The following is a 224,355-nucleotide window of genomic DNA, read 5'->3' as shown; positions in this document are numbered from 1 at the left end:
CGTCGATGCACACGACCACCGCTCCGTCCGCGGACCACTCCGAGGTGATGAGATCAGTCGATAGTTCGGGCTTCATCGTGAACTCCTCGAGCTGTGTCTGTTGAATGCGAACTAGCTTGCAGGACAGTGCCGAACAGCAATCCTGCGACGACTATCGAGCACGCGGCAGTCGTCAGAGGCAACCACACGAGCGTCGTGACAGCGAACATGAGCACGAGCAACGGGGCGAGGAGATGGCCGGGTTTCGCTCGGCATTCGTGGTGCTGCTTTTCTGCCCAGGCTCGGTACTTCGTGCCGTCATTCATGTTGTTTCACCTCAGTTCTCACGTCGGAAACCGACTTGTGACCAAGCAGTCCGACATGCGCCTCGTCGCGCATTCTTTCGACCATGTGGGGGTAGTGCAGTTCGAATGCCGGCCGCTCACTGCGGATTCGGGGAAGTTCGGTGAAGTTGTGTCGCGGTGGTGGGCAGGACGTCGCCCATTCGAGCGAGTTTCCGAAGCCCCAAGGATCGTCGACGGTCACAATTCGGCCGTACCGGTAGCTCTTGAAAACGTTCCAGATGAACGGAATCGTCGAGGCTCCGAGCACAAACGCGCCGATGGTCGAGATCGTGTTGAGAAGAGTGAAATTGTCCGATGGCAGGTAGTCCGCGTACCGCCGAGGCATGCCCTGGGCGCCGAGCCAATGCTGGACGAGAAATGTTGCGTGAAAGCCGATCAGGGTCAACCAGAAATGGATCTTGGCGAGCTTCTCGTCCAACATCCGGCCGGTCATTTTCGGGAACCAGAAGTAGATTCCGGCGTATGTCGCGAACGCGATTGTCCCGAAGAGGACGTAATGGAAATGCGCGACAACAAAGTACGAGTCGGTGACATGAAAGTCCAAGGGCGGGCTGGCAAGGATGACGCCGGAGAGTCCGCCGAACAGGAATGTGACCAGGAAGCCGACGGAGAACAGCATGGGCGATTCGAAAGTCAACTGCCCCTTCCACATGGTGCCGATCCAGTTGAAGAACTTGACTCCGGTGGGAACTGCGATCAGGAAGGTCATGAACGAGAAGTAGGGGAGGAGAACGGCGCCGGTTGCGTACATGTGGTGCGCCCACACAGCGATCGACAGTGCAGCAATTCCCAATGTTGCGTAGACCAATCCGGTGTATCCGAAGATCGGCTTGCGGCTGAAGACGGGGAAGATCTCCGAGACTATGCCGAAGAACGGCAGCGCCAGAATGTAGACCTCGGGATGGCCGAAGAACCAGAACAGGTGCTGCCACAACATGACTCCACCGGTGGCGGGGTCGAACAGGTGCGCTCCCAGGTGCCGGTCCACCCACAGTCCGATCAAGGCAGCAGCGAGCAGCGGAAAAACGAGGAGGATCAGCATGCTGGCGACCAGCGCATTCCACGTGAAGATCGGCATGCGGAACATCGTCATACCCGGGGCGCGCAGGCAGACGATCGTCGAAACGATGTTGACTGCGCCGAGGATGGTGCCGACGCCGCCGAGAGCGAGACCGATGATCCACAGGTCGGCGCCCATGCCGGGGGAGTGGAGTTCGCTGGTGAGCGGTACGTAGGCGGTCCAGCCGAAATCTGCCGCACCACCAGGTGTTACGAATCCGGCGGACGCGATCAGGCCGCCGAAGAGATAGAGCCAGTAGCTGAAGGCGTTGAGTCGCGGGAAACACACGTCCGGCGACCCGATCTGCAGTGGCATGAGGTAGTTGGCGAATCCGAAGAACACCGGGGTCGCGTACAGCAGGAGCATGATCGTGCCGTGCATGGTGAACAACTGGTTGTACTGCTCGTTGGACAGGAATTGCATTCCCGGAACGGTCAATTCCATGCGCATGAGTAGTGCCATCAGTCCGCCGATCAAGAAGAAGGCAAACGATGTCACGATGTACATCAGACCGATCATCTTGTGATCGGTGGTCCTGAGGATCTCGACCAGTTTCGAACCCTTCGGAGCGGTTCGGGGAATTGCATCGGCGGGGGAATCGACCTCACCGACCGGCCGGGGCGCGAGATCAACCACGACGGCCGCCTACGCACATCGACGTGACGAAAGACCGAGAATGCCTGGGACTGTGGAACATAACGCAATGATCGTGGCGACCGGGAACTCGGACGAGGGGAAAAGGTCCCTAGGATCGGAACAGAGGCATGGCGTAGATCACGTGGTCCCGTACGGTCGAGAGAGTTGTCTTCACGAGCCGAAAGAAAGCGAGATGGTCATGGCATGTCGTATCAGTGAACTGGTGCTCGGTTGCCGGGAACCCGAGGTGCTGGGCCGGTTCTGGTGCGAGGTCCTGGACTTCGTCGTGCTCGATCGAATGGACGACGGTTCGTTGGAGATCGGCCCACGCGAAGGGTTCGGCGGTCCGCAGCCGACGATCATCCTCAGTCGCAGAGACGAACCGGAGAAGGGCAAGCCCCGCCTGCATATCGACGTCAACGCCACCGATCGCGATCAGGAGGCCGAACTGGAACGCCTGTTGAGTCTTGGTGCGCGGCCGGCCGACATCGGCCAGACAGGGCACGAACAATGGCATGTCCTGGCCGATCCGGAAGGTAACGAGTTCTGCCTGCTCAAGGCCCAACTGGATCCGCTCTGACGCTCAACGATGCTGGATCGGCAACGGACTTCGCCTGGGGCTCAGCGGAACACGCCACACCAGTTCGGTGACACCGTTCTCGCTGGTGATGTTGCTCGAGCCTCCGCACTGACGAGCGCGGGTCGCCAGGTTGTCGAGACCGTGGATTCTGGTTGCCTGGTCGATTCCCACACCGTCGTCGACGATGCTGATGACAAGCTCCTCGGTGGCCCGGATGGTGACGTCGATGGCATCGGCATGTGCATGCCGCAGAGCGTTGCTCAAGCCCTCGCGCACAACGGCTTCGGCATGCGGGGCAAGTCGAGACGGGACGGAACTGTCGATGGTTCCCTCGAAAGTGACGCTGGGAGTGATCGACGAGTGGCCGGACAGACCGTTGACGGCATCGAGTAGTCGCCGCCGCAGGCTTGTGGGAGTAGACATCTCGCTCGTATGGAGGTCGAAGACTGCGGTGCGGATTTCACGGACTGTTCGATCGAGTTGATCGACAGAGGTGTCCAATACGGTTCGAACGGTGTCCTCGTCGCCTGGACGTTGCAGCACCCCCTGCAAACTCAACCCGGTGGCGAACAGCTGTTGGATGACGTGGTCATGGAGATCCCGCGCGATTCGGTCGCGATCTTCGAGGACGTCGACCAGTCTTTCTTTCCGTTGCTGTTCTGCGAATTCGACAGTGACAGAAGCGATGTCTGCCATCGCCGTCAGTTGCTCGATCTCGTCCACTCCCCACGGGCGGTTGCTGCGGCGTGACGCGAAGAGAACACCGCCGCCGAACGAGGTCCCGGAGAGGGGGAGTGCGACCACTGATTCGTCGCCGGAAACATTCAGTGCCGGAACGGAACTGCCATGTGGTGCAGAGATCGGCCGCCGGCTCCGCGCAGCGTCGTCGATCACGGTCCCGGACAGATCGACGGCTGATCCGGTCGCGGGGACAGGCTGGGAATCAGCAGCATCGGCGACGTGGACTACCGGCTCTCTGCCGAGGTCGTAGCGAACGACGCACACAAGATTTCCATCCGTGAGGTGCCGCGTCGTCCGAACCAGTTCCGCCAGCGTCTCGTCGCGGGATCCGCCGCTGAGCAGACGTGCATTGACGGCGGCGACGGCCTTGAGCCAGGCTTCTCGCGTCCGGGATTCCTCGAACAGACGCGCATTGTCGATGGCGATGCTCGCAGCATTTGCCAGAATCTGGAGTACAGCCTCGTCGCGGTCGTCGAATGCAGTCCGTTCCGAGCTGTCCGCGAGGTAGATGCTGCCGAACACCTCGCCCCTGACGAAGATCGGAACACCGAGAAACGTGTCCATCGGCGGGTGATTGGTCGGAAACCCTGCCGAGGACGGATGCGAGGAGATTCGGTCGGTTCGAACCGGGCACGGTTCTCGAACGACCAGGCCCAGCAGGCCGTGTCCTTCGGGAAGATGCCCGATCTTGGCAACCTGCCCCTGAGTCAAACCGGAGTGGATGAATCGGGACAAGCGTCCGTCGGGGGATTTCACGCCGAGCGCGCCGTAGTCCGCTTCGAGGAGATGTCGCGCGACGTCGACTATCTGTTGCAGGGTTTCGTCGAGCTGGAGTGTGGACCCGACGGTCAACACGGCACTGAGCAGTTTGGGAATTGCAGTCGGGTTGAGAGCAGTCAGCTCTGCGCTTCCGGCGATGTCGCCGAAAAGGCTGAGCATGAGCGCGTCGCGGCTACCTGGCATGGTGCGTGCCCGTGGTGGCGGAGAAGGGCGAGCCGGACGGCGTCAGCAGGTGAGTGGTCGCCTGGCCCGAAGGATCCGGGTGCGAAGTGCGCGCACGAAGCTTTGTCGCCAGAACTGCGGCCTGCGTTCGACGTTCGAGACCCAGTTTCTCGAGGATGCGTGAGACGTAGTTCTTGACTGTTTTCTCCGAGAGTTCTGCGTGCGAGCTGATCTCTCGATTGCTCAGTCCCTTGCCGATCAACTCGAAGATCAAGAGCTCCTGATCGGTCAACAGGGCTGCCGCAGTACCCGACTCCTGTTCGGACCGGATGCGCCGGACCAAACCGATCACCGCCTGGGTGTTCAACAGCGACTTGCCGGTAGCAACCGTGCGGATCGCCGACACCAGGTCGTGGCCGCGGATGTTCTTGAGGACGAATCCTCGTGCGCCGGCGATCAGGGCGTCGAGCAGTGCGTCGTCGTCGGAGTACGACGTGAGCATCAAAGTGGCGGCGCTCGGGTAGGTCGACGCCAGTTCTCGGCACAGTTCCACACCGTTGCCGTCGGGAAGTCTGACGTCCATGACAACCACGTCGGGTCGGCATTCGGGTATTCCGGCCGAGGCTTCGCGAACACACGACGCCTCGCCAACAACGTTGAATCCCGGTACCTGATTCAACAGGTCTGCCAATCCACGACGGACGATCTCGTGGTCGTCGACCAGATAGATGCCGATCGTCACGGTGGTCACCTCTTCCAGCTCACGCCTGCCGTCGATGTTACCGGACGGTAATGTCCCGACAGGATCGGGTTGTCCGACCGATGGTCGACAAAAAACCCGCGTCGAAGGGTGCGAGACCGAGTCTCGATTGCACAGAGTCAAAGGTCCCGACCGTCACGAGATCTGAATCACCCAGATCTCGTGAGGCGGTGGGTGTGAGCTGAATGTGATTGCACCGGTGGCTGTTCGATCCGCTCAGTCGACGGGAGCGAGTTCGACGGAGACGTAGACACCCTTGCCTTTTCGGTGTGCGAGTGCCTCGCCGGGGCGATCGATACCGTCCAGTTGGAGAACGATCGGACCTTGTTCCGGGTAGAAATTGCGCCACCAACTCTTCTTGTCCGGCATGGCAATGCCGATCGTCACATGGTCGCCTTTTCGTTTGTAGGACACGGGCGCGCTGAAGGTGCGACCGGACTTGCGTCCGACGTAGGTGATGACGGTCATGGAACGGCCCAGTAGTTTGCCTACGATCGGAGCGCCGATCAGTGGTTGGACCACTACGTTCACGGCGGCGGATACACGTTGGAAAGTGTTCACGAGAAGCCCTTTCACGACGAATGCTGCACGAATTCGAATCCTGCACGGAAATGGTGCGTGCAGTAGTTCTATCCTGCTCGACCGGGATTGTCGCGTGGGCAGAAATTGGTACAAACCGGTGTGCCGAAGCGAGTAGCGTGGGGTACGTCGAGGGTCATTCGAATATGCGCGGTCAAGCCATGTCGTCCTCGACGCCAACCCGGTCTGTGGTCGAACGGCCGAGAACTGGAGCGCCGGTATGGCGTCGAACCCGTCCGATGTGTCGAATGCACGAGGGCAATCCGAGTCGACTGACGAGGATCAGAAAACACCGTCGATCTGCCCGGCGTGTCAGCACAGTATGAAATCCCACGATCCGCTCGGGGTTCGCTTCTGCGCAGTGACAGCCGACCGCGGTCTCGATCGAAAGTGCATCTGCGCTGCAGATCGCGAGGAGATGCAGCACTATTCGCGCTACTGAGGTGCATCCTGCATCCCAATCGGAGACGCACCGACCTGTAGTCGCCGACAGTGCTGGATGCCCCGAACCCGCCCTCGTCTATCGACGATCAGCACGTGGTGGTGATGTGTGCGTAGTGCACTTTTACCTGTACGACGTGCAGGGCTGCAATGTGTATGTGCGCTGCCCGCCGCGCTCAGAGGTGACCGGATAGACCGCCGGTCGCGGTGTGTGCTCGCTTCGCCGAACGACTACCTGCTCCAACGCTGCCGTGCTTACTCGATCAGATCCACCTCCCAATTCGTTCGTTGAATCTGTGTATCGACCTCGCGAATCTCGCGGGCGAGGTCGTCCGCGATTGCCCGAAGTTCGGTGACGGGGACTGCCGCGACATAGACCAATTCTGATCGGAGTTGACGACCGTAACCTCGCGCTTCGCGCCCCGACGCGGCGTCCGCAGCGGCATTGACTGCAGAGTGTCTCAGACGCAGCACATCTCGATGGGCGAGTGCATCTGTGACAGTGCCGTTTCCGAGGATCGCCTGCGCATTGGTTCGATTGATCGCGCGCATCAACCGTTCGAGTTCGCTCAGAGTTGACGTCAGCTCTTCGAGAAGGACGGCGGCGTCTTCGGCGGGAACTTCTCCCTCCTGGTGGCGTGCATTGTCGACGATCCGCTCGCGCAAGTGCGCAACCTTGCGAGTGGTGTCACTGCGTAGCGCCAGTGCCTCTGCCAGTTTCATGGATGAAGCTCCTGCTCTGACCTGAATCGGGAACTCAAGCTAGCACTCGGTTGACAACCTGGGTCGGATTCCATTGTCTTGCTCCGTTCTTCCCAGTTCAGCATTCGAATCATCTTGGAGACAGCTGGTGCTGCGTGTCCTTCGATGAAGCGATGCAGCCGGTGGAGCACGCTGCGCACGGTCTCGGGTCGACGGGGCGGGCGAGGCATACGATGGTCCGCCGTCGATCTCGCGGTTCAGACTGAAATAGTCGCCCCGCGACGAGTTAGAGTGCGCCTTTCCTATTTGTTCGTCTTCGGGAGGCCAGGGGGATTGACCAGCGACTTGTCGACTGCCTCGTTGGTGATCTTCCATCGCTCGAGAACTTGCTCGTATGTGCCGTTTTCGATGAGATGATCTATCGCCTCGCTGATCGGTTGTACCAAGCCGTTGTCTTTCTTGACCAGTACACCGATCTGGCCCAACGCGGCCTCACCGGCTCCGGAGAACTGACCGATCACTTCGTTCTCGCCAGTCTGTGCAGCGTGAAACTGCGATGACGGGTTGGGGCCGAAGTAAGCGTCGATTCGACCGGAAGACAGCGGCAGGTAGTAGTCAGTGGTCTTCTGGTACACGGTGATTTCAGCGGGAGCACGCCCAGCTGCGAGGTTGTCCTCATTCCACTTCACCAGCAACGCCTCCTGATTGGTGGCAGCGCCCACTCCGATCTTCAGTCCGGCGATGTCTTCCGGCTTCTCGAGTGAGAGATTCCTGTCCTTTCTGACCTCGAACGCGAGAGTGTCGAGGCGGTACGTCGCGAAGTCGTATTTCTCTTTGCGCTCTTCGGTGACCGTCACGTTGGAGATGAACGCATCTGCGTCTCCCGAATCGATCCGCACCGAATTCTGCGCCCAATCCGCGACCTGAAGGTCGATTTTCAGCCCGAGCACCTCTGCAATCAAATACGCGAAGTCGGTCTCGGAACCGATGACAGTCTTGTCGTCGTCGGCATAGAAGCGCAACGGTGGAGCGGTTCCAGCGTTGCCGGTGATTCGGATCGTGCCCCGGTCGCGGAACTCCTGAGGGACCTTCGCTGCGATCGAATCAACCTTGTCGGTGCTGATGCGGTTCTGCTCGGCCGACAAGTTGATACTGGATGTTGTTGCACCGGAGTGTTGCCCGGTCGATTCTTCATCTGGGCTTCCGCAAGCGGTACCCAGGAGAGTAACTGTGGCCAGGGTAGAGATCAGAAGCGTTGCGGTGCGAGGACGGGTGAACATCGGGTTCCTTCCGGGAAGAGGGTTTGTCGAAGCAGGTTGTCGAGATCACGAAGTGTGGGCTAGCTCTTCCACGCATCCACGAAGTCCACCGAGTAGAGATCGGCTTGGATGCGCAGGTCGTGAACCGCGGGAGTCGTCGCGTAGATCAGCGAAGAGGCGTGCAACGGGATCGCCAGTGCCTGATCGGCAATCAGTTCCTGAATCTCCTTCAACACCCCGTTTCTCGCATCGACGTCTACGGTCTGAGATTGTTTGACCAGCAATGCATTCAGCTCCGGAGTCGAGGCGATGCCTTTGGTCGAGCCGAGAGTGGGACTGAACACCAGCAGTACGTCACCGTCGGCGCGCAAGCTCTGGAAGTAGATCGATTCCCATGTGCCGTCGGTTCTCGCGGCGTTGTCCTCGGCAGTCGAGCGAGGTTGCAAGTTCACTGCAACTCCGATGTCGCGCAGCTGAGATTGGATCAGTTCGAACTGCGATTGGGGGAGGTGGTTGCGGTAGGCCAATTCGACGGTCAGTTTCTCACCGTCCTTGGTTCGGAATCCGTCACCGCCGACTGTCCATCCACTGGCGTCCAGCAGTGACTTCGCACCCGACGGGTCATAGGTGTACTCGGACGACAGATCGGTGTAGCCGGGCGCTTTCACCGACAAGATGCTTCGCGCTTTCTCGTCACTCGGTGTGTAGGTGGTGTCGATGATCTGCTGGGTATCGATGCCCTTCACCAAAGCACGCCGCACGTTCAGGTCCGCAAGTACCGGCGCGAACGTGGGGTTGAGCAAGAGCGAGTCGTTGATGCCGGCAGCAAGGGACGGGATGACAGTGAGTCCGGCGCCTTCTGCCCGGTCGACGTCTGTGCTCGGAATGTCGATCGCGGCGTCCAGTTGTCCTGACGTCAAACCGCCGATTCGCACCGAGGATTCGGGGACCACCAAAAAGGTGATCGAATCCAGATAGGCCTCTCCCTTGTTCTTGTTGAGTGAGGATCCCCAGTGGTACCCGTCCCGACGAGCGAGTACGACCTTCGCGTTGGTCTCCAGTTCTTTCTGTACGAACGGGCCGGAAGCGATAACGCCCTGGGCGCAGCGTTCTTCGGGCGTCTTCTTCAACGATTCCGGTGCGATGATGGCGAGCGTATCGGAGCGGGCGGCTTGAAGGAAGCCCGCTGACGGTTCCGAGAAATTGAGTGCGACAGTGGAAGCGTCGAGTACCTCCGCTCCAGTGAAGTTTGCGAGATGTGACTTCGCAGTGGTCGCGAAGCCACTGTCTCCCAGTCTCTTCTGGCTTTCGAAGTTGTCCGCGACAACCTGCGCATCCAGACGCTCGCCGTTGCTGAAGGTCACGCCGTCCCGCAGAGCGAAGACGAATCGTCGACCGTCGTTCTGGACCTCCCAGGACGTCGCCAACCAAGGCACGATCTCCCCGGTCTCGAGGTTCTGGTCGACGAGTTTGTCGTAGAGTGGATGGAATGCCGTAGCAGTTTGACCGTTCAGGGTCTTGTCGATGCACGGTGGAAACGTATTGATCGCAAAGGTCAGATCGCCCCCTGACACGGGCTCGGAGTCGGCGCTCGCAGCTGGCGTTGCAGTGCTGCAGCCGGCTGCAACTGCAAGCGTCGACGCCAGGATGGCGACTCGGATCGGTATGGATGAAAGCCGCGACGTCGTCATGGGCTGAGTTCCGTTCATCGTGGGGAAGTGCGAGTGGTGTCGAAGATGTGGGACCGCAGGGTCGTTCCGGTGTATTCGCGCCGGAACACGCCCCGATCTTGCAGAAGTGGCACGACGGAACTCGCGAAGTCGTCGAGCCCCCTGGGGAAGTGGGTAGCGGTCAGGATGAAACCGTCAGCTGCTCCCGATTCGAAGAGGTGCGTCAACTCGTCCGCCACTTCTTGCGGCGAGCCGACAATCTCGGGAGTGAGATCATTGCGCGCGAACAACTCTGCGGTTTCGGCGATGGTGAGATTTCGGGATTCGATCAGGCGTGCCAATCGACGCGAGGGGCCACTACCGCGGTTGAGAACTTCGGCGATCGGAGTGGACGGATCGAACTGCGACAAGTCTAGTCCTGCGGAGTGGGAGACCCACTCGATTGCCGCATCCGGATGGATCAAGGATCGCAGGTACTCCTGCCGTTCCTTCGCGATGCTCGTCGTCTCGCCGACTATCGGTTGCACAGCGGCGACGAGGCGCACCGAATCAGGGTCGCGTCCGGCCTCTTCCGCGTAGCCGCGAATTGCCTTGCGCTTCGCTCGAAGATCTTCCTCCAACGGGTCGATCGCAAAGACCAGATCTGCCCACCGCCCACCGAATTCGCGCCCTCTCACAGATTCACCTGCCTGGATGAAGACCGGGCGGCCCTGAGGTGATTGTGGCAAGGTGAGTGGACCCTGCACCGACAAGTATTTGCCCTTGTAGTCGGCCGCGTGAATCTTGCTTGTGTCTGCGTAGATTCCGCTGTCGCGATCGGCCGATACGGCGTCGCCGTCCCACGACGACCAGAGTGCGGTGGTTGCTTCGAGAACTTCGTCGCCGCGCTCGTACAGTTCTTCTCTCGGAAGCCGATCGACTTCGGGAAAGTTGTCGTTAGCCGGACCGGGTGCCGTCATCACGATGTTCCAGGCCGCGCGCCCACCGCTGAGTATGTCGAGGCTGCCCAGAGTTCTCGCCAGGTTGTACGGGCTGTTGAAGCTTGCCGAAAGGGTTACGCCGAGAGCGATACGATTTGTTGCGCCGGCCACCACTGCAGCCAACTGCGTCGGATCATGTTGAAAGCCGGTCAGCAGACCGTATTTGGTGTGGCCGTCGACGTAGTGCACACGCTCAGGTATCAGTATCAGGTCGAATTTTGCTCGTTCCGCTGCTTGCGCGTATCGCTCGTAGAGCGCTCTGTCCTCGAAGGCATTCTCCGAGTACGAATGCCGCCACATTCCGGCACTGTGCATACTCGGAAAGACCATGTAGGCGCCGAGGATCATCTGTCGTGTCATCGCTGGTCCGGATTCCTTGGTGTGTGATGGATGTCAGTGGAGACGGGTCGTTCGGGGTCGGCGCTCCACCCCGACCACGACGCGACGTAGACCGCGGAGCTGATGCCGACCGCTGCAAGCGCCAGTGCGTTGTGCGACGCGGCAACTCCGCCGCCGCAATAGGACACGACGGTGGCACCACGCTCTATTCCGAACTGGTGGAAGTATTCTCGTAACTCGCGGTCGGGAAGTAGGAATCCGTTGTCGTCGAGTAGGTCAGTTGCCGGCGCTGAGATAGATCCGGGAATGTGGCCGGCGCGGAAACTGCTCGATCCTCGGGCGTCGAGCAATCTGCCGGCCGATGCCGCGCGCAGGGCGTCTTCTGCGTCGGCGAGTGTCGTGCTAGTGGTGGAAGGTGGTACGGGAATCGAATCGTTTGTCGATATGCGTTTCCGGGCTGTAACCCATCCGGACGATCCGCCGTCCAAGTACCGCACTGAACGTCCTGCCCAGCGAAGCGTGAACCACGCGCGGGCCGCAAGCAGGGGGCTGTCCGAACTGTAGACCACGATGTGAGCATCGGCGGATACTTTCAGATCGTTCAGTGTTCTTCCGAATGCGTCGAGGTCTGGCAGCGGTCGATTCCCGTCAGTCCCGCCGCCACTGCTTTGAAAGTCGTTGATCGACAATGTGATGGACTGCGGCGCAGTAATGATTCCGGCTCCGCCCTCGCTGTTGTCTCGCACCACGTTGACGACGACGAGCGTCCGATCGGAACGAATGAGTTCGCGGAGTTCGGTTGCGGAAACAATGACTGCGCGACGCTCGATTCCCCCTGCTTCTGACATGAAAGATATTGTGTAACAATTGCTTCAGTCAAGAAAGAGATAAGATCGTGGCAATCTTTACTCATGGCGCCACGGCTGCCAGCACTTGTCCGGCATCGATGACATCTCCCACCGTTACTGTCACCGCCGAGACGATTCCGGGTGAGGAAGCACGAAGGGCAGTCTCCATCTTCATTGCTTCTACGACCGCGACGACATCACCTTCCGACACCCGCGTTCCAGTCTGCAGCACTGCCAGCACGGTTCCCGGCATCTTCGATGTGATCTCTCCGTCGCTGAGATCGGAATCCTTTGCTGTATAGACTTTCTCGTCCACCTTCACGGTCCAGCCACCAACGCACACCCATGTACCGGTGCCGACTCCGAGGCGCCCAGCGGTGGTTGTCAAACCATCGGCGACCAGACTGAGTGTCACCTCGTCGGTTCCACCCCTGACGACCACCGAAATGTTCCGGCCGTCGGCGGCGACAATCCAGTGGTTGCTTCGTTGTGAGATGACGGTTGTCGGCACGACGCGGCCGTCGGCAATGAGTTCGCGTCCGATCGGGTCGGATCCCAACTTGCGCAATGTCTCTCGATGTAGTCCGTGGGGGCCGGTCCATGACGAACCGGTGACCGGCGATTGTTCCTCGACGGAAGTCCACACCATCGCAACAGCAGCGGCGGTGGCCTGGAGCTCTGCAGAATCCGGGATCAACCGAGTGAGGTGCTCGTCGACGAAGGAAGTGTGAATGTCATCCGCGCGCACAGCCGGTGTCGCCAAGAGAAGTCGGAGGAAACCGATATTCGAGGTTCCACCGAAGTAACTCGAGTCGGCCAAAGCTCGGTCCAATGATTCCAGTGCGGTTGACCGCGTCGGACCGCTTGCTATGACCTTTGCGATCATCGGATCGTAGAACGGCGGAATGCTGCCGGCACCCTCGAAAGCACTGTCGATGCGAACCCCCGACGGCCAGGCTATGTCCACGGAATGTGAAGGTGCGGGCCGAAACCCGTTCGACGGATCCTCGGCGTAGATTCTGGCTTGCACCGCGAAACCCCGCAGCGCGATATGGCGCTGCTGTAACGGCAAACGGGCGCCGAGGGCGATGTCGAGTTGCAGTTCGACGAGATCGACGCCGGTCACTTCCTCGGTGACCGTGTGTTCGACTTGTAGGCGCGTGTTGACTTCGAGAAAGTAGTAGCGGTTTTCGGCGTCAACCAGAAATTCGACGGTTGCCGCATTCACGTAGCCGACGCCTCCGAGTAGTCGCAGAGCGTCGTGCTGCATGGCTCCCAGGACCGATTCGGGGACAGAACTTGCCGGTGCCTGCTCGATGATCTTCTGGTTCCGACGCTGTAGGGAGCATTCACGGGTGAAGAAGTGAACTCCTGTACCGAAGGAATCGAAGAGGACCTGAACTTCGATGTGACGCGGACGCTCCACCAGCGTTTCGATCATCAGGTCGCCGCGGCCGAAGTTCCTTTCGTTCAAACCGATTGCAGAGGTGATGACCTCTCGTGCGTCATCACCCGGATGTAGTCGAACCATCCCCTTGCCGCCGCCCCCGAACACCGGTTTCAGCAGCACCGGCACGTCGAGAGATCGAACGTGACCGAGGACGGTATCGGGATCGGCGCTTGCCTCGCCCCACGCGGTGAGAGTCGGGATGCCGGCGTCAGCGGCGGCCTTCTTCGCTCTTGCCTTGTCTCCGAGTAGAGCGATGGATTCAGCGGCCGGACCGACGAATGTCAGACCTGCAGCGACGACGGCTTCAGCGAAATCGGAGTCTTCGGAGAGGAATCCGTAACCCGGGTGCACGGCATCGCAATCCGCGGCCAGCGCGGCCGCAATGATTTGATCCGAATTGGTGTAGGACTCCGAGGGGATGTCTCCGTCCAGAAGCACGGTGTGATCGGCGAGGCGATGCCACTGTGCGTGTGAATCGACGGGGGAGGAGATCGTCACTACCGACATGCCGAGACGACGGGCCGTGCGCGCGATGCGCGTGACGATTTCACCCCGATTGGCGATGAGAAGTCGAGTCATGTTCTCACATCCTGAAGACGCCGAAGCGCGTTGTTCCGTGATTGCGGGGAAGCATGGACAGCGCGAGTGAAACCCAGGATCGCGTGTCGACCGGGTCGACGATCGCGTCAACCCATAGCCTGGATGCGACGTACACCGACTCGCCCTGCCGGTCGTAACCTTCGCGTATCGGCCGTTTGATTTCCTCGATTTCCTCTTCCGTGAGCGGAGTTCCGCGTGTGCGCGCAGATTCGATCTTCATCAATGCCATCACCGACGCTGCTTGCTCGGAACCGACCACGGTGGTCTTCGCGTTCGGCCACACGGCCATGAAGTCAGGACCTATCGAGCGTCCGCACATCGCGAGATTTCCCGCCCCGTAGCTTCCGCCGATGACGATGCTGAGCTTGGGAACCCTGGCGCAGGCAACGGCATTGACCAGTTTCGCGCCGTGTTTGGCGATACCTTCCGCCTCGTACTGCTTCCCGACCATGAATCCGTTGACGTTGTGCAGGAACAACAATGGGATGTCTCGTTGTGAGCACAGTTCGACGAAGTTCGCGGCCTTGAGGGAGTCCTCCGAAAAGAGCACACCGTCGTTCATGATGACCCCGACGGTGTACCCCTCGATGTGGCCGGTCCCGCAGACGATGGTTCGGCCGTAATTCGCTCGGTACTCGACTAATTCGCTGGCATCGAGCAGGTGGGCCAGAACGTCGCGCGCGACGATCGGGGTTTTCGAGGAAGCCGGGATCACCGTGTCGAGCTGCTCGGGGGAGTGAAGAGGTGGTCGCGGAGATCGTGACGGCGCCCGTACCTCCCGTCGATGACCGCGGGCGACGATGTCGGCGATCATGCTCAGAGCCTCGATGTCGTCGTTGGCGATGTGATCGACGACGCCGCTGATCACCCCGTGCACGTCGGCGCCGCCGAGCTCTTGCGGTTCGACGTCGACACCGGTTGCAGCCTTGACCAACTGAGGGCCGCCCAGATAGACGGTGCCGGTACCGCGGACGATGACGGTCTCGTCGCACATCGCTGGGATGTATGCACCTCCAGCCGTGCAGGAACCCATGACTGCTGCGATCTGAACGATGCCGTCTGCCGACATTTCGGCGATGTTCTTGAACATCTCGCCGAAATGGTGCTCGTCGGGGAAGATCTCGTCCTGCATCGGAAGGAAAACACCTCCGGAATCGACGAGATAGACACACGGCAGCCTCAGCCGACGAGCGACGGATTGCAATCGCAGTTGCTTCTTGACGGTCAGCGGGTAGTAGGTGCCGCCCTTGACGGTGGCGTCGTTCGCGAAGACGGCGCAGAGTGAGCCGCGGATGAGCCCTACGCCCGTGACCAGACCAGCCGACGGGAGTTGCTCGTCGTACACCTCGAATCCGGCCAGTTGTCCGATCTCGAAGAACGGGGACTGCACGTCGAGAAGAGCATCGATGCGTTCGCGAGCGGGCAATTTGCCGCGAGCCCGGTGCTTGGCAACCGACCGCTCGGGTGCCCCGTGAACGGACAAGTGTTGCGCGTCCGCAACTCGCTCGCGAATTTCCTTGTATGCCAGTAAGTTTTGCTCGCGGGTACCGGGGTCGAGTTGTGCGGTGCGTTCAATGACGGGCATGGGACGTACCTACTGTCGGTTCGGAGGAAGCTGTGCGGAGGGAGAATACGAGCGCAGTCGCTGCTGCAGTGATCAGTGCGACGATTGCTGACCACACGCGTTCATCGGATGCGAGAGGTCCGACTACAGAGGCGAAGCCGGCAATTCCCTGCTGTACGAGTCCGCAGTACGCGACGGCGATGGCTCCGCCTTCAGCAAAATGCGTCACTGCTGATGCTGCCGAGTTCGGGAAGAGAAGCGATTGCCCAAATGTCAATGCGATGTATCCGAGCAGGAAGACCGCGAGCAACGGCGTGGAACCGAGTGGGGGATACCAGCAGAGCATGAGGACGAGGCCGGCAAGCAGCATGCACAGCGCACCTCGACGCATCAACTTCTCTGAACCGACGGTTGTGGCCCTTCGATTGACGTAAAGCGCGCCGCTGAAGTAGGCGGTTCCGTAGAGGATTCCGAAGGCTCCGAATGCCCACGGTTGCAAGTCGAATCGATCGCTGAACAGGAAGGGGCTCGATTGCTGCACAAGGACTATCGCGCCGAAACCCAGGCCCCCCGCAATGGCTGGTTTGTAGAACCGGGGTGTCAGGACTATGGCATTCCACCGAACAACGCGTTCGTTGTTGTCGCGGACTGTGGTGTTCTCGGTCCTCAGTGCCACCGCAGCGAGTGCTGCTCCGAGTACTCCGAGCACGCCGAAGCCGGTTCGCCACGAGGTGAACGACGCAAGAGCGCCGCCGATCAGTTGGCCACCGCCCAGTGCCACCACAAATGCCATCGACAACAGCGACAAGCGGCTAGCCAACTCCGAACCGGTGAACTTGTCCTTCACCATCATTCGCACGATGATGGCCGCACCTCCTGCTCCGATGCCTTGAACGATCCGGCCGATCAGTAGTACGGCGGCGCTCTGGACCAAAGCCAATGCAATGCAGGCGATCACGAACAATACCAAGCTGGACAACAGTGCCGTCCTGCGTCCGAGTCGATCTGCCAACCGCCCCCACACGACCACCGGAAGTGCGGCACTGATCACGAAGAGTGTCACCGACCACTTCACCACGGAATCTTCGATGCCCAGATCCGTCGCGATCTTCGGCAGTGAAGGGAGGTAGATGGTCGTGGCCATTTGTGCTGTCAACACGACGGCACAAGCCAGCGGTGTCACTGCGACAGTGCGGTCGTCGCTCATTCCGTGACACTTCGTAGGACGTCGGCGAAGCGCTCGATCGTTGCATGTGGAAGGTCCGCCCGAAGCATCAGTCTCAGCCCGGCTTTGCCCCGGCCGATGACAGGGAAGAAGACCGCCGATGTGTAGAAACCGCTAGCCAGCAGTTTCTGTGCTGCGGTGATGGTTTGTTCTTCCTCGTGGAGCGTGACGAAGCGGATCGGGAGTCCATCGCCCGATGCCGGCGTGTCGACGAGCGAATCGAACAGTTCGACAACCGTGCGAAGTTGCCGCTGCCGCTTGTCGACCTCTCCGCTGCGGTGGAGCTCCACGGACGCCGCAATAGCACCCAGCCCGGCTACGTTCACACGCTGCGACCACGTCAACGGGCCGCCGTAGCGAAGTGCGAGATCACGATTTCGACTGCCCCCGTTCCGGCCGAGTGCGATCGCACCGCCGGAAGCACCGAATCCCTTGTTCAGTGATGTCAGCAAGAATGTTCGATCATTGAGGCTGCCGATGAGATCCAGGACCGCGCCACGCCCGTTGTGTCCGATGACCGAGGTGCTGTGCGCCTCGTCGAGAACGAGAATCAGTCCGTATTTGGCCTGTAATGCAAACAGTTCGTTCAGGGGCGCCTTCCCGCCTGTGCTGTAGACGGTGTCCGCCACGTATGCCACCTGAGAATTTGTTCGGCAAAGACTTTCGAGTTCATCGACGTCGTCGTGCCGAATGGTCACGATCGTCGTTTCGTCGGCGACGCTCGCCTTCATGGCATTGAGGCAGAAGTGTGCGTTCTTGTCGAACACCATGAGGGGAGGTTCACCGCCGGTGAGCAACCCGGACGCGACGAGGGGGAGCAAGCTCCACGCAGCGTTTGCGGCGGATCCGAGGGTGAGCACATGTGCGTCAAGCAGTTCGCTCAACGCGGCCTCTGTGTCGTCGAGAAGGCTGGAGTGGACTCTCATCCGCGAGATGGAACTGTTCAACGTTCGTTCGCGCTCGAGAGCGGCGATCGCACCCGAACGAATTCGGTCGTCGGTGTCGAGCCCCAGATACGAGTACGTGGAGAAGTTCTCGAATTCGTATCCTTGGATCGTCCGGTGTTCGAAACCTGCGACGCGATCGGCGGTGATATCGGCCAGACCCTCACTGACTGCGCGATCCCAGAATGGGTTGCTCAAATCAGCAGCACGCCTGAGGTTGGAGTACAGATTCCTATCTTTCAAGCTCTCGGCAACCGTCATTTCGCGGCTGGTCCCTTCACTGGATTCGATTGCGGAATTACTGCGTTGATGCACTGAGATGCATCATCGTCAGTTGACATCGCTCATTGAGAACGAAAGACAATTCGATGTCAAGCATTACGGAATCGAGACGCCGAGAAAAAGGAAGAAACCCTATGGTTTGGAACTAGTTGAATCTGTAACTTAAGGCGTTGTTGCAGTTCAGAGACGGTGATGATTTATCGCGATTTCCCGTGATAAATCGGATAATGCCGTGAGTCACAGACTTGTGTGCACTTCCGCGTGATGTTCGAAGAATATTATGATCCGCATGCGTCAAAGGGTTGGCACGGAAGCGATAAGGCTTCTGTCTCATATTTTTCGAGGATCTCGTGGAGGTTCGGCAATCAGGCGATCCTGTATCTGGAATCGATTTTCTTCTTAATGAATTTCAAAACGTGTTAGGTCCGCTTATCGAATTCTTTACTCGGAGTATGGATGATCCGGTAATGATTCATCCTCGTCGCGACCACTTGCCGCGCAGAAGCATCAGTGCGGTAAGGGTGAGGCCCCATCCGATCGTGGACAGTGCGACGCCCACGCCTGCCTGTCCGGTGACATCAGTACTGGCGTCGATGCTGAATGCTCTGTGGTGAATCCTGCAGCAGTGCCGGCAGCGGCCGTCATACCGCCGGCCTTCATCCATCGCGAGCAATGTGCGGAACCGAAACACGCCAGAATCACTGTCAGTCCACAGGCGACGACCTGCCAGGTGGGGAACTGTGTCGGGGCAGGCAGGCCGGGGCCGCGGAATCCGCCTTTGTAGTCGGCTGACCAGCTGAGCCAGCCCACACAAGACAGAAAGCCCAGTGCAAAGGCCAACAGGCCGGTGCTCCACAGTCCGAGTGAGCCCGATCCCGTGTGCCCGCCGCCGAGGACGGTCGTGGAGTGCTCCAGGCCAGTTCGTTCCGAACGCCAGATTGTCCAGATGATGCTTGCGCCGATAGTTGTGGGTACGCCGACGAAGATGAATGCAATCCAGAGAAACTGCGGCCAGGAGAACTCGAGATCGACAGTCATGATCGGAGTATGCGCGAACTTCGAATCCTGTGCGCCCATCTACCGATCTGGCGAGTTGCGGGTCAGCCTTCCTCGACCTTCTCCACATGTGTACTTGCCGGGTCCAGGTCGATATTCCGTGCGTTGATCAGTCGAAGCCTGGGCACCGGATCGCCCGTGGTGTCGTCGATCAAGGTCGAGTGTGGCTCACCGTCATCGAAGGCGTGGCGCTCTCCCCACTGTCGCAGGCTAATGATCACGATGAACAGATCCATACCGCGTTCGGTCAGGATGTACTCGTTGCGGGTACCTTGCGCGTTCGGTTGGACTTCGAAGATTCCCTGCTCGACAAGGACTTTGAGCCTGTCCGTGAGAATGTTCTTTGCGATGCCCAGGTTTCGTTGAAACTGACTGAATCTCGATGACCCGTCGAAGGCGTCACGCACGATCAGCAGCGACCATCTGTCGCCGATGATGTCGGCCGCTCGGGCCGTCGGGCAGTGCGGGTCTGTCCATTGTGCGCGATCCGGCATCGAGTTCCTCATTGGTTGCGTTTTGAAACTGTATTGACGTAACCTCCAAATGGTATCAAAACGCAACCAAGTTGAGGTGGAAGTGACTGCACGTCATGCTGTCGAGAACGCGCGGGGCAAGTTGAAAATGTCTCGCGGACTTCGCCTGTTGCTCGCAGTGCTCTGCGGGGTCTCGGTAGCCAACATCTACTACGCACAGCCGCTCCTCGGGCAAATAGGCTCGGATCTTTCCATTCCTCCGGCCGGCCTCGGTTTCGTAGTCGCACTCGCCCAACTCGGTTATGTGGTGGGGTTGATCGTGTTGGTGCCATTGAGCGATCTCGTGAATCGAAAGAAATTGATCGCAATCCAGATCGTCGCTGCTGCAACGGGAACGATGCTTGTTGCTCTGGCCACCATGAATCTGCAGCTGTTGATCGGGATGGCGGTCGCAGGCACGTTCTCGGTAGTTGTTCAAGTCATAGTTGCCTATGCTGCGGCAATCAGTGACCCGGACGAGCGGGGCGCAAACATCGGTGTCATCACCAGCGGCGTTGTCGTCGGCATCATCCTCGCTCGGACTGTCGCCGGCGCAGTTGCGGATCTGGCAGGCTGGCGGGCGGTCTACGCGGGATCCACTTTCATTTCGGTACTGGTCGCGGCCGTCGCGCTGACGATGCTGCCGAAAGATCCTCGTTCGCAACACGATAGGCGTTCGTACGTGCGTGCAATGGGGTCTGTCGTGACGTTGACGCTTACGAACCGACTGTTTCGCACCCGGGCCCTGATCGCCTTGTTCCTTTTCGCGTCCTTTGGTGCTTTGTGGAGCGGAATGGCCCTGCCGTTGAGTGAGGAACCATGGCGGTTGTCGACCACACAGATCGGGCTCTTCGGAATCGCAGGATTGGTTGGAGCATTGGGCGCGGTCGGTGCCGGTCGGTGGGCCGATCAAGGCAAAGCGCAACGCGTCACCGGGGCGTCGTTGGTCGTTCTCTTGCTGTCGTGGGTATTCAACGCGCAGGCGACGCACTCGCTGGTGTTACTCGTTGTCGGTGTTGTTGCGTTGGACTTCGCCGTACAGGCTGTTCATGTCACGAGCCAGAATCTGATCGTCGCGAACACACCGGAATCGTCGGGGCAGATCATCGGTAGTTACATGGTGTTCTATTCGTTGGGCAGCGCGGCTGGGGCGGTTTCCACCACTATGGTTTTCGACGCGGCAGGGTGGGGCGCTGCAAGTATTCTCGGCGGCGCCTACGCGTTTGCAGCCTTGATCGCATGGACGATCGATCGATTGCGGACCCGCAACACTCTAGGGAGTTGGGAGCCACGTCCTGGCCGCGACGACCAAGGCGTTCACACCGATGGTCAGGGTCGGCTCGATCACGGGAGCGTAGTGCGGAGAGTGGTTCGACGGCACGGTTCGCAAAGCCGGATCAGTCATGTCACCTGTCGTGAACAGTGAAGGGTCGGTACCGCCCAACAGCCAGTACGACAGTGGCGCACCGGCACTGGTCGCGAGAATGCCGACATCTTCACTACCTGCTCCCGCACCGGGATCGAGAATCTTGTTCGTCCCCAACCATTCGGCAAACGCATCGAGTGTCTTGTCCAGCGCTGCCGGATCATTGACGACGATCGGAAAGTGCTCCGTCTCTGTGATGGTCGGTGAGGTGGGTGCACCGGCGGTGGCCGCTTCGCCCCGGACGATGCGGTCGACGCTGTCCAGGATGCGCTGACGCACACCTGCGTCGTAGCTGCGGATGTTGAGTTGCAGTTCTGCTTCGCCGGGAATGACGTTGGCGGCATCTCCAGCATGGATGGAGCCGACGGTGAGGACAGCTGTGGCAGTACTCGGGACCTCGCGTGAGATGACAGTTTGCAAACGCAACACGGTTTCGGCTGCCATGACCACGGGATCGACCGAGTTCTCCGGCATAGATCCGTGGGCGCCCTTTCCGACCAGTCTCACACGAAGTGAGTCCGATCCCGCATACGAGGGGCCGGCGTGCCCGGCGATCGTGCCTGCCGGTAGCGGCGATACATGTTGTCCGAGAACGATGTCGGGCCTCGGGAATCGCTCGAACAGTCCGTCGTCGACCATGGCTTGCGCACCCGCGCCAAGTTCCTCAGCCGGTTGGAAGACGAGGACAAGAGTGCCAGACCAGGTCGTCGTATCCTGAGAGAGGATCCGGGCCGCACCGAGTAAGCAGGTCGTATGCAGGTCATGGCCGCACGCGTGGCTGACCGAGACGGTCTTTCCCTGATCGTCGGTCGTTGTCACGGTACTGGCGTAGTCCAATCCGGTTTCTTCCCGAACCTGGAGGGCGTCCATATCCGCACGCAGCAGCGCTGTGGGGCCCGCTCCGTTCTTCAGGACTCCGACGACTCCGGTAGTCCCGACACCGGTGGTGGTGTCGAATCCAAGTGCTGTTAAATGTCTTTCCACCAGACTGGATGTTCGTTGCTCGTGAAACCCCAGTTCCGGATGGCTGTGGAGGTCCTTGTACAGGTCGATCAAATCCAGATCCACGGCGATCGTTTCGTGCACTGACGAGGTCATGAGTGTCCTCTCGGTAGCGTCTTTTCAGGCTAACCGGGATGACGGGTCGGTAAACAGGACCTTAGGTCCCACGGTGCCGGTGATGCGGAGTTCTGGTGCTACGGCACGTAGAACGATGTGACACCTGGGGTGATGATGGATCCGGCCACGGACAGCACGGCAACAGCGACTTGACCGGTCCCGGTCTGCACGATCGCCTCTGCTGGGACTCCGTTGAGACCGTCCGAGAGCCGAGCGGAGCCGGAGGCCCCGGTCGAAAGGTTCAGCCAGCGCACTTCGGACGAGAGCAGGCATCCCCACCGGCCTTCCTTGCCTCCGGTGATCGTCACCGTGCCGGGTTGTTCACCGACGACAGCTACGCAGCGGACGGCCGGCGCGTCGAAGCTGCCGTTCGGGTTGCCGTACGGCGCAGGGTTGACCTGGAATGGAATGGTCACCGCGGCGGATGCGAGCGCTACCGACGTCAGAGTAGAAGCGATCACGACGGATGTGCAGACGCTCAGTCGGCGAACGAGATTCATCACGGAGGCCTCCAGCCATGTCCAGGTGATTTGCTTGTCTTCCCCGACGTAACGTTTTGGTCGTAGCTTCCCTTCTTGCATCGCCGCATTGAAGACGACAGCCTCACCATATCCGGTTGCACAGGAGAATTCAGGTACTCGTCGCTATTCGCGACATGTGGCGGCCTCAGATGCCGTCCGTCGAACCGCCTCTGCCGTCGTCGAAGCACGTACTACGGCAACCGGTGTTCCGGCTGCGGGATCGAAACTCCAGTCCTGCCGATAGGACTGGAGTAGATCTGGATCTGTGATCATCGCACCTGGCGACAATCGCTGGGCGAGCGTGTTCAAAGCGTCGACATTGACCATGATCTGGTTTCAGCCTTCCGCTCCGAGATGTGAAACTCATTGTGTCCAAGGCATGTCCGTGGACCCGAGAGTTGAAAGTCAGTATCTCGAGTGCGGTTGAGATCCACCGAATATGGCGTACGTCATATGTTGCTGAGGTCGGTCAGTACCTGATCGAAGGCGCCGGTACGTCCAGGTGTCACTACCTTCTGAAACAGTGTCAGGACACATTCGTCAAGGGCGTCCGTTGCCGTGAGGGTTCTTCTGGCGACGGTACTTCTAGCGGACCATCGGCCACGTTCCATGTGTGCCAATGCGATTCCGTCACGCCGGGCTGTTGCCTTTCGGCCCGATGAATGAACGAAGAGGTATGTTCTGCCCGCGATATCGACTTCGCACAGCTTGTTCTTGCGGCGCATGGCCTTGGGCTTCTGGTCGATCAGGGTCCCGATCGTTCCGTCGGACAATCGAAGTGATGCAGGTCGGCCTTTGCGGAATGTGAGCCTGGATCGATCCTGCTCGGCTGTTGACGATTTCCTCTTCCGCCCGCCGGCAACGCTCTCCGATCCGTCGTCGGATGCGGGAATCAGTTCGCCTTGAACGTTCCCCGACGGATCGAATATCGATACGGCCGAACCACCTTCGGCGAGGTTGACGAACCAGCCGGTCTCTGTAGGGGTGTTCCATTTCATGTAGATGATTATTCTTCATCAGTGCCGAGGAACATCAGCCGACAGCCCGAGCCGAGGATCGCGGTCAGGATTCGACAGTCACCTCGACGACGCCATCGTCGCCGTTGAAGCGAACTGCCGGCCAGTACCCGTCCATGAAATGCAAACCGCACGAGTCTGTCAGACGTTGACAATCGCTTCGACGGCCAGACGGTGAAGAGCCTGGTGATGCTCGAAGGCGTGGCGTAGGCGGGGAAGCATGCCGCGTACAAGGGCGCCGAGCGTTTCGTCGACGATGCCGAAGCTGGGATTTGTCCTCACGTGAGCAGCGTAGACATCGAAGAAGGCAAGCCGCGATTCTGCTGGGGCGGGCACAACGCCCGACCCGTGGCAGGAGCCGTTCTTCGCCAATCCACTCGCAATGTCCCGCTGACTGGGCATCCGGAACCTTCTGCGCCGCGACTGCCTTAGCGTTCTACGTCGATAACCACGTGAAGGGATTTGTTCAATGGCGAAGAATCAGGCACCCCCCGCGACACAAGCCAAGGACATCGTTGTCGATCTACTGGTGATCGGGTCCGGTACCGGCATGGCTGCCGCCCTCACCGCGAACGAGCTCGGCTTGTCCACGCTGATCGTGGAGAAGACGCAGTACGTTGGCGGTTCGACGGCGCGGTCCGGTGGAGCGTTCTGGATGCCTGCCAACCCGATCTTGGCGAAAGCCGGTGCGGGCGACACCGTCGAGCGCGCGAAGACATACGTGCGTTCGGTGGTCGGTGATACTGCCCCTGCCCAACGTGGGGAGGCATTCGTCGACAACGGTGCGGCCACCGTCGACATGCTTTACCGCACGACGCCCATGAAGTTCTTCTGGGCCAAGGAATACTCCGATTACCACCCCGAACTGCCGGGAGGTAGCGCCGCCGGACGTACCTGCGAGTGCCTGCCGTTCGACGCGTCGGTACTCGGCGCGGAACGCGGTCGCCTGCGGCCCGGTTTGATGGAAGCCGGACTGCCGATGCCGGTGACAGGTGCGGACTACAAGTGGATGAACCTGATGGTGAAGAAGCCGAGCAAGGCTTTCCCTCGCATCATCCGCCGCCTGGCGCAGGGCGTTTACGGCAAGTACGTACTCAAGCGTGAATACATCGCAGGCGGTCAGGCGCTCGCCGCCGGCCTGTTCGCAGGTGTGGTCCAGGCCGGTATCCCGGTGTGGACGGAAACGTCGTTGGTTCGGCTCATCACCGAAGATGGCCGCGTAACGGGTGCAGTTGTGGTGCAAGACGGACGTGAAGTGACGGTGACCGCTCGGCGTGGTGTCGTTCTGGCAGCCGGCGGGTTCGACCACAACATGGAGTGGCGCCACAAGTACCAGTCGGAGAGCCTCGGTGAGCACGAGAGCCTGGGCGCAGAGGGCAACACCGGCGAAGCGATCGAGGCAGCACAAGAGCTCGGCGCAGGTATCGGATCGATGGATCAGTCGTGGTGGTTCCCCGCGGTGGCAAGCATCAAGGGCCGCCCGCCGATGGTGATGCTCGCAGAGCGTGCGCTGCCAGGCTCGTTCATCGTCGACCAGACCGGTCGTCGATTCGTGAACGAGGCGACGGACTACATGTCGTTCGGCCAGCGCGTGCTCGAACGGGAAAAGGCCGGAGATCCGGCCGAGTCGATGTGGTTTGTTTTCGACCAGGAGTACCGCAACAGCTACGTGTTCGCAGGCGGTATCTTCCCTCGTCAGCCGCTTCCGCAGGCATTCTTCGACTCCGGCATCGCGCACAAGGCGAGCAGTCCGGTCGAACTTGCCCGCAAGATCGGTCTTCCCGAGGAGGCTTTTGCCGAGTCCTTCGAGAAGTTCAACGAGGCCGCTGCTGCCGGTAGCGATGCGGAATTTGGTCGCGGCGGAAGTGCATACGATCGGTACTACGGCGACCCGACAGTGTCCCCGAACCCGAACCTGAGGAAGCTCGACACGAGTGCCCTCTACGCGGTGAAGATGACGCTCAGCGACCTCGGCACCTGCGGCGGTGTGCAGGCAGACGAGCATGCACGCGTGCTTCGTGAGGACGGCAGCGTGATCGACGGCCTGTATGCGATCGGCAATACTGCGGCCAACGCATTCGGTCACACCTACCCGGGCGCCGGTGCAACGATCGGCCAGGGGCTGGTTTACGGATACATTGCCGCTCACCACGCAGCCGAGAAAGTAGCTTCGACTCAGCAGTAGATCCACTAGGCAACAGATCGCCGAACGGGAGATCAGCACGCGTTTCCGATGCCGGGAACGTGCACTGGTCTCCCGTTCGGCTTGTAGGAGCAATGCCGCCTGTATGTCCCATCTCGGTAACGCTGACGCGCCAGGTGACCAAGACGCGGTATCGTCTCCAGAAGTGACATGGGGCACTGGCGATTGTTCGAACAGATGCCATCAACCGAAGGCGCGCCTGATATCGACCGGTCGGGTCGAATGCGCAAAAACAGGTATGTACCCAGGTAATTCAACCGTGGTGTGGAGCGTCGTGAAGCGACAGCGTATGAGGTGATTCCTCATCCGCAACGCAAGGATCTCCATGTTCCACCCCCTTTCCGACCATCCGGGTAGACACCCACCCTGTCGATCTTCGAATGAGAAGCCTTCGGTTTGTTCCGGCATTCGTAGTCCTCGATCAACGATCGATTCAGGCACTGCCTCGATGTAGAACCCGTATCTCCTGTGCTGTCACCAGGAGATGCAGACCTGCGGGTCTATGCGCGCGCTCGCGTTCGAGAGCGGTCACCGTACCTCTCTCCATGGCGCGATCCGAACATCTCACTCCAACGGAGTCTTGGTGCGATACACCGAGTAGCTCAGCACGTATTGAGTGCTGTCTGCGGGTAGAGCCTGCACCTGCTCCGAGCACATCAGTCAAGGAAAACATGAGTAAGCACAGAAAACACAAGCCTTCCAGCACAAAACGATTCATCGCCGTAACTGCGGGACTGGGCGCCCTTGTGGGGGCCGGAGCAGTAGCCAATGCAGGTACCGCCGGTGCGCAGGGCTGGTCGGCGAGTTGCAATTGGGAGTGGCCGGTAAGCGGATCACTTTCGCAGGGTTACCACGCGGGACATGACGGAGTCGACTTCGCTGTCAACGTCGGCACCGCGCTCCACGCGCCCACATCGGGCACGATTTCTGTTGCCGGACCCAATGATCCGGGTGGATATGGAACGTACATCCAGTTGGAAGCGGACAGTGGCGAGCAGATTCAGATGGGCCACCTCTCCGAAACATGGGTCGGTGTGGGGCAACACGTCGAGGTAGGCGACGAGATCGGGGCAACGGGTAACACCGGTAGCTCCACCGGCCCACATCTGCATCTCCGCATTCACAGTGGAGGCGCCGTCGATCCCATGTCCTTCCTGAGTTCGATCGGGGCGTGCGATACCGGGTCGAGTATTGTTCCCGCGCCCGCGCCGGCACAGGACGTAGCACCCGAATTTGCACCGGAACCGGCGCCTGCTCCCGTTGTCTACTCTGAGACATCCGAATCTGCACCGGTAGAAAGCATTCCGGAGTCGGAGACTCCAGCGCCCGGCTCAGAGGTAGTCGTTGCAGCCGGTGATACATTGTTCGACCTCGCGACAGAACGAGGTCTCACCTGGCAGCAGGTGTGGGACATGAATCCGCAGATCGTCAATCCCGATCAGATCCTTGTGGGCGACGTGATCAACTTGTGAGAGTTGATAATTCGATACTGATCCGGGGATGAGTCAACGGCTCGTACACGACCGGTTTCAGTACCCCAGTTGACTCCGAGTTCCACTTCGTGCGCGTGAGCGCTGCAGCCGGGCCGTGCATTTCACGGTCCGGCTGTTTTGCGCGCTCCGAGAAGTGATTCCTACCGAAGTACTGATGTGTGGTGGTTCGCTTCTTGGGCAGCCACGGCCAATCGCTGGGCATCTTGCCGATACTATTGAGCCCGTGAACCGGTCCGCGATCACCTCCCTACGTCGACGTTGGTCAGATGAGGGCGTCGATAATTTACGGGCGCAGCTGCTCGATCAGTCGCGGATCGTCAAGCCGCCCCACACTCTCGTCTCCCCATGGGCGGAGACCGATGACGGGCTGATCGATGTGCGTGGCCTGACAGCGGGTAGCGCTGGATTGGACATCCGGTATCTCACGTTGGAACGGATTGATCTGAGTTTCGCTCGGGGTCCGATCTCCGTCTTCGAATCCGAATTATTCGACTGCCGTTTCGATTTCGTGGCACTGACCGGACAGCCCCGTTTCAATCGCCGATTCGAACGGTGCAGTTTCCGGGGTGCGACGCTCTCTCGTCTGGCGCTCGGACCGAGGGTCGTCGATTGCGATTTCACTGGAGCCAAAGCACGCGGGCTCCGCTCCGTGCCCAATACTGTGTTCGAACGATGCGCATTCGACGACACAGACCTGACTGGTGCGCAGTTCGCCGATACCTCATTCGTGGAGTGCACTTTCGGCGGCGCACGATTCTCGGCGGCCACGAGTTTTGTGCGGTGTTCCTTCACCCGGACCGCTGTCGAGTTCTCCGAGGCGCAAGTGTCGCGAACAACGTGTGACGGCACCGCGATTCCGGATCAATGGGAAGGTGAGGCCGATTCAGCAGTCGCACTGGAGCGGTATGCCGGTCGATATGCCCGAGCACTTGGCGTGGGGGACACAGAGGGTATGGCCCTCGATCCTGAAATGGATGATTCGTAAAGGGGGCAGATCGATGACTCGCGGGGTCACGTTCAGGACAGTATTCGGTGGACCGTCGGTGCCGCTTGACTTCATCGAGGAGTTGACTCGGCTCAGACACCGGCTGAGGGGCATCGCGATGCAGTACGACTTCGATCTGTTTGTTGTCGTTGGTGGCGACATCTCCGTGGTGACCGATCCGACCGGGATCCGGCTTCCGCGTGTATTTCTGGGCAGGCGTACCGCTACGGCGCAGGTACAGATGAACACTGACGACGTGATGGGGGTGCCCGACCCGCGTGCATTTCTGTACACGACGATCCATGCGGCACTGACGGAACTGATCACGCGTGTCTCAGACCGCGACAACGACTTCGATGCGGACGGGGAGCGAGCGAAGATCGAGTTCTTGATCCTCGATGACATTGGCGAGCGCGAATCAAAGCTGTGATGGCAAATGACAAATGCTGCGCTCCCGAATTCGTCAGGCTGTTGTCACTCTCTGGCATCAAACACTGCGGTGACCACTTCACAGAAAATCGCCGGGTGCCGGCAATGGACGAACCTCACTATGAGTTCTGCGGTGCGCGGTAGCGGTGACAAGTAGGTAGCGTTCAGCTGCGGCGTAGTCGGTGATCGATGTTCCGTCGGGCCCGGGGGTTTGAGTGATCAGGTCGAGGTATCGGCGGCGATAGAGGTATGCGTCGGGCTGGGTCAACAGGTACTCCGCGGCAGCGACGACGTCCAGGCTCGGTGCGGCTCGTCTGAGCTGGGTGCGCGCCGGCTGGTACGCAGCTCTGGCGTGTTTGGTCGGCCCGGTGGCCGTGTAGTGCCCGTCGCTGTGGTCGTCGTCTCGGGCATTGTCATTCATATCGTCGCCTTGGTGTGAATGAGCTCGACGTTGCCGTTGTAGTAGCCGAGGACACGGTGATCCATCATCCGCCGCCACAGTGGTGGTACGGCAGCGCAGACGATCATCACCGCGTATCCGGCAGGGAGTTGCGGAGCGGTTGGAGCGCTGCGCAGAGATTGGTAGCGCAGACGCGGATTCGCGTGATGGTCACTGTGTCGTTGTAATTGGTACAGGAACAAATTGGACAAGAGATGATCACTGTTCCAACTGTCTTCGGGCCGGGCTTTGACAAAGCTGCCGTCTTGTCTTCGCGCACGGAGCAATCCGTAGTGTTCGAGGTAGTTTGCGGCCTCGAGGAACGTGATCCCGGCCAAGGCTTGCAGGAGCAGCCAGGGCAGTATCTGCCACCCGAATAAGGTGATCAACGTCCCGAACAGTGCGGCGCTCAGCGACCATGCCTGCACGATGTTGTTTCCAGGCGACAGTGCGGGTGAACCCTGCCGGCGCAGGCGTGCTGATTCGATCCGCCAGCCCGATTTCAGACCTCCGAATACGCTGCGGGGCAGGAATATCCAGAACGATTCCCCGAAACGAGCACTGGCGGGATCGCGCGGCGTCGCAACGTTGACGTGGTGACCGTGATTGTGCTCGATGTAGAAGTGCCCGTAGAACGATTGAGCGAGCACAATTTTCGCCAACCGCCGCTCGAGGCGGCTGCTCTTGTGGCCTAGTTCGTGTGCGGCATTGATACCGACGCCCGCAACGACGCCGACGGTCATCGCCAGTGCGATCTTCTCTCCGGTTGCCATCGGGGCGTGCGCCCAACACCATGCGGCGAAGACGAGGCCAGCGTATTGAAGTGGCACGAACAGGTAGGTACACCAGCGGTAGTAGCGGTCGTCCTGCAATGCCGCGATCACGTTGTCGGGTGGGCTGCGGCCATCTGCGCCGACTGCGACGTCGACGATCGGGATGACGAGAATCAGGATCCAGGCACCGGTCGCCCAGAACAGGCCGAGGTGCAAATATTCGACCAGCAGCCAGGACAGGAAGGGACTCAGCGGGATCAGCAATCCCAACGGCCACCAGTAACGCTTCCGATCCCGCCATGCAGGAGCGTCGACACCTGCTTCGGCGCTCGCTCGAATGTCGTCGGTGTCTGTCATCGAAACTTCTCGAGCACGGGAAAGTGGAATACGGTCATTGCTCTCCAACGGTTCGTGCGGACTTTCGAAGTGGTGTGCTGCGGCGTCTCAGGCGGTTAGGCCAGGTCGGCGAATGCGATGATGTTGTCGTTGTAACTGCGTGCGGTTTCGTCGAAGGATCCACCGCACGTGATGATCCGGAGTCCGGGGTGGTCGATGTCGCCGTATACAACGTCGGTGGGAAAGTCCTCTTTGGGGAAGTGTTCGACACTGGTAGCGGTGAACACTGCGCGACTTCCGTCTTCGCGGGTGACGATGATGTCGGCTCCTGTTTCGAGATTCCGCAGATCGAAGAAGACCCCGTCGGTGCCTTGCCAGTCGACGTGGCCGGCGATGATTGCCGGTCCGACCTCACCGGGGGCGGGAGCGCCGGTGTACCACCCTGCGTCCTTCCCATCCGGTGGGACCTCGAGTGCTCCATCGGTATCGAGTCCGAGATCGATGATGTCGGTGTCGACGCCGATGGACGGGATTTCGAGGCGCGCGGGGCGGTGGTCAGCAGTTACCGGCGCCCTTTCGGGCAGTGCAGAGTCAGTGGCGCGCGGCGCGGATGTGGTGTCTTGTCGAGGCGACGAGATTGGTTGTGAATTTCCGCTGTCGGATTGTCCACCGGCGCATCCGACCACCGTTACGAGTACTGAAACAGTAAGGGCGAGAGCCGTGATGGCTCGGCGAGTTCGCGGAGCCATCACGGAGTTTTCGTCTTTCATCTATCGACTTGTCCGACGGATGACGAGGGCCGACATAGCCACGACGCTGAAGAAGCCGACGAGCAGGGCGATCCACCCTCCACTGGACTGTCCGCCGCGTTGGGATTGTGTGCTTCCGTCACCGGTGTCGACCGACCCTCGTGGTACCTGCTGCACCTGAGGGGCTCGAACATTCGGGGATTCCGGGCCTACCGGTTGAGTGGTCGGGGTACCCGTTCGAGAAGCTGACGTCGTCGGCACCCGAGACGGGACGGTTACCGTCCCGGGAACGGTGGGAGGTATTCCCGGCAGTGGTGGGAGACCGGGAATCTCGGGTATGGACGGAATGTTTCGGCTGGTCGTGATGATCGGCGGTACGTCCACAGTGGTTGTAGTCGTGCCGTTCGGCCCTGGTGTGGTGGTCGTCGCTTCCACCGGTGTACCAGTCGTGGTTGTAGTCACCTCCGGCGGGACGACCGTCGTGGTTGTAGTCACCTCCGGCGGGACGACCGTCGTGGTTGTAGTTGTCGCGGTGTCAGGCGGGACCGTAGTCGTCGTAGTGGTCGGAGTCGTGGTCGTGACAGGAGGCGCACAGGTCGGGATCGTAACGGTGTTCGTATCCAGAGTGACCGCGCCATTGATCGCCAACAGTCGACCCTCGACGGTTGCCTCGGTTGTGGCAGTAATGTCTGTCAGCGCCAAGAGGTTTCCTCGGAAGACGGAGTTGGTGCCGAGGGTGGCGGAACTTCCAACCTGCCAGAAAACATTGCACGCCTGCGTTCCGTTGATCAGTGCAACGGTGCTGGACGACGATGTGATCAGCGTTGATCCCGCTTGGAAGACGAAGACTGCATCGGGGTCACCTTGCGCGTCGAGGGTGACGGTTCCCGACAGTGCGATCGACGAACCGGAGTTGTAGACACCCGAAACCAGTGTCCGACCGGTCAAGTCGGCTCCCGTCGGTTGTGTGGGTCCCTGACCGGCAAGAGTGTTGTAGGCAGTCAACACGTCGGGTTTCGCTCCCTGCGATACCGCGTCGCCACCATGATTGGTGCCGGTAATCGTCAGGTCCGATACACCGGTGATGGTTGGAGTCGGATACGTGCCGATATCGCCGCCGAGGGTTGTCGGTCCGGTGTTGGTGATTCCTGCTCCGGCAAGGACTGCAAAGGGCTCAGCGGTGCCGAGTCCGACAGCAGTCGCTTCCGCGCCGGCAGTGCCGGCCGGCAAGACGAGAATGCCGACGGAGAAAACGGAAATCGTTGCAATACCCGAGAATTGAAAGAACCGCGAGCGTCGTGTTGCGGTGGGTGCTGTCATGTTCTGTTCATCTTCGATCCTTTGAAGAAGGGACTCATGCGACGAAAGTGAGTCCGTACGTCCGCGCCGACTCCGGCGCCGGGACGTATCGATGAGCGCCCACGTAAATCCGGACATTCCGGGTATACGATGTGTGTATACGTTGTATGCATAGGGCGTATCCGAACAGTAAACCAGCCGTACTGTTCTGTCAACGCGTAGGCATACGATGTATGTTTTGTGAATGACCGGACACTCGCCAGATCGCACTAAGGGTTTGATTCCCGTCGCGGACCGCGAGGAGCCCCTCACCAGGGCGCTCGTACTCTCGACGGCGTTGGCGATCATCGACGAGGAAGGTGCCGACGGCCTCTCCATGCGCCGACTGGGCAAAGCGCTCGACAGAAATCCGATGACTCTCTACAGGTACGCGGCCAACAAGGCGGCCCTGCTGGACGGGGTCGTCGAGACCGTGCTCGAACAACTGGTCGTCGACCCGTCCGATCGCGACTGGAGGGGGCAGCTGCACGCAGTTGCGTACGGGTATCGCCGCCTCGCGCTCGCGCACCCCAACGTGGTTCCTTTGCTGGTCACTCGGCCGCTGTCCACCCCGCTCGGATTGCGTCCTCCCGGGACGTTGCGCTACGTCGAAGCGATTCTCGAACTGCTGATACGGGCCGGTTTCACTCCTGAAGACGCATTACACATCTACCGAGCAGTGTTCGGCTTCCTCAACGGGCACATTCTCAACGAGCTTCAGGAAATAGTCGAAAATCCCGAGGAGACGGACGATCTCTTGCGGCTCGGTCTGCATCGGCTTGCGCTTGCCGAGTTTCCGAGACTGCGGTCGATGGCTACGATCATGGCTCACTACGACGGGCAGGACGAACTCGAGCGCGGTCTGGCAATCCTTCTGGAGGGTCTGGCGACGGCATCTCCTCCGACGAGGGTTGAGGGCTGACCACTTTCAGTTTGGGTATCGACATGAGACGACCTCGACGGCCACACAATTCAGGGGACCGACGAGGTCGGTAAGCGTCAGCGCAGTCACTGACGTCTACATTTCAACCGTACGAGTCACGGTTGGCAGGTGGCGGCGAGCTTCGTCCTTGTTGTGTGAGTGTTTCGTCCTGCTTCGCCCATTTCGGGCGGTTCCTGACCTGCTGCAGGTGATGGCTCTTCGGTTCGGCCGGAATGCTTCATCGAGCTGAACGTGTGTAGAGCGCCTGTAAATGTCTTCCGTCCGCCTCGGTGGACGGACGGAAGGCATCAATTCATTTGTGGGTGACCGTATTCGGCGAACACGGTCGGGTTTTGTCAGGGTTGAAATTCTTCGTTGGTGGGGTTCTCGGGCGGGGTGGCCGCGAGGATGCGCTTCCACCAGCCTTGCCGCTGCGGGTCTTCGTTCCAGACGACCGGTTCAGCCAGAGCTGCGGCGGGGGCCATGATTGGCGCGGGCATAGTGGACCTCCTGGATGAAAGGCTCTCGTACAGTCGATTTCGTGCCAAGCCGTTCAGGTCAGGCTTCGATCTGTCCTTGGGTTTTCACCTCGGAGTTTGCGGTGCGGGACGGCGGTCCCGACGAGATTTCGATCCGCCGCGGTTTCGCCTTCTCTGCGATCGGCAAGGTCACGGTCAACACGCCGTTGTCGTATGAGGCGACGATCCGTTCGGAATCGATGTCCTCACTGATGGACAGCTGCCTTCTGTATGTTCCTGTGAAACGCTCACCGGCCAGCCACGTCACTCCCTCTTCGGAAATGGCGCTGCGGTGCGCGGTCAGGGTGAGGGTCGAGCCGTCTACCTGTACGTCCACTGATCCTGGGTCGACGCCGGGAAGATCGGCGTGAAGGACGTAGTGGTCATCGATCTTGTAGAGGTCCATCGGCATGAAGCGTGGACTTCGGCTGCTGCCGGTTCCGGTGGCAAGCAGGGACTTGGTGATCGCGTCGATGTCGGTGAAAGGATCGAAACGAAGCACAGCAACACACCTCCCGTATCGTCTAAGAAAGGTCACCGTCACCTCGACGGCGACCGAACTTACTGTGCGAGAACATGATAACCAGCCAAACTGGCACTCTGCAACCTTGAGTGCCAGATTTTTTCGGTGAACTTCGGTCCGATTTTCGGAAGTATCCGAAATGGCGCGATCAGTTCGCCAGGGATGTCAGAGGGTCCGGCGAAACACCTTGTCTTCGTCGACTGTGACGGCACCGGATGCGATGAGTCGTTCGAGGTGTAGCTGAGCTGTCCGTCGTTCGACGGCGTCGACGTACGGTGCCGATACGTGGGGGCGGTAGACGAGTCGATGAGCGACTATGTCTTCCAAGAGTTTTGGTTCGCCGAGGAATTGGATGAGACGGTCTTCGCGGCTCAGTAATTTGTCGCGGTATGCGGACAACCGGCGACGGAACTCGTCGCTGCCCTCGACCACGCCCTTCTGATGGAATGTTCCGTACCAGCGTGCGTCGATCGTTGCGACGTGGTCGATGGAGTCGAGGAAGTCGTTGACGCTGCTACCCAGGTCGCCGTACATCGGGCCGAAGGAGGTGAGGTCGATGTCGGCGACGTAGAAGAAGCCGTCGGGTTCAACGAGGACCCCGCAGTGTCCGCGGGTGTGCCCTGGCAAATGAATGACTGTCGCAGTGCGGTCGCCGAGGTCGAAGACGTGGCCGCCCGCGATCCCCGACACGTTCTCGTGGGTCGGGGGTATGCCGTATTGCGTAGCAATCGACTGCTGGACCTCGACTCGTTCGTTCGGAGGAAGGCCGTAATTGGTGAGCATCGTGTCGAGGGATGCGACTGCGGGTGCGTCGAGATGGTGCGCATAGGCCGGGGTGTCGAAATGGCGTAGTCCGGCGATGTGGTCCTCGTGCCCGTGGCTGACGAATACGAGGTCTGCGCCGACGGGGTCGCGGTCGAGGGAGAGCGAAGGGTCGATGACGAGCGTGCTTTCAGATCCGTGCACTACCACGGTGTTCCCGTAGGGGACGGCACCACCGTTCTCAGGAACCAGTACCGAGACCTTGCCGAATTCTGCAGGTGTGAACATCTTTCGCCTTCCTCGTGACGATCGTGTCGTGACGACACCGGCTTGCAGGCTCGAATCAGTGGAGATGTTGTCGAGACGTCTCGACAGTATCCGTTGCCCAAGCGGCGAGGTGCATCGGATAGTGGCAGTAGATCCAGTCAGTGTGCAGTGCCGGCTATTTCGTCGAGAGTCCGTTCGACGGCTCGGGCGATCTTGCTTGCAGGTGGGAGATGCTCGGCATCGGCCTGGATTCCGATCCAGAATGTGTCGTTGTAGGACGCTGCGGTGAAGCCGACGCGGACATTGCCCGCCAACGGGCCCAGAGGCCAGAGTTCGACTAGCGCTGCCCCGTCGAGCGTGAGCGGGCCGCGCGGTCCATGGACGTTGGACACGACTGCACCGATCATGTGCTGCCGCTTTGCGAGCTTGTCGAAAATGCCGGCGATACGCGGTGACCGAAAGGTTGTTCCCGCAGCGCGTGCGGAAGGTTTGGCCGCAGCGGTTTGCTTCGCGACGATCGCGACTGTGCGTTGTGGGTCGGTTTCACGAAGTGGAAGGTCGATGATCATGAACCCGACGGCATTGCGTGCGCTACCGATCGCTGTGACTGCGACGGGTACCGATACCGCAATCGACTTGGGGATGGGCTCGCCGCATTCTTGGAGGATGAATCGTAGTCCGCCGCCCACCGCAACGAGATAGGCATCGTTCAAAGTGCCTCCCGCTTGCTGCGCGGCATGCTCGATCAGCGAGGTGCGGACGTTGACGGACGAGATCGATCTCGTGGGACCAATGGCGCCCAGTAACACCCGTGATCGGATTGGCCGGTGCAGGAAAGTACCGATTCGAAATCGGAGGAGGTCGAGGGAACCGGCGGCCTTCGGAGGGATGTTCGGCACGGGAGCGCCCGGGTCGGTACTTTTCGAATCAGGTGAGGCGAACAAGCGCTCGAAAAGGTCGCTGGCTCTGGCGCCGTCGAGAACCGCGTGATGCACTCGGATCACAATGCCGCACAGACCCGGTCGAGCTGCAGGAACGAAGGCGATGTGCCACAACGGTCGGGTGGTGTCGAGGGGTTGCATCACGAGTCGACCACAGACGGATTCGAAGTCGGGTTCTGTAGGCCCGCGTTCGTCAAGCGAGAGATGGAGGTCGAAGTCGATGTCGTTTTCCGTCCACCACCATGACCCGTTCCGCATGATCGGTCGCTGCCGCAGTAACGGCTCCTGCGCGATGTGAGCGGCGAGGGTGCGGTGAAGTCGCATTAGATCAGGTCGACCGTCTCGATCGACGAAGCCACCAGGAGCGAGCAGTCCGGCAATAGTGACCAGGTAGGGCTGGACGTGCACACCGAGCTGGAAGCTCGCAGCGTCGACGGGTGATATCGGCACGTCGGGTGTGGTGTCGACCATCTGCTGAGCCTAATCGAGGCGACACGGTGGACGGCGATGGTTTCGGCTAGCGGATCACCAAGTCGTGGTCGGTGGCGCTGAGCGTGATCGCGGCAATGGGGTTTCCGCGCATCCAGTCCTGCACGAACGCGTCCAGAGCGGGGTTCGATGCCCGATCCGCGTACGCGTCCGACGGGATCTCGATTGCCCCGACGAGGTGGCGCGGATCGGCATCGAGGCCGGATGCGCGGGGAGCCATCCGTAGTCCGTCGGCGGTGTGCAGGACGACCGGAAGAACCGTGCCATCCGGTGCAGTCACGGTCGCGGTCCGCGTGGTGGCGACCGGGTCGAAATGGTCCACGTCCAGTCGGTATCCGGACGGTTGTGCGTGCTGGCCGATCGCGTCGAGCAGACGCGGATCCACCACAGAGTACGGAAACCCGATGTCGATCAGAGCCTGACCGTCGATGGCACCGTCGCGGGCGGGCAGGGTCGTGGACAAGTGCCAGGGGGCAGCGGGGGACAGGGTATCCGTCGACCGGTCTGTCGGCGCGTTTTCGATCAGTGTGCCGAGGAGGGACGCGCCGGTCGGCGTGAACTCCCAGGCATCCCCGACGAGATCCTTGTGCCAGAAGCCGGATTCGGCGCCGCGGAGACCCTCGACGCGCAACTCCCGCCGGTTCGGGCCGGGACCGAGTGAGTGCACACTGATCGCGGATGTGACTTCACCGGGAATTTTGGGCTGGTGCACCCAGTCTGGGGCCGGAAGTCGGATCGCGGCGGTGCTGCGGTCGAGTGTTTCGGCCACGAGGTTGGGTGCCGACGGCTTGTCCGACTGATCTTCCCAGCTGTAGCGGAAGAAGATCGAGTCCGATCCCGAAGAATCGAAATCAAATGTGCGGGTGTATATGTCGCCGTACTTGTTCATCACGAAAGTGGTTGATCCGGCCGCCGACAGCGAGTCCGCCTGGAATCGCCCGCCGAGCGGGCCGCCGATCTCGTAGCTGTCGTCGTTGGGCAGCCACGGGTCCGCGTAGGTTATCCGGCTGCCGTCCCCGGTCAACGTGGGGATCATCGTCATCTTGGCGAGTCCGACGAAGTGAATCCGTCCTGCGACGTCGGTGAAAGTTTGGTTGTCCCAAGGCGACGAGACGCTCAGTGCCCACCCGTTCGGGTGGTCTCCGGGGAGTTGTCGGCCGGGACCGCTCCACAGCGGTGCGCCCCATGCCGAGGTCCAATTCCACACCAGCGGATCCTGGGATGCGTTGTCCATCGTGTAGATCCAGCCGTTGTCGTCGACCGCGACGAGTTCGTCGTCGTCCAGTGATATCCCGACCAGTCGTCCACGCAGGCACTCGGGCATCGGCACGAAACGCCACGGTTGAGCCGTTGATGCGCCTGTCTCTCGCGGCCGAGCGAGTAAGTCGTGGTCGACTAGCGCGAAGTCCCAGAAACGATTGAATTGCGTAGTTGGCGTGCGGATCTGGACCGAGCTGGGGGCGGTTGAACCGGTGAATGTCGGTAGGTTTGCCAACCCGACTCGACCTCCACCGGAGGGCGCACCTGGTGGCAGTTGGGCGGTTCCGAATGATATGCAACTGGCCGGCCCAGGTTCGGTGGGCGCGGCAGCGGCGAGGGGAGTGGACCACAGGAGGGCGGCGGAGAGTAGGACGCCGACGCTCAGCAGTCGCGGTCGGTGCGGGTGCGAAACTCCACTCGCGGTCTCGTTCACCGTCCGATTGTCGCATGATCGGCACGTTGAATCTGCGAATTGTGAGGTTTGTCCATCTGTGTCGGTTGCGGCGAGAGTGCCGATCGCTGCGTTGGTTGTTGTGAGTGGAACGAGAGTGCGTGTACTGCAAAGGTATTCGCCGTGTAGCTGAGTTTGCCATGACCTGCAGATACGGTGGGGTGATGAGAAGGCCGAAGTCGCTGGGTGAATGGTTGGTAGCTGACCCTCCGGAGTCGTCCAAGCCACCGGGGCCGATTCTTTTGGCATTCACCGTTGTTCCGCTCATTGCGTTGGTCTGCCGGCATTACGGTTGGTGGCCTTCGCCGTTCGGGGAGTACAGATGGTTGGATCCCTTCCTCGTCAGCGCTGCGGCGCTGCTCATCTTGATCGTGGTCGGTCTGGTGTGGGCGATCCGCACCCTCTACGTCCTTGGCCAGGACCGGCGGTGGTCGTGGTGGATTCTGCCCTCCCCGATCGCCGTCATCGCTGCAGTCGCTCTGGCGTTGTTGATGCCGCCGGCAACTTTCCTCGACAAGAGCGGAGAGTTCGAGACCATCGCGATTGGTCTTTTGGAGCAGCCTGAATCGACCGTGGAAGAGCTCGAGATCGGCCAGTTCGATATCAGTAGTGCCCATGTCGTGCGGCCGGATGAGGTCTACTTCATCGACGACGACAGCATGTTCATCACCTCGAGTGGGTGGGTGTACTCGCCCAGCGGCCCACCATCGGGGTTCGATGATTTCTCCGCAACTCACCTCGGCGGACCTTGGTACGAGTTCACGGCGGTATGGCGTGACTGATAAATCGAGTGGCCTGTAACGCAGGCCTGTAGCTACCATCGCGGTGTGGATACGTACACGGTGACGCCCCATGGGCGTGAGGGGGTTGTCGGCGTCGTCTTCGCCGGCGACAGATAGCGCATTTCGGACCCGACAGCACTTGGTGCTGATCGGGCCATGAGCTGTACCCACCTTCACCGAGCCACGATTGGTATACACCCATGATCATTTTGACCGATACATCTATTCGTTCCAGCCTCGTCAACGCGAGTCGTAAGGAGAAGTCCGATCTCACCGTTCCGGACGGCTTCGGCACCATCGACTTCGACGCTCTCGACTACCTGGGCTGGCGAGATCCGAAAATGGGCCGACGCGCCTACGCGATCGTCCCGACACTCGACGGGGAGACCATCGGAGTCTTGCTCGTTCAAGCCGAGGCCACTCCGCGATCGCGCGCCCAGTGCTCCTGGTGCCGCGACACGCGACTCCCCAACGAGGTCGTCTTCTACGGCGCCAAGTTGGCCGGGCCCGCCGGTCGACGTGGCAGCACGGTCGGAACACTGATCTGCCGAGACTTCCAGTGCTCGTCCAATGTTCGTAACGACCCCCCGCTCCCGTATGCCGGCTACGATGCCGCCGCTGCGCGCCAGAACCGGAAAGATGAACTGGTGCTGCGGGCTTCGAGTTTTGTCGAGCGGGTGGCTCGGCAGTAGAGCGGACCAAATCGGGGACGAGATAGCACCCTGTTGCGACGTTCGTCCCCCTTTCCTGACTCAGGGAGGGGGACGAGCTGTCTAGACGGGTTTGATCCGACGAGCACTTCGAGACGACGCGACATGTGGCGTCGCACATGATCGCGCGGTCACGGCGTTGCTCGACGCAACGTCGCCCAGGCTCCGGCGATGCACGCGATGGCAAGGGCCAGAGGGAGTAGCGCCATCGGTACCAGTCGGGGAGTATCGACAAACCACGAACCGATCGCCGGCCACCACCCAGCCCAGGTGATCGCGATCGCTGACAGGCCGAGCAAGCCGAAAAGCCCGGTGAGGGAGGCGAGTAGACCGGTGATCCTCCACCGCTGGTAGATAGCACCTGCCAGCATTGCGATCGAACTGGTCAGCAGCAGCGTCGCGAACAGTGCGAGCAACTGTACGGCGGTGTTGTCGGTGAAATAGCGTGCGATGCCGAACATGCGCATGTGCACACCCCAGCCGTTGGTGGCGGACTCCAGCACGGACAGCAGTTGCAGCGCGATTGCGAAGACTGCGGACTGTGCCAGCGCCATAACCGTGGTGGCAGTGAAGAACTCGCGGCGAGTCACGCTCAGTCCGAGCGCGAATGGGAACGTCTGCGTCATCGACTGGAGGTAGAACGCCAGCACGAAACCGTAGACCGAGAACACACTACCGGTGAATCCTTCACCCTCCTCGTTCCCGACGATCGCGTAGATAGTGAAGCTGATCAGGAACGAGATCAACAGGATGCCCACCGGCCAGGCGATCAGCAACGGCCACGCGACCGTATGCAGTTGTAGGACGGCACCGATCCTGGACCGAGCGGGCGTCTTCGGGACCGTCCGTGGCTCTGTCGTTGCGATACTCATACGGTGATCTCCTTGCGCTGCGTCGAAGTCGCGATGACAAGTTCCTGCAAAGATGCCGGTTCCACTTGGACTCCCGCCTCCCGCAGTCGGTTTCGCTCGGTCTCTGTCACATCGGCCTGCAACATGATTCGGCTGTGGGCACCCAGTGTCTCCCGGCGCAGGACCCTGCCGGACGCAGCAACGGCATCCACCGCATCAATGGGACCGGATACCACCACGGCGCGGCTACGCAGTGCATCCGCGTCTGCGTCGACGACAATCCGGCCGCCGTCGACGACAATCACGTGCTCGAGTAGATTGGCTACCTCGTCGATCAGGTGAGTCGAAAGCACCACAGTGCGAGGATGTTCGGCGTAGTCCGCAAGCAGGCGATCGTAGAACAGTTGGCGTGCAACGGCATCGAGACCGAGATACGGCTCGTCGAATAGCGTGAGCGGTGCACGGGAGGCAAGTCCGATGATCACTCCCAACGCTGACCGCATGCCGCGCGAGAGCTTCTTCACCTTGCGGCACAAGGGAAGTTGGAAGTCGTCGAGCAGTGTCTCGGCGAACGCGTGGTCCCAATTCGGGAGTAGATGGCCGGCGGCGACGAGTACGTGCTTGACCTTGAGGTCTTCGGGGTACGTCTGGCTTTCCTTGACGAAGCACACGTTTGCCAGGACGTCGGCATTTTCGAAAGGGGCAGCGCCGAATACCTCGACGTTGCCGCGGGTGTGCAGGTCCTGCCCGGTCAGTATCTGCATGATCGTCGTCTTGCCTGCGCCGTTACGGCCGAGCAGACCGTAGATCTTGTTGCGGCTGATCTCGAACGAGACGTCCGCGAGCGCGTCGACATCCCCGTACTTTCTGTCCACGGAGCGCATCGAGGCGACAAGTTCAGTTTCGTCGAAACGCCTGACTCGGGGCTCGGTCGTTGTCGTGCTTGCGTTCATCGGTCCGCCTTCCTGTCGTCCAGCATGGATTTGAGTTCGCCGAGGGAAATCTGGAGCCGGTCGGCCTCCGCGACCAGCGGCTCGATGTACTGGCGCGCGAACGCTTCTCGGCGTCTGAACCTGAGTGCGTCGCGGGCACCGACCGTGACGAACATTCCGATTCCCCGTTTCTTGTAGAGGATCCCCTCGCCTACGAGCTGATTGAGGCCCTTGGCTGCCGTCGCCGGATTGATTCGGTGGAACGCCGCCAGTTCGTTGGTTGAGGGCACCTGCCCGTCTTCCGGCAGGGAGCCGTCGATGATCGAGCCTTCGATCTGCTCGGCGATCTGCTGGAACAGTGGTCGTCCGTCGTCGATCACGATGATCGATGGCCGATGTTCACTGGTTCATTACTCATGTAATGAACCATAGAACGTCGTGGGGCATGTTGGCAATGAGATCGCGGAATCTGGCACCGATGACTTGGGTCTCCGAGCGCTGCCTATCGGGACATTCATCGCAGAGGCTGATGGAACAGCTTGGATGCAGACCAGCTACGACTTCCAGATCCCGGGGCGTTGCGCACAGGCATTGAGCTTCTGCGGAACCATGGAACCGCCGATCTAGGTGGTCGACCACGGGACGGGGCACCTTCGGGTGGCCGGTAGTTATTGCCTCAATGAATTCGGCCACCTCATCGAAGACGGCAACTATGTCGCGGGGGTCATTCTGCATGGACGTTGTAGATGGGAGTTCGCTATGCGTTGACGCAAACACCAGTCAGCATCGGCAGTTCGCCACCCAACGTGAAGCCGGCGAAACCAGAAGCCGCGGCTTCGGGGCGTAACCCGCAGTCGTAGAACAGAAGCCGGACCGCACGCCGCGGTCGGGCCCCTTTTCGTCAACCCAAAGACGGAGTCGTATCCACCGCAAGTAGGGACTTAGCGCCCCGTTTTGGTGTTTCTGTACTGATTTGCAATCCCGATACGTACGCTTCCGGCCAGGGAATCGGACACTCGACCAGCAGGGGTATCTATGCCGAATGTGACAGTGAAATTCGGGGGTTCAGACCCGGAAACAGCAGACCTCGCACGCCGGGCACTGCAACCAGTACTAGACAGCATCTACCGCACATACCGCAGGAAACCGCTCCCATTCGTCGAAGCCGCACTTAGACGCGCAGGTCGAGGAAGCTTCTCACAAGCAGGAATTGAGCGATTCGCCGACTACATTTCAAGAGGAGACCGACCGATTCTCACCACATAGCGGCCGCTCGTGATCGGGCCGAAGACCGAAGCGCTTCCACCGGCTACCTGTTCGACGACCTAAATTGGTCAGTGCCAACTAGGTACAGGTCCATCGTGGTCAACATCAACATCAAGAGACAGCGCCCGCCCGCGTCCGAGATCGGTAGCTTGCCTCACCGTGGCAAGGGCACTCGAGCCAGCAGACGTATTCGATCAAACGGAGCTGAGAAGGCTGATTCAGCAGATGCACATTAATCGACCTCTGTGTGAATTCTGCTCACGGTGCGCACTCGCGTGATCAAACCAGTCGGCGCTGTGACATTCGGTTGCTGATCCTATTCGGGGCGGCCTCGACCGACTATTTGGGACCTGTCAAACATACGCTCCCCTTCCTGGCCAGGTAGGGGAGCTTATGTTTGTGACCACCGCACGATCCACGCATCTTCTGATATGCAGGTTTCAGGCAGAGCTGAAAATGTCATCCACATGCGGTCGGCCGATCTTCTCTACAAGTCGGGAGCGGTTAGTGGCCCTGCGCCTTCTAATGAGAGGGGGATCGTGGAACCGTTCGCCATCGCCACGATCACGTTGACGATAGCAAAGAGGACGTTATCCATTTGAATTCACCTCCTCGCTCCGTCTAGGGCCCGGCAGTATTCGCTACTGCATACAGGGCAGATGTCCTGCTATCGAAATTGAGACCTGCAATGTAAGCGGCGAGCCTGGACCGAATGAGGTGACTGTCCTGATATATCCGAGGCCATTCGAGGAGTTGTAGTCCACCAACCAAGATCCACCAGAAGCACCTGCGCCAAAGTTGCCCGGTTTGGCAGTTGCGTGAGAAGCCGTAGTTCCGAACGTCATAACCAGGGAAGACGCTGCGATGCTTGCGGGGAATGAGGTTTCGACTCTGGACACTTACGGCCTTCTATCGAATTGGGGCCAGTCTGCCGGTTTCTAAAGATCTTCGGGAAGGTAGCGCGACGCTAATGTGACGGTCCTCGAAACTGGGGTATTTTTTCGAGCTTTATCCGGCTCTCCGGATTCGGAGTGTATGAGTTGATCCACGGATGATCCGAGCAGGCACAAGATGTAGGTTGGTGAGGGTTTAAATGTGCAGACCGATGGCGTGCGTTGGGACTTACGGTCAGCGCTGTCCGGTACTGAGGAAGAATACGTACTTGATGCTTTTCGAAGGTGATTTTTTGACGCACTTGGGTCCTTTCACAGCTGTGATTGTGAGAAGACCTGCATTCGTGCGTGAGTTGTGGTCCTCGGCGTATGGGTGCGCTACGGCAGATCGTTTTTGCAATATTCAACTGACAAGCTGCGCGGAGTCCGAGCGGAGACAGTTTCCAAACCCATTTGTTGGTAGTCGCGCTCGAATCACTGATGGACGGCAAACGAACCGAGGTACCGGCGACCATCGGCTTCGAGGTCGACAGCACTCTCCTGACAGTGCGCGCAATGGACACCGATTCAGGCCGGGGGACGACCAGTCGGACTGCATCGATGAACTGCAGAATTCCGAGACGCGGTCCTCTAGCACCCCCATTTTCGTTGGATTCACATTGACTGATCACTGAATGGAGGGGGTTGTGTACCTGCCGTGTACCTGTCACAGGATTGGGTCCCAAACAAGCGAAGTTCGACTGCCCCAAAAGGGCTCTGAACTGCGGAGAATCTGTGGAGCCGATGACGGGAATCGAACCCGCGTATTCAGCTTGGGAAGCTGATGTTCTACCATTGAACTACATCGGCGTCGCAGCCGACCGGACGTGTTTTCACCGCCGATCAACGTGCTTTCCGAACATTATCAGACGAGCTTTCAAGCGGCGGTGTCCCCGGGCGCCATTGATCAACACAGGCGTGTCGAAGTCGGCGCCTTCGGTAAATGATTTGCCCAAAATTTTTGCGCAGGAACACCTTTCGGGATGGAGAACTTGAGATAGGTGGGGCTGGGCTCTCCCGTGGGAGTCCAGAACCCGCGCATCGTGTTCGGTAACCACAGTGTGATCGCCCCGGCGATGGGCCGGCACTGCCCGCAGAACCGGTAACCTCTACCTGTGCTGCTCTCCGATCGTGACATCCGTGCCGAAATCTCCGTTGGACGTCTGGGTATCGACCCTTTTGACGACTCTATGGTGCAACCGTCGAGCGTCGACGTGCGCCTCGACGGTCTGTTTCGGGTTTTCAACAACACGCGGTACACGCACATCGACCCGGCACTTCGCCAGGACGAGTTGACCAGCCTGGTCGAACCGGCAGAGGGCGAGCCGTTTGTGCTTCATCCCGGCGAGTTCGTTCTCGGTTCGACTCTCGAAGTGTGCTCACTGCCGAACGACCTGGCCGGCCGCCTCGAAGGTAAGTCGAGCCTCGGGCGCCTGGGCCTTTTGACGCACTCCACCGCCGGTTTCATCGACCCGGGTTTCAGCGGCCACATCACACTGGAGCTGTCCAACGTCGCAAACCTGCCGATCACGCTCTGGCCGGGAATGAAGATCGGACAGCTCTGCCTGCTCAAGCTCTCGAGCGCTGCAGAGTTCCCCTACGGAAGCTCCGAAGCCGGATCCAAATACCAGGGCCAGCGCGGCCCGACACCGTCGAAGGCGTACCTGAACTTCAACCGCGGCTGAACGAACGAACTTCGGGGGGAGTCGCATGATCGGAATTTTCTACGGTCTGGTTTTCATGAACTTGTTGTTCGTGACCAGCACCGTGTGTTTGATGAAGCCGTCCAAAGCCAGTGTTGTTGTGACCGTCTGTGCAGGGGTGGCGTGGCTGTTCTTCAATGGACCGCTGGAAGGTCAGGTCTTGTGGTCGTTGAACAGAGAACACGGTCTGACGGTCTCGGATCTGATGTCGCTTGTTGCCTTCGGCATCGCCGCTCGTGGTTGGAATCAGGTTCGCAAAGCCCGTGAAACCGTCGGCGCAGATCGTTTCTGACCTGCGCGCTCAACTGGATTGACCGCCACGATTCGGACAGATGTTTCGACCTGGAGCACAACAGTCGTCGAATCGGGCACAATTACTGGTTATGTGGTGGATTGTCGGAGGCGTACTACTCGTATGGGTCGTGTGTTCCATTCCGATTGCCATCCTGGTGGGGCGGGGTATCGCGCGTCGGGACCGCGCGGAATTCGACGGGCGAAATCAACAGTGGGCCGACGAGGTTGTCAGGTCGATCGAGAAGCAATCGGAGCAGGACAATGCCGATCGGCGTAAGCCACCACTGATCAGCTGACCAGCTGGACTTTTCCGGAGGTGAGTGGGCATGGAACTTCCACCCGATACTCCCGACGACGTCGTGGCCGCGGCCGCAGCAGGGCCCAGGGTTCCTCAGTTCGATTCAACAATCGGGATTCCGGTAGTTCCACCGGGTGGCGATGCTCCCCACCGGTTGGTGGTCATCGGGGATTCGCTGTCGCAGGGATTCCAGAGCGGGGCAATCTTCAATACTGATCTGTCGTATCCGGCGATCATTGCTCACCAGCTGGGCCGGCTCGATCAGTTCCGCTTTCCCCGTTACGGCGGCCCGGGCGGGCTTCCGCTCAACATCGAACTGTTGCTCCGAACCCTCGAGGAGCGGTTCGGCCCGCGGCTCGACCTCTGGGAGGTTCCGCTCGCACTCTTTGCTGCGCGCGCGTTCATGGATCAGGTAGAGGACTACTGGGAACGCGGACCGGGCAGCGAAGCGCCGACATTCTCGACAATCAACCACAACCTCTCGGTGTACGGGTGGGATCTTCGTGACGCTCTGACCAAGACGGCGCAGGGCTGCGAGGATGCTCTTCACCAACCGCACGACGATTTGATCAGCCAGATCGTCGAGAACAACGGCGAGCGCGCCGCACTGCGAGTTCTGCCGCGAGGCTCCGACGCCGAGAAGCGTATGACCGCGTTCGACGCAGCAGCGGAGTTGGGCAAGGAAGGCATCGAAACTCTGATCGTCTTCCTCGGTGCCAACAACGCGCTCCGCACCGTCACCGAACTTCGAGTCGAGTGGAGCGGCAACAACTTCCGTGATCCGGGCGGCAAGCGCGACTACACGGTGTGGCGGCCTGAGCACTTCGCGTCGGAGTACGCCGAGGTGCTGGCCGCGATCCGCAAGATCAACGCCCAGCACGTCATCCTCTGCACCGTCCCACACGTGACCATCGCACCGATCGCCCACGGGCTCGGGGGGAAGATCGAAATCGGATCCCGCTACTTCCCGTACTACGCACGACCGTGGGTGCGCGACACCGACTTCGACCCACAACGCGATCAGCACATCACCGGCGCGCAGGCGTGGGCCGTCGACACCGCAATCGACATGTACAACGACGGAATCGAGCAAGCCGTCGCGAATGCCCGTCGGGTGGGGAAGGACTGGTACCTCTGCGATATTGCCGGGTTGCTCGAGCGCGTGGCCTCACGGCGCTACGTCACCGACGTCAATGCGCGGCCGTCATGGTGGACGCCGTACCCCCTTCCCAAGGCGCTGACCGACTTGCAACCCGTGCCGGACTCGCTGTTCCTCTCCGCCGACGGTCGCGGCGGCCGCGCTTCGGGCGGCCTCTTCTCGCTCGACGGCGTTCATCCCACGACAGTCGCGTACGGGGTGATGGCGCAAGAACTGGCGAACATCATGGTCACGGCAGGGGTCCAGTTCGACCGCGCTCAGATCGATTTCGACCGACTCGTCCGACGCGACACCTTGGTGCGCACTCCGCCGCAGAATCTCGATTCCACGCTCGGCGTCATCGGCTGGGCCGACGAGCATCTCGGCTTTGCCAAACGTGTGTTCGGCCTCTGACTTTCAGCTTGCCTTCGACATCGTCGGTGCAACGATGCGTTCCGCGTACTCCCGCAACAGCACGACCAGGTCTACGTCGTCGACGGAAAGTCTGCCGGTCGGACCTATCACAGCCAAGGCACCGACGACACACCTTTCCGCGTCGTGGATCGGGACGGCGACGGCGGAGCGTCCGACACGAATCTCGTCGACCTCACGGGCGGGCTCGCCGCGCCGGATCCGCGAGAGTTCGAGTTCCAATGCGTCGCCGTCGGTGATGGTGTGTGCGGTGACCTTTCGCAATGGGGTCTCGGCCAATTCGGGTCGGCTGGCGAGGAGCAGCTTCCCGATAGCCGACGCGTGAAGGGCCGTGACCAGTGTGCGTTCGCCGCTGAGTTCGTGGTCGGGATCGCGATCCACCAGTCTGATTCGGTTTTCCGCAAACGACGCGAGATAGACGCCGAACCGTAGCTGCTCGCGGAGTTCTTCGAGGAGCACCGAATTGTCGATGGGTGTGGGTTCGGCGGCAGCCCCGGCTAATTCACGGGTGCGTCGGCCTAGTGCGAAGCCGGAGAGGTCGGCGATCCGAACCAGGTAACCGTCGGCGACAAGGATGTTGAGTAACCGATACGCAGTGGCAGGTGGGATGTCGGCCAGGGCGGCAATGTCCTTGGCGGTGGCTCCCGATCCGAGCCTGGCCGCCGACTCGAGGAGGGCAAGGGCGCGCTGAACCGCTCGGGGTTCGTGCCCACCGAGGTCGCGTGGTCGGCCCACCATCAGCGGGCGCCGGCAGTCGGCTCGCCCACCAGCACGATGTTTCCGGCTGCGTCGGTAGCGAACACCCCAGCTCCTGGTAGTACGTCCTCGGTTTCGGGACTGTCGAAAGCTCCGACGTGCAGCAGACTTTTGGGGCTTCGGCGTCGCAGGTAGAACTGCCAGAGTGTGCCCGAAGTCAGGATCACGAGCACGGCGATCGGTGCAACGTACGCGTGGTCGATCGTGTTGGCATAAACCAGGTAACCGAGGACTATCGCTCCGGCACCACTGCCACACGACGCGGCCGCGAGAACGCCGGGAGTGTGCTCGCCGATCCGTGTCAGGAAGACAACGGATGCGATAGCCGTCAGTGCATAGGCCACGATGACGGCGCCGCGAACAGTCAGTCGAACGTCGTCGAAGATTTCTCCGCGCCCGAGAACGGCAAAGGTTCCGCCGCCCAGCAGGACGGTGCAGACCACGGTAGTCAATGCGAAGTAGGGCGTACGGAAGGCACTGTGAACCGAGGCGAACCGGCGGGGGAGTAGGCGCTCGACACCGAACGAATAGACCAGGCGTGACGCAGCATTGGACGACGCCATCGAGGACGCCAGCCACGAGCACCCCAGACCGACGTTGAGCGCGATCACGACACCGGGGCTCACGCCCGTCGCCGTTCCGTGGAGATAGGCGTTGACGAGGGTGTCACTGCGCCCGGACCAAGCGGCCCAGCCCGCGAAGATGAAGAGCGATCCACAGATGATCGGAGTGAGAAGGACTGTGCGGGTGACGGTTACCAGCGGGCGACGGGCCTCGGGGCCGAAGAAGGCCGCGCTCTCGAATCCGGCGAGAGCGAACACGGCAGCCAGGGAGGTGAGTAACAACCCGTGGCCGGAGGTGGGGGGAACGATCTGTGCTTGTTGACTTCCGGAACCGCCCAGGATCATGAGCCCGACGATGAACAGAAGTGAACAGCTTTCGACGACGAGGATCGCGAGCGCGGCAAATCTGACACTTCGCACGAGAGCGCCGAGAATCAGCAAGGCTATCCCCAGATAGAGCGCGATGACGTGAAAAGTCTTGTCCACGTGTACACCTGCGAAGCCGAGCAATGCGATTGCGGCCTGTCCGCCGTGATAGAGCGTCATCACCGCGCTGCCGACGTACTTGACCAGCATGGCGATGCCGGTGGTCAATGCTGCCCGGGTGCCCAGGCCGCGAAAGACGAAGCTGTGCAATCCGCCCGACGCAGCCATTCGGCGGGTGAACTGCGAAACGCAGAAGGCTATGAGCGTCACCAGCACGGTGGCCGCGATGATGGTGATCATCCCGCTCAACAATCGGCCGTGTGTCAGCATGGTGACGGGCAGAACGACCATCGACACAGCAGGGGCAGTGGTTGCCACCGACTGGGCCAGCACTTCGGCGCCCGAGAGTTGCCGACGACCCAACGCGCGCAGCGGTGATCGCGCCGGGGGCTGCTTCTCGCGCGTGGTGAAGGACCGCGCGATAGCTTCGGTGAGAGCGGACATGTCGCGTCACGCTAGTCCGGTTCTGTAACGCCGATATTGCGGGCATGCTTCCGCTGATCGCACTCGGGTGAGAGAGCCCGATGCTGATGCTCGCAGGTTTCTCACTCGGTCCCCACTGACTGTTTCCTGTGCGTCAAGTTCCGGACCCAACGCTCCTGAAGTCTGTGTTCAACACCAACCACCCGGGTCACCGGGAGCACACTGGGGAGCTCGAATGCCATACACACGTAGATCTTTCATGCGCAGCCTGGGAATCACCGGCGGCGCGGGCCTGGCGCTCGGTGCTATGTCGTCCATCGGCCTGGCGCCGGCAGTGGCGTCGACGCCGAGGCGGTTTCAGGCACCTGCAGCGGGTGACCTGATCGGAAAGGTCAAGGGAAATCACTCCGTCGTGATCCTCGGCGGCGGACCGTCCGGTCTGTGCTCCGCCTACGAACTGCAGAAGGCCGGATACAAGGTCACCGTCCTCGAAGCACGCAACCGCCCGGGTGGTCGGGTGTGGTCGATCCGCAACGGCACCGAAGAAACCGACCTGAACGGCGAGACACAGACCTGTACGTTCTCGGAAGGCCACTTCTACAACCTCGGTGCGACGCGTATTCCGCAAAATCACAACACCATCGACTACTGCCGCGAACTGGGCGTCGAACTGCAGATGTTCGGAAACCAGAACGCGAACACCTTCGTCAACTACACCGGCAACAAGCCGCTGGCGAATCAGTCGATCACCTACCGAGCAGCCAAAGCCGACACCTACGGATACATGTCCGAGCTGCTGCAGAAGGCCACCAATCAGGGCGCTCTCGACCAGGTCTTGAGCAAGGAAGACAAAGAAGCACTCTCGTCCTTCCTCACCGACTTCGGTGATCTCTCCAGCGACGGCCGCTACGTCGGATCCTCGCGTCGAGGGCACTCCGCGGAGCCGGGCGCCGGCCTCAACTTCGGAACCGAGATCGAACCATTCGGGATGAGCGATGTCATCCAGGGCGGCATCGGGCGTGCATTCTCCTTCGAGTTCGGTTACGACCAGGCCATGACGATGATGACCCCCGTCGGTGGCATGGACCGGATCTACTACAAGTTCCAGGACGCGATCGGGATGGACAACATCGAGTTCGGCGCCGAGGTCAGCGGCATGAAGAACGTGCCGGAAGGCGTCACCGTCGACTACGTCGTCGACGGCAAATCCAAGTCGATCACCGCCGACTACGCAATCTGCACGATCCCACCGCACCTGATCAAGCGGCTGAACAACAACCTGCCCTCCGACATCCTGCTCGCGTTGGATGCAGCCAAGCCGTCGTCGTCGGGCAAGCTCGGTATCGAATACTCGCGTCGGTGGTGGGAGACCGAGGACCGCATCTACGGCGGCGCGTCCAACACCGACCGCGACATCTCCCAGATCATGTTCCCCTACGACCACTACAACTCCGACCGCGGCGTCGTCGTCGCGTACTACAGCTCGGGTAAGCGTCAACAGGCTTTCGAATCGCTCACCCACCGTCAGCGGCTGGCCAAGGCCATCGCCGAAGGCGCAGAAATCCACGGCGACAAATACACTCGCGACATCTCGTCGTCCTTCTCCGGAAGCTGGCGTCGCACCAAGTATTCGGAATCCGCCTGGGCATCATGGGCCGGCGCGGGAGATTCCCACGGCGGCATGGCAACTCCCGAGTACACCAAGCTGCTCGAACCCGTCGACCGGATCTACTTCGCCGGCGATCACCTCTCCAACGCCATCGCCTGGCAGCACGGGGCCTTCACGTCCGCGCAGGACGTCGTGACCCACCTGCATCAGCGTGTTGCGCAAACTGCTTGACGTGCTTCGTTTTCCATCACTTTCTCTGGAGGTCACATCATGAAATCTCGCAGCACCAAGGTCCTTGCAGCGGCATTCGCCGCCACCACGCTACTGGGCTTCGCCACTGCCTGCTCGTCTGACGAGGCGGACGCCGAGACCACATCGAGTTCGTTCGTCTCGAAATCGATTCTCGAAGCGGGGCAGGCAAACCCGATGATCGCTCAGGGCGTCGCGATCGGCGGCGACACCGCAATCTACAAGACCAGCGGCATCGGCCCGTCGGCAGGAAACAAGGCGGCGCCGGAAGGTTCGCCGGAGTCGTACATCGACGGTCAGTTCTCCGGCGGTGTTCTGCCGGCCGGTGTCACCGTCACCGAGGCGCAGGGCATCAACGTACTCAAGAAGATCCGCGACAACCTCGAAGCACAGGGATTGAGTCTCGAAGACGTCGTGACGATGCGCGTCTTCCTCGACAACGCGCCGGGATCGGACAAGGCCGACTACACCGGATGGAATCGCGCGTACCGGCAGTTCTTCGCCAACACCAATCTCGACACGGGTGACACCGAGTTGGTGCCGATGGGCACGGCCGAGCCGATCGCTCCGATCGAGCGAAACAGCGCCCGGCCCACCCGCTTCGCCCTCGAGGTTGCCGGACTGCCCGTTGCCGGTTGGCTCGTCGAGGTAGAGGTCGATGCGGTGTACCCCGACGGCAAGGAACCCGCCTGATGGGCGCGCTCAGCCCGACTCACTGGGCGATCGTCGCAGTAGTGCTCGTGGTGCTGTTCGGTTCGAAGAAGCTGCCCGACGCGGCCCGGGGCCTCGGCAGGTCGATGCGGATCCTGAAGTCCGAAGTCGGTGAACTGCAGTCGGATACGGACCTCGCGTTGGAGCAGCGAGACTGACCCCCGTGCGCGGTCGAGGAGTCCCCACACTCCTCAACCGCGCACAGGTCTACTAGATCAGACCTTCGGAACGAGCTACCGACGGTGGTGACGGCGGACCCTTCACGAAGACATCGATCAGCACGTCCTCGTCCTGGTACGACGCGAACTGCGCCAACCCGGGCGTCTGGCGCACAGCCGAATGAACAGCGTCACCGTTTTGCGGATACTCCGGCACGACATGACGCCAATGGGCGCACAGCAGCGTTCCGCCAGGCTCGAGATGCTCGACGACCTGCAGCATTGCCTCGATGAGCTTTTCGAAGGTCAGGTAGTAGCCGACTTCGCTGATGACGACGAGGTCGAAGGTTTCGTCGGACCAGTCGTCACCCAACGCCCAGAGCCGAAATTCGGAGTCATGTCCGGTAAGCCTCGCTCGAGCGCTCTCGAGTGCGGTCGGGACGATGTCGGTGGCGAGAACGCTGTCGCAGCGCTCGGACAACTTCTCGGTGAGAATCCCGATCGAGCACCCCGGTTCGAATGCGCGACGGTATCGAGGTTTCGGGAGCATAGCGACACTGAGTGCGTACTTCCGCTGCTCGTACCAGCGGGATTCGAAATCCCATGGGTCGGACTGTGCGGCATACATCTTGGCGAAGTAATCCGCGGGGAGTTCACGATCGCTCATACGAACACCGTCTCGTACGGCCTCAGTAGTCGTTCCATCGCGTGGCGGGGGAGGATGGGTGCATCCGCGGGATGATCGGAAAGCGGAGCGATCTGTGAAGTGAACTCATTGGTGGCAGCAGATTTCGCAGCCTGAACGTCGGAGGGCAAGGTCACCTTTCGTGCTCTTTCCCATGGGACTGCCGCATGATCCGGCGCGGCCCAATGCCACGCCCAGATGGGATACTCGATCAAGCGCGATCCAGTGTCCGCGCACGCCCTCGCCGCCGCGTCTCCGGTGGCTTCGTGGTCCGGGTGGCCGTCCCCGCGCCACGTGGAGGCGCACCAGGTATCCGCCGAGGAATCACCGAGAATCGAGCTGAGGCGGTCGGTCAACTCCTGTCGGTTCTCGCCGATCTTTCCGTCCGGGATGCTCAATCGAACCGGTGTGGGAATTCCGAGGACACGCGCTGCCCGATCCGACTCGGACCGTCGACGGCGTTCCATCTCGGGCTGAGTCACGGTCGGTGAATCGGGATGCGAAGCTCCGCCGTCGGTGACAGATACGACCTGAACACTGATGCCGGAAAGTATTGCCAGAAGAGCGGTTCCGCCCAGACCGAGTATTTCGTCGTCGGGATGGGGAGCGACGATGATCAATCGTGAGCATCCGGTGAGATCCAGTTCCGGAAAACTTCTTCCCCACTCCCGCCATGTCGATTCGGGAGTACCGCCGTCGTCGACAGGTTTCTGCGCGAACAGTTTCGAGTTCACCACGGCCGTTTCCCCTTGGCTGCAATCCGGCCCAGCTCGGCGAGATCCTTCTCGGCGTGACTCTGCCGCAAGTAGACGGTGAGATCGGCTACCCGTGCCGCGTGCGCGGCGTCCATGCAGAGCGGTGCGGCGCCGAGAGCGCGTCCCACCCGATCCAGGGTCTCGGTAGCGGCGCGCTCGACAATTGCGCGCACACGGAGTGCCCGCTGCATGGCCTCAGCATTTTCGTCGAAGGGATCCGCATCGATCTCGGCCGCCGCGACTGCGAGCGCGTTGCGCGCTGCGGCGAGCGCTGCATCGACCGCACCGAGGTGTGCGAGTACGTAGGGGTCTTCGCTGCTTGCAGCCTTGTCGTACAACGGATCAGCGACGCCGCAGGCGCCGCCGTACCAGCATGCAGCCACGCCGATCGCGCCGTGCCAGAACCCCGGGCGGCTCAGGTAGTCGCCTGCCGTCCCGACCGGTATGGCCGGAACCATGTCGAAGTCGACCGCGCTGGAGTCGCTTTCGGCCATACCGACGGCCTTCCACGAATCGGGAACGGGATGCACCCCAGGTAGTCCGAGCTCGACCGCGAAGAGGGAGGGGACACCGTCGACCAAGGCGGTGATCAGTGCATGCGTGCAGGTGTTGGCGCCGGAACACCACAACTTGCGACCGGTGAGCGTCCAGATCCCCACGTGCTCAGACGCATTCACCACAGGTTGGGGTGGCTCGGCCGCCCACACTCCCCACAGCTGCCCGGGTTCGGGATCCGGTCCGTCGAGTTCGGTGAGTATCGCGACGGCATCGGTGTGAGCCTCAGCCATCCGGCCGAGAACCACATTCTCCCGTGTGAGCTCTGCCAGGGAGGTCCACCGTGCGGCCGTCGCGCCGCCGCCGGGCAGCGGCAAGTACAGTCCACCTGCGTCCAGGAGTGTGTGTAGTCGTTTCATCGTGCCAGCTCCGCTTCTTCGTTATCGGCGGTCGTACCACCCAGGTTACGGATATGTCCGGCAAAGCCGCCCGGAGTTCGGCCGTCGAGACGCGCAGACGTGGTGACCGCAATGTCCTCTGCCCACGCGATACAGGCACCGGCCTCGCTCAACCGCCGGACGAGATCGACATCCTCGTCTTCTTCGAGATCGCAGAATCCTCCGACGTCCCAGTACATATCGGCGCGGACACCGAGGTTGGCACCGTGGACGTGACCGTGTCGACCATAGGGATGTGCGTGGTACATACGTTCGTACCGTTCGCGAACGGAGTGCGGATGGCCTTCCCAGTCTGCGATGCGAACGGTGCCCGCGACGACGTCCGCAGTACGCGCATACTCCAATTGGCGCGCAATCCAGGTGGGGCCGACCACCGAATCGGCATCGGTCGTGGCGAACCACGCTGAGGCCCCCAAATCCGAGCCGAACGCAGAGAAACCCGTCGCTCGCGAACGGCCGACGTTCTGATGCTCGACGCGGAGTACTTCCACCCCGTCGGGGATGACCCCCGCGGTTCCGTCCGAACAGTTGTCGAGGACGGCAACCACTCGGACGGGGACAACGCAAGCCGACGCCGCTGTTGCGAGTGCACGAAGGCAATTGGGGAGGTCTTCGGCTTCGTTGTGGGCGGGAACTACGACAAGAACCTGGTCGATTGGCACAGTGACGATCCTTTCCTCACCCTGGTACGGTCGGGTCTTCTTTCGTCCCGGTTCTCAACAGATAACCACATTTCGGACGGGTGCCGCCGCGCGACCGCCAGCAGCCGTGCAGGTCGAAAACTGTTTCGGTGAAACATCTCTGGATACGTTTGAGAGATGTGCCGGCGGGGTACAAGACGGGGTTTTGCGACTGTGCTTTCGGGTGCAAAACGGGGTTTTGCACCGAAGAATCTTCAGAACCGGCGGTGGCGCACCGAATCGACGAGCATCCGGGCCACCTCGTGCAGTTTCACGTTGGTGTGCTGCGATTGCTGAACGAGTCGGCTGAATGCTTCTTCGGCGTCGATGCCGTGGATGGCGATCAGCACGCCCTTGGCTTGTTCGATCTCGGCACGAGATTCCATGGCGCAGTGCAACTGTTCGATGTGCTCGTGTGCCTGACGCCAGCGTCGTGAATCTGCGATCGCCGCGCCCGCACCGGCGGTGAACAATTTCATCAACTCTTCGTCGAAGGGCTTGAACTCTGTCGAGGCGAATCCGTAGACGTTGAACGCGCCGAGAAGTTCGGTGCTTCCTTCGCCCATGGTGAGCGGCACGGACAAGTAGGACCGGACACCTTGTTTCCGGGCCTCGGCGGTGAATTCCGGCCATTTGTCGTCGTGATCACCCACCTTCGACCGAACCGACGACATGGTGCGCGCGGCGTCAACGCACGGACCACGATCGGCGGAATGCTGGGCATCGTCTATCGCGGAAAGGTAGTCCGCGGTAGATGCAGCAGTTCGTGGGCCATCGGCGGACAGCACCGTCACGCTGACAGCATCGGCATCCGGCAGCGCTTTGACCGCCGTCTCGGCCAGACGTTGGAGCATGGAGTCGAGATGCGCGTCCGTGTTCAGAGTGGACCGGAGTCCGGCAATCGCTTCGGCGAGGGTGTCGAGCGAATCTGCTGCGGAAGCAAACGCCGCGGCTCCCTGTGGGGTGTCCGCATTGCCTGTCATGATTCAGGTCTACTCCGCAAAGTGCGGCGATGTAACCGTTCCAGGCGGTCTTTGCTTCGATGTTGCATGAAATCCGAGGTTCTTGGGTAGCCGCACGCAGCGATGTGCGATGTCGCCTGAAAAAGAGGAGCCGATGATGATCCTGCGTTTACCTGGTGTGTATCCACCGCAACACGACACGTCGTTACTGGCGGATGCGCTGCTGTTCGAGCGCCTCACCGCTCGCAGTCGGGTGCTGGATCTGTGCACGGGGACCGGCGCCCTCGCTGTCGCGGCATCCGCGGCAGGCGCAGGCCACGTCGTCGCGGTCGACATATCTCGCCGCGCGTGTGCCAATGCTCGTCTCAACGGGATCCTCAACGGAACCTCGATCGACTCCCGTCGTGGCGACCTCACCGAGGCGGTGCACGGCGAACTCTTCGATCTGGTGATCTCCAACCCGCCGTACGTCCCTGCTCTTGCAGATGATCTCCCTACCGCTGGAATCGAACGTGCTTGGGACGCAGGAAAGGACGGACGCGCCCTCATCGACAGGATCGCAGCCACCGTGCACGAGGTGCTCGTCCCGGGCGGCACACTGCTTCTCTTGCAATCGGTGCTGTGTGGGGTCGACAAGACCGAGGCGATACTCGAAGAACACGGTATGGCCGTAGAGATTTCAGCCCGGAAGTACGTTCCCTTCGGGCCCGTGATGCGCGAGAGGCGCACCATGCTCGAGGCACGAGGGTTGATCACCACCGGTCAGGAAATCGAACAACTCGTGATCATTCGCGCAACGAAGTCTTGCCCTTCTCCCAACTCGATGTGAGGTGATCGCCGAGAAGATCGTCGAACGCCAGGCACGCTGCGGCGCCGAACAAGATGTCATCAGTGCGGTGCGGCTGCGAAGAAGCGAGACCGCCGGCAAGTTCCCGAACGGCGATCTGTTCGTGAACGGAATCCGCTTCCACGTGCTCGTCGTAGAACAGTGTCGCGCCCGAACCGAATCCGAGTCGGCGCAGTCCTGCGCTGTATCGTTTGCTCGGCAGCGCAGACGTGGTCTCGACAGCGCACAGGTGCCCGACCAGCGTTCCGAGATGGCGGCGATGAAAACCGAAGAGCGAGAGAGCATTCAACGACGCCAATGTTACCGCGGGAACAGAATCGATGTAGTGGCCGTAGCGGTCCGAAAGACCCACAGCCCGCATGGTGTCGGCAAAAAGACGCGAATGCATTCGCTCTGCGCGGCCGCCTCCGTACTCGTCGCTCTGCACTTCGACGAGGGCGGCCTTGACGGCACCGGAGAGGCGCGAAATTCCGAGGGTGTGCACATCCGCCTCGCGGAGCTGATTGAGCGAACGGTGAATCAGCACCTCCGAGAACTGATCGATCGTTGCATCTTTCGCCATGAAGGACGCAAGACCTGGGCCTGCACTGGGGGCGGTCATCGACCAGAGGTCGGCCACGACGTCGCCAGACGACTCCACTGTCCCCACGAGTTGCGCGATGGCGGACTCGAAACGCTCTTCGAGCCGAGACCGCACCGCGAGCAGGTCCGGATTCCACTCCCATTTGTCCGAGACGTTCTCGATTCCCTGCAAATGAAGCTCGTAGAGGAGCGTCAGGGTCAGCTGAGCGTCGTCGTCACGAAGAATGTCGTAGGTGAGGTCGGTGGACTGTGCATCCTCGTACGCGTCAGCGGCAGCCGTGATCTCCCTCGGATCGGCCGAGGAGCGCAGAATGGAAACGAGAGTGGCGCTCAGTGGGCCGCGGGCCTGTGGAACAGGCATGGAAGTGGGCACACCAGTGGCCGAATCGAGAACTGAAGAGGACATATGACCGCGTTTCCCGAATCGTCATCTGCCGAAACACCGAGTGTTCCCGGTAACAACACCACCATAACCGCCTGCACGGACGGCCCGCTGCTGGTGCGTGGTGACTTCGAGTTGCTCCGTGACGACGGCACTCCGATAGAGAACAAGCGCTCTACGGTTGCATTGTGTCGATGTGGGCGGACCGGCATCGCGCCGTTCTGCGACAGCTCCCACAAGAAGAAGCGGGCGCGAGCGACGTAACCGGTGCCAATATTCGGAACAAGCCCGACCCGTGAACCGAGACGACCCGGAAACCAAGAAAAGGCTGGATGCCGGCACCATGCGGTGCAGCGTCCAGCCTTTTCAGTCTGAAGTCAGACTGGGATCGAACTCAGATGGCGCGAACATTCTGAGCCTGGGGGCCCTTCTGGCCCTGTCCGATCTCGAACTCGACCTTCTGGCCCTCGTCGAGGGACTTGTAGCCGCTGCCCTGGATCTCCGAGTAGTGAACGAACACATCCGGTCCGCCACCTTCCTGCTCGATGAATCCGAAGCCCTTTTCACCGTTGAACCACTTGACACTGCCCTGAGCCATAACCAAATTCTCCTGGATCCATCGAGCCGAGCCCTCCCATCGAGAGTCCGGTCTCACACCTGATCCTGCCATGCTCTTCTTTTTCTGTCTCCAATTAGATGCATGGCGAGTTGCAGTATTTGACGGCTTTGTCCCGTTCCGGGACCACGTCGGAAGCAGGTGATTGTTCAACTATGCGCGTTTACCTGCTGTGATGTATTCGTCCCTTCGATGCAGCGCGAAATGACAACACCTGTGTTAAATCTGGATTCGCGGCGCAGAATGCCACCCCGATACCGAGGAGGGGACCAAATACCCAACTCGATCGGGGTCGAGATCAGTCCGAATCGTCGGGTTTGGTGTGCCCGTCGAACGTCACATGGATGTTCTCGTGGGGAACCGCGCGTTGTGCTTTTGCTTGATCGGCGAAGGTGCGCCGATCGCCTTCGATGAGTTCGGTGTTGTCGGTGAACGGAGCCAACAACGCCCGCGGATGGAGTTTGTCGACTCGCACGACGTTGATTTCCGCACACATGACGATCGAGGCTGCAGCGAGGAACAAGAAGGCCAACAAACCCAGAACGATGGCAAAGACGCCATTGGTGGTGGAGGCACCCCGCACCACAGAGGTCACATAGAGGGCACCGAAGGACTGAAGTGCTTGCCAGAGAACAGCAGCGGCGATCGCTCCAGGTGCCACATCGGCTACCGAGAGCGGGCGGGCGCAGGTGAGCCGGAAAGCGACGATGAAGATGCCCGCATTCAAGACGACTACCGCAAGGGTCAGCAGGAAGCTGAACGAACCGCCCAGATGAAGCGCACCGCCGATGTTGGAGACAGCGGTGGTCCCCAAGATCGCGAGACCGATCGTGCCGAGGAGTAGTAGCCCTTGGAGACGCCCGCGGATGGGATCCGGTCGCATGTTTCGGGGCACCGACCACACCGTGTTCATCGCGTTCTGGCAAGCCAGAGCGACACCGAGGCCACCGTAGAGACCACCGACGATTCCGATCACCAGACCCGTGACACCGCCGCCGATCTGTTGCGCATTGCCCAGGTCGTCACCGATCACCGGAAACTGATGCAGCGCGGAGTCCAAGATCTGTTGCTGAAGCTCAGGGTTGCCCGACAGCACGAAGCCGAGAATGGTCGAGAGCAACAGAAGAAGAGGAAAGAGCGAGACGAAGCCGTAGTAAGCGATCAGCGCGGCTAGATAAACACCTTGATCGTCGAGGAACTTGTAGAGGACCGCTATCGGGAACCCCAGGGCCGGATGCTTCTGTTGCAAGGCATCGAGGCGCTTGGCGATTGTCATTCTCGGTCTCTCTCAGCTCGTCGGACAGCCCGACGAACCTTAGTCGCTGCGAGCGCCCGGCGCTCGACGCCGGTGCAGCCGTCGCGTCAGGAGGCTTCGAGTGACTTCTCTGCTTCGTCGAGCGCGCGCATTGCTCCCTCGACAGAGTTGGTGACCGGGAATTCCTCTTCCGCCCGCGCCGCGCGAAGCAAGCGTCGAAGCGGGTGTGACCCGATCGCGGCCCACTGGAAGTCGTTGGCTCGCGAACGGGAGTTCAGCTCGGCGAACAGTTCGAGGCAGACCGCACCGACGAACAGTGAGTTGGACAAGTCCAGAATGACGCGAGACCACTCCGCAGCGTACGAGTTGAGAAGTTCTCGTAGTGCTGGGGCGGAGAGTTTGTCGAGGTCGACCTCGACCTGGATCAGGACTGTCGAGGGCGCTATCCGCCAGGCCGCGAAACCATGCGTGTCCACGATCGGCCCCAATTGTGTTGAGGGATCGATGGAATCGATCGGTGTGTGGTCGAGTTCATTCAGATTCATGGCAGATCCGGTCTGTGTGCTTTCATCGAAAGGCTGACGACCGATCTGGCGGCGCGGAAAGTTAATGCGTCCAGGCGTGGAAAGCTTTAGAGCTCAATGGAAATGAACAGTACAGATGTGCGCAGGAAATGCTCACCTGATCCAGAGCCTTGATGCGAACCGAGCGCCAGTGGCTTCAACCCCGGCTGTATTCTCAACCTCGGTACCGTTCAGTGTAGCTCGAGGGCGTGAATCGGTCCAGGTGAGAGGTCGAATATTAAGCGGTGCAATGTTTTTGGCTCGACGCTTCGGTATGGTGGAAGATCAGCGTCACCGGACGAAGGGAATCAGATGAACGACCGCGATGCACTCACGGCCATCTCGACCAAGCTCGACACACTGATCGGCGCGGAGACCAACGGTTTGCGGGACGAGGTTCCGCCCGGTTCCAGTGTGCAGCGCACCGAGCAGGACGGCGAGCACGGCCGGTGGGGGCACGATTACCGCCTCGCCAACAAGTATCTCGAGGCCCTCGACATCGGCCAGCCCGGTCTCATCGATCGAGACGAGCTGGAACGTCTTGCACAGGAATACATCTGATCCTCGAGACGTACCTTCAGAAGATTTCACCCATCTCGGTGCGTAGCTGCTTCAGTGACTGAGTGAGGATTCTGGATACATGCATCTGAGAGATGCCGACCTTTTCGGCAATCTGGGATTGGGTGAGATGGCCGAAGAATCTGAGAACGACGATCGTGCGCTCGCGCTCCGGTAGTGCCAGGAGCGCGGGCCGCAGGGTTTCGTGATTGTCGATCCGACTGATCGCTTCGTCGTACTGTCCCAAAGTGTCTATCAGAGTCAGACCACTCCCGTCGCCGGCGGACGCGGTGTCGAGCGGTGTGGTTCGGTACGAATTACCGGCGGTCAAACCTTGTTCGACCTCGTCCGGTTCGATGTCGAGTTCCTTGGCGAGTTCCGCGACTGTCGGTGCACGGCCGAGCGTCTGGGACAAAGTCGTGAGCGCCCGGTTGAGGGCAAGGTGCCGTTCCTGAAGGCTACGAGGCACTCGCACGGACCAGCCGTGATCGCGAAAATGCTTGCGAACCTCACCCATGACGGTCGGGACGGCGAACGACAGGAAATCCGATCCTTTGTCGACGTCGAATCGCTGCACGGCCTGTATGAGCCCGACGCGAGCAACTTGCTCCAAGTCCTCGAAAGGCTGGCCACGCCCCTGGTACCGGCGAGCGACGTGTGTGGCCAGGGGTAGGCACAGTTCGATGATCGAGGTGGTGATCTTTTCTCGGCTGGGATCATTCGGCGGAAGCGAGGCCATCGAGACGAACAGTTCGACAGCTGTTTCGTACTGGTCCTTCTTGTCCGGTGGGACAGCGGTCACGCACGCTCCTGGGGCAAGCCCTTTTCAAGCGTCATCGTCAGGGTGATGTGACCGTCCGCGTCGATTTCCGACTGTTCCAAGCGGACGGAATCGACCAGCGCTTCGAGAACGAACCATCCGAAGCTGTGCGACTTGTCGGGTATCTCGGAGTGCGCGATCACGGACACGACGGTCCGAAGTGTGCGGCCGACGGTGTCGAATCGGCAGGTCAAGTCGCTGGACGGTATCGCGTGGCCGATGAGGATGCTCGCGACTTCGTCCATCGCCAGAGCAAGGTCGGCTGTTCCGTCGACATCGAGTCCGGTGTTGTTGGCAACCGTTCGGGTGATTCCGCGCAGAGTGGGAAGTTGAGAGTACGACGCGCGGACGCGGAGCGAGGCGATGGAGTCGTGAGTTAGTTCGGTTTCGGTCGGACTCGACAGAGGGATCAAGGGGCTTCCTGTAGGTAGATGTGGCGTAATTCCGGCGGACCGAGGCAAGGACCGGTACCGGCCGTGCGTGCCAGCCATCTCTACCCCGGAAGTATTCATGGCCTTGGATTACCCTTCGCCCGGCGAACTAACCCTCTTTACCCGAACTAGAGGATGAATTGTGAGACACATCACCTGTGGTGCGGACGTACCGAATCCTCATCTTTCATTTTCGCGTCGTTCGGGTACAGCCGCTTCATGGACACCCATTCGGACAGACAGATCCCCGTACACATACGACCGGAAGGTGTCACTGATGACGAGGTGAAGGCGGCAGGAGTGCTGTCGAACGCCCTTGAAACGGTGGAACGGGCACGCGGTGCTCTGTACGACTTCCATCAGCTGATTGGGCATGCCGATCTGATGCTCGACGAGGTCGTCGAGCTACTGCGATCCAGCGGCAACGACGACCTGGCCGATCAGGTCGAGGGCGAGTTGATGGGCCGGAACGTGGTCGAGGGGCGCTGGACTTTCCAGTTGGTCGAAGAGTTCGACGAGAACTACTGGTCGTTTTTTCGTGAATGCGAGAAAGTGGTGCGCGACAAGCTGGCAGGCGGAGTGCCGCACCTCTTCGAAGCCGAGATGAAGGAGCGACGCCGCACGCACGGTTTGCGGCACCACGAGGCCAGGCCCTGAGGTTCCTGTCTACTCTCGTGAGCTCGTCGCGGCACTGATCAGTGGTTCAGTTCGAGCTTTGCGCAACGATTCTCGCTCGGTCGCCGTCATGCCGCCCCAGATACCGTGGGGTTCCCCGGTCTGGATGGCGTGCACCAGGCATCTCTGCACGACAGGGCATCTGGCGCACACCAGCTTCGCCGAACTCTCGCGCTTCGCTCGCCTGGAGCCGCGCTCGTTCGTGTCGTCGTAGAACAGAGCGGGGTCGGTGTCGCGGCAGGTGCCGGACAGTTGCCAATCCCACTCGTCGGCAAGGGGCCTGGGAGATGTGTAGGAGCGCATGAACATGGACGTTCCCTTCGCTGCGTGACGAACTCGACTCGGATCGCGGATCCAGGTCGGGTGTTAAGGCAAAGCTCGGTCCCGCCGGCCTGAACCGGCGGGACCTTCGAGGCTCCTCCCTCGAGGGGGAAGATTTCGGGGGTACCTCTGGTCGGTCATTACCCAGCCGTACAACTTTTGAATCCCGGTCGTCAGGAATTCTTTTGATCCACGGCACGTCGTTCTGCTGCGGCGACAAGACCACCGGCGATGTCGCGCACCTTGACGTTCCATTCCTGCGACATCTGGACCAGAAAGTCGAAGGCTTGGTCGGCCGAGCACTCACGCTCGGCCATCAGTAATCCCTTGGCCTGCTCGATCAAGGGCCGAGAATCCAAAGCTCTTCTCAGTTCGTCATTTTCCGCGCGAAGGCGGGTGAGGACGTCTGACGCCGAACTGGACTGCTGAGCCAGCGGTCGTTGAACCTCGTATACACGATGAAGCACACCGATGACTCTGCCGTCATCATCGGTGACGGCGGAATTCACCGTATTCCAATATCGGGTGACAAACATCCCGCTCCCGCGCTCGTCGCGCACGTCGTAACGCTGAGTCGGCAGTGTGTCCCGAGTTCGGGACCGCATCGTGCGCTCGAATGACGCTGTCAACGAGAAGATTCCATCGGCAAACGAGTCGTCGGGATTGTCGGGGAAGGCTTCGAACACTTCCACTCGGTGCAATTGATCGAGGCTGCGACCGGATACGGCAAGGTATTCGTCGTTTGCGCCCTGGATACGAAAATCGCTGTCCACGAGCAGAAGAGAAGAACTGCTTGCCGCAAATCGATCGCTACGAACGATCGAGCGGAGAGTGCTCGAACTCATGATTGTGTCGTTTCTGTCCTGTCTTCGACGGTTGCGGCCCCTGATATTTCAGAAGTAGGTGATCGCGAGAACTCCAAGGGCGGTGCCTGCCAGGATCGATCCGAACAACAAACGCTGCTGCAACACGAACATCTGATACTCGCGACGTGTTTGTGTCGAGGTGCCGCGCGAGTCCGCAGACATGCTCTTGCCCTTTCCTGTTGTGGGGAGTGCGGTTTCGGCCGACCCCCGATCGGCCGAAACCGCGGACGGTGCATCAGTTCTGACGCGCCTCATTTGCGGCATCCTGCTCGGTGGACGCGCCTTCGTGTACGAGGCTGCCACCCGAGTTCTCGAGGTGAGCACGAACGAACCACTGGAACTTTTCCAACTGCGCCGTCTGGCCGATCAACATGTCCTCGGTGATCGGATCGATCTTGCCGACACTGTCGATTGCGGTGCGACTGTCGGTGATGATCCCGGTGTAGACGAGGTCGAGCGCAGCGAGGTGCGCACGAGCGTCGTCGCGGCCGACGGAGTAGTCGTCCCACGTTCGATCGCGCTCGATTGCTCCCGCGGTGCCCTTGGGTGAGTTACCCAGTGCCGCGATACGTTCGGCCACATCGTCGGCGTAGCCGCGAACCAACTCCACCTGAGGGTCGATCATCTCGTGCACGCCGATGAAGTTGGGGCCCACGACGTTCCAGTGAACGTGCTTGAGCGTGAGGTGAAGATCGTTGTAGGCGCTGAGGCGTTCCTGCAGAATATCGGCGACGGACGAACCGTCTGCGCTGCTCAGTCCCGGTACGGTGAACTCGGACATATGTTTTCCTCTCGTCTTGATGGGGATCGCCCTCCAGTGGGGCGGTCTCGCGCCATCGTCAATCGGATCGCGTGTCGGTCAGGTTCAGTGCGCGAGTGCTACTGGCTCCTCTGTCACCGGGTCGCCGTACATCATCGCGATTCGGCGCTTGACCTCTTCGGTTGTCAAAGTCGCACTTGCGACAGTGATTCCGATGCCGGTGGTGCTCTCGCCCTGTGTGGGCGGGATGTCGATCGTCGTCATCTTGCTCCCGGTGAAGAGTGTGCCGTGAGGGAGTCGGCTGAACCACCGACTCCGACGTCTGGGTGTTCTGCGCCTTCGAGCTCCAGTTATGACGCTTTCAGGTGCTACAAAATCTATATCAGCCGATGTAGATAATTGGCAAGGCTACTTCGATACGCGGGCGAAGGAAGCGCATTGTGCAATCTTGTCGAAATCGGCTTTGATCTGCCATTTCACGCCTTTTCTGCTCGACGATTCTTGTTGTCAGTGGTCCTGGACACGCTTGAATCTATGTCCTGGGCGTCAGATTCACTGCGTGATGGTGCTAAGGTCGGGTGACGCCGATTGAGACAGCCCACACCGAACTAGGAGGTTCCAGTGACGTCGGAATCCCAGACCCGGGCGCTGCGCGGCGTGTACGGGATCTCAGTGATGTCTGAACTGTCCGGGGTAGGACCTCAGACGCTGCGCCTTTACGAGCGAAGGGGCTTGCTCACACCAACCCGCACCGATGGCGGTACGCGCCGGTACAGCGAGGCCGACCTGGATACGCTCGGACGAATCACCGCGCTGATCGACGACGGAGTCAATCTCGTCGGTATTCGTCTGATTCTGTCCCTCGAGGCCGAGAATGCAGTCTTAGCGGCTCGAATCAGCCAGTTGACCGCCGAGGGGGACTAGTGGTGCTGCTCGAGACGATGCCGTTCAGGATGGAGTTTCGGTGCGGGTAGGGTCGCCGAAGTCCGCGTCGGCGGAGATTTTGTTCCCTGCCGCTGCGATCTGTTCGAGCGCGGCGTCCAACGCATCGACCAACCATTGATGCGACGCCTCCGCGAGGAGGCGATCCGGAGTGTCGGTGTTCTCGGATTGGAAGAACCGCACCAGCCATGATTCTCCGTTGTCGGGTCGATCGGAGAGTCCAGCCGCGGTATTGGTCGCCAGAAGGAACCGGTTGTATTCGAGGTCAACACGAATGGCGTACTCGCCGAACAGGTTCACCACGTTGGCCGGCCGATGAGTAGCGGCAGCGAGCGCAATGAGAGCGTCGTTGTAGGTTTCGGAGTACTTCATCGTGAGGGGCATGGTCGGCCTGTCTTTCTGGGCCGATGCAGCATTGCACGGCTATGTCGAGGAGATCAGTTCGCAGCCGCTGCTTGACGATGAACTGAAACCAATCCTAGCTCGAGTCTCCGAGCGCACTGACGCAAGCCCGTGAGGGTCAGTTGTTGCGCGCAAAGTTCGACTCACGCTCCGTGACGAACTGATCGTCCGGAAGCGGTCCGGGTGGGGCAAGCGCAGTCAGGAACGACTCGGCCCACTGATGCACATCGTGTGTCATGACCTGTCGATGCAGCGCAGCCATACGGCGACGGCCTTCCTTCGGATCCTGATGAACCGCGGTCAGGATCGTATTCTTCACGCCGTCCAAATCGTGCGGGTTGACCAGGTATGACTGTCGTAATTCCATTGCGGCACCGGTGAACTCGCTGAGAACGAGAGCACCTCCGAGGTCGCCACGACAGGCCACGTACTCCTTGGCCACCAGATTCATCCCGTCGCGCATCGGCGTCACGAGCATGACGTCGGCAGCGACGAACAGTGCGATCAGTTCTTCACGGTCGACCGGCTGATACAGGTAGTGTACGACGGGGCGGCCGATCTGACTGTGGTCACCGTTGATGCGGCCCACCTGCTCTTCGATGACGCTACGCAGGTCGATGTAGTGCTGCACGCGTTCACGACTGGGCGTCGCGAGCTGCACCATCGTGTACTTCTCCGGATCCAGACGATCCTCGTCGAGGAGTTCCTTCAAGGCTTGAAGCCGCAGGTCGATACCCTTGGTGTAGTCCAGCCGGTCGACTCCCAGCAGGATTTTCTCGGGATTTCCCAGCTCTTCCTTCAATTCGCGCGCGCGACGCAGGACCGAATCGCTTTTCGACTGGCGCTCGAGTTCGGCAGAATCGACGGAGATGGGAAAGGCGCCCACCTTGACGACGCGAGAATCGAAATCCACATGCCCGAGCGCACTTCGAACACCGACGCCCGCGGTCGTCGTCTTGAGGCCGAGAAGTTTGCGGGCCAAGAACAGGAAATTGTTTGCGCCACCAGGTAAGTGGAAGCCGATCAGATCGGCGCCCAGCATTCCCCTGACGATCTCCTTGCGCCACGGAAGCTGCATGAAGAGCTCGACCGGAGGGAACGGGATATGAAGAAAGAACCCGATCGTCAGATCTGGCCGCAGCTCGCGCAGCATCGCCGGCACAAGTTGCAACTGATAGTCCTGCACCCAGACAGTCGCTCCGTCCGCGGCGCAACGCGCGGTTTCCTCGGCGAACCGCTGGTTGACTGCGACGTAGGTGTGCCACCACGACCGCTCGAACGTCGGAGCCACCAGAACGTCGTGGTAGAGCGGCCACAACGTGTCGTTGGAGAACCCCTCGTAGTACTCGGCGAGGTCCTGAGAGGTCAGCTCGACGGGAAACAGACGAAGGCCGTCAACCACTATCGGATCGACCTTCTCGTCCGCGACCCCCGGCCAGCCGACCCAGGCGCCATCCCGCTGTCGGAGGATGGGTTCGAGCGCAGTGACGAGCCCACCCGGACTTCGCTTCCAGTTCTTGCTTCCGTCTTCGTCGGTTTCGAGATCGACCGGCAGTCGGTTTGCGACGACGACGAATTCGGAGAGATTTTCGAGATCGGTACTCACGCCGACATCGGCTCCGCCAGGGTCTCGTCCAGGACGGAGGTCGAGGACAGGTACGCGACTGCATCGGCTGTCGAGTCGGTGTACACGATGTCGGTGTCCATCTTCAGAAGAGACAGCGGACGCCTGACAGGGTGCGCTGCGACGAGCGTCCACGGCACGCCGAGCCTCCGTGCCTTGGCCGACAGAGTCTCGATGATGGAAAGACCTCCGACGGAGATGAACTGGACGTCCGAGCAGTCGAGTACGAACGGGTGTCGCTCACCGATCAGGTCGTCGACGCAGGCAGCGAAATCAGCTCGGGACCGGACGTCGATCTCGCCGCTGACCACGAGCGACTGAATGTTTTCGGCACAGGTCGTCGTGAAGGTGGGGGGACTGTCCGTACGCTCATCTGTAGTTCTCGAAAACTCGTTCATCGAAACTCCTGACGGATTGCTCGAAACGGTTCGTTCGAACGGTCTGGTTCGAAACGGTTTCGTTCGAAACCGGGAAACGGCACGGGAAGCAACGCACGAACCGTGCTCGTCTTCAACGGCTGGGTACTCAACCGTGCTGAGTGCCTACCTTACCGCATCGCGAAAACCCAGGTGAAAAGCGTTAGATCCGTACGGATTTCAAGGTCCCGTGAGCGTCGGCCCACGGGACCTTGGTCCCGATGGTTCAGACCTTCCGGGATCAGTCGGTGTCAGTCGCCGGGCCGGTGCTCGAGGCTCCGCCCTCGTCGGCCCACGTACGTTCGCCCGACGGATCGGTCTGAACGTCCTTGGGTGCGGTGTCGGAGCCGGTTCCCGGACCGTGGTCGGTGCCGGTGGTCTGCGGCTCGTCCGTCTGATCCGTGCGGTCGGTGGAATTCTGTTCACTCATGGTGCGCGTTTCCTTCGGGAAGTCGTTGTTCATGTACTTGTCGTTTCCTGCTCACCCGCGAGGGGTACTCAGTAGGGGGTAGTGCGTCACGTCGAGCCAGTACGTCACGTCGAGTCCATACCGGCAAAGTCAGCTGTCACCGAAGCAGGAGATTTCACGTGAACCATATGACCGTGACGACCGAACACCTGCGTGCACTGCTGGGCAGTGGCCCCCATTCGGAACTGGTAGCGGTCGGGGGCGAGATCGAGATCTACGTCCCCGATGAAGAAGGGTTCGGTCTCGAGGGTATCTCGCTTGTCACTCGCGAGCAGTTGGCCGAACGTCTACCGTCCTCACCCGACAATCCCGACGAAGGTGAACTACGTATCGCCGCAGAATCGTTGAGCGAGATGATCGCCGAACTCGGCGGTTGAACTCCGAAGTTCGGGGCAGCCGACGTCAGATCTGCGGGATCGGATCCGGAGGGTACGGGTTCGGTGGCGTCGGAGTCGGTGGCACGGGCGGCGGATTCATCGGATCGGGTGGTGTCGGCGCCGGTGGTGTCGGCGGCCCCGGGTCGGGGGCGGGGCCCGGATCCGGTGGTGGGGGAGTGGTCATGAGTGCCGGGTTCCCAAACACTTGCCGAACAAACACCTAGTGTTCGGAGTGGCTTTTGGTGTTCCCTTCGGCAGGTAGATCATCGACGATGTCGACTACGGCGACGTGGATGCTCTCTGCAGAGACCGGTGGGTCCGTGTCGCCGAGGATCAGGTGAACGACGTCCACGACGGTGAACCGAACCCGGTCCGACAGTTCGGCCAGATCCACTCCGTATGGCGCTGCCAGTTCGATACGTAGTGAACGTATTTCGTGGCCGTCGACGAAGAACTCGATGCTGCTCGGCGAGCAGTGGTGCCGAGAACGTATCTCGGCGGCCAAGTGGGTGCGGAGTACGTGATCGCTCACCGACACAGTGCCTAGACGTGGACCTTCCGACGCGTGTGCGTCGAGCGGCCAACCGGACGCCGAGGTCGACCGTAGCGCCCGGATCACCTTGTCGCTGATTCGATCCCAGCCCGGCTCGGGAGCGTTCCGCAGGACGTCGGATGCGTGCGCCATCAATGCGTCGGTTCGTGATTCAGTCATCGCCACCTCGTCATTCGTTCACTCAGGTTAGCCCGTGCACGATGGTGATGCCCGCGCACCGCATCCGGGGTGAGTCTTAGAATCTTGCCGATTTGAACGAACGTGAGCATCTCCACCTCTCGCAGCGTCCATGCCGCACGCTGGCGATAAGGCAGTTCACCCAACGCTTCTTCCAGTGCCTCGAGGAACGCGGAGTTCGAGGTCGTGTCGAACGGGCCGGCCTCGGGAGACGGCACGAGAGGATCGAGCAATCTGTCGTCGATCGGTTGAGCTCTCTTGATTCGATAGCTGTCCACGATCTTTCGGGAACAGATCGCGAAAAGCCATGTTCGCATCGACGATTCGCCACGAAACGAATCGAGTCGACGCCAGGCGGCCACGAAGGTGTCCTGGACTACCTCGAGAATGTCACCTTCGTCTGCGAGCATGCGACGCGCATAGCGGTGAAGTGCAGGTCCGTAGTAGTGCACCAGTGACTCGAATGCTTCTCGGTCGCCGAGTATCGCAGCGTTCACTGTCGCGGTGTCCAAACCGTCAGGTGCTTCGGTGAGCCCCTGTGTATGCGGTAACGCCACAGTCGCTCCTCTCGCGGAAATGCGGAAAACTCGGCTGCGTTCGAAGATTGTTCGCCCGGCCGGGGCGTTGAATGTTACGGACAGTAACTAACAAGTGTCAGTGATGCACGTCACCTGACTGGGGCATTCGGTTTTGCCTTCGAGTGACGACTACACAGGTAGATCGATCAACAGGAGGAGATGACAATGGTCAGCACGCAGGTTGCGACAGCATCTACGAAGGATGTTGCATCATCGAACGACTCGGCTCTCGTGAGTTCGCAAGGAAAGACGTCGATCGCCGACACCGTTGTCTCGAAGATTGCCGGCATCGCCACGCGAGAGGTGAGCGGCGTGTACGACGTCGGCGGCGGAGCGTCGCGGGTTGTCGGGGCACTGCGCGAGCGGATCCCCGGCGCGAGTGTCAACCACTCCCAGGGAGTATCGGTCGAGGTCGGCGAAAAGCAGGCAGCGGTCGACATCGACATCGTGGCCGAGTACGGCGTATCGCTCGCCGATCTGGCCACCGGCATTCGCCGCAACGTCATTGCGGCGCTCGAACGGATGACGGGTCTCGAAGTGACCGAGGTGAACATCACGGTTCACGACGTTCACCTCGACGAGGGCAGTGACGACGAAACCGGCGAGCCCAAGACTGCACGGGTGCAGTGAGTTCCGAAATCGCCGACACCATCGCGGCGGCTGTGACGGGGATACCTGGGGTCGCCTCGCTTCATGCCGGAATGTTCGGCGAGGTTGGCACGTACCTCCCCGGCCGCCGCGTCGTCGGCGTGCGGGTGACGGAGTCGTCGACAGACATCCATGTGTGCATCTTCGCCGACGCCGCCGTTCGAGATACGGCTTTACGTATCCGCCAAGCGGTTTCAGGAATCGTTACAGGCCCCGTGAACGTGACAGTGGAAGACGTAGTCGGTCGTGCGCACGATGCCTGAGCACTCTCGTGGTCCAGTTCCTGATCGCCGATCCGCACGCCGAGAGGCGATCAGGAGCTACCACCCCGACGTGGGCGGATCTGCCGACGCGCTCAATCGAGCGCTCGAACGCGTCGACCGGGACTTCGCGTCCCCGATCGGTGTGGGTGTGCGCAGGACACTGCGCGGCACGATGCGGCAGATAGCGAAACCCGCTCGGACCCAGTACACGCGTTTGCGCGCTCGGTTTCCGGGTGCAAAGACCTACACCGAGATCTGACAGGCACCAACGAACATCATCCACAACGGAGGATTCACATGACCACCTCGACTGTCGGCCTACTGGCAGGACTACTTCTCGGAGTCGCAGCTGCTGCAGGCGGTTTCACCGGATTCCTCATCGCTCTGGTTCTCGGTGTGATCGGATACCTCGTCGGTGGTCAGCGTGACGGCGATTTCGATCTCGGTGTGATGCTGAAGGGTCGCGGACGTGGCTGAGACAGCTCGACCGGAGTCGTCTGTGCTTGCCGAGCCGGGCGATCGCGGAACGCTGACGATTCGAGACAGAGTCGCGCAGAAGTTGGTTCTCGAGGCGACGCGCGGGACCCCGGGGGTGCGTCATCACGCCGGCGGCATGGACAAACTGACCGGGCGTGAACTGCCGAGGGCGCGAGTGCTGGTATCCGGCAAGCGGGTACGGGCCAAGGTGGACATCGCGATCGAGTGGCCCGGATCCTTGTCGGTCATCGGTACCGCGGTGCGAGAGAACGTGACAACCCAGTTGCAGTCTGTATCGGGCCTGGACGTAGACGGCGTGGACGTGGCGATCGTGAGCGTTCTCTTGGCATCGACCACGCGTGACGCGGGAAGGAAAGTGCGATGACCGCCGACAAGGTCGCACCACCCACTGCCTCGAGGGCTGCTGCTCCTGTTCCCCTTGCGGCGCCCGGATCGGCCGTCACGGGATTCCTCATCGCCGCGGCGCTACTTGCGCTCGGCGTGGTCGGCGTCCGCGACGCGCTGGTGGATACCGGCGTGATCACCGGGTCGCAGTGGATACCAAGTGCTGCCGCATATGTGGACGGGCTCGCGTACCAGGGTTGGATGTTCCCGGCGGGGATCGCAGCCGTCGTTCTCGGCCTGTGGTTCGTCATCCTCGGACTCAAACCGCGACGAAAGACTGCCAATGCCTTGGTCGGAGTCGCGAATACGTGGATCGATCCCGCCGATGTAGCGGCGATAGCGTCTGTTCGCGTCGAGTCACTGGCCCAGGTTCGATCCGCTTCGTCACACGCGACCCGGCGCAAGCTGGAAGTGAAGGCCTCGGTCACGCCCGATGGAGCCGCCACCGCTGAATCGGAAATCCGTGCGGTGCTGGGGGACTTGGCCGGGTCGCTGTCACCATCGCCGCGAATCAAGGTTCGTATCCAGACGGGATCGCTGTCATGACTCGGACGGCGACGGCGATGGATCGCGTGGCGACATGCGTCGTGGGGATGCTCGCGATAGCGGTGGGAGTTGCAGCGATCCTGTGGAATCGCGACGTGATCAAGGATTTCCCGGCGCGTATCGAGATCCCGTGGGCTGAAGATCTTGTCGATCACTCGTGGTGGCCATGGGCTGTCGGAGCTGGGGGAGTATTGCTAGTCCTCCTCGCGTTGCGGTGGTTGATCGCGCATGTGCCGCTGCGTCGGGTGAAGGAGATCACGGTCCCTGGGTCGAACTCGCACAATTCCATCACCGCGGATCTGGGTGCGGTGGCGGAAGGGGCGAGCGCATCACTGGAGGACTTCGACGAAGTGTCGCGTGTCCGAGGAAAAGCGTTGCTCGATCGTGGAGTTCGCACGATCGATTTGCGAGTGACATTGAGACGTAGCGTCGTATCCGGATCGGAAACGTTGTCCGAGTTGATTTCTCGCGTCACTGACACGGGGGATCAAGTCGCTGCGGTGGTCGGTGATCCATCCGTCGCGACCAGAACTCACATCGCCGTGGAAAGCGCGAAACGCGATGAGCCGAGAACTCTCTGATCAATCGAGGTTTGAGCCTCCCGACGGCCGGGTATTGGTAGACCTCCCGATCGTGCACAGAGTCATGGATGTTGCTGTGGCACTGTGCGTCACGGTGCTCCTTGCGACCGTCACTTCGATGGCGATCGCGATCGTAGTGACGCTGATCATGTGCGCGTCGGTGAGTGTCGTTTCTCGTATGTGGTGAATCGCCAGTCATTTTGGTTCTGTCGTGAACACCTGATAGAAAGGTAAGCAGACAATGTGGCTGCTACTGAGTGCACGATCCCCCGCGTCGTGCGGCGGAGAGTCCGGTTGTGTGCAAACACAACCCGCGATCACGGTCTAGTTGCGCGGGCCGATCGCTCGGAACTCTCCCTTCACCGGCAGTCTCTCATTGCGCCGTCCCTTACCTCAAGGAGTCACAATGCTCTCACTCGGAATCATCGCCTGGATCATCATCGGTGGACTAGCGGGTTGGATCGGCAGCAAGATCATGAAAACCGATGCGCAGCAGGGGATCTTCCTCAACATCGTTGTCGGTGTGATCGGCGGCCTGATCGGTGGTTTCCTGCTTCGAGTCTTCGGCGTCGATGTCGAGGGCGCGGGCTGGATCTTCAGCTTCCTCACTTGCCTCCTCGGCGCTGTCATCTTGCTGTTCCTGGTCAAGGCAGTCACCGGAAAACGCTGACACATTTGTCCACGCAGTTCGAGTTCGACTGAATCCACGACCGAATTCCACGGCCGAACGCACGACCGAACCCAAGAAGGAGAAATACATGTCTGACTTCATCGACAAGGCAAAGCACCGCGCTGAGGATCTCATCGGCGAGGCGAAGGAAAAGTTCGGAAACGCCACGGGCAACGATGATCTGGCTGCCGAGGGTGTTGCCGATCAGGGCGAGGCGAAGGTCAAGAAGGCCGGAGACACTGTCAGTGACAAGGTCTCGGATATCAAGGACAAGTTCACAAGCTGAGTGAGCTTCAGCGCGGTTGATCGGCACGTCCGGTCAACCGCGCTTTTGTGTGCCTCCCCGGCCGTTGCGGCTACCGCGATACGCGAACTTGCGCGTTTCTGCGAGCCACTCCGGAAGCATGCGCATGTGGGCCGGTGTGTTCAGAATCGGATCGAAGGACGGCTGGAGGCAATCCGGGTGGTCCTCGACTTCGTCGAGACAGAGATGCCCGATCGGTATCAACTGAAGTTGAATTCTCGCGAGGTACACGGAGAAGTGCAGCGGGGAATGATCGACCGCAGCTTTCAATGCAGACAAAGAAGTGCCGGCCGGATGGACACCGCGCGGTGTCACGATCAGCCACGCCGCGGCACCGCCCGCGCGTGAGTAAGGAACCAGTGTGCTGTATCTCGCGCCGTTCCACGAGAAAGCCGGAGCTGGAAACATTTTCGAGAAGGTAGAAAGTCCTGATGTTGCGAGAAGAATGTCCCACGGGTTTTCATCTGTGCCGACATCGTGCAACCGAAGCGCCAGGCCGAGTACGTCGGGTAGGTCTCCGGGTGTTCCGAGGGCTTTCGACATTCGAGCGGTGACGGTAATCGTCGACGACTCCGATACCGGCCACCATGGGGTGGCCGGCTTCAATGTTCCCTTCAGCTCGATCCCGTGAGGGTGAAAAACCCTGGCCATGCGCAGCGATGATGCGAAGTGGAACGGCGCACCGACCAGCTTCCCGATCGCACTCTTGCCGGCGGGGATGATCGAATTGATCGTCACAGCTTCCTTTATCTGAGAATTCTCCGCCCGTGAAGCGCCCGGACTGGACGGACGTTCAGGCGTATTGACGGGCTTTTCAGTGGCGTCTTTCGACTTCCCAGTGGTGGTGATTGCTAATCATGTGACATGCCGTAACAAAAGTCTCGCCCGCCGGGATAATTAGCCAAACGCATAAATTGGTCGTTATGGTTTGTTTGTCCGTAACGGTGCGATCGGACCTGCGACCGTCGCGAACTGGCGAGATTGCTACTCGTGATTTGTGTTTGGTGATTGCGCGGAAACAAGAAATGTCGAGGAGACACGCTGATGGGCCACTCTCGAACCTGGCTGACGCGCGCGCTGGCAATGCCGGTGGCTGTCGCGGTCACTTTGTTGCTTCCGCTCGGCAGTGTCGCCTCCGCCCAGGATTTCGAGGACGACGCAGATACTTCGGTGGCCGCCGCAGCCACAACTCCGATCTCCTTCACCGAACTCGGACGAGGAACAGACATCGTGTTCTCCTCCGATGACGCACCCGTCTTGGTGACCGTGCCGGTGCCGGACGGACTCACCGCAACAGCCGTGACCGGAATCCTGACTGCCCCGACCGACTTCAGTAGGGGTTGGCTCGAAGTGACTGCGGACGGCAGATTGGTGAGCCGCGTCGACTTCGACGCCGGGCAGGCCGGAACCGGCCTACCGATTTCGGTTCCGTTGCAAGGTCTCGAAGTGGTCGACCGGAGCGTGACCGTGTCGATGATCGCTCACCTCGTTCCCGTCGACGACCGCTGCTACGACCGAACGAGATACCAGCCCCTTGCGCTCCGGGATGCCTTTGTCGCCTACGACGGTGCCGAGCAGCAGCCCACGACTGTTGCAACCTTCTTTCCGCCGATTTTGAGGAAGGCAACCATCTACGTCACGGATGGTTCGTCACGGTCACAGCAGAGTGCGGCTCTGCAGCTGAGTGCAGCGATTGTCAACAAGTACGGAAGTCAGCCTGACGCCGTGGTGGTGGAACAACTGCCGAACGGCCAGAGTCTGCCGTCCGCTGAGCCGGGACTGTTCGAGAGAGCTGTAGTACTCGGCAACAGTGGGGACGCCGGCATCGATCTCGCGGCTGCTCCGAATGGTGCACCAGTGCTGCGAATTTCAGGGGACGACAAGACCCTCGTTCCTCAGGTCAGTCTGTTGGCGGCGAACTTCGACGGCTACTGGGCGGCGAGCAGGGCGCTCGCGTCACCGGACAACACAGTTGCCCAGATTTCCCAGGACGCCATCACCGTCGGTGAGCTGAAGCTCGGAACGTTGACGGCTTCCGGTCTCAATCACATCGAGGTCGACGTCCCGTTCAGCCAGTCGCAACTGGGGCGTCCGATGAAGGACGTGTCGATCCGAATGATCGGTTCCTATGTACCGCTGCCGAATTCACGCAACGGAGAACTGTCGATTTCGCTGGGGGACTCACGGCTTGCTTCGCAGACGGTGAACGAGACAGGGCGCTTCGACATCGGCGTCGATGTTCCGAACGAACTCCTGCGTCGCGACCTGACCTTCGAAGTCTCGATGGATGTGACCGGCGACTTCCAATGCGGCACCAGTAGCCCGTCTTCGCTCACTGTCGATCCGGCAAGCACCATCACGTCCACTACCGGATTCCCGCCGACGCCTGGAGGATTCCAGGCATTACCGCAGTCGATGCTGCCCACACTCGATGTCGGTTTGAGTCACGGTGATTTCGCAGATCTCGTTCGCGCGCAGCGCCTCGTTGTCGCGATGCAGCGGTTGAGCTATCTGCCGCTGCAACCGCGTGTGCTCCCGTTCGGCGACGCGGCGACCAGTTCGCTGCCGGCGTTGTTGATCGCGGCGGACGGGAAGCTTCCCACTCCGGTGGCTCTACCCATGGACACAGCAGATCAAGGGCTCCTGCGCTTGCAGGGTCTGGAATTCGGTGGACAATACGGTGCCTTGCAGGTGGTTTCGGGTTCGCACAACGAAGTGGTGGCGCTGACCTCTGAGGGTGATGCGGCCGATGCCGACGGTCTGCTCAACTGGTTGGAAGGTGGGAAGGACCGGTTCGCAGAACTGACCGGCGATCTCCTGGTCGCGCCTCGGGGAAGTGAGCCCTTCGATGTCGGAGTCAACGTCGCCCCGTTGGGCACCGCGACCTCGGCCGAAGAGGAGACCGGACTGAGCGCGGTCACGATCGGCTGGATCGGATTCGGGACCGTGGTTCTGATCGCTGTTGCCGTCGGTGGTGTGCTCGTGGCTCGGCGTCGCGGACAGTGACCGTCACCGATCGCCCGGCCCTGTCCGTCGCGGTCCACGATCTACCGGGCCGCAAGCCATGGCGGATGTTCGTCGCGCTCTTCGCGATCTACACCGCGTTGGGCGTGTGGATGAACGCGGGTATCGGGTTCATCTTCACCGATTCGCTCAGCCGCGTCGCCGCGGTGTCGGCGATGTTGCTCAGCCGTGATCCGCACTTCGCGGCGATCGGGTTCGTGTTCACCCCGTTGACGGCGGCAGTCCAGATTCCGATGGGCCTGATGGGTCATTGGTGGCCGGATCTGCTGCGGTGGAACATCACTGCGGTCGTGATGTCCGCGGCCTTCATGGCTGGTGCTGTGATTCAGGTACGTGGGATCAGCCGCGACCGTGGGTGTGCGCGATGGGTCACCGTCGTCCTGACCGTGCTGTTCGCTGTCAACCCGATGATCGTCATGTACGCGGCGAGCGGAATGAGCGAAGCTCCGTTCCTCTTCTTCGTTCTGTGGGCGACACGTCGATTGATTCGGTGGATGCGAAGCGACGACGTACACGACCTCATCGGTGCCGGCCTCGCTTTCGCTCTGGCGTACCTCACCAGATACGACGCATTGGCCCCGCTGTTCGTCGCGGTGGTGCTGGTGACCGTGGTGAGTTGGCTTCGTTTCCGTCCGACTGCTGAGGAGCGCGGCGAGGGCGCGGGGCCTGGCTTGCGGCTCTGGGCAGCAGCCCTCGACGGTGCCGTAGTGCTGATGCCGGGATTCCTTGCCCTAGCCTTGTGGTCGTTTGCCAGTTGGCTCATCACAGGTCAAGCGTTCCAACAGTTCTCGTCGGTCTACGGGAACAGTTCCATCCTGGAGCAGGCTGGTGCCGGAACCGACTCACCGATCGCCCGTCTTGCGTTCTCGATTACCGAAATGGCCGTACTCGGCCCGGCGCTCCCGGTGCTCGCGGTCCTTGCAATCATCTACGCACTTCGGCGGCGCGACACCGAAGTGGTCGTGCCTCTTGTGTTGTTCGGCGCCATCCTCGGTGCCCAAACCTTGCTCTACGTGATGGGATCGACGTTTCCCCTTCTGCGCTTCTACATTTCGATCATTCCGCTGTGTTTCGTGTTGGTCGTCCTGATCGCACCTCGCGGTGCGCCGGTCGTCACGCGTCGACCGGGGGCTGCTGCGTCACGCTCGGTATCGACGTACCCCGAGCAGTCGGGGCCCTCTCTGCCCCTTGTGATCTCTCTGTGCTTGCTGGTCGGGTCGACGCTGGTCACGTTTGTCGCGATGGGTAATGCGCGGATCGCAGTGCTCGAGCATTCCATTGCCAGTGCGATCATTCCGGGCCGGCAGAACCTGGAGGAGCAGACGAATCTGCGCACGTTTGCGGCCGAGCGTCGCATCGCCAGATACCTGGACGACTTGGCTCTGCCGGAGGGGTCGGTTCTGCTCGACACCGTGCAGAGCTATGCCGTCGTGGCGTCGTCGAACAACCCTCGGCAATTCGTCGTGCCTTCCGATGCGGACTTCGTGCGCGTACTGAACAACCCCGCCGAACATCACGTCGAATACATCCTGTCGGTGCCGAACACCGGTCGCGGTGTGTCGGACGCGGTCAATCGGCGCTATCCGACGATGTACGACACCGGGGCCGGCGGTGTGGGAGCGCTGGTACTCGAGGTTCCCAACGACGGCGGCATGGACCCTTCGGCCTGGCGTTTGTATCGCGTCACCGGTGAACGGCAAACGGGTCGATGAGGCAATTCGTGTGGGAGGATTGTCCGTATGACGTGGATGGTTGTAGATGTCTTCTGAAGAAGTGCGTCCGCGTGTGCCTGGCACAGTGCGTCGCCGTATCGCTGCCGCTGTAGTCAGCTTTGCAACCGTCGCGGTGGTGACAGGAATGTTCACGACGCCGGTGGTTGCCGATTCGCCCAAGACGGTTCGGGTGGGAGCGTCGTCGAGCGGACTGACGCTCGACGGACAGCCATGGTGGCCTACCGGGCTGAATGCTTATCAACTGGCCACTGATTGGTCGGTGAACTTCGGCTGTGGCGCCATGGTCGATCTCGATGCCTACTTCGGTTCTCTGCCACCGAACTCCGTCACGCGTTTCAACGCGTTCCAGGCGCTCGCGGTGAACAAGGTGTCCGGGGAGATGGATTTCGGCCCGATGGACGCGGTGTTCGACGCTGCGGCGCGACACAATCAGTTCACGATTCCGGTGCTCTCACCCCAGGACAGCGGGTGTGATGACGGGCTGTTCAAATCCAGGGACTGGTACACCGACGAGTGGAAGGTCGCGAACCTGATCCCAGGTCGAGCCACCATGAGCTTCCAGGACTGGATGCACACCGCCGTCGACCGTTGGAAGAACGAGCCTTCCGTCGCGGCGTGGGAATTGGTGGGGGAGCCGGAGCCGAGCCTGTGTACCGATGCCGCCTGCAATTGGTGGACAAGAACGTGCCCGTCTGATTCCGCGCAGGTGTTGCGGGAGTTCTTCGACACGGCAGGCGCCGAACTTCGGGCGATCGATCCGAACACCCTGATCACGGCCGGATACGTCGGGGGCGGTCAGTGCGGCACTGCGGGTGACGACTACCAGTACGTGAGCGAGTCCGACTTCGTCGACGTTCTGCAGTATCACGACTACGGAGCAGACGGGGTTCCGCTTCCGGGCGACCAGTGGAACGGACTGGCGCGTCGCATCGAACAGGCGGCGAACGTCGGGAAGCCGTTGTTGGTCGCCGAGACAGGCGAATTGGCAGGCAGTTGTGAATCACTGGCGACCAGAGCCACGAATATCGAGACGAAGCTGACGGGGCAGAAGGTGGCCGGTACGGCCGGAGCTCTCCTGTGGGCATTCGTGCCGGATCCACGGCCGAACGAATGCACAATGGATATCGGGCCTGACGATCCACTCTTCGACGTGATTGCTTCACTGGCAAGTTAGGACACTGCTAGTAGTCCACTGGGAGTTCCATCCAGTGGGAGTATGGTCACGATTTGATAACAACCTGAATCTGGTGTTGTGGCGTGATGACCGTATTTCGTTCGTATTCAATGGTATTCAGTGGCATTCACCTGTGGATAACCGAACTTGAAGACGGGTGAAGTCGCACGGGACCATCGATGCGACGCTTCCAGGACCTACGTCCGGGTCGGCTGGGGACGGTCCGGTTGAGGCGCTGAGTTCGGAAGTTGTGTCGTACCTGTCTCTTTGGTCAGTTGCTACGTCCCGCCGTGGTCAACGTCGAAATACGATCACAACCGTTCGCCGCGGTAACGGGTAGTGCGCGGAGTGCGGCGCGCCCCTCGTGGAAGTGACATCGAGGGGTGGTGTGTAGCTCTCGCGCGCAACGAATTCCGAGTTCGAGTCAACTTGCGGCGGCATCGGCCGCCCGGTAGACCTTGTGCGCAGGCTGTACATGCGGTGTGAGCTTCGGTCGTCGAAATGAGGGGACGACCGCTGCATGCGCGTAACGGTAAGTGTGTGAAACATCGCGTGAGCGGAGAGGTGAACGATGACTGGGTGCGCTGAACGGCCTTTCAAGACTGCTGTGGTTCCGGCTGCCGGAATGGGGACTCGTTTCCTCCCGGCCACCAAGACGGTTCCGAAAGAGTTGCTCCCCGTGGTCGATACACCCGGGATCGAGCTGGTCGCCAGCGAAGCGGCGCAAGCAGGCGCGGAACGTCTGGTGATCGTCACTGCGCCGGGCAAGGCATCGGTCGTCGGGCATTTCGTCGAGGACCTGGTGCTCGAGGGCAAGCTCGCCGCCAGCGGGAAGCACCATCTACTCGAACGTGTGCGTCGGGCTCCGGGCCTGATCTCGGTGGAGCCGGTTGTGCAAGAGTCTCCGCTGGGATTGGGACACGCTGTCGGTCTGGTCGAATCGGTGCTGGATGCGGACGAGGACTCGTTCGCGGTGCTGCTTCCCGACGATCTGGTCCACCCCTGCGGCATTCTCGACGCGATGGCGAAGGTACGTGCCGAGCGTGGTGGTTCTGTGCTGTGCGCGTTCGACGTCGCGCCCGATCGTGTTGGGGCCTACGGAGTATTCGACGTCCAAACACCTGTGGAGGGCAGCGATCCCGATGTGCTTGCCGTCATCGGCATGGTTGAGAAGCCGGCTCCTGAGGATGCTCCGTCCACTCTCGCCGCGGCCGGACGATACCTTCTCGATCGCGCCGTGTTCGACGCGCTCAGACGAATCTCACCCGGGCAGGGTGGCGAACTACAACTGACGGATGCGATAGCGCTGTTGATCGCGGAGGGGCATCCGGTTCACGTCGTCGTCCATCACGGAACCCGCCACGATCTTGGTAACCCGGGAGGCTTTCTGCGAGCATCTCTCGACCATGCGCTCAGTCGCACCGAGTACGGACCGGAGTTGCGAGTCTGGCTCAAGGAACGATTGGATCAGCCGGATCCGCAGCTGACCTACTGACTTGCAAGGCTATGCGACGCGGAGCGTCTCGCCAGCTCATCGAGGAGATCTTGCGTGCTGAGCGACGACAGCGAAATCGGCTTGTCGTCCAGACCCGACTCGTCAGGTGTCATGTAGCCCGCCGCGACAAGAATTTCCTGGACGTGGACGTCGAAGACGCGGCAAGCAGTTCTGATCGTGTCCTGCGTGGGGGGGCGTTTCGCGGACAGCCACCGACCGAGTTCGGAGGGGCGTATTCCCAGCGCACGCGCAGCATCGGCTACGTCAGTTTCTTGGCGAAGTTCCAGTTGATGCTTCACCCATTCCGAAAAACCGCTCATACCGGTCATAGTGCCTGAGTGCTGCGCGGTAAGCCAGCGCCGTCTCGACACGTAAGGCGCTCGACGGCTGATCTGTGATCATTCGGCAACCAATCACCGCAGTTCTCGCGTACCGGTAGTTAAGTTTTGTGACTGGATTGTGTGTTTACCGCAACCATCTAGCTGTGCGTTTTCCGGTGAAACCCGAAATCGGGTGAAATTGTGGGTGAGGCGGATCAGTAGACATAACTCACACCTGTGTAGAACGTGAGGGTTGCGTTGTCACGTGTTCAGACCGTGGAAGGTTTTTTCCCAGTAGGACGGGTTGCGAATCAATTGGTAGGTCCCCTTGATCGCCGCGATGCTCATCAGCACCCAATACAACGGAGCAGTCAGACAGGCGAGGAGGAGCATCGCGTTTCGCGTTTCTCGGCACGCCACGAGGTTCATGTAGAGAACAGCGGCATTACCGAATGCCAGAGAGATCAACGCGGGGAAATAGACATAGTTGGGGAAGACCTGGTGGATCACTTCAGGTTGTCCGAGAATCCAGTCCAGACTGATGAGCCAGAACACCATGTTCAAAGTGGCGACCAAAGGTGTGCCGGCCATGAGAATCGTGAATCGGAGAAAGCCGATCGGACCCAATCCTCGCCATAATTTGACGGGTTGGCGCATGTGGACGAGCCACGTCTGCAAATAGCCCTTGTACCAACGCGAGCGCTGTCTGATCCAGTTGATCGTGTCACTGTTGGCTTCTTCGAGCGTGGTGGAATTCAAGACCGCGGTGCGATATCCGCTCTCTGCAATCCGCACGCCGAGGTCCGCATCCTCCGTGACATTGAAAGGATCCCACGCCCCGATCTCGTCGAGGACGCTACGGCGTAGGTGATTCGAGGTGCCGCCGAGAGGAATCGGTGAATTGCTCCGCATCAATCCAGGAAGGATGAAGCTGAACCACAGCGCGTAATCGGCGGTGAACCACGCGGTCAACAGGTTCTGAGTTCCGTTGTGGAATGCAAGTTTGGCCTGAACACAAGCAGTGTTCTCGGGAAGTTTCGCGAAAGTTGCGACTACTCGACGTAATTGGAGTGGGTCGGGGGAATCCTCGGCGTCGTAGATCGTGACGATCTCGCCCGTCGAGAAATGCAGACCGTAGTTGCATGCTTTCGGTTTGGTTCGTGGATCGGCCGCGGGCACCTTCAGAATGCTGACGACCTCGTCCACACCGGCGGCAAGTGCAGCTTCGATAGTGACGGCGTCGTCTTCCTCCAGTAGGAGAAGGACTTGCATCTTGTCTGCCGGATACTCGATCGCTCGCATGGCTGCGATGAGGTCGCCGACGACTTCAGGCTCGTTGTATGCGGGGACCAGAATGGTATAGGTGGGAAGGTCGTCGTATGAAAAAGCAAGTGCCTCTTCGTCACTGATCGTCATGATCGAGGACGCATCGAGACCCCTCGTGAACAAGATCAGACGGTCGACCATCGCCCAGATGTATCCAATGGTGCAGATCAATGTCAGCGCGATGAGAGTCGGGACGAGGAAGAACACGAGGCTGACGACGACCAGCGCAAAGCCTGCCAACAACGTATTTCGCTGCCACGGATAGAAGGCCACGGAGGCGGATGAGATCGGATGGCGCTCGCGTAGACCGTTCACTGCATCGTGCAGGGCGGCCTCGCGGTACTCCGCTGTATCCGGGTCACCGCTGACCACGACACTGTTGGACTGGCTTCGGTTTGCGTTCACCACGTCTGAGCCTCCACGAGTAGTCGAGCGAGTGCTTCGAGCATGTCCAGGTCCTTGTACTCGGATTCGGTGTCTTCGGTCGAGGTTTCACCACGCAGTAGAACGGCGAGGGTATTGCTACCGTTGGACGCCATCGACGGCTTCGGTTCGGGGAAGTAGGCGTCGGGTTCGTGATTGTCGACGCTGATCAGGCTGACTCGTTGCGCTGCTCCGTCGCCCCGCGTCCAGACGAAATTGAGATTGCTCCATGTGAGAAGGAGAGCGTCGTCGACGATCGTGTACATCTCGGCGACGATCCCGTGCGGCAGCTCCAGCGTGACCGTCGGGCTGACTCTCGCGTTCTCCAGGTCGTAGGTGGTCTTGCTGGGATACACGGCGAGCGTGGAGGGTCGACGGACCTGGACGACGTCAATCTGTACCGTGCGAGGCCGCATCTGTGAGTCCCAAGCGGGATTCGGAGTGTCGGCCCGAATGGTCTGACGACTCAGTTCGGCGGTGCTGCCGAAGTAGCGACGGGGCCAGTCGTATTCGGATGCTCCAATCTGATGCCAGCCCAGCGGAACGACAAGTCGAGGATCCGCAGTAGCCGGGGGCGGACCGACGTTGACGGTCAAACTTGTCGATGGCAGCGGCGTGAAGAACATCAGCACTGCGGCGGCAAACACCGCGAGGATGGTCCAGTTGCTTGTGGCTGTCGAAGGCTTTCGGAGTGGTCGGTCGAACGGTTTGAGCGACTTACCCCGGCGTTCGTACAGATAGAAGGCACCGCCGACGACGATTGCGGTTCCGAGTGCCGGAAACAACTGCACGGCGAAAAGCGGAGCAGCGGGATACGTCTGAATCGTGAAGTAGAGAATCACCACACCGAGCACCGTCGCGGCGACGAAGGCGATCGCCCCTCGCCTCCACGTTCTACTGACGGCGATCGTGGTCGCGGCAGACGCGACAAGCACCATGAGGACGCTGTAGTCGAAACGAGTTCCGCCCATTTCGGTCGCGATGGCGCGGTAATGCAGCGGCGCCAAGATGATCGGGACCACCCAGATTGCCCAGTACCGATTGACCGGACGGAGGCCGAACATCAGAACCGCTGCGCTCCAGACGAATACCCAGGCTGCGATGACGTCGATATGCATCAGTTCGTAGGTCTCGGCGAAACGCGGTAGCAGGAGCGCTTGAAGTCCCAACGCGACGAAGAGACCGATGCAGCCGACTATCTTGTCGGTCTCACGATCGTGAATCGGAAGCTCCGGGCCGCGCCTCAAGTCTGTTCCGACGGCTGCAACCAGGCACAAGAGCGGTAGAGCGAAGACGTAGCCGATGGCAGTTCCGCTGGCCGTGCTCTGCCAAAGCTTGGTCCAGGTGGGCCAAAATGCAAAGATCGTGGCGAGCGCGATCATCAACCACCGCACTGCGAGTCGAGGAATGATCCCGGACTCGGAGCGGATCTCACGAATCTTCAACATTTCCAGTTCCATTCGCTTACTACCCGACATCTGCGTGCGATTCGAGGCTGCGCACCGCTGGGGACTGCCGACCATCGCCATCGGTCCGGCGCCATATGCAGACATTACTTGATCGAGACATATCGCCCTCGCCACGTCGAAGCGCCAGTCCCCGAGCAGTCCGGCCGGAACGTCTCACATGCTCACATCTCACATAGTGGGAAGTTTGAAATCTTTTTTTCGGTACCCAGTGCGGGTCTGGGTTGGCCGGATGGCATGGCGGGATTTCGGGTCTGCCGAATTACTCCATATCGAAGGGCAATTCACTTGCGAATTGCAGAAAGTTCAATCAGGTCCGGCGGATTCGACCTACGGGGACATAGGTCCCCGGCGTGCAGGGACGGTTCTCGGTTGCGTGGATTCGGGTCCAGTTACCCATGCGAAAGAACCGTGGTCAGCAGTGAGAGGCAATGTCCGCTTTGTGAGCTATTGCAGTCGTCGGGACCTAAGCCCTCGACGTTTCCGCGGATTTACTCAATAGCTGAACTATAGCTACTAACTGGTAACTACAGCGTAAATGGCACCGTGACATTGCGGCGATTGAACGTGAACGATCGTCCAACAATCTTTGGGTGTGTGCTGGGAAGAAAAATTGCCGGTTAGAGTCTTGACCTGCAACATTATTCGAATTGAACTCCGGCCTTGGAGATGTTCTCATAGTACTCACGCGGCACGTGCAATGCCTCCGGATTATCGAGTTGCAATGTTGCCGATACCTAAGCGGAACATTTGCTCTTCTCCATCTCTAGCTGTGCCTGAAGCATTCGGGTGCAAACGGGAAATTCCGAAGAACGGTCGGGGCCTGGCGGCTCGCAAACGGGAAGGTTGGTCAGATGTCGGCATTGGACATGTCCATGGCGCCGTCGCTCGGGTATCGGCGTCCGCGCATCGTGCCGGACTCCCGTGCGGAGTTTTCCTCGCGTGCTGCGTGGCAGCATCGATACATACGTGCTCTGGCAGTGACGGATTCGCTGATTGTCGTAGCGGCGGTTTCGGCTGCGCAGTGGCTTCGATTCGGCGCCGCGCCGACCGCCGTCGACGCTCGTGAGCTCGGGCAGTTCAGCTACACCGGTTTGTCGATCGGCGTGGTGATCGCGTGGCTGGCGACGTTGCAGATATTCAGGACCAGATCTGCGAGTGTGATCGGAAGCGGTCCTGAGGAGTATCGGCGAATCCTGGTGTCCGCGATGAGATTGTTCGGCGTCATTGCGATAGTAAGCCTTCTGCTTCGTCTCGATATCGCCCGGCTCTACCTCGCATTCGCGTTCCCTGTCGGCCTTCTCGCGCTACTGGTGAGCCGTTGGCTCTGGCGTGGGGTGATCGTGCGAAGGCGTACTCGCGGTGAGTGCCTCACATCGGTACTGGTGGTGGGCAGCAAGGATGCCGGCGCTGAACTTGCACGAAACTTCGAGCGGGGTAGCGCAGACGGTTTCCGCGTGGTCGGAGTGTGTGTGCCGGGGTTCCTTCGGCGCGCGGACGAGTCCATCGCAGTCGACGGGCGTGACATACCGCTCCTCGGTGGTGAGACATCGGTAGTCGAAGCGCTGGAACTTGTCGGCGCAGACACCGTTGCCGTGACGGCAACCGAACATCTCGGCTCGGATGGCATCCGTGCACTTGCCTGGGATCTGGAATCGCGGGACGTAGATCTGGTCGTTGCGCCAAGTATCGTCGACGTGTCGGGGCCGCGCCTGTCGATGCGGCCGGTGGCCGGTCAGCCTTTGATACGCGTCGAGCGACCGAAATATCATGGTGCGCAACGCTTTGCGAAATCGTCGTTCGACGTAATTTTCGCGTCATTGTTACTGGCAGCAATTGCACCTGTTCTCCTGGCCGCGGCTCTGGCGGTCAAGCTCTCGAGCCCGGGCCCGGTGTTGTATCGAGCGGAGCGAATGGGACTGGACGGCAAACCATTCCCGATGCTGAAGTTCCGTTCGATGGTCCAGAACGCAGACTCACAGGTGGAGTCGTTGATGGCCCAGAACGACGGCGCCGGTGTGCTCTTCAAGATGCGCGACGACCCGCGCGTTACACCGGTCGGGCGCTTCTTGCGCCGTTACTCGATTGACGAGCTGCCACAGTTCGTCAATGTTCTTCGGCGCGAGATGAGCGTGGTCGGCCCCAGGCCTCCGCTTCGCCGCGAGGTCGAGGCCTACGACGGAACTGTCAGTCGCCGACTTCTTGTCAAGCCGGGGATTACAGGATTGTGGCAGGTCAGTGGACGATCGGACCTTTCTTGGGAAGAGACTGTACGACTGGACCTTTCGTACGTCGACAACTGGTCGCTGATGGGTGATGTATTGATCGTCGGCAAAACGTTGAAAGCGGTGTTGGCCAGCGACGGTGCGTACTGAGACGTGAATGCGGATTCGGGACCGACTTCAGTTCGTGATGTTCTCGGTGGAAAGGCATAGCTCCCCTTGATCTTTCGTACGTCGACAACTGGTCGATGACGAGCGAGAACACGATCGTCGCGAAGGTGCTCAAGGCGATGTTGGGAAGTGATGGAGCAAATTGACCAGGAGAAGTTTGTGTCGGAACCGCCAAAGTTGAAGTCGTTGCTTGTTGTGGCGCCCTGGTTGGAAGGTGGGGGTGCACAGAAGTCATTGTGCGGGTTATTGCGCGGGCTTACCGACACACATACGACCGTGGTCACTTTGTTTGCAGGATGCCGAGACTTCAACGAGGTTGCGGACCTCGCAGACGAGTTCGTCATGCTCGACTATCCAAGGAGTCCTGGCGGACTGGTCGGAGCCAGTCGAGCCATAGCAACACATCTACAGCATTCGGATGTGGTCTATTCACTGATGAGGGGTAGCCATGTCGCACTCGGCGTTTCGAGTTTGCTCAAACGTCTTCCGGGTGAGCTGATTGCGACCTTCCATCAGTTGCCGAGTGCGGATGAAACTGGCGTTTTCTCCCTGGTCGAGAACATGCTCGTTCGCAAAGCACTTCGGCACGCAAAGCTGATCACCGCGCCTTCGGAATCAGCCGTGAGTCAGATTCGTCAGCGACGCTACGGACCGCACGCTCGGCTTGTTTACGAGCCGAACTTGATCCGAGTTGACTCGAGAGAAACCATTCGTCGTGAATCTTCGGGGGCACCGCTACGGCTCCTGGCCTGTGGCCGTCTATCCAAGCAGAAGGGCTTCGATCGTATTCCCGAACTGCTGTCAGATATCGAGATTCCGTGTGAAATAAAGATCTTGGGATCAGGACCGGAAGAAGAAGACCTGAAACGGCGGTTCGGCAGTACGAAGTCTTCTTCGCATACGGTGGAACTAGTAGGACGCGTCGATGACGTTGTGCCCTATCTGGATTGGTCAGACGCGGCATTTATGCCCAGCCGAAACGAACTCAACCCTGTGTTCGTATGGGAGGCGTGGGCGCGCGGCCGGCCGGTTGTTGCTGCCGATCTACCTGCATTCGAGGATCTGCGAACCTCCGGGCCGGTGCTCACATTTACCGGCGCGGCCAGCCTTCGGTCCGCCCTCGGCGTCGTATCGAGTGACGAGTACCGAGATTTCGCCTATTCAATGGGTTTGCAGGCGTCCCGAACCATGACGACCAGGAGTGAGATCGTTGCCCGAATACAGTCGTGACCACCCGCGCATCCTGGTCATTCACGCATACAGTGCTCAAAACTCCGGCGACCGGTTGCTGGTGGAGGAAACACTCGAATTGCTGAGATCGGTGTGGCCGGATTCTGTCGTCGACGTGATTGCCACTGATGCCGAATCGTTCCGTCACCATCCGATGGCGGATCATGTCAAGTTTCATCAGTGGACGTCGGCATGGATTCCGAACCCGAAAAAGAAGGCATCCGTACGTGTTTCCATGCTGGCCAGTACCGTCACCGGCGGGCCGGCACCTGTCAGGATACTGTTCGAGCAAGCGGATTTGATAGTCGCTGTCGGGGGCGGATACCTTCGGGGTTCGTCCGTTTCCGAGGCCCTGAAAACTGCGGGGGCGCATTTCGGTCAACTCGATCTTGCCGCACGAAGTCGTGCGCGTAAGATCTATCTGCCGCAGAGTATCGGTCCGTTCCCGAACATTCTCCGTCGGCGTATCGCGAGTTCGCTGAAGGCGATGGATCAGGTGCTCGTTCGTGACGATCGATCACGGGAATTGTTCGCCGACCTGACCAATGTCGAACGAATCTCGGATCTGGCGGTTCTCAAGATGGCGGAGGTCCGTACACCTCGTACTATCGAGATCACGCATGGCCCGGTAGTCGTGGCACGTGAGCTGTCCCGCCCTGGATCCTACGAGAACACTCTGTCCGACTTGGCTCGGTCAGATCATGTTGTATGGGCGATTCAGTCCACCGGTGGCGGAAACAATGACACTCCACTCACCGTCAAATACTCCTCGGGAACCCCAAAGCCATTGCAGCACTATCTGGAGAGCGCGGAGAATCGCGTCGTTGTCAGTACACGCCTGCATGGATCGTTGTCTGCATTGCTCGCCGGAAAGCCGAGTGTGCACCTGGGCTACGAACGAAAATCATGGGGAGCATTTCATGATCTGGGGTTGGAACAGTACGTTCTCGATGCCCGACGGACTTCGGCAACTCGCGTTCTCGACGCGGTGGAATCGATACGAGACGATCCAGCCACTTACTGGCGCCTGATCGATTCACGCATCGAGGCCGTCGCGTCCCAGAGGGAACGCCTACTCGGCTCCCTGGCTGTGCCATGCCACCTGCCGACGGCTGGCCAATGACATGAACCTCTCGTTCCTGTTGTTTGCCAGTGTTTTTCTCTTGCTGATCGCACGTGTACGTGGGGTGACGGTGTTGCCAACCCGCCGTCAAACCTCAACAGGTACCAGAAGCGGGCTGATCGGGATCTGGTTTTGGGTATCGGTGGTATGGCCGGTCCTTTTCAAGGCGGTGTTAGGTAGCGTCCTTGCCCTATACCTTCCAGTTTCTGGCTCCGCGGTCTTCGTGATCTCCTACGTGCCTTCGATTGTCATCGGAATCGCGATTTTCATCGCCTCTCTCGGGTCCCGAGATTCATTCCCCTATATCCCCGCGATACTGGTCATGGCGGTGGCGATCATGCCGATCCTCATCTTCGGGGTCGTGGACATCGGTGTCGTCGGAGCGATATTCATGATTGTGCCTACGCTCCTGTGGTGCCGCGCGCTCTCGGTTGACGTACTGAACTGGCCCCGTCTTTGTTACCAGGGTCTGCTTGCGCTTTGTCTGAGCATGGCTGTGGTTTTCGTCGTCTGGCCTGAGGCTGTGGTCGAGACCTGTCGGTTGGACAAGTGCACTGTGGCGGGCCAAGTGCTCACGTCATCGATCACAGGCAATGGCAACTTCCTGGGGCTGTGTGTCGCACTGCTGAGCGTCGTTGCCGTGTATCGGCAACACTGGATCACAGTTGCGGCGGTTGGACTGGCGAGCCTCATCGTGATCGAAATTTCTGGCAGTCGAACAGCGATGATCGGTCTGGTTCTCGGCTACCTCGTAGTCCTCGGTATCGGAAACCGCATGTCGCGGGTTGTGGCTCTGGCAGCTGCGATGGTTGCGTTGGTGATTTCTTTTGTGCCAGTGTTCCGAGTTTACGGGCTCCGCGATTACACCTATCGCGGTGCTTTGTGGATGAGGGCGAAGGAGCTGATTTCGGAGAGTCCGAATGTTGGTCACGGCGCGAACTATTGGACGGAGCATAACGCGTATCGCTTCTCCTCCAACTATGCCGCGCACAACATTTGGTTAGAACTCGGCGTTGCCGTCGGGTTTCTCGGAATTGCCGTGCTTGTCGTCGCTGCGGCCTGGGCGTTGCTGACCACTGACGTGGAAAATCGATACTTGGCATGGGCGCTGATCGTAACTACGGTCGCTGTGGGATTTCTGGAGGCGCCCATCCAACCGTATCGAACCGGTCTGCTTCCCTTCCTGTGCCCTCTCATTCTTCTCTTGTGCTCCTCGGGTATGCGGAAAAGATCAGTTGATACTTCGGAGACGGAAGACCTTGCGATGGAAGATATTCGAAGCTCACATGTTGATGCCGGCCTGACGAGGGATGGTGCGCGATGAAAGTTCTGCATGTCACGGAAGCGCTCGGAGGAGGTGTAAGCACCGCGATATTGAACTATCAGGCGTTGACGCCAGAAATGCATCACTGCGTGATTGCTCGCGAACGGGCCGGGCAGAGCACATACAATTTCCCCTCCGAACTCAGCGTGACATTGGTACCTGGAAGTTTGGCCGCACTTTTGCTGTCCGCGATTCGTATGGTGCGCCGGGGAGATTTCGATGTTCTCCACCTGCATTCCAGTCTTGCCGGTCTCGCCCGGATCATCCCGGGGCACCGAGCTGGAATCGTATACACCCCACACTGTTACGCATTCGAGCGCACCGACGTCAGTCCCCTGGCGCGGGTACTCTACAAGTCCGTTGAGCGTGGGCTACTCTCGATTCGGCGTCAGTGCGTTGTTGCCGTGAGTGGACGAGAAGCCGAGTTGACTACGGAGTTGTCGAACTCCTCCACCTCCATCGTGGTCGGCAATGTATCCCCGACCGATCACGGCGCATATTTGCGCGCAAGCAGCCCTCGGACAGCGGAAGCATCGGCTGAAAGAAGCCGAGTAGTGATGGTGGGAAGGATATTTCCCCAAAAGGATCCCCAACTGTTCGCCGATATTGCAGCAAGGTTGTCGAGCAGGTTCGAGTTCGTGTGGGTAGGAGACGGCGAAGCCGGGTTGAAAGAAAGTCTCGTGGAATCCGGGGTTCGGGTGACGGGCTGGATTCCAGCTGAACAGGTGCTGGATGAAGTGCGCGCCAGTTCGCTGTATCTCCATACCGCGGCCTGGGAGGGCGCTCCGATTTCCGCTGCGGAAGCCGCCGCGGTCGGTGTCTCGGTGATCAGTCGTGACATCAAAAGTATGGTCTCGCTCGGCTATCCAGTCGCTGGCAATACTGCGGAGTCTCTGTCAATGGCCGTCACACATTACTTCGACTGCCTGGACTACCGAACGACTGTTCAAGCCAAGACACAATATTTCAACCGAACAGTGGACGTCATGAGTTCGCGTACAGCACTCATCGACGCCTATGCATTCGCGATAGGGGCTTCTCGATGACTTCATCGGTCACCGTCATTACCATCACCAGGAATGATCTTTCGGGGCTGGTCCGCACGATCGAGAGCGTCCGGGCTCAGAGTGCACAGGGAGTCGAACACATCGTGATCGATGGTGGTTCGACGGATGGAACTGTCGAATACCTTGATTCGTTGGGTGATTCGTTAGTGTGGAACACAGGCCTCGACAGCGGTCGCTATGACGCAATGAACATCGGTGCGGAACTGGCGAGTGGCGAGTTGCTGTGGTTCATGCACTCGTCCGACGTGTTCCATTCATGTGACGTTCTGGAGAGAGTCTCTCGAGATCATCAAGGAGGGGGCGTCTCTTGGCGGTGGGGTTACGGGCTGAGCAACATCCACGACTCCGGAAGTTCCATCGGAATCGGTGGCCGTATCCCGTTCAGTCTGTCCCGATTCGCGCTAGGTGGAAACATCATTCCCCATCAAGCATGTGTGATCGAGAAGTCGCTGCATGTTGAGATCGGCGGTTACGATACCGAATTCGGACTCAGTGCCGACCAACTGTATCTGTTGAAGATGGCGGTCCGATCGCAACCGCGCGTGTGGACCGAGTTCTTCTGTGACTTTGATTCGGCTGGCGCTGGTTCGGTGCGGGGCATGATGGATCATTACCGGGACATGCGGCGATCACGCGCCCTGACCGGAATTACAGTCTTCAGGGCGCAGTGGCTCGATTATGCGGTGTCCTTGGGGGTTGCGCTTCTCGCAAAAACCGACCGTGTTCAAAGACGAGTTCTAGCAGGGGTGACTCCTCGTGTCCGATGACTATTTGGAACCCACAACGCAATCAAGTGCGGAATTCGCAGTTGTCATACCAGCTTTCAACGCGGAAGCCACACTTTTGGCGTCAATCGAGAGCGCGCACAATGCGGGCGCTTCGGAAGTCATCGTGGTGGACGACGGATCCACAGACAGTACCGCCGCGTTATGTCGCGCCCACGATATACGTGTCCTGACGCAGCCAAATGCGGGTGCATACCTCGCGAGACGACGGGGGGCCACGCTCGTCACGGCACCGTACATCGTGTTCCTGGACGCGGATGATCTTCTGGTCGCACCCGGCATTCACGAGTCCTTGCGTATTCTCTCTGCACAGGCGGACTGCGCAGTCGTCGCTGGACGTGTGATGGCGAGTCTCCCACGTGGGCGTAGTCGGTTGAACAATCAGTCGTACTCCGAGATCAATACTCGAACCCTGTTGACACAAGGGTATGGTCCGTTTCCACCGGGAGCGGCGCTGGTTCGGCGTGCCGATTACGAAGCAGCGATTGCGCTGGACGTACCGGAGATCGTCGAGCGTTACGCCGACGACTACGAAATGTTCATTCGTCTATCCGTCGTCGGCCGAGTCGTTCAACACAACACCGTTTCCCTCGTGTATTCGATGTACGCAGGCAAATCCATTGGTTCTCCTGAGAAATCGCTGTTGTGCAAGGAATCGATCAGGGGGCACTACGCGCGACATCTGGGGATCCCAGTTCGGCTGATGAGCGCATCGGCGGTTGCCGCAGCTGCGAACGCACGCATGGGACGAGCGTCGTTCGCGCAAGGTTTGTACTGGCGGGGTTGCGTGAAGGTAGCAGTTGCCGCGTGCTACAAGGTACTCGCTCGGATCGGCGACAGCGGTCTGAAGCAGTCCACAATCGTGTCTGGCGCTGGAACCTCGGAGACACGAGGGTGAACACAGTGGTCAGCTCATACGTGAGGTCGGCGAAGTCGATCGACCTGGGCGGGACCGGGTTCTTTCGACTGGTAGGTCTGCTGGCCGGCGCTTGCGCGAACTTCGCCGTAATAGCAATTCTGTCTCGGGACTACGGCGTCGAGTACTACGCCTTCTATGCGCTGATGGCGTCCATGTTGAATCTACTTCCCTTCGCGGACTTCGGTATCGGCGCGACCATGGTGAACGCGACAGCAGATTACCGAAGTGGTGCACTCGATCGGATGTCGTTCCAATCCCATTTTCGGCGGGCGAGTCTGGTCACCGTTCTGGTATCCCTCGCTGTCGCAAGCCTCGCGTTCCTGTTCTATCAGATGGGGCTGTGGGTGCCAGTTCTAGGCGCAGTCGGTGAGATGGATCATGCGTCGGCGCTGGCCACAGTAGTGATTGTATCTGCGGCAGTTGGTATTCCATTGGGTTTGGGGTCACGCATCCTGCAGGGTTGCGGAAAGATGCGCGTTGTCGTTACCGCAGCGTTGATCGGTCCGATCATTCAACTGATCGTGATAGGGGTTTGTTGGACTACTCAGGCGCCGGCCTACCTGTTTGTTCTGGCACCGTGCGCAGGCTACCTCGCCGTCGGATTTCTTACCCTTGCTCTCGCGCTTCGATCGATTTCCGGCGATGAGGGTTCGTTGATCGGCTGGCGTCTTACAAGCCCGGTGCGAGTTCGCATAGCTGAAACGGCGGTTCCGTTTTTTCTCATATCGATCGGCATGGTTGTCGGGTTCCAGAGCCATAGGTTGCTGATCTCCACTTTTGGAACGGTCGAAGACGTCGCACAATATTCGGTGGTGGCGCAATTCGCTGGACCCCTGCTGGCTATCTTGGGAGTGATGGGCCAGAACTTGTGGTCAAGATATCGCGAGCGATACCGAATCGGGACACTTCGGGTGCGTGAATTCGCCCAGCATATAGTACTTCTCGGCACTGTGGGCGCCGTATTTGCGCTTGCTCTGGTCGTCATCAGCTATCCGGGAATTCGGTTTGTCTCGGGTGGAAGTCTTGTCGTCCCGCTGGCAACCGTTTTGGCCGGAAGTGTTTACATCCTTGTTGTTTCGGTGCATCAGCCGGCGGCGATGTTCCTCATGGACCCGCGAGGACTATGGTTGCAAGTCCTCTGTGTCTGGCTGAGCGGCCTCGTCGGAATGGTATTGGCAATATCCCTGATTCCTGAACTCGGAGCCGCCGCACTCTACTTGGGACTATCCGCAGGAATGGTTGTACTCCAGGTTATTCCGTGTATCTATATTTCGGTTCGGCGAATTTCAAGCATGGAGAAGGCGGTGGAGGCAGGCGTGACCGTGTGAATAGCTGCCCGAAAATCGTGAAGTCGCACATACATGAAGGAGAGAAATGAAGAAGGCACTGATCACAGGCATCACCGGTCAAGACGGCTCCTATCTCGCGGAGTTGTTGCTGGGCAAGGGATACGAGGTCCACGGACTTATTCGTAGATCGTCCACGTTCAATACAGCTCGAATCGATCACATGTATGTGGATCCCCACACGCCGGATGCAAAACTGTTCCTTCATTACGGAGATCTCAGCGACGGGGCGCGTTTGGTCACTCTTCTCGCACAGATACGCCCGGACGAGGTCTACAACCTCGCAGCGCAGTCCCATGTACGGGTAAGTTTCGACGAGCCCGAACATACCGGTGACACGACGGGAATCGGGTCGATCAGGCTGCTCGAAGCAGTCCGGATGGCTGGTCTCGAATGCAGGTTCTACCAGGCGTCCAGCTCCGAGATGTTCGGTGCGACACCGCCTCCGCAGGACGAGCAGACTCCCTTCTATCCGCGATCGCCGTACGGTGCGGCGAAGGTGTACTCGTACTGGATCACCAAGAACTACCGCGAGGCGTACGGGATCTTTGCCGTGAACGGAATTCTGTTCAACCACGAATCTCCGCGGCGAGGCGAAACATTCGTAACTCGCAAGATCACGCGAGCGGTGGCGCGGATCAAGGCCGGCCTGGAAAACGATTTGTACATGGGTAATCTCGATGCAATCCGCGACTGGGGCTACGCGCCGGAGTACGTGGAGGGAATGTGGAGGATGCTTCAGGCCGACGAGCCGGACGATTACGTGCTCGCGACAGGCGGTAACTACTCGGTCAAGGATTTCCTGACGGTGGCCTTCGAGCACGCGGGTCTGAACTGGGAAGATCATGTGCGCTTCGACGAGCGCTATCTGCGGCCGACGGAAGTAGACGCGTTGATCGGAGATGCAGGTAAGGCGGAGCAGAAGCTCGGCTGGAAGGCGACTGTACATACCCCCGAGCTGGCTCGAATCATGGTCGATGCGGACATAGAGGCTCTGAAGTGTGAGGGCAAGCCCTGGATCGACCGCCCGAACCTGGTGGATTGGGAGCATGCCCGATGACGGGGGAGTACGCGCAGAAGTCCCTCGATCGGAACGATGCGGTGTACGTCGCGGGCCATCGTGGACTCGTGGGTTCAGCGATCTGGCGTCGTTTGGAGGCCGACGGTTTCAATCGCCTTGTCGGTCGCACGTCCGCCGAACTCGATCTTCGCGACCGCGGTGCCGTGTTCGAGTTCTTCGCCGCCGAGAGGCCGAAGAACGTGGTCCTCGCGGCAGCCAAGGTGGGCGGGATACTGGCGAACAGCACACTGCCGGTGGACTTCATCTCCGACAACCTTCGCATCCAGGTGAACGTGATGGACGCGGCGGCCGAGTTCGACGTAGATCGCCTGCTGTTCCTCGGATCATCCTGCATCTACCCGAAATTCGCTCCTCAACCGATTCGCGAAGAATATTTGCTGACCGGTCATTTGGAACCGACGAACGATGCATATGCCATCGCCAAGATCGCGGGAATCCTGCAGGTACAGGCTGTTCGAAAGCAGTTCGGGCGTCCGTGGATCTCCGCGATGCCGACCAATCTCTACGGCCCGGGTGACAACTTCTCTGCCAAGGGCTCTCATGTGCTGCCAGCCCTCATCAGACGCTTCGACGAGGCGCGCCGTGATGGAGCTGCTTCAGTCGTGAACTGGGGCAGCGGGACGCCGAGGCGCGAGTTTCTCCACGTCGACGACATGGCGGATGCCTGCCTTCATTTGCTCGACCACTATGACGGAGCAGAACACGTCAATGTTGGTACAGGCGAGGACCAGAGCATCGCGGAGATCTCTGCGATCGTGGCGGACGAGATCGGGTTCGACGGCGAGATCGAATGGGATCATTCGAAACCTGACGGGACGCCGCGGAAGTTGCTTGACATCGGGAAGCTTCGAGATTTGGGGTGGCAGCCCAAGATTGATCTTCGTGCGGGGATCGCATCGACCGTGGAGTGGTATCGACAGAACGTCGATTCGATCAGGACATGAAGTACTACAGCATTATTCGACGTAAACTCGACTTCGACAGGCAGACATCGTTATGACTTCTCGTATTGCGGTATTCGGCACAGGCTACCTCGGGGCGACACACGCAGCTTGCATGGCCGAGTTGGGTCACGAGGTTCTCGGGGTGGATGTTGATCCGAACAAGCTCGCTATGCTCGAAGCTGGGGAGGTTCCTTTCTACGAACCGGGACTCGAGGAAGTACTGCGCCGCAACATAGCCGCGGGACGTCTTCGATTCACGGCTTCCTACGAGGAGGCCGCAGAGTTCGCCGACATCCACTTCCTCGGCGTCGGTACGCCGCAGAAGAAGGGGGAGTTTGCGGCCGACATGCGTTTTGTCGATTCGGTGATCGAGACACTCGCACCCCTCTTGACCAGGCCGACCGTAATCTTCGGGAAATCAACTGTGCCAGTCGGTACAGCAGAGCGATTGGGTGCGCGGGCACGGGAACTGGCGCCTGCCGGACAAGACGTGGAGGTGGCGTGGAACCCGGAATTTCTCCGGGAAGGCTACGCGGTGAAAGACACGCTTCACCCGGACCGGCTTGTGCTCGGGGTCGACCGCAATCGACCCGGACGTGCGGAATCGATTGCGCGTGAAGTGTACGAGCAACTCTTGAACGAAGGTATTCCCTTTGTTGTGACCGACCTTGCGACTTCGGAGTTGGTCAAAGCATCAGCCAATGCATTTCTGGCAACGAAGATCTCGTTCATCAATGCGATCTCGGAGGTGTGCGAGGCTTCAGGTGCGGATGTGACCGTTCTTGCCGATGCCATCGGCCATGACGAGAGAATTGGTAGGCGATTCCTCAACGCCGGAATCGGTTTCGGTGGGGGCTGCTTACCGAAGGACATTCGTGCTTTCATGGCACGTGCTGGTGAGCTGGGAGCAGATCAAGCACTCACATTCCTACGCGAAGTCGACAATATCAACATGCGTCGTCGTACTCGGATGGTCGAACTGGCTCGAGAAGTGTGTGGTTCTCTACTCGGAGCCAATGTGGCGGTTCTCGGTGCAGCCTTCAAGCCTGACTCTGACGACGTGCGCGACTCACCTGCGCTGAACGTTGCCGGGCAGATTCAGCTGCAAGGCGCTGCCGTCAATGTCTATGACCCGAAGGCGATGGGAAACTCGAAGGCGTTGTTCCCCACCCTCACTTACACTTCGAGCGCACTTGAAGCGTGTGCAGGCGCTGATGTCGTCTTGGTTCTGACCGAGTGGGCCGAGTTTCGAAAGTTGTTGCCGTCGGACCTCGAACCTGTCGTCCGCAAGAAGGTCATCATCGACGGACGTAACTGTCTGGAACCGACCACCTGGCGCGACGCAGGGTGGACCTACCGAGGTCTCGGAAGGCCGTAAACCGGTGAAACCTTCACGGAGGGTGGGTGTTGTAGGCATCGAGGGGAAGTGGCCGTGTGCCCGGGACCAAAGTCCGTCAGCGAGCGAGCTGTGGCCGGGGGAGATGCTGGGATAGCCGCTCGTGCATCACAGGGTGAGGGGCATGTTGCCTTGTTCGGTTGGTATGCATCAACTTCCGGCGGCAAGTTGCGTAGTTGGTCGTCGACGGACGTTGGTCCTACGGCCCGCTGTGGTATGTGACCCTTTCATGGTCGGCACAGTCGACTGACGATGTCTAGGAAGTTTCGAGGCTCCGTTGCGGTGGTGAAAAGACCAATGACGCAGTAGAGTTCAGCCTGACTGCACGTTGTGTCTGCTCTGCGCGATGTGTGAGTGGGCCCGATGTCAGTGTCGCGGGTTTGTCAGTGTCGCGTGTTCGCCACTTCCCGATCATGCATCGGCCAGGAAGTGAGATGTGTGAGATGCCGTGAAGGCCTCTCCCCCCTGGCTGTTTCGGCAAATACCTCGCGCTGTGACGCAGGGACACGCGATAGAAGATTGGCTGCCTCGTTCAGCCTGCATTGAGTGCAGCGGCTCGACAGCGGCTGTCGATTACTACTCGAAGACGTGATACGTGTTCGAGCCGAAGGAGATTCGACGATGGATGTACGGGACTACCTGAAGATTTTGCAGGCACGGTGGAAGATAGTCGCTGTCGTCACTGTGGTCGTGATCTTGGGCGCATTGGGCGCCTCGTTGATTGCCACGCCGATCTACCAGGCTTCCACGCGCCTGTTCGTGTCGACTTCTACCGGAACAACCGTGAACGAGGCTTACCAAGGTAACCAGCTCTCACAGCAGTTGGTCACTTCCTACGCCAAGCTCCTTACCGGCGAGACACTGGCACAGAGAACGATCGATTCAGTCGGGCCCGATCGACTCGGCGGGCTTTCCGCTGCGGAGATTTCGTCCAAGGTGACCGCCACATCGGCGCCGGATACAGTACTGCTCGATTTGAGCGTGCAAGATGCGTCGCCTGAACTGGCACGTGAAATCGCAAATGCGCTCTCGGACGAGTTTGTCGTGATGGTCAAAGATCTGGGTACGCCCGCAAATGGTGGCACAGCACCTGCGCGCGTCGTTGTCGAACAGCGAGCACAAACTCCCGCGGAACCGGTGTCGCCGAAGACTTCGCGGAACGTGGCGCTCGGTGCCGCGATCGGGCTTCTGCTGGGGATCGGGTTGGCTGTGGTGCGTGATCGCCTGGACAACACCGTCAAAGAGCGCAAGGTGGTCGAAGACATCGCCGGCGCGGCGATGGTGGGAACAATTCCGTTCGACAAGGAACGCGAAGTTCATCAAGCGATCAACTTCCACGAGGGCAACTCCGCAAGTGCCGAGGCGTACCGCGAGCTGCGAACCAATCTGCAGTTCCTGGCCGTGGATCGCCCACCGAGTGTCATCGTCGTTACGAGTTCTCTTCCCTCCGAGGGAAAGACCACGACTGCGGTGAACATCGCACTCGTGTTGGCCGAGGCAGGCAAGAAGGTGTGTCTCGTCGAAGGTGACCTCCGTAAGCCTCGCGTTTCGAAGTATCTGGGACTTATCGGAAGCGTTGGTCTGAGCTCGGTCCTGGCCGGGCAAGCAGATCTCGACGACGTACTTCAAGTCACGAGCAATGCTGACCTGACGGTTCTTGCCTCAGGTCCGATTCCCCCGAACCCGAGCGAACTTCTGGGCACTGACACTGCCCATGCGGTCTTTACCGATCTCCGCAGAAGGTTCGACTACGTCATCATCGACGCCTCGCCGTTGCTTCCGGTTACGGATGCTGCAGTTCTTTCAGCGCTGGCGGACGGCGCGCTAGTGATTGCTCGTCACGGCACGACGAAGAGGGAACAGCTGAGCAGGGCGGTCGGCAATCTCCACAGTGTGGGCGCGACGATTCTCGGTACTGTCATCACGATGACCCCGCTGAACGGTCGTGGTGTCTACGAGTACAAGTACTACTACGATTCCGATCCGGTTGTCGCTGACGTGGCCGTGGAAGGGTCCGTGGACAGCAATCCAGTCGGCGAACGAAAGGTCACGTCGACAGTCATCTGACCTGGTCGTACTTTAAAATCCCGACGCCTCATAGGGCCCTCGAGCAAAGCTCGGGGGCCCTTCTCTGTGTGGTGAATCGGACGCAATCTCCAGTCGGGTCCTCTGAGTCTGCGACGCGCACTGCCGGAATGCAGATTCATCGGCCGTCGCAGTAATCGGGTAGGCACGGGCATGCGGGATGTGACGCTGCGGTCTGAGCTGTCCCTGCTTGACCGGTGCCTCTATGACTGTCGATCTGGTTGCGACCGACGAGGCCTTGTGGGCGTCTCGGTTGGAATCGCGTAGCGAGTGTGGCGGACCGCAGGCGGACCAGCCCGATTCGGCCTCGAGAGTTTCGCAACGCCTAGATGTCGATCTGGCATCCCTCGATGGATTTGGACAGCGGGTGCGGGGGTTGTCGGCCAGCTGCGACTCAGCATGAACGAGTTCTTGGCCGATGTCGGTGGTCATATCGGCCACGGGGTCCGTCGGTCGGAGGGCCGGAAAGGGATAGCGTCGACTGCTCTGGGTGAGGCGCTCGCGTATGTCGGCGACCCGGTGGGGCTCAGTCGCGTCCTGGTTACCTGCGACGAAAGGAACCCGGTTTCGCGTAAGGCAATCGAAGCGTGCGGGGGTTTACTCGAGAGCGTGCGCCCAGCTGATCAGTTGTCCCGCAATGTCGGTTGTTCGAGAGACACGCTCCGCTACTGGGTGCGAACGAGCGTGTCGAGCGTCCGTTGACCCTACACGGCCACACACGTTTGCCATGGCCATAGCCATAGCCATCGGTAGCAGTCGCCCCGCTTTGCAGCCGAGCGGCTGCGCAACTCGCATGTCCCTAATTGGGCTGTGCTGCAACTATTTCAGGACCTCACAGGCGATCGCTGGCGGTCCACACTCCTCCTTTTGCATGTCTGAATTCTCGGTGTCGCCCGATCGTAGGTTCGCGCAATGCCGGCCAGGAGTAGGTAAGACGCCCAGAGGCGAAGTGTCGAACAATCGTCCAGGGCTGAGTCGACGCTGAGCGCATCAAAGTATGGATTGCAGAGTGTTTACCAACCGCGTGCTGGTTTCCGTCCAAACGCGGAGCCCAAATGGGCTAGGCGATGAAAACTATAGGTACGCAATGGTAATGGTGAGCAATGTTCACTCCTTCTTGTCAGAGGGTGAATAACTGACGTCAATGCTGGCGTCGGGAAGAACTTCGGAAAGCGCTATTGCCACGCTGTCCGGAATGTGGCAAACTCCTCACTGGTACTGACCAGCTAGCCGAAGAGTTGCCAAGATGTGAGTCCTGGCAATATCGAGGCCGGCGACGTCAGCGGGCGAGGAGAAATCGCCGATCGTCCTGTGTTTGGGTTGTTAGTGGACTCTGCTTCAATCACGGGGTGTGAGCTGCGGCAATGCCGCAATAATCGACAGTTGGGCCGAGGCCTGACAATAGTCGCCGGGTTAACTGCAAGGCGCACGTAATGCGACCATACGCACTGAACGCAGCAATGCGGAGCAGTTGCTTCGCTGTCGAAGTTTCGGGAATCGGCAAGGCGGTCCGATGGACCTCGGCCGGTGAACATCTTCAGGCCGAATTCTGTGCATGGGGAAAGGTTTCTGAACACATGACGGTTCTCGAGATGGCCGCGCCCACGAAAGAGCGGCCACAACAACACCGACGAGTAACGCCGGAGAGGGCCGGTGGAGTTTCCGCACGCAGGAAATGGCAATCTGCGTATCTTCGTCGTCTGGCGATCACCGACACGATCATCGTTGCGGCAGTTGTGTTTCTGGCTCAATGGTGGCGATTCGGTAGCGACGCGGATGTCGTCGACGGTGAAGCATTCGGCCATTTCAGCTACACCGCACTGTCTTTCGCCCTGATTATCGGCTGGTTTGCCGTACTGAGGGTATTTCGGACCAGATCTCCTCGTGTGATCGGAAGCGGCCCTGAAGAGTACCGATTGATCGCTGTCGGAACGCTCCGCCTGTTCGGACTGATTGCGATCGCCAGCCTTCTCCTTCACCTGGAGATCGCGCGCCTGTACCTTGCCGTGGCGTTTCCGATGGGATTGACCGCCTTGATCGCGAGTCGTTGGATCTGGCGACGGGTGATTGCTCGTGAGCGAGCCCGAGGTGAATTTCGAACTGCCGTACTTGTGGTCGGTGTGCGAGGGGCGGTTGTCGATCTTGCACGCAACCTCGAGCGCGACGATGCCCATGGATACCGAGTTGTCGGAGTCTGCGTACCCGGCTACGGAGGAGACGTGGGCGAAGTTGTCACAGTGAACGGTCGGGACATTCCGGTGCTCGGAGACGAGCACAGTGTCACCGACGCACTCGAACAGGTCGGTGCCGACACGGTGGCGGTGACGGCGTCGGAGCGACTCGGACCGGAAGGGCTGCGCAAGCTGGCCTGGGATCTCGAGCGCGATCATGTGGACCTTGTTGTCGCACCGGGGATTCTGGATGTGTCCGGGCCGAGGCTCTCGATGCGCCCGGTCGCAGGATTTCCGCTGATTCATGTCGAGCGTCCGCGCTATCACGGCGCACAGAAGTTCTCGAAGACGACCTTCGACGTTGCTTTCGCGGCGCTCGTGCTGGCCGTGATCAGTCCGGTGCTTCTGGCGGCTGCGATCGCCGTCAAGTTCACGAGCAAGGGTCCGGTTATGTACAAGTCGGAGCGGATGGGGTTGGACGGTCAGCCGTTCCCCATGCTCAAGTTCCGCTCGATGGTCCAGAATGCGGATTCACAGGTCACGGCACTGATGAAGGAGAACGAAGGCGCCGGAGTGCTTTTCAAGATGCGAGACGATCCGCGTGTGACGACGGTAGGTCGATTCATGCGCCGATACTCGATCGACGAGTTGCCCCAGTTCGTCAATGTCCTCCGGCGAGAGATGAGTGTTGTAGGACCGCGGCCACCGCTTCGGCGCGAGGTCGAGATGTACGACGACGCGGTCAGTCGTCGGCTACTGGTCAAGCCCGGTGTCACCGGCCTGTGGCAGGTCAGTGGACGTTCTGATCTTTCGTGGGAAGACACTGTCCGCCTGGACCTTTCCTACGTCGACAACTGGTCGATGATGGGTGACGTCATGATCGTCGCGAAGACGCTCAAGGCGGTGGTGGGAAGTGATGGCGCCTACTGACAAGAAGGCGGTACCGGCGCCTTGCGAAAATGAGGCGCCGAACAATCCGCTGATCTTGCGAACGGCATTGGTGATCGCGGTCATCGGCGCGAGCGGAGCCTTTCAGGCGTACACGCAGAGGACAGCGCTCGGATCGTTGCTCGTACACGGTTCGGCCGTTCTTTCGGCGACACTTGCGTTGGTCTACTTCCTCGACCGGCGATACTCACGCAATACGACGTGGCCTGTCTTCACGCTTATGATCTCGGCCGGCGTCCCGGCAACCAGCTGGTACTGGTCGACACTGCCCCGGAACTCCGCCGTCGCCGGCATCGTCGTCGTGTGCCTGGCGATCACGGGAATCATCGTCGCCCGTGAGTTGACCTTCGCGGTGCGAGTGCGGACTGTTGCCCTCACCTTGCTGGTACTTCTCGTGCTGTCGCTGATGGTCGTGTTCCTCGATCCTTCGACTGGCATCGACGTGGACACCCGCGCCGTTGCTTATCGCGGAATCTTCACGCACAAAAACACTTTGGGACGAATGGCTGCCATCGAAGTTGTACTTGTCGGTGTCATGCTCATGCTTCCCGACATCAAGCGTATTCCGTGGGTGGCGGCGCTTGCTGTCGCCGGCATCGTGTTGTTCGAGGCCCGGAGCCAGACCGGTCTCGTCGCTGCGGGGATTGCGCTGGCGACAATGCTTGCTCTGAGGTGCTTTCGACGGACACCGAACGCTCACCTCGCCTCGACTGTGATCATCGGCCTGTACCTCGGGGTGTCCGGCGCGATGAAGGTGCTCGGACCCGATGTCGCGGCGCTACTCTCGCGAGATGTCACGCTGACCGGCCGGTTACATCTCTGGACGGTATCCGACTACTACGCCGAACAGCGGCCTCTGCTCGGATGGGGCTTCGGCTCGGTGTGGGCGCCGGACAGTGCAGTGGGGCAGATGATTCGGTCAAAGCTGTCCTTTCCGGCGACCAGCGCACACAACGGAATGCTCGACATTCGGCTGCAGATCGGTTGGATCGGATTCCTGCTGCTGTTGGCCGGCTATTACCTGCTTCTGAGCACGGTGCTCGGGCGAGCCCGCAGCAGAACGGAGTACATCGCCGTCGTCGCGATCATGGTTCTCGTCTTCTCGATGGACTTGACGGAGTCGACGCTCTTCTTCGGCGCCATGTGGCTGATCGCATGGGTCTTCCTGGCGCCGTACGGACCCTCGACCCACCGCTCCCACAGTGCGGGCAACGCCGAGTTGTCGATCCGTGGCGTTCGTGCCGACAAGAACGACGCGTACAGGTTCGCTCCGGAGCGAAGAGGAGGTCACTGAGATGTACAAGTCGTTCGATGTAGCGCGTTCGAAGCCTGAAGTGAACCCGACGTCCGTCGGTGGATTCACGCCGCCGAAAGCCTTGATGTTCCATGCGATCTATCGGAATCCGGGTGGTGAGGAGCAGAGCTTCGCCAACGAATCCAAGCTCCTGAAATCGATCGGATACGAGACGGTTCAGTGCACCACCGAGAATTCCAAGATCTCCCGGGGACCGTGGGCGGCAGTCACCGCAGTGTTCAGTCCTCGCGTACTCGTCGATGCGTTGCGCATCATCCGTTCGGAGCGCCCCGACGTCATCTACGTGAACAATCTCTGGCCGGCGTTCTCGGCTTCGTTGCTCGTGGCCGCAAGAGCCGCCGCAATTCCTACGTTGCAGGCGGTTCGGAACTATCGCCTCGCCACACCGTCAGCCAAGTTGCGCGCAGATGGCACGTGCACCGAATGCGGTTCCACCAAATACTTCACGAGTTGTGTCCGCAACGGATGCTACGGAAACAGCCGACTGCAGAGCCTTGTCTGCTACCTGAGCGCTACGGCGGTCAAGCTGAGCGTCTTTGGGTGGAAGCAGCACAGGTTCGTCGCAACGAGCGCGATGACAGCACGTCTGGTCGAAGGACGACTGATCAGTTCTGGCCGCGTCGTGGTTCGTCCGAACTTCGGATTCGAAGAAAATGAACCCGAGTTTCGGAGCACTGATTCGGTTGTGTGCGTCAGCCGACTGACACCGGAGAAGGGCGTCCTGGATTTGGTGCGCAACTGGCCGCAGGGCGCTGGAAGTACCTCGCTCACAGTTCTCGGTGACGGACCGCAGTACGGCGAGATCTCCAGCATAAGCGCAGCTCTCGACAACGTCACGCTGGCCGGATTCACTTCGCACGAAGATGTGATCGAGATACTTCGCGACAGTGCGGCGTCCGTGGTGCCGTCTCAATGGGCAGAACCGTTCGGACGCGTTGCGATCGAATCGATGTCGGTTGGCACCCCGGTCATCTACGCAACCAACGGTGCACTCGCGGACATCGTCGGACCGGGCGGAACGCCTCTCCATACCTTGGAAGAGTCGTCGATACGCGAGGCCCTCGATCGAATCTTCGGAGCGGACGATCGATCGGCGATACGCAGATCCGCTTATCGTCACTACTCGAATCGCTTCACATCGCGCAAAGCGGCGACGTCGATGCGTGAGCTCATCGACGAGGTGAGATCGTGAAAGATCGCACTCGGCATGTGACATTCATGGCCGATCAAGGGCTTTCGAGCGTCCTCACTTTTGTCGTTCTCACCTCGGTGGCACGACTCGGTGGTCCGATCGAAGTCGGCCAGATTGCCGTGATTCAATCGGCGGGTCTGTTGGCACTGGCACTGGGGAGAGCGATCGGCGTCGACGTCTGGCTGTCGCGAGGGGCGGGGTCCGACGAGCGTGGACCGGCGTTGGCGCCCACGATCGTGCTGGCGGCGGTATCGGTGACATCGGTGTGGGCACTGTTCCTGATCGCCGGCTCGGACTCGATGAATCTCACGGTATACGCCTTGGCTGCAGCTGGTTTCGTGGTTTTGGACGTGATACGCACGATGCTGATGCACGACGGAGCGAGTTGGATCTCTGCGTCGATACAGATCGTGACACTCTCGTTCGTCCTTATTGCAGCTTTCCTGGTCGAGAATCTGACACTTGCACTCGTGACCTATACGGTCGGTGTCTTCGTCGCGCTCGCTCTCGGTCACGCATCCATGCGTCTGGTACCGCCGGTACCGTCGATCAGGTACTCGCGCACTCACCGATATAGATCCGTGCCGTTTGCGATCGAGATATTGATGGGATCAGCTGCGCAGCAGGCGATGTTCTTGATACTCACTGTGGTGGCGTCGATCTCGATGATCGGTGAGATCAGAACTGCCCAGACACTGCTCGGTCCGCTGTCCTTGATGTTCGCGGGCATCTCGCCAATTCTGATGCGTAAGTTCGGCAGTGGTGTCGAAGCGATGAGCCCGAGCGAGTGCATGGCACTCGGCCGCCGAGTGGGCTTGCAGATCTTCTGGGTTTCGATCATCTGCGTTTCGCTGATCTGTCTCACGCTCGAGATTCGATTCTCGGGAGTGCGATTGATGGATCATCTGGTCGGGCCGCACTTTCCGAACTTGATACCGGTCATTCTGCTGTGCGGGTTAGCGGTGGCGTTCAACGGGATTCTGCTGGGAGTCGGCACGTCGATCCGCGTCGTGGACAAGACGGGAAACCTCAACAGATTTCGCGCCTTGCTGTTACCTCTGCAGTTTCTGATCGTTCTCGGGGCGGGACTGACCGACAGCGCCGTACCCGTCGCAGGAGCATTGGCCGCGTCGGCGTGCGTCAGCGCGAGCGTCGCACTTCTGGTTTCGATGAACCGTGACGCCCGACCGAAAGTTGACCTCTCATGAAGAATCCCAGCGGCGTCGTAGTGGCGATTCTGACCTTCCGTCGTGAATCGGAACTGGCTGTCTGCATCGACAGCGTCCGGGCATCGATCCAGGATTCCGGTGCCTCCGCCCAGGTCGTAGTAGGCGACAACGATCCGGAATCCACCACGCCGACGTATGTTGCCGACGGGATCGAACGACTGCATCTCGGATTCGGCGGGGTATCTCCGGCGCGACGTGCGCTCGTCGATCTCGCCCGTGCACGAGATCGTCGTTACATCGTCTTCGTCGACGACGACGAGTACGTCGATGTCGACTGGCTGTCGAATCTCCTCACCTGCGCAGCAGATTTCGACGCAGGTGCTGTGGCCGGTCCTGTGATTCCGGTGGGTCTGCCTGCCTCGGAACTTCCATTGCACACTCGCGTTCGCCATTCGACCGGCACCCCGGTTGCGTCTGCAGGCGCTGGAAATCTGTTGTTGGACCTGAAGGCTTTGAACGGCTTGAACTTCAGTGACGACTGGGATCTACCTGGCGGCGAGGACACCGAGTTCACGCTCAGGATGAGCGCCGGCGGTGTCCGGTTGTTGTGGTGCGACGAGGCGCTTGCGTACGAACCCGTAGGCGAGGATCGGCGTCGGGATTCCTGGCTCTTCGCCCGGTATGTCAACAACGGACGAATCCTCGCGGTCTGTCAGGGACAGCTCGAGCTGCCACTGTTGGCGGCTCAGAGTGCCAAACGCGCTCTGCTCGTACTCGCGTCGGCGACGTTGATCCCCGTTGCCTTGATCAGTCCACGGATCAAGCGCGTGGTTCTCGACAACGGTGCACGCAACATCGGTTGGTTCTCAGAGCGATTCAGCCGCAGCGATTCTCGGACGCCGCGCGCACAGAGGCTGGTGGTAGCGCGATGACACGGTTGTTGATGACGGCATACGCCTGCGATCCGAATCAGGGGAGTGAATCCGGTGCGGGTTGGGCGCTTCTCTCGGCGGCTTCCGAACTGTGTGAGTCGATCACGGTGGTGACTCGCTCCGGTGAGGCTCCCGCATTGGAATCAGAGTGTGAACAGCTCGGTTGCGAAGTTCGTGTCGTGCGAATAGCGACTTTGCCCGCGGAAGAAGCCGGATCGTACGGTCGATACCTCCGATGGCTCTGGCACACTTCACTGTTCGTTCGGCGTGAAGCGGCAAACTTCGACGTCCTGCATCATGCAACGTTCGCCTCCGACTGGTTGCCCCCACCGGTGCTGTTCGGTGGAGCCGGCGGAGTACGACTGGTATGGGGGCCTGCCGGGGGCAACACCTACCCGCCGATGCCGCTCGCCAGGCGCATCGGTATGCGGTACCTGGCAACCACGGCAGTTCGGACCTGCTCCACGAAAGCCGTTCGGTCACTGACACACATCTTCATGTCCGGACGAGTCGACACTTTCATCGCGATGAACTCCGACAGCGGACGAGGCGCACCGCGGGCACGCAATGTCGTCGTCCAACCCAATTGTGTTCTGGACTACGACGGAATCGAGAAGCAAGCGGTACCCAGACCGAAACGAAGACTCTTGTTCGTAGGAAGACTGTTGCAATACAAAGGAATCGACCTGATTCTGGATGCGCTCGAGCAGCTGGGCACCGATTGGTCCATGACCTTTGTCGGGGAGGGACCCGCCCGCGGGCGGATCGAGAAGTCGCTTCCGTATCGGCGCGGTCAGGTCACGCTTCGCGGATGGCGCGACAGATCGGAAGTGGTAAGCGAGATGGGGGCCTCCTCCGCTCTGCTCTTCCCGAGCATGCACGATTCGGGCGGCTGGGTGGCGGCCGAAGCGGCTGCGGTGGGCCTGCCGGTGGTCTGTTTGGATCTCGGCGGTGTGCCGACACTGGCAGGTAGGAACGCCGTGACGATCCAGGTTGCTCCGGCGTCGACTCTCTCCTCTCGTATCGCTCGATCGATTGTCGAGACCGAGCTTTCTCTCTTTGAACCGCAACGTGATTGGACTCGGTCCCGGTTGACATCGGTCTTGTCGCGCAGCTACGGCCAGTGCAATGAACGTCGACATACGAACTCGGAAAAGTGGTGAGACAGATGAGCAGTCCGTTCGAGGTCATCGAGGTGGGTGGCATTCCGTTTGCCGCGACCAATCTCGAGAGAGCTACCGATTGGGTAGTCAACGACAGACGAGAGGGAGCAGGAACCGGAGTCTCCGTGAGGTTGTCGAATTCCTACTGCGTGTCGGCGGCGCACAGTGATCGCGACTACTCCGCGGTTTTGAAGGGTCCGGGTGTGAACTTCGCAGACGGAACCCCGGTCAGCTGGGTGATGCGCCTGATCGGCGGCACCGCCGATCACGTCGGTGTTCGACCAGTCCGGGGTCCGTCGTTCTTCGAGGCCACCCTGGACAAGGGACGCCGCTACAGCCTTCGTCACCATTTTGTCGGCACGACAGAAGAGACGTTGAATCTCTTGACGGATCGAGTCGAGGAGTTATACCCGGGAATCAAGGTGGCCGGCACATATGCCCCGCCGTTTGCCGCGTTCAGCAAGGAGTTCGTCGACGACATCATCACGAAGGTCGATCCGACGTCACCGGACATCGTGTGGGTCGGTCTGGGTGCGCCGAAGCAGGACTTTGTCACGAAGGCGATAGCGGATCGAACCGACTACGTGGCCGTCGGTGTCGGCGCGGCCTTCGACTTCTTGGCCGGAACTGTTTCGGAGGCGCCATCTTTCGTCCAGAACTCGGGTTTCGAGTGGTTGTATCGACTTGTATCCGAACCCAAACGTCTGTGGCGGCGCTACCTGTTCGGTAACTCGACATTCGTACGGCTGGCATCACGTGACATACGAAAAGTCTTCGGCCGTTTGGGGGGACGCGCATGAGCGAGATCAAGACTGCCGAGCGATTCGGAGGACTACGGACCACAACCGTGGTTTCGCAACTATCAGGCGGGCTGTCCCGCAACGGAAGGAACGCAGGATGAAACGCGCACTGATTACCGGAATCACGGGGCAGGACGGCTCTTACCTTGCCGAGTTGCTGCTCTCCAAAGGCTACGAGGTTCACGGACTGATCCGTCGATCCTCGACGTTCAACACTTCGAGGATAAACCACATCTACGTTGACCCGCACGATGCGGATGCCCGACTTTTTCTTCACTACGGTGACCTCAGTGACGGAGCGCGCCTGGTGACACTACTCGCGCAGATCAATCCGGACGAGGTGTACAACCTCGCTGCGCAGTCTCACGTCAGGGTCAGCTTCGACGAACCCGAACACACCGGGAACACCACTGGCGTCGGGTCGATCCGACTACTCGAAGCGGTTCGGATGGCCGGACTCGACTGCCGGTTCTACCAGGCGTCGAGTTCCGAGATGTTCGGTGCCACACCGCCACCGCAGAACGAGGAGACACCGTTCTACCCACGTTCGCCCTACGGTGCGGCGAAGGTGTACTCGTACTGGATCACCAAGAACTATCGTGAGGCATACGGGATCTTCGCTGTGAACGGAATTCTGTTCAATCACGAGTCCCCTAGGCGTGGTGAGACATTCGTGACGCGGAAGATCACGCGCGCGGTCGCACGCATCCAGGCAGGTATCGAGGATCATCTGTACATGGGCAATCTCGATGCGATTCGCGACTGGGGATATGCGCCGGAGTACGTGGAGGGAATGTGGCGCATGCTGCAGGTCGACGAGCCTGAGGATTTTGTGCTCGCCACCGGTGGCAACTACTCGGTGCGCGACTTCCTGACCGTCGCGTTCGAACATGCAGGTCTGAACTGGGAAAACCACGTTCGATTCGACGAACGGTATCTTCGGCCGACCGAGGTGGACGCACTGATCGGGGATCCGAGTCATGCCGAGCGCAAACTCGGTTGGAAGGCCGGCGTGCACACACCCGAACTGGCCCGGATCATGGTCGAGGCAGACATCGAAGCGCTCGAACACGAAGGGCGGCCGTGGATCGACACTCCGGCACTTCCCGACTGGTCGGCGACGCGATGAGTGATTCATTCGCAGCGCGACCACTCGATCGAGGCGCACCGTTCTACGTGGCCGGCCACCGAGGTCTGGTCGGCTCTTCGGTGTGGCGACACCTGGAATCTGCGGGCTTCACCAGGTTGCTCGGAAAGACCTCGGCCGAACTCGATCTACGTGACCGGGAAGCTGCTTTCGATTTCTTCGCCCGCGAAAAGCCGACCAACGTGATCCTCGCAGCAGCAAAAGTTGGTGGGATTGCGGCGAACAGCACTTTCCTCGTCGACTTCCTGTCGGAGAATCTGCGCATCCAGGTGAACGTGCTCGACGCTGCCCTCGCACACGGCGTCGAGCGTCTCCTGTTCCTCGGATCATCTTGCATCTACCCGAAATTGGCACCGCAACCGATCAAGGAGGAATACCTGCTCACCGGGCATCTCGAGCCGACCAACGACGCCTATGCAATAGCAAAGATCGCGGGAATACTCCATGTTCAAGCTGCCAGGCGGCAGTATGGTCGCCCCTGGATCTCAGCTATGCCCACCAACCTGTACGGCCCGGGAGACAATTTTTCGCCGCACGGATCGCACGTACTTCCCGCACTCGTTCGGCGTTACGACGAGGCGCAGTCGTCGGCAGTCCAGTCGGTTGTCAACTGGGGGAGTGGCAATCCGCGACGTGAATTCCTGCATGTCGACGACTTGGCGTCGGCGTGTCTGCATCTGCTCGACAACTACGACGGTGCATCGCATGTCAACGTCGGAACCGGCGAGGACCACACAATTCGTGAGATCGCTTCGATAGTCGCCACGGAGGTCGGATACACCGGAGAGACGCGGTGGGACACCTCGAAGCCGGACGGAACGATGCAGAAACTGCTGGACGTGAGCATGATTCGAGAACTCGGATGGCGGCCGACAATCGGATTGCGCGAAGGAATCGCGTCGACGATCTCGTGGTACCGCGACAACATCGGTGCCGTACGTACCTGAATCGCTTTTCCCATCAACACACTTCGCACACTCTCGAGAAAGCAGATCGAGCAACATGAGCACTCGCATAGCAGTATTCGGCACGGGATACCTGGGCGCGACACACGCGGCCTGTATGGCCGAACTCGGTCACGAGGTCCTCGGAGTGGATGTCGATGCGGCAAAGCTGGAGAAACTGGCAGCAGGTGAAGTTCCGTTCTACGAGCCAGGGTTGGGCGAGGTCCTACGAAACAACATCGATCGAGGGCGACTGAAGTTCACGTCGTCGTACGAGGAAGCCGCAGAATTTGCGGACGTGTTCTTCCTCGGGGTCGGTACGCCGCAGAAAAAGGGTGAGTTCGCCGCGGACATGGTCTACGTGGATGCCGTGATCGAGACTTTGGCGCCGCTGCTCACCAAGCCCTCGGTCATCTTCGGCAAGTCCACGGTACCGGTGGGCACCGCGGAACGGCTCGGTAAGCGCGCGCGCGAACTGGCACCGATCGGTGACGGCGTCGAAGTCGCGTGGAATCCCGAGTTTCTGCGTGAAGGATTTGCCGTCCAGGACACGTTGCACCCGGACCGACTTGTGCTCGGAGTCGATCGAAATGTCCGCGGTCGAGCGGAATCTGTTGCGCGCGAAGTCTATGCAGAGCTCATCGATGCGGAGATTCCGTTTCTCGTCACGGACCTTGCGACGGCGGAGTTGGTGAAAGCGTCAGCGAACGCTTTCCTGGCCACCAAGATCTCGTTCATCAACGCCATCTCCGAAGTGTGCGAGGCTGCGGGCGCCGACGTCACAGTGCTCGCCGACGCGATCGGGCACGACGTTCGGATCGGACGTCGATTCCTCAACGCGGGAATTGGTTTCGGCGGAGGGTGTTTGCCGAAGGACATCCGGGCCTTCATGGCTCGCGCCGGTGAACTCGGTGCCGACCAAGCACTGACGTTCCTGCGCGAAGTCGACAATATCAATATGCGCCGACGTACACGCATGGTCGAACTGGCGCGGGAGGCATGCGGATCGCTTCTCGGTGCGAGAGTCGCAGTTCTGGGTGCCGCGTTCAAACCGGACTCGGACGACGTTCGTGATTCGCCGGCGCTCAACGTCGCGGGTCAGATTCAGCTCCAAGGTGCTGCAGTGAACGTGTACGACCCAAAGGCCATGGACAATTCGCGCGCGCTGTTCCCGACGCTGACCTACTCGGCAAATGCATTGGAGGCCTGCGAAGGTGCCGATGTCGTCCTGGTATTGACCGAGTGGCCCGAATTCTTGAAGTTGCAGCCGTCCGATCTCGATTCGGTGGTTCGCAAGAAAGTGATCGTCGACGGGCGCAATTGCCTTTCCCCCGATGAGTGGCGAGGCGCAGGTTGGAACTACCGCGGACTGGGACGCCCGTGAGCACAGGACGTCTCGTCCGTCGCAGCTGATCTATATCGAAATGAGAAAGCCCGGTTCGCCCTCGCGGTCCGACCGGCAAAGACCGCTCAGACCCGCAGTGGACATGCGTGAGCCGAAGGAGACATCAAGATGGAAATTGTCGACTACCTGAAGATATTGCAAGCCAGATGGCGAATAGTCGCTGCTGTAACCGTGCTCGGAATCCTGGGAGCCCTTTGCGCTTCTCTTCTTTCGACGCCCGTTTACCAGGCCTCGACGAGGCTGTTCGTTTCGACGTCGGCGGGTACCTCGGTCAACGAGGCACTGCAGGGCAGTCAACTTTCACAGCAGCGAGTTCTGTCCTATACAAAACTCCTGACCGGCCGAACACTCGCACAGCGGACGATCGACGAACTGGGACCGAGGGTGGTCGGCGGGATGTCGGCTGACGAGTTGGCCTCCAAGGTCACTGCGACGTCGGCGCCCGACACTGTATTGATCGACCTCGCAGTCAAGGACGCGTCACCGGAACTCGCACGCGAGATCGCAAACACTCTCTCATCCGAATTCGTGGCATTGGCAAAGGAACTGGAGACACCCGAGAACGGCGGAACACCGCCTGCACGTGTGGTCGTCGAACAGCAGGCTCAACAGCCGACTGTTCCGGTGTCACCCAAGACTTCGCGCAACCTCGCGCTCGGCGCAGTGGCGGGACTGGTTGTGGGGATCGCGCTTGCGTTGATTCGTGATCGACTCGACAACACGGTGAAAGATCGTCGAACTGTAGAAGAGATCGCGGGTTCGGCGATGGTGGGCACGATCCCGTTCGACAAGGACGTCGAAGTCAATCACGCGATCGCTTTCAGTGACGGAAGTTCCGTGAGTGCCGAAGCCTTCCGTGAGTTGCGCACCAACCTTCAGTTCCTCGAGGTGGACCATCCACCGCGTGTCATCGTCGTCACGAGTTCGCTTCCCTCCGAAGGTAAGACGACCACGGCCGTGAACATCGCTCTCGTCTTGGCGGAGGCCGGCAAATCAGTGTGCCTGATGGAGGGCGACCTCCGGAAGCCGCGAGTATCGAAGTATTTGGGATTGCTCGGAAGTGTCGGCGTCAGTTCGGTGCTCTCCGGTCAAGCGACGCTGGACGATGTGCTTCAGCCGACCGAGTTCGACGGGCTGACAGTGCTCGCCTCCGGACCGATCCCGCCGAACCCGAGCGAACTACTCGGCACGGACACGGCCAAACATGTTCTCGAGGAACTGCGGGCGCGATACGACTACGTCATCATCGACGCCTCGCCGTTGCTACCCGTCACGGATGCCGCGGTCCTGGCCGCGATGTCGGACGGTGCCCTGGTGATCGCCCGACACGGCTCCACGAAGTGCGATCAACTGGCGCGCGCGGTCGGAAACCTACAGAGTGTGGGTGCGCACGTCCTGGGCACTGTCATCACGATGACGCCGTCTCGCGGACGCAATGCGTACGAGTACAGCTACTACTACGAGTCGGACAAGTCGCTACCGCAGTTGACCGCGGTGCCCGCGCTCAACGCTCACCGAAGCGAAGTCGGCTGAGCAGCGGGCCGAGGAGATCGGCGATCTCAAGTCCGATCTCGTGAAACACGTTCTCTTCCTTACCCATCGGATCCATGACGTCCTCGGGTTCGGTGGCACGAAATCGGGGTCTGGCGGCGGCGAGGTCCTCGACAGTTCCTGCATCTGCGAGCGAGCCCAACCGTGCGGCTTCTCGAAGTGTGAACGTGCGCTTGAGCCGCGCCGGAGCCATCGCCAGGACTTTGTCTCGCTGACTTTCGGTCATCGTGAGAATGAGGTCGGCGTCCGACGCCAGCGCTGCTGTCATGCGTCGGGCTTGAAACTCCGTGGGGTCGCCGCCGAGCCCCGCGAGAACCCTCGCAGCAGTTGGCTCGATCGGGTGTCCGACCATCGCCCGGGTTCCGGCACTCGACGCGGTGAATCCGGTGACCCCGGCTTCGGCGGCATAAGCACGTGCAAGGCGTTCGCCCGTGGGTGATCGGCAGATGTTTCCCGTACAAACGAAGAGAACGTGCATGGCAGAAGCATAGGTTGCACACGCGACGCACTCGTCGTACGCCCGATGTTGGTTTCGCGCCCACCTGGCGTACGCGTTTCGGAAAGTTCGGACGCATACCAACAACACATGAAGATGACCGTGTTCGGAACGGGATACCTGGGGGCGACCCACGCAGTGTGTATGGCCGAACTTGGCCACGACGTGCTGGGAGTCGACATCGACCAGTCCAAGGTCGACAAGTTGTCTCGTGGGGAGGTCCCGTTCTTCGAGCCGGGTCTGACCGACATGCTGGAGAAGAATCTGGCGTCGGGTCGGCTGCAGTTCACGACTTCCTACTCCGATGCCGCGGATTTTGCGGACATCCATTTCGTCGGTGTGGGGACGCCTCAGAAGAAGGGGGAGTACGCCGCAGATCTGAGTCATGTTCATTCGGTGATCGACATGTTGGCGCCGTTGTTGCGAAAGCCTTCGCTGATAGTCGGGAAGTCGACGGTGCCGGTAGGCACGGCAGCGGCTCTCGGCGAGCGGCTCCGAGCGACTGCGCCGGCGGGTGGCTCGGTAGAGGTGGCCTGGAATCCGGAGTTCCTGCGTGAAGGACACGCGATCGCGGATACCTTGAGCCCTGACCGGTTGGTTCTGGGGATCGATCGTGACCGGCCGGGAAACGCCGAAGGCGTTCTTCGCGAGGTGTATGCCGAGATACTGGGCGCGGGGGTGCCGTTCCTCGTGACCGATCTGGCGACGTCCGAGTTGGTCAAGGGATCTGCGAACGCGTTTCTCGCGACCAAGGTGTCCTTCATCAATGCGATTGCGGAGGTGTGCGAGGCGACCGGCGCCGACGTCACGATGTTGGCCGACGCTCTCGGGTACGACGCTCGGATCGGTAGACGGTTCCTCAATGCGGGCTTGGGGTTCGGCGGTGGGTGCCTGCCGAAGGACATTCGGGCGTTCATGGCACGCGCCGGGGAGTTGGGTGTCGACCAGGCGCTGTACTTCCTCCGCGAGGTCGACAGCATCAACATGCGACGACGGACAAAAGCTGTGGAACTGGTGACGGCAGCCTGCGATGGCAGTTTGCTGGGAGCTAACGTGTCGGTGCTGGGAGCTGCGTTCAAGCCCGAATCCGACGATGTGCGCGATTCGCCTGCGCTCAACGTTGCAGGAATGATGCAGTTGCACGGGGCGGCGGTCACCGTTTTCGATCCGAAGGCCATGGATAATTCTCGCCGACTGTTTCCCACCCTTCACTACGCAACCTCCACGTCAGAAGCTTGCAGGAATGCTGATGTGGTCTTGATCGCCACTGAATGGGACGAGTTCGCCTCACTCGTGCCCGCCAATTTGGAACCACTCGTTCGGCGGCGGGTGATCGTTGACGCCAGAAATTGCCTCGATCCGGACCTGTGGCGCGCCGCCGGTTGGAACTATCGCGGATTGGGGCGGTAGGTCGAACGTCCAGGTAGCGAAAAAATAGCTGCGAGAAGGCCTTAGGTGAGATGCGCGAACCTCGCAGACCATGCCCAGTGGGTAGACTTCCGGCCGGGGAATGACGGGGTCTGGTGACGGAACCCGTCGACGGTCGACGAAGGTGGATCATGAACTTGGTTTTGGGTGTGACGGTGGGAGCCAGCGCTGTGCGTTTGGCGCGCCCGGGGACGCCCGACCACAGTGGTCCGGTGTTCCGATCCAGAGCGGTCGATCGAGGCCGCGAGATTCCGGAGGAAGTGGCAGCGGAGGCAACCGGCGTGGCCTTGACCGAGAATGCCGACCTCGGCAGCAATACGGTCGTCGCCTACCGGGATCAAGCGCAGGCCGGAGCACTCCAAACAGCGTTCGAACAGAACGGCATCGACAACTTCGAGCTGGTTCCCGAAGTAGTCGCGACGCTTCGAATGCTCGAGGAGTCCGGTGCGTTGACCGACCAGAGCACACTCGTCGTCGTCGACATCGGTAGTTCTGGATCGACGATCAGCATTGTGGACAGGCAGATGCGGTCTACCGTCGTCACCGCCCGGTCGACGCGGGTCAGTGGAGATCACTTCGACGAGCTCGTCTACTCGGATCAGACCGTGCGTCGCCGTATAGCTACGCCGGCCGACCCGGGCGGCGATGCCGAACTGCAGGCGCGATGCCGACTCGCGAAGGAACAGCTGTCCTCACGAAGTGCGGTGTGCCTGCCCGGCCCCGGCGGGCTTCTCCTGCTGTCGCGGGAAGTTTTCGATTCGTTGGTCGTCACGTCGGTGGAGGCCTTCGCACGCGAGATACGAGAGGTCATCGCAACGTCCGGCCGTAACCCCGACGCGATTCTCCTGATCGGTGGCGGTGCACGCATTCCGATCGTGCGGGCGACCCTCGCCGCGTGGCTGGAGTGCCCCCTCATCGCGCCCGAGCAGCCGGAACTCGTGACTGCGCAAGGCGCTGCGCTGATCGCGGAGTCGTCGATGACGCCATCGGCGCGCGCGGTATCTGCCCCGGTTCAGGTTCCGGCTGTAGCGCCGATCTTTGCGCCGTATCCGATCCACACCCCGGCGGAGGTACCCGTTCCGGTTCAAGCGTTCAGCCACGGAGGGGTCGCAACGCTCGCGGAATCGGAGCGGCCAAATGCCTTGTCCGAAGTCACTTCCGGCACGAAGTCCGTTCCGCAAGAACAGGTGCCGAGCCCTTACGCGGCGGAACTGCCTCAGCCGCGACCGAACCGACACGAGCAACGATTCGATCCGGCCGCAGATCTCGTGGTCGCCGACAGCGACCCGGCCACGGACGGATTCAGCACAGAACGTGACGCAGACACCGAGGCCGTGATGGTTGACGCCCAGGCGTACTCGGCGATGTACGAAGGCGAGGGACCCGGAGCAGGAACCGCACACCCGTCCTGGCTCGCCGGGACACAACCCGTTGAATCGACATCCAAAGAGCCGAGAAACCCGCTACGGTTCGCGGGCCTCGGCGCCGGTGTGATCGCGGCGATCGTGATCGTGGGGCTGGGATTGGGCTACGGAGGAAAGGTCTTCGATTCCGAGGACGCCGGACCCGTGGCAACCGAGGTGACCACGACGGCACCGACGACCACGACTACTCCGCCGCCGACGACCACAACGACCCCGCCCCCGACGACGACGGAGGAAGCCCCTCCGGTCGTCGAGGCTCCGCCAGTCGTGCAGGACACTTACGTGCCTCCCGCGCCCGCGCCCGCGCCGCCACCGCCGGCGATCTACATCCCGGGGCTTCCGCCGATTCTGTTGCCGGTTCTCCCACCGATTCCCGGACTCTGAGGCTCGTTTTCAGCGTTTGGAGTGTCGGCCACCTGACGTGGGGCCGGCCTTGACCGCGCTACCGGGCGGACGGGCGAGAATCACGGCGATGGCAGTGGTGAGTGGAACCGAAAGCGCCAGGGCTATTCCGCCGACAGCGGACCTTACGATCTCGATTGCGACGGCATCACCGACCAGGACGTCCTGAAGTGGGCGCCCGCTGACGCTGAAGAGCAGTAGCAGTGGCAGCGCCCCACCCGCGTACGCGAGAACCAAGGTGTAGACCGTGCTGGCGATGTGATCACGTCCGACCCGCATCGCACCGCCGAAGACTTTTCGACGGGACGCATGCTTGTCGAGTTCGGCCAACTCGAATGCCGAGGATGCCTGGGTGATGGTGACGTCGTTGAGAACGCCGAGCGAGCCGATGATGAAGCCCGCCAGCAGCAGGCCGGTGATGTCTATGTGCTCGATATAGGTCTGAACATTGGTGTTCTGCTCTTCAGACAAACCGGTGAGGTGTGTCAGTTCAATGCAGAGGTAGGAGAGAACCGCGGCGAGCACCATGGCGGCAAGGGTGCCGAGCAAAGCAGAACTGGTCTTGAGTGAGACCCCGTGCGCCAGATAGAGAACCGCGTACAAGATCACCGCCCCGGCGACCAGCGCAACCGGTATCGCAGGCTTGCCGTCGAGCAGAGCGGGTAGGAGAAACCCGACGACTACGCCGAAGGCGATCACCAGGCCGACGAGTGCGCGCAGCCCTCTCCACCGTGCGACTGCGATGATGACGACGGCGAACGCGATGACGATCAACGCCAGCGGGAGCCCACGCGAATAGTCTTCGAAGGAGTACTGCGTGTTTCCGTTCGGGTCGGTCTGACGCACCAGGCGAATGTGGTCACCCACGCGAAGGTCCGGCTGACCGGCGCCCGGAATGACCTCGAGCAATGTCTTCGTTCCGGCATTCGGCCCGGATTCGATATCGACGATACTTCGCTGGCACTGGTAGGCGGAGGTAGGCGGCGGTTGCGGGGCACCGACGAATACCCTTCCGGCAGAGGAACTTCCGCAGTCACCGAGATCCTGCATCGTGACGGTGCCCGCCTCGGTTTCCACCGAGCTGCCGTCGGCATTCTGGAAGGGGAGTGGGACGGGAATGGTGTTCTTGTCCGGCCACAGTGCGACAGCTGCCGCGACGACGACCATGCCGATGACGACGAGCAACCCGATGACGACGCGTGATGCGGTGGGGCCGATCTGAATGGGGCCACCGTGGCCATGGCCGTGACTCATCGGAAACTGAGTGTCGGACTGGGGATTTGCACCGGTGCAATGTTATCGGCTCCGAAGCGAATGGTCAGCTTCTGACGGCAGTGTCGGTGAAAGGCAGTGTCGCTGCAAGGCAGAGTCGGCGAAAACCGGTGCTACCGATGAGGGGTTGTGAAACTGGGATTGGTCGAGCTGGGTGGCGGGGAACAGGGGGGGTTGTCCCCGCCACCAACCTGGTATCCACAGGGGGGGGAGGGATACCAGGTGCTCGCGGCACCGAAGTGCTGCTAACTAATGTACCCAATTTCAAACCGATTTGGCGCGTTGTCCAACTACCAATTTCACAACGAATCACGTACCGGTTGGACCGTTTTCACATCGGGGCAGGTCACTAAATAGTTAAAGAGTCAATCAAACCGCCTGGTTTGCGAAAAATGTGACCAAGGTCGCACAAATGCCCCGCAGTTTTACGTTTACGGGGCATTTGTACAACGAATTGTTTACTCGATTTCAGCCGGATTCAGCGTGAGAATCTACTGTTTGTAACTGGTGAGGAAGTTGCCGAATCGCTCGATGGCCACGGCGAGATCTCGGGCCCACGGAAGGGTGACGATCCGAAGGTGATCGTGATTCGGCCAATTGAACCCGGTGCCTTGAACCATCAGGATCTTCTCCTGGAGAAGCAGGTCCTGAACCAATTTCTCGTCGTCGTGGATCTCGTAGACGTTCGGATCCAGACGAGGGAACGCGTAGAGCGCGCCGCGAGGCTTCACACACGAAACGCCCGGAATCATGTTCAATCGCTCCCAAGCGACGTCGCGCTGCTCGAGCAGGCGGCCGCCGGGCAGGATCAGGTCTTCGATGCTCTGGTGACCGCCGAGGGCGACCTGAATGGCGTGCTGTCCGGGGACGTTGGGGCACAGACGGGTCGACGCCAAGAGATCGAGTCCCTCGAGGAAGCCGGCCGCGTGATCCTTCGGGCCCGTGATCGCCACCCAGCCGGAGCGGTAGCCGGCGACGCGGTAGGCCTTCGAGAGGCCGTTGAACGTCAGGCACAGCAGATCAGGGGCAAGTGTTGCCAGCGAGATGTGCTTGGCGTCGTCGTAGAGGATCTTGTCGTAGATCTCGTCGGCGAGCAGCAGAAGCTGATGCTTGCGTGCCAGATCGACCAACTGCTGCAGAACCTCCATCGAGTACACCGCACCCGTGGGGTTGTTCGGGTTGATGACGAGGAGAGCCTTGGTCTTGTCGGTGATCTTGGATTCGATATCGGCGATATCGGGATTCCAGTCGTTGGCCTCGTCGCAGAGATAGTGGACGGGCGTCCCTCCGGACAAGCTCGTCATCGCAGTCCACAGGGGGTAGTCCGGTGCTGGGATCAGAACCTCGTCGCCGTTGTTGAGGAGGGCCTGCATGGTCATCGTGATCAGCTCGGAAACACCGTTGCCGAGGTAGATGTCGTCGACGTCGAGCTCGGGGAAGCCGGGAACCAGCTCGTAACGCGTCACGATTGCGCGCCGCGCCGACAGAATGCCCTTCGACTCCGAATAGCCCTGTGCATAGGGCAGGGCGGCGATCATGTCCCGCATGATCACATCGGGGGCGTCGAATCCGAACGGTGCCGGGTTGCCGATGTTGAGCTTGAGGATCCGGTGTCCTTCCGCCTCCAACCGGGCGGCATGCGCGTGCACCGGTCCACGGATTTCGTACAGGACGTTCTGGAGCTTCGACGACTGCTCCAGCTCGCGCTGCGGCTGACGGTGGCGGACGGGTTCTGGTGTGCTCACGAGTTACATGATTCCACCACTGTGCAAGTGCATTGTCGGGGACCGTGTCGCACGCCCCGTTGGCTATTGTCGAGCGATGACCCCCAGCGAGCAGATTGCAGCCCCGTACGGATCGTGGACTTCTCCGATCGGAGCAGCTGATCTGGCTGCAGGTGGGCACCCTGTCGAGGGTGGACGATACGTCGGTGACGAGATCTGGTGGGCTGAACTTCGTCCGACCGAGGGTGGTCGGACCTCGATCCGTCGATCTGGTCTCGACAACCAACCCGTCGACATCCTCCCCGCGCCGTGGAACGCGCGTACCAGGGTTCACGAGTACGGCGGTGGCGCCTGGACGGTCACCGAGTCCGGAAAACTGGTCTTCAGTGAATTCTCCGATCAGCGGGTGTACATCCTCGAAGGAGTCACTCCACGGGCTCTGACGCCCGAACCGGCGTCGCCGGCCGCATTGCGATACGCAGACCTGCAGATCGTGAACGGCGAGGTGTGGGCGGTTCGGGAAGCGCACGCGGAGGACGGGGCGATCACTCGCGATATCTGCGCGATTCCGCTGGACGGTTCCGGCAACATCCGCTCGATCGTCGGCGGCTCGGACTTCCTCTCGTCACCGAGGCTTTCGCCGAGTGGAACCAAGATCGCCTGGATCGCATGGAACCATCCGCAAATGCCCTGGGACGGTACCGAACTGAGGGTAGCTCCACTCGTCGACGGCGTCGCTCAGGCGTATTCCGTGCTGATCGGCGGACTTGAAGAGTCCGTCCTGCAGCCGGAGTGGATCACCGACGACGAACTCTACGCAATCAGCGATCGCAGCGGCTGGTGGAACATCTATCGCGTCGGCGGCAAGATCAGCCCGATTTGCCCGGTGAACGCGGATTTCGGTGGCCCGCAGTGGCGCTTCGGTGGGCGCTGGTTCGTCGAACTCGGCAACGGGCACCTTCTCACCGCACGCACCGTCGGAACCGACACGCTGGCGGTACTCGACCCGGCGTCGGGGGAACTGCGCGACATCGCGACCCCGGGTGTCACCAGCATCGGCCTCATGCAGGTTCGCGGAGATCGGTTACTGCTCATCTCGGGAGGCGCGAAACTGGCGGGCGCGCTACGTGAACTGGACCTCGGTACCGGCGAACTCACCGAAATCCGTTCGTCGGTCGAAGAATTGCCCGAGTCTGCCTATCTTCCGGAAGCGCGAGCCGTCGTGGCTCACGGACACGGGCGAGAAGTTCACGCCGTTGCTTATCCGCCGCGCAGTCCGCGATACAAAGGGCCCGACGATGAACTGCCGCCGTATGTCGCGTTTGTTCACGGTGGGCCGACGGCGCACGTCGCACCGGCCCTCAACCTCGTCTACGCCTTCTTCACCAGCCGCGGAATCGGCGTCGTCGACGTGAACTACGGCGGGTCGACCGGTTACGGACGTGAGTACCGTAATCGATTGCGTGGTCAGTGGGGTGTCGTCGACGTGCAGGACGTCGTCACCGCCGTCAACGGGTTGGCCGAGCAGGGGCTTGCCGATCCGGCCCGCCTTGCCATCGAAGGCGGATCCGCCGGTGGTTGGACCGTTCTGGCCGCACTGACGACGTCCGACGTGTTCGCTTGTGGTGCTTCCTATTTCGGCGTGGCCGAACTGGACCTGTTCGTGCAGGAAACTCACGATTTCGAATCGCGTTACGTCGACGGTTTGATCGGCCCGCTGCCGGAATCTGCCGACCTGTACGCGGAACGTGCTCCACTCAACAACGTCGACGGGTTGAACTGCCCGGTGTTGCTTCTCCAGGGTCTCGACGATCCGATCGTGCCACCCTCGCAGGCGGAGCGATTCCGGGATGCTCTGGTGGCCAAGGGCATTCCGCACGCGTACCTGGCCTACGAGGGTGAATCTCACGGATTCCGCAAGCAGTCGACCATCATCAGCTCACGCAACGCCGAGCTGTCCTTCTACGGGCAGGTGCTCGGATTCACTCCACCCGGCATTCCGACGCTCGAGCTGTGGAAGCCTGCGATCAGTAGCTGACGGCCCCGTGGCTGCGCGCGAAGGCCGCCAGGATCCGGCTTGCCACCAGTGACGGGGTCGACAGGTCGGCCCACGTCCACCTCGCGACCTCCCACCCTGCGTCACGGAGTCGGTCTTCGCGGAGCTTCTCGTTCCAGAGCGCGTCCTCGGGGCTGCGACCGGCGGGCACCAGTCGGCCGTACTTGATGCGGCCGTCGAACTCTCCGATGGTGCGCTGCTCACGCCACAGGAAGTCGACGCGGCCGGCAAACCCTCGAGCGTCGTGGATGTCGACCTGGGGTTCGGGGAGCGGCAGGTGTTCGTGCAGGAACAATGCGAGGCTCCGTGATTCACCGACGCTTTCGATACGGGAGTCCATCGCGGTGAGCGCGTGGAGCGCATGTCGATGGCGCGGATGGTTCGGGCTGAGTGCCAGCGAGGCTGCAACCGCGTCCTTGGTCAACCTTGAACGGTGCAACGCTGAATTGCCCACGACGAGAGCCTGTTCGAAAGTGAGTGTCCTCGCGAGATCCGCAACAGTTCGTGCCGGAGTCGTGACGCGCAGCCCATCGACTTCGGTGATCTCGTTGTCCGCCAGCCATGTCGAGTGCACATGACGTCGAGCGGACTTTCGGCCACCACCTCGCCGGTTCCGGGACAGGTGAACGACGTCGAGCGGAGTGTTCCAGAGTTCGAAACCGTGCAGAACCGCAGCCGAGACGTGGCTGACAGTGGCACCGGGTGAAGCGGCGCAGGCCACGGCCTCTGCCCGCAATCGATGTCGTCCGTATGCGTCGAGGCGGGACAGGTGGCCGCTGTCCACGTACGCACCACGATGGATTCTGGCCCAGGTTCCACTAGCGCAGGCCTGTCGGATCTCGGCATCGGTGCGACCGATCGACAGTTGGTCCGGCCTGCGGATGATATGTGTCTGTTCCCCCATGTCGATCGATCTTGCTGCGCCCGGCGCTGGAAAGGAAGCCGTGACCCCGGGGGGGTGGATAGCCGTGAGTGAACACCACTTGTCCACAGTTCGAACCGGTTTCGCGTCGCTGGAGGGGGTGTTCGGTATGGGGAAACGGTGGCAGGTTCCCGGTGTCGCGCTCTAGGAAACCCTTGCGTCCGGAGCGTTCGCGTGCCAGGCTGTTCAACTATGACTACAGGAAAGGCGGACTCCGCCACCGTCGCGTGAGCGCCGCACCGATTCGCTCGTCGGCATCACATCGAGCGACATTGCCCGAGAACTTCAATCTCTTCGATGAAGACAGTCTGGCCCTGGAAAAGATCCGCGACGTGTGGCTCGAACGCGGATTGTGTACTCGTCCTGCTGATCGAAACACCGCAGAAGCCTCTGTCGCGCAACTGTATCGACGCTCCGGGCTCCCGAAACCGGAGTTCGTCTGGGTCCCGTCGCCGTCTGCTGGTTCGGACCTGATCGTCACCGAAGGACTGTCGACCAAGATGTCATTGGACGGCACCGGCCTCGACTGCGCTTCCGGGTATATCGCGAGCATGTTTGCGGCTTCGCGCCGACGCATGGACGCGCGAATCGAATGTCGGAGAACTGGCTGGCAGATGGAACGCCGGCAGGGGGAGCGCCTGATCAGGGCGTCCATTTGGGAATCGTTGCACACCACGCTGTTCGACGGCGTCGCAGCTGCGATACGAACGATGTTGACCCCGGTGGCCGGGGAAGTGACCTGGTACGGGCAGCAGGACGCACATCGAATCGCGTACTACGACACATGCCATCGATTCGGTCTTGCGACCTTCCGCTCGGAAGACCGTGAACTCCTCGACGTGCAGACCGCACTGGCTGACTCGACCGGGTGGTGGTGGGCGTTCGACGACGCGTGCATCATGGCGGAACGACCCACCGCCTTACATGCCGAACCGATACCGGGCAGCGCGCAGGGGGCACGACGCTTGCATCATTCTGATTCCCCCGCAATCGAATTCGTAGACGGTACAAAGGCGTTCGTTCTACACGGAGCGATCGTTCCCGACTGGGTGGTGCTCGATCCCACCGCCGAACGCATCGCACACGAGCGCAACGTCGAGATCCGTCGATGTGCAATCGAGCGGATCGGGTGGGATTCCTACATCGAGCTGGCGGACCTGACACTGGTCGACCAAACCGACGATCCCGGTAACGCCGGTTGCCTCCTGCAGCTCTACGCGTCGCCGGAGGGCTGGGATCGAAGTGGACGGATTCTCCTCGCGGTCAACGGTTCTCTCGAACGCGACGGGCATCGGCGTCGATACGGCCTTCACGTACCCGGATGGTTTACCTCCGCGTTGGATGCCGCCGGATGGACTTACGGCATCACCGGTACCGACTATTCCCGTCTCGTTCGTCGAACCTGAATCTCGAACCCTCTACCCTCAATCCTCAAACCCTGGGTGATACTTATGAACTCGAACATGACCTTGTCCGCTCTCACCAGCCTCACCGGCCTCGATGTCTTCGACTACCTGGACCAGGAAGTGTCCATTCCTGTGATCGACGGACTTCAGGCGCAAGGCGATCTCATCGGGATCCCGTTTTCGCTGCTCGCAAATATCGTGGCGCCTCTGCCATGGACACGCTCTGTGAGAGTGCCGCTCTCCGGCGTGGAACTGCTGCGAAGTGCGGCGGGAGGGAACCCCCACAGTCTGGTTGCAGACGAAGGGGAGTGCACGTGGTCGACGCCGGTGAAAGATGCTCGGGGCCTTGCACTCGGCATGCTCGACACCCGAGTGACCGCGTACCTCATCCACCCGGAGCACGGCGCGACCGGCATCGCTCCGGGACGATACGTCATCGGCCGGCAGCAGGAAAGGGGCGTCGGGCGTGCGCGCGGTGCGGTGATGCTTGTCGCCGATTGACACGCCGGCCTCGAGTTGGCGGGGGAGTGAGCACCACTTGCACAGGGCGAGCACCGGTTTCCGTGTGCTGGACGGTGTGTCGGGTCGAGGGAAAGGGTGCTCGGTCGGCAAAGGCTCCCGCACAAACACGAATGCCCTCACCGTGACGGTGAGGGCATTCGCGTGTGGTGCGCTTACTTCTTGCGGCCAGGAGCCTTCGCGCCGGCCTTGAATCCGAGTCCGCCTGCCTTGGGGGCGGGCGGCGCGGCAGCAGGCGCCGGAGCTTCCGCGGGTGCGGACGCCTCAGCAGGCGCTTCAGCGGGTTCTGCCTTCACAGGTTCGGCCTCGGGAGCCGGGGCCTCTGCAGCCGGCGCCGGGGCCGCAGCGGGAGCTGCCTTCCGGGCACCGGGAGCCTTTGCGCCCGACTTGAATCCGAGTCCGCCGGCCTTGGCAGCAGGCGGAGCCTTCGGGGCTTCCGCCTCGGCGGCCGGAGCCTCTGCCGGTGCAGCCGGAGCCTCTGCCAGAGCCTCTGCCGGAGCAGCAGCAGGTGCTTCAGAAGCAGGAGCAGCCTTTGCACCAGGAGCCTTGGCCCCACCCTTCATCTGCAGTCCCTTGCCGCCGGGTGCCTTGGCGCCGGACGCCAGGCCCAGACCCTTCGGCTTGGCGACGGGTGCAGCAGCTTCGGGTGCAGCAGCCTCAGCAGCCGGAGCTTCCGCTGCCGGCGCGGCAGCGGCCTTTGCTCCGGGTGCCTTGGCGGCGCCCTTCATCTGCAGTCCCTTGCCGCCGGGAGCCTTGGCCCCGCCTGCCAAGCCGAGACCCTTGGGCTTTGCGACAGGTGCTGCCGGTGCAGCAGCTTCGTCAGCGGGAGCTTCCGCGCTTGCGGCGGGAGCCGCCTTCTTGGCGCCAGGAGCCTTGGCCCCGCCGGCCATTCCGAGCCCCTTGCCTGGTGCCTTGGCGCCGGGAGCTTTCGCGCCTGGTGCTTTGGCGAGGCCCTTCATGGCCAGACCCTTGCCTGCCGGTGCAGCCTTGGCTTCCGGAGTCGCGGCGGCTTCCTCGACTTCGGCGACCCGATCCTGCTCGACGGTCTCAGCCTTTGCCTCAGCAGCGACCGGTGCCTTCTCGCGCGGGATCACCTTGATGTTCTCGCCGAGCTGGGCGGGATCGAGGCGGGTGACGGAGTTCAGCATCAGCTGCGCGACGTCGACGACCTCGACGCCTTCGCCCTGGCCTTGCTCCTGGCGGGCAGTGACGCCGTCGGTGAGCATGACGCGGCAGAACGGGCAACCCGTGGCGATCTTCTTGGGGTTGGTGGAGAGCGCTTCGTCGACGCGGTCGACGTTGATGCGCTTGCCGATGTTCTCTTCCATCCACATGCGAGCACCACCGGCACCACAGCACATGGAACGTTCGCCGTGACGCGGCATTTCGACGAGCTTGGAGCCTGAGGCTTCCATGAGTTCACGGGGAGCGTCGTAAACCTTGTTGTGGCGTCCGAGGAAGCACGGGTCGTGGTAGGTGACGTCTTCGCTCACGGACGCAACCGGGATCAGCTTCTTCTGGCGCACCAGACGGTTGAGCAGCTGAGTGTGGTGCACGACCTCGTAGTCGCCGCCCACCTCCGGGTACTCGTTGCCGAGGGCGTTGAAGCAGTGCGCACAGGTGACGACGATCTTGCGCTTCTTCTGCTCGATACCGTCGAAGACCGAATTGAGCATCTCGATGTTCTGCATCGCGAGCTGCTGGAACAAGAACTCGTTGCCGGCGCGACGTGCGGAGTCGCCGGTGCAGGTTTCGTCGGCGCCGAGGACCATGAACTTCACTCCCGCGGTGGCGAGGAGTTCGGCGACGGCCTTGGTGGTCTTCTTGGCACGGTCTTCGTAGGCGCCGGCGCAGCCGACCCAGAAGAGGTACTCGTAGTCCTCGAAGCTGTCGGCGTCCTTGCCGAAGACGGGGATCTCGAAGTCCATCTCGTTGATCCAGTTGAGGCGATCCTTGGAGTTCTGACCCCAGGGGTTGCCCTTGTTCTCGAGGTTCTTGAACAGGCCGGCGAGTTCGGAGGGAAACTCCGATTCGATCAGGACCTGGTAGCGACGCATGTCGATGATGTGGTCGACGTGTTCGATGTCGACGGGGCACTGTTCGACGCAGGCGCCGCAGTTGGTGCAGCTCCACAAGGTTTCGGCGTCGATGACCGGGGCCATCTCACCTTCGACGGTTTCACCGACGAGCTTGCGGTCGGCCTCGAGGCGCGCGGCCTCGGGGATGGCTGCGAGGGCGCCTTCCTTGACATTGCCTTCGCTGTCGACGAGACCGATCTCGTCGCCGCCCATGTCCTTGCGTCCACCAGCGAGCAGGTACGGGGCCTTGGCGTAGCCGTGGTCACGCAGCGACATGATGAGCAGCTTGGGAGAGAGCGGCTTTCCGGTGTTCCAAGCAGGGCACTGGGACTGGCAACGCCCGCACTCGGTGCAGGTGGTGAAGTCCAGCCAGCCCTTCCAGGAGAAGTCTTCGATGTTTCCGGCGCCGAGAGTGTCGGTGTCGGGGTCGACGTTCTCCATCGTCAGGACTTTGCCCTTGGACATCATGGGCTTTGCCGCGCCGAGCGCGACGGTGCCGTCGTCTTCACGCTTGAAGTAGATGTTGAAGAACGCCGAGAAGCGGTGCCACGCGACGCCCCAGGTGATGTTGCGGCCCACGATCGCGAGCCAGATCATGCCGGTCATCAGCTTCACGAATGCGAACACCGAGATCATGACGGGGCTGGCGGGAAGCAGTTTCGCGACCTGCATGGTGAAGAAGTCGGTCCACGGGTTGGCGTGACCGTAGGTCGCGATCTTGCCTGCCTTGACCATGATCATGCCCAGGCCCTCGAGCAGGACGATGCCCTCGATGACGTAGGCAGCCTTGAAGTTGGAGCCGCCGAAACGGGACAGGCGTGCAGGCAGACGCGGGTGGTTGAGCTGACGGATCACGATCAGCGTGGTGATACCGATGACGGTGCCCAGGCCGAGGATCTCGTCCCACAGGTGCCACGCCCACGTGTTACCGAAGATGGGCCAGTGGAATTCGGGGTTGAACGTCTGGCCGTAGGCCTCGAACCACAGCAGGAACCCACCGAGGAATCCGACCATGACGAGCCAGTGGGCCCAGCCGACGCTGCGGAACTTGTTCATGCGCGTGTGCGCGATGAACTCGATGATCATCTGCTTGAAGCGAGGGAAGAACGGGCGCCATCGATCGGGTGCCGACTGGCCGATGCGCACGGTGTTGAACATCCTCAGCGCGCCTGAGAGGAAGATGTACCAACACACCAAGCTCAGCAGAGCACCAATCGTGCCCAACGTAATCGTCAGGGCATTCATGTCGCGGCCTTTCGTTTCAGGGCGACGCGTCGGCCACCTCGGGACAGCCCACTGATACTAACCTGCGTTATGTTACCCGCCAGTAACTAGCATTACCAGCCTGTAGGTACCGGCTGGTAACCGCTCGTGGCCTGGAGAGATCGATCTTCTGCGTCGGACGGGCTGGGCCAGACGCAGACATGTCTGGTCGTCACGTTAGGCGGTGCCCGTCAGGTGTCCATCTGTCAGGCAGCCCTAAGTCGGGTTCCGAGCAGGTGAGAACAACCGACCGGCTGTTATCGTTACGCCCGTCACGCACAGGGGAAACGGGTGGTGTGAGTCATCGACTGACGCCCGCCCGATCCCGGGGAGGATCAAAAATGTTCATTCGAAAAGCTGCGGCCGTCGCAGCGATGACCATTGCCGCTACGGGCATCGCTGCAGGTACTTCTTACGCAGCTCCGGAGACGTCACCCGACGTTTCGTACACCGCCGAGGTCGTCGACCAGGCCGTTGTCACCACCATCGACGCCGGAGCATTCCGGGTCTCGGGCGACGGAACTCACGTCGACTTGCAGAACAGCCAGGGCGCAACTCTCGTGAGCCTTCCGCTCGCGTTCAACCTCGGCGACGTTCAGTTCCCGTTCGACGAGACCGTCAGTGAGGACGGCAAGACCCTCACCCTCAAGCCGAACCTGGACCCGGCCAGCTCCAAGCCGAAGCCGGTCGCTGCCGAGTTCACCCCGGTTGCTTCGCCTGACGAGGATCAGAAGGCAATCGAGAAGTTCCAGTCACAGCTCGGGCTTGCCACGCAGATCGGCAGCCTCACCGGCACGATCGTCGGGGCGGTCATCGGTTGCATCGTGGGTCTGCCCGGCCTGGTCGTCGGCTGCCTGCCCGGCATGGTCACAGGGGCCGGTATCGGTGGAGTCGCCGGTACCATCCTCGCCGGCGGCGGAACTGCCGTCGTCGCGGGCTTGGACCTGATCAAGGTTCTGAACGCTCCGGCTGGAACAACTCTCTTCCAGTAGAACGTCACGAACGCCGAAACGGGCGCCACACCTTCAGAAGGTGTGGCGCCCGTTTTGCTGTCTCGAGGAATGCGTGTGATCAGTAGTCGCGAACCTTCAGGCCTGGGTTGGCGGCGAGGATGTCGTTGATCGGCGTCGCGTACTGGGTCGGGGCTTCTTGCCCGAACAGTGTCTCTGCCTGAGCGATCTCGCACAGGGGAGAGGTGGCGACGTTGGACGCACTCGTGATGCCCACTGCCAACGTTCCGGAGACGATCGGGCCACCGCTGTCACCCTGCAGGACGCAGATGTTGGTGGTGAAGCCGTTGTCGAGGGTGTGATCCAAAACCTTTGCGACGCGGTTGACGCCGGTGACGACGCCGCAGCTGAAGCCTGTGGTCGATCCTGCCTTGCAGACCGGGGCGCCCACGACAGGATCGGCGGTACCGGTGATGTTGACCGAGCGGTTGAACGGGACCCGCACGCTGTTGTTCTCGAAGCGGTACTTCGCGTTGTCGTCGATGTTGATGATCGAGTAGTCGCGCCCGTCGAAGCTGCTCTTGGCGAAGTACCCGACGCGGGGCCCGGTCTGGTTGTTCACCATCGGGAAGACCTGGCTGGAGTTCGAGGTGCCGGCAGCGGCACGGTTGGGATCGCAGTGACCGGCGCTGATGTTGACTGTGCGTCCTGAACCGTCGGTGCCGTTGAAGCCGAACGAACAACGCAGTCCAGTGTTACCGGAGGTTGCGCCGAAGGCGTCTCCGCCCAGTGCAGCGTCGCCGGTTGCGGATCCGGTTGCGGGGATGAGGTCCGCGACGATCGGGGGAACCAGTAGCGGAGCAGCGGTATGGACGACGGTCCGCTTCAGGAATTCAGGCAATTCGATGCCGGCGGCAGGATCGGCCGTGAGGGCGACTCCGTTGCCGACGACGTCGACGGCGATGCCACGCACGAGGTCTGCGACCTCGGCAGGCTGCGAATCGAGCCAGGTGTTGAGTGCCGAGAGTTGACCTTGCAGAGCCTGCTCGCTCTGCGCGACGTCCTTGACCTCGAAACCGGCCTTCTCGGCGGCCTCGCGGGCAGCATCCTTGTCGCGACCGTCAGCGAGAGCGACGATGCCCTTGCCGAGGTCGTCGAGCCACACTCCGGCAAAAGAGTCGGGAAACTGGACGCGCGCGATGGCGGCGAACTCCGCGAGCTTCTGCGCGAGTTCGGAACGCGAGACGAACTGGTCGGGCGTCAGCGCCAAGTCGTGCTGTAGGGCTTCGGCGAGTTCGACGGGCAGATGGGCTGCCTGATCGGATACCCCGGATTCGTTCGGTTCTGCGTTCGCGACCGCGGTAATCGGTCCGAGGAGCAGCAGCGCGGCCGAACCGAACACTGCGGCGCGACGTGCGATGGAGCTTCGCATGTGGGCCTTTCCACTTCGTTGACCGCGTACCACCCCCCTGGGAGCACACGGATACGGCTCACGGACTTGTGGTGAGCCGATCACAGTCGACCATGACTATATGGGTTCGAACGCGCTATTCCCACCCGTTACATGAGCAGACAGCGCTGACCCCGACCGACAACAGCACTGTGCCCGCCGATCGCGAAACGGATCGGCGGGCACAGTGCGTGAATCAGTGGTTGGTCAACCTGCAGTGCGGACGCGGATTCCGGCACCGACACCGCCACCGGAAGCGCGATCTGCCGCGTCGAGGATGTCTCCGACCGGAATACCCAGATTCGAGGTTCCACCGGAGGTCGCCAGTACCAGGTTCGCTTCGTTGCAACTGGGTGCTCCGCTGCTGTTGGAGCCGCTGGTGATGCCCAGAGCCAAGGTTCCGGAGACGATGGCGCCGCCACTGTCCCCGGCGAGGGTGCACGCGGTGCCGGCGAATCCGCGAACGGTTCGTGAATCACCGTCCGCCATGACCAGTTGAGTTTCGACGCGATCGGCTGCCACGACACCACAGGTGAAGGACGACGTCTGGCCGGACTTGCAGATGGGAGCGCCGATCACGGGACGTGCTGTTCCGGTGATCGCGAGGGTGGTCCCGTTGGCACCGCGGACGGCAGCACGGTCGAGGCCCGCGTCGATGCCGGACTGGTCGAACTTGATGACCGAGTAATCGAGATCGCCGGCGTTGTTGCCGACGGAAGACTGTGAGAATGCTCCGATCAACTGACTGTCGTCGACGTTCGCGTGATTCGGCAGGTAGACGGGCGACTTCGAACCCTCGGCCGGATTGCAGTGTCCGGCACTGATATTGAGAGCATTGTTCTGATCGTCGACGGCGTTGAACCCGAACGAGCAGACCGAGATGTTCTCGGTCGGTGTCTCGCGAATGGGGCCTGTCGACGTGATGTAGGTGTCGCCGCCGAGTGCTCCGGGATCAACCGATCCGCCACCGTCCGGGCTGAGAACGATCTTGGTGTTCTCGAGCAGGGTCGGAAGATTGAGCGCCTGCCCGACGGGGCTGTTCGCGACGTCGATGACGACCTGGTTGTTCAGGACGTCGATAGTCGCCGAATTGACTGCGCGTGAGATTTCCTTGGGCAGCCCGGCAATCCATCCGTTGACGTCGGCCAGCGTCTTCTCGAGGGTGTCGGCGGAGACGGGGGCGACGTGCGTGCGGTAACCGTCGTCGGCCGCGATGCGTGCAGCTTCGGTGGTGGTGACGGCTACGACGGGTTGACCGTCGAGTCCCATCCACGAGCCGGCGTAGTCGCCAGGGCGCTCGGACTTGAATTCCTGGGCGTATGCACCGAGTTCCTGAGCTTTGGCAGCGCGGTCCAGATACTCCTGTGGGGAGATCTTCAGATCGCGTGTGATCGCCTCGACCAGCTCAGCCGGAAGCTGATCTGCCCCGAGCTGTTCGACATGCGTGTCGGAGGCGGGCTCTGCCGATGCCGTCGTGGTGAATGGAGCTGCGAGCAGTAGTGCCGAGGCGCCGACCACAGCGGTGCGGATCGCCAACGAGTTACGCATGAAATCCCTTCAAGTCCCCGGCACCGAGCCGGTAGGTACCGCACCCACCATAGGGGAAAAGTTTCGACGAGGAATATGTGCCTGTTGTCGGCAAGTCGAATTATTCTGTCTAACTTGGCATTCCGGGTCTCGGGGCCAATGGCATGACGGGCATGTCGGGATTCGGAACCACCGGATCGGTTGTGTCGGTCGGGTTGGACGGCTGCGTCGGCGTTGTCTGTGTATCAGTGGGGTCGGTCACGGCGGGAGTGTCCGGGGTATCCGGATCGACCGGATCGACCGGATCCAGCGGTCCGACGACCGGCGGCAGGTTCTCGATCCGAAGGGGATCGATCTGGATGGTGATCGGCGATCCCTGTTGCGCGGGGACGTTCGCCGTAGTGGATTTCTCTGTACCGGTGCCCGGACTCACCGGGATGGGCTGGGATTCGGATGAGGTCGATTCCGCTTCGGATGCCCACGACTGCGCCGTCGGCTGCGCGCCGAGAGCGGGTACTTCCGGTGGAGGTGAGGTCGCTGATTGCGTGCCTGTCCCGGATGAACTCGTCGGGGTGGCAGCTGTGTCCGTCCCGGGGGACAGGGAAGATTGTGCGTCGAGAATCCTGGGTGCTGAAATGGTCGGAGTGTGTCCGATGATGACCGCGGCCGCGCAACCCGACACCGTCAGAAAGACTGCGGCGGCTGCTGCGGCGATGATCGGTCGGCGCTCCGACCGCCACTGGCGATTCAGCCAACCGTCGATGCTCGGTTCTTTCGTGACCGGTGCCTCCACGCCGGATTCCGGCTCCGGTTCGATCAGAACGAACGGCGGAAACTCTTCGGGGGTGTCCTCTGGCTCGGCAAAATCGGTTGGCTGGGGTTCGGGACAGGTAGAGGTGATCGAGAAGGCCAACGCTGCGGCTCCGCGAGCAGCACGGTCGTCGGCGTGCGGATCCGCGAGCCAAGCTGCAGAGGCTTCATCTTCTGAAATCAGTTCGACGCCGTCGAGATTCATGCTGTCGAGTGCGCCGCGCAGTACGTCGACGGAATCGCTCGACCAACCCGCGGGGATCACCGCAGAGATGTTCAGGTTCTGATCGGTGAGTGTTCGGACTTCCTTGACCAGGCAATACATTGCTGTCGCTACCAGTTCCTCCCCTCGCGTCATGTGCTCGGAGAAGTTGTCGGTATCGTCGGTGCCGACCCTGTCGAGGAACCCGCGCAACCCGGTGGACCCCGCCGCGGTTCCGCCTAGCTGCACGGTGCCGTCGGGGGCGTGGTGCAGAACCGATTCGCGTTCGAGGGTCACCAGCTCCGAGTCAGGTCTCGCGATCGCAGCAATGCTTCGTTTGTTGCCGACGGCGAGTCCGACTCCCCACTTCATAGCGATCCCCGTTTCACAGTTACCGAACTTTGCTCGGCAGGCTTGTCCTGATTGCTGTGAAAACTATCACTTAAACGGATATACGCAACCCTCTGGACAATATGCAGCTAACTACTTGTTCGACGGTGTCATGCTGCGAAGGATGGTGAGCAGTTCCGAACGAGACTGCGCCCCGACGCGCCGCTTGATGCGTGCGACATGGTGCTCGACGGTTTTAGCGGAGATGTAGAGGCGTTCGCCGATTTCCCGATACGTCAGTCCGACGACGACGAGTTCGGCAACTTCTTGTTCGCGCTCGGTCAACACCGACGGTGGCGCCGCACTTGTGGCGGTATCGGTTGCACTTGTCTCGGCCGTCGACGTTGTGCGTAGCGAGCGCGCAACGTGGAGCAGTGCCGTGGCCGATTTGGTGTCCGGGGTGCGCAGCGCTGCTTCGCCGGCGAGGCGAGCGGCGTCCCACGGGAGTCCGATCCGACTGAGCGTTCGTGCGGCGGCTTCGACATCGTCTGCGTCGACGTTGCCTTGCATGAGTAGGAGCCACTGGCGTCCGGCGATCGCCAAACCGGCTGCGTAAGTGTGAGTTTTGGCTGATTCGGCGAGTGTATGGGCGTGTGGGAGGAGATCGGCCGGCGACTGCGAGAGGATCGACGCCTGGACGCCGTACCAATGCAGCGGCGACGACCACAGCGGCGGCTCGCCGAGCGCGCGGAGGAGTGAGCGCGCGTCGTCGACGAGATGCTCGACCTGCTCGGTCTCCTCGAGCCGTACTGCCGCAAGCCACAGTTCGCCGATGGGAAGCAGATTGAACAGATCAACGCTGCAGGACGAGAGGGTGCCTGCCGCGCCCGACCAAGCTCGACGCAGCTGGGCGAGATCGCCGGAACGCCGAGCGAGACCCACGATCAGAGCATGCAGAAACAGTGCGTCACGCTCACGGAGGGGGCCGCGGACTACCTCCTGCGGTAGGTCTTCGAGAATCGCGTCCTGCCCGCGGACCATCGCGATCCAGGCGCCGAGAAGGTGAAGTCGCGCCCACGTGTGGCTGCTTGCGTCGTCGGCGGCGATCGCGGCCGTGACGACAGCGGCGGCCCGTTCATGGGCGCCGTTGTGCAGGAGTGCGAGAGCTACCAGCGCCGGGGCGGAATCAGGCTGGAATTCAGATGTGTCGGCTCCGCCGGGGAGCGAGAGTGCGCGCGACATCGTGTTGAGCGCACTCGGCGCGCTCCCGGTGACCGATTGCATCAGTCCGTTGGCCAGTGTGGTAGCGCCGACCGTCGAGCTCGACGGTGATCCGGTGTGTCCGGTGAGCGCGGCGTTCGCGTCATCGACCTTGCCGATGCCGAGGAAAGTGATTGCGGCGAAGGGGGATTCGTTTCCGGTGCGCCCTGGCCCCAGCCAGGTGTAGAGATCTGCAGCGGCGCCGAGTTGGCCGCATGCTGCGGACGAAGCTGCGCGGATTCGCACCGCCGCAGCCAATCTCGCGTCGTCGAGATCGGGTGCGGCGATGACGGAATCGGCCAGACGGCAGGCAGTGTCGAGGTCACCACTGCGAGCCGAGACCTGGGCGTACAGCAGCGTGTCGGCCACGCCGAGAGGCTCGATCGAATTCACGCGGCGAAAGAGATCTGCCGCGACCGCCGGCGTGCTCGCCTCGACGGCGTCTCGTAGTACACCCGTGAGATCGCGGTGGCGGATTCCGGAGTCGAAAAGTCTTCGTGCTGTGTCGATATCGAGGGTTCTCGTGTGTGCGCGTGATTCGACGATTCTGATCAGCTCGCTGCGGATACGCCCGGTGCTCGTCGACTCGGCGAGCACGCTCGCGACGAGTGGTGATCGCGAACCGAACAGTCCGGTCGCCAGTGCCCGGTCGAATGCAGCTGTGAGGCTGAACTTCTCCTGTCCCAGATCGAGCTCGAAGGCGTCGATGTCCGGGACGGCGAGTGAAACTTCGAGGATCTCGCGCTCGATCGGATGCAGAGCGGTGACCTGGTGGAGGATGTGTGTGCGTATGGCGTTCGGCATTTCCAGGCGGCCTGCCGAGGCGGCGGCGAAGTACGCTTCGATCGCCCCGAAGGAACCACCGGACAGATGCTCGAGCGCCACCACGGCGCGGTCGTCGAGCGGGACTCTTCGCTCGGCCGCGATCTTCCGAATATCGTTTCGGTTCAACGGGTTCAGATGCAACACGGTGCCGAAACTCGAGATGTTCGAGTAGATCGGTGCGAGTGGTGGATCGATCCGATCGGAGGCTACGACAACTCCGAGGTCGTCACGTTGGACAAGCTCTTTCAGGGCACGGATTTCATCGGAGGTCAGAGCTTGCGCGTCCGCGATCACCACAATCGCGTCGGCGGGGACGTCATGCGTGACTGCGGTGACCACGGGCTTGTCACCCGATTCGATTCGCTTCCGTACAACCCTCGTCACTTGGGGCCGAGCGCTGGCATCGGTCCCGGTGACGAACAGGCGCAGTGGCGATGCAGTCAGGTCGACGTCGCGCAAAAGTCCTGCGATGAACGACGATTCGGTGCCGTTGTCACGGTTCATCGAAAGACCGCCGGTCAGCGGATCGGTGCGGTGACGCCGCCGACGACACCACCGACCACGTTTCCGACACCACCGACGACGTTACCGAGACCTCCGACCACGCCGCCGACTCCGTTGCCGACACCGTCGACCAGACCGCCGACTCCGTTTCCGATGCCGGTCGCAGCGTCACCGACACCGGTCCCGACGCCGGCTCCAGGCGCGGGTGCGGGTGCTGGTGCCGGGGCGGGAGCAGGTGCGGGCGCCGGGGCGCCGGGTGCGGCAGGTGCAGGCGCCGACGGAGCGGTCTCGCCCGGTGCGGGCGAGGATCCCGCCGGTGCGCCGGCAACCGGAACTGCCCCCGGCGCCGTCGTCGAGCCGCCTGCGGCAGCAGGAGAACCGGGCTGATTGCTTTGAGTGCCGTTGTTCGCAGTCGTGGATCCGGTGCCTGCCGCTTCCGCTGCCGTGGTGCTGCCGGGAGTAGAGCCCGCGGTGGTCGAAGCGGTCGAGGAGGTGGACTCGCTGGTGGTGTTCGCCGAACTGGACGGAACGTTGATCTTGTCCATGGCAGTTCCGATTCCGAGCCCGCCTGCGGCGAGCACGATGAATGCTCCCACCACTGCAGCAACGACGCCGACCCTCGACGAGCGTCGAGTCGCCGTGTTCTCTTCTTCGGTCGGCTCGGCAAGCAACGGAGTGGAGAAGGCGGGAACTGGTGCGGGCTTGCGAGACGGCTCGGCGGGAATCACTGCAGTGGCGGCGGCCGGTACTTGCGAGTCTCTGGCGTCGAGTGCGAGGGCCGCGGCGCCGGACGCCGCGCACGACGCTGGATCGGCGTCGGCGATCACCGGGACACGAAGCTCCGCCGACAGTAGTTCGGCGACAAGGGGAATGGACGAGCTTCCGCCGGCCAGGACAACCTGATTGACGTCACTGGACTCGACGCCGGCAGATCGCAGGCTTTCGCGAACCAATGCCACCGATTCGGTGAGGGCGGGCCGGATCAGATCTTCGAGTTCGGAACGAACGAGTCGAACGTTGCTGACGGCACCGGGAAGCGCCACGCGGGCAACGGTTTCCGTCTCGGTGGAAAGTTCCTCCTTGGCTGCGCGGGCATGCTCGCGCAGAGTCTCCAGCGCTGCAATCGTCTCGGGTGCAAAGGGATCAAGGGTTGCGAACTGGTCGGAAACCGCATCGAGCAGGTGAACGGTGACGAGGTGATCGAATTCGTCGCCGCCGATGTCCTCGCTGCGCAGCGGCTTACCGAATATCTCGCTTCGTCCGTCGGTCGTGGACATCATCGTGACGTCGAGCGAGCGAGCACCGAGGTCGTAGACGACGGTCAGACCGTCGCTGACGACAGTTCCGGAAGCGGCGAGCCACGCCATGACGGCTGCGGGTTCGGCGACGAGAGTCGCCCCGTGAATTCCGGCGTCGTCCAGAGCGGACTCCATGGTGCGTGCTGTGTGGCGGTTCCACCCCACCGGGTGAGCCAGGACGACAGTTGGCCCTTCGTTACCGCCTGCCTGGTCTACCAGTGCGCCGACCGCTGTCGCCGCGAGAGCCTCGCCGCGGTACTCGGTACCGTCGGCGGCAAGTATCGGAATCGGGTCCCCGACGCGCTCGACAAATCCGGTGATGACGGATCCGTCGTCCAATTGCAGCGCACTGGGTAAGCGGACCTGTTGCGTTTCACCGGTCGAGCCGTCGGTGACAGCTACGAGAGTGGCCGAACCGATGCTGATGCCGAGCCCTGCCGCCATGAACGAACTCCCCTGGTCGTGGGCGACAGAAGGACTGTCGCGGTTGTCTGCGATGTCGGTTTCAGGACCTAGATCGTTACCGGATCGGAGGCGTCGCGACGAAGTAGGGGACCGATCCCCTAATCGGGGCAAATCCCCTATTCCGACCGGGCGTAGCCCAATGGGGGGCTTCCCCACCTGTCCCTGGAGAAGAGGGGGGTGCTCCCCGTTGGCCCCAGTCGCAAAAGTTCTTAGCGTTGATTCCACTCGCTACCTCTGGCAGCGCACCAGTTTCCGGACCACCGGCAACTACCCACCGGCAACAACCCGGTCAACGAACTTCAGGAGAACCCGCCATGGCAACGAACGCCGTACTCGAATTCATCCTCGGGCTACTTCGTGACGACGAGGCAGCTGCCAACTACTGCGCCAACCCGACCGCGGCACTCGATGCTGCCGGTCTGTGCGACGTCAGCCCCGCCGACATCGTCGCGGTCGCTCCGCTGGTCGCCGAGTCCGGACTCTTTGCCGGTGGCGGCGCCGACCTGTCCGCGATCGTCAACGCCGGTGCGTCCGCTGCCGGTGCAATCGGCGGCGGTCTCGGACTCGGCGGTGGTCTCGGTGGTGGACTCACCGGTGGTCTCGGTGGTGGCCTCGGCGGCAGCCTGGGTCTCGGCGCAGGTGCAGGAATCGGAGTCGGAGGCGCCCTCGGCGGCCAGTTCGACCTGGTCGGCGACTTCGCAGCAGCCCTCAGCGCTGCGCTTGCCATCGGTGGCGAGATCAGTGCCGAACTCGGCGCAGCCTTCGGCGCTGTGATCGAAGCCGGTCTCGGTTTGGGCGGCGCACTCGATCTCGAAGGAGCTCTCGATCTGGGCGCACAGCTCAGCGCGGCTCTGGGCGGCGCCCTCGGTGTGACCGGCGGCCTGACTGCGGAGCTGGGAGCAGCCCTCGACGCCGCGATCGGCGCAGTCGGCGGACTCGACCTGACGGCAGGGCTCAGCGGAGCTCTCGCACCCGTCTTCGCCATCGGTGGTGACCTCGGAGCCGATCTCGGCCTGGCTCTCGGTGGACTCCTCGGCGGCGCAGCAGACCTCAGCGGTCTCCTTGACATCGGCGGCGAACTGGGCGCGAGCCTGACCGGCGCACTGGAATCCGCTCTTGCACTCGGCGGCGGCCTGGATCTCGCCGGCGCTCTGACAGGCGACCTCAGCACGGCATTGTCCGGCGCGCTCTCGGGCGTCCTGGGAGCCGGCGGCACGATCGGCGCCGATCTGGGTGCATCGCTCGGCGGCGTCCTCGGCGCGATCACGGATGTCAGCGTTCTCACCGATATCGCGGGCGGCCTCGATCTCGGTGCTGCCCTGAGTGGCGCCCTCGGCGGAGCACTCGGCGTCGGCGGCGGTCTGGAAACTGCATTGGGCGGCGCACTCGACGCAGCACTGGGTCTCGGCGGCGGACTCGACCTCGACGCCGTACTCGGCGGCGGCGCAGACCTCGGCGCGCAGCTCAGCGCGGCACTCTCCGGCGTCCTCGGTGCCGGCGGAACGGTCGGAGCCGACCTGGGTGGCGCACTCGGTGGACTGCTCGGGGGAGCACTCGACCTCGAAGGTGGTCTCGGCGCAGACCTCGCGGCAGCTCTGGGCGGAGGCGCGAATCTGTCGACGGCCCTCGAGGGTGTTCTCGGTTCGGCACTCGGCGTCGATGCCGGGCTCGCGGGCGGTCTCGGCGGCGCTCTCGACGCAGCGCTGGGCGCAGGCGGACTTACCGGAATCGACCTCGGTGGTGCACTCGGTCTGGGCGGTGAAGCAGGCTTGGCAGCCGGTGTCGCTGCGGCTCTCGACACCGCCCTCGCAGGTGCAGGCGGCTTGGGTGCTGTCGGTTCCGTGGGCACGGACCTGACCGGCGCGCTGGACGGTGCGCTGGGCGCGGGCCTCGGGCTGGGGGGCTCTCTCGACAGCGTTCTCGGTGCCGAAGGTGCACTCGGTGGAGCGCTGGACACGGCACTGAACCTCGGCGGAATCGACACCGGTTCGATCGGTGCCGACTTGCCCTCCGTCGACCTCGGCGCTGTGAACCTCGGCCCGATCTCCGCTGAACTGCCTTCCGTCGACCTCGGAAGCATCGCGGCAGAAGGCCTGAACCTCGGCGGTGTGACCGGCGACCTCGGAGCAACTGTGGGCGGCGCGCTGGACGCAACCGCAGGTCTCGACGCAACAGCAGGTCTCGACGCGGCCACGAACGCTGCGGCTGGTTTGGGTGGGTCGCTCGGCGGCGCACTGAACGGCGTCACCGATCTCGGTGGATCGCTCGGCGGGGCTGTCGGAGCAGTCACCGACGTGACGGGTTCGATCGGTGCCGACGCAGCCGCAGCTGCCGGTGGCACAGTCGACGGCGGCGGTACCGTTGGCGGCGGCGGAGTCGCTGACCTGGGCGGATCCCTCGGTGGAGCAGTGAGCGGAGTGTCCGACCTGACGAGTTCGTTGACCGGTGCGCTGAACCCGTGGTCGTCGATCGATGCGACCGATGCTTTCGGTTCGGGTTCCACTTCGGGTCTGAGCGCCGATACCGAACACTCGCTCTTCGCCGAGGATTCGGTTGCAGCGCCGGTCGATCACATCGACCCGGTTGCGGTTGTCGATCACCTGCATCCCTGATCTGCTGACGCAGGAACTGAAATCGGTCAAAATGACCTGATGTAACAAATCCGGCCCTGCGTGCGCTATGCGTTCGCAGGGCCGGATATTCGAGTCGGGAAGAATTGCGGGTCAACGTAGCTCATGAGTGATTCAGCGAGTCAGGTAAGCAGCCGGAAGGCGCGCGTCGCGTCGTCGACGGCGTCGTTGCTCGAACGAACAGCCGTCGTGGCGAAGGATTTCGGGCGCACGGATCTGGTGCGCCGACTCGAGAACGCTCAGGTGAGAGTCAACGACCCGCGTATTCGCATCGTGGTGGTCGGACCCCTCAAGCAGGGCAAGAGCCAGTTCGTCAATTCTCTGCTAGGCATCGACGTGTGCTCGGTCGGTGACGACGAGACCACGGCCGTGGCGACGGTAGTTCAGTACGCGGAGACCGCGGTCGCCGAACTGATTCTCGCCGATCCGGGTGCGGCGCCCATTCGGGTGCCCCTCCCGCTCGAGGAACTGATGGGGATCACCCCGGCCACGCCTCGCGCCGAAGGGCGTGAAGTTCTGCGTGTGGAAGTGGGTGTTCCCAGTCCGCTGTTGGCCGACGGTTTGGTTCTGATCGACACCCCCGGTGTCGGCGGTCACGGAAATCCTCATGCTGCAGGAACATTGGGATTGATTACTGCGGCCGATGCAGTGTTGGTGCTGTCGGACTCCAGCCAGGAGTTCACCGAACCGGAGCTGGGATTCATCCGCCAGGTCGTCAATCTGTGTCCTGCGGTAGCCGGGCTGATCAGCAAGACCGATCTGTACCCGCACTGGCGGCAGATCCTCGACGCCGATCGCGGACATCTCCAGCGTGCCGGGTTGGATCTGCCGCTCATTCCGATCTCCTCGGTACTGCGCTCGCACGCGCTGAGGCTGGGGGACAAGGAACTCGAAGCGGAATCCGGATTCTTGGACCTCTATCAGTTCTTGCGGGACAACGTCGTTGCGCGTGCCGAATCGAATACTCGACGCGCAGTTGCGATGGATGTGCGTTCTGCGGCAGCACATCTGACGTTGGAGATGGGCAGTGAGCTTGCGGCGCTGAAGGATCCGTCGACCGCTCAGGCAGCGGTCGCGGGACTGCAGCGTGCCCGGGCAGCGGCCGAGGAACTGCACAAGAAGACCTCACTGTGGCAGCAGAGCCTCGGTGACGGCATTGCAGACCTTGCCGCCGACATCGATCACGACCTCCGGGACCGGTTGCGCCGGGTGACCCGCCAGGCCGAGGAGACGGTCGACGAAGGCGATCCCGGTAAGGACTGGGATGTCGTGGGGGAGTGGCTCGAACAGGAGATCGCCACCGCGATCGGTGACAACTTCGTGTGGGCGCATGATCGCGCACAGTGGCTGGCAGAAGTTGTGGCGCAGCACTTTGCGGAGACCGGTGACGTCGCGCTCCCGCATCTCGACGTCGCCGACACCGACGGTTTCCTGGAACCGGTCGGTGCATTGGCGGACCTCGAATCCGGCCGAATCGGCATCACTCAGAAAGTCCTGGTCGGCATGCGCGGCTCGTACGGCGGCGTGCTCATGTTCGGCTTGATCACCACGATGATGGGCATGGCTCTGGTCAACCCGATCTCCATCGGCGCCGGGGTTCTGCTGGGCACCAAGGCTTATCGTGAAGACAAGCAGGCTCAGGTACTCAAGCGTCGCGCTGAGGCGAAAGCGGCCATCCGACGGTTTGCCGACGACGTCAGCTTCCAGGTGGGCAAGGAGTCGAAGGATCGCCTACGCCTGGTGCAGCGGCTGTTGCGTGATCACTTCACCGACATCGCCGAGCAGGCGTTGCGCTCGATCAACGAATCCCTCCGCGCCACTCAGGAAGCCGCGCAGTTGGAGTCGAGTGAACATGCCGCTCGGATCAAGCGTCTGGAGACCGACATGCGCGTCGTCGCGGAGCTCGACGCCGTTGCCGGAACGCTGATCGGCGAAACTCCCGCTCCTGCCTCGGCAAAGGTGACCAACGCATGAATGCCACGACCACCGTGACCGCAGTGGAGTCGGCACACGCCCTGATCGACCACGCCAGACGTGCCTACGCCGATCAGCCGCAGACGCGCGCCCAGTTGGAAGAATGTGCGGCCAGGCTCGACGAGCCACTCCGGGTGGCGCTCGCCGGCTCCCTCAAAGCGGGTAAGTCGACGCTGCTCAATTCGCTTGTCGGACAGGATATAGCGCCTACCGACGCGACGGAATGCACACGCGTCGTCACCTGGTATCGGAACGGGACGACGCCGCAGGTGACCGCGACGGCCGAGAACGGTGCCGAGTTCAACGTGCCGGTGACGCGCCGCGACGGCAGGCTCACGTTCGATCTGGGCGAGTACACCGCAGACTCGGTGGACCGCATCGACGTCGACTGGCCGTCTTCGGCATTGGCTCGTACGACGATCATCGACACACCGGGCACCTCGTCGCTCTCGACCGAGGTCTCGGCCCGCACCTGGGACATGCTCGTTCCCGACGGTGAGGCACCGGGCGCGGATGCAGTGGTCTACCTCCTGCGGGCTCTCAACGCCAGTGACATGCAGTTCCTCGGGAAGATCGCGGATCACGTGGGCGGAGAATCCGGGCCACTCGGAGTGATCGGAGTTCTCTCGCGTGCCGATGAGGTCGGCGCAGGCAGGCTCGACGCGTTGTCTTCGGCGAAGGACGTCGCGGCGCGATTCGCCGAGGAGTTGGAGCGAACCGGCCTGTGCCAGTCGGTGGTTCCGGTGGCAGGTCTACTCGCGCTCGCTGCTCGGACGATGAGGCAGAGCGAGTTCGCGGCCTTCTCGGCGCTCGCGCAGGTTCCGGCCGAGGATCTGAGCCTTGCACTGCTCTCCGCGGATCGCTTTGCCAGGCAGGACAGTCCGCTGCCGGTCGATGCGGCGATGCGGGCGCAATTGGCCGATCGGTTCGGGCTCTTCGGAATTCGCCTCGCCGTGACGTCGATCAAGTTGGGGGCGACCGATTCACCGTCCCTGGCGGCCGAATTGTTGGAGCGCAGCGGCCTGGACGAACTGCGTCAGGTGATCGACGTTCAATTCGGGCAGCGGGCAGATCAGCTCAAATCGCACACGGCGCTGGTGACGCTGGGAAGAATCCTCGAAGCCGATCCGAGCGAGGAAGGCGATCAGATCGCGGCGGAGGCGCAACGGTTGCTTGCCGATGTTCACGGCTTTCACGAACTTCGCCTGCTCGGGCGTCTTCGTTCGGTACACACGGATCTGCCACCCGACGACCTGGCACAACTGCAAAGACTGATCGGCGGCTACGGAATCCGGGCAAGTGACCGGTTGGGCTGCGAACCGGAAGAATCGCCGGAGGTGCAGCGTGCGCGGGCCACGGCGGCTGTCCGCAGATGGCGCGAGTTGTCCAGACATCCGCTCTTCGACAGGTTCACCTCGCGCGCCTGCCTGGTCGCCGCCCGCAGCGCCGAGGGCGTCCTGGCTGAAATTGTGCCCGAATAGGGACCCGTTCACTATGCGAGCGCCGGACGAGGGTTCTATCTTGAGTTCGGGATGATCCGGACATAACTCCCAGGTTCGGGTCCCACCTCGATGGGAGCACGCGCATGGCGAGTGACATCAAGTCCGCTTCACCGGATCGAGCCACCCTCGTCCTGGGGACGCTCATCCTGGTCGCTGCGGTCGCGAACCTCAATCTCTCGGTCGCGAATGTCGCTTTGCCCGATATCGGGCGGGCTTTCGACGCCAGTCAGACGCAACTGAACCTGATCGCGGTCGGCTACTCGCTGGGCCTGGCCGGAACGGTGCTCTACCTGGGGGCCTTGGGAGACCGATACGGCCGCAAGATGTTGCTGGTCACCGGCATGGCGCTGTCCATTCCGGCGTCGATCGTGGCGGGATTCGCCGGGAACTTCGAAGTGCTGTTCCTCGCTCGGATAGTCGGAGGCGTCTCGGCAGGTCTGGCGTTCCCGACCACGCTGGCAATCATCACGGCGTTGTGGGCCGGACCGGCACGAACCAAGGCGATTGCCATGTGGTCGGCAATCGGTGGCGCGATTTCAGCACTCGGTCCGATCGTCTCGGGGGCGCTGCTCGAGCAGTTTCACTGGGGTTCGGTCTTCTTCGTCACCCTTCCCTTGGCCCTTGTGGCACTGATCTGTTCCCTGGTGTTGGTTCCCGCTCACGTCAACGAGACGACCGAGCGAGTCGATCACCTCGGCGGCATAGTGTCGATCGTCTTCATCGGGGCGCTGGTATTGTCCATCAACTTTGCGCCGGTGAAGGGTTCGGGCACGTTGGCTCTGGTGCTCGGGGCGATAGCAGTTGTCGCGGGTATCGGGTTCTTCCTGCAACAGCGACGCGCGGCCAATCCGCTGTTCGATCTTCACGTAGCTGCGCGCCCGACCTTCTGGGTCGCGGCGGTGGGTGGGTTGGTCGTGTTCGGTTCGCTCATGGGCGCGATGTTCATCGGCCAGCAGTTCCTGCAGAACGTCCTCGGGTACTCGACGCTGGCAGCCGGTGCGGCGATCATTCCGGCTGCGCTGGCGATGGTGATCGTTGCGCCGCGCTCGGCGACCATGATCGAAAGGTACGGCGCCCGCGTCACGCTGCTCGCCGGCTACCTGTTCGTGGTTCTCGGGTTGTTCGTCGCGCTGTTCCTGTGGAACGAAAGCACACAGTATTGGCAGGTCGCGCTGGCCTATGCGCTTGTCGGCATCGGCGTCGGTCTGGCCGGCACACCGGCATCGCGTTCGCTGACCGGATCCGTTCCCGTGCACCGCGCTGGTATGGCGTCGGGAACCTCGGACCTGCAACGCGACCTGGGCGGCGCCGTCATGCAGTCGATTCTCGGCGGAATACTCACGGCCGGGTACGCAAAATCGTTGGGAAATGCGATCTCGTCCTCGCCGAACGCATCCGAAGTGACTCCCGAAACTCAGGCCGCGCTCACCAAATCCTTCTCCAGCGCCGAAGTTCTCGCGGAACGCTACCCGCAATACGCGGACCAAATCATGACCGCCGCCAAAAACGCCTTCCTGGACGGGGATACAAACGCCTACATCGCGGCGATCATCATCGTGTGTGCCGGTGCCGCGGTGGTGACGTTCTTCTATCCGCGTCGCGAGCGCGAACGAGTCCTGCTGGCGCAGTACGCGGCGGAATCCGATCTAGCCGCGGAGAAGAGTTGAGCGCGCTCTGGTAGTGATGAGGGATGCCACAGCTACTTCACATCGATTCGTCCGCCGAACTCCACCACTCGACCTCACGTGATCTGACCGCACTGTTCGCTCAGCAGTGGTCGAAGAACAGTCCGGATCACACGACGGTGACGTTGGACCTGCACCGGGATCCCTTGCCGCACCTCGCGGACGCGGCCCTGCACTATGCACCACGCTTGCGAGTCGAGGGCGAGATTCCGGATCCCGCCGCGGAAGCACTCCAGGCTCGGGTCATCGAGCAACTTACCGCTGCAGACGTCGTCGTGATCGGTGCGCCGATGTACAACTGGTCGATCCCGTCCACGTTGAAGGCGTGGATCGACTACGTACACGTCCTGGGGACTACGGTGCCTTTCGACACGCGTACTCAGCCTCTGGCAGGTAAGCCGGTGGTGATCGTCTCCAGCCGCGGAAACACCTATGCGCCGGGCTCGGGAAACGAGGCCAACGATCACACCGTCCCGCCACTCGTTCAGGTGCTCGAGGTGTCGATGGGAATGGATGTCTCCGTCATCACCGCGGAACTGACTTTGGCGCAACGTATTCCGGCGATGGCACCTCTGATCGAGCAGGGTGACGCGAGCCTGCGTGCTGCCCGGGAGTCGTTGACCGAGCTGGCCCGTACCTTGGGGGCCTGATCAAGAAGTTCGACCGGGTTCAGGTGAGAGACGAGATCATCGACGCCACGTCTGACGGTTCTACGTCGTAACCGGGGAAATAGCAGCACACTTCGTCGGCATGTTCGCCGAACCGCCGCCGAATCTCGGTGGCGCACTCTTCGGGAGTGCCGACGACGGCGAGTGTGGTCAGCATCGGATCGGTGATCAGCGACGCCATCTCGGTGTAGCCACCTCGCTTCGACAGGGCATTGAGTTCCGGTTGGACCTCGCCCCACCCTTCGACGTCGAGCACCGGACGGTATGCGGGCGTCGAACCGTAGAACGAGAGCAGGGCTCGGACGCCTCTGGCGGCCGCGGCAAGTTGATCGTCGCCGCGGCCGACGCCGACGATGACCTGCGGGATGATCGTGAATTCGTCTCGGGTGCGGCCGGATTCGCGAAGACCGGCACCGACGGCCGGAAGTGTTCGTTCGAGGAAATGACGTTGCGTGTGGAACGGCATGACCAGTAGTCCGTCGGCCACCTCGGCAGCCGTCCTGGTCATCACCGGTCCGAGCGCACCCATCAGGATGGGCGGTGGCCCATAGGGGTTGGGGCCTGGATCGAACGTCGGAGGCATCAACGTGTGGGTGAAGAACTCGCCGCGGAAGTTCAGCGTCGAGGTGTTCTCCCACGCAGTGAAGATCGCCTTGACCGCTGCGACCGTCTCCTTCATGCGGGCCGCCGGACGCGACCACGTTGCGCTGTAGCGTTTTTCGATGTGCGGTTTGATCTGCGATCCGAGACCCAGTCGAAAGTGGCCGCGACTGAGCAACTGCAGGTCGTTGGCCGAATGCGCCAGATGCATGGGACTGCGGGGGAATGCGATGGCGACGTTGGTCATCAGGTCGAGGTCGACGGCCGATGCTGCTTCGACGAGCGGGAAGAACACGTCGTGTGGTCCCTCGAACGTGAACAGGCCACCGGCGCCGGTCTCCGCGAGTTCACGGCTACGAGCAGCGCCCGCGCCCGGCGCGGAGTCCAGTTGTACGTGAACCTTCATCGGCGTCCCCGCAGCCAGGTGCTGACACCGGGAGCGAACGGAGCGATCGCCGCCACCGCGACCAGGGCGCAGTAGAGAATCGGACCCCATCTCAGAACTCCGGCGCCGATGTCTGCTGCGCCGTCGACCAGAGACATGAAGCCGAGTCCGGCCGCGATGCTCACGACTCCCACGATCGCCGTCATCACCCGCCCGGCGTTCTTGCGTGCACGGAGGAGTTGAAGGCTCAAAAGTGCGAGCAGGACCAGGACGAGAGCGCCGCCGCCGCTGCCGGCGAGTACGACGGTCACGGCATCGGAGATGTCGGTGGACGAGTATCCGGGATTGTCGCGCGCAGTCGATTCTTCGAGAGCCGACCGGACGTCGTCGAGGCTGGTGACTACCACTCCGGCGATTCCGGCCAGGACGACGAACGAGCCGATCCAGGCAGAGGTGGACAATGTCACGGCTTTGGGTGTCTCGTCGCTCGCTGCAGGTCGGAGCGGCCGAACCGAGACGTCGGGTCGCTCGGGTGCCGGGCGTGGAGGTGACGGGCGAGGAGGTCGAGCGGGAGAATTGTCGGGATCGGTCACCGGCCGATCGTAGCCATTCGGAGAGATGCGGAAGTGATGTGGCGCACTTTTTCGGCTTTTCGGGGAAGGCGGGAACAAATCTACGTGGGCTGTAGTTGACCATTTCGACAAGCTTGAGCGCCCTCGGCTCAACTTCAAGTTGACTCCCGGCCACGGTCGGAGGCAAACTTGAGCGGAGGACGCTCACCAAGCGAAAAACTCGCGGTCATGTTCGAGATCAACCACTCGGGCAGAGAACCGCAGAACGAAAGGTAGGAACACTATGGCTCGTGCAGTCGGTATCGATCTCGGTACGACCAACTCGGTAGTTGCAGTGCTGGAGGGCGGCGAGCCCGTAGTGGTCGCCAACGCCGAAGGCTCACGTACCACCCCCTCGGTGGTCGCATTTGCCAAGAACGGCGAGGTTCTCGTCGGTCAGCCCGCGAAGAACCAGGCAGTCACGAACGTCGACCGCACCCTCCGCTCCGTCAAGCGCCACATCGGCACTGACTGGAACGTGGAAATCGACGGCAAGAAGTACACGCCGCAGGAAATCAGCGCCCGCACGCTCATGAAGCTCAAGCGTGACGCGGAGGCTTACCTCGGCGAAGACATCACCGACGCCGTCATCACCGTCCCCGCGTACTTCGAGGACGCACAGCGTCAGGCAACCAAGGAAGCCGGCCAGATCGCCGGCCTCAACGTCCTTCGTATCGTCAACGAGCCCACCGCGGCTGCACTGGCATACGGACTCGACAAGGGTGACACCGAGCAGACCATTCTGGTCTTCGACCTCGGTGGCGGCACCTTCGACGTCTCCCTGCTCGAAATCGGCGACGGTGTCGTCGAGGTTCGCGCAACCTCCGGTGACAACCACCTCGGTGGCGACGACTGGGACGAGCGCGTCGTCGCTTGGCTGGTCGACAAGTTCAAGGCTCAGAACGGCATCGATCTGACCAAGGACAAGATGGCCCTGCAGCGTCTGCGTGAGGCTGCGGAGAAGGCGAAGATCGAGCTCTCCAGCTCGCAGAGCACCTCCATCAACCTCCCGTACATCACGGTCGACGCGGACAAGAACCCGCTCTTCCTGGACGAGCAGCTCACCCGCAGCGAGTTCCAGAAGATCACCTCCGACCTGCTCGATCGGACCCGTGCGCCGTTCCAGGCAGTGATCAAGGACAGCGGAATCGCCGTCAAGGACATCGACCATGTCGTGCTCGTCGGTGGCTCCACCCGTATGCCGGCCGTCTCCGATCTGGTTCGTGAACTGACCGGTGGCCGTGAGCCCAACAAGGGCGTCAACCCGGACGAGGTCGTCGCCGTCGGCGCCGCACTCCAGGCCGGTGTGCTCAAGGGTGAGGTCAAGGACGTTCTGCTCCTCGACGTCACGCCGCTTTCCCTCGGCATCGAAACCAAGGGTGGCGTGATGACCAAGCTCATCGAGCGCAACACCACGATCCCCACGAAGCGTTCCGAGACCTTCACCACCGCTGACGACAACCAGCCTTCGGTGCAGATCCAGGTCTTCCAGGGTGAGCGCGAAATCGCATCGCACAACAAGCTGCTCGGCTCCTTCGAGCTCACCGATCTGCCGCCCGCCCCGCGTGGCGTTCCGCAGATCGAGGTCACCTTCGACATCGACGCCAACGGCATCGTGCACGTGACGGCGAAGGACAAGGGCACCGGCAAGGAAAACACGATCAAGATCCAGGACGGCTCCGGTCTGTCCAAGGAAGAGATCGAGCGCATGGTCAAGGACGCCGAGGCTCACGCCGAGGAAGACAAGGCCCGTCGCGAAGAGGCAGAGGTTCGCAACCAGGCCGAGTCGCTGGTCCACCAGACGGAGAAGTTCGTCAAGGAGCAGCGTGAAGGTGAGAACGCGGGCAAGGTCTCCGAGGAGATCCTGACCAAGGTCGAGGCAGCGGTCAAGGACGTCAACGACGCCCTGGCAGGCACCGACATCGCTGCAGTGAAGACCGCAGTGGAGAAGCTGGGCACCGAGTCGCAGGCTCTGGGCCAGGCCATCTACGAGGCTTCCGCTGCAAACGAGGCCGGAAACACCGACGGCGCAGGCAATGACGACGACGTCGTCGACGCCGAGGTTGTCGACGAGCCCACCGACTCGGACAAGAAGTGACCTCGGACAACCCCGAGAACAACCCGGTCGACCCCGAGACCGGTGCACAGGGAGAGGCGGCGGGGGAATCCCTGCCGCCGCTCGACTCGGAAGACACAGGGGTAGTTCAGGAAGCAGAGTCGATCGTGGAGGAAGCATCCGCCACCGATCAGCTCGCCGAACGGACTGCGGATCTGCAGCGACTTCAGGCGGAGTTCACCAACTACCGTCGTCGCGTCGAGCGTGACAAGCAGGTCATCAAGGAAACCGCGCGGGCTTCGGTCATCACCGAGCTCATCGGAATTCTCGACGACCTGGATCGCGCTCGGGCACACGGTGACCTCGAATCGGGTCCACTGCGTGCACTCGCAGACAAACTCAACACGACCCTGACGGGTCTGGGTTTGACCGACTTCGGTAGCGAGGGTGACGATTTCGATCCCGCACTCCACGAAGCGGTGCAACATGAAGGCGAAGGCCACGACCCGGTACTCGGGACGGTCATGCGCAAGGGATACAAGCTCGGCGACCGGGTCCTTCGGACCGCAATGGTGGCCGTGACGGACCGGGTAGGCGACAAGCCTGCAGACGGTTCAGAACAAGAAGCGAAGTAACAGTGAGAGGAGGAGACGCCCAGTGAGTCAACGGGAGTGGATCGAGAAGGACTTCTACAAGGAGCTGGGCGTCTCGTCCACCGCGACGGCCGACGAAATCAAGAAGGCGTATCGCAAGCTGGCTCGGGATCTTCATCCCGACGCCAACCCTGACGATGCGAAGGCCGAAGAGCGTTTCAAGTCCGTCAGTGAAGCTCATGCCGTTCTGTCTGATCCGGACAAGCGCAAGGAGTACGACGAGGCTCGGCGCCTCTTTGCCAGCGGCGGCTTCGGCCCCCGCGCGCAGGGCGGCGGCGGATTCAACCCCGGCGCTGGTGGTTTCGACATCAACGACCTGTTCGGCGGCGGGGCCGGTGGGCAGGACTCGGGTCTCGGAGACATCTTCGGCGGATTGTTCAACCGCGGGGGAGCGGGCCAGCGAACAGCTGCGCCCAACCGCCCGCGTCGAGGCAAGGATCTCGAGACCGAGACGACGCTCGCCTTCCGTGAAGCAGCGCTCGGTGTCACCGTCCCTCTTCGTCTGACCAGCCCTACGTCGTGCACCACGTGTCACGGCAGCGGCGCAAAGCCAGGCACCAGCCCGCGAGTGTGCCCACATTGCAACGGAACCGGCGTGGTCAGCCGGAACCAGGGCGCCTTCGGATTCAGTGAGCCGTGTGACGATTGCCGGGGAACCGGCTCGATCATCGACTCGCCGTGTGAAGACTGCCACGGTAGCGGCGTCACCAATCGCACACGGACCATCACGGTTCGCGTGCCTGCCGGTGTGAGTGACGGTCAGAAGATCAGACTCAAGGGCAAGGGCGAAGCGGGACTCCGCGGCGCTCCGGCCGGCGACCTGTTCGTCAACATCCGCGTCAAGCCGGACAGTGTCTTCGGACGCAACGGCGACGACCTGACACTGACGGTTCCGGTGAGCTACGGCGAGCTGGTGCTGGGAACGACACTGTCCGTGCCGACTTTGGAAGGCCGTGTCGGAGTGAAGGTTCCGGCTGGAACGGTGGACGGACGCATTCTGCGAGTTCGCGGACGCGGTATCCCCAAGCGGCCGGACGGTGCCGGTGACCTTCTGGTCACGGTCAAGGTATCCGTTCCGCAGAAGTTGGACGACCCGGCGATCGAAGCGCTGAAAACCTATCTCGAAGCCGAGAAGGCGAGCGGGTTCGATCCACGGGCCGGGTGGGCCGGTGCATGATGACAGAGCGACCGCAGAATCAATGGGATGCGACGGTCGATCCTGACGCTCAGATCTTCGTGATCTCGGTGGCAGCCGAGTTGGCCGGAATGCACGCGCAGACTTTGCGTAACTACGACCGACTCGGGTTGGTCACCCCGCATCGAACCACCGGTGGCGGACGACGCTACTCCCCGCGCGATGTTGCGCTTCTTCGTGAAGTACAACGGCTTTCGCAGGACGAGGGAGTCAACCTTGCCGGAATCAAACGAATCATCGAACTGACCAACCAGGTCGAGGCTCTGCAGCATCGCGTCCGCGAATTGGCCGAGGAGATCGCGAAAGTCCATGCGGGCTATCGCCGGGATCTCGTGCCGATTCCGCGCAACAACGCGTTGGTGGTCTGGAAGCCCCGCAACCAGCGATAGTCGGACCTTTACGCAAACGGCTCCACGCCCTGTCGGATTCATTTCGTCGAATCCGCCAGGGCGTGGAGCCGTTTCGGCGTTTCCACCCAGCGGGAAGAGATCTGTCGACGCCGCCTCAATGTGCATAGCGTCCGCTTCCATGACTCCACTTTTCAGCGTTTGACGTTATCCAGATCACATTCTATGCTCCATCCCAAGCAACTGCTTGCTAGATCATCAAGCGGGTGCTTGGTTGGCTGGTGCTCGAAATCAGGCACGTCCACCGGCCGATCATTCTTTCGTCAGGTATTCGCCTGACGTTCGGTGCATACATGTGTTCTAGGAGTGCAGACATGAATCGTCGGCCCATTCTTGTTGCGGCAGTTGCCGTGACGGCTCTGGCTCTTGCAGGGTGCAGTGGTTCTTCGGAGTCCGACGGAGGTGCGGACTCGCCCTACCGTGTGCTGCTGACCGGCGGGATCAGTGCACAGGGAGTCCTCGCGGCTAATTCGCAGACCTCGCTGCTCGCCACCAAGGCGGGCGTTCAGGTCCAGAACGAAGCCGGGGGGATCGGTGGCCGTCAGATCGAGCTCACCACTGTGGACGACGCGGGTGACGCAACCATCGCCGTCACCAAGCTGCGCGAAGCCATCAATTCGGGGAACAAGCCTGACCTCTACCTGAACTCGGGTCCGTCGTCGATCGCGGCTGCGGTTCTGCCGATCCTCAAGCAGAACAACATTCTCTCGATGAGCATGGCTCCCTCGCCCGATTCGACGGACCCCTCGAAGTTCCCGCTCAACTTCGATCTGGCTCCGGGTGCGACCGATACCGCTCGCGGAATTTCCGAGTACGCGAAGTCCAAGGGTTACAGCAGCGTCGGAGTCTTGCACGGCAGCACCGCTTACGGTGAGCTGTTCGGCGAAGAAATGACCAGTGCTTTGCAATCCGCAGGTCTGAAGGCCGCCGGTAACGAGGAGTACGACGCCGCCGCTTTGGATATGACGGCGCAGTTGCAGTCGCTCAAGAATTCGGGTGCCGCGGCAATCGCCTTGGATGCGTACGGCGCTCCTCTCGGATACGTGTTGCAAAGCCTCGAGCGACTCGGCTGGGACGTGCCGCTGGTCGGAAACACCTCGGTGTCTGCCACCAACCTGATCGCGAATGATCCGCCGGCCGGTGTGCTCGGCACCCCGCAGGTGAAGAACCTGGTGACGCAGGTGTTCAGCAGCACGGTGTTCGATCCGAACAACGCACTCGTCAACACGATGGTGGACACGATGGCTTCGCTGGGCTCCATCCCGTCGACGCTGATCCTCGCGGACAACTACGACGCTTTCCCCCTCGTCGCGGCGGCAGCGGAGAAGGTCGGCAGTTCGACCGATCCGAAGAAGCTCGCCGAAGCACTGGAAACCACTGAGGTCCAGGAGAATGCCAAGACCGCATTCCTCTCGCGCTACAACTTCAGCTCCGACAACCACGGCCCGAACCCGGACACCAGCGAGCTGAAGTTCATCAGCCCGACGAAGATCCTCAACGGTCAGTTCGGAAACCCGGCTGCGTCATGACCATTCTGTGGTCCGGATTGGCGCTCGGCGCGGTTTACGTGCTGGTTGCCATCGGGTACAACATCGTTTTCGTTTCCTCCAACACATTCAACTTCGCTCAAGCTCAGCTGATGATGGTGGGCACCTTTGTCGCCTACACGGGTCTGGTGACCCTGAAACTCCCCGTTCTCGTGGTGGCCGTCATGGCTACCGTGACCGTGATGCTCCTCGCCTCGGTCGAGGAGATCGTCGCGATCAGACCGGTGGCCGATCACCAGAACCAGTTGGTCACGACGTTGGGTGTCGCAACTCTGCTCAACGGCGCCACTCAATTGATCTGGGGTAGTGAACCTCTCACGGTTCCGTTCTTCGGATCGAACGAACCGATCACCCTGCTCGGCGGCCGTACCTACCCGGTCGAGATCGCTCTGCTGGTTGCGGCGATCGCACTGGTCGTCGGGTTGAGTTACGTCTCGAAGAAAACGATGACGGGTCTGGCTCTGATCGGCATCTCCGAGGATCGTGAAGCGGCGATGCTGCGAGGAGTCAACGTACGACGGTTGGCACTGGGAGCGTTTGCCTTCTCGGGTGCCTTGGCCGGTGTCCTCGGACTCTTCGTCGGCCCCAAGACGTTTGCAGTTGCGACGTTGGGTGCAGCGTTGGCCCTCAAGGGATTCGTGGCGTTGGCGATCGGCGGGTTCGGCTCTCTGCCTGGCGCTTTGATCGGCGGTCTGACCGTCGGCCTGGTGGAATCGTTCACCGCCCTGTGGGCGGGAAGTCAGTACAGCAATATCGCCGTCTTCACGGTGCTGATCGTCATCTTGATGGTCAAACCGGCTGGACTGTTCGGCAATGTCCGAGAACGGGTGGTGTGAGATGGTAAGTGCGTGGCGGACTTTCCGTTCCCTACCGAGCTGGATCATCCCACTCGTCCTGGCCGTGGTGATCCTGCTGCTGCCCGTGATGGGACTCGACCTGTCGACATCACGTCAGATTCAATTGGCCTGCATCCTGGCACTTGTGGTCAGTGGCCTGAACTTGAGCCTCGGCTTTGCCGGTGAACTGGCACTCGGCCAGGCAGCGATGTACGCGGCCGGTGCCTACACCGCGGGTCTGATGTCCCAGGCAGGTCACACCGACATTCTGCTTCAGCTTGCTGCCTCCGGAGCAGTGGCACTGGCGGTCGGAATCCTGACCGGTGTTCCCGGTCTGCGCCTGGGCAACTGGTCCCTGGCGATGACGTCGTTCTTCCTGGTTCTGCTGGTACCGGACGTACTGGCGATCTTCGGTGGCAAGACCGGCGGCCGAAACGGCCTCACCGGTATGGAGCCGCCGACGTTCTTCGGTTCCGAACTCGACACCCAGCAGTACTACATGGTGGTCGTCGTCGTGACCGTGCTCTGGTTCGCGGTGATGCGTAACCTGGTGGTCTCGCGGCACGGCATCGCGTTCCGCACGCTCAAGCAGTCGCCGGTTCTGGCGTCGTCGCAGGGTGTATCGGTGTTCCGGATGAAGCTGCTCGGTTATGCCATCGGTGCGTTCCCCGCCGGTCTGGCGGGTGCGCTGTTCGCCAACACCGACCTGTTCATCTCGCCGGAAGCCTTCGGGTTCACCTTTGCCACAGCAGTTCTGGCGGCGTCGATCCTCGGCGGTGCGGCAAGTGTGTACGGCGCCGTGGTCGGTGCCGCGATCATGCAGCTCGGTCCCAACCAGTCGACGGCGTTCCAGGAGTATTCGCTGATCTTCTACGGCGGCTTCCTGATCATCGGCGGTGTGCTGCTCTCCGGGGGTTTGACCAAGGTCGGGCGAGCGATCGTCTCGAAACTCGATCGCAAGGCCGGCCTGGGCGTAGTCACCGCAAAGGAAAACAGCGGTGGGACACCGGAACTGGCGCCGATCAACGGAGCACGGTTGGTGGTCGACGGAGTGTCCAAAGCGTTCGGTGGCAACCAGGCGCTCAATGCGGCAACCCTGACCGCAGAGGCCGGTAAGGTCACCGCGTTGATCGGGCCCAACGGTTCGGGTAAGACGACCATGCTCAACATGATCTGCGGCTTCTACACCGCAGATGCGGGCGTGATCACGATCGGTGACACGGTGGTCTCGCAGTCGTCGCCGCACAAGGTGGCGCGCGTGGGTGTGGCGCGCACGTTCCAAACTCCGACGATTCCGGAAAACATCACGGTTCTGGAAGCTGTTGCATCCGGACGTTATTCGGTGCACCGAGCGTCGATGGCGTCGGCTGTGCTTCGCCTGCCCAGCTTCCGCAGGATCGCGAAGGCCGACATCGTCGAGGCCGAGCGTGTCCTCGAACTCGTGGGGATGTCGCACTTGCGCAACGAGATCGCGACGTCGCTGCCCCTGGGGATGCGTCGCATGCTCGAGGTTGCTCGCGCCGTCATCGCCGAACCGAGGGTCGTCCTCTTCGACGAGGTGGCATCCGGACTCGACGAGGACGAACTCGAACGCCTGGCAGATCTGATCCGGGTACTGCGAGATGCCGGGGCGACAGTGGTGTTGGTGGAGCACAACTTCCGCCTCGTCCTCTCGCTGGCCGACGAGATAGTCGTGCTGGCGCAAGGGCAGGTGATCGCCACCGGCGATGCGGCAACCATCGAACATCACCCACGCGTCTTGAGCGAGTACCTCGGAGTCAAGTCCGGTGACGAAGAAGCACTTCTCGAAGAAATCGGCGCGGTAGACCATCAGACCAGTGAGGTGAAGTGATGGAACCGATTCTGAAGGTCCGAAACTTGCAGACCGGGTACGGCGATCTGCGCGTCGTCTGGGATGTCTCGTTCGACGTCTATCCCGGTCAGGTGACCGCCCTGCTCGGACGCAACGGCGCAGGCAAGACGAGCACGCTCCGTGCCCTGTCCGGCCTCAACAAGGTGGCCTCCGGAACCGTCGAGATGGACGGCGCCGACATCACCGGAGTCCCCGCGCACAAACGGGTACGACAGGGGATGGCGTACGTGCAGGAGGGCAAGCGGGTCTTCCACAAGCAGACCGTCGAGCAGAACCTCCTGCTGGGCGGGTACACCCGCAAGGCAAAGCGCGGCGAGCTTATGGAATCCGTCGAATCGATGTACGAGATGTTCCCGATCCTGGGGGAGAAGCGTTCGCTTCCGGCCGGTTCCATGTCGGGCGGTCAGCAGCAGATGCTCGCGATCGGCGCAGCGCTGATGGCGCAGCCGAGGTTGCTCCTTCTCGACGAACCTTCGGGCGGTCTCGCTCCCGTGATCGTCGGTGAGGTGATGGACCGCGTCCAACAACTCAAGGAAACCGGCCTGGCTGTTCTACTGGTCGAGCAGGCAGTCGAGGCCGCGATGAGCGTCGCCGATCATGTCACGGTCCTCGACATCGGCAAGGTGGTTCTCGACGCCGATGCCAAGGACATCGACGACCTGGCAGTGCTCAAGGATGCGTATTTCGGACGCGTCTGAACGGCAATGACGGCTTCAGCCCGGCCACCTCGGCCGGGCTGAAGCCGTTTCCCGCTCCGTGGCACGGGCCCTAGCCGGCTCGGGGCCATCGATCTACCGTCCTGCAAACAACTCCCGCGAGAGGCAAACTCGATGACCACTGCTCCCGACGTGCTCGCCCCGGCGAAGCTCGGCCCGGTGACCCTTCGAAATCGAATCATCAAGTCCGCGACATTCGAAGGCAAAACTCCCGACGCCCTGGTCACCGACGAGCTGATCGAGTTCCATCGTCGCCCAGCCGCCGGCGGAGTCGGGATGTCCACCGTCGCGTATTGCGCCGTCGCACCGGAAGGGCGCACCGAATACGGCCAGCTCTGGATGCGGCCCGATGCCCTCCCCGGGCTTCGGCGGCTTACCGATGCCATTCACGCCGAAGGTGCTGCTGCGTCGGCGCAGCTCGGCCATGCCGGTCCCGTGGCGAATCAGAAGTCGACCGGACTGCCCGCGCTGGCACCGTCGAGTTCGTTCAATCCGTTGAGCATGAGGATGATTCGCACTGCCACGACAGCGGACATCACCAGAATTGCGGCCGCGCACGGGAGCGCTGCGCGACTTGCCGTCGAGGCAGGATTCGACGCCGTCGAGATCCACTTCGGTCACAACTATTTCGCGAGCTCGTTCCTGAGCCCGAAACTCAACCGTCGTAAGGACTCCTACGGCGGATCGCTGGAGAACCGGGCTCGCGTCGTACTCGAAACTGCACGCAGTGTGCGCGATGCCGTCGGTGACAAGATCGCGATCTTGGCCAAGCTGAACATGGACGACGGTGTGCCAGGCGGATTCTGGGTGGACGAAGCAATCCAGGTGGCGCAGTGGCTCGAAGCATCCGGAAGCGTCGACGCGCTCGAGTTGACGATGGGCAGTTCACTGCTCAACCCGATGTACCTGTTCAAGGGCGATGCGCCGATCCGCGAGTTCGCCGCCGCGATGCCGCAACCTGTTCGACTCGGTGTGCAGTTGGTGGGGAAGAGCATGTTGCATACCTATCCGTACAAGCCGTTGTTCATGCTGGAAGAGGCTCGGCAGATTCGTGCTGCGGTGAAGTTGCCGCTCGTGCTGCTCGGGGGTGTCACGGACAAAGCGGGCATGGATACCGCAATGGCGGAAGGGTTCGAGTTCGTCGCCATGGCACGGGCGCTGCTCAGAGAACCGGATCTGATCAATCGGATCGCGGCCGAATCCGATACCCAATCACTGTGCATCCACTGCAACAAGTGCATGCCCACGATCTTCAGTGGCGCCCGCTGCGTGTTGGTCGAACGCGTCTGAGCTGGTCAGCGCACACCACGTCCCGACATCCATGCGGATACCGGGTCGTGGGCCGTAGCGGATCAAGTTCGTGGTTGCATCAACGCTTGGTTCAGTTCTGCGTGAAGACGTCGTAGGAGGCGTTCATCGTGGGGTAGCCGGTGGCCATGTAGTCGGTGAGGATGACGTGCGTCGGGTCGCCGATGATGCGAGTCCCGTCGAGGGTGGGGTTGCCGACGTAGTTGTTGGCAGCCATGACCGTCTGGACGCCGTCGGCGACGTTGTAGGTGACGTCGACACCGATACCGCGGGGATCGCTGCTGTAGGCGGTGACGATCTCGGTGGTGTGCGGGGCCAGGTAGGAGCGGGGGCCGTTGATCCACTGTCCGTAGGGGTTGGACGCGCTGTCCAGCAGCATCGGGTTGTCGGTGTTGTTGGTGATGGTCATGGCAACCGTCGGGCCGTCGGTGGGCATGGTGCCGGCGTTGGCGATCGCTGCGGTTCCCAGTGCGGTTCCGCCGACAGTGAGGGCGATTGCGGTGACTGCTACGAAGCGGGTGGTGTTGGTACGCATGATGTCTGCTCCTGGGATGGTGTGTGGTTGCCGTTCTCGGCGATGAATCAATCTTGTCGCGAATGAGTGCTGCAGTATGTCCGCCGACGGGGCCGTGGCGGGGTTGAATCTCTTGTCCCCCGATCGGGGGAGGCGTAAGTGCTCGCATTGCTGGTACGGGCGTGAGAAAGTGAGCAATGCGCGAAGGCACGAAGCCGCTGGCCGGCAAGGTTTCCGTGGTGGTCGGCGACGACCACCCACTGTTCCGTGAGGGCGTGGTTCGGGCTCTGACCGGCAGTGACAGCATCGACGTCCTGGGCGAGGCCGACGACGGCGCAGCAGCGCTCGCAATGATCCGCGAACTACGCCCGCAGGTCGCGCTGCTCGACTTCCGGATGCCGCACCTGGATGGAACTCAGGTCGCCGCCGCAGTCGTTCGAGACGAGCTTCCGACGCGTGTGCTTCTGCTCAGCGCTCACGACGAATCGTCTGTCGTGTACCAGGCCCTGCAAGCCGGTGCTGCCGGGTTCCTGCCGAAGGAATCCACTCGCGCCGAGATCGTGAGTGCCGTGCTCGACTGTGCTGCGGGACGAGATGTGTTGCCGCCCAGTATCGCCGTCGGATTGGTAGGAGAGGTTCGGCGTCGTAGTGAACCGTCCGGTCCGACGCTCAGCGCCCGCGAACGTGAGGTTCTCGGATTGATCGCGCAGGGCGCCAGCATCCCGGCCATTGCCTCACAACTCTTTCTTGCGCCCTCCACCGTCAAAACCCACGTGCAGCGCCTCTACGAGAAACTCGGAGTCAACGATCGAGGCGCCGCCGTCGCCGCTGCAATGCGGCAGGGATTGTTGGAGTGAGCAAGCGTCACCGAAGCACGTACGTGACGTTCATGGCCGGGTAACCCGAGGTCATCGTCACCGTGACGTCGTGGCTGTCGGGGGCGTACGTACCTCCGGCATCCGCCCTGGTCTTCGAGTTGGTAGCACTGAAGACAAACACTCCACCGTCGTCGGAGCGGTACGTGAGCACGATGGGGAAGTCGTTCTGGATCTTGCTCGTGGCCACAACGTTCACGTTCATGTTGGGGAGGATGTAGTCCGCCGGCGGGACGACCCAGTCGCCGTTCGGGTTGGATGCGTCGACCAGATACAGGGCCCCGCGACCCGAATTGCTGATCATCGCCGTCGTGACGGATGTGTCGGTCATCGACTTCACCGTGTTCGCACCGGCGGAGCGGGCAACCAGAGCTGCCATGCTGAGGCCGGAGAAGGAAAGTGCTTCAGGTCGAATTGTGTTGGTGCTCATCATGTTCTCCTCGATTTGTCGGTCTTGGTGACCGTGTGTTTCTGTGATGAGACAACTATGGCCCCGAAATCCCTTCGGGTCTGTCCACCTAGGGGTCCGAGTGCTGGACGACATCGCTGTCCCCCGATCGGTGGACACAGCGCTCTCCGCCCACCCAGTGTCATGGGGTGGAGGCTCCGCCCACCCAGCGGGAGAACCTGTTCCTCTACCATTCAACCCACTCGTAGCGTGGCCACCATGACCGATCCTGACTTCTCCACCGCACCACTCGACGTCGTAGTCATCGGCGCCGGCGTCGCCGGCATGTACGCCATGCACCGACTTCGCGAGCAGGGGCTGCGTGTCCACGGCTTCGAGGCGGGCTCCGGAGTGGGCGGCACGTGGTACTTCAACCGCTACCCGGGCGCACGCTGCGATGTCGAGAGTTTCGACTACTCCTACTCGTTCTCCGAAGAGTTGCAACAGGATTGGGACTGGAGCGAGAAGTACGCCGCGCAGCCGGAGATCCTGTCCTACCTCGATCACGTCGCCGATCGCTTCGACCTACGCAGTGGGTTCACTTTCGATACCCGTGTCCTGAGCGCACAGTTCGACGAGGACTCGTCGACGTGGCGAGTGCACACCGACGGTGGTCATGACGTCACCTCGCGGTTCGTGGTGTGCGCCACGGGCAGCCTCTCGACCGCGAACGTTCCGAACATTGCAGGTCGCGAGACTTTCGGCGGTGAGGTCTTCCACACCGGCTTCTGGCCGCACGAGGGCGTCGATTTCACCGGCAAGCGAGTGGGAGTGATCGGCACCGGATCGTCGGGCATCCAGTCCGTTCCGTTGATCGCCGAGCAGGCCGATCACCTCTTCGTGTTCCAGCGGTCCGCGAATTACAGTGTGCCGGCGGGAAACACGCCTCTCGATGACAAACGACGCGCAGAGATCAAGGCCGACTACGCCGAGCGTCGAGCGCTGTCCAAGCGCAGTGGCGGTGGATCTCCGTTCGTTTCGGATCCTCGCAGCGCGCTCGAGGTGTCCGAGGCCGAGAGGAACGCGGCCTACGAGGAGCGGTGGAAGCTCGGCGGTGTTCTGTTCGCCAAAACCTTCGCAGACCAGACCAGCAACATCGACGCCAACGCGACGGCGGCCGCATTTGCCGAGGCCAAGATCAGATCGGTGGTCGAAGATCAGGCCATCGCCGACCTGCTGATCCCGAACGACCACCCCATCGGGACCAAGCGGATCGTGACGGACACCGACTACTACCAGAGCTACAACCGTGACAACGTGAGCCTGGTCGATCTCAAGAGCGCACCGATCGAGGCAATCGACGAGGCCGGGATCAAGACGACCGACTCGCACTACGAACTCGACGCATTGGTGTTCGCCACCGGCTTCGATGCGATGACCGGGGCACTCGATCGCATCGAGATCCGTGGCCGCAACGGCGAGACCTTGCGAGAGAACTGGCATGCGGGTCCGAGAACCTATCTTGGTTTGGGAGTTCACGGCTTCCCGAACTTGTTCATCGTCACCGGGCCGGGTAGCCCGAGTGTGCTGTCCAACATGATTCTCGCTGCCGAACAGCACGTCGACTGGATCGCCGACGCGATCAACCACCTCGATTCGGCGGGGATCGACACCATCGAGCCGAGTGCCGAAGCCGTGGACAACTGGCTCGAGGAGTGCTCACGCCGGGCGTCGGCAACATTGTTCCCATCCGCGAACTCCTGGTACATGGGAGCCAACATCCCGGGAAAGCCGAGGATATTCATGCCCTTCATCGGAGGCTTCGGTGTCTACTCCGACATCTGTGCAGACGTGGCAGCAGCGGGATACCGAGGCTTCGAACTGAACAGCGCGGTGCACGCATGAGCCGGCTGGAGGGCAAGCGGGTACTCGTGACGGGTGCTGCCGGAGGAATGGGACGCTCACACTGTGAGCGGCTCGCCGAGGAAGGCGCGTCCGTGATCGCGTTGGATGTCGAACAGGCGCAATCGGGGTTGGCGGAAACCGCTCAGGCAGTGCGTGATCGAGGCGGTATCGCGGTGACCGGTGTGGCGGATATTCGGGACTTCGACGGCCTGGCCGACGTCGTGGCCGAGTGCGTTACCGAACTCGGCGGGTTGGACGTCGTGGTCGCGAATGCGGGCGTCTACGACACGCCGGGACCGTCGTGGACCATCGATCCTGCAGTGTGGAACCGCTCGCTGGACGTCAATCTGACCGGCGCGTGGCACACCGTCAAGGCCTGCGTTCCGCACTTCGGCGACGGTGGATCCGTCGTTCTGGTCAGCTCGACAGCGGGAATCAAAGGTATTGCCGGAGCAAGTCATTACAGCGCAGCCAAGCATGCCGTGGTGGGCCTGGCCAGAACGCTGGCCAACGAGTTGGGGGCGCAGAGTATCCGCGTCAACTCCGTGCATCCGGGTTCGGTACGTACCCCGATGATCATCAACGAGCGAGTGTTCGCGAACCTGTGCCCGGACATCGAGAATCCCACCGAAGTAGACGCTGCTGCAGTGCTCAGCGCTCGCAACTTGCTGCCCGTTCCCTGGGTCGATCCGGTGGACGTCAGTAATGCGGTCCTGTTTCTCGCATCCGCGGAGTCCCGCTACATGACCGGCTGTCAGTTGGTTGTCGACGCCGGCCTGACCCAGAAAGTGTGAATTGATGACTTCTCGATTGGAAGGCAAGATCGCGCTGATCACGGGTGCGGCACGAGGAATCGGGCGGGCTCAGGCCGTGCGTTTTGCCGAAGAGGGCGCGGACATCATCGCGGTCGACGTGTGCACTTCGGTGGAAACCACAGTCACGCCGCCCGCGACGGAGGCCGATCTCGATGAGACAGTGGCGCAGATCCGGGCGCTGGGGCGAAAGGTCGAATCTGCGGTAGTGGACGTTCGGGATCTCGAGGCACTACGCAGTGCCGTGGACTCGGCCGTCGGAACGCTCGGTGGTCTCGACATCGTCTGCGCTACAGCTGGTATCACGTCCTCCGACGGGGCCCTGACCATGTCGGAAACGATGTGGCAGACCATGCTGGACGTCAATCTGACCGGCGTGTGGCACACCACGACCGTCGCGGCTCCGCACTTGATCGCGCGGGGCGGGGGATCGATGACACTCACAAGCTCCATCGCCGGACTTCGGGGGCTGGTCGGAGTCGCGCACTACACCGCAGCCAAGCATGGAGTCGTTGGTCTGATGCGTTCGCTGGCAAAGGAACTGGCTCCGCACAACGTACGCGTCAATACGGTCCATCCCACCAACGTCGACACCCTCATGATTCAAAATTCGTTGGTGCGCGGCAAGTTCCGCCCCGATCTCGAGAACCCGACGCGCGAAGAATTTGCTGCCGCAGCGATGACGATGAACATGCTCGCCATTCCGTGGATCGAACCGGTGGACGTAGCGAACGCTGCTCTGTTCCTGTCTTCCGACGAGGCTCGCTACATCACGTCGGTCGCCCTGCCGGTGGATGCAGGAAGTTCGTCGCGCTGAGGTTTCGAACAGCTGAAATCTTGAACAGCTGAGGTTTTGACACGCTGAGTTCCGCCACGGTGTGTAGCGTCGGTTTCACCTAACCGAAAGGCGTATACCGTGGCGGAACGGCGCTATCTGGAAGTCACCGTCGGGACCAACATCGTGATGGTCCTCGACCACCGCACGGTGGAGGTCTTCGACCGCACCGCCGCGAGCACGAGCGAAGTGGCTCGTTGGCATGTCGAACACATTGCGGTGAAGGCGAAACCGTCGAAGTCGGGACTGAAACTCACCATCGGGAACAGGCTCGCCGACGACTCGATCGCGGTAGCGGGTCCACGGGCATCGCTGACTGTTCCGCCGGAGAACGAGGCAGCCGTCATCGCGTTCTTCGACGAGGTCAAGGCTGCTCGGGTGTGAATCGGCAGAAGACCTTCGGCGCGGATGATTCGGGTTCTCTAGTCGAGCACGTCGTGCGCTGCCACGAAGATCGGGCAGGACGCACTTTTGTCGGGATCTCGGGAATCGAGGCTTCCGGAAAATCGACGATCGCGGACGAGTTGGCTGCCGGTATCTCGAAGTCGGGCCATGACTTCATCATGATCCATGGGGACGAGTTCTCGACTGCGAAAGCGGTACGGAACAAAGATCCTGACACGGTGCGTGGGTATCTCGAGGATGCGTACGACTATTCGAACCTGAGTAGCCGTGTGATGGTGCCGCTACGGTTGGCCGAAGTTACCGAAATTTCCTACGTCTCGACTGATCCGGAGACAGACGAATCTGTGGTGTCGAAGCCACGAGTCCCGGATCGCGCCATTGTGATCGTCGAGGGAGTGCTGCTTTTTCGCGGACTGATGCGAGATCAGTTCGACCTACGAATCTGGGTTGAAGCAAGCTTCGACGAGTCCTTGCGGCGTGCGAAGGGACGTCCGCGCGATGTGAGCTATTACGGGACGGCCGAGGCGATAGCGTCCCGGTACGAATCCCGGTTTCATCCGGCGCAGAGGATTCATCTGCGTGACGATCGACCACAACTGACCAGCCACGTAATCGTGCGTGGCTAGTCAGTCGAAAGGCCGGCGATATCAAGCTTTACGCGCGGCGGCATGGGCCCCGGCGACACGGCCGAATGCGAAGGCGTCGGCAATGTGGAATCCGCCGTCCTTCGCCGCGCTGTAGGTGGAACTGACCGCGCCCGCGGCGTAGAGGCCAGGAATCGGATTGCGGGCAGTATCGAGTACGCGGGAATGACCGTCGCGGCGCGGCCCACCGCTACTCCATCCCAGCAGTGGCGACCCGGAGACGGCGTAGAACGGAGCGGTGGCCACCGGGGCCAAAGTTTCGGGATTGCGGCCGAACGAATGGTCGATGCCGTCCGCGCACGCCTCGTTGTAGCGTCGCACGCTCGTTTCCACGACTGTTGGGTCCAGTCCGAGTTTCTCGGCGAGTTCGGCGAGCGTGTCCGCCTTGAGGATCCATCCCTTGTCGATCTCGGCTTGATTGTCCGAGCTCCACTCGTACCCTTCGTCGAGAACCCTGTGGCCGACGGGCAGTGCGTCGCGGCCGGGGCTCAGCTGTCCGGCCAACCTCATCGTCTCGTCGAAGACGACGTTCATCGGTTGCACCGGAAAGTGTTGGTAAGAACCCTCTCTGAACACATGACCATGCCGCATTTCGGCTGACTCGTCGGTGAAGCGTCTACCTTCCCGGCTGAGGAACACATAGTTGTGCGCGTTCCACAGTGCGAGGAAGAATCCAGTCGGATTTTCGAGGTCGCCGGGAATTCCCGTAATGGTCATCATGTTGTTCATGTGCCACAGATCGGCGCCCACGGCCTGTGCCATGCGGTGACCGTCGCCGGTTGCCGATGGTGAGCCCCAGATCTTCGGATTCTCCAGACGCAAGTAGTCGCGCACCATCGTCGGATTTGCTTCGAATCCTCCGGTGGCAAGGATGACGCCCCGGCGTGCCTGGATCTGCGAAGTCTTTTCACCCGAACGGATCTCGACTCCGGTCACCGCTCCGGATTCATCCGTCAGCAGTCCGGTGGCTTCGGTGTCGAATAGTGTTGTGACGCCGCGTTCAGCGAGAGCGGAGACGAGGAACCGGTAGAGAAGTTCATTGCCCATCTTCCCTTCGACGGTGTCCATCCCTGCGTAACAAGAACTTCCGTCAAGTTCGGCGAACTCTGCCGCGGAATGGAAATCGCCGGTCATCGCTACAGTTGCACCCAGACTGCGGATCCAGTCGGACAGTCCGTGAGTGTTCTCGGCCCAGGCATCGATGACGTCCTCGGCAACGGGGAACTCCCCGTTCAACGAACGCAGGAAGGTTCGGGCGGCAGCGGGGTCCTGGTTGACGAACCATCCACTGCCGGACAGTCGAGTGTTGCCGCCCGCGGAATCAGGTCCGCTCTTTTCCAGAATCACGACCGATGCGCCGTCGGCGTGCGCTTGGAGCGCTGCGGCCGATCCGGCAGCGCCCGATCCGATGACGAGTACGTCGACAATGTTATCCATGTCACAGAAGGTATTGCGGAATGGTGGTGCGGCGAACCCACCTTCCCGATGAGCGAGAAAGCCAGTGGTCGACGCCGCAGAGACGTCGCCCCGCAGGCACGTCGGGGGCCAGGCGAGGTAGCGGTTCAGTGCGTCGGGGGTGGCGCCAAAAGTGCGATATCGCGCTGTGACGTTTTCGAGACCCTAGCGTTATAGATGTGGTTGTGTCGGCGAAACCTGCCGGTGGCAGAGTTCGTCTGGAACGCAGTGACCGACACGGTTGGTTATCCGACGCACAGTGATTCATCGCTGATTCGGGCGGTGGGGCACGCCGAGTCCAGACAAGAGGCTTTCATGACTACGATCAACGAACGTTCTTCAGCTGCAAATGTTCTCGATCTCTTTGACAGCGCCGGCCGAGAAGGGCATCGGTACAGTATCGACGTGGAAAGCTACACCCCTTCGTATGCGGTACTGAGACTTGCCGGAGAATTGGACATGGGTCAGCGGGTGGAATTGGTGCACGCGCTCGACCGACTTCTCCTGGTCGGAACCGATATTCACGTCGATCTCTCCGGCGTGACCTTCATGTCGTCCGGAGTGGCGAATGCCGTTGTCGATGCTGCGGGGCGTGGCAACAACCGCATTCGCTTGTTTGCCCCGACGCGAGCGGTCTCCATGATCTTTCAGGCTCTCGGCGCCTCCGAACTCATTGCGGGCGTTGCCACGTCGACCGCTGATGCTCTCGGTGCTTGAGCCGGAAACAACTCCCACGAACGATGTGAAGTGAGCAGTGCTCGATACGCGTTGACTTGGTATCTGGTCTGATCTGCGTGTCGATGTGCACTTTGCGGCGCGGGATCAGGTTGTCGTCACCGGGTTGCGCCGAGATTTGCGGTATTCTCGTTCGGTGTCGAGCAGCCGGCGCTGCCATCGACGCGTCCGGCCGCATGAACGCTTGGTGGTCCCGACTCGTAGTGAAGAGCCACACCATGGCGTATGACACCAGCAACGGTTCGACATCGTCGAATTCTCCGATCACCCAGTTCTCCGATGTGATTGGTCTGGAAGTAAGCATGCAGTTCGCACCGATACGCCGCCTCGACGACCACGCACTTGCAGGCGCCGAGTTGCAATTGCGTGGGCCTGACAATTCCTCTCTGTGTTCGGCGCATGCCCTCCGTCGCGCCTCGCAATTGATGCAGCAACGCTCGGAATTCGACAGTCACAAACTGGCCATGTCCCGTACTGCACTCGCATGCACCGTCGCGGATCGCCTGCCGTTGCTGGTGGCAGTCGACTCGGCTTCCCGAGCAGCTCTGAACGCTCCTGGTATCGAAGGAGTGACGAGAAATCTGCAACGGATCGTCATCACGGTTGACAGCGCATCGGTGCTTACCGATCCCCACAACTCTCTGGCAGTGATCAGAGAAGCCCGCGCGGGCGGGCGTCTGATTGCACTCGACGGCGTCGGCATCGACAGGCACTCGGCGACACTTCTGTCTTTGGTCGAACCCGACATCATTATCACTTCCGCTGAATTACTCTCCAAGGCGGCATATTTCGAAGTTGGAACGACGGTGCACGCGCTCGGCGCCTACGTCGAGCGATCGAACGCGATTATCCTTGCCGAGGGTGTCGACTCGGAATCGTCCCGTCTTGCCGCAATCACCATCGGAGCCACATACGGAACGGGTGAGTTGTATCCCGCAGTCGACGATCCGAGTTCACTGTTGTCCGAACCGGTCGTCGCGATGCCCGACAGTCCGGTGTGGAGTGATCCCATCCCCGACGTGGGCACTCCCTACTCGATCGTGTCTGCTCACAGCCGGATCCGGCGCGGTACCAAGCGTCTGTTGATCCAACTGAGTAAGTCTCTCGAAGCGCAAGCCGCCACATCGGGTTCCTCGATGCTTGTTCTGGGCACCTTTCAACAAGCCGAGCATTTCACCGCATCCACAACAGCACGGTGGCGTCACCTCGCCGATACCGTAGGGTTTGCCGGTGTCTACGGTGTCGGACTGTCCGTGATGCTCGACGGTAAAGTTCAACACGCACCGCTCGACCCGGGTGATGATCTCGTCAACGAGTGGACGGTCGTCACTCTGGGACCACACCATGCGGCGATGCTGTCGGCGCGAGATCTTCATGACAACGGTCCAGATCTCGAGCGGACCTTCGACTTCGTGCAAACCTACGATCGCACCACCGTCACCCAGGCAGCGCACTCTATTCTTCGTCGTTACCCCAAGACGAATTCGTGAACCCCGTACCGATGTTCTCGACGTTCGCCGCGAGCGCTGCCCGACCGGCGATCGTGGCTAAGGAGTGGCCGGGCGCCGCGCAGCACGTCTCTTTGCTGCAGAGTTGAGTAGATACCTTTCGGCGACCGTGTAGTCCGTGACGGTTGCGCCATCCGGCGCTGTGGTGTGGGTGAGCAGTTCGAGATAGCGGCGACGGAAGACATGGGCGTCGGATTCTGCGAGTAGGAACTCCGCCGCTGAGACGACCTCTGGTTTCGGAGCAGCGCGTGCATGCCGGTTTCGGGCGGGCCGAGTGCTCATGTTTTCCTCTGGATTTCGAAAGCGTCTGTGCCGGTAGTCATGTGCGAGTTGATCCTGACGTCTGTTCGGTCGCTACCGGTCATGAGAAGTCGTGAGTGGTTTCAGATCGATCGGCTGTCCGTCGGAGGGGAACGGCAAGGACATGTAGTTGAGAGGGGCGGTGTAGCCGGGCGCGACCTGCCAATCGAAGCGTGTGAGCAGGTGGTGCATGATCGCTTTGATTTCGACGCCGGCGAAGTGCATGCCGAGGCATTTGTGCACGCCTCCACCGAACGGTTCCCAGGCATACCGGTGCACCTTGTCTTCACGTCGGTGGTCCGCGAAACGTTCGGGATCGAAATGTTCGGGGTCGGGCCAGTACTGCGGCATGTGGTGAGTGAAATGTGGCACCACTGACACGTAGGTCCCAGCGGGTACGAAGTGGTCCTGTATCTGGGTGTCACACACCGCTCGGCGAGCCATGACCGGCACGGGAGCGACGAGTCGGAGGCATTCTTTCATCACCAGGTCCAAGCCGGCGAGTTGGTCGAGTTCGGCATAGCTCGGCGTCGACGTACTCAGTGCGAGTGATTCCGCCCGACATCTGTTCTGCCACTGAGGATTCTGGCCGAGATATTGCATCATTGTCGAGATGGTGATGGTGGAGGTGTCATGTGCGGCCATCAGCAGGAAGATCATGTGATCGATCACCTCGCCGTCGCTGAAGCGCTGTCCGGTGTCTGATTCGATGTGACAGAGAACGGAAAACAGGTCGTCGGTTTCGCGTGAACGGCGCGCAGGTAGGTAGCGGCGGAAGAAGTTTTCGAGGGTTCGGCGCCCGTCGAGGCCGCGCTTCCATCTGGTGCCGGGAACTCGATAACGGATCACCGAGGTTGCAGCTTGCACGCAATCGACGAAAGCTTTTTTCACAGAGTCGATTTCGCTTTCAGTGGTCCCTTCCGCGCCGCCCATGAAGATGTCGGTCGCGAGGTTGAGTGTGAGAGCTTTGAGAGCGGTGTAGGCGCGGAAGCCATCGGACGGAGTCCAGGCGTCGAGCGCGGAGGCGATCGCGGGATTCAGCACGTCCACGGTCTTTTCGAGACGCGATCTCGTGAAGGCTTGTTGCATGATGCGTCGTTGTCGTAGGTGCTCTTCGGAGTCGAGAAGCATCAGACCCCCGTGAAAGAAGGGACCGATGAGCACTGACCACCCGTCGCTGTTGACAAAAGCGCGGTCTTTGTTCTGGAGAACTTCTTGGCATGCGTCGGGCCCGAGGGCTGCGACCCATCGTCTACCGGCCATCGAGAACCACGAGACTTCGCCGTAACGATCCCAGCGTTTTTGCATCAGAGCGAGAGGGTCGCGGATGTATTCGAAAGTTTGCCCTATTCCGGGTAGTCCCGAGTTGCCTGAGATGGGACGCAACTGCGACCGGATGGGTGGAGCGGCCAGGATTTTCGACATCACGTACCTGCCTTCCGTTTGCATCTGACAGTGGCGCCTGTCAGATGGGGGTAGTCTGCGTCACAGTCGCGTCGTCTGTCAAGATCGACTCATGGCTTCTCCCACACCCCGTCGATATGCCGGTCTGAGTGGTGAGCAGCGGGCCGCGCTTCGGCGTGAAAGCTTGCTCGCAGCAGGACTGGACGTGTTTGCGGCCGCGGGCAGGCAGGGTGCCACCATGACCGCCATCTGTGCGCATGCGAAGCTGACAGAGCGATATTTCTACGAGAGTTTCGCCAGCAGGGACGAACTCCTCCAGCAGGTTTTCGACGGAATCGTCGACGAGGTGCGCGTGGCCGGAATGGCTGCACTCCGAACGACCGAGGGGACACGGGAGGAGCGCGTGCGGAGCGCCATTGCTTCGTTCGTCAACATCCTGACGGACGATCCTCGAAAAGGGCGTGTCGCGATGGTCGAGTCGGTGGCTTACGAGCCGCTGCGCACTCACCGGCGGGGAGCGCTGCGTGGGTTCGCGCAGATGGTGGCCGACGAGGCTGCGCTCTTGTACGGCGATCGAGCTTGGCCTCCCCATCAGGGTGAGATCAACGGATTACTGTTCGTGGGCGGCCTGGCCGAATTGGTGACGGCCTGGCTCAACGGCGAAATCGACATCACGCCCGCTGAGATCGTGGATGCCGCAACCTTCCAATTCACATCCACAGCGCACCGATGAAACGCGGGGCCGGCGATGCGGACTGCCAACTCTAGTGGGCGGCATGTGTCGTGATTCGAGGCAGTTTCGGGTCTGAATTGTCGATGACACTGTCCGCGCGGGTCCAGGGCTCTGCAGCCGCGAAGTACAGACGTTGGCCGCCGACATAACGGTTCATCGACGGGTGTTCCGGATCCGCGTTCGTTCCGTCGCGAAGGTTCATTCGCTCGGCGGTGATCTCGAAGGGCACGTCGAGAAAGATCGAATAGTCCCATCGGGAAGCAAATTCGTCCCGATGCAGAAAGAGTCCCTCGACGAGGACTACGGCTCCGTCGGCTGCATGCAAGTACGCGTCGCTGTCCCGTCGTGGTCGGTACTCGCGGTTACCTCCCGGTCTCAGAGGGGCGAGAACATGACGCTCGAGGGCGTCGTAGTCGTAGCTGTCGAGCCAGAAGCCTTCCGGTGACAGCCGACCTCTGCGATGGCGAATCTCCGGCGGATTGAGGAAGTCGTCGACGTGAATCACAATGGCGGGGCGTTCATTCAGCTGTGCTGCAAGACTTTTCGTGAATGTCGTCTTGCCGCTCCCGTCGACGCCGTCGATCGCGACGACGGGAGAGCCGCGCAGCGCGTTTATTTCGGCGGCCAAGGTCTCGAAGACCGTCTTGGTGCTCATCGAGCAGTTCTTCCCGCGCTCGTAGCGACGCGAAGAGGCCCGGTGTCGTACAGGATTCGGTGGCCGTCTTCGAGGACGCGTCGAGTGCCCGCGTCGAGCGGAAGGTCGGCCCAGCTCTCGCTCGCGAAATTCAGTTCGACGAGGAGGCCGGACCGTAGGCGGAAGCGTCGTTCTCGGACTGGCCCCCAGTTGGCGGCTCTGATGAATCGCGCGTCGGGGCGGAGCCGGTCGAACCAGTCTTCATTTGCGAGCGCGTTCGCGTCGTCGGCCAGGATCATCAGATCAAGATCACTCGCCATACGCTCCGCGCCGCGCGCGTAGGACCCGACCAGCGCTACAGCTTTGACGTCATCGTGCTCAGCGGCCCATCGTTCGACGTCGACGAGCAGCGCGTTCACCGCACGTCTTCGTCCCTTCAACCTTGCTGACATACCGGCATCATTCCCCATCGCCACCCTTCTCCGTAGCTTCGCCGGGGCCTCTATCCTGGAACTGTCAGTGACAAACCAGGCGGAGGGATGCGTATGTCCAAAATGAGAGAACTCAGCCGATGAAAGCAATCATCGTGTGTACCTCTGTCTCCCATGGCAATACGAAGCTGATCGCCGATGTCATCGGAGAAGTTCTCGATGCTCGCGTGGTCGAGCCCGGTGACATCGACGCCGCGCAGCTCGCCGACTACGACCTGGTGGGGTTCGGCTCCGGCATCTACCTACGCTCGTACCACGCAGATTTACGCTCGTTCGTCGAGGCACTCCCCGAAGAACGGCGATCCAAGGCTTTTGTCTTCGCCACCAGTGGATTTCCTGACAAGGGGATTCATCGCTTCTCGCGTCCACTGGTTCAGTTGCTCGAACAGAAGGGCTTCGATGTGGTCGCAGCCTTCTCGTCCCGTGCGTGGGATACCTATCTCCCGTTCAAGCCTTTCGGCGGTATCCGGAAGGGGCGGCCGAACGCCGACGACTTGGAATCGGCGCGCATGTTCGCCGAAATGCTACGCGGAAGCGTTCAGGACAGCTTGCCCGGCACCGGGTAGCTGCGCAGGCTCATCTCCAGCTCACCGGCGTCGGCAAGGTCGTTGATCGTCTGGCGCAGAGCGCCACACGTCCGCTGAGCGTTGGCACGGCTGTTCGCGCGACCCAACTCCGGGCACACTTCCTGCGACTCTTCGAGCCATTGGACGCTGGTGTGCGCTTCGCTGTACTTCTCGACGAGGACACGGTTTCCGCAGTTGCGGCAACTGACCTGACGCATCAGCGTGCAATCAGATCGGCCGGTGACCAGAAGGCGCGCATGCTCGTGATCTTGGCGTCCTCGTCGAAAGTCATGACGTCGATCGGTTCGACCTCGTACACCTGATCGCCCACCGGTGTGACGACGCGGAAGTGGAAGGCCGCGCTGGATCCGCTCACCCGCAAGGTAAGCAGTTCCGTCTCTTGCGAACCGCCCTCGAGAGCGCCGTAGAACTCGGTGATCGCGGCCTTGCCGACGCGGGGTTCGCTGCCGACCGGGTCTTCGAGCGTCGCGTTCTCGGCGTAGAGGGCGGCGATGTCCGCTGACGATCCGCGAGCCACGGCGTCGAGGTAGGTGGTAACCGTCGCCGTGATCGCGGCCGTGGTGTCTGGTTCGAGAGTGGTCATCGAGTTAGTCCGATCAGTCGAGAAGTTCAGGGTCTGACAACTACTTCGGACGCTATCGGTGCGGGCTCGATTCGGCGCCGGCATCTCCCACGCAGCGGGACAGCCTGAGCACTCAGGCGTCGAAGCGTCCGAACCCGCCGCGGTAGAACAGAAGCGGACCGTCGTGGCGCAGCACGTTCAGATCGGTGATGCGTGCGACGACGATGGTGTGATCACCGGCGTCGTGCTCCTGCTCGACCGTTGCTTCGATGCGGGCGAGCGCGCCGCTCAGCGCCGGAGCACCGTTGCCGGCGGCATCCCACTCGACGCCGAGGAATTTGTCCGTCCCGCCGCGAGCGAACGCCGAACACATGTCCTGCTGATCGTGGGCGAGAACATTGATGCAGAGAGTTCCCGTTTCGCGAAGCTTCGGCCAACTTGTCGACGTCTTCGCCGGGCAGAACGAGAGCAACGGGGGATCGAGCGATACCGAGACCAGGGACTGGCAGGTGAAACCGAGGGGTGAATTTCCGTCGTGAGCGGTGATGACGGTGACGCCGGTGCAGAAATTGCTCATCACGTTGCGAAGTGTGCGTCCGTCCAGAACTGGCGGCTCGGCGTTTTCCACGGTCATGTCGTCTCCTTGTTCAAATCTTTTGTTCAAAACTCTGCAAACAGCTTCAGAAGCAACGATGTGTGGCGCCGCGGCCGTAATCCAGCGGCAGTCCCACTCAATGGCAGCAATGGCTTCTCGGCACGGGTCAGGACCGACCGAGTGGCAGGTGGAGGGGTTTCGAGCAAATTTGATCCCGCTCAGCGGTCCGTTCGGATTCTACGAAACCAGCAAATGACCAGTGATTGTTAGACTTCGGGCATGTCCGAACCTGATGACGTGTCCCGAGGACTTCCCGCTACCAGCTGGGCAGTGCTCGGGATGCTGACGTTCGGGGAGGAGCTGACCGGAAACGATTTGAAGAAGTGGGCTGACTGGAGTGTCGGCTTCTTCTATTGGAGCCCGTCCATCAGCCAGGTGTACGCAGAACTGAAGAAGCTCGAAAGCATCGGGTTCGTGGAGTCTCGGGTCGTCTCCGAACCAGGGGTGCGAGGCAAGCGCCTTTACTCCATTACTCAGTCAGGAACCGACGCCGTCCGGACGTGGTCACGGGAGGCACCGGTGGAAGTTCCGGTGCTCAAGCACGGTGTGATGTTGCGTCTGTGGATGGGACACCTCAACGAGCCCGAGCGACTGAAGGCGCTGGTGGAAGCCCACATCGCCAATGTCGAAGAGCAGATTCGACGCGCGAAACTCCACGCAGATCATGCCGAGAACGAGCCGGCCTGGTCGTTCCCGGTCATGACGTTGCGATGGTCGGAACGGTACTTCCGAGCCGAGATCGAACTTGCTCGCGAACTGCTCGACGACATCGATCGTGCGACCGCCGAGTTCGCGAACGTCGCCGAGCACGACCGACTGGGATCACCGTTGCCCTCGACGCCTGGCAAATGGAAGAATGTCGAGGAGTACGTGTTGGCGCTCGAGCAAGCCGGGCTCACCGGCAACGGTTCGAGTATCTGAGTCAGGCCCCGGCTGCGGTCGGCATGTTGCGCAGCAGATGACGACGTTGCAAAGTCGGAGTGACGCTCAGCGATCCGCCGTCGATGCCTCGCCAAATTGCAGCGGCCGCCATACGGACCGGCGCTGCGCTGACGTGGTCGAGGCGGAGGGCCTTCGACGGCGCGCAGATGGATACCGCGGCGACGGCGCGGCCGATGGGGCCGATCGGTGCCGCAAGACAGCTGAATCCCGGTAGGCCGTTTCCGGATTCGAAGGCCACCCCGGACTCGCGGATTCTGGCGAGGTGGGGCAGTGCGTAGCCCGGGGACTTCGGCGAACCGAACGCGAGCAGTGCCTGACCGATCGCAGTGGTCTCGGCGCGGCGTCGACCACCGACACGCGTCGGCACTGCGGCGGCGAGGCGTCCGCCGATCTTCTCCATGTAGACCACATCGGGCCCGTCGAGGATGCCGAGGTGAACCACGAATCCGGTGACTCGGTAGAGCTCGTGGAGAAGCGGCATGGCTGCAGCGTGGAGGCGGTCCTGATGAACCGCGAGCGATCCCAGTTCGACGAGGCGCATACCGAGTTCGTAGTCACGGCCGTCGCGACGCAGCCAACGCATCGAGACGAGACGTTCGAGCATGCGGTGGGCAGACGAGCGGGGAAGGCCCGTGCTCCGAACGACTTGAGCGAGCGTCAACCTGCCGGGACCGTCGAAGGCGTCGAGAACCAGCGAGACGCGATCGAGAATTGCTGTCGGGGCCGAATCGGCGCCTAAAGCATCCACAGCCTGCAGTGTCATCGTGTACCTCACTTCTCTTAGAGCTCCACAACCAGTGAACTGGCTATTTCAATTAGAAATAGTGTCATAGAGTTACGGATTTGTGAAGTGGATCACCGGTCTGTTTTCGGGCGCGTCGCGGTGGAAACGACGAGGGGGTTTGCGCGAATGCTCGCGCAAACCCCCTCGTCGTTTAACTACTGGCAGGTATTACATCGCCACCGGCAGGTATTGATCGCCACCGGCAGGTATTAATCGCCACCGGCGGTACTACATAGCTGCCAGTGGTTCGCTTCCGGACCAGTCGTGGCCCCAGTAGCTGTCAGCGGTGATCTCCTCGGAGGAGTACGAGTCCTGATCCACCCTCGCGCCCTCGGTGCCGAACTCGATGTCCCAGCCGCCGGGTGCGCGGACGTAGAAGGAGATCATCTTGTCGTTGGTGTGACGACCCAGGGTCGACGACACGGAGAATCCGTCCTTCATCACGCGGTCGAGTGCCTGGCCGACGGCGTCGAGGGTGTCCACCTCGACCATGATGTGAATCAGGCCGGGTGCGCCGCCGTGCGGTGCCGGGCACAGGGCCAAGCTGTGGTGACGCTCGTTGACGCCCATGAAACGGATTCGCAGCGGCCCGAATTCAGGCGGGGCCGGCAGGCGGAAGGCGCCGCGCGGGTAGAAGCCGAGCACCTCGGTGTAGAAGTCGAAGCTCGCAGCACTGTCCATGACGGGGAGTACGACGTGGCCGAGACCCTGTGAGCCGGTGACGAATCGAGCGCCGAAGGGCGTCACCACGGGGCTGTGGTCGAGGATCGCTCCGTGGAAGACCTCGATGGCTGCTCCGCCGGGATCGGTGAAGGCGATGACCTCTTCGACCCGTCGAGCATCTGCTTCGGCGAGCGAAAGCTGCTCGACCTCGGTGCCGTTCTTTTCGAGTGCTTCTTGAACGCGGCGCAGTGCGGCGTGGTCGGCGACCTCCCAACCGATGTTGACGATCTCGTCGCGCTCACCCTCGACGACGACGATGCGAGCAGCACGCTCGTCGAGTCGTAGGTAGAGCGCGTTCTCGTCCGGCCCACTGCCCTTGGCGAAGCCGAGAACGTCGAAAGCGAAAGTGCGCCAACGTGCCATGTCGTTGGTCGAGATCTTGACGTAGCCAAGTCCCTTGATGTCGGTGCGTGTCATCGTGTCTTTTTCCTGTCGATTTCTTGTGTCGAAGTCTGATCAGATCATCGCCCGCAGCGGACCCTGCGGGTCTGCGCCGAGACGGCTCAGTGATGCGGCGTGGAAAACGGTGCTCGGCACGTGAATTGCGTGATGCTGTCCAGCATGAGCATCGCGCCAGAATCGCTGAAGCGGCTTGTCCATCCGCAATGCGTTGCCACCGCAGCGTGGGTAGACCTGATCGATTGCGTTGACGGCGCGCCAGGCGGCCTGTACCTGAGTCTGACGTCCCTCCGCGCGCTGCTCGAAGGTCACTTCCTTGCCAGCGTCCACTCGATCCCACATGCGGTCGACGTTGGCAAGCAGGGTGTCGCGCGCAGCCCGGATGTCGGCGGTTGCCTGACCGATGGCGAACAAGGTGTACGGGTCGTCCTTGATCGCCGTGCCCTGCGCGTTGATGCGATCGGCTTGGTACTCGTTGGCGTGGAAGAGCATTCCCTCGCAGATGCCGATCGTGGCGGCGGTGATTCCGAGGGGGAAAATGTTCGACCACGGCATGAGGTACAGCGTCTCGGTGCGCCCGTACTTGCGCACTGCCGTGCCGTCGATGACCTCGTCGCAGTCCATGACGCGGTAATCGGGGACATACGCATCCTTGACTACGAGATCCTTGGAGCCGGTGCCGCGAAGTCCCATGACATCCCACGAGTCTTCGATGATCTCGTAGTCGGTGCGCGGAATGATCACATGGAGCATGCGCGGCGGCATCTCCATGTTGCCGTCCTTGTCACACGCCATCGCGCCGAGGAATGCCCAGTCGCAATGGTCGGTACCGGAGGAGAACTGCCAGCGGCCGGAGAACTTGTAGCCGCCGTCGGTGGGGATACACATTCCGCCGGGCATGTACGGCGATGCCATCCAGGTGTCGGGATCGGATCCCCAGATCTCCTGCTGCACCTTGGGATCCGCGAACGCGAGTTGCCACGGGTGAACTCCGACGATCCCGTGGACCCAGCCGGCCGACGGGTTCAGTGAAGCCATCCGCATGACGGTTTCGGCGAATTCGCGCGGATGCGCCTCCATGCCGCCATGCTCCTTGGGCTGCAGCATGCGGATGGAACCGATTGCCTTCATCTTCTTGGCGGTGTCGTCGGCCACCCGGCCGATCCGCTCGGCCTCGATGCCTTCGGCGAAGATGTCGTCGGCCATCGCGTTGATCTGTTCGAGCACTTCGTACGTCATGTTGTTCCTTGCATCCAGTCTGGTTGTCTCAGCAGTGTTTTCGACTGCGGATCAGGAGGTTGTCTCGAGTGCCTGGGCGTCGCGTGCGGCAACGTTTTCGGCGACTTCCCGCTTCCAGCTCTCCACTGCGCGGGTGGTGTCGATCTCGAATTCGAAGCGCTTCGTCATGTCTTCCGTGACATTCTCGACGTCGGTGTAGAACTGGTTGTACCAGCGACGCAACTGGTAAACCGGGCCGTCCTCCTCGGAGAGCAGGGGGTTGTCGATCGGAGCTTTGTTCTTCCAGATCTCCACGTCCTGAAGGAATCCCATCTCGACGCCCTCGGTGAACTGCGCGGCCATCGCGGCAGTGGACTCGTCGTCCATACCGGGTAGCTTCTTGACCATCGCGCCGTACTGCAGGACGAACGCATTGTTCGAGATCGGGTAGTGGCAGTTGATCAGGACGGTCTCGATGATCTGCCCGTTGGCTTCGCTCTTGATCCAGTCGATCATGTAAGACGGTCCGAAATATGAAGCATCCGAACGGAGCACAGCGTTGGGATCGCCGTAGTTGGTGCCGCTGATGACGTCCTCACGTCCCACCGATTCCATGTACTGGCTCGCGACATGACCTTCGAAGATGTTCTTGAAGTACTTGGGGAACGAGTAGTGAACGTAGAAGAAGTGGGCCATGTCCACGACGTTGTCGACGATCTCGCGGCAATGAGAGCCTTCGATGGTGAGCGTGTTCCAGCTCCAGTCGCTCCACTCATCGCTTCCGAAGCCCTCGATGTCGGGGATCGTGACCTCGGCGGGCGGGGGATTTCCCTGGGGATCGTGCCAGACGAACAGCTGACCGTTCTTCTCGAGAGTGATCCATGCCCGCGTCTTGGCCAGCGGCGGAACGCGTCGTGCGTAGGGGATCGCCGTACATTTTCCGTTACCGCTCCAACGCCAGTCGTGGAACGGGCAGGCGATCGAATCGCCCTTGACGGTTCCGTGAGCGAGGTTGCCACCCATGTGGCGGCAGTATGCGTCGAGAATCTTGATGTCGCCCTTGCTGTCGGCGAAGACGACAAGGCTGGTGCCGAATGCCTCGATCTGGTGGGGCTGACCGTCGCGATAGGTATTGCTCAGTCCGAGGCAGTGCCATCCACGTGCGAACCGTGCGGGAGGCGCTGCTGCTTCGATTTCTCGAATTTCCTCGCCGGCGCCCGTCTGCGTCGGGGTGTCCGTAGTGGTGAGTGGGCCGGTTCCGAGTGCCATGTCTTCCTCCGAGCCGCGTCTTGCGACGCTCCAGTGATGTGATCCGTCTCATACAACGACGAAGCGTCCGCTGGAGATACGGCAGTTCCCGCTGGATGGAACGCCTACTCGGTGACCTGCAGAGATTCAGCTCGCGAGTGTCGCCACATCGTCGATCGCGTAAGTCGCCCAGGCCCGGGCAGTGACGACCCCAGCGGGATCGGTGGCGACCAGAGCTACGTCGGCCACGCTCTCGTGGTCCTTCTCGTACGTCGCGAGCACTGTCACGGAGCAGTGCAGATCTGTTCCCGTGGAAGTCGCGGTGCAACGTCCGCGGAAGCGTCGTAGTGACGCCGAGCCGTAACGACGAGCAGCGAAATCAGCAAGGGCGGCAACGGAATCGGTTCCGGTGCCCGCTGTCGGGGCTTCCCGGACGAAGACCTCGGCCACCAGATGCCCGGTCTGGTCGTGGTATTCGGTGATCCGCTCGAGTGTCGAACTCAGCGCCCTCACGGATCCGGTGAGCAGTGCGCCTGGATCGGGGCGTCCGAAGAACACGACGTCCTGCTCGACGACGGCCCCGTCGGGTGCCGAGCGCACGGTGCCGTACAACGAGTCGAAATCGGAGAGGAGCGTGGTGGCAGTACGCGGAGCAGTTGCCGTGAAGTGGGCGGTACCGAGGTTGGTAGTCATGACACTCTCCGTTGGACGCGACCGAGACGCTGTCGTCTCGGTGGGTACATCGACGCTAACCACCGCTCTCGCGGGTGACGACGGGCTTCCCGCTGATCGGGAGCATTCTCGGATTCGATCGAAGAGGTGGAACCTGTTCCAGTTTTGTGCAATTCTGGATATCGTATCCGTGACCGGGAGCACATCTCGATGACTGCACGCGCCGAGCAGAAGGAAGACCAGATGACAGACGAGTTCGCTGACCTGCACCGACCGGTATACGGTCCGGACCTGCTCATCACCGCTCTGGAACGCAATCACGACAAGCCCGCGCTGTACCTCGGCGACGTGATCCTCACCGGCGGTCAGATGCGCGATCAGATCAGCTGCTTCGCCCAGGCGCTCGCGTCTTTGGGAATCACTCAGGGCACCAGCACCGCGATGCTGTCGAAGAATCGCCCCGAGGTTCTGATCAGTATGGGCGCGACCATGATCACCGGCTGCCGGGCGAGCGCCTTGAACCCGATGGGATCGCTCGACGACCACAAGTACATCGTCGACGACGCCGAGATCGAGACGCTGATCTTCGATCCCAATGCCTTCGAAGAGCGTGCCGCCGAGTTGAAGGCGTCGTCACCCTCGTTGACCAACGTGCTCTCGATGGGGCCGTCCGAGGTGGGAATCGACATCCTCGCGCTGGCTGCCACGTTCGAGCCCGCGCCGCTGAAGGCAGCGCACGTCGACGCCGAAGACGCCAGCAGCATGGTTTACACCGGTGGAACGACCGGCAAGCCCAAAGGTGTTGTCGGATCCTTCCGTTCGGGTGCTGCGCTCAATCAGATCCAGATGTCGGAGTGGCAGTGGCCCGAGGACAACCGCTTCCTCATCTGCACGCCACTCTCACACGCAGGTGCAGCGTTCTTCATCCCGACCTTGCTGCGCGGCGGTGCGTTGATCGTCCTGCCTGCCTTCGAGCCAGGTGCTGTGCTCGAAGCGATCGAGAAGCACAAGATCACGGCAACCATGTTGGTGCCCACCATGATCTACATGCTCATGGACCACCCCGATCTGCCCAAGCGGGACGTCTCGAGTTTGCAGACGCTGTTTTACGGAGCGTCCGCGATGTCTCCCGCCAGACTGCAGGAGGGCATCAAGAAGTTCGGTCAGATCTTCTTCCAGTTCTACGGTCAGACCGAGTGCGGCATGACTATCTCGGTGCTGCGCAAGGAAGAACACCTCGCCGACGATCCGGCCCGCCTCGCCACGTGTGGGCGTCCGGTGCCGTGGCTCGACGTCCGGTTGCTCGACGACGACCTCAACGAGGTGCCGCAGGGAGAACTCGGTGAGATCTGCGTCCGTGGCCCGCTGATCATGAAGGGCTACTGGAAGAAGCCGGCCGAAACCGCTGAGGCGTTCCGGGGTGGTTGGCTGCACACCGGCGACATCGCGCGCAAGGACAAGGACGGGTTCATGTCCATCGTCGATCGCAAGAAGGACATGATCGTGACCGGTGGTTTCAACGTGTTCCCCCGCGAAATCGAAGACGTGATCTCGGCGCATCCGTCCGTCGCGTCGGTGGCGGTAGTCGGTGTGCCGGACGACAAGTGGGGCGAAGCCGTCAAGGCCTGTGTCGTACTTCGTGCCGGACTGACCGTCGACACCGAGGAACTGGTCGACAAGGTGAAGGCGGCCAAGGGTTCGGTTCACGCTCCCAAGAGCATCGACTTCGTGGATTCCCTTCCGCTGACACCGCTGGGCAAGCTGGACAAGAAGGCGCTGCGTGCGCGGTACTGGGAGACCAGCGCCCGCGCGGTCTAGGAACCAGCGTCGGGTAGCGAAGGGTCAGCGTTTCCAGACGTAACGACGTTCGGGGCGGCCCACCACTCCGTATTTCAGCGAAGTGGTGGACCGCCCGGTTTCGTAGAGGTATTCGAGGTAGCGCCTCGCGCTCGCGCGTGAGATGCCGACCCTCTCGGAAATATCTGTGGCCGAGGCGGGTTCGGTTTCGTCTCGTAGTGCTGCCTCGACCAGCTGAAGGGTCTCAGGACTGAGTCCTTTGGGCAAACCTTTGTGGGACGACGCCCCGGGCGCGCCACCTGCCACACCGAAGGCCTCGTCCACTGCTGTCTGTTCTGCTTCGCCGGAGCTGTCGAGATTCGCATATGTCGATCGGTACCGCTCGAGACGCTCACGGAGAACCTCGAACGTGAAGGGCTTCATCAGGTAATGCACGACGCCGCTGCGCAGCGCTTTCTTGACCGAGCCGGCCTCACGCTCACTAGTGATGACAAGAACATCCAGCTCCGGTGCCAGCTCGCGAAACGGGGCGATCAGATCGAGTCCGGTGGTGCCGGGCAGGTGGACGTCGAGAAGAACCAGGTCGGGTTGCAACTCACCGACTGCGGCCAGCGCGGTCTCGGCCGAATGGGCAACGCCGCACACTTCGAAACCGTCTATCCGCGAGACGAATCCGCTGTGCACCTTCGCCACCATGAAGTCGTCGTCGACCACCAGTACCCGGATCATGCGCCCTCTCCGTCGTGTAGGACTGCGCTGAAGACAGTCCACTCGATGTCCTCTGCCGAACGAGTGCTCACGGTGACGTCGCCGCCCCGCCGACGACACGTCAGGCGCACCAGCGCCAAACCGAAACCGTGTCCGTCGCTCGATTGTCCCTTGGTGCTCCAGCCCTGGCCGAACACCCTGTCGCGATTCTCCGGCGCGATACCGGGGCCGGCGTCCTCGACCCGAACTTCGACCGCGGTGCCACTGCCCCGAATCGACAACCGAACCTTGCGGCGCGAGGCTTCCGGCATCTCGCCGACGGCGTCGACGGCATTGTCGACGAGGTTTCCGACCACTGTCACGAGATCTCGTCCGAGTCTGCGGTCCACCGGTTCCAGATGCGTGTCCGCCGCCAGCTCGACCGTGACCAACCCCTGTGCAGCGGCGCCTATCTTGGCGATCACGAGTGCGGCGGTGCCGACGTCGGCGATCTTCTCGGTCACGGTCGCGCTGACCTGCGCGCGCTCCATGGTCAGACCCTCGACGTAGCCGACCACCTCGTCGTACTCGCCGAGCTGGATGAGGCCGGAGATGGTGTGCAGTTGATTGTCGAACTCGTGGATGTGGGCGCGTAGTGCGTCGGTGCTGGTTTTGGTCACGTCGAGTTCTTCTTCCACGGAGCGCAATTCGGTGCGGTCGCGGAAAGTGGTGACCGACCCGATGGTGCGGCCTTTCGATTCGATCAAGACGGTGTTGAGGACGAGCAGGCGATCGCCGACAAGAACCAACTGATCGGATTCGGTTGTGCCGGAGGTCAGTACACTCTGGAGGCGGTCGTCGAGACCGAGGTCCCGCACCGATCTACCGGCGCTGCCGCGTGGGATGTCGAGGAGTTGGTGGGCACTGTCGCTCATCAGCACCACCTTTCCCTGCGCGTCGAATGCGATGACGCCTTCCTTGAGACCGCGCAGCATTGCTTCACGTTGGCGAACCAGGTCCAGGATCTCGCCGGCTTCCATGCCGAGGGTTTGCCGTTTTACCCTGCGGGCCAACAGGATCGACCCGACGCCGCCGAGAAGGGATGCCACCGCGAGGTATACCAGGAGATTCGGTGCAGACTGCAGCAGTCGCGTCCAGATCGAGGGGTACTCGATGCCGACGATCGCGGTTCCGGTAATCGCTCCTTCGCTGCCGAGAATCGGAACGTGCGCCTCCACGGCCTTGCCGGAGGGCGTGTCGACCAAACCCGTCCACGACCGATCCTCTGTCTGACGTGCGTCGATGCCGACATCACCGGGACGCGTCGAAATGACGACACTGCCGTCGGCGTCGGCAAGCGAGACGTAGGTGACGCCCGAGATGGCGCGTACCGAGTCGACCGAACCTTGTAGTCCGGAGCGGAGACGGGTCTGCGCCTGGGGGAGTAGCTCGCGTACTGCCGGATTGGCTGCGAGCGATTCCGCTGCCGAGAGTGCGCGACGTCCCTCCTCGCGTTGGAAACTCGCGGACGACTGCGCGAGGGAGAGGGCGGTGACGCACACGAGAACTGCAACGACGATCAGAAGTTGCAGTTCGAGAAGTTGTGTCGCCAGAGTGTGCCGGCGGCGAAACAGCCGGGCAAACAGAGACGACTTGCTCTCTCGCTCCGCCTGCTCGTTTCCTGAGGACACCAGCCAGACCCTAGCCTTCAGTTCGATGCCGGGAAAGCGGCCGTTCGTGAGCACAATGAGCACAAATCAATTTGCTTTCCCAATGGTGACCCCAGTCACAAAGTGCGTCAGTATGAAACCTGTTCACACATCGGTACCGGCAGACAAGGACGAAGCCATGAGCACATCGAAGCGGCTGAGCAGGCATATCGCCCTGCTCGGTGCCTGCGCGATGACTCTCGTGCTCTCGACCGGATGCACTCCGGTCGAGTCCTTCGTCGCCGGTGGCCGAGCGGGTGAGAGTTCCGAAGAACTGCGCGTACTGGTGCCCTCGGTGGCCGGTGGTGGTTACGACCTGACCGCCCGGACCATGGTGCAAGCACTGGCCGACGAAGGGACCGTCGACGCTGACGTCGTTGTGCTGCCCGGATCGGGCGGCATCGTCGGACTCAACCGGTTGGCTCTCGAAAGCGGGAATCCCGACCTACTCATGGTCATGGGGCTCGGAGTTCTCGGTTCGCTCGAGATACTGCCGTCCGAGCACACACTTGCCGACGTGACACCGATTGCGAGACTCGTCGAAGAACCGGAAGCGCTACTGGTTCCAGCAGATTCACCGTACAAAACTCTCGCCGATCTGACGCAGGCCTGGGTGGCGGATCCGTCGTCGATCTCGATCGGCGGTGGTTCGAGTGAAGGTGGACCGGACGGGTTGTTCCGCCTTCTGTTCGCACGGGCGGTCGGCGTCGATCCGTCGCGCTCCCCGTACCGCATCTACGACGGCGGCGGCGAACTGCTTCCCGCACTGCTCACGAGGCAGGTCGACGTAGCCGCCACCGGTATCGGTGAGTACCTCGATCAGATTGCGGCAGGCACGGTTCGGGTCCTTGCGGTCAGCTCGCCGGCCCGTACCCCGGCGGTGGATGCGCCCACGATGGCGGAGTCTGGCGTCGACGTCACGTTCACCAATTGGCGCGGCCTCATGGCGCCGCCGGGCCTGACGGACGATCAGCGTCAGCACTTGCAGAATTTGGTGCGGGATCTGGCGGCAAGCCCGCGCTGGAACGAGCTGTCTCGCCGAAACGGTTGGAACAGTGCAGTTCTCACCGAACCCGAGTTCTCCGCATTCCTCACCGATCAATCCCGGTTCGTCGACGCAACACTCGATCCGCCCGGCATCAACTGAGCACTACCGAAGTTTCGTTTCACCTCCACGAAGGTCACCGGCTCGATTTGCCGTGCCGTTTTTCTCGGCAATTCAGCACTAAAGGAGTTCATCATGCTCGTCACACTCGGCTTCCTCATGGTTGCGGTGTTCATGTTCCTGATTCTCACCAAACGCGCGACCCCGGTGGTGGGACTGACTCTGGTTCCGGTGGCCTTCGGACTACTTGCCGGGGCGGGCCTCGGAATCGGCGACATGATCACCGACGGCATCAAGTCGCTCGCACCCACCGCGGCGCTGTTGTTCTTCGCGATCATCTTCTTCGGAATCATGATCGACGTCGGCCTCTTCGATCCGCTGGTCAAGCTCATCTTGCGGATGGTGCGAGACGATCCGATGAGGCTCGTGGTCGGAACCGCAGTGCTCGCGATGGTGGTCTCGCTGGACGGAGACGGTTCGACGACCTTCATCATCGTGACCTCGGCGCTGCTTCCGCTCTACCTCAAACTCGGTGTCAGTCCCGTCGTTCTGACGGTGATCGCCGGCCTGTCCAACGCGACCATGAACATCATTCCGTGGGGCGGCCCGACCGTCCGGGCCGCGAGCGCGCTGGGACTCTCACCCTCCGACGTGTTCGTGCCGATGGTGCCGTCGTTGATCGTCGGCCTGATCATGGTGCTCGGATTCGCGATTCACCTCGGGATCATGGAGCGCCGCAGGATCGGGACTTTGGTCCTGACTTCTGAGCGCATCCTCGAAAAGGTCGGAAACGGTGGAAGTTCCAGCACCGGTAGCGCCGGCACCGGCGGCTCGAACGACTCCGAGGACGACGGCGGCGACACCGGACGATTCATCGACGGCCTCGACCCCAAGCGGGACACCTTGCGGCCGAAATTGCTCTGGTTCAACGCTGCGCTGACGACGATCCTTCTCGTCGTACTCGTGATGGACATCCTGCCCATCCCGGTGCTGTTCATGATCGCGTCGTCGATCGCCCTCGCGGTGAACTTCCCGGCGGTCAAGGATCAGGGTGAAGCAATCGCACGCCATTCGTCGAGCATCGTCTCGGTGGTCGCGATGGTGCTGGCAGCAGCGGTGCTGACCGGCGTTTTCCAGGGAACCGGCATGGTCGAGGCGATGGCAGAGTGGCTGCTGCAGGTCATCCCCGACGCGATGGGCCCGCACCTCGCCGTCATCACGGGCGTCCTGAGTATCCCGCTCACGTTCTTCATGACCAACGACGCGTTCTACTTCGGTGTGCTGCCGGTGCTGTCCGAGACTGCAGCGCAGTACGGCATCGAGCCGGTGGAGATGGCGCGCGCCTCGATCACCGGGCAGGCCGTGCACATGCAGAGCCCGCTGGTCCCGGCGATCCTGCTACTGGTCACACTCGCCGGTGTTTCTCTGGCGGATCACCACAAGAAGGTTCTGTGGCGAGCGGGCCTGATCTCGATCACGATGCTCGTGGTCGGCGTCGGATTGGGGCAGATCCCCTTCTGAGCGCGATCAGTTGTGGAAGGGGCACCGGCCTTGGTCGGTGCCCTTCTTCTTTTTTGTCACGAAATTGGGCCGGATGTCGAGATCGGGCTCGTCGTACAGGCGGTGGAACGTCGGCGTGAGCGAGCTGGACATGGGCGGGTTCACCCATGACCAGTCGGTCGGGCACTTGCGCCCGGCCTTGTCCTCACGCGCGATGTGATCGATGAATTGCTTTGCGACAGTGTGATGGTCGACCATGATGACGCCGGCCTTGCGGTAGCTGTGGATAACTGCACGGTTCAGTTCGACCAGTGCGCGGTCCTTCCAGAGCGTGCGGTCGTGGCTCATGTCGAGCTCCATCATCGCTCCGATGGTGGGCAACATGTTGTAGCGATCGGTGTCGCTGAAGTTGCGTGCGCCTACCTCGGTGCTGACGTACCAACCGCTGAACGGTGTGCAGGGATAAACGATTCCGCCGATGTCGAGGTTCATGTCCGAGACCGCAGGGACGGCATGCCATTTAAGCCCCAGATCAGCGAACCAGCTGTATTCGGGGTGCTCGATCTCGACCTCGAGAACCAGGTCGGTCGGGACGTCGAAGTACTGCAGGGGTTCGTCGGGAACCGAAATCAGTACGGGGAGAACGTCGAACGGCGTACCGGCGCCCTTCCACCCCATCGCGGTGACCTGAGCAGTCAGATCGACGTGCCACGGGTCGCCCAGAATGGTGCCGTCAGGCTGCCGGTAGCCGGCGTAGCGGATCAGTTGCGGGCTGAGGATTCGGTACTCCTGACCGTCCTCGCGGGGGAGTGGCCCGACCGTCACGACCGACTGCAGAGCGCCGCCGTTGGTCGACAGTCGCAGGTGCTCCCAGCATGCTTCGGCGAGAGCGGAAGCCGTGACGGCATCGCGCGCGTCGATGAGTTTGAGGGTCCGCCAATGCGCGCGACCGACGCACCTGGCGTGGTTTCGCCACGCGAGTTTGGCGCCGACGAGCAATTCCTCCGCTGTGTGCGTGTAGGTGCCGGTCCGATGGAGTTCACGCAAGGCCTCACGCCGCCGAGACGTCGGGAGGTGTCCCAGTTCCGGAGAGTCGAAAAATTCGACGCACTCGAGTTCCCGACGTTGAAGCTCGGTCAGCGTCGGGGTAGTGGAGGCGATCTGGGACGTAAGCCCGCTATCGGTGGGCAATTCGTCCTGTCGAACAAAATCCACGGCACGACTCCTGTTTGGCTGGTTGAGATTTCGCTGAACGTTAGCTCGGCGATCGAGAGTGTCGAAGCTCTTGTTTATCTTGCACGCAAGAATAAGAAAGGGACGGTCACACCGCGAAATGGGGTCGCATTGTGACACTTGTCCAGAATGATTTACGAGTCAGACATTTGTGACATAAGCTGCAGACGAAATTCCGCGGCGGGTCTTGCCGCGTCTAGTCGGGACGAGGATGAGCGTGGATTCGCAAGCAATCTCTCTGGTCCGGTCGAGCTTCAAATCCGTCGCTGCGGTAGAAGATGGTCCGGAACGGCTCGCCCGTACCTTCTATTCGATCCTGTTCGCTCGATCGCCCGAAACCCGGGAGTTCTTTCCGGCAGCGATGGATGTGCAGCGTGACCGGCTTGTCAGCGCTATCGCTCACGTCGTCGAACGCCTCGACGAGTCCGACGCGATACTCGAGTACCTCGCACAGCTCGGCCGCGATCACCGTAAGTACGGCGTCACCGACGAGCACTACACGGCAGTCGGCAATGCCTTGATCGAAGCACTCGAGACCTTCGGTGGCGCCGAAATGTGGACCGACGAGGTCGACAGCGCGTGGCGTAACGCGCTCGCGATCATCTCGGCGGCGATGATGGATGCCGCCAACGCGGAAGACGGTCCGCCCGCGTGGAGTGCCACGGTCATCGAATGCCGCCCGGTCATCAAGGGCGTCGCCGTCGTGCGGCTGCAACTCGACCAGACGATGGAGTACCGCGCCGGTCAGTACGTCAGCGTGCAGGTCGCCGCGAGGCCACGGATGTGGCGCTACCTCTCTCCGGCCACGCCGTACGACGGGACCGGAATCCTCGAGTTCCACATCCGCCAGGTCACCGGCGGGTGGGTCAGCCCGGTCATGGTGAACCAGACCGCTGTCGGTGACACCTGGGTGGTCGGTTCGCCCATCGGCGCCTTGGGGATTCCGGAGAACTCCAAGGACCTTTTGATGATCGCGTCGGGAACAGGTGTCGCGCCTCTTCGCGCTCAGATCCTCGAACTGATCCGACGCGGCAACACTCGCAAGGTCCAACTGTTCTACTCCGGACAGCATCCGTGCGATCTCTACGACCTTCCGCATCTGTGGAAGCTGGCCGAGAAGTACCCGTGGCTCACGATCATCCCGGTCTCCGAAGAAGACGAGAATCCGTGGTGGCACACCGAAGCGGAGCCACTGCCGCCGATCGGCATGAAGCGGCGCATCGTCGGCAAGGTCGGTAAGGTCGTGACCTCGTTCGGGGACTGGGCGGGCTACGACATTCAGGTCGTCGGCAGCGAATCCATGGTCAACAGCACCAAATTCAGGCTTCGCGCAGTGGGCATCGACGTCGACACCGTTCGCAACGACCCGACGTACTGACCGTCAGTACGGATCGAACTGAATGACCTCGGCCGGCGTTCCGGCCTCGATCAATCGATCACGCGTCGACCGAACCATGGCCGCCGATCCGCACACCAGGACCTGATGTTCGGTGAACGCACCGTACGACGCGACGACGTCGGCGAGCGTGCCTTCGATGAGATGATCGTCGCCGAATCCGATGTCGACGTTCAACCGGTCGAACCATCCGTCGGGCGGGCCGCCGTCGGAGAGATCTTCGACGACAGGAATGGGCTGCAACCACGGAAACTGGTCGGCGAGCAGCCACAGCATGTCCGCAGCGTAGAGATCACGAAGCGTTCGGCCACCGAAGAAGAGGTACACCTGCGGCGGGTTCGGGGTCTGAGCCAGATCGAGAATGATCGACCGGAGTGGGGCCAAACCGGTTCCGCCCGCGACCATGATGACGGTGGGGCCGTTCTCGTCGACGGACAGGTTGCCGCGCGGGTCGAGGATCTGCCAGACGTCACCAGGCTGGGTGTCCTTGACTATCGAACCGCTGACCCAACCACCGGGAACCGTCTTGACGTGAAACTCCAACTTCCCGTCGTGTGAGGGAGGCAGTGCGGGGGAGAGTCGACGGAGCAACCGCGAATTCTGCGGGACGCTGACGTCGACGTACTGGCCGGGTCGGAACGGGACGACGTCGCCGACAAGACGAACAACCGCCAGATCCTCACGGAGACGGTGATGTTCGACGACTGTGCTCGACCAGGTTCGCTGGGCCATGAAAGTTCTCCTGTAGTCAGTAGAGCGGGTCGTGCCGGATCTGGTCGAGCGGAGTTCCGCCGGCACGCAAGGCGTAGACGGTTGTCTTGATCATCGACGGTGACCCCGAGATCTGCACCTGACGGTCGGCCCACGAACCGAACTGCGCGACCACTTTTCCGATCGGTCCGATCAGCCGGCTGTGCATTCCGAACGGTGGTTCGAGCACCGGTCCGTTGTGCCACCAAGGGTTTTCGGGTTCTTCGGAAACCGGTACGACGGTCAACCACGGGTTGCTGAGCGAGATGTGCCAGAGGGTTTCGAGGTCGTAGAGATCGCACGGATAGCGGCCGCCGACGAACAGGTGCACGCGCGGGTTGTGCGCGCGTTGAGACATTTCCATCACCTGTGCCCGCAGTGGAGCGATACCGGTGCCGGACCCGATCATGAGAACGTCACGGTCGCTGGTGAAGTCGACCTCGAGACCGCCGAGGGGAGTGGACATGACCCAGCGGTCACCGACGTTGGTTTCGCTGACGATCGCGGGGCTGACCCATCCTCCCGACACCTTGCGGATGTGGAACTCGAGCTGACCGAAAGGGTTGGTCGGAATCGCCGGTGAGTAATACCGCCACATTTTCGGGCGCTGGGGAATCTGAACACCTACGTATTGCCCCGCCCCGTACGGAATGGGTGGGTCGGCTTCGAGGCGCACAATCGCCAGATCGTCGAGGACTCGTTCGTGGCTGACCACGGTTGCGCCCCAGAGCGCCGGGGTCGTATCGGATTCGGCGCCGTCGGCCATCGTGCCGACGACGAGGTCGGTGAACTGAGACCAGGCCTCGTCCAGCTCCGGCGTCCACTTGTAGCGGCTGTGCGCGCTCGTGCCGTACATCGACCGAACCGCGCGCTTCAGAGCGACGCCGGCGGCCTCGTAGTGCTCACGCTCGACGCCGTAGCGACGGTGGTCGCGGCCGAGTTGGGTGAGGAACTTCCGGATTCGGCGATGCTGGGGCAGATTCTTCACGACGAACTCGATGGCTCTGAAGAAACGGTGGCCCTGCGATTCCATCCCGGCCGGGAACAATGAGCGGTACAGAGGATGTTCCGCAAAGAGGCCGGTGTAGAACACTGCCGAGAAGTGCGCACGGCTCTCTTCGTCGTCGGTCAGAGAATCGAGGCTGGATTGCAGACGGGCGATCACTGTCGGATCCAATCCATCCCCCTTTCGCACCAGCTGCAACTCTCGCCACAATTCTAGTACGGCTGAAAATGTGACCTACGAAACCAACTCGGCCTGGCGAAAACAAACTTGAGCGGAATAGACTCAAGTTTGTCCGCGTTGAGCATATTGACACAGTCGCAATACCAACCGGTCGCGGCTCTTCCCGTTCGACTTCGCCAGAAAGGTGACAAGTGGACTCGTTCACACCAACAACCAAGACCCAGGCTGCGATGACGGCTGCACTGCAGTCGGCGTCGTCGGCGGGTAACCCCGAAATCCGGCCTGCCCATCTGCTGGTCGCATTGCTCGACCAGACCGACGGCATCGCTGCCCCACTACTCAAAGCTGTAGGCGTCGACCCCACGGTCGTACACCGTGAAGCACAGGCAATCGTCGATCGCCTACCCAAGACAACCGGCGCAAGCTCCACCCCGCAACTCGGGCGTGAGGCACTCGCGGCACTCACTGCTGCTCAGCACCTCGCCACCGAGATGGACGACGAATACGTCTCCACCGAGCACGTCCTCTACGGACTGGCCGGCGGGGACTCCGACGTCGCACAGTTGCTCGTACGTCATGGCGCCACCCAGGACGCATTGCGTGAAGCCTTCACCACCGTCCGCGGCAGCGCTCGCGTCACCAGCCCGGAGCCCGAGGGCACCTACCAAGCGCTGGAAAAGTACTCCACCGACCTCACCGAAGCTGCACGTAGCGGCAAGCTCGACCCGGTGATCGGTCGCGACACCGAGATTCGCCGTGTCGTGCAGGTGCTCTCGCGTCGTACCAAGAACAACCCGGTACTCATCGGTGAGCCCGGCGTCGGCAAGACCGCGATCGTGGAGGGCCTTGCCCAACGCATCGTCGCGGGTGACGTCCCGGAATCCCTGCGAGGCAAGACCGTCGTGTCCCTGGATCTCGGGTCCATGGTCGCCGGTGCCAAGTTCCGCGGTGAATTCGAAGAACGCCTCAAGGCTGTCCTCGACGACATCAAGAACAGTGCCGGACAGGTCATCACCTTCATCGACGAGTTGCACACCATCGTCGGCGCCGGAGCCACCGGTGAATCCGCGATGGACGCAGGCAACATGATCAAGCCGATGCTCGCCCGTGGTGAGCTACGGCTGGTCGGTGCGACCACACTCGAGGAGTACCGCAAGTACATCGAGAAGGACGCAGCACTCGAGCGTCGTTTCCAGCAGGTGCTCGTCGGTGAGCCCTCGGTCGAGGACACCATCGGTATCCTGCGCGGCCTCAAGGAGCGCTACGAGGTGCACCACGGCGTGCGCATCACCGACTCCGCGTTGGTGGCGGCTGCCGCGCTGTCGGACCGCTACATCACGTCGCGGTTCCTGCCGGACAAGGCCATCGACCTCGTGGATGAAGCCGCATCGCGACTTCGTATGGAGATCGACTCGCGTCCCGTCGAGATCGACGAGGTGGAACGCACGGTTCGCCGACTCGAAATCGAAGAAGTGGCACTCGAGAAGGAAACCGACGACGCGTCCAAGGCTCGGCTCGAGAAGCTGCGTCAGGAACTCGCGGACGACCGCGAAAAGCTCAATCAGCTCAGCACCCGCTGGCAGAACGAAAAGCAGGCCATCGACTCGGTGCGCGTGCTGAAGGAACAGCTCGAAACCCTGCGAGGAGAGTCCGAACGCGCTGAGCGTGACGGCGATCTGGGCAAGGCAGCCGAGTTGCGCTACGGCCGTATCCCGGCGCTCGAGAAGGAACTGGAAGAGGCAGCAGCCGCTTCCGGAGCTGCCTCCGACGGTGACGTGATGCTCAAGGAAGAGGTCGGGCCCGACGACGTCGCAGACGTGGTCGCAGCCTGGACCGGAATCCCCGCCGGCCGGATGATGGAAGGCGAAACCGAGAAGCTACTCCGCATGGAGTCCGAACTCGGCAAGCGCGTCGTCGGCCAGACCGACGCCGTCGTCGCCGTCTCGGATGCGGTTCGCCGCGCCCGAGCAGGTGTCGCCGACCCCAATCGGCCCACCGGTTCCTTCCTGTTCCTCGGCCCGACCGGCGTCGGTAAGACGGAGCTCGCCAAAGCCTTGGCGGACTTCCTCTTCGACGACGAGCGCGCGATGATCCGCATCGACATGAGCGAATACGGTGAGAAGCACTCGGTGGCCCGACTCGTCGGTGCTCCTCCGGGATACGTCGGCTACGAAGCCGGTGGCCAGCTCACCGAAGCAGTTCGACGACGCCCGTACTCCGTGGTCCTCTTCGACGAGGTCGAGAAGGCACACCCCGACGTGTTCGACGTCTTGCTCGCAGTGCTCGACGAAGGCCGACTGACCGACGGTCAAGGCCGCACGGTGGACTTCCGCAACACCATCTTGATCCTGACCTCCAACCTGGGATCCGGTGGCACGCGGGAGCAGGTCATGGATGCGGTACGCCACGCGTTCAAGCCGGAGTTCATCAACCGTCTCGACGACGTGGTCATCTTCGACTCGCTCTCCGAGGAGCAGTTGGAGCACATCGTGGACATCCAGCTCGAGCAGTTGCAGAAGCGTCTGGCTGCGCGTCGTCTCACCCTCGAGGTGAACGGTGCGGCTCGGATGTGGCTCGCAGTGCGCGGCTACGACCCGCTGTACGGCGCTCGGCCATTGCGTCGACTCGTTCAGCAGTCGATCGGCGACCAGCTCGCCAAGCTGCTCCTGGCCGGCAAGGTCCAGGACGGCGACACCGTGCACGTCGGTGTCAGCGAGGACGCGGATCAGTTGGTTCTCTCCTGATTCGGTAGGCGGAATGCCCCGTCGATCCACTTGGATCGGCGGGACATTCGCATTTTGTTCTACCCTGGATGGCTGGATGCTCGAACCGGGGACGAGTGCACCCGCGCCTCTCCGAACGACTTCGACGCTCTTTCGTCCCAACCGAAGGTGAGCCAGGCATGACCGATGAGAACGATCCGCGTAACTCGGGTGGGCCGCGCCGTGAGGATCCCGAGGCCACCGAGGTGTGGGGGCGTACGCCCGACCAGCCGACGGAGCAGTACGGGACGGTGTCCGGCCAGAATCCGAACCAGCCGACGGAGTATTTCGGTCAGCCGCCGGGGGCACAGCAGTATCCGGGGGCACAGCAGTATCCCTACGGCGGACCGGATCAGAACACGGAGTACTTGGGGCAGCAGGGGCAGCAGCCGAATCCCACTCAGGCGTTCCCTGCCTACAACCCGCAGTTCGATCCGCAGGCGCCGCCGCCTGGTGCGACGCAGGCCTATCCGCCGTACACCGCTCAGCAGTACGGGAACCCGGATCAGTACGGGAACACGCAGCAGTACGGAAATACACAGCAGTATCCGGTTGCCGGTGGTGGCGGTGGAGTTCCGCCGGAACAGCCGTTCATCGACGATGGATCGTCGGGCGGCGGTAAGAAGCGCAAGCTCGCGACGTGGGTGGCCGCCGGTGTGGTCGGGATCCTGGTCGCCGTGATCGCGATCATCGCGTTCTCGGCGTTCGGCTCGAACGACAAGGGCACCCAGACCGCTTTCGTTCCCCCGACCACCACGACGCAGGCGCCCACCACGACACCGCCGAAGGCCAGCACCACGGCGCCGACTCCGACGACGGATTCTCCGCTCAGCCAGCTTCCAGGCGGGCTCGGCGAAGTCATCGGTGACGCCGGGGGAGCCGTCGGCACCGTGAAGTCGAACGACGGCGGCACGTTGGTCATCGATTCGATCGGGGGTTCGCAGGTGACGATTCTGACCACCGCGGACACCACGCTCATCGCGCTCAACCGCGCCACCATCGCCGATCTGCAACCGGGAGACAACATCGTCGTGGACGGAACGCCTGTGGAGAACGGCACGATGACCGCTAACACGATTCTGAGTACGTCGCTGCCGAAGTTCGGCAACTGAGTCGTTCACGACACATCGGGCGAGTCCACCAGGGTGTCGCGGGAGGTTGAGGCCGCGAGTCGCTACCCTGGAGGGTGATGACTGGAATGTGGTTCGGACTGGCAGCAATTGCACTCGCAGGCGCGGGTGCGCTTCTGTACGTCGACAGGACGAGGCGAGATCAATCCGGGCGAGTGCGTCAGATCTGGGCCAAGGCGCAGGGTTACACGTACACGGCCACTGACGATCAGCTGGCAGGCGAATGGCACCGCGCGGTCATGGCCAAGCAGGACTACCTCACTGCTACCGACGTCGTCCGCGGCCGCCGTCGCGGAGAGCAGTTCGTGCTGTTCGACCTGGAGGAGACCGCAACCATCGTGGCTGTTCGCCGCGAGATCGGGTCGGACGTCGACATCGATCTTCGGTTGAAGTCGACGGCTCCGCCCAAGGACGGCGACCTGAACCTGTTGGGTGCGATCGGTTCACGAGTCGTCTTCGCGACCGATCTCGAGATCGCACGTCGTGTCTGTGATCAGCGCATGGTGGCGTTCACCGAATCGGTTCCGCCGTCGATCAGCATGCTGTGGAGCGAAGGGCAGTGGACGCTCGGTTCGCTTCCGGTGACCAGTAACGGCCGGGACTGGGACGCGGCAATCGAGTCGGTTGCGCGCCTGTCCGGCATTCTGCATGTCCTGCCTCCCGTCACCGATCCCAACGAACTCGAGGTCGATCACGATCCGAGCCGCCCGCGGCCGGGCGCCGAGAAGTCTCGCCCAACTCCGGATCCGGTAGAACAGCCCCGTTCGCGTCAAGAGCAGCCGCCCCGTGACGCTCCGCCGCGTGAATTTGCCCCGCGTGAGTCCGCACCGCGTGAGCCCGCACCGCGGGAATCTGCGCCACGTCCGGATCAACCGCTGCGCAAGCCCGAGGCGGCTGACAAGCCGGCTCAGCGCCCGGCGTCGCAGCGCTCGGGCACAATTCGCCCGGTCGACTGACCTTTAAGGTTCCCGTCCAGGCGCGATAACCACTAGCGTGGCCGGTATGTCGACTTCCCACTCGGATCGCCCTGTGCGTCCCGTTGCCCTGGTGACTGGACCCACCTCTGGTCTCGGCGCCGGTTTCGCCAAGAAATACGCCTCCCTCGGATACGACCTGGTTCTCGTCGCACGTGACGAGGTCAGATTGCACGACCTCGCGTCCGAGTTGAAGACGATGTTCGGCACCGAGTCGGAGATTCTGGTTGCCGATCTCGCATCGGAGGCCGGACGCGACACGGTCGCGCTTCGTTTGGAGAAGGGCGTCGAGGTGTTGGTGAACAACGCCGGATTCGGTACCTCCGGCGAGTTCTGGACCGCCGATCCGGCGCTCCTTCAGTCTCAACTCGACGTCAACGTCACCGCCGTGATGCGGCTGACCCGTGCGGCGCTGCCCAGCATGATCGCGTCGGCGCACGGAACGATTGTCAACGTGGCGAGCGTCGCGGGCCTGCTGTCCGGGCGGGGTTCGACGTATTCGGCAAGCAAGGCCTATGTCATCTCGTTCACCGAAGGGCTGTCCGGCGGGTTGGCCGGGACGGGAGTGCGCGTGCAGGCGCTGTGCCCGGGCTTCATTCGCACCGAGTTCCACGAGCGCGCGGGCATCGAGATGTCCACGATCCCCAAGCCGATGTGGCTGAGCGTCGACCAGGTGGTTGCGGCGTCGATGAAGGATCTCGGTGACGACAAGGTCATCAGTATTCCGGGATTCCAGTACAAGGTCCTCACGACGGCCGGGCGTCTCGTTCCCAAGGGGCTGGTTCGCCGGCTGACCAACATCGTCGGACGAGGCCGCGGGCGCACGTAGCCCAGAGGCGGAAGCCGGACGTCGCCCAGAGGCAGAAGCCGAACACAAGGTAGTGGTCGGTAGGCTGAGCACTCATGAGCGATCGTGAGGATTTGGCTGCGCTGGTGCGCGAATTGGCTGTTGTACACGGAAAGGTGACGTTGTCCTCGGGCAAGGAAGCCGATTACTACGTCGACCTTCGCCGCGCGACACTTCACCACAAGGCAGCGCCGCTGATCGGCTCGCTGCTGCGTGAACTGGTCGCGGACTGGGATTTCGACGCCGTCGGCGGTTTGACGATGGGCGCCGATCCGGTTGCGATGGCGGTGATGCACGCTCCCGGACGCCCGATCGATGCGTTTGTCGTCCGCAAGGCTGCGAAGGCCCACGGGATGCAGCGCCAGATCGAGGGCCCGGACATCGTCGGCAAGCGTGTCCTGGTTGTCGAGGACACGACCACGACGGGCAATTCGCCGTTGACAGCAGTGAAGGCCCTGCGCGAGGCAGGGGCCACCGTGGTCGGAGTCGCTACGGTCGTCGATCGCGCCACGGGTGCGGATGCGGTGATCGGTGCCGAGGGCGTCGAGTACCGCTCGCTGCTGGGCCTGGAAGATCTGAACCTGAGCTGACGCCCCGTGAGTGGTTAAGGAGTCCCTGCGCTCCTCAACCACTCACAGGGGTCAGTCGCCTACGGTGACGGCGAGTGCTTCGTCGACGCTGTGCGGCGCGGGATCGTGGTCGTCGACGTGAGCGAGAACCTTACGTCCGCTCGACAGGACGAATACGGCGGCGAGGGTGAGCACCGCGCCGACCCAGAACGGCATGTGGACGTTGGATTCGCCGAGCTTGCCGGCTACCCACGGAGCAGCGGCGCCGCCGACGAATCGAACGAAGCTGTAAGCAGCCGAGGCGGTCGACCGCTCCACGGGAGCTGAGATCATGACGGTTTCGGTGATGAGTGTGTTGTTCACGCCGAGGAACAAACCGGCGAGGACGACACCGACGATCAAGACGATCTTGTTCTCGGTGAAGAGCGCCATCATGCCCAGGTCGAGTGCGAACAGGGTCAGTGCCAGCATCATCATCGGCAGGGTGCCGAAGCGTCGTTGCAGGCGAGGGGCGAGGAAAACCGACGAGATCGCCAGCATCAGGCCCCAACCGAAGAAGATGAATCCGATCGGGTACGCCCCCATGTCGAGGGGGAACGGCGTGTACGCGAGCAGCGTGAAGAATCCGTAGTTGTAGAGCAGCGCGGTGATGGCAACGGTGAGTAGCCCGCGGTGCCGCAACGCCTGGAAGGGCGCAGCGATGGACGTGTGGTGTTCGGGCTTGGGTGCGCTCGGAAGCATCACCACGATGAGAATGAAGGCGACCGCCATCAGGGCTGCGACGCCGAAGAACGGTGCGCGCCAGCTGATGTCACCGAGAACTCCGCCGACCAGCGGTCCGACTGCGATACCGATGCCCAATGCAGCCTCGTACAGGATGATCGCCCGTGCCACGCCGCCGCTGGCCGCGCCGACGATTGCCGCGAGCGCCGTTGCGATGAACAGTGCATTGCCGAGTCCCCAGCCCGCACGGAATCCGACGATCTGGCCGATGGTGCTGGAAGCGCCTGCCAGAGAAGCGAACACGATGATGATGGCAAGGCCTGCAAGAAGTGTTTTCTTGGCGCCGATGCGGCTGGACACCACACCGGTGATGAGCATGGCCACGCCGGTGACGAGCATGTAGCTGGTGAACAGCAGCGAAACCTGCGACGGTGTGGCGTCGAGTTGTTCGCCGATCGGCTTGAGGATCGGATCGACCAATCCGATGCCCATGAAGGCGATGACGCTGGCAAAGGCTACCGCCCACACCGCTTTCGGTTGTTTCAGGAGGCTCGGCGGAGCCTCGTTCTGGTGCGTTGATGTCGCGGTCGTGTTGCTCACGGCCACCTCCTTTTTCAGTGGTGGGTGTTTCAGCTGGGATCGGAAGTCTTGATGATGGACCGCAATTCGGCCAATCCGTCGGCCAGTTTCTTGATCTGCTCAGGCCCGAGTTCGACGAAGTGGGGGACTAGAGCGTCGGCGATCTCGTTTCGACCGTCGTTCAAGATCTTTCGGCCCTTGTCCGTCATGGCCACTCGGACTGCCCGGGCGTCCTCGGGGTCGGCGCGGCGTTCGACGTAACCGTTCTCGCCGAGTTTGCGCAGTAGTGCAGTGGCAGAGGGCTGCGAGCTTCTGTCGAGTCGAGCGAAGTCGCTGATCCGCATTTCGCCGTATTCCTCGAGTAACGAGAGTGCGCGCAGCCAGGCGCGTGGGTACTGATCGGACGCGAAGGAGCCCGCCAGCTTCGCGAAGCGGTGCGTATTGCTCACGAGGTCGACGAGTAGTTCGTGCAGTTGCTGTTCTTCGTCTGTCACGAAGAATATTATTGCATAGGTTAACTATGTAAATCAACGAGTCCGTGGAAGGTGGTCCGTCACGGCGGTGGCTACCAGCGACGGCACATCGAGGTCGGGTGCGACGAGTGTGAGGCTTCGATTTGCCGCCAGCACTGCGATGCCGTGGGTTCCGGTCCAGATGTTCAACGCAGATGTGGTGGGATCGGAGGCGTCGGCCTCTTCGGTCAGGGATTGCAGGGCGGCGAAGAGTGGGAGAGAAGACTCTCGGAGGTTGCTGCCTGCGCCCTCGAGGAGGTCGTGGCGAAACATCAACTCGAACATCGCCGGTCGCTCCTGGGCGAATGACACGTATTCGATTGCTGCCGAGATCAATCGGCTACGAGCGGGTTGTTTGCCGGCGAGGACGGGATTGAGTCTGTCGGCGAGATCGCGCAGGCCGTGTGAGGCAATTGCGGCTAGCAGGCTGTTGTGGGTCGGAAAGTATCTCCGCGGGGCGCCGTGCGACACGCCCGCCCGACGCGCTATCTCCCGTAGCGTCAGTTCTGTGGCGCCGTCGGCATCGAGAATCTCGACGCCGGTGGCGACGAGTGTTTCGCGAAGGCTGCTGACAGTCATGGAAGACAGTGTCTACTATTCTCGCCGTAGACACTGTCTACTAGACGGAAAAGGTGATGCCCTGTGCTCTATTGGCTGTTCAAATACGTCCTGATCGGCCCGGTCCTCTGGCTGTTCGGGCGGCCGACGATCGAGGGGCAGCACCACATCCCCAAGAAAGGGCCGGTGATTCTCGCCGGCAACCATCGGGCAGTCGTCGACTCGTTCTTCCTGGTTCTCATGGTGCGCCGACGCATCACCTTCGTCGCGAAGAGTGAATATTTCACCGGGACCGGTGTGAAGGGCGCGATGCAGCGCTGGTTCTTCGGTGGGGCCGGTCAGGTGCCGATCGACCGTAGCGGCGCCGACGCCTCCCGTGCGGCGTTGGACACGGCCATCGGGATTCTCGACAAGGGTGGTGTCTGGGGGATCTACCCCGAGGGAACACGATCACCCGACGGTTGCCTGTACAAGGGAAAGACCGGAGCGATGCGAGTTGCCTTGGAAACCGGGGCGCCGGTCATTCCCGTAGTCGTACACGGCGGCGACGCAGTCAACCCGCCGGGTACGCGGATGTGGCGCTTCAGCAAGGTCCGGATCACGGTAGGGGAGCCGATCGACTTCTCTCGGTACCGCGAACTTCGTGGCTACCAGGCCGTCGTGCGTGCGGCGACGGACGAATTGATGGCAGTGCTCTGTGACCAGTCGGGGCAGGAATACGTCGATGTCTACGGCGCGGACGTCAAATCCGGCGATGCCGCCTGAGTGACCCAGTACGGTCGCTGTTGGACGTGTAACCAACAGGAGGATTGTGATGGCGGGCAAGTGGGGCATCGAGCACGCAGTTTTTGCGGCGGCGACGGCAGCGACAGTGTTCGGGGCAGTAGTCGGTAACGAGCGGGTTCAGCAGATCGCGAAGCCGTTGATCGCACCCGCTCTGGCCGCCCGAGTGCTGCGCAAGCGCTCGGAGACGGAAACTGCCGATACCGCACTGCTTCTGGCCGGTCTCGCCGCTGCAACTGTCGGCGACGTGTTCATGATCGACCCGGACAACGATGCTCGTCTGATCAAGGGCGCGTCCTCGTTCGCGGTGATGCAGGCCAGTTACTCGGCGCTCCTGCTGCGGCGCGGCGCTCGGCCGACCCGCGCTGCCCTGCGGCCCCGCATCAGCGGTTGGTCGACGGCGTCCGGACTGCTCCGTGCCAAGGCCCCGAGCGTGTCGACGCCGCTCACCGGATACGGATTGATGTTGGGAACCACCTCGACGTTGTCGGCGGACCCCGCTCTGGCACCGCAGTCCAAGGCCGTGCTCGATGTGGTCGTCCCGAACAAGGATCGACGCTCCTGGCTCGGATTGGGCGGAGTGCTCTTCACCGCATCCGACGGACTGATCGTGGTGCGTCGTCTGTTCATCCGCGGGACCGCCGGCCGCGCTGCTGCCGAGGGTGTGATCCTGGCGTCGTACGCGGGAGCGCAGCTGATGCTGGTGGAGGGCATGTTGGCGCTGGGGCGCAAGAAGAGCGTCTAGTCTTTCACGGGCACAGCATGATTCGGTCTCGGTTCTTCGGGTCCACCATGACGGTGACCGTGGATCCGGGAGTGATCTTGTCTTTGTACTCGGGTCGGATCTCGTACTCGATCCGGCCCGAGTACGAATCGGAACCTGGAACCGTGAGGTGGAGTGCGAGCTTGGCCAATTCGCCGTCGACGGTTCGGCGCAGGGGTGTGACGGTGTCGATTCGTGCCCACCCTTCGAGGCCGTGCTTTTCGAGTTTGCGCTCGGCGCGGGTCGGGCGGTTGGCCCATGCCATTCCGAATCCGAGAACCGAGCCGAAAGCGGCGAGCAGCCCGCCGATCTGATAGGGCAGCGTGCCAGGCGGAGTGTGCTCGACCAGCCATCCGAGCCACACGGCGAGCACGATCAGATACCCCACCGCGATGAAACACACGGTGTGTACGACGCGACGGTGATTCATCAGATTTCCTCCACATCCAGGATAGCCTGACCGGATGAGCGAACCGAACGTCTTCATCACCGGTGCTGCGGCTGGAATCGGGCGGGAGACGTCGCTGTTGTTCGCGCGCAACGGATACCGCGTCGGCGCGTTCGACATCGACGACGCCGGCCTTGCCTCCTTGAAGGCCGAGATCGACGGTTTCGGTGGGAGCGTCGTGACAGGTGTCCTGGACGTCACCGATCCGGCCGGATGGGCGCAGTGTCTGGCCGATTTTGCCGGGGAGTCCGGGCGTCTGGACATCCTGATCAACAATGCGGGCGTGCTCTCGTCGGGACGGTTCGAGGATATTTCTCTTGCGGCGCATCGCCGAATGGTCGACATCAACATCACCGGCACCCTCAACGGCACGCACACGGCTTTCCCGTACCTCCGCGATACCGTCGGCGCCCAGGTGGTCAATCTGTGCTCCGCTTCGGCGATCTACGGCCAGCCCGAACTGGCGACGTACGGTGCAACCAAGTTCGCGATCCGCGGCCTGACCGAGGCGCTCGATCTGGAATGGGCACAGCACGACATCCGTGTTCTCGCGCTCTGGCCGTTGTTCGTCCAGACCGCGATGGTCACTGGAATGGACACCGGAGCCACCAGATCGTTGGGTATCAAGCTGACTGCAACCGACGTCGCGCAGGAACTGTGGGCGGCCACACGCGGCGCCGGACGGATGCACAAGGTTCACTACCCGGTCGGAACTCAGGCGAAGCTCTTCCTCAGCGCGTCGCGGTTCTCGCCCGCGTGGCTCTCACGGCTGATGAACAAGCGCGTCACCAGCACTTAGTCGACCACACGATAGAGTGCACTGTCGGCTGTTGCTGGGCCAAGATGACGTGTGTGGAGGTAGTCGGGTGGTTCGTGTTCGGGTGGGGTTCGTCTTGTTGGGCGTCGGGTCGGCGCTCGTGCTCGCAGGGTGCAGCGGGGAGGCGGATTCAGCGCCGACCGTAGCGGCGCAGCCCAGTTCGTCCACCACTACCGCAGTGCCGACGACAACCACCACCGTCGCGCCCGTCGTCCCCACGACCACCGAACCACCGACCACGACGCTGCCACCGACGACGACGCTCACGGATGTGCAGTTCGAGCGCAACGAGTCGTACTACTTCACCACTCCCGACGGAAACTTCCAGTGCGGCATCATCAAGTTGCCCACCAGAATCGAAGCCGGGTGCGAGGGAACGACCACTCCCGTTCCGCCGCGGCCGGAGAGCTGCATGGTCAACTGGGGCAACGGTATTCGCGTCACCGACGAGGGTGAGGGTGCTTTCATGTGTTCGGGCGGAGAGGTGTACACCTCTGGCGGCCCCGACGCCGATCCGGTGTTGGCGGCCGGTCAACCGCTGAGCAAACTGGGTTTCACCTGTACGACCACCGCGACAGACGTCTCGTGTGTCAACGATCAGACCACGCACGGCTTCACCGTGGCTGCAGATTCCAACGAGGTGTTCTGATGACCGAAGTCGCAGCTGACGACGTGTCCGGCGGGGCCAGTGAACCGGGACCCACCGAGTGGGGCGAGAATCCCAACGGCGTCGGACCCTGGGCCGAGGAGCGCGACACGGAAGCGCCGACCGACGCGCGCTACGACCCGGTACTTCTGGCCGAGGGTGATCGTCGAAACGTCTTGGACGAGTATCGGTACTGGACGCGGGAAGCGATCGTCGAGGACATCGACTCGCGCCGTCACACGATGCATGTCGCCATCGAAAACTTCGCGCACGACGCCAACATCGGCACGGTGGTCCGCACGGCCAACGCGTTTGCCGCGGCCGCGGTCCACATCGTGGGGCGTCGGCGCTGGAATCGGCGGGGCGCCATGGTGACCGATCGATACCAGCACATCGTTCACCACGCAGACATCAGCGAGCTCGTCGAGTACGCCCGTGAGAATTCACTCACGATCGTGGCCGTCGACAACACCCCGGGGTCGGTGCCGCTGGAAACGGCAAGCCTGCCGCGGGAGTGCATCCTGCTGTTCGGTCAAGAAGGCCCCGGAGTGACCGATCATGCGAAAGAGGTTGCGTCCATGACGGTCTCGATCGCACAATTCGGTTCGACTCGCAGCATCAACGCCGGTGTCGCGGCCGGCATCGCGATGCACGCGTGGGTACGTGAGCATGCCGATCTCGCCGATTCCCGCTGATCTCGCTCGCGAATTCCGGCTAGCGTGTAGCGCCTCGACCAGACAGGATAGGTAGTTATGCAGGAAGTGTGGGCAGAGCGGGCCGATGCGGCTGAGGGCGCGATAGTCAGTCGTCACCTTCGGCGCCTGTGGGGAATGCCCCGGACAGCACTCGGCGTGGTTGCCTGGCCTGCTGTTCGACGCGAGCGGATGTTCAAGCCGTGGCACTACTGGTGGCAAGCGCACCTGCTCGATACTGCGATCGACGCACTCGAACGTGACCCGACCCCCAAGCGTCGTCGCCGGGTCGCGAAGGTTGCCCGCAGTGTGCGGGTCCGCAACGTCTCGGCGTGGACCAACAACTACTACGACGACATGGCGTGGCTGGGCCTCTCGCTCGAACGTGCGCAACGCATGTTCTCGGTCGATCACCGAACTGCGGTTCAGGCGCTCGAATCGCAACTCTTCGATTCGTGGTCCCCGGCCGACGGCGGCGGTATTCCGTGGTGCAAAGGCTCCGATTTCTACAACACACCGGCAAACGGACCCGCCGGAATCATGCTGGCGCGCACCGGAAAACTCTGGCGTGCGCAGGCAACGGCCGACTGGATCGACGAGACACTGCGGGATCCGGACTCCGGACTGATCTTCGACGGTATCCGCCGCGACGGCACCCTCGAGCGCGCGATCTATTCGTACTGTCAGGGCGTCACGCTGGGGTTGGAAACCGAGTTGTCGACGCGATTGGGCGAGCCGCGTCACCGCGAGCGAGTCCACAAACTCGTCGACGCCGTGTACGACGGCATGACCGAGTACGGAGTCATCACGGGCGGTGGCGGAGGCGACGGCGGACTGTTCAACGCAATCCTGGCTCGCTACCTCGCGTTCGTGGTGGTGAACCTGTCCTGGGAGACTCACGAGGACCTGCGAGCGCGCGAACTCGCAGCGCAGATCGTTCTGTCCTCCGCGGAAGCGGCCTGGAACAACAGACTGCAGATCGAAGGTCTGCCGCTGTTCGGGCACGACTGGACCAAGGATGCTCAGTTGCCGAGTCTGTCCGGCGACATCGCCACCTTCGCCGCCGGAACGGTGCGCTCGTCGAGCGTGCCCGAGCGAGACCTCTCGGTGCAGGTAGGTGGGTGGATGCTCATGGAGGCGGCATTTGTCGTCTCGGCGGCTGGATACCCGCGTAAGCGTTAGGCTTTTCCCTCATGGAATCCCGGCACGTGGTCGACACGGACGGCGTACGTCTTCACATCGATGTCGGTGGGGCAGGGGCGGACGTTCTGGTTCTCTCCGGCGGCCCGGGATGCGTTCACTATCTTGCTCACGACGAGCTGGTTCCGGAAGGAATGCGCGCGTGGTGCCCTGAGCCACGCGGAGTCGGCCGGTCCGGTGGCGGCGCTCATACGATGGCGCAGGCGGTTGCGGACCTCGAACTCGTCCGACGCACGTTCGAGATCGACAGCTGGGTCGTGTTGGGGCACTCGTGGGGATCCGACTTGGCGGTGCGGTACGCACTCGACTGTCCGGAATCGGTGTCCGGCGTCGTCGGCATCGCGGGGCACGGCCTCCACAAGGACCGGACATGGTCGAAGCAGTACGAAGCGGGAATCGAGCCGGACCCGCAGATACCTTGGGAACCTGTTGTCTGGCAATCGCTTCAAGAATCGTTCATCGAATGGATCCATGAACCACAGCTGTTTCGGCAGTTGGCCGACTCACCAGTGCCCATGACATTTCTCGCGGCGGCCGACGACATTCGCCCGTCGTGGCCGTTGCAGCAACTGGCCGAGCTCGTGCCTAACGGTAGTTTCGAGGTCGTCGACGGTGTCGCGCACAACTTCTGGCAGTCTCACCCGCTCCTGTGGAGGAAGATCGTCACCGAGGCTTGTGCGGCGCACTCTCGGCTCTCCTGATTTCCACCAGGATCCGCTCCGCGACGGTCTGGTATCCCAGGCTCCGATTGACGGTCAGCATCGGGTGATTCTCCGCGTTCACCGTTGTGTAAATCTTTCGCACGGAGGGAAATTCAGCTGCCAACACAGACGCTTGTTGCTCCTTGACCCACTGAGCGAGACCGTGTCCGCGGTGCTGGGGAAGTACCACGGTGTCGTGCTGCGATGCGTGGGTGCTGTCATGTTCGTCCACCGTCACCACTGTCGCTGCGGCTACTTCGCCGACGCTGTCGTCGACCGCGCAGCACACCAGGAGTACTTGAGAGCCACCCGTCATCTTCTGTTCCCACGATCTGACCTCGTCGGCTCCCCAATTACGTTCGGGCACCTGCAGTTCAGCGCCCGGCGCGTCGAGGAGTCGGTTCAAAGCCTCCGAGAAGGAGTGGATCAGCTCGTCCGGGGTTCGGTTGCGCCAACTGACGATTCGATAGCCGGGGCGGGTGCTGTGTGCGGTGGGAGGGCTGAGGTGCTGAACCTGGTTGGCCAACCGAAGCAACACGCGGTGACCGTCGAACGATCGCAGGAAATGCTCGGCTGCGCTTCCGACGAGCGCCGTCACTCTGATTCTTCGCACGCCGAACCCGGCGATGTCGACTTCGACGAGTTCGGCAAGCGCTCGTCCTACCCCTCGTCGCTGCGCGTGGGGTGTCACGTACATCCGAAACTCTGCGAGATCGGCTTCGGCCGAGTTGCGTCGTGCCTGGGCGATGCCGAGGACCTCGTCGGTGCCGGCGTCGCGTGCAATCCAACGCCGTACATCGGCCGAATTGTCCTCGGCCTCGATCATTTCCATCAGCGCAGTCGCTGTCGGCGCAGTCCCGGACAGGTGACGTTGGCCTTCGGCGAACACCTCACACCACTGATGAAGAACAGTTGCTGTCGCTCCGGACGGTACGAACTCGGCTACGACTACGCGGCTCACCCATGTGACGATACCGACCTGCCCACCCTGAGTTGGAATCACGCGAACCCTAACCCTGTCGGACTGCGGCGGCAGTTGCCAGCATTCAGGCATGTCTGATTCTCCGCGCCAACTGAGCCTCAACGCGTTCATCCACCCCGCCGGTCATCACGAAGCGGCGTGGCGTCATCCGTGGACAACCCCGGAACGTCTGTTCGACGTCACGTATTTCCAGGAGATCGCTCGCACTGCTGAGGCGGCGAAGTTCGACGGAATCTTCTTCGCCGACGGTCCCGCGTTGCGCAGCGACGTCGAGCACGGTCCCGCAGGGACATTGGAGCCGATCACCTTGTTGACGGCCATTGCAGTGGCGACCGAGCGAATCGGATTGATCGCGACGGCGTCGACCACGTACTACGAGCCGTACAACCTGGCTCGGCTGTTCGCCTCGCTCGACCACATCTCGAACGGACGCGCGGGGTGGAACATCGTCACCACGGGTACGGATCTGGCGGCAGCCAACTTCGGGCTGGCCAAGCACCCGGATCACGGGGACCGGTATTCGCGTGCAAGGGAATTCGTCGACGCGGTGGTGCGGTTGTGGGACAGCTGGGAGGACGACGCGATCAGTCTGGACCGGGAGAACGGAATCTACGCGGACAGAAACAAGATTCACGAGATCAACTACGTCGGGCGGCATCTGCGGGTGCGGGGACCGTTCAACGCACCGCGGACTCCGCAGGGATACCCGGTGCTGGTGCAGGCCGGTGCGTCCAACGACGGTCGCGCATTTGCCGGTCAGTACGCGGAGGCGATCTTCACAGCGCACCAGAGACTTTCCGATGCTCAGGCGTTCTACATCGACATCAAGTCGAGGGCTGCGCAGTTCGGGCGTAACCCCGACCACGTCAAGATCCTGCCCGGAATCAGCCCGTTCATCGGTGACACCGAGGAGCAGGCCAAGGCGCTCGAGCGAGAATTCAACGAGTTGACCTCGCCGGAGTACGGCCTCGCGCAACTCGGTGCACTCACCGGGGCCGATGTTCGGAATCTGGAACTGGATGCACCGGTTCCTGTCGAATTGTTCGCGGCTGCAGGGGATGTCACCGACAACAAGCAAAGCAGATTGCAGGTGATCGCCGGCATCGTCGAGCGCGAGCGTCCGACGGTTCGGGGACTCCTTCATCGATTGGCGGGTGCGCGCGGGCACCGGGTGTTTGCCGGAACCGCCGAGCAGGTGGCCGACACGATCGAGGAGTGGTTCACCAGCGGTGCTGCTGACGGCTTCAACGTCATGCCGCCGTATTACCCGGGTGGACTCGAGATCTTCACCGAGCGTGTGGTCCCGATCCTGCAGGATCGCGGTCTTTTCCGGACCGAATACTCGGGTACGACCCTTCGTGATCATTTCGGTTTGCCGAGGCCCGAGAGCCAGTTCTCGGGTAGTGCCTCTGCAGTGCAGTAGGCCCGCCCGCTGTTGTCGATAATGACAATGGTTACCATTAAGGAATGAAGCAGCTACCGGTAACCGTGCTGTCCGGATTTCTGGGCGCAGGCAAGACCACACTCCTCAACCACATTCTCGCCAATCGCGATGGCCGGAGGGTCGCCGTCATCGTCAACGACATGAGCGAGATCAACATCGACGCGGCCCTCGTCGCGGGCCAGGGTCATCTCGACCGCACGGAAGAGAAGTTGGTCGAGCTGACCAACGGATGCATCTGCTGCACGCTGCGTGAGGATCTGATCGACGCCGTCGGCGCTCTCGCGCGAGAAGGACGGTTCGATCAGTTGGTGATCGAGTCCACCGGCATCTCCGAACCGATGCCGGTGGCGGCCACCTTCGACTGGGAATTCGAGGACGGATTCAGCCTCGGCTCGCTCGCGAAGCTCGACACCATGGTGACCGTGGTGGACGCGTCGACCTTCCTCGGCGAACTGGCAAAAGGCGAACGACTGGACGAGCGCAACCTCGAAGCCGGGGAGGGGGACGGACGCAGCATCTCCGATCTCCTGGTCGATCAGGTGGAGTTCGCCGACGTCATCTTGCTGAACAAAACCGACCTGGTGAGCCCGCGGGCGGCAGGAACCGTCGAGGCGACGCTTCGTAGGCTCAACCCCACCGCTCAACTGATTCGAACAGATCACGGCAAAGTCACCCTCGACCGTGTCCTCGAAACCGGTCTCTACAACCCGGAACTTGCTGCGCAGGTACCCGGTTGGGACGAGGAACTGGCCGGTGGGCACACCCCGGAAACCGAGGAATACGGAATACGCAGCGTCACATACCGCGCCTCGCGACCCTTTCATCCGGCGCGACTCGAGGCCGCGCTCGGTCAGTTCGCCGGACTCCTGCGGAGCAAGGGATTCTGCTGGATCGCCAGTCGGCCCGAGTTCGCCGCGATCTGGTCGCAGGCAGGCCCCAACCTCGTCATCGAACCGGCTCAACTGTGGGCGTCGGCGGCGGAGGTGCCAGGGCAGGAGATCGTGTTCATCGGAGTGAAACTGGACCCGGCGGCGCCGTCACGAATCCTCGATCCGGCTCTGCTGACCGATGACGAACTACGCGAAGGGCCGCGGGCATGGACTCGCTACGAGGACCCGCTGCCGGCGTGGGACCAGGGCCACCTGCACTGAGCAGTCAGCTTCTAGTCGAGGACTTCTTCGACCTCGACGTCTTCGGCCGGTCGGGCCATCTCCTTGCGGTACTGCCAGATTCCCAGCGCAGTACCGATGACCAAGCTGACCATCATCACGATCAGCACGGCGGGCAGCAACCACGGCACGCGATCGAGGAACGAGCCACCGTAGAAACCGAGTAGCAGGAGCACGGGCGCCCAGATGATCGCGCCGATGGTGCTCGCGATGGTGTAGCGCGTGTGGTTCATCTTGGCTGCGCCCGCGACCATCGGGCACAGGGTGCGCACCCACGGAACCCAGCGAGCAATCAGGACCGCCCAGAACCCGTGTTTTTCCAACAGGATGTTCACGCGGTGCAGGTTCTTCTCGGTGAAGTACTTGCCGCCCTTACGGGCTTTGATGTGATTGCCGGTCCGGTGGCCGATGACGTACCCGACCTGGTTGCCGGCAATGGCCGCGATCATCGCACCGACAGACAACGCCCACACGTGGCCCGCGCCGGATTCGTGGCCGGCAAGAACGATTCCGGCTGTGATCAGAAGCGAATCACCGGGGAGAAACAACCCGAGGATGATCGCGCACTCGATGAAGACGAACGTGACGACGATGATCCAGACCAACAGAGGCCCGGCAGTCTCGAGCGGGGAGAAACTGCCGGATGCGAGCGTCATCGTCGTCAGTTCTTCGCCTCGTTCTGCAATCAGGGGGTGGGGTCTTCGGGGACTGTCACCGTCGAATTGTCCGTAGTGGAAGTATTCGCCGTTTCACCACGTCTCGACGCCAGAATTCGCTTCCCGATTTCGAAGACGATCGGCAGAACCGACACCAGTACGATCAAGATGAAGATGTAGTCGACATTGTCGCGGATGAATTCGATCTGCCCCAGGAGGTAGCCGAGCAAAGTCACGCCGGCACCCCACAGGATGCCGCCGACGATGTTGTACGTCAGGAACAGTGAGTACTTCATCTTCGAAGCGCCGGCGACAACCGGAGCAAAAGTACGCACGATCGGCACGAACCGAGCCAGGATAATGGTGATCGGGCCGTGCTTTTCGAAGAAGGCGTGTGACTCGTCGATGTACTTCTTCTTGAAGAACCGCGCGTCGTCCGTCTTGAACAGGGCAGTTCCGCCCTTGGCGCCGATGTAGAACCCGACTTGGTCACCCAGAATCGCGGCGATCGGAATGGTCACCAGGAGCACCCACAGCGGCGCGAACGGTTCGATCTCGGTGGACTTGGACGCCGCGATCAGCCCTGCGGTGAAGAGGAGCGAATCGCCGGGCAAGAGCGGAAACAGCAGGCCTGATTCGATGAAGACCACCAGAAGCAATCCCACCAGAACCCACGTTCCGAAGGAATTCAAGAGGTTCACGGGATCGAGGAAGCCGGGCAGCAAGGCCAGGTTCGTCACGGATTCAGTTGCTGCCTGCACATTCACGGTGGCCAGAGTACCGGCCGAATCTGAGTGTTTCCCACCACCGCAGGTCATCGCGTCGGTGGCGGCGGGCCGAGACCGCAAAGAGACGTGACGAGTCGGACTTGCCATACTGCTAGGACCACACGAAGCGCTTTCACATCGCCGAGCGCTCCGAACGACACGTATATGGAGGACTCCCGCCGTGCCTATCGCAACTCCCGAGGTCTATGCCGAGATGCTTGGTCGGGCCAAGGAGCATTCCTTTGCCTTCCCCGCCATCAACTGTGTCGGCTCCGAATCCATCAACGCAGCCATCAAGGGCTTCGCGGACGCCGGCAGTGACGGCATCATCCAGTTCTCGACGGGCGGCGCCGAGTTCGGTTCCGGTTTGGGCGTCAAGGACATGGTCACCGGCGCTGTTGCGCTCGCCGAGTTCGCACACGTGATCGCGGCAAAGTACGACGTCACCATCGCGCTGCACACCGATCACTGCCCGAAGGACAAGCTGGACACCTACGTGCGTCCGCTGCTCGCGATCTCGCAGGAGCGCGTCGACGCCGGTCGTAACCCGCTGTTCCAGTCGCACATGTGGGACGGCTCGGCTATCCCGATCGACGAGAACCTGGCCATCGCCAAGGAACTGCTCGCCCTCTCGAAGGCTGCACGCATCATCCTCGAGGTCGAGATCGGTGTCGTCGGCGGTGAAGAAGACGGCGTCGAAGCCGAGATCAACGACAAGCTCTACACCTCGAGCGAAGACTTCGAGAAGACGGTCGATGCTCTGGGCATCGGCGAACAGGGCAAGTACCTCCTTGCCGCCACCTTCGGCAACGTCCACGGTGTCTACAAGCCGGGCAACGTCAAGCTCAAGCCCGAGGTTCTCGAAGAGGGCCAGAAGGTCGCCGCTGCCAAGCTCGGCCTGGCTTCCGGTTCGCAGCCCTTCGACTTCGTCTTCCACGGTGGATCGGGATCGTTGAAGTCGGAGATCGAGGACTCGCTGAACTTCGGCGTCGTCAAGATGAACGTCGACACCGACACCCAGTACGCGTTCTCCCGTCCGATCGCCGGACACTTCTTCACCAACTACGACGGCGTCCTCAAGGTCGACGGCGAGGTCGGAAACAAGAAGGCATACGACCCGCGCAGCTACCTCAAGAAGGCCGAAGCCGGCATGACGGCTCGCGTCGTCGAGGCGTGCAACGACCTGAAGTCGGCCGGACGCTCGGTGTCGGCAGGCTGATCGGTTTCACAACTGCGCTTCACAGAACAAAATGCGCGCCGGCGAAATTCTCGCCGGCGCGCATTTTCTGTTCAGGTACCTACTTGCTGGGATCGCAGACCTTCCACGTGCCGTCCTGGCGCTCGAGGTCGAACGTGCGCCACGACTGCTCGCCCGTGCTCGGCAAACTCGCCTGGACCTGAGCGATCGCGGTGTCGTCGGTGATGCGCACCGCGTCGACGGCTCCGACCTGCGGGATCGTCTTCTGCGCGACGGCATTGTCGTGGACCTGCGCGAACGCTGCGTCGGGAATGGTGCGGTAGTACTCGCCCAACGCCCCACAGGTCGACGTTCGCAGCGTTGCCAGATCGCCGGTCTGCAGAGCGTCGACGTACGTCGAGATGGCGGTCTGGACCTGAGCTTCGGGTGAGCTTTCACCGCTACCGCTGTTGGACGAGACGAATACGGCGACGCCGATCGCCGCGAGGACGGCGACGCCGGCCGCTGCTGCCGCGATGTACCAGCCCTTGCCGCTGCGCTTGGTCTTCTCCGGCGCGGCGGGCTCGATGCGAGTCGGCATCGGCTGAGCCGGCGGTGGGGTCGCTGCGACACCCACACGTTGAGGCGCGGCGCGCTGCTGCGGTTGAGGCGCAGCGCGCTGCGGTGGTGGTGGGGTCGGAGCCTGCCGGGGTGGTGGTGTCGGCTGCGTGGCTTTCGGAATCGCGACGGTGGCGGGCTCCGGCTTGGGCTGGGGTGTCGGTGCTGCTGTGGGTGCCTGAGTTGCCTTGGGGATCGCGACGGTTGGTGCGCTGGCAGCTTTGGCGTCGCCGTCCGCTTTCGAGGCCTTGTCTGTCTTCTGGATCGCCACAGTCGCAGGTTCGGTCGGGGCCGACTTCTCGGGCGCACCCTTCGGTGCTGCGCTCTTTTTCGAGTTGTCGTCTTTCGAGTCCGGCACGGGTAACCCTTCGGTCTTATGCAGCAATGACCATGTCAGGGTAACGACCGGTATGTAGCCTGCATAACTCCGACCGTCGGCGAGGCGGTCCTGTGGCAGAAAGGCGTAGCGGGCACAATGAGCGCATGACCCAATTCGGTGACCTGCTCGGACCCAAGCCCACTCTGCTTCCCGGCGACGACGACGCGGAATCGGCACTGCTCAACCACGCTGAACCGGCCCAGGTAGCGGCCGACCACCCCACTGCCTCCATTGCGTGGGCCTACCTGGCCGAGGCTGCACTGGACAAGGGCGAAACCATCACGGCCTACGCCTACGCGCGTACCGGATACCACCGCGGACTCGACCAACTGCGTCGCAACGGTTGGAAGGGTTTCGGTCCCGTGCCCTACAGCCATGAACCGAACCGTGGTTTCCTGCGTTGCGTCGCAGTCCTGGCCAAGGCCGCGAAGACGATCGGTGAAGCCGACGAGTACGCGCGTTGCCTCGATCTGCTCGAAGACTGCGATCCCAACGCCGCCGAAGCGCTTGGCCTCGGTTAGCAGTTTCCGTCCGAGCCGGGCCGGCATCAAGGACCGGGCTCGCAAATCGGTGCGTCGACTTCAGACGTCGGCGCTACCGATCATTCAATGTGCCTTGGCGGCCGGATTGGCGTGGTGGGTTGCCACCACGGTGATCGGGCACCACGCGCCGTTCTTCGCGCCGATTGCCGCTGTGGTCTCGCTCGGTCTGTCGTTGGGTGCACGACTACGACGCTCGTTCGAGTTGGTTGCGGGAGTCACGGTCGGTATCGGAATCGGTGATCTGATCATCTCCGGTATCGGGAGCGGACCGTGGCAGATCAGTTTGGTTGTCGTGCTGGCGATGTCCGTCGCGGTGCTACTGAACAGCGGGCCGATCTTCTCCATGCAGGCGGGAAACTCGGCTGTGCTGGTGGCGACGCTGATCCCGCCGGGCGGCAGCGGCGGTCCCGATCGCATGATCGATGCCCTTGTCGGTGGCCTGGTGGGTATCGCGGTGGTCGCGATCATCCCCACCCACCCGGTACGACGCGCGCGCAAGGATGCCGCATCGATCCTCGGAACCGCTTCCGAGGTACTGCAATTGGTGGCAGACGGCCTCGTCGCGAATGACCCGGACCCGATCGTGAAGGCACTGCAGAAGGCGCGCGCAACTCAGGGTGCCATCGACGGGTTGCGCAGTAACCTTCTCGGCGGGCGCGAGATCAGCCGAATCTCCCCGCTGTACTGGAACAGTCGGCCTCGCCTCGAAAGGCTCATGGCGACAGCCGATCCCATCGACAACGCGATGCGCAACATTCGAGTGCTCGCGCGTCGTTCGTTGACGTTGGTCAGGGACGACGAGATCCTCGATCCGCGTCTGGTGGCTCAGGTCGAGCGCTTGTCGAAAGCCGTCGAAGTTCTCGAGGACATGATCCTGGCGGAGCCGGGGGAGCAGCCTGATCAGGCCGAAGCAGCGCGCGTCCTGCGCTCGGTCGCGAAGGAACTGAAACCGGCGATAGTGGAGAACGCGGGCCTGTCCTCGACGGTGGTGTTCGCCCAGATTCGATCGCTGGTCGTCGACCTGTTGCAGGTCGCGGGCATGAAGCGAATCTCGTCGATCGCCACTCTGCCGCCCACCGTGCCTCATCCCGCCTACGAGCCGGATCACTGACCTCTGCCGTTTCCCGCTCACTGAGCAACTCATTGTATGTATGCGAATGTATGCATATGCTCTGAGAAGGACTTGGGAGGGAACAGGACAAATGGGAGCAGGGCACGGTCATTCACATGGCCACTCGGCAGCAGATTCGGTCGGCGTAGGACCGTCACCGCAACGCATCAGAAAAATGGCGATCGCGCTTGCGATCCTCGTTGCGTTCCTCGTACTCGAGGCCACGGTCGGCATCCTGATCAACTCGTTGGCTCTGCTTGCCGACGCCGGTCACATGCTCACAGACGTGGTGGGTATGGCCATGGGACTGACGGCGCTGCTGCTCGCGAAGAGGGGCAGCACCACCGCGGCCAGGACCTTCGGTTGGCACCGCGCCGAAGTGCTGACCGCCATGGCCAATGCGGTGATGCTGCTGGCCGTCGCCGCCTGGGTCTTCTACGAGGCAATCGGCCGCATCGGTAACGAACCCGAGATCCCGGGCGGCGCCCTGATCATCACGGCGGCCGCCGGCCTGGCCGCGAACATCGTCGTGATGCTGATGCTGCGCGGCGATTCCAAGGACAGCCTGGCCGTGCGTGGTGCCTACCTCGAAGTGCTTGCCGACGCCGTCGGTAGCGTCGGCGTTCTGATCGCCGGTGGCCTTGTCCTGCTGTTCAACTGGACGTGGGCAGACGTCGTCGTCGGTGTTCTCATCTCGCTGTGGGTGGTGCCGCGTGCGATCAAACTGGCCGCAGCATCGCTGCGCATTCTGACGCAGGCGTCGCCGGCCGACGTCGACGTCGAAGCGGTCGAGGCCGACCTGGCGGCGCTGCCGAGCGTGATGGGTGTTCACGACCTACACGTCTGGACGCTCACCACCGGCATGGATGTCGCGACGGTCCACCTGACCAGTGACGCGAATTCGTCGAACATTCTGGAATCCGCGCGCACCGTCCTCGAGAGTCACGGTCTTTCCCACGCCACCGTTCAGGTGGAATCGTGTGCCAACGGCGAGCATTGCGAGAAGAACGTCACTTGGTGAAGCGGGTGATCTCCTTGCCCGGCTTCCAGAGGTCGACATACATGTGTTCGTCGTCGACAGTCGTGTGCACCACCTCGTCGATGTCGAGGACAAAGAGGTGCAGAGGTTTCGGAACCTCGTAGGTGTAGCTTGCGAGCACGGCTTCGAACTCGTCGCCGGTCACCTCGCGTGCGAGTCCGGCGATCTTCGCATCGCCGCCCTCCATGGTGTGCTCACCGGGATTGCTGTGTAGGGCGTAGCGCCCGTCACGGATGAGATCCTTCGCCTTGAGTGCGCCGAACATCGAACCGAGCACCAGACGCCCGTCGAGGATTTCGACTTCGGTGCCGCTGACCCGTGGTGAGCCGTCCTTGCGCAGCGTTGCGAGGACGTGATGCTTGTGGGCTTTGAATCGCGCTTGGACCGCGTCGGCAAGAGCGGGTACTTCTTCGGAGAACTTCTTCCAAGTGACCATGACGGTCATTGTGCACCCCTATTCCTGACAACTTCTGTCAGTAATTCTCGGTAATGTTCGGTCCATGAGATCCGCGCGGTTGCTCCAACTCATGCTGCGTTTGCAGGGGAGTCGCGGCGTTATCGCCGATCAGTTGGCCGAAGAGTTCGGCGTTTCGGTGCGGACGATCTACCGCGACGTGGCCTCGTTGTCGGCTGCCGGCGTGCCGATCTGGACCGAGAGCGGCCCCGGTGGTGGCATCCGTGTGCTCGACGGATGGCAGTCCAAGTTGTCCGGCATGACGGACGACGAGACGTCCGCACTCATGATGTTGGGTGTGCCGTCCATCGCTGCAGATCTCGGACGATCAGACGCCGTCGGTTCGGCGGGGGCCAAACTGCTCCGCTCCCTGCCCGGTCCGCTGCGCGAGAGCGCACGGTTGTGGCAGGACCGCATTCTCGTGGACGTTCCGGGTTGGTTCGGCGGCGTCGACGACATCTCTGCGCTTCCGATCGTCACATCCGCTGTGCTGGACTCGCGTCGACTGCGCTTCGCCTATCGCGATCGCGAGCGGACGGTCGAACCGCTGGGTCTGGTCATCAAAGCCGGAATTTGGTATCTCGTGGCAGGTTTGAACGGACGTACGCTCTCGTTCCGGGTCGGCCGCATCAAAAACGCCGTCGTAGAGGATGATTCGTTCGCCCGCCCGGCGGATTTCGACCTGCCGTCGTGGTGGGCAGCGTCGATGGCCGAGTTCGACCGTTCGCTGCTTCGCTTCGAGTGTCGCGTGCGATTGTCACCAGAGGGCAGGCGCCGGCTCCCCGATGTGGTGGGCGAGCTTGCCGCTGCAGTCGAAGTGGGGCCAGAGGACAACGACGGATGGGTCAGTGCCGAGCTGAAACTCGAGAGCGAAGCTGTCGCGCTCTCACAGTTGATCGGGCTGGGAGCCGACGTCGAGGTGCTCGAACCCTCGTCTTTGCGTGAAGGGATACGCACCGTGGCGGAGCAGATGGTGCTCCGCCACGGGCACGACAGCTAAGCCGTCGCAGAACGCTTTGCGAGCATGCGGGTGATACCCAGTTGAGCGGCGACGATAACGGCGCCAACCACCAGGCCCAGTGCTGCCGAGGCAAGTGTGTTGACGATCCACGCCAGCACGCCACCGACTCCAGCGATGTCACTGACTGCTTCTTCGCCGTGATGAACGGCGTCGTAGAGCGGGTGGAAGCCCAGTTCGTCGATGCCGACCAACAGGATGTGGCCACCGACCCACAGCATCGCGGCGGTACCCACGACCGAGAGCACTGACATCACGTGAGGCATGCCGCGAACGAGGCCTCGGCCGACCTTGTGGGTGAAGCCAGACGACGTCTCGGCGATCTTCAATCCGATGTCGTCCATCTTCACGATCAGTCCGACGACGCCGTAGACGACCACGGTGATGACGACCGCCACGACGGCAAGGATCACCAATCGGCTCCAGAAGCCTTCGCCTGCGATGGTGTTGAGTGCGATCACCATGATCTCGGCGGACAGGATCAGGTCGGTGCGGACGGCGCCCGAAACCACTGCTTCTTCGTCGCGAGGATGCTCGTCAGCGGCCTCGTGGTGGTCACCGTGGCCGAAGATTGCACCCCAGATCTTGTGAACCGCTTCGTAGCTGAGGTAACAGCCGCCGACCATCAACAGTGGCGTCAACAGCCAGGGGAGGAACTGACTCAGCAGCAGAGCGATCGGAAGGATGATCAGCAGCTTGTTGCGCAGCGATCCGATGGCGATGCGCTTGATGATGGGCAACTCGCGTTCGGCTGCGAGCCCACGGACGTACTGCGGCGTGACGGCTGCGTCGTCGATGACGACGCCGGCCGCTTTGGCGGTCGCCTTACCGGTTGCGGCGGCAACGTCGTCGATCGAGGCGGCAGCCATACGAGCCAGGGCTGCGACGTCGTCGAGCAGGGCGAAGAGTCCGCCGGCCATCACAGACCTCCAGTGGAATCAGTGGAAAAAGGTGGCCGGACCGAACCGGTGACGCAGTTACTTGATCGCACGAGGTCTCTATCCATGATCGTCGTAGGTGAGGTCAGGTCACCTCGAACGATACCGGGGGCATCCGTCAGGGACGACCTCGCGAGGTCGGTTGCCCTTCGTCACGAAAGGTCTTCCCGACCCGGTGCTCGCGTGTAAGACTGCACAGAAGATCGATCGAAACGGGGCACTATGCGTGAACCAGACACTGCACAGGTCGCCAAGACTTTCGACGCAATGGCGGCGCACTACGACCGACAGATCGGGCGCTTCGAACGCTTTGTGCTCGGTGACGCCCGGAAATGGGCCGTGGACCAGGCGCATGGCCGCGTGGTCGAGATCGCCGTGGGTACCGGACTGAACCTGCCTCTCTACGGAGACGACGTCGATTACGTCATCGGCGTGGACATCTCGACTGCGATGCTCGATCAGGCCAGGCTCAAGGTCTCCGAGGGAGTGAAGACCGAAGTCGACCTACGACTCGGAGACGTGCAAGCACTCGATGTTCCCGACGAGTGCGTGGATACGTTGGTCTCGACCTACGCCTTTTGCACGATCCCCGATCCGGACCGAGTTGCGAACGAAGCATTTCGAGTCCTGGTACCCGGTGGTCGATTCGTCCTCGCCGAGCACGGACCGAGCAAGAACGTTGTTGCTCGTACGTTGATGAAGGTCGTCGAACCGCTTTTTGTTCGGTTCGGTGCCGATCATCTCACCCGTGAACCGGTTGAATACCTCGAAAACGCCGGTTTCCTGATCGACGAGGTGCAGCGCAGCGGCCGGGGCGGAATCGTGTTTCGGGTCGTTGCGCGCAAGCCGGATCCCGAATGGACGGCACTCGGTCACTGATGTCGGAATGCCGTCCATCGGGGATTGCTCAGCCCAGGCGCTCCAGGATGGTCGCGTTGGCCAACCCACCTGCCTCACACATGGTCTGGAGTCCGTAGCGCGCGCCGCGCTGCTCCATCGCGTTGACCAGGGTGGTCATGATCCGCGTTCCGCTGCCGCCCAGTGGGTGGCCGAGCGCGATGGCGCCGCCGTGGACGTTGACCTTGGACAGGTCGACGCCGGTGTCCGCTGCCCACGAGAGGACCACTGGGGCAAAGGCCTCGTTGACCTCGAACAGATCTATGTCCGAGACCGTCAATCCCGCACGGGCCAGGACCTTCTGCGTAGCCGGGATGACCGCGGTGAGCATGTAGAGCGGATCGTCGCCGGCAACTGCGAAGCTGTGCAATCGTGCCTTCGGGGTGAGGCCGAGTTTCGCGGCGATCTCACTGGTCGTGATCATCACCGCCGAACTGCCGTCCGAAAGCGGGCTGCTGTTGCCCGCGGTGATGGACCAGTCGATCTGTGGGAATCGCTGTGCGTAGTAGTCGGATTCGAAGGCGGTCCGTAGGCCGGCCAGGGTCTCGACCGTGGTGCCGGGGCGGATGGCCTCGTCGACCGACAGCTGCGGGAGCGTGGCGAGTTCCTTGGTGAAGTACCCACTCTCGGTTGCCAGCGCGGCTTTCCGATGACTCGACGCCGAGAACTCGTCGAGTTGGGTGCGGCTCAGTCCCCACTTGGCGGCAATCAATTCGGCGCTGATGCCCTGCGGTACCAGACCGTCCGGATAGCGCTCTTCGAAACCCACGCCGAGTGATTCGCGCCCGATGCTGCTCGAGCCCATAGGGACTCGGCTCATCGACTCGACTCCGGCAGCGACAACGATGTCGTACGCACCGGCAATGACGCCCTGAGCGGCAAAATGAACTGCTTGTTGGCTACTTCCACACTGTCGGTCGACGGTGGTTCCCGGTACCGACTCAGGGTAGCCTGCGGCGAGAAGGGCAGTGCGAGTGACATTCTGGCTCTGTTCACCGACTTGGCTTACCGCTCCACCGATGACGTCGTCGATCAGTGCTGCATCGATTCCAGTGCGTTCGACTACCGCCTTGAGGCTGTGGGCGAGGAGGTCGACGGCGTTGATGCCGTGCAGGGCGCCGTTCGCCTTTCCCTTGCCGATCGGAGTGCGAACGGCTTCGACGATAACTGCGTCTCTCATGACAAATTCCTTTCAGGGATGGCGGATTCAACAGGGACAACCGGGGTGGGTGTGGTCGCAGGTGTCATTCCCAGTGATGCCAGGGCAGACACAAGCGCGACGGCAAAGATCACCCACCAGGCCTGGCGGAAGGTGTCGTAGTCGACAGCAGAGCCGAGAACCGCGATCAGAACGCTCACTCCGAGAACGGTTCCGATCTGTCGGCTCATGCTGACGATTGCGCTACCGGTGGCCGATCTGGCAGGTGCCAGATCCGCCGTGGCCTGCGACAGAATGGTCGGCAGGGCAAGACCGACACCGATCCCGGCGATGATCCAGCCTGGTAGGAGTCCGGTCGCGTAGTTGGGCGTCGTATCAACCGAGACGAGAACGAGTACGGTTCCGACTGCCCACAGAAGGCTGCCGAGTGCGGCGACGCGTCCCGCCGAGTACCTGCGCGTCAGCGATCCGCCGGCGATGGCGAACAGCGGAACGAGAAGCGGACCCGGTGAGACGGCGAAACCGGTTCGCAGAGCGGAGTATCCCCAGGCTTCCTGGAGCCACAGGATGTTCGAGAGAAGACCCGCGGCGAATGCTGCGCTGAACAGGATGGCGGTGACGTTGGACCAGGCAAACGAGCGGATCTTCAGAAGATCCGGAGCAATCAACGGAGTCCGGTGACGAGAGTTGCTCCACCAGAACGAGAGTAGTGTCACGGCGGCCACGGCGAAGGCGATCAGAACGCGATTGTCGGTCCATCCCCAGTCCGGACCCTGGACGAGTGCCAGGGCGAGAGAGCCGATTCCGACGGTGAGGAGGGCAGCGCCGACGAAGTCGATACCGGCATCGGGGTCCTTGTGTGTTGTATCCGGTACGAGTCGGACTGCGAAGTAGAGCAACACGATGCCCACTGGAACATTGATCAGGAAGACCCAGCGCCGCGAGGCCTCTA

At 61.6% G+C, this 224,355-nt stretch carries 219 protein-coding genes, 1 tRNA gene and 2 pseudogenes (2 of these 222 only partly in view); 116 read left to right on the top strand and 106 right to left on the bottom strand.

The window, feature by feature from the left end; translation table 11 throughout:
* The 3 genes in view from AC1Q6C_RS19615 to ctaD are tightly spaced (each overlapping or abutting the next) and all read right to left on the bottom strand, a layout consistent with a single transcriptional unit that may run on beyond the window.
* On the bottom strand, nt 1–76 hold the start of the coding sequence (locus AC1Q6C_RS19615; RefSeq protein WP_209922894.1) for a universal stress protein. The gene continues 743 nt to the left of window position 1, outside the view; the window shows 76 of its 819 coding nt (coding positions 1–76); the start codon lies at nt 74–76; the stop codon falls past the left edge of the window.
* Nucleotides 54–305 carry a hypothetical protein gene (locus AC1Q6C_RS19610; protein WP_007726433.1) on the bottom strand — a complete coding sequence of 84 codons (252 nt, stop codon included), beginning with the start codon at nt 303–305 and terminating at the stop codon, nt 54–56. Before AC1Q6C_RS19610 ends, AC1Q6C_RS19615 begins: the two co-directional genes overlap by 23 nt.
* Nucleotides 298–2,040, bottom strand: a complete 1,743-nt coding sequence (gene ctaD / locus AC1Q6C_RS19605) for an aa3-type cytochrome oxidase subunit I (RefSeq protein ID WP_007726434.1) — start codon at nt 2,038–2,040, stop codon at nt 298–300. Before ctaD ends, AC1Q6C_RS19610 begins: the two co-directional genes overlap by 8 nt.
* 199 nt (nt 2,041–2,239) lie before the next feature.
* Between ctaD and AC1Q6C_RS19600 the strand changes: the two genes are divergently transcribed.
* On the top strand, nt 2,240–2,620 hold the full coding sequence (locus tag AC1Q6C_RS19600; RefSeq protein WP_007726436.1) for a VOC family protein: 381 nt from the start codon (nt 2,240–2,242) through the stop codon (nt 2,618–2,620).
* Nucleotides 2,621–2,623: 3 nt separating this feature from the next.
* On the opposite strand, the gene AC1Q6C_RS19595 is transcribed toward AC1Q6C_RS19600, so the two are convergent.
* The 3 genes from AC1Q6C_RS19595 to AC1Q6C_RS19585 form a co-directional block, all read right to left on the bottom strand.
* Nucleotides 2,624–4,324 (bottom strand): sensor histidine kinase, encoded by a 1,701-nt coding sequence (locus AC1Q6C_RS19595; protein ID WP_042452382.1) that lies wholly within the window; start codon nt 4,322–4,324, stop codon nt 2,624–2,626.
* A complete protein-coding gene (locus tag AC1Q6C_RS19590; protein ID WP_054187603.1) occupies nt 4,314–5,045 on the bottom strand; it encodes a response regulator transcription factor in 732 nt (243 codons plus the stop codon). Before AC1Q6C_RS19590 ends, AC1Q6C_RS19595 begins: the two co-directional genes overlap by 11 nt.
* 234 nt (nt 5,046–5,279) lie before the next feature.
* Nucleotides 5,280–5,624, bottom strand: a complete 345-nt coding sequence (locus AC1Q6C_RS19585) for a PNPOx family protein (RefSeq protein WP_270008652.1) — start codon at nt 5,622–5,624, stop codon at nt 5,280–5,282.
* 238 nt (nt 5,625–5,862) lie between these two features.
* Between AC1Q6C_RS19585 and AC1Q6C_RS19580 the strand changes: the two genes are divergently transcribed.
* The gene (locus AC1Q6C_RS19580; protein WP_042925672.1) at nt 5,863–6,084 is read left to right on the top strand and encodes an RGCVC family protein; all 222 of its coding nucleotides are present in this window, start codon (nt 5,863–5,865) and stop codon (nt 6,082–6,084) included.
* A 254-nt stretch (nt 6,085–6,338) separates the two neighbouring features.
* Here the strand turns inward: AC1Q6C_RS19580 and AC1Q6C_RS19575 are convergent, their stop codons facing one another.
* From AC1Q6C_RS19575 to AC1Q6C_RS19525, 11 genes are all read right to left on the bottom strand, one after another.
* On the bottom strand, nt 6,339–6,806 hold the full coding sequence (locus tag AC1Q6C_RS19575; RefSeq protein WP_270008653.1) for a DIP1984 family protein: 468 nt from the start codon (nt 6,804–6,806) through the stop codon (nt 6,339–6,341).
* Nucleotides 6,807–7,087: 281 nt separating this feature from the next.
* Entirely contained in the window at nt 7,088–8,065 is a 978-nt protein-coding gene (locus tag AC1Q6C_RS19570) for an ABC transporter substrate-binding protein (RefSeq protein ID WP_007726443.1), read from the bottom strand.
* A gap of 59 nt (nt 8,066–8,124) precedes the next feature.
* On the bottom strand, nt 8,125–9,735 hold the full coding sequence (locus AC1Q6C_RS19565) for an ABC transporter substrate-binding protein (RefSeq protein WP_042453488.1): 1,611 nt from the start codon (nt 9,733–9,735) through the stop codon (nt 8,125–8,127).
* A gap of 14 nt (nt 9,736–9,749) precedes the next feature.
* A complete protein-coding gene (locus AC1Q6C_RS19560) occupies nt 9,750–11,054 on the bottom strand; it encodes an NtaA/DmoA family FMN-dependent monooxygenase (protein ID WP_492666734.1) in 1,305 nt (434 codons plus the stop codon).
* Entirely contained in the window at nt 11,051–11,881 is an 831-nt protein-coding gene (locus AC1Q6C_RS19555; protein WP_007726448.1) for a sulfurtransferase, read from the bottom strand. The genes AC1Q6C_RS19560 and AC1Q6C_RS19555 overlap by 4 nt, the downstream gene beginning before the upstream one ends.
* Nucleotides 11,882–11,942: 61 nt before the next feature.
* Complete coding sequence (locus tag AC1Q6C_RS19550; RefSeq protein WP_042925670.1) at nt 11,943–13,910, bottom strand: acetyl/propionyl/methylcrotonyl-CoA carboxylase subunit alpha; 1,968 nt, start codon at nt 13,908–13,910, stop codon at nt 11,943–11,945.
* Between the two features lie 4 nt (nt 13,911–13,914).
* The gene (locus AC1Q6C_RS19545; protein WP_064443218.1) at nt 13,915–15,516 is read right to left on the bottom strand and encodes a carboxyl transferase domain-containing protein; all 1,602 of its coding nucleotides are present in this window, start codon (nt 15,514–15,516) and stop codon (nt 13,915–13,917) included.
* Nucleotides 15,503–16,702 carry an MFS transporter gene (locus AC1Q6C_RS19540; RefSeq protein ID WP_007726452.1) on the bottom strand — a complete coding sequence of 400 codons (1,200 nt, stop codon included), beginning with the start codon at nt 16,700–16,702 and terminating at the stop codon, nt 15,503–15,505. The genes AC1Q6C_RS19545 and AC1Q6C_RS19540 overlap by 14 nt, the downstream gene beginning before the upstream one ends.
* Complete coding sequence (locus AC1Q6C_RS19535; RefSeq protein WP_007726454.1) at nt 16,699–17,925, bottom strand: aminotransferase class I/II-fold pyridoxal phosphate-dependent enzyme; 1,227 nt, start codon at nt 17,923–17,925, stop codon at nt 16,699–16,701. The genes AC1Q6C_RS19540 and AC1Q6C_RS19535 overlap by 4 nt, the downstream gene beginning before the upstream one ends.
* Before the next feature lie 528 nt (nt 17,926–18,453).
* A complete protein-coding gene (locus AC1Q6C_RS19530; protein WP_270008655.1) occupies nt 18,454–18,984 on the bottom strand; it encodes a hypothetical protein in 531 nt (176 codons plus the stop codon).
* A 62-nt stretch (nt 18,985–19,046) separates the two neighbouring features.
* Nucleotides 19,047–19,496: a winged helix-turn-helix transcriptional regulator gene (locus tag AC1Q6C_RS19525; RefSeq protein WP_270008656.1), complete on the bottom strand. Its 450-nt coding sequence runs from the start codon at nt 19,494–19,496 to the stop codon at nt 19,047–19,049.
* Nucleotides 19,497–19,545: 49 nt separating this feature from the next.
* On the opposite strand from AC1Q6C_RS19525, the pseudogene AC1Q6C_RS19520 reads away from it, so the two are divergent.
* Nucleotides 19,546–20,721, top strand: a pseudogene (locus AC1Q6C_RS19520) (MFS transporter); the annotation flags it as partial.
* Between the two features lie 66 nt (nt 20,722–20,787).
* Here AC1Q6C_RS19520 and AC1Q6C_RS19515 read toward each other — a convergent pair.
* The 4 genes from AC1Q6C_RS19515 to AC1Q6C_RS19500 all read right to left on the bottom strand — a co-directional run bounded on the left by AC1Q6C_RS19515 (nt 20,788) and on the right by AC1Q6C_RS19500 (nt 23,878).
* Nucleotides 20,788–22,038 (bottom strand): amidohydrolase, encoded by a 1,251-nt coding sequence (locus tag AC1Q6C_RS19515; protein ID WP_270008657.1) that lies wholly within the window; start codon nt 22,036–22,038, stop codon nt 20,788–20,790.
* 98 nt (nt 22,039–22,136) lie between these two features.
* Nucleotides 22,137–22,559 (bottom strand): hypothetical protein, encoded by a 423-nt coding sequence (locus AC1Q6C_RS19510; protein WP_007726468.1) that lies wholly within the window; start codon nt 22,557–22,559, stop codon nt 22,137–22,139.
* Between the two features lie 470 nt (nt 22,560–23,029).
* On the bottom strand, nt 23,030–23,578 hold the full coding sequence (locus AC1Q6C_RS19505; RefSeq protein WP_064443219.1) for a hypothetical protein: 549 nt from the start codon (nt 23,576–23,578) through the stop codon (nt 23,030–23,032).
* Nucleotides 23,579–23,737: 159 nt separating this feature from the next.
* On the bottom strand, nt 23,738–23,878 hold the full coding sequence (locus AC1Q6C_RS19500) for a hypothetical protein (RefSeq protein ID WP_156519461.1): 141 nt from the start codon (nt 23,876–23,878) through the stop codon (nt 23,738–23,740).
* Nucleotides 23,879–24,065: 187 nt separating this feature from the next.
* Between AC1Q6C_RS19500 and AC1Q6C_RS19495 the strand changes: the two genes are divergently transcribed.
* The 4 genes from AC1Q6C_RS19495 to AC1Q6C_RS19480 all read left to right on the top strand — a co-directional run bounded on the left by AC1Q6C_RS19495 (nt 24,066) and on the right by AC1Q6C_RS19480 (nt 28,707).
* A complete protein-coding gene (locus AC1Q6C_RS19495; RefSeq protein WP_270008659.1) occupies nt 24,066–25,781 on the top strand; it encodes a 3-ketosteroid-delta-1-dehydrogenase in 1,716 nt (571 codons plus the stop codon).
* Between the two features lie 689 nt (nt 25,782–26,470).
* Entirely contained in the window at nt 26,471–27,271 is an 801-nt protein-coding gene (locus AC1Q6C_RS19490) for a peptidoglycan DD-metalloendopeptidase family protein (protein ID WP_231914974.1), read from the top strand.
* Nucleotides 27,272–27,515: 244 nt separating this feature from the next.
* Nucleotides 27,516–28,277 carry a pentapeptide repeat-containing protein gene (locus tag AC1Q6C_RS19485; RefSeq protein ID WP_064443221.1) on the top strand — a complete coding sequence of 254 codons (762 nt, stop codon included), beginning with the start codon at nt 27,516–27,518 and terminating at the stop codon, nt 28,275–28,277.
* A 13-nt stretch (nt 28,278–28,290) separates the two neighbouring features.
* Nucleotides 28,291–28,707 carry a hypothetical protein gene (locus AC1Q6C_RS19480; protein WP_042452357.1) on the top strand — a complete coding sequence of 139 codons (417 nt, stop codon included), beginning with the start codon at nt 28,291–28,293 and terminating at the stop codon, nt 28,705–28,707.
* A 78-nt stretch (nt 28,708–28,785) separates the two neighbouring features.
* On the opposite strand, the gene AC1Q6C_RS19475 is transcribed toward AC1Q6C_RS19480, so the two are convergent.
* The 4 genes from AC1Q6C_RS19475 to AC1Q6C_RS19460 form a co-directional block, all read right to left on the bottom strand.
* Nucleotides 28,786–29,127 (bottom strand): hypothetical protein, encoded by a 342-nt coding sequence (locus tag AC1Q6C_RS19475; RefSeq protein WP_270008661.1) that lies wholly within the window; start codon nt 29,125–29,127, stop codon nt 28,786–28,788.
* Nucleotides 29,124–30,275: an alkane 1-monooxygenase gene (locus tag AC1Q6C_RS19470; protein ID WP_492666733.1), complete on the bottom strand. Its 1,152-nt coding sequence runs from the start codon at nt 30,273–30,275 to the stop codon at nt 29,124–29,126. Before AC1Q6C_RS19470 ends, AC1Q6C_RS19475 begins: the two co-directional genes overlap by 4 nt.
* A 95-nt stretch (nt 30,276–30,370) precedes the next feature.
* Nucleotides 30,371–31,024, bottom strand: coding sequence for a class F sortase (locus AC1Q6C_RS19465; RefSeq protein WP_007726493.1), 654 nt, complete (start codon nt 31,022–31,024; stop codon nt 30,371–30,373).
* Entirely contained in the window at nt 31,025–32,323 is a 1,299-nt protein-coding gene (locus AC1Q6C_RS19460; RefSeq protein WP_070160393.1) for an ice-binding family protein, read from the bottom strand.
* 223 nt (nt 32,324–32,546) lie between these two features.
* Between AC1Q6C_RS19460 and AC1Q6C_RS19455 the strand changes: the two genes are divergently transcribed.
* The gene (locus AC1Q6C_RS19455) at nt 32,547–33,263 is read left to right on the top strand and encodes a TetR/AcrR family transcriptional regulator C-terminal domain-containing protein (protein ID WP_064443223.1); all 717 of its coding nucleotides are present in this window, start codon (nt 32,547–32,549) and stop codon (nt 33,261–33,263) included.
* Between the two features lie 356 nt (nt 33,264–33,619).
* Here AC1Q6C_RS19455 and AC1Q6C_RS19450 read toward each other — a convergent pair whose 3' ends face one another.
* The 5 genes from AC1Q6C_RS19450 to AC1Q6C_RS19430 all read right to left on the bottom strand — a co-directional run bounded on the left by AC1Q6C_RS19450 (nt 33,620) and on the right by AC1Q6C_RS19430 (nt 38,456).
* On the bottom strand, nt 33,620–33,763 hold the full coding sequence (locus AC1Q6C_RS19450) for a hypothetical protein (protein ID WP_165639161.1): 144 nt from the start codon (nt 33,761–33,763) through the stop codon (nt 33,620–33,622).
* 58 nt (nt 33,764–33,821) lie between these two features.
* The gene (locus AC1Q6C_RS19445; RefSeq protein WP_007726499.1) at nt 33,822–34,283 is read right to left on the bottom strand and encodes an Hsp20/alpha crystallin family protein; all 462 of its coding nucleotides are present in this window, start codon (nt 34,281–34,283) and stop codon (nt 33,822–33,824) included.
* A gap of 186 nt (nt 34,284–34,469) precedes the next feature.
* The gene (locus AC1Q6C_RS19440; protein ID WP_042452347.1) at nt 34,470–35,354 is read right to left on the bottom strand and encodes an MBL fold metallo-hydrolase; all 885 of its coding nucleotides are present in this window, start codon (nt 35,352–35,354) and stop codon (nt 34,470–34,472) included.
* Nucleotides 35,355–35,491: 137 nt separating this feature from the next.
* Nucleotides 35,492–36,745, bottom strand: coding sequence for a wax ester/triacylglycerol synthase domain-containing protein (locus AC1Q6C_RS19435; protein ID WP_054187574.1), 1,254 nt, complete (start codon nt 36,743–36,745; stop codon nt 35,492–35,494).
* Between the two features lie 46 nt (nt 36,746–36,791).
* A complete protein-coding gene (locus AC1Q6C_RS19430; protein ID WP_230793318.1) occupies nt 36,792–38,456 on the bottom strand; it encodes a hypothetical protein in 1,665 nt (554 codons plus the stop codon).
* Nucleotides 38,457–38,638: 182 nt separating this feature from the next.
* On the opposite strand from AC1Q6C_RS19430, the gene AC1Q6C_RS19425 reads away from it, so the two are divergent.
* Nucleotides 38,639–39,256, top strand: a complete 618-nt coding sequence (locus AC1Q6C_RS19425; protein WP_270008662.1) for a DUF1109 domain-containing protein — start codon at nt 38,639–38,641, stop codon at nt 39,254–39,256.
* A 200-nt stretch (nt 39,257–39,456) separates the two neighbouring features.
* The gene (locus AC1Q6C_RS19420; protein ID WP_003943738.1) at nt 39,457–39,948 is read left to right on the top strand and encodes an FBP domain-containing protein; all 492 of its coding nucleotides are present in this window, start codon (nt 39,457–39,459) and stop codon (nt 39,946–39,948) included.
* A gap of 149 nt (nt 39,949–40,097) precedes the next feature.
* Here AC1Q6C_RS19420 and AC1Q6C_RS19415 read toward each other — a convergent pair whose 3' ends face one another.
* From AC1Q6C_RS19415 to AC1Q6C_RS19400, 4 genes are all read right to left on the bottom strand, one after another.
* Nucleotides 40,098–40,838, bottom strand: coding sequence for an ABC transporter permease (locus AC1Q6C_RS19415; protein WP_192712037.1), 741 nt, complete (start codon nt 40,836–40,838; stop codon nt 40,098–40,100).
* Complete coding sequence (locus tag AC1Q6C_RS19410) at nt 40,835–41,770, bottom strand: ABC transporter ATP-binding protein (RefSeq protein ID WP_270008664.1); 936 nt, start codon at nt 41,768–41,770, stop codon at nt 40,835–40,837. The genes AC1Q6C_RS19415 and AC1Q6C_RS19410 overlap by 4 nt, the downstream gene beginning before the upstream one ends.
* Nucleotides 41,767–42,129, bottom strand: coding sequence for a GntR family transcriptional regulator (locus AC1Q6C_RS19405; protein ID WP_007726518.1), 363 nt, complete (start codon nt 42,127–42,129; stop codon nt 41,767–41,769). The genes AC1Q6C_RS19410 and AC1Q6C_RS19405 overlap by 4 nt, the downstream gene beginning before the upstream one ends.
* A gap of 2,554 nt (nt 42,130–44,683) precedes the next feature.
* A tRNA-Gly gene (locus tag AC1Q6C_RS19400) sits at nt 44,684–44,757 on the bottom strand.
* A 305-nt stretch (nt 44,758–45,062) separates the two neighbouring features.
* Here AC1Q6C_RS19400 and dcd point away from each other — a divergent pair.
* Genes dcd through AC1Q6C_RS19380 form a run of 4 tightly spaced genes read left to right on the top strand, consistent with a single transcriptional unit; the run spans nt 45,063 to nt 47,794 of the window.
* The gene (gene dcd / locus AC1Q6C_RS19395; RefSeq protein WP_003943702.1) at nt 45,063–45,632 is read left to right on the top strand and encodes a dCTP deaminase; all 570 of its coding nucleotides are present in this window, start codon (nt 45,063–45,065) and stop codon (nt 45,630–45,632) included.
* Nucleotides 45,633–45,657: 25 nt separating this feature from the next.
* Nucleotides 45,658–45,942: a hypothetical protein gene (locus AC1Q6C_RS19390; protein WP_054187570.1), complete on the top strand. Its 285-nt coding sequence runs from the start codon at nt 45,658–45,660 to the stop codon at nt 45,940–45,942.
* A 40-nt stretch (nt 45,943–45,982) separates the two neighbouring features.
* The gene (locus AC1Q6C_RS19385; protein ID WP_270008665.1) at nt 45,983–46,240 is read left to right on the top strand and encodes a hypothetical protein; all 258 of its coding nucleotides are present in this window, start codon (nt 45,983–45,985) and stop codon (nt 46,238–46,240) included.
* Nucleotides 46,241–46,270: 30 nt separating this feature from the next.
* On the top strand, nt 46,271–47,794 hold the full coding sequence (locus tag AC1Q6C_RS19380; protein WP_054187569.1) for a hypothetical protein: 1,524 nt from the start codon (nt 46,271–46,273) through the stop codon (nt 47,792–47,794).
* Between the two features lie 3 nt (nt 47,795–47,797).
* On the opposite strand, the gene AC1Q6C_RS19375 is transcribed toward AC1Q6C_RS19380, so the two are convergent.
* Nucleotides 47,798–48,550 carry an IclR family transcriptional regulator gene (locus tag AC1Q6C_RS19375; RefSeq protein ID WP_054825467.1) on the bottom strand — a complete coding sequence of 251 codons (753 nt, stop codon included), beginning with the start codon at nt 48,548–48,550 and terminating at the stop codon, nt 47,798–47,800.
* Nucleotides 48,550–50,061, bottom strand: a complete 1,512-nt coding sequence (locus AC1Q6C_RS19370) for an APC family permease (protein WP_492666732.1) — start codon at nt 50,059–50,061, stop codon at nt 48,550–48,552. Before AC1Q6C_RS19370 ends, AC1Q6C_RS19375 begins: the two co-directional genes overlap by 1 nt.
* Before the next feature lie 238 nt (nt 50,062–50,299).
* Here AC1Q6C_RS19370 and AC1Q6C_RS19365 point away from each other — a divergent pair, with 238 nt between their 5' ends.
* Genes AC1Q6C_RS19365 through tatA form a run of 3 tightly spaced genes read left to right on the top strand, consistent with a single transcriptional unit; the run spans nt 50,300 to nt 52,767 of the window.
* Entirely contained in the window at nt 50,300–51,880 is a 1,581-nt protein-coding gene (locus AC1Q6C_RS19365; protein ID WP_003943721.1) for a flavin monoamine oxidase family protein, read from the top strand.
* A gap of 39 nt (nt 51,881–51,919) precedes the next feature.
* Nucleotides 51,920–52,591 carry a Rid family hydrolase gene (locus tag AC1Q6C_RS19360; protein WP_003943640.1) on the top strand — a complete coding sequence of 224 codons (672 nt, stop codon included), beginning with the start codon at nt 51,920–51,922 and terminating at the stop codon, nt 52,589–52,591.
* Nucleotides 52,591–52,767: a Sec-independent protein translocase subunit TatA gene (tatA, locus tag AC1Q6C_RS19355; protein ID WP_003943732.1), complete on the top strand. Its 177-nt coding sequence runs from the start codon at nt 52,591–52,593 to the stop codon at nt 52,765–52,767. The genes AC1Q6C_RS19360 and tatA overlap by 1 nt, the downstream gene beginning before the upstream one ends.
* Nucleotides 52,768–52,819: 52 nt before the next feature.
* Here the strand turns inward: tatA and AC1Q6C_RS19350 are convergent, their stop codons facing one another.
* The 5 genes from AC1Q6C_RS19350 to AC1Q6C_RS19330 form a co-directional block, all read right to left on the bottom strand.
* Nucleotides 52,820–53,434, bottom strand: a complete 615-nt coding sequence (locus tag AC1Q6C_RS19350) for a class I SAM-dependent DNA methyltransferase (RefSeq protein ID WP_058227582.1) — start codon at nt 53,432–53,434, stop codon at nt 52,820–52,822.
* Nucleotides 53,431–54,189, bottom strand: coding sequence for a PIG-L deacetylase family protein (locus AC1Q6C_RS19345; RefSeq protein ID WP_003943643.1), 759 nt, complete (start codon nt 54,187–54,189; stop codon nt 53,431–53,433). The genes AC1Q6C_RS19350 and AC1Q6C_RS19345 overlap by 4 nt, the downstream gene beginning before the upstream one ends.
* Complete coding sequence (locus AC1Q6C_RS19340; RefSeq protein ID WP_007726542.1) at nt 54,183–55,121, bottom strand: acyl-CoA dehydrogenase family protein; 939 nt, start codon at nt 55,119–55,121, stop codon at nt 54,183–54,185. The genes AC1Q6C_RS19345 and AC1Q6C_RS19340 overlap by 7 nt, the downstream gene beginning before the upstream one ends.
* Nucleotides 55,118–55,822, bottom strand: coding sequence for a glycosyltransferase family 2 protein (locus AC1Q6C_RS19335; protein WP_042452319.1), 705 nt, complete (start codon nt 55,820–55,822; stop codon nt 55,118–55,120). Before AC1Q6C_RS19335 ends, AC1Q6C_RS19340 begins: the two co-directional genes overlap by 4 nt.
* A 233-nt stretch (nt 55,823–56,055) precedes the next feature.
* Nucleotides 56,056–56,823, bottom strand: coding sequence for a GAF and ANTAR domain-containing protein (locus AC1Q6C_RS19330; protein ID WP_054826874.1), 768 nt, complete (start codon nt 56,821–56,823; stop codon nt 56,056–56,058).
* 109 nt (nt 56,824–56,932) lie between these two features.
* Between AC1Q6C_RS19330 and AC1Q6C_RS19325 the strand changes: the two genes are divergently transcribed.
* The gene (locus AC1Q6C_RS19325; protein WP_037131016.1) at nt 56,933–57,631 is read left to right on the top strand and encodes a HemK2/MTQ2 family protein methyltransferase; all 699 of its coding nucleotides are present in this window, start codon (nt 56,933–56,935) and stop codon (nt 57,629–57,631) included.
* On the opposite strand, the gene AC1Q6C_RS19320 is transcribed toward AC1Q6C_RS19325, so the two are convergent.
* The gene (locus tag AC1Q6C_RS19320; protein WP_058038939.1) at nt 57,588–58,637 is read right to left on the bottom strand and encodes an iron-containing redox enzyme family protein; all 1,050 of its coding nucleotides are present in this window, start codon (nt 58,635–58,637) and stop codon (nt 57,588–57,590) included. The two genes, AC1Q6C_RS19325 and AC1Q6C_RS19320, sit on opposite strands and share 44 nt — an antisense overlap.
* Here AC1Q6C_RS19320 and AC1Q6C_RS19315 point away from each other — a divergent pair, their 5' ends adjacent.
* Nucleotides 58,638–58,877 (top strand): CDGSH iron-sulfur domain-containing protein, encoded by a 240-nt coding sequence (locus AC1Q6C_RS19315; RefSeq protein ID WP_003943717.1) that lies wholly within the window; start codon nt 58,638–58,640, stop codon nt 58,875–58,877.
* 130 nt (nt 58,878–59,007) lie between these two features.
* Here AC1Q6C_RS19315 and AC1Q6C_RS19310 read toward each other — a convergent pair whose 3' ends face one another.
* The 3 genes from AC1Q6C_RS19310 to AC1Q6C_RS19300 all read right to left on the bottom strand — a co-directional run bounded on the left by AC1Q6C_RS19310 (nt 59,008) and on the right by AC1Q6C_RS19300 (nt 61,029).
* Nucleotides 59,008–59,211, bottom strand: coding sequence for a cold-shock protein (locus tag AC1Q6C_RS19310; RefSeq protein ID WP_003943666.1), 204 nt, complete (start codon nt 59,209–59,211; stop codon nt 59,008–59,010).
* Nucleotides 59,212–59,527: 316 nt separating this feature from the next.
* Nucleotides 59,528–60,505, bottom strand: a complete 978-nt coding sequence (locus AC1Q6C_RS19305; RefSeq protein WP_003943713.1) for a YihY/virulence factor BrkB family protein — start codon at nt 60,503–60,505, stop codon at nt 59,528–59,530.
* An 86-nt stretch (nt 60,506–60,591) separates the two neighbouring features.
* On the bottom strand, nt 60,592–61,029 hold the full coding sequence (locus AC1Q6C_RS19300) for an STAS domain-containing protein (protein ID WP_230359576.1): 438 nt from the start codon (nt 61,027–61,029) through the stop codon (nt 60,592–60,594).
* A 330-nt stretch (nt 61,030–61,359) separates the two neighbouring features.
* Between AC1Q6C_RS19300 and AC1Q6C_RS19295 the strand changes: the two genes are divergently transcribed.
* A complete protein-coding gene (locus tag AC1Q6C_RS19295) occupies nt 61,360–61,608 on the top strand; it encodes a hypothetical protein (RefSeq protein ID WP_003943680.1) in 249 nt (82 codons plus the stop codon).
* A 16-nt stretch (nt 61,609–61,624) separates the two neighbouring features.
* Here the strand turns inward: AC1Q6C_RS19295 and AC1Q6C_RS19290 are convergent, their stop codons facing one another.
* Nucleotides 61,625–62,407 carry a SigB/SigF/SigG family RNA polymerase sigma factor gene (locus tag AC1Q6C_RS19290; RefSeq protein ID WP_003943639.1) on the bottom strand — a complete coding sequence of 261 codons (783 nt, stop codon included), beginning with the start codon at nt 62,405–62,407 and terminating at the stop codon, nt 61,625–61,627.
* A complete protein-coding gene (locus tag AC1Q6C_RS19285; protein WP_003943620.1) occupies nt 62,404–62,838 on the bottom strand; it encodes an ATP-binding protein in 435 nt (144 codons plus the stop codon). The genes AC1Q6C_RS19290 and AC1Q6C_RS19285 overlap by 4 nt, the downstream gene beginning before the upstream one ends.
* A 237-nt stretch (nt 62,839–63,075) precedes the next feature.
* Between AC1Q6C_RS19285 and AC1Q6C_RS19280 the strand changes: the two genes are divergently transcribed.
* Nucleotides 63,076–63,513: a hypothetical protein gene (locus AC1Q6C_RS19280; protein WP_039972685.1), complete on the top strand. Its 438-nt coding sequence runs from the start codon at nt 63,076–63,078 to the stop codon at nt 63,511–63,513.
* Nucleotides 63,514–63,522: 9 nt separating this feature from the next.
* Here the strand turns inward: AC1Q6C_RS19280 and AC1Q6C_RS19275 are convergent, their stop codons facing one another.
* The 5 genes from AC1Q6C_RS19275 to AC1Q6C_RS19255 form a co-directional block, all read right to left on the bottom strand.
* Nucleotides 63,523–63,840, bottom strand: coding sequence for a WhiB family transcriptional regulator (locus AC1Q6C_RS19275; RefSeq protein ID WP_003943622.1), 318 nt, complete (start codon nt 63,838–63,840; stop codon nt 63,523–63,525).
* Between the two features lie 185 nt (nt 63,841–64,025).
* Nucleotides 64,026–64,697, bottom strand: coding sequence for an ANTAR domain-containing protein (locus tag AC1Q6C_RS19270; protein ID WP_007726556.1), 672 nt, complete (start codon nt 64,695–64,697; stop codon nt 64,026–64,028).
* 48 nt (nt 64,698–64,745) lie between these two features.
* Nucleotides 64,746–64,880, bottom strand: a complete 135-nt coding sequence (locus tag AC1Q6C_RS19265; RefSeq protein ID WP_256261806.1) for a hypothetical protein — start codon at nt 64,878–64,880, stop codon at nt 64,746–64,748.
* A 73-nt stretch (nt 64,881–64,953) separates the two neighbouring features.
* Complete coding sequence (locus AC1Q6C_RS19260; protein ID WP_003943731.1) at nt 64,954–65,499, bottom strand: Dps family protein; 546 nt, start codon at nt 65,497–65,499, stop codon at nt 64,954–64,956.
* A gap of 84 nt (nt 65,500–65,583) precedes the next feature.
* Entirely contained in the window at nt 65,584–65,742 is a 159-nt protein-coding gene (locus tag AC1Q6C_RS19255) for a hypothetical protein (RefSeq protein WP_003943664.1), read from the bottom strand.
* Between the two features lie 357 nt (nt 65,743–66,099).
* On the opposite strand from AC1Q6C_RS19255, the gene AC1Q6C_RS19250 reads away from it, so the two are divergent.
* On the top strand, nt 66,100–66,402 hold the full coding sequence (locus AC1Q6C_RS19250; protein ID WP_003943719.1) for a MerR family transcriptional regulator: 303 nt from the start codon (nt 66,100–66,102) through the stop codon (nt 66,400–66,402).
* A 24-nt stretch (nt 66,403–66,426) separates the two neighbouring features.
* On the opposite strand, the gene AC1Q6C_RS19245 is transcribed toward AC1Q6C_RS19250, so the two are convergent.
* From AC1Q6C_RS19245 to AC1Q6C_RS19230, 4 genes are all read right to left on the bottom strand, one after another.
* Nucleotides 66,427–66,804, bottom strand: a complete 378-nt coding sequence (locus tag AC1Q6C_RS19245; protein ID WP_007726560.1) for a hypothetical protein — start codon at nt 66,802–66,804, stop codon at nt 66,427–66,429.
* 136 nt (nt 66,805–66,940) lie between these two features.
* Nucleotides 66,941–68,428, bottom strand: coding sequence for an alpha,alpha-trehalose-phosphate synthase (UDP-forming) (locus AC1Q6C_RS19240; protein ID WP_007726561.1), 1,488 nt, complete (start codon nt 68,426–68,428; stop codon nt 66,941–66,943).
* Nucleotides 68,425–68,844: an STAS domain-containing protein gene (locus AC1Q6C_RS19235; RefSeq protein WP_007726563.1), complete on the bottom strand. Its 420-nt coding sequence runs from the start codon at nt 68,842–68,844 to the stop codon at nt 68,425–68,427. The genes AC1Q6C_RS19240 and AC1Q6C_RS19235 overlap by 4 nt, the downstream gene beginning before the upstream one ends.
* Before the next feature lie 259 nt (nt 68,845–69,103).
* Nucleotides 69,104–69,292, bottom strand: a complete 189-nt coding sequence (locus AC1Q6C_RS19230) for a PI-type proteinase (RefSeq protein WP_136472457.1) — start codon at nt 69,290–69,292, stop codon at nt 69,104–69,106.
* A 167-nt stretch (nt 69,293–69,459) separates the two neighbouring features.
* Here AC1Q6C_RS19230 and AC1Q6C_RS19225 point away from each other — a divergent pair, with 167 nt between their 5' ends.
* Nucleotides 69,460–69,708, top strand: coding sequence for a hypothetical protein (locus AC1Q6C_RS19225; RefSeq protein ID WP_007726566.1), 249 nt, complete (start codon nt 69,460–69,462; stop codon nt 69,706–69,708).
* Nucleotides 69,709–69,928: 220 nt separating this feature from the next.
* Here the strand turns inward: AC1Q6C_RS19225 and AC1Q6C_RS19220 are convergent, their stop codons facing one another.
* Nucleotides 69,929–70,420 (bottom strand): hypothetical protein, encoded by a 492-nt coding sequence (locus AC1Q6C_RS19220; RefSeq protein ID WP_218960345.1) that lies wholly within the window; start codon nt 70,418–70,420, stop codon nt 69,929–69,931.
* On the bottom strand, nt 70,417–70,995 hold the full coding sequence (locus AC1Q6C_RS19215; RefSeq protein WP_007726571.1) for an RNA polymerase sigma factor: 579 nt from the start codon (nt 70,993–70,995) through the stop codon (nt 70,417–70,419). The genes AC1Q6C_RS19220 and AC1Q6C_RS19215 overlap by 4 nt, the downstream gene beginning before the upstream one ends.
* A gap of 186 nt (nt 70,996–71,181) precedes the next feature.
* Here AC1Q6C_RS19215 and AC1Q6C_RS19210 point away from each other — a divergent pair, with 186 nt between their 5' ends.
* From AC1Q6C_RS19210 to AC1Q6C_RS19170, 9 genes are all read left to right on the top strand, one after another.
* Complete coding sequence (locus AC1Q6C_RS19210; protein WP_003943699.1) at nt 71,182–71,646, top strand: Asp23/Gls24 family envelope stress response protein; 465 nt, start codon at nt 71,182–71,184, stop codon at nt 71,644–71,646.
* Nucleotides 71,643–71,927, top strand: a complete 285-nt coding sequence (locus AC1Q6C_RS19205) for an Asp23/Gls24 family envelope stress response protein (protein WP_007726575.1) — start codon at nt 71,643–71,645, stop codon at nt 71,925–71,927. Before AC1Q6C_RS19210 ends, AC1Q6C_RS19205 begins: the two co-directional genes overlap by 4 nt.
* A gap of 70 nt (nt 71,928–71,997) precedes the next feature.
* Entirely contained in the window at nt 71,998–72,186 is a 189-nt protein-coding gene (locus AC1Q6C_RS19200) for a hypothetical protein (RefSeq protein WP_007726577.1), read from the top strand.
* 38 nt (nt 72,187–72,224) lie between these two features.
* Nucleotides 72,225–72,404 carry a hypothetical protein gene (locus AC1Q6C_RS19195; protein ID WP_230359577.1) on the top strand — a complete coding sequence of 60 codons (180 nt, stop codon included), beginning with the start codon at nt 72,225–72,227 and terminating at the stop codon, nt 72,402–72,404.
* A complete protein-coding gene (locus AC1Q6C_RS19190; RefSeq protein WP_054187564.1) occupies nt 72,397–72,789 on the top strand; it encodes an Asp23/Gls24 family envelope stress response protein in 393 nt (130 codons plus the stop codon). Before AC1Q6C_RS19195 ends, AC1Q6C_RS19190 begins: the two co-directional genes overlap by 8 nt.
* Nucleotides 72,786–73,355 (top strand): DUF6286 domain-containing protein, encoded by a 570-nt coding sequence (locus AC1Q6C_RS19185; RefSeq protein WP_054187563.1) that lies wholly within the window; start codon nt 72,786–72,788, stop codon nt 73,353–73,355. The genes AC1Q6C_RS19190 and AC1Q6C_RS19185 overlap by 4 nt, the downstream gene beginning before the upstream one ends.
* Nucleotides 73,352–73,936 carry a hypothetical protein gene (locus AC1Q6C_RS19180; protein WP_054187562.1) on the top strand — a complete coding sequence of 195 codons (585 nt, stop codon included), beginning with the start codon at nt 73,352–73,354 and terminating at the stop codon, nt 73,934–73,936. Before AC1Q6C_RS19185 ends, AC1Q6C_RS19180 begins: the two co-directional genes overlap by 4 nt.
* A gap of 406 nt (nt 73,937–74,342) precedes the next feature.
* The gene (locus AC1Q6C_RS19175) at nt 74,343–74,606 is read left to right on the top strand and encodes a GlsB/YeaQ/YmgE family stress response membrane protein (protein WP_047890188.1); all 264 of its coding nucleotides are present in this window, start codon (nt 74,343–74,345) and stop codon (nt 74,604–74,606) included.
* Between the two features lie 88 nt (nt 74,607–74,694).
* Nucleotides 74,695–74,892, top strand: coding sequence for a CsbD family protein (locus AC1Q6C_RS19170; RefSeq protein ID WP_007726588.1), 198 nt, complete (start codon nt 74,695–74,697; stop codon nt 74,890–74,892).
* Between the two features lie 33 nt (nt 74,893–74,925).
* Here AC1Q6C_RS19170 and AC1Q6C_RS19165 read toward each other — a convergent pair whose 3' ends face one another.
* Nucleotides 74,926–75,648, bottom strand: coding sequence for a hypothetical protein (locus tag AC1Q6C_RS19165; RefSeq protein WP_230359578.1), 723 nt, complete (start codon nt 75,646–75,648; stop codon nt 74,926–74,928).
* A gap of 306 nt (nt 75,649–75,954) precedes the next feature.
* Here AC1Q6C_RS19165 and AC1Q6C_RS19160 point away from each other — a divergent pair, with 306 nt between their 5' ends.
* The 4 genes from AC1Q6C_RS19160 to AC1Q6C_RS19145 all read left to right on the top strand — a co-directional run bounded on the left by AC1Q6C_RS19160 (nt 75,955) and on the right by AC1Q6C_RS19145 (nt 82,336).
* On the top strand, nt 75,955–77,916 hold the full coding sequence (locus AC1Q6C_RS19160) for a hypothetical protein (protein ID WP_054187561.1): 1,962 nt from the start codon (nt 75,955–75,957) through the stop codon (nt 77,914–77,916).
* Complete coding sequence (locus AC1Q6C_RS19155; protein WP_054187560.1) at nt 77,913–79,646, top strand: glycosyltransferase family 39 protein; 1,734 nt, start codon at nt 77,913–77,915, stop codon at nt 79,644–79,646. Before AC1Q6C_RS19160 ends, AC1Q6C_RS19155 begins: the two co-directional genes overlap by 4 nt.
* Before the next feature lie 46 nt (nt 79,647–79,692).
* The gene (locus tag AC1Q6C_RS19150) at nt 79,693–80,841 is read left to right on the top strand and encodes a cellulase family glycosylhydrolase (protein ID WP_054187559.1); all 1,149 of its coding nucleotides are present in this window, start codon (nt 79,693–79,695) and stop codon (nt 80,839–80,841) included.
* A gap of 571 nt (nt 80,842–81,412) precedes the next feature.
* Nucleotides 81,413–82,336: a UTP--glucose-1-phosphate uridylyltransferase gene (locus tag AC1Q6C_RS19145; RefSeq protein ID WP_007726597.1), complete on the top strand. Its 924-nt coding sequence runs from the start codon at nt 81,413–81,415 to the stop codon at nt 82,334–82,336.
* Here the strand turns inward: AC1Q6C_RS19145 and AC1Q6C_RS19140 are convergent.
* The 3 genes from AC1Q6C_RS19140 to AC1Q6C_RS19130 all read right to left on the bottom strand — a co-directional run bounded on the left by AC1Q6C_RS19140 (nt 82,330) and on the right by AC1Q6C_RS19130 (nt 85,853).
* Entirely contained in the window at nt 82,330–82,656 is a 327-nt protein-coding gene (locus AC1Q6C_RS19140; RefSeq protein WP_228232489.1) for a helix-turn-helix domain-containing protein, read from the bottom strand. The genes AC1Q6C_RS19145 and AC1Q6C_RS19140 overlap by 7 nt on opposite strands.
* 261 nt (nt 82,657–82,917) lie before the next feature.
* The gene (locus AC1Q6C_RS19135; protein ID WP_412770926.1) at nt 82,918–84,390 is read right to left on the bottom strand and encodes a glycosyltransferase; all 1,473 of its coding nucleotides are present in this window, start codon (nt 84,388–84,390) and stop codon (nt 82,918–82,920) included.
* Nucleotides 84,384–85,853, bottom strand: coding sequence for a hypothetical protein (locus AC1Q6C_RS19130; RefSeq protein WP_228401969.1), 1,470 nt, complete (start codon nt 85,851–85,853; stop codon nt 84,384–84,386). Before AC1Q6C_RS19130 ends, AC1Q6C_RS19135 begins: the two co-directional genes overlap by 7 nt.
* A gap of 872 nt (nt 85,854–86,725) precedes the next feature.
* Between AC1Q6C_RS19130 and AC1Q6C_RS19125 the strand changes: the two genes are divergently transcribed.
* The 25 genes and pseudogenes from AC1Q6C_RS19125 to AC1Q6C_RS19005 all read left to right on the top strand — a co-directional run bounded on the left by AC1Q6C_RS19125 (nt 86,726) and on the right by AC1Q6C_RS19005 (nt 116,283).
* Nucleotides 86,726–88,246: a sugar transferase gene (locus tag AC1Q6C_RS19125; protein ID WP_007726602.1), complete on the top strand. Its 1,521-nt coding sequence runs from the start codon at nt 86,726–86,728 to the stop codon at nt 88,244–88,246.
* Between the two features lie 150 nt (nt 88,247–88,396).
* Entirely contained in the window at nt 88,397–89,494 is a 1,098-nt protein-coding gene (locus tag AC1Q6C_RS19120) for a glycosyltransferase (RefSeq protein WP_007726604.1), read from the top strand.
* The gene (locus tag AC1Q6C_RS19115) at nt 89,475–90,617 is read left to right on the top strand and encodes a polysaccharide pyruvyl transferase family protein (RefSeq protein WP_007726608.1); all 1,143 of its coding nucleotides are present in this window, start codon (nt 89,475–89,477) and stop codon (nt 90,615–90,617) included. Before AC1Q6C_RS19120 ends, AC1Q6C_RS19115 begins: the two co-directional genes overlap by 20 nt.
* A gap of 1 nt (nt 90,618) precedes the next feature.
* Nucleotides 90,619–91,941, top strand: a complete 1,323-nt coding sequence (locus tag AC1Q6C_RS19110) for an O-antigen ligase family protein (protein ID WP_007726610.1) — start codon at nt 90,619–90,621, stop codon at nt 91,939–91,941.
* The gene (locus AC1Q6C_RS19105; RefSeq protein ID WP_007726612.1) at nt 91,938–92,987 is read left to right on the top strand and encodes a glycosyltransferase; all 1,050 of its coding nucleotides are present in this window, start codon (nt 91,938–91,940) and stop codon (nt 92,985–92,987) included. Before AC1Q6C_RS19110 ends, AC1Q6C_RS19105 begins: the two co-directional genes overlap by 4 nt.
* A pseudogene (locus tag AC1Q6C_RS19100) lies at nt 92,984–93,274 on the top strand (glycosyltransferase); the annotation flags it as partial. The gene AC1Q6C_RS19105 and the pseudogene AC1Q6C_RS19100, both read left to right, overlap by 4 nt.
* A gap of 168 nt (nt 93,275–93,442) precedes the next feature.
* Entirely contained in the window at nt 93,443–93,775 is a 333-nt protein-coding gene (locus tag AC1Q6C_RS19095; protein ID WP_228232624.1) for a glycosyltransferase family protein, read from the top strand.
* Nucleotides 93,765–94,691 (top strand): glycosyltransferase family 2 protein, encoded by a 927-nt coding sequence (locus AC1Q6C_RS19090; protein WP_007726615.1) that lies wholly within the window; start codon nt 93,765–93,767, stop codon nt 94,689–94,691. The genes AC1Q6C_RS19095 and AC1Q6C_RS19090 overlap by 11 nt, the downstream gene beginning before the upstream one ends.
* 164 nt (nt 94,692–94,855) lie before the next feature.
* Nucleotides 94,856–96,040 carry a polysaccharide biosynthesis protein gene (locus AC1Q6C_RS19085; protein WP_228401970.1) on the top strand — a complete coding sequence of 395 codons (1,185 nt, stop codon included), beginning with the start codon at nt 94,856–94,858 and terminating at the stop codon, nt 96,038–96,040.
* A gap of 46 nt (nt 96,041–96,086) precedes the next feature.
* A complete protein-coding gene (gene gmd, locus AC1Q6C_RS19080; RefSeq protein WP_003943737.1) occupies nt 96,087–97,118 on the top strand; it encodes a GDP-mannose 4,6-dehydratase in 1,032 nt (343 codons plus the stop codon).
* Entirely contained in the window at nt 97,115–98,083 is a 969-nt protein-coding gene (locus tag AC1Q6C_RS19075) for a GDP-L-fucose synthase family protein (RefSeq protein WP_054826879.1), read from the top strand. Before gmd (AC1Q6C_RS19080) ends, AC1Q6C_RS19075 begins: the two co-directional genes overlap by 4 nt.
* Before the next feature lie 52 nt (nt 98,084–98,135).
* Nucleotides 98,136–99,461: a UDP-glucose dehydrogenase family protein gene (locus AC1Q6C_RS19070; RefSeq protein ID WP_230359579.1), complete on the top strand. Its 1,326-nt coding sequence runs from the start codon at nt 98,136–98,138 to the stop codon at nt 99,459–99,461.
* 639 nt (nt 99,462–100,100) lie between these two features.
* Nucleotides 100,101–101,546, top strand: coding sequence for a tyrosine-protein kinase domain-containing protein (locus AC1Q6C_RS19065; RefSeq protein ID WP_007726623.1), 1,446 nt, complete (start codon nt 100,101–100,103; stop codon nt 101,544–101,546).
* 417 nt (nt 101,547–101,963) lie between these two features.
* Nucleotides 101,964–102,266: a GNAT family N-acetyltransferase gene (locus AC1Q6C_RS19060; protein WP_230359580.1), complete on the top strand. Its 303-nt coding sequence runs from the start codon at nt 101,964–101,966 to the stop codon at nt 102,264–102,266.
* Between the two features lie 875 nt (nt 102,267–103,141).
* On the top strand, nt 103,142–104,665 hold the full coding sequence (locus AC1Q6C_RS19055) for a sugar transferase (RefSeq protein ID WP_230359581.1): 1,524 nt from the start codon (nt 103,142–103,144) through the stop codon (nt 104,663–104,665).
* Nucleotides 104,652–105,977, top strand: coding sequence for an O-antigen ligase family protein (locus tag AC1Q6C_RS19050; protein ID WP_230359582.1), 1,326 nt, complete (start codon nt 104,652–104,654; stop codon nt 105,975–105,977). Before AC1Q6C_RS19055 ends, AC1Q6C_RS19050 begins: the two co-directional genes overlap by 14 nt.
* Before the next feature lies 1 nt (nt 105,978).
* Nucleotides 105,979–107,190 (top strand): glycosyltransferase family 4 protein, encoded by a 1,212-nt coding sequence (locus AC1Q6C_RS19045; RefSeq protein ID WP_065352053.1) that lies wholly within the window; start codon nt 105,979–105,981, stop codon nt 107,188–107,190.
* A complete protein-coding gene (locus AC1Q6C_RS19040; protein WP_003943723.1) occupies nt 107,187–108,398 on the top strand; it encodes an MATE family efflux transporter in 1,212 nt (403 codons plus the stop codon). Before AC1Q6C_RS19045 ends, AC1Q6C_RS19040 begins: the two co-directional genes overlap by 4 nt.
* Nucleotides 108,395–109,291, top strand: coding sequence for a glycosyltransferase family 2 protein (locus AC1Q6C_RS19035; protein WP_230359583.1), 897 nt, complete (start codon nt 108,395–108,397; stop codon nt 109,289–109,291). The genes AC1Q6C_RS19040 and AC1Q6C_RS19035 overlap by 4 nt, the downstream gene beginning before the upstream one ends.
* Nucleotides 109,288–110,454: a glycosyltransferase family 4 protein gene (locus AC1Q6C_RS19030; RefSeq protein WP_003943636.1), complete on the top strand. Its 1,167-nt coding sequence runs from the start codon at nt 109,288–109,290 to the stop codon at nt 110,452–110,454. The genes AC1Q6C_RS19035 and AC1Q6C_RS19030 overlap by 4 nt, the downstream gene beginning before the upstream one ends.
* Before the next feature lie 5 nt (nt 110,455–110,459).
* The gene (locus AC1Q6C_RS19025) at nt 110,460–111,254 is read left to right on the top strand and encodes a WecB/TagA/CpsF family glycosyltransferase (RefSeq protein WP_003943701.1); all 795 of its coding nucleotides are present in this window, start codon (nt 110,460–110,462) and stop codon (nt 111,252–111,254) included.
* A gap of 97 nt (nt 111,255–111,351) precedes the next feature.
* Entirely contained in the window at nt 111,352–112,383 is a 1,032-nt protein-coding gene (gene gmd, locus AC1Q6C_RS19020; protein ID WP_003943655.1) for a GDP-mannose 4,6-dehydratase, read from the top strand.
* Nucleotides 112,380–113,348, top strand: coding sequence for a GDP-L-fucose synthase family protein (locus tag AC1Q6C_RS19015; protein WP_037131034.1), 969 nt, complete (start codon nt 112,380–112,382; stop codon nt 113,346–113,348). The genes gmd (AC1Q6C_RS19020) and AC1Q6C_RS19015 overlap by 4 nt, the downstream gene beginning before the upstream one ends.
* Before the next feature lie 55 nt (nt 113,349–113,403).
* On the top strand, nt 113,404–114,729 hold the full coding sequence (locus AC1Q6C_RS19010) for a UDP-glucose dehydrogenase family protein (protein ID WP_230359585.1): 1,326 nt from the start codon (nt 113,404–113,406) through the stop codon (nt 114,727–114,729).
* Nucleotides 114,730–114,858: 129 nt separating this feature from the next.
* On the top strand, nt 114,859–116,283 hold the full coding sequence (locus AC1Q6C_RS19005) for a tyrosine-protein kinase domain-containing protein (RefSeq protein WP_209448416.1): 1,425 nt from the start codon (nt 114,859–114,861) through the stop codon (nt 116,281–116,283).
* Here AC1Q6C_RS19005 and AC1Q6C_RS19000 read toward each other — a convergent pair.
* Entirely contained in the window at nt 116,255–116,779 is a 525-nt protein-coding gene (locus AC1Q6C_RS19000; protein WP_003943651.1) for an arsenate reductase/protein-tyrosine-phosphatase family protein, read from the bottom strand. The genes AC1Q6C_RS19005 and AC1Q6C_RS19000 overlap by 29 nt on opposite strands.
* 108 nt (nt 116,780–116,887) lie before the next feature.
* On the opposite strand from AC1Q6C_RS19000, the gene AC1Q6C_RS18995 reads away from it, so the two are divergent.
* Both AC1Q6C_RS18995 and AC1Q6C_RS18990 read left to right on the top strand, forming a co-directional pair.
* Nucleotides 116,888–118,207 carry a UDP-glucose dehydrogenase family protein gene (locus AC1Q6C_RS18995; protein ID WP_230359586.1) on the top strand — a complete coding sequence of 440 codons (1,320 nt, stop codon included), beginning with the start codon at nt 116,888–116,890 and terminating at the stop codon, nt 118,205–118,207.
* Between the two features lie 149 nt (nt 118,208–118,356).
* Entirely contained in the window at nt 118,357–120,033 is a 1,677-nt protein-coding gene (locus AC1Q6C_RS18990) for a DUF7159 family protein (protein WP_230359587.1), read from the top strand.
* 9 nt (nt 120,034–120,042) lie between these two features.
* On the opposite strand, the gene AC1Q6C_RS18985 is transcribed toward AC1Q6C_RS18990, so the two are convergent.
* A complete protein-coding gene (locus AC1Q6C_RS18985) occupies nt 120,043–121,305 on the bottom strand; it encodes a YibE/F family protein (RefSeq protein ID WP_003943628.1) in 1,263 nt (420 codons plus the stop codon).
* Between the two features lie 509 nt (nt 121,306–121,814).
* On the bottom strand, nt 121,815–123,068 hold the full coding sequence (locus AC1Q6C_RS18980; RefSeq protein ID WP_003943683.1) for a pyridoxal phosphate-dependent aminotransferase: 1,254 nt from the start codon (nt 123,066–123,068) through the stop codon (nt 121,815–121,817).
* Nucleotides 123,069–123,144: 76 nt separating this feature from the next.
* Between AC1Q6C_RS18980 and AC1Q6C_RS18975 the strand changes: the two genes are divergently transcribed.
* Nucleotides 123,145–125,085: a S9 family peptidase gene (locus tag AC1Q6C_RS18975; RefSeq protein WP_064443246.1), complete on the top strand. Its 1,941-nt coding sequence runs from the start codon at nt 123,145–123,147 to the stop codon at nt 125,083–125,085.
* Here AC1Q6C_RS18975 and AC1Q6C_RS18970 read toward each other — a convergent pair.
* Nucleotides 125,075–126,007: a hypothetical protein gene (locus AC1Q6C_RS18970; RefSeq protein WP_042452245.1), complete on the bottom strand. Its 933-nt coding sequence runs from the start codon at nt 126,005–126,007 to the stop codon at nt 125,075–125,077. The genes AC1Q6C_RS18975 and AC1Q6C_RS18970 overlap by 11 nt on opposite strands.
* Nucleotides 126,008–126,252: 245 nt before the next feature.
* Here AC1Q6C_RS18970 and AC1Q6C_RS18965 point away from each other — a divergent pair, with 245 nt between their 5' ends.
* Entirely contained in the window at nt 126,253–127,431 is a 1,179-nt protein-coding gene (locus AC1Q6C_RS18965; protein WP_064443248.1) for a DUF6745 domain-containing protein, read from the top strand.
* 45 nt (nt 127,432–127,476) lie between these two features.
* Nucleotides 127,477–127,932 (top strand): DUF8820 family protein, encoded by a 456-nt coding sequence (locus AC1Q6C_RS18960; protein ID WP_064443249.1) that lies wholly within the window; start codon nt 127,477–127,479, stop codon nt 127,930–127,932.
* 173 nt (nt 127,933–128,105) lie between these two features.
* On the opposite strand, the gene AC1Q6C_RS18955 is transcribed toward AC1Q6C_RS18960, so the two are convergent.
* Nucleotides 128,106–131,273, bottom strand: a complete 3,168-nt coding sequence (locus AC1Q6C_RS18955) for a (Fe-S)-binding protein (protein WP_073512914.1) — start codon at nt 131,271–131,273, stop codon at nt 128,106–128,108.
* Nucleotides 131,274–131,632: 359 nt separating this feature from the next.
* Between AC1Q6C_RS18955 and AC1Q6C_RS18950 the strand changes: the two genes are divergently transcribed.
* Complete coding sequence (locus AC1Q6C_RS18950; protein ID WP_003943407.1) at nt 131,633–132,283, top strand: DUF8020 domain-containing protein; 651 nt, start codon at nt 131,633–131,635, stop codon at nt 132,281–132,283.
* Between the two features lie 79 nt (nt 132,284–132,362).
* On the opposite strand, the gene AC1Q6C_RS18945 is transcribed toward AC1Q6C_RS18950, so the two are convergent.
* The 5 genes from AC1Q6C_RS18945 to AC1Q6C_RS18925 form a co-directional block, all read right to left on the bottom strand.
* Nucleotides 132,363–133,673: a S1 family peptidase gene (locus AC1Q6C_RS18945; RefSeq protein ID WP_054187117.1), complete on the bottom strand. Its 1,311-nt coding sequence runs from the start codon at nt 133,671–133,673 to the stop codon at nt 132,363–132,365.
* Nucleotides 133,674–133,898: 225 nt separating this feature from the next.
* On the bottom strand, nt 133,899–135,239 hold the full coding sequence (locus tag AC1Q6C_RS18940) for a S1 family peptidase (RefSeq protein ID WP_042452237.1): 1,341 nt from the start codon (nt 135,237–135,239) through the stop codon (nt 133,899–133,901).
* Nucleotides 135,240–135,348: 109 nt separating this feature from the next.
* Nucleotides 135,349–136,602 carry a hypothetical protein gene (locus tag AC1Q6C_RS18935; protein WP_076948791.1) on the bottom strand — a complete coding sequence of 418 codons (1,254 nt, stop codon included), beginning with the start codon at nt 136,600–136,602 and terminating at the stop codon, nt 135,349–135,351.
* A 111-nt stretch (nt 136,603–136,713) separates the two neighbouring features.
* Complete coding sequence (locus AC1Q6C_RS18930; RefSeq protein WP_058227556.1) at nt 136,714–139,149, bottom strand: LuxR C-terminal-related transcriptional regulator; 2,436 nt, start codon at nt 139,147–139,149, stop codon at nt 136,714–136,716.
* Between the two features lie 14 nt (nt 139,150–139,163).
* Nucleotides 139,164–140,891: an Hsp70 family protein gene (locus AC1Q6C_RS18925; protein ID WP_230359588.1), complete on the bottom strand. Its 1,728-nt coding sequence runs from the start codon at nt 140,889–140,891 to the stop codon at nt 139,164–139,166.
* A 335-nt stretch (nt 140,892–141,226) separates the two neighbouring features.
* Between AC1Q6C_RS18925 and AC1Q6C_RS18920 the strand changes: the two genes are divergently transcribed.
* From AC1Q6C_RS18920 to AC1Q6C_RS18900, 5 genes are all read left to right on the top strand, one after another.
* Nucleotides 141,227–143,524, top strand: a complete 2,298-nt coding sequence (locus AC1Q6C_RS18920; RefSeq protein WP_230359589.1) for an IniB N-terminal domain-containing protein — start codon at nt 141,227–141,229, stop codon at nt 143,522–143,524.
* A gap of 123 nt (nt 143,525–143,647) precedes the next feature.
* Nucleotides 143,648–145,516 carry a dynamin family protein gene (locus AC1Q6C_RS18915; protein WP_007726689.1) on the top strand — a complete coding sequence of 623 codons (1,869 nt, stop codon included), beginning with the start codon at nt 143,648–143,650 and terminating at the stop codon, nt 145,514–145,516.
* Nucleotides 145,513–146,997: a dynamin family protein gene (locus AC1Q6C_RS18910; protein WP_042452229.1), complete on the top strand. Its 1,485-nt coding sequence runs from the start codon at nt 145,513–145,515 to the stop codon at nt 146,995–146,997. Before AC1Q6C_RS18915 ends, AC1Q6C_RS18910 begins: the two co-directional genes overlap by 4 nt.
* A gap of 104 nt (nt 146,998–147,101) precedes the next feature.
* Entirely contained in the window at nt 147,102–148,685 is a 1,584-nt protein-coding gene (locus AC1Q6C_RS18905) for an MFS transporter (protein ID WP_042926301.1), read from the top strand.
* Nucleotides 148,686–148,708: 23 nt separating this feature from the next.
* On the top strand, nt 148,709–149,353 hold the full coding sequence (locus tag AC1Q6C_RS18900; protein WP_215515718.1) for an FMN-dependent NADH-azoreductase: 645 nt from the start codon (nt 148,709–148,711) through the stop codon (nt 149,351–149,353).
* A 19-nt stretch (nt 149,354–149,372) separates the two neighbouring features.
* Here AC1Q6C_RS18900 and AC1Q6C_RS18895 read toward each other — a convergent pair whose 3' ends face one another.
* Both AC1Q6C_RS18895 and AC1Q6C_RS18890 read right to left on the bottom strand, forming a co-directional pair.
* Nucleotides 149,373–150,377 carry a TIGR03617 family F420-dependent LLM class oxidoreductase gene (locus tag AC1Q6C_RS18895; protein WP_042926298.1) on the bottom strand — a complete coding sequence of 335 codons (1,005 nt, stop codon included), beginning with the start codon at nt 150,375–150,377 and terminating at the stop codon, nt 149,373–149,375.
* Complete coding sequence (locus AC1Q6C_RS18890; protein ID WP_042926296.1) at nt 150,374–150,949, bottom strand: hypothetical protein; 576 nt, start codon at nt 150,947–150,949, stop codon at nt 150,374–150,376. The genes AC1Q6C_RS18895 and AC1Q6C_RS18890 overlap by 4 nt, the downstream gene beginning before the upstream one ends.
* Nucleotides 150,950–151,211: 262 nt before the next feature.
* Between AC1Q6C_RS18890 and dnaK the strand changes: the two genes are divergently transcribed.
* From dnaK to AC1Q6C_RS18845, 9 genes are all read left to right on the top strand, one after another.
* On the top strand, nt 151,212–153,065 hold the full coding sequence (gene dnaK, locus AC1Q6C_RS18885; protein WP_003944365.1) for a molecular chaperone DnaK: 1,854 nt from the start codon (nt 151,212–151,214) through the stop codon (nt 153,063–153,065).
* Nucleotides 153,062–153,658, top strand: a complete 597-nt coding sequence (gene grpE, locus AC1Q6C_RS18880; protein WP_003944430.1) for a nucleotide exchange factor GrpE — start codon at nt 153,062–153,064, stop codon at nt 153,656–153,658. The genes dnaK and grpE overlap by 4 nt, the downstream gene beginning before the upstream one ends.
* Nucleotides 153,659–153,680: 22 nt before the next feature.
* Nucleotides 153,681–154,853 (top strand): molecular chaperone DnaJ, encoded by a 1,173-nt coding sequence (gene dnaJ, locus AC1Q6C_RS18875; protein WP_003944329.1) that lies wholly within the window; start codon nt 153,681–153,683, stop codon nt 154,851–154,853.
* On the top strand, nt 154,850–155,260 hold the full coding sequence (locus AC1Q6C_RS18870) for a heat shock protein transcriptional repressor HspR (RefSeq protein ID WP_003944355.1): 411 nt from the start codon (nt 154,850–154,852) through the stop codon (nt 155,258–155,260). Before dnaJ ends, AC1Q6C_RS18870 begins: the two co-directional genes overlap by 4 nt.
* A gap of 332 nt (nt 155,261–155,592) precedes the next feature.
* Nucleotides 155,593–156,807 carry an ABC transporter substrate-binding protein gene (locus tag AC1Q6C_RS18865; protein ID WP_007726702.1) on the top strand — a complete coding sequence of 405 codons (1,215 nt, stop codon included), beginning with the start codon at nt 155,593–155,595 and terminating at the stop codon, nt 156,805–156,807.
* Complete coding sequence (locus AC1Q6C_RS18860; protein ID WP_007726703.1) at nt 156,804–157,661, top strand: branched-chain amino acid ABC transporter permease; 858 nt, start codon at nt 156,804–156,806, stop codon at nt 157,659–157,661. Before AC1Q6C_RS18865 ends, AC1Q6C_RS18860 begins: the two co-directional genes overlap by 4 nt.
* Nucleotide 157,662: 1 nt before the next feature.
* On the top strand, nt 157,663–159,513 hold the full coding sequence (locus AC1Q6C_RS18855) for a branched-chain amino acid ABC transporter ATP-binding protein/permease (RefSeq protein ID WP_003944379.1): 1,851 nt from the start codon (nt 157,663–157,665) through the stop codon (nt 159,511–159,513).
* Complete coding sequence (locus tag AC1Q6C_RS18850) at nt 159,513–160,232, top strand: ABC transporter ATP-binding protein (RefSeq protein ID WP_003944438.1); 720 nt, start codon at nt 159,513–159,515, stop codon at nt 160,230–160,232. The genes AC1Q6C_RS18855 and AC1Q6C_RS18850 overlap by 1 nt, the downstream gene beginning before the upstream one ends.
* 132 nt (nt 160,233–160,364) lie before the next feature.
* Nucleotides 160,365–161,540 carry an NADH:flavin oxidoreductase gene (locus AC1Q6C_RS18845; RefSeq protein ID WP_042452220.1) on the top strand — a complete coding sequence of 392 codons (1,176 nt, stop codon included), beginning with the start codon at nt 160,365–160,367 and terminating at the stop codon, nt 161,538–161,540.
* 91 nt (nt 161,541–161,631) lie between these two features.
* Here AC1Q6C_RS18845 and AC1Q6C_RS18840 read toward each other — a convergent pair whose 3' ends face one another.
* On the bottom strand, nt 161,632–162,093 hold the full coding sequence (locus tag AC1Q6C_RS18840) for a hypothetical protein (protein WP_054187128.1): 462 nt from the start codon (nt 162,091–162,093) through the stop codon (nt 161,632–161,634).
* Between the two features lie 176 nt (nt 162,094–162,269).
* On the opposite strand from AC1Q6C_RS18840, the gene AC1Q6C_RS18835 reads away from it, so the two are divergent.
* A complete protein-coding gene (locus AC1Q6C_RS18835; RefSeq protein ID WP_054827518.1) occupies nt 162,270–162,929 on the top strand; it encodes a response regulator in 660 nt (219 codons plus the stop codon).
* Between the two features lie 7 nt (nt 162,930–162,936).
* Here AC1Q6C_RS18835 and AC1Q6C_RS18830 read toward each other — a convergent pair whose 3' ends face one another.
* Nucleotides 162,937–163,377: a hypothetical protein gene (locus tag AC1Q6C_RS18830; protein WP_492666731.1), complete on the bottom strand. Its 441-nt coding sequence runs from the start codon at nt 163,375–163,377 to the stop codon at nt 162,937–162,939.
* A gap of 237 nt (nt 163,378–163,614) precedes the next feature.
* Here AC1Q6C_RS18830 and AC1Q6C_RS18825 point away from each other — a divergent pair, with 237 nt between their 5' ends.
* From AC1Q6C_RS18825 to AC1Q6C_RS18805, 5 genes are all read left to right on the top strand, one after another.
* Nucleotides 163,615–165,240 carry a flavin-containing monooxygenase gene (locus AC1Q6C_RS18825; protein WP_007726712.1) on the top strand — a complete coding sequence of 542 codons (1,626 nt, stop codon included), beginning with the start codon at nt 163,615–163,617 and terminating at the stop codon, nt 165,238–165,240.
* Nucleotides 165,237–166,034, top strand: a complete 798-nt coding sequence (locus AC1Q6C_RS18820) for a mycofactocin-coupled SDR family oxidoreductase (RefSeq protein ID WP_230359590.1) — start codon at nt 165,237–165,239, stop codon at nt 166,032–166,034. Before AC1Q6C_RS18825 ends, AC1Q6C_RS18820 begins: the two co-directional genes overlap by 4 nt.
* Nucleotides 166,035–166,038: 4 nt before the next feature.
* A complete protein-coding gene (locus AC1Q6C_RS18815) occupies nt 166,039–166,869 on the top strand; it encodes a mycofactocin-coupled SDR family oxidoreductase (RefSeq protein WP_064074638.1) in 831 nt (276 codons plus the stop codon).
* A gap of 99 nt (nt 166,870–166,968) precedes the next feature.
* On the top strand, nt 166,969–167,271 hold the full coding sequence (locus AC1Q6C_RS18810) for a hypothetical protein (protein WP_007726715.1): 303 nt from the start codon (nt 166,969–166,971) through the stop codon (nt 167,269–167,271).
* Complete coding sequence (locus tag AC1Q6C_RS18805; RefSeq protein ID WP_003944437.1) at nt 167,268–167,918, top strand: nucleoside/nucleotide kinase family protein; 651 nt, start codon at nt 167,268–167,270, stop codon at nt 167,916–167,918. The genes AC1Q6C_RS18810 and AC1Q6C_RS18805 overlap by 4 nt, the downstream gene beginning before the upstream one ends.
* Nucleotides 167,919–167,939: 21 nt before the next feature.
* Here AC1Q6C_RS18805 and AC1Q6C_RS18800 read toward each other — a convergent pair whose 3' ends face one another.
* Nucleotides 167,940–169,373: an FAD-dependent oxidoreductase gene (locus AC1Q6C_RS18800; protein ID WP_054187130.1), complete on the bottom strand. Its 1,434-nt coding sequence runs from the start codon at nt 169,371–169,373 to the stop codon at nt 167,940–167,942.
* A 423-nt stretch (nt 169,374–169,796) separates the two neighbouring features.
* On the opposite strand from AC1Q6C_RS18800, the gene AC1Q6C_RS18795 reads away from it, so the two are divergent.
* Together AC1Q6C_RS18795 and AC1Q6C_RS18790 are read left to right on the top strand one after the other, a co-directional pair.
* Nucleotides 169,797–170,108, top strand: a complete 312-nt coding sequence (locus AC1Q6C_RS18795; RefSeq protein ID WP_228401988.1) for an STAS domain-containing protein — start codon at nt 169,797–169,799, stop codon at nt 170,106–170,108.
* Between the two features lie 236 nt (nt 170,109–170,344).
* Nucleotides 170,345–171,616, top strand: coding sequence for an EAL domain-containing protein (locus tag AC1Q6C_RS18790; protein WP_007726720.1), 1,272 nt, complete (start codon nt 170,345–170,347; stop codon nt 171,614–171,616).
* Between the two features lie 57 nt (nt 171,617–171,673).
* On the opposite strand, the gene AC1Q6C_RS18785 is transcribed toward AC1Q6C_RS18790, so the two are convergent.
* Nucleotides 171,674–171,916, bottom strand: coding sequence for a hypothetical protein (locus AC1Q6C_RS18785; RefSeq protein ID WP_003944403.1), 243 nt, complete (start codon nt 171,914–171,916; stop codon nt 171,674–171,676).
* Nucleotides 171,917–171,988: 72 nt separating this feature from the next.
* Nucleotides 171,989–173,359: a cytochrome P450 gene (locus AC1Q6C_RS18780; RefSeq protein WP_080726744.1), complete on the bottom strand. Its 1,371-nt coding sequence runs from the start codon at nt 173,357–173,359 to the stop codon at nt 171,989–171,991.
* 91 nt (nt 173,360–173,450) lie between these two features.
* Between AC1Q6C_RS18780 and AC1Q6C_RS18775 the strand changes: the two genes are divergently transcribed.
* On the top strand, nt 173,451–174,071 hold the full coding sequence (locus tag AC1Q6C_RS18775) for a TetR/AcrR family transcriptional regulator (RefSeq protein WP_054827522.1): 621 nt from the start codon (nt 173,451–173,453) through the stop codon (nt 174,069–174,071).
* Nucleotides 174,072–174,102: 31 nt separating this feature from the next.
* Here the strand turns inward: AC1Q6C_RS18775 and AC1Q6C_RS18770 are convergent, their stop codons facing one another.
* Both AC1Q6C_RS18770 and AC1Q6C_RS18765 read right to left on the bottom strand, forming a co-directional pair.
* On the bottom strand, nt 174,103–174,726 hold the full coding sequence (locus tag AC1Q6C_RS18770) for a nucleoside/nucleotide kinase family protein (protein ID WP_042924159.1): 624 nt from the start codon (nt 174,724–174,726) through the stop codon (nt 174,103–174,105).
* Entirely contained in the window at nt 174,723–175,157 is a 435-nt protein-coding gene (locus AC1Q6C_RS18765; protein WP_037131485.1) for a nucleotidyltransferase domain-containing protein, read from the bottom strand. The genes AC1Q6C_RS18770 and AC1Q6C_RS18765 overlap by 4 nt, the downstream gene beginning before the upstream one ends.
* A 119-nt stretch (nt 175,158–175,276) precedes the next feature.
* Here AC1Q6C_RS18765 and AC1Q6C_RS18760 point away from each other — a divergent pair, with 119 nt between their 5' ends.
* A complete protein-coding gene (locus AC1Q6C_RS18760) occupies nt 175,277–175,762 on the top strand; it encodes a flavodoxin family protein (protein WP_003944338.1) in 486 nt (161 codons plus the stop codon).
* On the opposite strand, the gene AC1Q6C_RS18755 is transcribed toward AC1Q6C_RS18760, so the two are convergent.
* From AC1Q6C_RS18755 to AC1Q6C_RS18745, 3 genes are all read right to left on the bottom strand, one after another.
* Nucleotides 175,735–175,980 (bottom strand): hypothetical protein, encoded by a 246-nt coding sequence (locus tag AC1Q6C_RS18755; RefSeq protein WP_007726731.1) that lies wholly within the window; start codon nt 175,978–175,980, stop codon nt 175,735–175,737. The genes AC1Q6C_RS18760 and AC1Q6C_RS18755 overlap by 28 nt on opposite strands.
* Nucleotides 175,980–176,366 (bottom strand): nuclear transport factor 2 family protein, encoded by a 387-nt coding sequence (locus AC1Q6C_RS18750; RefSeq protein WP_003944423.1) that lies wholly within the window; start codon nt 176,364–176,366, stop codon nt 175,980–175,982. The genes AC1Q6C_RS18755 and AC1Q6C_RS18750 overlap by 1 nt, the downstream gene beginning before the upstream one ends.
* A 112-nt stretch (nt 176,367–176,478) precedes the next feature.
* On the bottom strand, nt 176,479–176,979 hold the full coding sequence (locus AC1Q6C_RS18745) for a flavin reductase family protein (RefSeq protein ID WP_007726733.1): 501 nt from the start codon (nt 176,977–176,979) through the stop codon (nt 176,479–176,481).
* 240 nt (nt 176,980–177,219) lie between these two features.
* On the opposite strand from AC1Q6C_RS18745, the gene AC1Q6C_RS18740 reads away from it, so the two are divergent.
* Nucleotides 177,220–177,921, top strand: a complete 702-nt coding sequence (locus tag AC1Q6C_RS18740) for a PadR family transcriptional regulator (RefSeq protein ID WP_003944324.1) — start codon at nt 177,220–177,222, stop codon at nt 177,919–177,921.
* Nucleotide 177,922: 1 nt separating this feature from the next.
* Here AC1Q6C_RS18740 and AC1Q6C_RS18735 read toward each other — a convergent pair whose 3' ends face one another.
* From AC1Q6C_RS18735 to AC1Q6C_RS18715, 5 genes are all read right to left on the bottom strand, one after another.
* Nucleotides 177,923–178,705, bottom strand: a complete 783-nt coding sequence (locus AC1Q6C_RS18735) for an IclR family transcriptional regulator (protein WP_207624488.1) — start codon at nt 178,703–178,705, stop codon at nt 177,923–177,925.
* 249 nt (nt 178,706–178,954) lie between these two features.
* Nucleotides 178,955–179,866 carry a biphenyl-2,3-diol 1,2-dioxygenase gene (gene bphC / locus AC1Q6C_RS18730; protein WP_007726736.1) on the bottom strand — a complete coding sequence of 304 codons (912 nt, stop codon included), beginning with the start codon at nt 179,864–179,866 and terminating at the stop codon, nt 178,955–178,957.
* Between the two features lie 39 nt (nt 179,867–179,905).
* Nucleotides 179,906–181,087 carry an acyl-CoA dehydrogenase family protein gene (locus AC1Q6C_RS18725; RefSeq protein ID WP_003944352.1) on the bottom strand — a complete coding sequence of 394 codons (1,182 nt, stop codon included), beginning with the start codon at nt 181,085–181,087 and terminating at the stop codon, nt 179,906–179,908.
* Nucleotides 181,088–181,138: 51 nt separating this feature from the next.
* Complete coding sequence (locus AC1Q6C_RS18720; RefSeq protein WP_065455982.1) at nt 181,139–182,335, bottom strand: 3-ketosteroid-9-alpha-monooxygenase, oxygenase component; 1,197 nt, start codon at nt 182,333–182,335, stop codon at nt 181,139–181,141.
* Between the two features lie 126 nt (nt 182,336–182,461).
* On the bottom strand, nt 182,462–183,007 hold the full coding sequence (locus tag AC1Q6C_RS18715) for a hypothetical protein (protein ID WP_003944299.1): 546 nt from the start codon (nt 183,005–183,007) through the stop codon (nt 182,462–182,464).
* Between the two features lie 222 nt (nt 183,008–183,229).
* On the opposite strand from AC1Q6C_RS18715, the gene AC1Q6C_RS18710 reads away from it, so the two are divergent.
* Entirely contained in the window at nt 183,230–184,804 is a 1,575-nt protein-coding gene (locus tag AC1Q6C_RS18710; protein ID WP_031332006.1) for an AMP-binding protein, read from the top strand.
* Nucleotides 184,805–184,828: 24 nt separating this feature from the next.
* Here the strand turns inward: AC1Q6C_RS18710 and AC1Q6C_RS18705 are convergent, their stop codons facing one another.
* Together AC1Q6C_RS18705 and AC1Q6C_RS18700 are read right to left on the bottom strand one after the other, a co-directional pair.
* Nucleotides 184,829–185,512: a response regulator gene (locus AC1Q6C_RS18705; RefSeq protein WP_042452198.1), complete on the bottom strand. Its 684-nt coding sequence runs from the start codon at nt 185,510–185,512 to the stop codon at nt 184,829–184,831.
* Nucleotides 185,509–187,161, bottom strand: coding sequence for a sensor histidine kinase (locus AC1Q6C_RS18700; RefSeq protein WP_308118362.1), 1,653 nt, complete (start codon nt 187,159–187,161; stop codon nt 185,509–185,511). The genes AC1Q6C_RS18705 and AC1Q6C_RS18700 overlap by 4 nt, the downstream gene beginning before the upstream one ends.
* Before the next feature lie 112 nt (nt 187,162–187,273).
* On the opposite strand from AC1Q6C_RS18700, the gene AC1Q6C_RS18695 reads away from it, so the two are divergent.
* Both AC1Q6C_RS18695 and AC1Q6C_RS18690 read left to right on the top strand, forming a co-directional pair.
* On the top strand, nt 187,274–188,326 hold the full coding sequence (locus tag AC1Q6C_RS18695) for a Bug family tripartite tricarboxylate transporter substrate binding protein (RefSeq protein WP_007726742.1): 1,053 nt from the start codon (nt 187,274–187,276) through the stop codon (nt 188,324–188,326).
* Nucleotides 188,327–188,419: 93 nt separating this feature from the next.
* A complete protein-coding gene (locus AC1Q6C_RS18690; RefSeq protein ID WP_003944372.1) occupies nt 188,420–189,805 on the top strand; it encodes a CitMHS family transporter in 1,386 nt (461 codons plus the stop codon).
* Between the two features lie 6 nt (nt 189,806–189,811).
* Here the strand turns inward: AC1Q6C_RS18690 and AC1Q6C_RS18685 are convergent, their stop codons facing one another.
* Nucleotides 189,812–190,999 (bottom strand): nitric oxide synthase oxygenase, encoded by a 1,188-nt coding sequence (locus tag AC1Q6C_RS18685; protein WP_042924169.1) that lies wholly within the window; start codon nt 190,997–190,999, stop codon nt 189,812–189,814.
* A 235-nt stretch (nt 191,000–191,234) separates the two neighbouring features.
* Here AC1Q6C_RS18685 and AC1Q6C_RS18680 point away from each other — a divergent pair, with 235 nt between their 5' ends.
* Nucleotides 191,235–192,395, top strand: a complete 1,161-nt coding sequence (locus AC1Q6C_RS18680; protein WP_003944359.1) for a globin domain-containing protein — start codon at nt 191,235–191,237, stop codon at nt 192,393–192,395.
* Between the two features lie 3 nt (nt 192,396–192,398).
* Here AC1Q6C_RS18680 and AC1Q6C_RS18675 read toward each other — a convergent pair whose 3' ends face one another.
* Entirely contained in the window at nt 192,399–193,145 is a 747-nt protein-coding gene (locus tag AC1Q6C_RS18675) for an FAD-binding oxidoreductase (protein WP_003944435.1), read from the bottom strand.
* Nucleotides 193,146–193,161: 16 nt separating this feature from the next.
* On the bottom strand, nt 193,162–194,358 hold the full coding sequence (locus tag AC1Q6C_RS18670; RefSeq protein WP_007726748.1) for an FAD-binding oxidoreductase: 1,197 nt from the start codon (nt 194,356–194,358) through the stop codon (nt 193,162–193,164).
* A 182-nt stretch (nt 194,359–194,540) separates the two neighbouring features.
* On the opposite strand from AC1Q6C_RS18670, the gene clpB reads away from it, so the two are divergent.
* The 5 genes from clpB (at nt 194,541) to pyrE (ending at nt 200,652) form a co-directional block, all read left to right on the top strand.
* Nucleotides 194,541–197,093: an ATP-dependent chaperone ClpB gene (clpB, locus tag AC1Q6C_RS18665; RefSeq protein ID WP_492666730.1), complete on the top strand. Its 2,553-nt coding sequence runs from the start codon at nt 194,541–194,543 to the stop codon at nt 197,091–197,093.
* Between the two features lie 158 nt (nt 197,094–197,251).
* On the top strand, nt 197,252–198,223 hold the full coding sequence (locus AC1Q6C_RS18660) for a hypothetical protein (protein ID WP_192712068.1): 972 nt from the start codon (nt 197,252–197,254) through the stop codon (nt 198,221–198,223).
* A gap of 86 nt (nt 198,224–198,309) precedes the next feature.
* Complete coding sequence (locus tag AC1Q6C_RS18655) at nt 198,310–199,197, top strand: TtfA family protein (protein WP_054187144.1); 888 nt, start codon at nt 198,310–198,312, stop codon at nt 199,195–199,197.
* Between the two features lie 46 nt (nt 199,198–199,243).
* The gene (locus AC1Q6C_RS18650) at nt 199,244–200,044 is read left to right on the top strand and encodes an SDR family NAD(P)-dependent oxidoreductase (protein ID WP_037131478.1); all 801 of its coding nucleotides are present in this window, start codon (nt 199,244–199,246) and stop codon (nt 200,042–200,044) included.
* 74 nt (nt 200,045–200,118) lie between these two features.
* Nucleotides 200,119–200,652: an orotate phosphoribosyltransferase gene (gene pyrE, locus AC1Q6C_RS18645; protein ID WP_003944385.1), complete on the top strand. Its 534-nt coding sequence runs from the start codon at nt 200,119–200,121 to the stop codon at nt 200,650–200,652.
* 51 nt (nt 200,653–200,703) lie between these two features.
* On the opposite strand, the gene AC1Q6C_RS18640 is transcribed toward pyrE, so the two are convergent.
* Genes AC1Q6C_RS18640 through AC1Q6C_RS18630 form a run of 3 tightly spaced genes read right to left on the bottom strand, consistent with a single transcriptional unit; the run spans nt 200,704 to nt 203,024 of the window.
* Nucleotides 200,704–201,960: an MFS transporter gene (locus tag AC1Q6C_RS18640; RefSeq protein WP_003944384.1), complete on the bottom strand. Its 1,257-nt coding sequence runs from the start codon at nt 201,958–201,960 to the stop codon at nt 200,704–200,706.
* A gap of 23 nt (nt 201,961–201,983) precedes the next feature.
* A complete protein-coding gene (locus AC1Q6C_RS18635; RefSeq protein ID WP_003944339.1) occupies nt 201,984–202,427 on the bottom strand; it encodes a MarR family winged helix-turn-helix transcriptional regulator in 444 nt (147 codons plus the stop codon).
* 33 nt (nt 202,428–202,460) lie between these two features.
* The gene (locus AC1Q6C_RS18630; protein ID WP_064443266.1) at nt 202,461–203,024 is read right to left on the bottom strand and encodes a TetR/AcrR family transcriptional regulator; all 564 of its coding nucleotides are present in this window, start codon (nt 203,022–203,024) and stop codon (nt 202,461–202,463) included.
* Nucleotides 203,025–203,087: 63 nt separating this feature from the next.
* Here AC1Q6C_RS18630 and AC1Q6C_RS18625 point away from each other — a divergent pair, with 63 nt between their 5' ends.
* Together AC1Q6C_RS18625 and AC1Q6C_RS18620 are read left to right on the top strand one after the other, a co-directional pair.
* Complete coding sequence (locus AC1Q6C_RS18625; RefSeq protein WP_492666729.1) at nt 203,088–203,768, top strand: lysophospholipid acyltransferase family protein; 681 nt, start codon at nt 203,088–203,090, stop codon at nt 203,766–203,768.
* A 49-nt stretch (nt 203,769–203,817) separates the two neighbouring features.
* Entirely contained in the window at nt 203,818–204,531 is a 714-nt protein-coding gene (locus AC1Q6C_RS18620) for a lysoplasmalogenase (protein ID WP_064443267.1), read from the top strand.
* Nucleotides 204,532–204,535: 4 nt separating this feature from the next.
* Here AC1Q6C_RS18620 and AC1Q6C_RS18615 read toward each other — a convergent pair whose 3' ends face one another.
* Complete coding sequence (locus tag AC1Q6C_RS18615; protein ID WP_007726759.1) at nt 204,536–204,979, bottom strand: hypothetical protein; 444 nt, start codon at nt 204,977–204,979, stop codon at nt 204,536–204,538.
* Between the two features lie 34 nt (nt 204,980–205,013).
* Between AC1Q6C_RS18615 and AC1Q6C_RS18610 the strand changes: the two genes are divergently transcribed.
* The 5 genes from AC1Q6C_RS18610 (at nt 205,014) to AC1Q6C_RS18590 (ending at nt 209,053) form a co-directional block, all read left to right on the top strand.
* Nucleotides 205,014–205,796: an SDR family oxidoreductase gene (locus AC1Q6C_RS18610; protein ID WP_003944309.1), complete on the top strand. Its 783-nt coding sequence runs from the start codon at nt 205,014–205,016 to the stop codon at nt 205,794–205,796.
* A 67-nt stretch (nt 205,797–205,863) separates the two neighbouring features.
* Nucleotides 205,864–206,463, top strand: coding sequence for a DUF6636 domain-containing protein (locus AC1Q6C_RS18605; protein WP_003944380.1), 600 nt, complete (start codon nt 205,864–205,866; stop codon nt 206,461–206,463).
* Nucleotides 206,463–207,155: a TrmH family RNA methyltransferase gene (locus AC1Q6C_RS18600; RefSeq protein ID WP_081557522.1), complete on the top strand. Its 693-nt coding sequence runs from the start codon at nt 206,463–206,465 to the stop codon at nt 207,153–207,155. The genes AC1Q6C_RS18605 and AC1Q6C_RS18600 overlap by 1 nt, the downstream gene beginning before the upstream one ends.
* A 57-nt stretch (nt 207,156–207,212) precedes the next feature.
* Nucleotides 207,213–208,334, top strand: coding sequence for a glycoside hydrolase family 76 protein (locus AC1Q6C_RS18595; protein WP_003944321.1), 1,122 nt, complete (start codon nt 207,213–207,215; stop codon nt 208,332–208,334).
* A gap of 11 nt (nt 208,335–208,345) precedes the next feature.
* Nucleotides 208,346–209,053 carry an alpha/beta fold hydrolase gene (locus AC1Q6C_RS18590; protein WP_081557523.1) on the top strand — a complete coding sequence of 236 codons (708 nt, stop codon included), beginning with the start codon at nt 208,346–208,348 and terminating at the stop codon, nt 209,051–209,053.
* On the opposite strand, the gene AC1Q6C_RS18585 is transcribed toward AC1Q6C_RS18590, so the two are convergent.
* A complete protein-coding gene (locus AC1Q6C_RS18585; RefSeq protein ID WP_233272363.1) occupies nt 209,016–210,014 on the bottom strand; it encodes a GNAT family N-acetyltransferase in 999 nt (332 codons plus the stop codon). The two genes, AC1Q6C_RS18590 and AC1Q6C_RS18585, sit on opposite strands and share 38 nt — an antisense overlap.
* 91 nt (nt 210,015–210,105) lie before the next feature.
* Between AC1Q6C_RS18585 and AC1Q6C_RS18580 the strand changes: the two genes are divergently transcribed.
* Together AC1Q6C_RS18580 and AC1Q6C_RS18575 are read left to right on the top strand one after the other, a co-directional pair.
* Entirely contained in the window at nt 210,106–211,458 is a 1,353-nt protein-coding gene (locus AC1Q6C_RS18580) for an LLM class flavin-dependent oxidoreductase (protein WP_042452174.1), read from the top strand.
* A gap of 44 nt (nt 211,459–211,502) precedes the next feature.
* Nucleotides 211,503–212,630 carry a GTP-binding protein gene (locus AC1Q6C_RS18575; RefSeq protein WP_054187136.1) on the top strand — a complete coding sequence of 376 codons (1,128 nt, stop codon included), beginning with the start codon at nt 211,503–211,505 and terminating at the stop codon, nt 212,628–212,630.
* An 11-nt stretch (nt 212,631–212,641) separates the two neighbouring features.
* Here AC1Q6C_RS18575 and AC1Q6C_RS18570 read toward each other — a convergent pair whose 3' ends face one another.
* Entirely contained in the window at nt 212,642–213,304 is a 663-nt protein-coding gene (locus tag AC1Q6C_RS18570) for a DedA family protein (protein WP_003944306.1), read from the bottom strand.
* 29 nt (nt 213,305–213,333) lie between these two features.
* Nucleotides 213,334–214,071: a VTT domain-containing protein gene (locus tag AC1Q6C_RS18565; RefSeq protein ID WP_003944390.1), complete on the bottom strand. Its 738-nt coding sequence runs from the start codon at nt 214,069–214,071 to the stop codon at nt 213,334–213,336.
* Nucleotides 214,072–214,252: 181 nt separating this feature from the next.
* Here AC1Q6C_RS18565 and fbaA point away from each other — a divergent pair, with 181 nt between their 5' ends.
* On the top strand, nt 214,253–215,290 hold the full coding sequence (gene fbaA, locus AC1Q6C_RS18560; RefSeq protein WP_007726777.1) for a class II fructose-bisphosphate aldolase: 1,038 nt from the start codon (nt 214,253–214,255) through the stop codon (nt 215,288–215,290).
* A 79-nt stretch (nt 215,291–215,369) separates the two neighbouring features.
* On the opposite strand, the gene AC1Q6C_RS18555 is transcribed toward fbaA, so the two are convergent.
* Nucleotides 215,370–216,224, bottom strand: coding sequence for an Rv0361 family membrane protein (locus tag AC1Q6C_RS18555; RefSeq protein WP_054187137.1), 855 nt, complete (start codon nt 216,222–216,224; stop codon nt 215,370–215,372).
* A 125-nt stretch (nt 216,225–216,349) separates the two neighbouring features.
* Between AC1Q6C_RS18555 and AC1Q6C_RS18550 the strand changes: the two genes are divergently transcribed.
* The 3 genes from AC1Q6C_RS18550 to AC1Q6C_RS18540 all read left to right on the top strand — a co-directional run bounded on the left by AC1Q6C_RS18550 (nt 216,350) and on the right by AC1Q6C_RS18540 (nt 218,919).
* Complete coding sequence (locus AC1Q6C_RS18550) at nt 216,350–216,766, top strand: DUF3151 domain-containing protein (RefSeq protein WP_007726781.1); 417 nt, start codon at nt 216,350–216,352, stop codon at nt 216,764–216,766.
* A complete protein-coding gene (locus AC1Q6C_RS18545) occupies nt 216,753–217,898 on the top strand; it encodes an FUSC family protein (protein ID WP_003944297.1) in 1,146 nt (381 codons plus the stop codon). Before AC1Q6C_RS18550 ends, AC1Q6C_RS18545 begins: the two co-directional genes overlap by 14 nt.
* Nucleotides 217,899–217,989: 91 nt before the next feature.
* A complete protein-coding gene (locus tag AC1Q6C_RS18540; RefSeq protein ID WP_063314832.1) occupies nt 217,990–218,919 on the top strand; it encodes a cation diffusion facilitator family transporter in 930 nt (309 codons plus the stop codon).
* Here the strand turns inward: AC1Q6C_RS18540 and AC1Q6C_RS18535 are convergent.
* Nucleotides 218,909–219,373: a pyridoxamine 5'-phosphate oxidase family protein gene (locus AC1Q6C_RS18535; protein ID WP_065456214.1), complete on the bottom strand. Its 465-nt coding sequence runs from the start codon at nt 219,371–219,373 to the stop codon at nt 218,909–218,911. The two genes, AC1Q6C_RS18540 and AC1Q6C_RS18535, sit on opposite strands and share 11 nt — an antisense overlap.
* Before the next feature lie 64 nt (nt 219,374–219,437).
* Between AC1Q6C_RS18535 and AC1Q6C_RS18530 the strand changes: the two genes are divergently transcribed.
* Nucleotides 219,438–220,391: a helix-turn-helix transcriptional regulator gene (locus tag AC1Q6C_RS18530; RefSeq protein ID WP_065455971.1), complete on the top strand. Its 954-nt coding sequence runs from the start codon at nt 219,438–219,440 to the stop codon at nt 220,389–220,391.
* Here AC1Q6C_RS18530 and AC1Q6C_RS18525 read toward each other — a convergent pair.
* The gene (locus AC1Q6C_RS18525; protein ID WP_007726787.1) at nt 220,388–221,329 is read right to left on the bottom strand and encodes a DUF808 domain-containing protein; all 942 of its coding nucleotides are present in this window, start codon (nt 221,327–221,329) and stop codon (nt 220,388–220,390) included. The genes AC1Q6C_RS18530 and AC1Q6C_RS18525 overlap by 4 nt on opposite strands.
* Nucleotides 221,330–221,569: 240 nt before the next feature.
* Here AC1Q6C_RS18525 and AC1Q6C_RS18520 point away from each other — a divergent pair, with 240 nt between their 5' ends.
* Nucleotides 221,570–222,226, top strand: coding sequence for a class I SAM-dependent methyltransferase (locus tag AC1Q6C_RS18520; protein WP_042452162.1), 657 nt, complete (start codon nt 221,570–221,572; stop codon nt 222,224–222,226).
* A 28-nt stretch (nt 222,227–222,254) separates the two neighbouring features.
* Here AC1Q6C_RS18520 and AC1Q6C_RS18515 read toward each other — a convergent pair whose 3' ends face one another.
* Together AC1Q6C_RS18515 and AC1Q6C_RS18510 are read right to left on the bottom strand one after the other, a co-directional pair.
* Nucleotides 222,255–223,424, bottom strand: coding sequence for a thiolase family protein (locus AC1Q6C_RS18515; protein WP_042452159.1), 1,170 nt, complete (start codon nt 223,422–223,424; stop codon nt 222,255–222,257).
* Nucleotides 223,421–224,355, bottom strand: partial view of an MFS transporter gene (locus AC1Q6C_RS18510; RefSeq protein ID WP_492666728.1) — the 3' portion only. Its footprint extends 481 nt past the window's final position; only the last 935 of its 1,416 coding nucleotides appear in the window; the start codon falls outside the window, past its right edge — the gene reads right to left on this strand; it ends in the stop codon at nt 223,421–223,423. The genes AC1Q6C_RS18515 and AC1Q6C_RS18510 overlap by 4 nt, the downstream gene beginning before the upstream one ends.

The sequence above is a fragment of the Rhodococcus sp. MT28 genome, from assembly GCF_058792695.1.
The sequence above is the reverse complement of the archived record's forward strand: the minus strand, read 5'-3'. Positions and strand labels throughout refer to the sequence as shown.

Bases quoted from the DNA above. Each gene is read 5' to 3' on its own strand.
- AC1Q6C_RS19610 (WP_007726433.1), bottom strand. From the start codon at position 305: ATGAATGACGGCACGAAGTACCGAGCCTGGGCAGAAAAGCAGCACCAC.
- AC1Q6C_RS19600 (WP_007726436.1), top strand. From the start codon at position 2,240: ATGGCATGTCGTATCAGTGAACTGGTGCTCGGTTGCCGGGAACCCGAG.
- AC1Q6C_RS19595 (WP_042452382.1), bottom strand. From the start codon at position 4,324: ATGCCAGGTAGCCGCGACGCGCTCATGCTCAGCCTTTTCGGCGACATC.
- AC1Q6C_RS19580 (WP_042925672.1), top strand. From the start codon at position 5,863: ATGGCGTCGAACCCGTCCGATGTGTCGAATGCACGAGGGCAATCCGAG.
- AC1Q6C_RS19575 (WP_270008653.1), bottom strand. From the start codon at position 6,806: ATGAAACTGGCAGAGGCACTGGCGCTACGCAGTGACACCACTCGCAAG.
- AC1Q6C_RS19570 (WP_007726443.1), bottom strand. From the start codon at position 8,065: ATGTTCACCCGTCCTCGCACCGCAACGCTTCTGATCTCTACCCTGGCC.
- AC1Q6C_RS19565 (WP_042453488.1), bottom strand. From the start codon at position 9,735: ATGACGACGTCGCGGCTTTCATCCATACCGATCCGAGTCGCCATCCTG.
- AC1Q6C_RS19560 (WP_492666734.1), bottom strand. From the start codon at position 11,054: ATGACACGACAGATGATCCTCGGCGCCTACATGGTCTTTCCGAGTATG.
- AC1Q6C_RS19555 (WP_007726448.1), bottom strand. From the start codon at position 11,881: ATGTCAGAAGCAGGGGGAATCGAGCGTCGCGCAGTCATTGTTTCCGCA.
- AC1Q6C_RS19550 (WP_042925670.1), bottom strand. From the start codon at position 13,910: ATGACTCGACTTCTCATCGCCAATCGGGGTGAAATCGTCACGCGCATC.
- AC1Q6C_RS19545 (WP_064443218.1), bottom strand. From the start codon at position 15,516: ATGCCCGTCATTGAACGCACCGCACAACTCGACCCCGGTACCCGCGAG.
- AC1Q6C_RS19540 (WP_007726452.1), bottom strand. From the start codon at position 16,702: ATGAGCGACGACCGCACTGTCGCAGTGACACCGCTGGCTTGTGCCGTC.
- AC1Q6C_RS19535 (WP_007726454.1), bottom strand. From the start codon at position 17,925: ATGACGGTTGCCGAGAGCTTGAAAGATAGGAATCTGTACTCCAACCTC.
- AC1Q6C_RS19530 (WP_270008655.1), bottom strand. From the start codon at position 18,984: ATGACTGTCGATCTCGAGTTCTCCTGGCCGCAGTTTCTCTGGATTGCA.
- AC1Q6C_RS19525 (WP_270008656.1), bottom strand. From the start codon at position 19,496: ATGCCGGATCGCGCACAATGGACAGACCCGCACTGCCCGACGGCCCGA.
- AC1Q6C_RS19515 (WP_270008657.1), bottom strand. From the start codon at position 22,038: ATGACCTCGTCAGTGCACGAAACGATCGCCGTGGATCTGGATTTGATC.
- AC1Q6C_RS19510 (WP_007726468.1), bottom strand. From the start codon at position 22,559: ATGAATCTCGTTCGCCGACTGAGCGTCTGCACATCCGTCGTGATCGCT.
- AC1Q6C_RS19505 (WP_064443219.1), bottom strand. From the start codon at position 23,578: ATGAAATGGAACACCCCTACAGAGACCGGCTGGTTCGTCAACCTCGCC.
- AC1Q6C_RS19495 (WP_270008659.1), top strand. From the start codon at position 24,066: ATGGCGAAGAATCAGGCACCCCCCGCGACACAAGCCAAGGACATCGTT.
- AC1Q6C_RS19490 (WP_231914974.1), top strand. From the start codon at position 26,471: ATGAGTAAGCACAGAAAACACAAGCCTTCCAGCACAAAACGATTCATC.
- AC1Q6C_RS19480 (WP_042452357.1), top strand. From the start codon at position 28,291: ATGACTCGCGGGGTCACGTTCAGGACAGTATTCGGTGGACCGTCGGTG.
- AC1Q6C_RS19475 (WP_270008661.1), bottom strand. From the start codon at position 29,127: ATGAATGACAATGCCCGAGACGACGACCACAGCGACGGGCACTACACG.
- AC1Q6C_RS19470 (WP_492666733.1), bottom strand. From the start codon at position 30,275: ATGACAGACACCGACGACATTCGAGCGAGCGCCGAAGCAGGTGTCGAC.
- AC1Q6C_RS19465 (WP_007726493.1), bottom strand. From the start codon at position 31,024: ATGAAAGACGAAAACTCCGTGATGGCTCCGCGAACTCGCCGAGCCATC.
- AC1Q6C_RS19460 (WP_070160393.1), bottom strand. From the start codon at position 32,323: ATGACAGCACCCACCGCAACACGACGCTCGCGGTTCTTTCAATTCTCG.
- AC1Q6C_RS19455 (WP_064443223.1), top strand. From the start codon at position 32,547: ATGACCGGACACTCGCCAGATCGCACTAAGGGTTTGATTCCCGTCGCG.
- AC1Q6C_RS19450 (WP_165639161.1), bottom strand. From the start codon at position 33,763: ATGCCCGCGCCAATCATGGCCCCCGCCGCAGCTCTGGCTGAACCGGTC.
- AC1Q6C_RS19440 (WP_042452347.1), bottom strand. From the start codon at position 35,354: ATGTTCACACCTGCAGAATTCGGCAAGGTCTCGGTACTGGTTCCTGAG.
- AC1Q6C_RS19435 (WP_054187574.1), bottom strand. From the start codon at position 36,745: ATGGTCGACACCACACCCGACGTGCCGATATCACCCGTCGACGCTGCG.
- AC1Q6C_RS19425 (WP_270008662.1), top strand. From the start codon at position 38,639: ATGAGAAGGCCGAAGTCGCTGGGTGAATGGTTGGTAGCTGACCCTCCG.
- AC1Q6C_RS19420 (WP_003943738.1), top strand. From the start codon at position 39,457: ATGATCATTTTGACCGATACATCTATTCGTTCCAGCCTCGTCAACGCG.
- AC1Q6C_RS19415 (WP_192712037.1), bottom strand. From the start codon at position 40,838: ATGAGTATCGCAACGACAGAGCCACGGACGGTCCCGAAGACGCCCGCT.
- AC1Q6C_RS19410 (WP_270008664.1), bottom strand. From the start codon at position 41,770: ATGAACGCAAGCACGACAACGACCGAGCCCCGAGTCAGGCGTTTCGAC.
- AC1Q6C_RS19390 (WP_054187570.1), top strand. From the start codon at position 45,658: ATGATCGGAATTTTCTACGGTCTGGTTTTCATGAACTTGTTGTTCGTG.
- AC1Q6C_RS19385 (WP_270008665.1), top strand. From the start codon at position 45,983: ATGTTTCGACCTGGAGCACAACAGTCGTCGAATCGGGCACAATTACTG.
- AC1Q6C_RS19380 (WP_054187569.1), top strand. From the start codon at position 46,271: ATGGAACTTCCACCCGATACTCCCGACGACGTCGTGGCCGCGGCCGCA.
- AC1Q6C_RS19375 (WP_054825467.1), bottom strand. From the start codon at position 48,550: ATGGTGGGCCGACCACGCGACCTCGGTGGGCACGAACCCCGAGCGGTT.
- AC1Q6C_RS19370 (WP_492666732.1), bottom strand. From the start codon at position 50,061: ATGTCCGCTCTCACCGAAGCTATCGCGCGGTCCTTCACCACGCGCGAG.
- AC1Q6C_RS19365 (WP_003943721.1), top strand. From the start codon at position 50,300: ATGCGCAGCCTGGGAATCACCGGCGGCGCGGGCCTGGCGCTCGGTGCT.
- AC1Q6C_RS19360 (WP_003943640.1), top strand. From the start codon at position 51,920: ATGAAATCTCGCAGCACCAAGGTCCTTGCAGCGGCATTCGCCGCCACC.
- tatA (WP_003943732.1), top strand. From the start codon at position 52,591: ATGGGCGCGCTCAGCCCGACTCACTGGGCGATCGTCGCAGTAGTGCTC.
- AC1Q6C_RS19350 (WP_058227582.1), bottom strand. From the start codon at position 53,434: ATGAGCGATCGTGAACTCCCCGCGGATTACTTCGCCAAGATGTATGCC.
- AC1Q6C_RS19340 (WP_007726542.1), bottom strand. From the start codon at position 55,121: ATGAAACGACTACACACACTCCTGGACGCAGGTGGACTGTACTTGCCG.
- AC1Q6C_RS19330 (WP_054826874.1), bottom strand. From the start codon at position 56,823: ATGACAGGCAATGCGGACACCCCACAGGGAGCCGCGGCGTTTGCTTCC.
- AC1Q6C_RS19325 (WP_037131016.1), top strand. From the start codon at position 56,933: ATGTCGCCTGAAAAAGAGGAGCCGATGATGATCCTGCGTTTACCTGGT.
- AC1Q6C_RS19320 (WP_058038939.1), bottom strand. From the start codon at position 58,637: ATGTCCTCTTCAGTTCTCGATTCGGCCACTGGTGTGCCCACTTCCATG.
- AC1Q6C_RS19315 (WP_003943717.1), top strand. From the start codon at position 58,638: ATGACCGCGTTTCCCGAATCGTCATCTGCCGAAACACCGAGTGTTCCC.
- AC1Q6C_RS19310 (WP_003943666.1), bottom strand. From the start codon at position 59,211: ATGGCTCAGGGCAGTGTCAAGTGGTTCAACGGTGAAAAGGGCTTCGGA.
- AC1Q6C_RS19305 (WP_003943713.1), bottom strand. From the start codon at position 60,505: ATGACAATCGCCAAGCGCCTCGATGCCTTGCAACAGAAGCATCCGGCC.
- AC1Q6C_RS19300 (WP_230359576.1), bottom strand. From the start codon at position 61,029: ATGAATCTGAATGAACTCGACCACACACCGATCGATTCCATCGATCCC.
- AC1Q6C_RS19295 (WP_003943680.1), top strand. From the start codon at position 61,360: ATGAACGACCGCGATGCACTCACGGCCATCTCGACCAAGCTCGACACA.
- AC1Q6C_RS19280 (WP_039972685.1), top strand. From the start codon at position 63,076: ATGGACACCCATTCGGACAGACAGATCCCCGTACACATACGACCGGAA.
- AC1Q6C_RS19275 (WP_003943622.1), bottom strand. From the start codon at position 63,840: ATGTTCATGCGCTCCTACACATCTCCCAGGCCCCTTGCCGACGAGTGG.
- AC1Q6C_RS19270 (WP_007726556.1), bottom strand. From the start codon at position 64,697: ATGAGTTCGAGCACTCTCCGCTCGATCGTTCGTAGCGATCGATTTGCG.
- AC1Q6C_RS19265 (WP_256261806.1), bottom strand. From the start codon at position 64,880: ATGTCTGCGGACTCGCGCGGCACCTCGACACAAACACGTCGCGAGTAT.
- AC1Q6C_RS19260 (WP_003943731.1), bottom strand. From the start codon at position 65,499: ATGTCCGAGTTCACCGTACCGGGACTGAGCAGCGCAGACGGTTCGTCC.
- AC1Q6C_RS19255 (WP_003943664.1), bottom strand. From the start codon at position 65,742: ATGACGACGATCGACATCCCGCCCACACAGGGCGAGAGCACCACCGGC.
- AC1Q6C_RS19245 (WP_007726560.1), bottom strand. From the start codon at position 66,804: ATGCCCCTCACGATGAAGTACTCCGAAACCTACAACGACGCTCTCATT.
- AC1Q6C_RS19235 (WP_007726563.1), bottom strand. From the start codon at position 68,844: ATGAACGAGTTTTCGAGAACTACAGATGAGCGTACGGACAGTCCCCCC.
- AC1Q6C_RS19230 (WP_136472457.1), bottom strand. From the start codon at position 69,292: ATGAGTGAACAGAATTCCACCGACCGCACGGATCAGACGGACGAGCCG.
- AC1Q6C_RS19225 (WP_007726566.1), top strand. From the start codon at position 69,460: ATGACCGTGACGACCGAACACCTGCGTGCACTGCTGGGCAGTGGCCCC.
- AC1Q6C_RS19220 (WP_218960345.1), bottom strand. From the start codon at position 70,420: ATGACTGAATCACGAACCGACGCATTGATGGCGCACGCATCCGACGTC.
- AC1Q6C_RS19210 (WP_003943699.1), top strand. From the start codon at position 71,182: ATGGTCAGCACGCAGGTTGCGACAGCATCTACGAAGGATGTTGCATCA.
- AC1Q6C_RS19195 (WP_230359577.1), top strand. From the start codon at position 72,225: ATGACCACCTCGACTGTCGGCCTACTGGCAGGACTACTTCTCGGAGTC.
- AC1Q6C_RS19185 (WP_054187563.1), top strand. From the start codon at position 72,786: ATGACCGCCGACAAGGTCGCACCACCCACTGCCTCGAGGGCTGCTGCT.
- AC1Q6C_RS19180 (WP_054187562.1), top strand. From the start codon at position 73,352: ATGACTCGGACGGCGACGGCGATGGATCGCGTGGCGACATGCGTCGTG.
- AC1Q6C_RS19175 (WP_047890188.1), top strand. From the start codon at position 74,343: ATGCTCTCACTCGGAATCATCGCCTGGATCATCATCGGTGGACTAGCG.
- AC1Q6C_RS19170 (WP_007726588.1), top strand. From the start codon at position 74,695: ATGTCTGACTTCATCGACAAGGCAAAGCACCGCGCTGAGGATCTCATC.
- AC1Q6C_RS19160 (WP_054187561.1), top strand. From the start codon at position 75,955: ATGGGCCACTCTCGAACCTGGCTGACGCGCGCGCTGGCAATGCCGGTG.
- AC1Q6C_RS19150 (WP_054187559.1), top strand. From the start codon at position 79,693: ATGTCTTCTGAAGAAGTGCGTCCGCGTGTGCCTGGCACAGTGCGTCGC.
- AC1Q6C_RS19145 (WP_007726597.1), top strand. From the start codon at position 81,413: ATGACTGGGTGCGCTGAACGGCCTTTCAAGACTGCTGTGGTTCCGGCT.
- AC1Q6C_RS19140 (WP_228232489.1), bottom strand. From the start codon at position 82,656: ATGAGCGGTTTTTCGGAATGGGTGAAGCATCAACTGGAACTTCGCCAA.
- AC1Q6C_RS19130 (WP_228401969.1), bottom strand. From the start codon at position 85,853: ATGTTGAAGATTCGTGAGATCCGCTCCGAGTCCGGGATCATTCCTCGA.
- AC1Q6C_RS19125 (WP_007726602.1), top strand. From the start codon at position 86,726: ATGTCGGCATTGGACATGTCCATGGCGCCGTCGCTCGGGTATCGGCGT.
- AC1Q6C_RS19120 (WP_007726604.1), top strand. From the start codon at position 88,397: ATGGAGCAAATTGACCAGGAGAAGTTTGTGTCGGAACCGCCAAAGTTG.
- AC1Q6C_RS19110 (WP_007726610.1), top strand. From the start codon at position 90,619: ATGAACCTCTCGTTCCTGTTGTTTGCCAGTGTTTTTCTCTTGCTGATC.
- AC1Q6C_RS19105 (WP_007726612.1), top strand. From the start codon at position 91,938: ATGAAAGTTCTGCATGTCACGGAAGCGCTCGGAGGAGGTGTAAGCACC.
- AC1Q6C_RS19085 (WP_228401970.1), top strand. From the start codon at position 94,856: ATGGCGTCCATGTTGAATCTACTTCCCTTCGCGGACTTCGGTATCGGC.
- gmd (WP_003943737.1), top strand. From the start codon at position 96,087: ATGAAGAAGGCACTGATCACAGGCATCACCGGTCAAGACGGCTCCTAT.
- AC1Q6C_RS19075 (WP_054826879.1), top strand. From the start codon at position 97,115: ATGACGGGGGAGTACGCGCAGAAGTCCCTCGATCGGAACGATGCGGTG.
- AC1Q6C_RS19070 (WP_230359579.1), top strand. From the start codon at position 98,136: ATGACTTCTCGTATTGCGGTATTCGGCACAGGCTACCTCGGGGCGACA.
- AC1Q6C_RS19065 (WP_007726623.1), top strand. From the start codon at position 100,101: ATGGATGTACGGGACTACCTGAAGATTTTGCAGGCACGGTGGAAGATA.
- AC1Q6C_RS19060 (WP_230359580.1), top strand. From the start codon at position 101,964: ATGAACGAGTTCTTGGCCGATGTCGGTGGTCATATCGGCCACGGGGTC.
- AC1Q6C_RS19055 (WP_230359581.1), top strand. From the start codon at position 103,142: ATGACGGTTCTCGAGATGGCCGCGCCCACGAAAGAGCGGCCACAACAA.
- AC1Q6C_RS19050 (WP_230359582.1), top strand. From the start codon at position 104,652: ATGGCGCCTACTGACAAGAAGGCGGTACCGGCGCCTTGCGAAAATGAG.
- AC1Q6C_RS19045 (WP_065352053.1), top strand. From the start codon at position 105,979: ATGTACAAGTCGTTCGATGTAGCGCGTTCGAAGCCTGAAGTGAACCCG.
- AC1Q6C_RS19035 (WP_230359583.1), top strand. From the start codon at position 108,395: ATGAAGAATCCCAGCGGCGTCGTAGTGGCGATTCTGACCTTCCGTCGT.
- AC1Q6C_RS19030 (WP_003943636.1), top strand. From the start codon at position 109,288: ATGACACGGTTGTTGATGACGGCATACGCCTGCGATCCGAATCAGGGG.
- AC1Q6C_RS19025 (WP_003943701.1), top strand. From the start codon at position 110,460: ATGAGCAGTCCGTTCGAGGTCATCGAGGTGGGTGGCATTCCGTTTGCC.
- gmd (WP_003943655.1), top strand. From the start codon at position 111,352: ATGAAACGCGCACTGATTACCGGAATCACGGGGCAGGACGGCTCTTAC.
- AC1Q6C_RS19015 (WP_037131034.1), top strand. From the start codon at position 112,380: ATGAGTGATTCATTCGCAGCGCGACCACTCGATCGAGGCGCACCGTTC.
- AC1Q6C_RS19010 (WP_230359585.1), top strand. From the start codon at position 113,404: ATGAGCACTCGCATAGCAGTATTCGGCACGGGATACCTGGGCGCGACA.
- AC1Q6C_RS19005 (WP_209448416.1), top strand. From the start codon at position 114,859: ATGGAAATTGTCGACTACCTGAAGATATTGCAAGCCAGATGGCGAATA.
- AC1Q6C_RS19000 (WP_003943651.1), bottom strand. From the start codon at position 116,779: ATGCACGTTCTCTTCGTTTGTACGGGAAACATCTGCCGATCACCCACG.
- AC1Q6C_RS18995 (WP_230359586.1), top strand. From the start codon at position 116,888: ATGAAGATGACCGTGTTCGGAACGGGATACCTGGGGGCGACCCACGCA.
- AC1Q6C_RS18990 (WP_230359587.1), top strand. From the start codon at position 118,357: ATGAACTTGGTTTTGGGTGTGACGGTGGGAGCCAGCGCTGTGCGTTTG.
- AC1Q6C_RS18985 (WP_003943628.1), bottom strand. From the start codon at position 121,305: ATGAGTCACGGCCATGGCCACGGTGGCCCCATTCAGATCGGCCCCACC.
- AC1Q6C_RS18975 (WP_064443246.1), top strand. From the start codon at position 123,145: ATGACCCCCAGCGAGCAGATTGCAGCCCCGTACGGATCGTGGACTTCT.
- AC1Q6C_RS18970 (WP_042452245.1), bottom strand. From the start codon at position 126,007: ATGGGGGAACAGACACATATCATCCGCAGGCCGGACCAACTGTCGATC.
- AC1Q6C_RS18960 (WP_064443249.1), top strand. From the start codon at position 127,477: ATGAACTCGAACATGACCTTGTCCGCTCTCACCAGCCTCACCGGCCTC.
- AC1Q6C_RS18955 (WP_073512914.1), bottom strand. From the start codon at position 131,273: ATGAATGCCCTGACGATTACGTTGGGCACGATTGGTGCTCTGCTGAGC.
- AC1Q6C_RS18950 (WP_003943407.1), top strand. From the start codon at position 131,633: ATGTTCATTCGAAAAGCTGCGGCCGTCGCAGCGATGACCATTGCCGCT.
- AC1Q6C_RS18945 (WP_054187117.1), bottom strand. From the start codon at position 133,673: ATGCGAAGCTCCATCGCACGTCGCGCCGCAGTGTTCGGTTCGGCCGCG.
- AC1Q6C_RS18940 (WP_042452237.1), bottom strand. From the start codon at position 135,239: ATGCGTAACTCGTTGGCGATCCGCACCGCTGTGGTCGGCGCCTCGGCA.
- AC1Q6C_RS18935 (WP_076948791.1), bottom strand. From the start codon at position 136,602: ATGAAGTGGGGAGTCGGACTCGCCGTCGGCAACAAACGAAGCATTGCT.
- AC1Q6C_RS18930 (WP_058227556.1), bottom strand. From the start codon at position 139,149: ATGAACCGTGACAACGGCACCGAATCGTCGTTCATCGCAGGACTTTTG.
- AC1Q6C_RS18925 (WP_230359588.1), bottom strand. From the start codon at position 140,891: ATGGCGGCAGGGCTCGGCATCAGCATCGGTTCGGCCACTCTCGTAGCT.
- AC1Q6C_RS18920 (WP_230359589.1), top strand. From the start codon at position 141,227: ATGGCAACGAACGCCGTACTCGAATTCATCCTCGGGCTACTTCGTGAC.
- AC1Q6C_RS18915 (WP_007726689.1), top strand. From the start codon at position 143,648: ATGAGTGATTCAGCGAGTCAGGTAAGCAGCCGGAAGGCGCGCGTCGCG.
- AC1Q6C_RS18910 (WP_042452229.1), top strand. From the start codon at position 145,513: ATGAATGCCACGACCACCGTGACCGCAGTGGAGTCGGCACACGCCCTG.
- AC1Q6C_RS18905 (WP_042926301.1), top strand. From the start codon at position 147,102: ATGGCGAGTGACATCAAGTCCGCTTCACCGGATCGAGCCACCCTCGTC.
- AC1Q6C_RS18900 (WP_215515718.1), top strand. From the start codon at position 148,709: ATGCCACAGCTACTTCACATCGATTCGTCCGCCGAACTCCACCACTCG.
- AC1Q6C_RS18895 (WP_042926298.1), bottom strand. From the start codon at position 150,377: ATGAAGGTTCACGTACAACTGGACTCCGCGCCGGGCGCGGGCGCTGCT.
- dnaK (WP_003944365.1), top strand. From the start codon at position 151,212: ATGGCTCGTGCAGTCGGTATCGATCTCGGTACGACCAACTCGGTAGTT.
- AC1Q6C_RS18870 (WP_003944355.1), top strand. From the start codon at position 154,850: ATGATGACAGAGCGACCGCAGAATCAATGGGATGCGACGGTCGATCCT.
- AC1Q6C_RS18865 (WP_007726702.1), top strand. From the start codon at position 155,593: ATGAATCGTCGGCCCATTCTTGTTGCGGCAGTTGCCGTGACGGCTCTG.
- AC1Q6C_RS18860 (WP_007726703.1), top strand. From the start codon at position 156,804: ATGACCATTCTGTGGTCCGGATTGGCGCTCGGCGCGGTTTACGTGCTG.
- AC1Q6C_RS18855 (WP_003944379.1), top strand. From the start codon at position 157,663: ATGGTAAGTGCGTGGCGGACTTTCCGTTCCCTACCGAGCTGGATCATC.
- AC1Q6C_RS18850 (WP_003944438.1), top strand. From the start codon at position 159,513: ATGGAACCGATTCTGAAGGTCCGAAACTTGCAGACCGGGTACGGCGAT.
- AC1Q6C_RS18845 (WP_042452220.1), top strand. From the start codon at position 160,365: ATGACCACTGCTCCCGACGTGCTCGCCCCGGCGAAGCTCGGCCCGGTG.
- AC1Q6C_RS18840 (WP_054187128.1), bottom strand. From the start codon at position 162,093: ATGCGTACCAACACCACCCGCTTCGTAGCAGTCACCGCAATCGCCCTC.
- AC1Q6C_RS18835 (WP_054827518.1), top strand. From the start codon at position 162,270: ATGCGCGAAGGCACGAAGCCGCTGGCCGGCAAGGTTTCCGTGGTGGTC.
- AC1Q6C_RS18830 (WP_492666731.1), bottom strand. From the start codon at position 163,377: ATGAGCACCAACACAATTCGACCTGAAGCACTTTCCTTCTCCGGCCTC.
- AC1Q6C_RS18825 (WP_007726712.1), top strand. From the start codon at position 163,615: ATGACCGATCCTGACTTCTCCACCGCACCACTCGACGTCGTAGTCATC.
- AC1Q6C_RS18820 (WP_230359590.1), top strand. From the start codon at position 165,237: ATGAGCCGGCTGGAGGGCAAGCGGGTACTCGTGACGGGTGCTGCCGGA.
- AC1Q6C_RS18815 (WP_064074638.1), top strand. From the start codon at position 166,039: ATGACTTCTCGATTGGAAGGCAAGATCGCGCTGATCACGGGTGCGGCA.
- AC1Q6C_RS18800 (WP_054187130.1), bottom strand. From the start codon at position 169,373: ATGGATAACATTGTCGACGTACTCGTCATCGGATCGGGCGCTGCCGGA.
- AC1Q6C_RS18790 (WP_007726720.1), top strand. From the start codon at position 170,345: ATGGCGTATGACACCAGCAACGGTTCGACATCGTCGAATTCTCCGATC.
- AC1Q6C_RS18785 (WP_003944403.1), bottom strand. From the start codon at position 171,916: ATGAGCACTCGGCCCGCCCGAAACCGGCATGCACGCGCTGCTCCGAAA.
- AC1Q6C_RS18780 (WP_080726744.1), bottom strand. From the start codon at position 173,359: ATGTCGAAAATCCTGGCCGCTCCACCCATCCGGTCGCAGTTGCGTCCC.
- AC1Q6C_RS18775 (WP_054827522.1), top strand. From the start codon at position 173,451: ATGGCTTCTCCCACACCCCGTCGATATGCCGGTCTGAGTGGTGAGCAG.
- AC1Q6C_RS18770 (WP_042924159.1), bottom strand. From the start codon at position 174,726: ATGAGCACCAAGACGGTCTTCGAGACCTTGGCCGCCGAAATAAACGCG.
- AC1Q6C_RS18765 (WP_037131485.1), bottom strand. From the start codon at position 175,157: ATGTCAGCAAGGTTGAAGGGACGAAGACGTGCGGTGAACGCGCTGCTC.
- AC1Q6C_RS18760 (WP_003944338.1), top strand. From the start codon at position 175,277: ATGAAAGCAATCATCGTGTGTACCTCTGTCTCCCATGGCAATACGAAG.
- AC1Q6C_RS18755 (WP_007726731.1), bottom strand. From the start codon at position 175,980: ATGCGTCAGGTCAGTTGCCGCAACTGCGGAAACCGTGTCCTCGTCGAG.
- AC1Q6C_RS18750 (WP_003944423.1), bottom strand. From the start codon at position 176,366: ATGACCACTCTCGAACCAGACACCACGGCCGCGATCACGGCGACGGTT.
- AC1Q6C_RS18745 (WP_007726733.1), bottom strand. From the start codon at position 176,979: ATGACCGTGGAAAACGCCGAGCCGCCAGTTCTGGACGGACGCACACTT.
- AC1Q6C_RS18740 (WP_003944324.1), top strand. From the start codon at position 177,220: ATGTCCGAACCTGATGACGTGTCCCGAGGACTTCCCGCTACCAGCTGG.
- AC1Q6C_RS18735 (WP_207624488.1), bottom strand. From the start codon at position 178,705: ATGACACTGCAGGCTGTGGATGCTTTAGGCGCCGATTCGGCCCCGACA.
- bphC (WP_007726736.1), bottom strand. From the start codon at position 179,866: ATGACACGCACCGACATCAAGGGACTTGGCTACGTCAAGATCTCGACC.
- AC1Q6C_RS18725 (WP_003944352.1), bottom strand. From the start codon at position 181,087: ATGACGTACGAAGTGCTCGAACAGATCAACGCGATGGCCGACGACATC.
- AC1Q6C_RS18720 (WP_065455982.1), bottom strand. From the start codon at position 182,335: ATGGCACTCGGAACCGGCCCACTCACCACTACGGACACCCCGACGCAG.
- AC1Q6C_RS18715 (WP_003944299.1), bottom strand. From the start codon at position 183,007: ATGACTACCAACCTCGGTACCGCCCACTTCACGGCAACTGCTCCGCGT.
- AC1Q6C_RS18710 (WP_031332006.1), top strand. From the start codon at position 183,230: ATGACAGACGAGTTCGCTGACCTGCACCGACCGGTATACGGTCCGGAC.
- AC1Q6C_RS18705 (WP_042452198.1), bottom strand. From the start codon at position 185,512: ATGATCCGGGTACTGGTGGTCGACGACGACTTCATGGTGGCGAAGGTG.
- AC1Q6C_RS18695 (WP_007726742.1), top strand. From the start codon at position 187,274: ATGAAACCTGTTCACACATCGGTACCGGCAGACAAGGACGAAGCCATG.
- AC1Q6C_RS18690 (WP_003944372.1), top strand. From the start codon at position 188,420: ATGCTCGTCACACTCGGCTTCCTCATGGTTGCGGTGTTCATGTTCCTG.
- AC1Q6C_RS18675 (WP_003944435.1), bottom strand. From the start codon at position 193,145: ATGGCCCAGCGAACCTGGTCGAGCACAGTCGTCGAACATCACCGTCTC.
- AC1Q6C_RS18660 (WP_192712068.1), top strand. From the start codon at position 197,252: ATGACCGATGAGAACGATCCGCGTAACTCGGGTGGGCCGCGCCGTGAG.
- AC1Q6C_RS18655 (WP_054187144.1), top strand. From the start codon at position 198,310: ATGTGGTTCGGACTGGCAGCAATTGCACTCGCAGGCGCGGGTGCGCTT.
- AC1Q6C_RS18650 (WP_037131478.1), top strand. From the start codon at position 199,244: ATGTCGACTTCCCACTCGGATCGCCCTGTGCGTCCCGTTGCCCTGGTG.
- pyrE (WP_003944385.1), top strand. From the start codon at position 200,119: ATGAGCGATCGTGAGGATTTGGCTGCGCTGGTGCGCGAATTGGCTGTT.
- AC1Q6C_RS18630 (WP_064443266.1), bottom strand. From the start codon at position 203,024: ATGACTGTCAGCAGCCTTCGCGAAACACTCGTCGCCACCGGCGTCGAG.
- AC1Q6C_RS18620 (WP_064443267.1), top strand. From the start codon at position 203,818: ATGGCGGGCAAGTGGGGCATCGAGCACGCAGTTTTTGCGGCGGCGACG.
- AC1Q6C_RS18615 (WP_007726759.1), bottom strand. From the start codon at position 204,979: ATGAATCACCGTCGCGTCGTACACACCGTGTGTTTCATCGCGGTGGGG.
- AC1Q6C_RS18610 (WP_003944309.1), top strand. From the start codon at position 205,014: ATGAGCGAACCGAACGTCTTCATCACCGGTGCTGCGGCTGGAATCGGG.
- AC1Q6C_RS18600 (WP_081557522.1), top strand. From the start codon at position 206,463: ATGACCGAAGTCGCAGCTGACGACGTGTCCGGCGGGGCCAGTGAACCG.
- AC1Q6C_RS18595 (WP_003944321.1), top strand. From the start codon at position 207,213: ATGCAGGAAGTGTGGGCAGAGCGGGCCGATGCGGCTGAGGGCGCGATA.
- AC1Q6C_RS18590 (WP_081557523.1), top strand. From the start codon at position 208,346: ATGGAATCCCGGCACGTGGTCGACACGGACGGCGTACGTCTTCACATC.
- AC1Q6C_RS18580 (WP_042452174.1), top strand. From the start codon at position 210,106: ATGTCTGATTCTCCGCGCCAACTGAGCCTCAACGCGTTCATCCACCCC.
- AC1Q6C_RS18575 (WP_054187136.1), top strand. From the start codon at position 211,503: ATGAAGCAGCTACCGGTAACCGTGCTGTCCGGATTTCTGGGCGCAGGC.
- AC1Q6C_RS18570 (WP_003944306.1), bottom strand. From the start codon at position 213,304: ATGACGCTCGCATCCGGCAGTTTCTCCCCGCTCGAGACTGCCGGGCCT.
- AC1Q6C_RS18550 (WP_007726781.1), top strand. From the start codon at position 216,350: ATGACCCAATTCGGTGACCTGCTCGGACCCAAGCCCACTCTGCTTCCC.
- AC1Q6C_RS18540 (WP_063314832.1), top strand. From the start codon at position 217,990: ATGGGAGCAGGGCACGGTCATTCACATGGCCACTCGGCAGCAGATTCG.
- AC1Q6C_RS18535 (WP_065456214.1), bottom strand. From the start codon at position 219,373: ATGGTCACTTGGAAGAAGTTCTCCGAAGAAGTACCCGCTCTTGCCGAC.
- AC1Q6C_RS18530 (WP_065455971.1), top strand. From the start codon at position 219,438: ATGAGATCCGCGCGGTTGCTCCAACTCATGCTGCGTTTGCAGGGGAGT.
- AC1Q6C_RS18525 (WP_007726787.1), bottom strand. From the start codon at position 221,329: ATGGCCGGCGGACTCTTCGCCCTGCTCGACGACGTCGCAGCCCTGGCT.
- AC1Q6C_RS18520 (WP_042452162.1), top strand. From the start codon at position 221,570: ATGCGTGAACCAGACACTGCACAGGTCGCCAAGACTTTCGACGCAATG.
- AC1Q6C_RS18515 (WP_042452159.1), bottom strand. From the start codon at position 223,424: ATGAGAGACGCAGTTATCGTCGAAGCCGTTCGCACTCCGATCGGCAAG.